Consider the following 183,675-nt stretch of genomic DNA (forward strand, 5'->3'; position numbering starts at 1 on the left):
GGCTAGGCGGGTATTGACCATGAGCATTGTTTCGCAATGAAGCGGGGGACGAACGGGTTGGGGCATTTGCTGCACAGGATTGGTGCGGCGTGTCTTCGGTGATTATCCAACCGATTGATAGTAAAGCGTTTATGCCGCTGGCACGGGCCTTGCGAAGTCTGGGTGCCCGGGTGACAAGGAGTACGGCATGATCCGCACCTATTTTGATGAAATGTACGACGCTGGCGGCCTGGTCCGCCCGCACTATCGGGAGTTCGCCCGTTGGTTAGCTGAAACGCCTGACGAGCTTTTGGCACAACGGCGACGCGAGGCCGATCTGTTATTTCATCGTGCCGGGATAACCTTCACGCTCTATGGCGATGAGCAGGGGACAGAGCGCCTGATTCCCTTCGACACCATTCCCCGCAGCATCCCCGCCAGCGAATGGCGGATCGTTGAGCGCGGCTGTATTCAGCGGGTCAAGGCATTGAACATGTTCCTCGCCGACCTGTATCACGAGCAGCGCATCATCAAGGCCGGCATCATCCCGGCCGAACAAGTGCTGGCCAACGAGCAATACCAGCTCGCCATGCAAGGGCTGGATCTGCATCGCGATATCTATTCGCATATCTCCGGCGTCGATCTGGTACGCGATGGCGACGGCACGTACTACGTGCTCGAAGACAATTTGCGCACGCCCAGCGGCGTCAGCTACATGCTCGAAGACCGCAAGATGATGATGCGGCTCTTCCCCGAGTTGTTCGCCGCCCAGCGCATTGCGCCCATCGATCATTACCCGAACCTGTTGCTCGACACGCTGAAAAGCTCCAGCCCGCTGGACAATCCGAGTGTCGTGGTACTGACTCCCGGGCGCTTCAACAGTGCGTTTTTCGAGCACGCGTTTCTGGCGCGGGAGATGGGCGTGGAGCTGGTGGAAGGCGCGGACCTGTTCGTGCGCGACGACAAGGTGTTCATGCGCACCACCGACGGGCCGAAAGCCGTCGACGTGATCTACCGTCGTCTCGACGATGCTTTCCTCGATCCGTTAGCGTTCAACCCGGATTCGATGCTCGGCGTTCCAGGACTGCTGTCGTCCTATCGCTCCGGCAATGTGGTGCTGGCAAATGCCATCGGCACGGGGGGCGCGGACGACAAGTCGGTTTATCCGTTCGTGACCGAGATGATTCGTTTCTACCTGGACGAAGAACCGATCCTGAAAAACGTGCCGACCTGGCAGTGTCGCAACCCATCAGAACTTTCTCACGTGCTGGCGAACCTGCCTGAGCTGGTGGTCAAGGAAACCCAGGGTTCCGGTGGTTACGGAATGCTGGTCGGGCCCGCAGCCACCGCCGCCGAGATCGAAGCGTTTCGCGCACGCATCAAGGCCAAGCCCCACGCGTATATCGCCCAACCGACGTTGTCCCTGTCGACCTGCCCGACGTTTGTCGAAAACGGCATTGCCCCGCGGCACATCGACTTGCGTCCGTTTGTCCTGTCTGGCCGCGAAACCCGGGTCGTACCCGGTGGCCTTACCCGTGTAGCCCTGCGCGAAGGATCCCTGGTGGTCAATTCGTCCCAGGGTGGCGGAACCAAGGACACCTGGGTGGTCGAGGATTGAAGGAAACCTGCCATGTTAAGTAGAACCGCCTCGGATTTGTACTGGATGTCGCGTTACCTGGAACGGGCGGAAAACCTCGCACGGATGCTCGACATCAGTTATTCGCTGTCATTGATGCCGCAGGATGGGCGCGGCGATGGTCTGCACGAATTGGCGATGCCCTTGCTGATCACCGGCACGCTGGACGATTACCTTGAGCGCCACGGTCAATTGCATGCCGAGCGTTTGCTGCACTTCTTCGCCCTGGATGCAGCGAACCCGGCCAGCATCTACAGTTGCCTCGGAGCCGCGCGGGCCAGTGCTCACGCAGTGCGTGGGCGGATCACCGCCGACATGTGGGAAAACATCAACGCAACCTGGCTGGAGATTCGCGGTATCGCCGAACAGGGCCTCAGTCGCTATGGCATGAGCCGTTTCTGTGAGTGGATCAAAGAACGTTCCCACCTGTTCCGGGGTGCGTGCTACGGCACCATCATGCGCAACGATGCCTTTCGCTTCATTCGCCTGGGGACCTTCATTGAAAGGGCCGACAACACGCTGCGCCTGCTCGATGCCCGCTACGAAATGGCCGGCGATCAGGCCGAGGCGGTCAGCGATGGTACGGCCCACGCGTATTACCAGTGGAGTGCGTTGCTGCGGGCCTTGTCGTCATTCGAGGCGTACACCGAGATCTACCGCGACGCGCCTGGCGCGAGGCACGTCGCCGAGCTGTTGCTGCTACGTGCCGACGTACCGCGTTCGCTGCGTGCCTGCACTGAGGAAATCGACCAGATCCTCGCCAGCCTGCCGGGGACCAATGGCCGTCCTGCGCAACGTCTGGCAGCAGAAGTGGATGCGCGGCTGCGTTACACCGGTATCAACGAAATCCTCGACGAAGGCCTGCACGCCTGGCTGACCGAGTTCATCCCGCTGGTGCGCCAGTTGGGCAACGCCATACACAGTTCCTATCTGGAGGCTGCATGAGACTTTCCATTAGCCACGAGACCACCTATCACTATGAAGATCAGGTGCGGGCAAGCATCCAGTATTTGCGACTGACGCCTCACGACAGCGAGCGTCAGCACGTACTGAGCTGGCAGCTCGACCTGCCACGGCCAGTGCGTGCGCAACTCGATCCGTTTGGCAACATCCTGCATGTGCTGACGATGGACGAGCCTCATGAGGCGATCATCATCGGCGCACGAGGGCTGGTGGACATCGATGAGTTGCGTGAGGCCGAGCATGAGAGCCAGTCAGCGCTGCCGTTCTTGCGTTTCACTCGACTGACCGAGGCGGATGAAGCGTTACGCGCATTCGCCAAGAAGCAATGTCGCCAACGCCGTGATCGCACAGCGTTGATCGACTTGATGCATGGCCTCAACCAGCACATGACCTACACGCCGGGCTCCACCGAAGTCGACACCAGCGCCGCTCAAGCGTTCGCCGGGCGCGCCGGGGTCTGCCAGGATCACGCCCATGCGTTTCTTGCCTGTACGCGTAGCCTGGGGATTCCAGCGCGGTATGTGTCGGGTTATCTGTACAGCGAAAACAGCGAACACCTGGCCAGTCACGCCTGGGCAGAAGCCTGGCTCGACGACGCGTGGTACAGCTTCGATGTCACCAATGAACTGGCCAAACCCGAGCGTCATCTGAAACTGGCGGTGGGCCTCGACTATCTCGATGCCTGCCCGGTACGCGGCATGCGCCGTGGCGGTGGCGGGGAGCAGATGCACGCCAAGGTGTTCGTCGCGCCGACGCCGGTGATCTCAGTGCAACAGCAGTAGCCCGTCCCTGATCGTTCCCACGCTCTGCGTTGCAACGCCGCCACGGACGCTCCGCGTTCGGCTCTGGATGTGACGCAGAGCGTCACGGGATGCATTCCCACGCGGGAGCGTGGGAACGATCGATAAGGGTTGTTTTAGAGTTTGATCAACACCGATTTCAACTCGGTGTAATGCTCGATCGCCGCATACCCCATCTCCCGGCCGACGCCGGACATCTTGTAGCCGCCAAACGGCAACGCCGGGTCGAGGGCGCTGTGACAGTTGACCCACACCGAACCGGATTTGATCCGGGGAATCATCCGGTGCACGGCCGCCAGGTCGTTGGACCAGATACTCGCGCCCAAGCCATACGGACTGTCATTGGCCATGCGCAATGCATCGGCTTCGTCATCGAACGGAATCGCCACCAGCACCGGGCCAAAGATCTCTTCCTGAACCAGCGAATGCTTTTGATCGACGTCGACAATCACCGTCGGTTTGACGAAGAACCCGGGGCCGAATTGCTCACCGCCACAGGCAATGGTCGCGCCGCTTTCACGGCCCGTTTCAATGTAGTTGTACACCCGTTCCTGCTGGCGCGCCGAGATCAGCGGGCCCATGTCAATGCTCGGGTCCAGGCCATTGCCGAGCTTCATCGCGTTGGCGATGCCGGCAATGTCGGCCACCACGTTGTCGAAATGTTTGCGCTGCACATAGAGCCGCGAACCTGCGCAGCAGACCTGGCCCTGGTTGAAGAAAATCGCGCTGGCCGCCCCGGCGGCGGCACTGTTGAGGTTGGCGTCGGCCATGACGATGGTCGGCGATTTTCCGCCCAGTTCCAGGGTAACCCGGGTCATGGAGTCCATGGCGATCTTGCCGATCTGCTTGCCGACGGCGGTTGAGCCGGTGAAGGTCAGTTTGTCCACCAGCGGATTGTGGGTCAGCGCAGAGCCTGCGGTGATGCCGGTGCCGGTGACCACGTTGAACACCCCGCTCGGGTAGCCGGCTTCCAGCACCAGCTCGGCGAGTTTCAAAGCGGTCAGCGGCGTTTCATCCGCCGGTTTCAGTACCACGGTACAACCGGTCGACAGGGCCGGGCCGAGTTTCCAGCAGGCCAGCAGCAGCGGGAAGTTCCAGGCAACGATGGCGCCGACCACACCCACCGCTTCACGGCGGATAAAACTGTGGAACTGATCATCGGGCATCAATGGCAGCGAGACTTCGACGCTGGAGCCTTCGATCTTGGTCGCCCAACCGGCCATGTAGCGCAGGAAGTCGATGGACAGCTGCACGTCCATGACTTGCGCCACGGCCGCGCTTTTACCGTTGTTCAGGCATTCCAGCTGCGCGAGCTGTTCAGCGTCGCGTTCCATCAGGTCAGCGAGTTTCCACAACAGGTTTTGCCGCTCCCGAGGTCGGGTGCGGGTCCAGGCTGAATCATCGAACGCATGACGTGCGGCGAGCACGGCGCGATCAACGTCGTCTGGCGTAGCCTTCGGGACAACGCACAGCACTTCGCCGGTTGCCGGGTTGTGCAAGGGCATGGTCTGGCCGTCGGCGGCCTCGACCCACTCGGCGCCGATCAGCATGCGCGGGGCGCGCTGGATGAACGCCGAAACGGCAGGAAGCAGATAAGGGAGTGGCATGGTAAGACCTCGTCTTGTTCGTGTGACGAGGTCTTTCGCAACGGTTGTGCCAGTTTGCCGAAGGGCCGTATTCAGCGGGGTTCAGGGCCAAAAGCCGCAGAGAGGAACACACCGCGCTGTTGCAAACTGAGACACGGGTGAGACAGCTATAACCCTTGACGGCTCAACATGCGATCAATCACCGCCCACAGCTGCGGATCATCAAAGTCCTCGATCACCAGATGCGCACCCGCCGCCAGCAGCGTCTCGCGGCGTTGGCTGGTCACCAGGCCCACGGTGAAAATCCCGGCGTTCACTGCCGCTGTCAGGCCGGGGATCGAGTCTTCGAACGCCAGGGTCACCTCGGCGCTGGCCTGCAAACGTTCGAGGCCGGTGAGGTAGGGCAGGGGATCGGGTTTGGCGCGGGGCAGTTCCTCGGCGACCACGATATGTTCGAAACGCTCACGCAGGCCCAGTGCTTGCAGCATGTGATCGGCGTTGGCCCTTGGCGCGTTGGTCACCACGGCGATGCCGATGTTTTGTTCCTTGGCGAAATCCAGTAACCGCACCAGCCCGGCAATCGGCGTCAGTTGCGGCGACAGCTCACGGAAGCGCACTTCCTTGCGTTCGGCGAACGCTTCGCGCTCGGCCACCGAGCGGTCGGGGAACAGGTAGCGACACATGTTGGCGTTGGCCTGGCCACTGACGTGGGCTTCGAACTCGGCTTTGCTGAAGACCCGGCCATCCTCCTCCAGCAACAGCTGTTGCAGCGCCAGCAGATGGAGCGCATCGGTGTCGGTCAGGGTGCCGTCGAGGTCTAAGAGCAAAGCATTGAGCATGGCGCAGTTCCCGTAGCTGAAGCGGTTAAGCGGATAGCTGGCCATCGTATACGCAGGGCGTCATCTATGCTCGTCTCAGAGTGCAACAGTTGTCGCGATATTAGACGCCGTTGACCTTTCTCAGCGCTGATAAAAATCCATTATTTCTCGCCAATTATTTGATTTTAAAGACTATTAATAAGCTGGCACGCTCCGTGTATTGCTCCTTCGCAGACGTTTCTCCTGCCTCCGTCAGCGACCGGCTCGCCGACGGCAGAGACCCTGAAAACGATCATTCAAAAAATAAGAAAGCACCGTGCGAGGTTCGACGTTGATGAAGAGAAAACTCCGATCAGGCATGAGCGCCAGTCTGCTGGCGCTTGCCGCGTGTGCCGCCCTGCATGCTCCGCAAAGCATGGCGGCGCGTGACGCCCAAAGCATTCTCAAGGAAACCTGTCAGGGCTGTCATACCCCTGAAGCCGGCAATGCCTTGAGCCGCATCAGCCACCAGCGCAAAACCCCCGAAGGCTGGCTGATGAGCATCGCCCGGATGCAGACCATGCACGGTTTGCAGATCAGTGATGAGGACCGTCGCACGCTGGTCAAATACCTCGCCGATACCCAGGGCCTGGCACCGAGCGAAACCGATGGCGTACGTTATGCGCTGGAGCGTCGGCTCAACACCGTCGAGCATTTCGACGATCAGACCAGTCAGATGTGTGGCCGCTGCCACTCCGGCGCACGGATCGCCCTGCAGCGGCGGCCGGCCCAGGAGTGGGAACGTCTGGTGAACTTCCACCTTGGCCAATGGCCGTCCCTGGAGTACCAGGCGCTGGCCCGCGACCGTGACTGGTTCGACATTGCCCGCAAAGACATGGTGCCGCTGTTGGCCAAGCGCTATCCGCTGGACAACCCGGCCTGGAAGAGCTGGCAGAAAACTGCGCCGAAAGCCGACGCGCTGGTGGGTGACTGGAGCTTCAGCGGCCACTTGCCGGGCAAGGGTGAACTGGCTGGCGTGATGAGCGTCAGCGCCTCGGGCGCCGACCAGTTCAAGGTCGCGGTCAAAGGCCAATACGCCGATGGCAGCCCGTTCAGCGGCGACGGCAGCGCGATTCTCTACAGCGGGTATGAATGGCGCGGCAACGTGACCATCGATGGTGTGGTCATGCGTCAGGTGTTTGCGGCCAAGGGCACTGAGCTGCAAGGCCGGATGTTTGAAGCCGAGCACGATGAACGCGGCCTCGACTTTATCGCCGCCAAGCAAGGCTCCAGCCGTTTGCTGGCGGTGCAGCCGGGTTACCTCAAGGCCGGCAGCGAAACCGAGGTGACCCTGATCGGCAGCGGCCTGCAAGGCACGCCGAACTTCGGCAGCGACGTGCAAGTGGCCCAAGTGCTGGAGCAAAGTCCAGAGCGCATCAAGGTCAAAATCAAAGCGGCCGCCGATGCCAATCCAGGTGCGCGCGAGGTCACGATCGGCAACTTGAAAGGCGCGACGCTGGCGGTCTACAGCCAGATTGCCGAGGTCAAGGTGGTGCCGGAATTCTCGGTGGCGCGGATCGGTGAGGGCGGCGGCTCGACGCCAAAAGTCCAGGGTCGTTTTGACGCCGAAGCCTGGGGCAAAGGCGCCGATGGCAAGCCGTACCGCATCGGTGTGTTCCCGGCGCAGTGGAAGGTTGAAGCCTTTGACGACCGCGCCAAGGAAGACCAGGACGTCAAGTTCGCCGGGACCATGCAGGCCGACAGCGGCGTGTTCACCCCGGGCGATGCCGGGCCGAACCCGGCGCGCAAGATGTCCACCAACAACGCCGGCAACCTCAAGGTGATCGCCGCCGTCGACGACGCAGGGAAATCCCTGACCGGCGAGGGCCACATGATCGTCACCGTGCAACGCTGGAACAATCCACCCATTCCCTGATTTGAAAACGTGAGCTGGCTGACGTAACGGTTTCAGAGACTTTTCAGGAATGACCGCAGGCCCCGCCAAACGGGGTTTGCACAGGAGGCTGTAATGGGCGCCATTTTGAATCTGGTCGAACGCAATCTGCACGAAGTGCACGTCGATGCCGACCGCATGCTGTTCCATATCCCCAGCAGTTCGCTGTTCGCCAGCGATGAGCTGACCGGGACCATCATCGATACCTTGCGTGGCCCCGGCTGTTCGTCGGAGGACTTGATCGAGCGCTTGGCGGCACGCTTCAACGGTGAAGAAATCAGCGAAACCCTGCGCGAGTTGATCTCCCTGGAACTGGTCAGCGACGGTTCGCCGCTGACCCCGGACATCGGTACCAAACGGGTCGAACGCACGGCGATCAACACCGTGGTGCTCAACGTCAACACCGGCTGCAACCTGAGCTGCACCTATTGCTACAAGGAAGACCTCGACAAGCCGTCGGCTGGCAAGAAGATGGACGTCGACACCGCCGTCGCATCAGTGGAAATGCTGCTGCGCGAATCGCCGGACGAAGAGCGTTTCACCGTGGTGTTTTTTGGGGGCGAGCCGCTGAGTAATCGCAAGCTGATCGAGTACATGGTCGATTACTGTGAGAAGCGTTTTGCCGAGGCCGGCAAGTTCGTCGAATTCGTCATGACCACCAACGCCACGCTGCTCACCGAGGAAACGGTCGACTACCTCAATGCCCACCGCTTTGGTTTGTCGGTGAGCATCGACGGACCGAAAACCGTGCACGACCGCAACCGCATCACCGTGGGCGGGCAGGGCACCTATGACGTGGTTCGGCGCAAGGCCGAGATGCTGTTGTCGCGCTACAACAGCCGCCCGGTCGGTGCGCGTGTGACCCTGACCACTGGCGTCACCGACGTTGAAACCATCTGGGATCACCTGTTCAACGAACTGGGTTTCGCCGAAGTCGGTTTTGCCCCGGTGACCTCGGGTGACATCAGCAGCTTCAACCTGTCCAGCGACGAATTGATCGAAGTCTTCGCCAACATGAAGAAGCTCGGCCGGCGTTATCTGGAAGCGGCGCTGGAGCACCGCAACATCGGTTTCTCCAACCTGCACCAGTTGATCACCGACATCCACGAAGGCCACAAGAAAGCCCTGCCGTGCGGTGCCGGGCTGAAGATGCTGGCGGTGGATCACAAGGGCGAACTCAACCTTTGCCACCGTTTCACCGGCTCGTCATTGCCGACCTTTGGCAACGTTCACAGCGGCGTGAAACAGGTCGAGTTGAACGACTTCCTGTCCCAGCGCCTGGACCGGACCAACACCGGCTGCGAAGACTGCCAGATCCGCAACCTGTGTTCCGGCGGCTGCTACCACGAGAGCTATGCCCGTTATGGCGACCCGACTCATCCGACCTATCACTACTGCGAACTGATGCGTGACTGGGTCGACTTCGGCATCGAGGTCTACACCCGGATCATGGCTCACAACCCTGCGTTCATCAGCAGTTACATCACTCCGCGCAAGGCTCACTGATATGAAACATCTCAAGGCAATCAATAACAAAGCGCAGAAGCTCGATCAGGCCGCGGCCGAAAACCGTATCGAAGAAGTGGTGGCCATGAGTTCCGTCGCCGGCTGCGCCTCGACCACCGATCCGGGTTGGGAAATCGACGCCTTTGGCGGTGTGTCGTCGCTGTGCCAGCCGATGGAAGCTGACCTTTATGGCTGTTCCGACCCTTGCTGGTGGCCGGCCCAGGTGCCGGACATGATGAGCACCTACCCGGACTGGAACAAGGACGCCCAAGCTTCCAACGAGAGCTGGCGCAACCTCGGCACCGTGTTCCCTAAAGACAAGTAGCCCGAAAAAAATAGCGGAACAGAAGAAGGATTCCAGCATGCGACACATCAATGCCTGCGGCCTGGCCGCTTCCGCCATCCTGAGTGCCTGTTCACTCAGCGTTCTGGCCGATGAAAACACAGTGCTTCAAAGTGGTCACGAGTACATGCTGACCACCAATTACCCGAACAACCTGAACGTCATCGACCTTAAAACCGATAGCCTGTACAAGACCTGCAAACTGCCGGACGCCTTTGGCCCTGGCACTATTCAGTTGTCGCCGGACCGCAAGACCGCCTACGTGCTGAACAACCACTACGCGGACATCTACGGCGTCGAGCTCGACAACTGCAAACAGGTGTTCCATGCCAGCATCACCCAGCAACCGGGGGAGAAGGCGCGCTCGATGTTCGCGTTCACCCTCAGCCACGACGGCAAGGAGCTGTACACCGTCGCCAACCCGACCTTGATGCTCAACGATCATTACGAAGTGCAGCCACCACGGCTGGATGTCTACGCCACCGATGCCGGCATGAGTGCCAAACCGGTTCGCAGCTTCCCGGCACCGCGTCAGTTGACCATCATGCAAAGCGGTGATGACGGCACGCTGTATGTGGCGGGTGCGGACATCTACAAGGTCAACGTGAAAACCGGCAAGTTCGACGTGCTGATCCCCAGTCGCCACTGGAAACGTCCGAACTACAGCGCACCGGACGTGCTCTATGTGTGGAACCAGCAGACGTACCGGCACGACTTTTCGCTGCTTTATACGACAGCGAAATTCAAGGACAAGAAACAGGACCCGGCCACTGCCGAAAACCTCTACGGCCTGTTCAGCGTCGACCTGAAAACCGGCAAGACCGAAACCACCGATTTCGGCCCGCTGACCGAAATCTACTTCAGCGGCATGCGCTCGCCGAAAGACCCGAACCTGATGTTCGGCGTGCTCAATCGTCTGGCCAAGTACGACATCAAGCAGAAGAAGCTGCTGCAGTCGGCAAACCTGGATCACTCCTACTACTGCATTTCCTTCAACAAGGACGGCAGCAAGATCTACCTGGCTGGGACTTTCAACGACGTGGCGATCTTTGATGCCGACAGCCTGAAACAAATCGGCAGCATCAAAATGCCGGGCGGCGACATGGCGATCACCACGGCGCAGGTGTTTATCCGGTAATCGCGGCGCCTGTGCGGACGCTTTCGCGAGCAAGCCCGCTCCCACATTGGATCTCGGTCGTACACACATTGTGTGTACACCGAAAATCTACTGTGGGAGCAGCCGGTCGACGCTCGATTGCTCGCGAAGAGGCCCTTACAGACGCTCGAGCATCAAGCCCCGAGCACCGTGCAACTCAGGTCTCCCTCCTGGCAATCCCTTCATAAGCCAGCCACGGCACATCGTGAGAGGTCCAGATGTGTGCCTGCGGCGTCATCTGCGGATCATCATCGAGGGTCGCCACCCGCACAATCACATGCGGCTGAGCCAAACGCTCGGCCACCAGGTGCGAGCCACACTGCGAACAGAAGTGCCGCAACTTGCCGGGCGAGGACTCGAAGGATGACAACTTATCCAAACCTTTGACCCAACGAAAATGCTCGCGCATGACCCCGGCCGTTGATGCGAACGCCGCCGCATGCGCCTTGCGACAGGTATGGCAATGGCAGTGGCTGATCGGCATGTCGAGGCTGTCGAGTTCATAGGTGATGGCCTTGCACAGGCAACTGCCGTGGAGTGTTTTCATGCTGATTCATCCTTTGAAAAATGGTGCTTTGCGTAGGGTATTTCTTTTAGGGCGATCGGATAAGTCCGAGACGCGCCGACTAAAAAGTTCCAGTGCCAGGAACAGATGCCGGGTTTGGTCTACGCTGCGAAACAGGAAATCATCATCCAGCACTGCGACAAGGAGGTCTGCATGCGCCCTATGGCATGTGCGCCAATTATTCTGGCGTTCACTTCTACCTTTGCGTTATCGGCGATAGTCGCACAACCCGCCCTCGATCCGATCGAGACCCTGAATCGAATCAACCGCAACTACAACACGCTGAATAACGACTGCAAGGAAATCGATTCCGGGGCCGCGCGCGGTCATTATTATTGCAGCGGCGTGACGCTGCGCATGGTCAATGACGGGCCCTTCAATCCCTGGGATTACAGCCCTTATGCGATCAAGATCGGTGCGACCTCTTACTCCTGGATTCGCAAGGACCTGAGCACCAGCATTCTGATTCATCCCGCCGGTTTCATCATGCGCACCCCAACGGATGCGGCGGCGTTGAACCGGCCGGTCAAGGAGCAGGGTTGGACCTGCATCTATGCTTTCGATGGCGGCACCGGACCGGAGCGCAAGTGGTATGGCTGCGGCTTCTTTGACAGTAAGGAGCCACCGAGAAACGCCCAGGGCACGCTGAACAACAAGAATGCCCAATGGGCTTACGGCACCTGTGCCGAAGCCGGGGTCACCACCGCCGACAAGTGGACCCAGCAATACACCGGGCTGTTCAAGGGCCCCATCCAGTCCAGTCAGTGTTCCTGGAATGCCGAAAAACCCAGTGATTGGAATGCCATGATCCGGGTGCATGAGTCCCGTGCAACCACCACCATGAAGGACCCGTTTTCGATCAAGACCCAAGTCAACGAGTTCATGCTCAAAAACGCTTCCGCCACCAACGATGGCAGCGAGAACATGAAGTACATCGACGCCTTCATCTACAACGTCAACAGCACGCAAAACTTCGCCACCCGAGGCGATCAGGCGCCGCCCAAGCCGGAAGACGGTCTGAAGAGTGCGCGCAACTTCCAGAAAAAATTGAATGACCAGGGCTACCCAGTACCGATTCTGCGCCTGGACTTCACCAAGCCCCCAGAGCAGCGCTTCAGCTACGTGGTCGCCGATCAGGTGATCGCACTGAACGCCAACGCCCCCGTTGACCCGGTCGCCAGCACACTGCCCCGTCAGTACATCGCGTCGGCCAACTGGGTCAAACGCTACGACCCCGGCACCCGCAAGGATGAATGGACCTTGAGCGTCGTCCCCACCGCCGAGGGGCGGGCGCTGCCGAGTAATCAATTGAGCGCGTTGTACGACGAACTGTTCGCCATGAAGGGCAGCGACCAGAACTGGCGTGAAGAAGAAAAGTCTGCCGGCAGCATGCGTCAGCAACTGAACTGTGTGCTGGTCAATTACCGCAGCAAGACGCCGTGGAACCTGGAGCCATTCAGGCCCACCGTCTCAGACAATGAAGCGAAAGCGGCCGGTTGCAACCCGGTCCCGCGATGAGCGAGAAGGACATGACGGCCTGCACTGGCCACTCAGCTTCAACCACCAGGAGGTATTTCCATGAAGGGAATCAGAGCACCCATTGCCAGCGCTGTCGCCATCGCTGGCCTGTCATTCTTTTCCACGGCCCATGCCGATTTGGGCAGCGACACGGTCACCCGTCTCAACCAACTCTATAACGACACCCGGCAAGATTGCGGCGGGCCGTCCAAACCGGCGTTTCTGTGTTCGGGTGTGCTGTTTCGGGCGACCTGGCCTTCGACCGATTACCAGTTCTACAGCATCAGCCCGAAAAGCCAGGCGAGTGGCGGGGTATCCGCCTCGTATCTGCGCAAGGATTCGAAGTTCCGCAAGCTGGCCTATGGGCTCAAAAGCGGCTTCATTTTCGACACTATCTTCGGCAACCCCAAGGACCATCAGGATTACGCCGTGTTGTGTTCGTTCCCGATCGACGCGGCCACCGATGACCGCGGGCAACAAGGTTGCACCGACTCGCGGCGAACCCCCGGCAACGTGGAAAAATTCTGTCACGAACAAGGCGTGAGCACTGCCGAGCAATGGGCTGCCAATTACCAGCAGAACAGGGGTGATCATTCACGCCAATGCTCATTCGACGTACGTGATGAACGCAACAGTGCCTCGGGCCCGGCCTTCTACCAAAGCATCCGCGCGATGAGCAAGATTGCTGCCGAATCGTTCGGCACCCAGAACGAACTGCGCTTGGCCAAGTGGGAAGAGAGTCCGCCGAAATCCCCATCGATCCTTGCACTGTTCTATACCGAAGACAGCGGCCTGGAGGGCGCTCGGCTGAATCAGATCCAATGGTACAAGGCGGTGCAGCAGCACTTGCCGGTCATCAACATGAAGTTGCCGCAAACCCCTCAACAAGACGCTGCCTTTGTCTACGACAGTAAAAAGCAGGTGATCTACCCCACGACTGAAAAGAACGGCTGTGATCGCTACGTACAAAGTGCAAGCTGGGTTGAGCGTGACGACCCGGGCTTTGGCAAGAAAGTCATGACCCTCGAAGTGACGCCGACCGATTGCGGCAGAAAGGTACAGGACGGCCAGACCAACAACTTCTTCAACGAACTGGCTGCCGATCACTACCTGGACGCGAACTGGAAAGACAACCCGGACAACCGTGACAGCAACATCGGCAGCATGCGCCGCCAGTTGGTCTGCCATTTCAATATTGCCCGCAACAAGCCTGAGTGGAACCTGGAGCCTTCCAGACCTTACACCTCCAATGAGGACTCCATCGCCAAGGGCTGCAATAACACCTGATACGCAGACAGGCGGTGAAGATCGACCGCAATGGCGATTGCGCAACCTGAAGGCTGCGCAATCGCCATTGGGGCCTGGTGTTGATCACAGGAGGTGACGCATGAACCCGGCGGCAAAACCTGGTGGCCGGATCAGTTGTGAGTGTGGTGGGTGTTTGATGCCTGTAACAATGCGTCGGCTGTCGCTTCAATCTCATCGTGCATGTGCAGCTTCGCAAGCCAACTCTTGGGGATTCCTTTTACACCGTAAAAAGCTCCGGCCAACTGCCCGACAATGGCAGCGGTTGTGTCAGCATCATCACCCAGGTTGGCGGCTTGCAGAATGGCGTCTTCGAAGCTGTCGGTGTGATGAAAACACCACAGCGCCGCCTCTAACGAGGCAACGCAGTAGCCTGTACCCACGATCTCGGATTTTGGTTTTGCGAGATAGTTGCCACTGGCAATCGCGGCGACTTTGGGTTCTGAAAAGTGTGTGTGGCTCAGGTGCTGCAAATCCGACTTTGTCGCGCCCTGCAATGCTTCGCAAATCAATCCAGCGAACAACTGGCAGCATTCGATGGCTTCAGGCGCAGCGTGAGTGGTTCGAGAGCTATCGCTGGAAAACGTCCTGACATGGCCTATAGCAGGGAAGTAAAACAGCACCACTGGCGCCAATCGCATCAGCGAACCGTTACCTGCGCTGAACGGATCAGTCGATCCGGCGAATGGATTGCCGGTTTCCTGATAATGAGTCAGGGCTTCGCGCACGGTCATGCCGATATCAAAGCAGTCGCCAGTCGAGCTCAGGTAACCCCATTGCCACCAATTAAGATAACGCCCCATCTGGTCGAAGGCGTCAAAACCATTTTTTGTGAGCAGGCTTTCGGCCAGGCACAGCGCCATCGACGTGTCATCGGTCCACTGGCCCGGCTTCAGATTGAACGGGCCGCCACCCACCATGTCGGTGAGCGCCGGGAACGACCCGCGCGGTTTGAACTCTACGCTTGTACCGACTGCGTCGCCGCAAGCCAGCCCCAGCAGGCAGCCGCGATAACGCTCCGAAAGGGTAGGCAACATGAAGCATCCTTGTTTTGGGCCAGTTCACTGGCGACGTTAGCATTTCCAGGCGTCATGACAGAAAGGTAAAGCCTGTCCGAATGTTTTATGCAACCAGAAAGTTGCGCATTCAGCCGTCCGGGCCTAGTGTTCATCAAAGGAGGTGACCTATGCACTCATCAGATCGCATCGAAAGAAAGATCCTGCTCAAGGCTCCACGCTCCACCGTCTGGCGCGCCCTGGCCAATGCCGAATCCTTCGGCAAGTGGTTTGGTGTCGCGCTTGAGGGCAAACGCTTTGTTGCCGGTGAGCGAACCCGGGGGCAAATCACTTATCCGGGCTATGAACATCTGGTCTGGGACGTGCAGGTGGCGCGGGTCGAGCCCGAGCGGGTATTTGCGTTTCGCTGGCATCCGTATCCGGTGGACCCGACCGTGGACTATTCGTCGGAGCCTACCACCCTGGTGCTGTTCGAGCTCGAAGACATGGAGGGCGGCACGTTGCTGAAGGTCGTCGAGTCCGGTTTCGATAACATTCCGGAAGAACGCCGTCTGAAAGCCTTCCGCATGAACAGTCGTGGCTGGGATGAACAAATGACCAACATCGAGACGTACCTTGCCACCCCCTGACGCCTTAACGCTGGATACGCCGTCGGCCACTACTGCGCTGGGCCGCTCGGCACTGACCTTCGCCGCACTCGGCGACGAAACCCGGCTACGGTTGATCGAGGTGTTGTGCGGCGGCGGGGCGATGTCGATCGCGCAACTGACCGCTGGCACCGACATCAGCCGCCAGGCCGTGACCAAACACTTGCAGGTGCTGGCTGACGCCGGCCTGGTGCGTGACACCAAACGGGGGCGTGAACGCCGCTGGGTCTTCGAGCCGACGCAACTGGACGAGGCGCGCCGCTCGCTGGAAATGATCAGCCAGCAGTGGGACCACGCGTTGGTGAATCTGAAAGCCTTTGTCGAACAATGAATTGCGAGCCGTATCTGATGCGAAACGCGCGACTCAGGCACTTGAGACCTGAGGTGCCTAAGGGTTTTCGGAAGTGCTGCAATGGCGAATGTCTTACACGAAGTAGTAGCTATGTCTCCTGTTTCAGATTGGATCCGAAGCGTAATCTACACCCATCAACTGAAGCGCAGGACGCGCTCAGGATCATGGATGATCGACCATTTGCAAGGATCGCAGCGACAGGATGTCGTCATGGTCTTGAAAACCCGCTTCGGCGGGTTTTTTTTGCCTGCAGGAAATGGACGTTTGGGGGCTTGACCTGACGCATAGCCAATGGCTTACGCACAGTCGATGGTATGTCGTCTTTTGCGCTTTTGGTTTCAGGCCTAATCTGACTCCATCAACTGCAGCGCAGGACGCGCTCAGGGTCATGGATGACCGACCATTTGCAAGGATTGCAGCGACAGGATGTCGTCATGGTCTTGGAAAACCCGCTTCGGCGGGTTTTTTAATGGGCGTTGTAAAAGTCTGTTTCAGACCTGACAAAGCGCTTAACCGAGCCGTGCCGCTGCGCGTTCGGTGATCAGCGTGCGCTGATTGAGCGAGGCGGCTGCACGCCGATGGGCTTCCTCCAGCACGGCTTTTGGCGCGCTTTGCGGGTCGCCCGAGTTGAAGGGGGGTGCGGGGGCGTATTCGAGTTGCAACTGCACCAATTGCGCAGTGTCTTTGTCGTACAACTCAGCGGCCAGGGTCAGGGCAAAATCGATCCCCGCCGTGATCCCGCCACCGGTCAGCAGATTGCCGTCGCGTACCACCCGATCCCGAACCGGGATGGCGCCCAATAGACTCAGCAATTCATGATAGGCCCAGTGGGTCGTCGCCCGTTTTCCCTTGAGCAATCCAGCCGCGCCGAGCACCAATGCGCCGGTGCACACCGAGGTTATGTAGCGTGCCTTGGCGGCTTGCACCTGAATGAAGGCCAGGGTCTGCGGATCTTCCATCAATGGTCCGACGCCGCTGCCTCCGGGGATGCAAATCACATCCAGGTCCGGGCAGTCATCGAATGTAGTGGTCGGCTTCAGGACCAGGCCGGTGCTTGCCGTCACAGGGACCAGGTCCTTCCAGATCAAATGCACCTTTACGTCCGGCAGCGAGGCCAGCACATCGTAAGGTCCGGTCAGGTCCAGTTGCTGCACCTGTGGAAACAACAGAAAACCGATCTGCAACGTCATGACGCTATCTCCTTGGTCTGCGTGTTCACACCCTTATTGGGTGGACGGTTTGACTGTAGGCTCGTAGGATTTGGCGTATACGCCAATCAACCCTCGAATTACGCCAATCATGCCGAACTCACCGAAAACCATTCATGTGCTGGCCTTTGCCAATGTGCAACTGCTCGATGTCAGCGGGCCATTGCAGGTGTTTGCCTCGGCCAATGACATGGCCGCGCAGCGGGGATTGCCGCCGCCCTATGCGCCGACGGTCATTGCCGATGGCGGCGGGGCGGTGATGTCCTCGGCCGGCTTGGCGCTGTTGGCCGAACCGTTGCCGAGCGAGTCTTCCGACACACTGATCATCGCGGGTGGCTGGGGCGTTTACGCGGCGGCCGAAGACGCGGTGCTGGTGGACTGGGTGCGCCAACAGGCTGCGGTTTCCCGGCGCGTGGCGTCAGTGTGCACGGGCGCATTTTTGCTGGCCGCCAGTGGCTGGCTCGACGGTCGTCGCGTGGTCACCCACTGGACCCGCTGCGATCAGCTGGCGCAAAAGCACCCGCAACTGCGGGTCGAGCCCAACCCGATCTTTATCAACGACGGCCCGGTCTGGACCTCGGCCGGGGTTACGGCCGGCATCGACCTGGCGTTGGCGCTGGTGGAAGCAGATCTCGGTCGCGGGATAGCCCTGGAAGTCGCCCGGCAACTGGTGGTGTTCCTCAAGCGACCGGGCGGCCAGTCACAGTTCAGCGTAACGCTGGACCTGCAACAGCACGGCAACCGCTTTGATGAGTTGCACGCCTGGATCGCCGAAAACCTCAGCCTGGACCTCGGCATCCCGGCGCTGGCGCTGCAAGCGGGCATGAGCGAACGCAGCTTTATCCGACACTACCGCGCCGACACCGGCCAGACCCCGGCGCGGGCCATCGAACTGATCCGTGTCGAAACCGCACGACGATTGCTGAGTGACACCGGAGTGCCGATCAAACGGATCGCCGTGCAATGCGGGTTCGGCAGCGAAGAAACCCTGCGCCGCAGTTTCCTGCGGGCCATGGGGGTAACACCGCAGGCGTACCGCGAGCGGTTTTCGCGCGAAGACTCCTGTGCCACAGAGGCCTGCGAGATGTAAGGCTTGCGCTTACTTCACCAACGTCAACTCACCATCGCAATACCGAACTTCACGGCCTAACCACGCCAGATCGACTTGGGGCAGCACCGCCGAGGGTTTGCGCAGTTCACGCAACAAGGTCGAGCCGTGGGACAAGCGTCCGCCCATGCGTGCGATCACCGCCCGCGCGGTCTGGTAGTGCGCGTGCCGTCCGGGGTCCAGGGTGTCTTCAAGCAGAATGTCGTCACCCAGAATGCCCTGGACCTGCCCCGGATAGATCATGAACCCCGTGGCCTGCTCGGTGCCTTCGCGACCGTCCTGCCAGAAGCTGCCGTCACGCGTGCGAATGTCCGGATGGGGTCCGAACCAGTGCGCCCGGTCCGCCATCGGCATGGCGTGGTGCAGGCGAAAGAACAGCCGCATCAGGTTGTCGCGATACCACTCGCGCACTTGCAGGTAGTAACCGCGCAAGCCTGGCAAACCCGTCGAATGAGCCAGGTGGATGGCCCGGGACCATCGCGGGAATGCCTGCAACGGCAGCTCGGTCGGTGCCGGGCGTGGCGTCGCCGGATCGGTTTCCCATGGCAGTCGATGTGGGCTGTGCTCAAGGTTGTCATACGCTGTCGGTGGGCGCCCCAGCAGATCGCCGCCACTGCTGGCCAACGCTGTGGCGATACACAGGTTTCCCTGCACCACAAACACATAGAACCGGGTGAACCAGTCGGCGAGTTGCTGGCCGTCGGCGCTTTGCGCTATCAGGTCTGTCAGCTCCTGGTCGAAGCGCTGCAATCGGCTTTCCAGCGTCAGCAAATGCCCGCGAGCGATGCGTTGCATACGCAGCAATAACGGCAGCGAACGCAAAAGACGCAGAGGCCGCCAAGGTAGCTCCGGCGTCGCGCCACCGACTTCACCGGCGTAGCTGCTGGCGGAGATTCCCCAGTCCGCCAGGCGGGCGAGAAACAGGTCGTTGTTGATATAGGAGGCGCCGCCGAACACCGCAGTGAACGGCTCGTTGTCTTGCAATACGCGTGAATCCCAGCGCGCCATGATCGCCGGAATACTGGCCGCTGCACGTCGTTGGGCGTGCTCCACCAGACGGCTCGGTTGTGGCGGCAGGATCTCGGCGATGTTGGCGGCGGTCAGGTGTCGACGCCAGCCGTAATCGCTGATCGGCCGGTATTGCAGCAACCACAATTGCGTACCGTCCCAGGCCCATTCGACGTCGCCGGGTACATAGTGGAAGACCCGCAACACGTTCTGTAAAAAGCGCCACAGCAGGTCCGCGGTCAAGCCATGGGATGGCTTGAATGTGTCGCTGCTCCAAGAGGCGCCGAGCCGCGAAACAATCGCCCGCTGCGGACTCACCTGGCCGTCGGCCAGTGATTCGAGGTGACCCTCGACCCATTCCAGCTCGACCGACAGATGACGTACAAAGGCAATCCCGGACAGCAGGGGAGTGATGAAGCGTTGCACCACCACTTCCTCGACCCCGGACGAACTCAACTCGGCAATCCGCGCGGGTACGTTGTGCGTCGGTTCACGCAGGAACGTGGTGCTCAAACCGGCGTTCGCTGCATCGGCCTGATCCTCTCCATAGCTGGAAGAGCGCACCGCCCAAGTGGCGTTCGGTTGGCTGGCGAGAAACGCCGGCAAGCGTGAGTCGTTGCAGTCATTGAGTGATAGCGCAGGGGGAACTGCTTGCCCGGCCAGTGTTGCCAGACGTAAACGCCCGCCCTTGGTGTGCGCAACGAATCCGTGTTCACCCGATTCCAGCCACGCCGCGAATTCGGCCGGTGAGTCAATCCATGGATAATGGCCCCATCCGGGTTTCAGGCTGATGGTCAAATCGGCACGGGCCAGAATCGCCGACCATGCGGCGGCTTGCTCAATGCCCAGTACTTTGTCCTGATCGCCCCAGACCAGCTCGACCGGATCGTTGATCCATTCCAGCAATGGCAGCGCAGTGTCCGCTCGCACCAGATCCCAGTGCGGTACAAAAGCCCGGCAGCGCTCATAGCCGGCACCCATGCGCCGGTACTGCGCGGGTGTCCAGGTCTGGCTGGAGAACTTGTGTGCAAACAGCGTTGGCTGGTTCGCCAGCAACCAGTGGATGGTCTTGCGAATGGGCAGCGGTGACATCAACGCCGGCAGACGTCGTTGCCACAAAAACGCCCCCACCGGCGCCAGCAATACACTCCTGCAAAAGTGCCCCGGTTGCCGTTGCAGCGCATGCAATACCAGCAACGCATTCACGCCGACTGCCATGATCGCGCTGCCCTTGACGGTCGCCGTCAGCAACGCCTGAGCGTAGGCGGCGAGGTCTTCGCAGGGGGCCTGAGGGTTGTTCCCGAACCCCGGCAGTTCCAGCGGCACCACCTGATAACGTTGAAAGTACGGCAGCGCATCATCCCACCAATCAGCGGCGCTGCCGTTGCCGGCCAGCAGGTACAAAAGGGGCTTGCTCATGCACAGTCCTCAGGCCAGGTCGCGCAGGGCTGCGTCGAGGGTCGGGTAACGGAAGGTATAGCCAGCCTCCGTCAGGCGATCTGGCACCACACGTTGGCCGTCGAAGAACAACTGCGCCATTTCGCCAGCCAGGGTGCGCACCGGGGCTGCCGGGATGTGGAACCACACCGGGCGCTTCAGGACTTTACCGACGCTGTCGGCGAACACTGCCTGACTGATCGCATCCGGTGCGACCAGGTTGTAGGTGCCGCTCAGGCTGTTGTCGTCGAATGCACGGGCGATCACTTGAATCACATCGTCGCGGTGCACCCAGCTCATGATCTGCTGGCCATCGCCCATGCGCCCACCGAAACCCAAACGGAATGGAATCAGCAACGGCAACAACGCGCCGCCCGGGCCGAACACCACACCCAGACGCATGACCACCTGACGCACGCCGAGTTCGCTGGCCGGTTGTGCGGCGGCCTCCCAGCGTGCGCACAGCTCAGCCATGAAACCCTCGCCCTTGGTGGCACTTTCATCAAGGCTTTCACTGGCGTCACGCACGCCGTAAAACCCGATGGCCGAGGCCTGAACCCACAGCGCCGGTTTATGTCGGGCATTCTTCAGCCAGGTCATCAACGCTTCAGTGGTGTTGACCCGACTGGCCAGCAATTGCGCCTGACGCTTGGCGCTCCAGCGCGGACCGGCAACCGGCGCGCCAGCCAGATTGATCACGACATCGAAGGTTTCGTTGTAGCCAAGTTTGCTCAGCGAACGCAGGCAGCGAGCACGACCGTCAAACAGGTAGGCGGCTTTCAACGGATCGCGGGCCAGCACGCTGACAGTGTGGCCGGCGTCGAGCAGTTGATTGACCAGGGTTTCACCGATAAACCCGGTGCCACCGGTGACCAGTACACGTTTATAGGCAAGCCCTGCGAACGGGTTAGCCGGTTTGCCTTCGCGCTGCATGCGGAGCGCCGCCAACCCATCGCGAATACCAGAAGCGGTGACGCCGATCGCAAACAGCGTCAGCAACCAACCACGCCAGCCGAAATCGATAGGGCTCAGGGCGGTAGGCAGCGTTGCCCATTGCGCCAGTTGCACACCGTATAACGCGAAGAACGCACCGCCATTGACCGCCAGTACCGTGTGCATGATGCGCTCGATGGCCGGCAACTTGCGGCTGCGATCCTCGACCACGAAGTCCCACAGTGTCAGGCCGATCTCCAGCGCGAACAGCAGCGCAATGACAATTGCCCACGAGCCCTGGAAGGCCAGGTGCGCCATGCCCAGAAACAGGATGCCGTAGAAACATGAACGCAACGCGTGGATCGACAGCTCCAGCCGTGCGCTGTGGCGATAGGGCAGGGCGACGGTGAGTTCGTGGTGATAAAGGGTATCCAGCGCACCCAGAACAGCTTGGGCAATCAACAGCGTGAGCGCCCAGTCCAGAAGGGAAAAATCAGCCATGGTCGGATTCACTCAATACATCGACAGGGGAGAGGGGGCGGCGGTCATGGCGATACAGCCAGAACAGGGGCGGCAGCAGGGTGAGCAGCGCAAAGCTGTCAATCCACAAGTGTGACCAGACGTTGGCCTGAATCGAAATCAGCATGTCCTGAGGGGCCCAGAGCACGATCCCGGCAATTAACCAGCCCCACGCCATAGGGCTTTCAAGGCGATTGCCGATGTGCACCAGCGCCAGCATGTACAGCGAATAACTTTGCAGGGTGGCGCCGAACAATGCCAGCCACCAGACCTGTTGTGCGCGAGCGGCAGCAGGCGCGGCGTCTGCCCAGAAGGCTTGTTCGAGGGTTTGCAGATAGCCATCAAGCAAACCCGAGTGGCCGGCCCAGGTCAGCATGACGCTGACGAGCAGATGCGCCATGGCGGCGGCATACAGCCAACCCACCAGCGTGCGCCGGAGGGTAGAAGAGGTGGGTAACATTCCTTGTCCTGATCGCGTCCTTTGGGGCGGCAAGTGTAACGATGTTTTGCCCGGCTTACTGCTGAAAAGCGAGGCGTGGCAAACGGCGGACTTTAGGGCAAGGTCGTGAGTCAGGATGATTGGCCCACTTGTGGGCGGGCCATCAGGTCGGCGCCTAGGGTTCCATTTCCAACGGCTGGTTAAAGTATTTTGAGCGATCAGGGGTAAAGGTCACGACCATTTTGGTGCTGGAGCAGGTCATCGACCGTTCCTGAGTCAGGTCGATGTCCAGGTCTTCACCGCGCAGGCCTTGCCATTGGGCGAGGTATTTGAGGGAGCCGAATTTATCGCGCTTCTTCAGGCTGCGGCTGACGCCACCTTTCCAGCCGAGTACCGGGAGTTCGCCGGCCAGGCAGCGTTTTGAAAGATCGGGGAATTTAGCGGCACGTTCGCGGCCGACTTCCCAACATTTGATCAGGCCTTTGTCGTCGGCTTCCCACAGTTGATCCCGGGTCAGGCCCGAGCGGGGAGGTGCTTTGATGCTGCAGTGGATGCGATGGCTCATTCTGGTTCCTTGAATGCGGGTTTTTGTTGAACAGCTCCGCTGTACCCGTTGAGGGGGCGATGTTATGAGGCCGGTGATTGGCATGCAACCGCATATTTCAGAGTGCGGCGAGGTGAGTTGTTTAGTGTTTGTAGGGGGCAGGGCTATTCATCATTAAACGCGTTTCGTCAGGTGGACCGCGTCTTCGTTCATCGCGGGCAAGCCTTGCTCCTACAGAAACGGTGTTGACCGGGGAAATATCCGACGGGGTTTTAAGGTTGCGGTTGGGAAGAGCGCGGGACTAGCCTTTGCGGGTCGCTGCAAAATCAGTGACCGGGTTTGGTCGCCCGGGTTTAGAATGGCGCACAGAACCGCGTGAGCGGTTTTTTTGCTTATTGGCAAACTGTGCGTGGGAGGGCTTAGGCCCTGCCGGGTTTCCATTCCCTGGTCGACCAACCTGCGTACAGTTCGCCACCCTTCTGCTTGGTCGCAGAAATGGCGAACTCCAATTTCTGAATGGAGTTTCAACCATGGTCAAGATCACCCCCAATCCCCCCGAAAACCCCAGCGTTTCCCCTTACGATTCCCTCGATTCCAGCAAGCTGCATGAAGCTGCCGAGCGTGCGCTGGATTACCACTTACCGCCGTTCACCCAGCCACCGAAACTCGATACCCGGCCGGGCAAGATGTTTGTGGTCATTCCCGATGTGGATAACGAAACCCTGCTGGCCCATGCCAGCGAAACCCTGGCATCGGTGAACGTGCTGGCCAGCGATCTGGCCTTCGAACTGGAAGGTTCACGACGTCATGTGGCGTTGGCGATTCAGCAGATGATTGTACTGAGCGAGTTGCTGGTAAATCGGGCACTGGATAATTTCGATCCCTACGACTCCGACGCGTAGAGCACAACCTGTGGCGAGGGAGCTTGCTCCCGCTGGAGCGCGAAGCGGTCCCAAAACCATTCGATACGGTTTTGCTGGAGGACCGAGTGACTGGGGGTTACGACTGCTGCGCAGCCGAGCGGGAGCAAGCTCCCTCGCCACAAGGGACTGTCTGCTGTCAGACAGTCCGCGTCAGGTCTCTCACCAGCACCTTACGGCTGTCAGTAACTCTTTTCCCCACTCAACTTCCGTTCGGCCAGCAATCCGGCTTTCGAACTTGAAGGTTCGCGGCGTCATGTGGCGTTGTCGATTCAGCAGATGATTGTACTGAGCGAGTTGCTGGTAAATCGGGCGCTGGATAATTTCGATCCCTACGACTCCGACGCGTAAAGCACAACCTGTGGCGAGGGAGCTTGCTCCCGCTGGAGCGCGAAGCGGTCCCAAAACCATTCGATACGGTTTTGCTGAAGGACCGAGTGACTGGGGGTTACGACTGCTGCGCAGCCGAGCGGGAGCAAGCTCCCTCGCCACAAGGGACTGTCTGCTCTCAGACAGTCCGCGTCAGGTCTCTCACCAGCACCTCACGGCTGCCAGTAACTCTTTTCCCCACTCAACTTCCGTTCGGCCAGCAATCCGGCTTTCGAACTTGAAGGTTCGCGGCGTCATGTGGCGTTGTCGATTCAGCAGATGATTGTACTGAGCGAGTTGCTGGTAAATCGGGCGCTGGATAATTTCGATCCCTACGACTCCGACGCGTAGAGCACAACCTGTGGCGAGGGGGCTTGCCCCCGTTGGGCTACGAAGTAGCCCAAAAACCTGCAATCGTGTTGTATCAGGCACACCGCGCTTACCGGGTCTGCGACTGCTGCGCAGCCGAGCGGGGCGGTGCGGCGTTCCGACAAGCCCCCTCGCCACAAGGGACTGTCTGCTGTCAGATAGTCCGCGTCAGGTCTCTCACCAGCACCTTACGGCTGCCAGTAACTCTTTTCCCCACTCAACTTCCGCTCGAGAAAACTCGCCGCGCTGATCAGTGCCAAATGGGTCAGCGCCTGTGGCGTGTTGCCAAGGTGCCTGGCGTGGCTGTCGAACTCTTCGGCGTAGAGTCCGAGCGGGTTGGCGTAGCGCAGCAGTTGTTCGAACTCCAGGTGCGCTTTTTCGACCATACCGGCGCGAGCCAGGCACTCGACGTACCAGAACGAGCAGGCGGCGAACGCGCCCTCGGTGCCGGGCAGGCCATCGATCTGGCTGTCGTCGTTGTGGTAGCGGTACACCATGCCGTCGCGCACCAGGGTTTTCTGGATCGCTTGCAGGGTCGACAGCCAGCGCGGGTCCCTGGCGCTGACGAAACGTACCAGTGGCATCAGCAGCATCGATCCGTCGAGTGCGGTGCCGCCGATGTGCTGGACGAAATGCCCGCGCTCAGCGTTCCAGAAGTTGTTCCAGATGTCGGCGTAGATCGCTTGGCGGGTCTGATCCCAACGGGCGAACGGGGCGGGCAGCGAGCGTTTCGACGCGAGACGGATGGCCCGGTCCAGTGCCACCCAGCACATCAGCCGTGAATGCAGGAAGTGATGCTGCTCGCCACGCATTTCCCAGATGCCGACATCCTCTTGCTGCCAGCTATCGCAAACCTGATCGACCACCTTGATGGCATGTTGCCAACTCTCATGGGAAATGGCCTCACCGTACTTGTTGACCAGGTACACCGCGTCCATCAACTCGCCGAAAATATCCAGCTGAGCCTGCTCGTAGGCCTGATTGCCGATACGTACCGGTTTGGCGTTGCCGTGACCGGACAAGTGCGCGAGTTCGATTTCCGGCAGCTCCTGACGACCATCAATGGCATACAGGACGTTGAGCTTCATCGCTTTGCCCTGGCAGTCGCTCATCCGTCCGTGCAACCAGCGCATGTAGGCGTTGGCTTCCTCGACAAAGCCCAGGCGCATGAAGGCGTAGACGGTGAAGGAGGCATCGCGGATCCAGGTGTAGCGATAGTCCCAGTTGCGGGCGCCGCCGGGTATTTCCGGCAGGCCGAAGGTCGCGGCGGCGAGGATCGCGCCGTGTTTGCGCGAGGTCAGCAGTTTCAGCACCAGTGCCGAGCGGTTGACCATTTCGCGCCAGCGTCCGCGGTAATTGGATTGCCCTATCCAGTCGCGCCAGAACTTTAGTGTGCGTTGCAGGCACAGGTCGCTGTTTTCATCCTTGAAGCGTGGGTCGTCGAGGGCGCCGAGGAGGAATTCGGCGCTCTGGCCCTGTTTGAGGCTGAACGTGGCGACGGCGGTGTCTTGTACAACCTGCATCGGCTGATTGGCGCGCAGGCGTAAACCTGGCTGCTGGGCGGCTTCGAAGCAGATGTCTGCGCCGTCGGTCCGCGCCGTGGTCTGTGCTCGGGCGTAGTCATGGCGCACCGCGCAATGCAGGTGGAAGGTGGCGTGGCCACTGACCAGCCGCACGCGACGGATCAACAGGGGCAGGGCGTCGTCGTTGTCGCCAACTGGCAGCAGGTCGGTGATTTCCACCACCGCTTGTTCACTCAGCCAGCGGGTTTGCAGCACGTTGGTGTCGGGCAGGTAGATTTGCTCGCGCCGGGCATCGGGCAGGTCGGGTGCCAGTTGGAAAATCCCCGCGTCCGGGGTGTCCAGTAATGAGCAGAAGATCGACGGGCTGTCGAATTCCGGCCAGCAGAAAAAGTCCACGCTGCCCTTGTCGTTGACCAACGCTGCGCTGCGCATATCCCCGATGATGCCGTGGGCGTCGATAGCGCTTTGTCGCTCGTTGTAATGATCAGCCATTGCTGCGTCACTCCGGATAGAGACATATGCCGCCATCGTTGAACAGTGTGCTGCTGATGAGATGTGCCTATCACTCAGCTTTCGACGGGCGGGCTTATCAGGTGACTGGCGCAAGGTGGCTTGAGTTCATGTTTGGCGGGCTTAGTTTGTGTTTTTTTACTACCTGGACGCTTTATGGCAAGTTGCACGCCTCAGCAGAGGATGGAACCGGATGGCAAATCCCTATCAAGCGCTATTCAACGCCCCCGGCAGCCGCGCCTTTGTGCTGGCGGGGATGGTCGCGCGCATGCCGATCTCGATGACAGGCATCGGCCTGATCACCATGCTCTCGCAGTTGCAGGGGGGTTACGGGTTGGCCGGGTCAGTGGCGGCGACCTTTGCCTTGGCCACGGCGTTTTGCGCGCCGCAGGTGTCGCGCATGGTCGACCGTTTTGGTCAGGGCCGGGTGCTGCCGGTTTCGGCCTTGGTCGGCGGTTGCGCGTTGTTGCTGCTGTTGCTCTGAACACGATTGCAAGCGCCGAACTGGACACTGTTTGTGTTCGCCGCGCTGGCCGGTTGCATGCCGAACATGTCGGCGATGGTCCGGGCGCGCTGGACCGAGCTGTATCGTGGTCAACCGCAGTTGCAAACCGCCTATGCGCTGGAGTCGGTGCTGGATGAGGTGTGTTTTATCGTCGGACCGCCACTCTCGGTGGGGCTGTGCGTGGTGGTGTTTCCCGAGGCTGGGCCGTTGGTGGCGTTGCTGATGTTGGCGATTGGGGTGAGCGCGTTTGTGTTGCAGCGCAGCACCGAGCCACCGGTGCATCCGCATGATGCAGATCAACCGGGTTCGGTCGTGGGTTCAGGGGATATACGCCTTTTAATGCTGCTGATGGGCGCCATGGGCACCATCGTCGGGGTGGTGGACGTGGTCAGCGTGGCGTTCGCCCAGCAGCAAGGCCAGCCGGCAGCGGCGAGCATCGTGCTGTCGGTGTATGCCATCGGCTCGTGCCTGGCCGGGTTGGCGTTCGGCGCGTTGAAACCCAACGTGCCGTTGCCGCGTTTGTTTCTGTACGGCGGAGTGGCGACGGCACTGACCACGCTGCCGTTGCTGATGGCGGGGAACATTCTCGGGTTGTCGCTGGCGGTGTTTGTTGCCGGGCTGTTTTTCGCACCGACGTTGATTGTCGCCATGGGGTTGGTGGAGCGCATCGTGCCGCCGGCCAAACTCACGGAAGGCCTGACCTGGCTGATCACCGGCCTGAGCATCGGCGTGGCGATCGGCGCAGCCGGTTCCGGCTGGCTGGTGGATGCCTTCGGCGCACGCAGCGGGTTCTGGCTGTCGATTGCGGCGGGGACGGTGGTGCTGGGTTCGGCCATCCAGAGTTATCGCCGGCTCAGGTGAGCGTTAGCGCCCGCTGACTCAGATCCACAACCTGGCGCAGAACCTGTGGGAGATTCTATGGTTGAGGGGAAACCCTCAACCTGCTTTCGGCTGGTATTCGCTCTGCCCCTTCAGTAGCCCGAGTACGACCGAGTGATCGACCGATGAGTGGCACTGACTTGCAGCGTTGGCTGAAGTTGTCATCAGTGCGACAGCAAAAAAATTAAAAGTAGATGGAACTGTTTCTTTCAGAAATGTCCTACAGAAACCCCCGCGGCATTGCCCTTAGTCTGAGGCGCTCTTGATAAGGGTGGGCGTAAACAGCCGCACCGTCATTGTAGGGTCAATCAACCATGCCGAATAAAGCGTTACGTATCCTGATCGCCGATGAGCAGCATTTTCATCGCATGAAAATCGAGCGCAAGCTGAATCAGCTCGGTTACTACCGAATTGCCCCCGTGCACTCCCTTGTAGAGCTGCTCAGCGTTGTCGAATACGGCTGTGAGCCGTTTGATCTGGTGATCATCAATGCAACCTTGTGTACCGGGACCGGCCTGGACCTGGTGGCGTTCTGCCAAGACAACCAGCAGATCTGTCATACATTGATCTACGATGCCCAGAAAGCCGGCCTGCCTGCGTTGTTCGCCGTCCAGCAGCACAACGTGCGGATCAGCCAGGCTCGCGTACCGGACCAGGAAACCCTCGAAGGGCTGATGAGTCGCGTCGATATGCCGATTCACGGTTCCCAGCGTGGACACGCCCGGCAGCAGGGTGGTTTGCGCGCCTGAGGCACACGACCGTTGGTCTGAACTGTCAACTTTGACAGGTAGTTTCGCTCCGTTCCTCGTGCAACAGTCGTTGCGCAGCCGTTGTGTCAGCCTTGGCAAATGCCATGGGCGGCACGCCGGGGTTTTTGGGCGTTTCTACAGGAGTTACCATGAGTTCAGCGCTGATCGTGGACGATCATCCGGTTATTCGGGCCGCTGTCAAAATGGTGCTTGGGACCCTCAGGGACTCCAGCGACAGGGTGATGTTCAAGACCATTCTGGAGTCATCCGATGGTGCTGAGGCCCTGCAAACGATCCTCGCCCAGTCACCTGACCTGGTGGTGCTGGACCTGAATATTCCCAGGCTTGGCGGGTTGGAATTGCTGAGTCGTCTACAGCGCGATCAATCACCTTCTCGGGTTGTGGTCTTCACTTCCTATGATCCGAGGTTTTATGTCGATCGCTGCATGAGGGCAGGAGCCCAGGGCTTCGTTTCGAAAACCAATGATCTGCAAGAGTTGCGTAAGGCCGTCCAGGCGTTGATGTCCGGCTACACCTATTACCCTCGACTGGACAACAGTAGCTCAGTGAACCTGGACCCGCTGCAGCTCAACGAACTGCAGATGATCGAGAAACTCTCCGACCGTGAACTGACCATCTTTCGATATCTGGCGCTTGGCTTAAGTAACAAGGAGATCGCCGAGGTCATGTTCCTCAGTCATAAGACCGTCAGCACCTACAAAACCCGTCTGATCGAAAAGCTCAATGTGAAGTCCCTGGTTCATCTGGTGGATTTCGCCAAGCGCAATCAGTTGATCGAATACACATGAGTCTGCGTGAGTGGCTCGTCGTGCTGACGTTGTTCAGTTCATTCTGCTCAGTGGACAGCCTCGCCGCAAAACCACAGTTGCTGGAACTGCAGGGGCGTTCGTCCGTCGACGGTTACCAGGTCGAACTGGAAGAGGCCGACTGGCGCTGGCTGCGCGAGCAGGGAAGCTTGCGACTGGGCGCTTCGGCACCCGATTACGCGCCGTTCGAGGTGACGATCAACGACACGTATCTGGAAGGCATCACCGCTGATTTTGCGGTCTTGCTCAGCCAGTTACTGCACATCAAGGTCGAGGTGAAACGTTACGGATCCCGTGGAGAGGTGATTGCCGCGTTGAAGCAGGGCAATGTCGATCTGTTGGGCACTGCCAACGACTTTGAAGCGGCCGATCCGCAGTTGCTGATGTCACGAGCCTATGCCGAAGACGCACCGGCCCTGGTCGCCCGTACGGGCGACAGCGCCAGGCTGACAGCGGACCTTTCGGGTCTGCGGGTGGCGATGCTCGATCACTACTTGCGACCCGAAGCGGTCGAAGCGGTTTACCCCCAGGCCCGCCTGCAACTGTACCCCTCGACATTAAGTGCCATCGGCGCCGTGGCTTTCGGCGGTGCCGATGTCTACCTTGGCGACTCCATCAGTGCCAGCTACCTGATCAATAACAGTTACCTGAACAATGTGCAGTTGGCGGGGTTCGCCCGACTGGACATCAACGCGTTCGGATTTGCAGTGAGTGCTGACACTCCTCGATTGCGGCGTATTGTCGATGCCGCTCTGGCGGCGATTCCCGTACAAGAACGCATGAGCATCTTGCGCCGCTGGAGTGCCGGCAGCAGTTTCAGCAGTGCGCAACGCTTGCAATTGAGTGCCAGTGAACAACGCTGGCTGGATAGCCATCGGTCAGTCAGGGTCGGGGTCATCGACAATTTTGCACCGTTGTCTTTTTATGACGATAAAGGTGAGTTCAGAGGCCTCAGCGCCCAGGTCCTGGACCGGATCAGCCTGCATACCGGGCTGAAGTTCGAGCTCGTGCGCGGCAGTTCGTTGTATCAACAAATAGAGCAGGTCAAACAAGGCGGGCTCGACCTGCTGGCAGTGATTACCCCGAGCACCGAACGTCAGGCAGAACTACGTTTCACTCGACCGTATCTGATCAATCCCTTTGTCCTGGTCAGTGCCGGCGGGGCTCGGGATCCGGCGACGCTGGACGACATGACCGGCAAGCGACTGGCAATCTACAGTGGCCATGCGCTGCGCGAGGTCATTCTTGCGCGAGTTCCCGGTGTGCGCTTCGTTGATGTGCAAACCCCGGCCCAAGGCATGGAACGGGTCATCAATGGCCAAGCCGATGCGGCGTTAAGTTCGTTGATCATTGCTCGCTACCTGATCGCTCGGGAGCACCGCCACGCTCTGGCGATCACCAGTACGGTCGGCACTGAGCCGGCGCACATCAGTTTTGCGACCAACCGCGGAGCCCTTGAACTCTACTCAATCCTCAATAAAGCCCTGTTAAGCATTCCCCCTGAGGAAATGGACGAGTTGGCCAACCGCTGGCGCAACGAACTGCCGCTGGATGACAGCTACTGGTCGCGTCACCGCACCACCATTATTCAGGGGTTTCTGGTCGCAGGACTGCTGTTGCTGTTGGCGCTGGGCTGGATTGCCTACCAGCGCAGCCTGATCCGCAAGCGTCAGCAATTACTGCAACAAGTGCAGCAAGCCCGGGACGCGGCAGACGATGCCAATCGGGCCAAAACTACGTTCCTGGCAACCATGAGTCATGAAATCCGTACGCCGATGAATGCGCTGATCGGCATGCTTGAGTTGGCGATGAAGCGTGCTGAAGAGGGTGTCACCGACCGTTTTGCGATTGAGGTCGCGTCGAATGCAGCGCAGCAGTTGCTGGAGTTGATCGGCGACATTCTGGATATCTCGCGGATCGAATCGGGGCATTTGTCCCTCACCCCGGAGCGCGCGAATCTGCGGGCCTTGGTCGAATCGGTAAGCAAGGTGTTCGAGGGGCTGGCGCGGCAAAAAAACCTGCTCTGGCAGGTCGAGCTGGATGCCCGAAGTCACTGTGACGTACTGATCGACCCCATGCGTTTCAAGCAGATCGTTTCCAACCTGCTGAGTAACGCGATCAAGTTCACCCGCACCGGGCAGATCAGCCTGACGCTACGGGTAGAACCCGACGCCATGAACGGGAATCTGGCGATCCGCCTGCGTATCGAGGACAGCGGGATTGGCATCAGCTACGTTGACCAGCAGCGACTGTTCAGTCCGTTTGTTCAGGCCGCCAATAGCTCGCAGGATGGCCGCAGTGGCTCAGGGCTGGGCCTGGTCATCAGCCGTTCGCTGTGCGAGATGATGGGCGGGCAATTGCACTTGAGCAGTGTGCTGGGCACTGGAACCCGGATCGATATCAGCCTCGATGTGCCGGAACTGCAGCCGCTGGCCGAGCTGCCGACAGTCGACGCTGCGCCGACAGAGCAGCGCCGCTCGTTGAACATTCTGGTGGTTGACGACTACCCGGCCAATCGCCTGTTGCTGTCACAACAGTTGAGCTATCTGGGGCACCGTGTGCTGGCGGCCAACGACGGGGAACAGGGGCTGGAATACTGGCGTGAGCATTCGTTCGACGTGGTGATCAGCGATTGCAATATGCCTAACCTCAGTGGCTACGAATTGGCAGGGGTGATTCGTGACGAGGAGCGGGCTAATGGATACACGCCTTGCCTGATTCTCGGTTTCACCGCCAACGCCCAACCCGAAGAAAAGATCCGCTGCATGGAAGCGGGGATGGACGATTGCCTGTTCAAGCCCATCAGCCTGCACGATCTGAATGCCCGGTTGGCCGGCAGAGCAGCGAATACGAGTGTGCTGACGCAGGGTGAAACGACGCCGGCCGCCGGTGCCGAGATCGACCTCGGCAGTCTTGAACAACTGGCCGGGGACAACCGCAGTCTGATCAATAATTTGCTGGCTGACCTGGCCACCAGCAACGCCGAGGACCTGGCACGATTACGGGACTTTTACCGCCAACGTGATCGCATGGGTTTGCGTGACCTGGCTCATCGGATCAAGGGCGGCGCGCAGATGGTCAAGGCGCAGCGCCTGGTCCGCTGTTGCGAGCAGTTGGAGGTCGCGTGTGGTAATCGCGACCACACATTTTTGAGCCAGGCGGTGCAGGCCTTGCAAGACGCCATGGAGCGTTTGGCTCTGCACCTGGAGCAACGCTGAGCGATTCTGCTCAATCCCAGTCAGGAGCGATACCTTTCGGGCTGGTCAGGCGCTGGCCGCGCTCAAGTCCTGCGATCAGCGCCATATCGGCTTCGCTAAGCGTCAGGTTGCGGGCCGCCAGGTTGCTGTCGAGGTTGGCCCGTTGGGTCGACGACGGAATCACCGCGTAACCCAGTTGCATGGCCCAGGCCAGCGTGACTTGTGCCGGAGTTGCCTGATGCCGCTCGGCGATCTGTTGGATGACCGGGTCCTTCAGGACTTCGCCGTAGGCCAGGGTCATGTAGGAGGTGATCTGAATACCCTGGCTCTGGGCAAACTCGACCACTGTGCGGTTTTGCAGGTAAGGGTGCAGCTCGATCTGATTGGTCGCGATGTTGTCTGCGCCGACCGCGTCGATAGCTTGCTGCATGAGGTCGACGGTGAAGTTCGACACACCGATCTGCCGGGTCAGGCCCAGCGCTTTGGCTTCCAGCAGGGCGCCCATGAATTCGTGCACCGGCACCTGGTTTTCCGGGGACGGCCAGTGAATCAGCGTCAGGTCCAGGTAATCGGTTTTCAGTTTGCGCAGGCTTTCTTTCAAGCTGGCGATCAACTGGTCCTTGGCGAAATTGGCGATCCAGATCTTGCTGGTGATGAACAGCTCTTCGCGGGCAATGCCGCTGGCGGCGATGGCCTGGCCGACATCGGCTTCGTTGTCGTAGATCTGCGCGGTATCGATCACCCGGTAACCGAGTTCAAGGCCAGTGCTCACCGAATCGATGACCACCTGGCCTTGCAAGCGAAAAGTACCGAGGCCGAAGGCGGGAACAGACATGTGTGACTCCAGGGGTTGTGACGGGAATGGCCGCGAGTATCCCGGTCTGCATCCTTGAGAAAAACCGCTGAATCGGCAAAGCACTTTTTACTGAAAATCACGAATCCAGGGGGCCGTGCGCTCAAGCGATGGTGAGTGGTGTTGTGCGGGTTGCGTTCACCTTGCAATCAAACACTCCTACACTGTGCCCAATCTGTGCGATCTTCACGCCATTGGCCTTGCTGGAGTTGCTTGATGTTGTCACTGCTCACCGATCACCCGATGTTCTGCGCCCTGGCGCTGATTTTGCTCGACATCCTGCTGTGGCGGTTGGTCAGTGTCAGTCACTGGCAGTTGGTCGTGCGGGTGGTGATTTTTGCGTTGTTCAGCGCCGTGCTGTTCAACGAAGGCATGAACCCGATGGACGTGGCACCCTGGCCGGAGAACGTGCCGTTGCACCTGGCTGCGACCGGATTGCAGATCGGTTGGTGGCTGTTCGGCGCGCGAACCCTGACGGTATTGCTCGGCACGGTGATGATGCAACGGGTCGGGCATACTGGCCGGCTGTTGCAGGATTTGCTCGGCGCGGTGATTTTCCTGATCGCGATCATCGCCGCCCTGGCGTATGTGCTCGACCTGCCGGTCAAAGGCGTGCTGGCGACTTCCGGTGCCCTGGCGATCATCGTCGGCCTGGCATTGCAGAGCACCCTCAGCGATGTGTTTTCCGGCATCGTGCTCAACACCACCAAACCCTATCAACTGGATGACTGGATCTCCATCGACGGCACCGAAGGCCGGGTCACCGACATCGACTGGCGGGCCACGCGGCTGCAAACCTCACAGGGCAGCATGGCGGTGATCCCCAACTCGTTGGCGGCCAAGGCCAAGATCATCAACTTCAGCCGGCCCAGCGACATTTTCGGCATTACCATCAGCCTGCAACTGAGCCCTCATGCGCGCCCGCACACGGTGATCGAAGCACTGGAGCGGGCGATGCAGGGTTGCCGGCCACTGCTCAGCAAACCGGCACCGAGCGTCTCCTTGAAAAGCTCCAGTGCCAGTGGCGTGGAATACGAGATCATCGGATTTGTATCGTCCATGGGGCAAAAGCGCGAAGTGCGCAATCTGCTGTTCGATCTGGCCTTCCGGCATTTGCGTGCGTCGGGCGTGAGCCTGTTGTCGACCGCAGAAGCCACAACACCGCCGGGCCTTTCACGGCCACGGGCGCTGCTCGAAAGCTCGAGTATTTTCTCGACCTTGCGTTCGGAAGAGAAAGACACCTTCAGCCAGAACATGACGCTCATCACCTTCCGTGCCGGGGAAATGATCCTGCCGGCGGGAGAGGTCAGCGATCACCTGTTCATCATTGAATCGGGCGTGGTGTCAGTGGCCTTGAGCCGTGGCGGCAAAAAGTTCGAAGCCGGGCGCATGGGGCCGGGCGAGGTGATCGGCGAGGCCGGGATTCTCTCGGATGAATCGGTGCCGGCGGACTTTTCGGCCAAGACCTTCTGCACCCTGTACCGGATCGAAAAGGAATACCTCAAACCCTGTCTCGACGCCCGCCACGACATCAACGAAGCGATGCAGGCGTTACTGGATTTCCGCTTGCACACCGCACAAACCCTGACTCAGGAAGTGCCGAAGGTCGTGGAGAAAAAGGGCTTTTTGCAGTGGCTGCGTAGCCGGACGTAGCCCGTGACGACGCCTTCACGTTGTTCGCAGACACGGCCGAGAACCTGTGGCGAGGGGGCTTGCCCCCGTTGGGGCGCGAAGCGACCCTAAAATCGGTGTCCGCGGTGTATCTGGAAGTTTACGTTCGCCAGGGGGGGGCGGCTGCTGCGCAGCCGAACGGGGGCAAGCCCCCTCGCCACAAGAGCTCCACGGTGTTGCTTATTACTGCGGTGAATCTGGTGGATCGAGGTGATCCAGCGCTCGATTCACCGCCAACTCGGCCGCAGAAACGATCGCGCCAACAGACGGGCAGGTCAGTCATTGGCTACCTCTATTTCTGAATAATTGGCTATTTGTGCCAATCGCCGTCAGCGCTACCGTATGGCGTATTCCCACTTGCTACGGAGCTGACCATGCAATCTCGCGTCGATTTCTACACCGCCTCGCCCGATGCCCTTAAAGCCATGATCGCGCTGGAAACTGCTGTCTCCAAGCTACCGCTGGAAAAGTCGCTGATCGAACTGGTCAAACTGCGCGCTTCGCAAATCAACGGCTGTGCTTTTTGCGTCGACATGCACACCGCCGATGCGCGCAAGGGTGGCGAGACCGAGCGCCGCTTGTACGCGGTGTCGGTGTGGCGCGAGGCGCCGTTCTTCACCCCGCGCGAACGGGCCGCCCTGGCCTGGACCGAATCGATGACCCTGATCAGCCAGACCCACGCCCCGGACGCCGACTACGAGCTGCTGGCCAGCGCGTTCAGCCCCAGCGAAATGGTCGACCTCACCGTGGCAATCTCCACCATCAATAGCTGGAACCGCCTGGCCGTGGGCTTCCGCAAGCTGCCGCAGGCATAAGCAACCGGCCCGGGCAGGGCACCGGCTGCACAGGCCGCCCTGCCGCCAAGGAAAATTGTGTTATATCCTGCGCGCCCGAAACGGACCGATAGCGAACAGGACGACACATGCTCAAATGGATAGGCAAGGTATTGGGTGGGGCCAGCGCAACGCCGGCCGCAGCGGCGAGCAACGTGCCGGGCAATGTCTGGCTGCAGCGCCTGCAGACCTACCTCGAGCCCCTTGACCACTTGCCCGATAACGGCGGCCGCGCCGGCCTGGCCGAGGCGATCCTGACCTATGTGCGCCAGGGCGATGGGCCGCAGGTCCTGGCCGAACTGGGCCAGCGCTACGCCGTCGCCAACTACCTCCACATATTGAGCGGGCACGAGTGCCGGGTCGGCAGCCTCGGGCCGCAGCTGTATCACGATCTGACCGATGTCGACCCGGCCCAGCTGTTGCGCTGGGCGCGGGTGCTGCAAGCCTGTCCGGCACGCCGCTTCGGCATCACCATGGCCGACGGCAGCCATTGGCCGGAGCTGCTCCTGACCCACAGCGTCGAGCTGTTGCGCGACCCGCAGACCGACGAAACCCGCATCGTCCAGCGCATCAGCGCACCCTTGATGGAAACCCTGCTGCTGGAGGCGCACCTGCCGCCCTCGGCGCTGCTGACCGCGTGTTTCAGCGGCTCGAATGACGCCTACCGTCAGGGCTACGGCATCTACCTGGTGCCCTATATGGACGGCTATTCGCAGTGGGTGCTGCGCCATGTCGAGGCGCTGCGGCCGTTGCTGCTGGCAGGGGACATGTATCTCAAGCACCAGGTCCTGAACCTGATGAGCGACCTCGATCCGCCGGTCATGACCGCCATGGCCGGTGAGCTGTGTGAAATGGCCTGTGGCGGCAATCGCGAAGTGCGTGAACAGGCGGCTCCGCTGCTGCTCAAGTGCCAGCGCGGCGCCCTGCAACCCCTGACCCTGATGATCCAGGGCGGCAAGCCCGAGCAGCGCGCCCATGTCCTGCGCCTGCTGTGGGCCCTGGCCAACCAGTTGGCTGACCCGCCCCTGCGCGCCGAGGCCCGGGCCCTGGCCGAAGCCGACCGTGCGGCCTCGGTGCGCGGCCTGCTCGCTGAGTGGGACGCCGAGCCTGCCCACGAGCAGGGGCCGGTCCACTACAGCGGCCCGGTGATTGACTGGGCGGTGGTGCTGACCCCTGAACGCCTGGAAGTCGTCGACCAACTGTGGGCCGACCTCAATCAGCTGATCGACCGGCATAACGAGAGCAACATCGAGTACTACGCCGCCCACCCGGAGAAAAAAACCGCCGGCAAGCCGGAGCTGTGGCCCAACTACAGCGTCGCAGCCCTGAACCAGCTCAAGGCGTTTTTGGCCTCGACCGAGGTGGTGCCGCCGGCGTCCCGTGATCTGCCGCAAGACCATAGCGAGTACTTTTCCCGCTCGGCGATGCAGGCCTTCGCCGACAGCGAGGAGTTGACGGGGGTGATGGCGTTCAAGGTCCTGGATTTCTGCAACGCCCTGGGCAGTGGCGAGGGCCGCCTGAGCCACATCGGCTGTCGCGCGTTGGAGCAAGCCTATCAACAGGACGACTCGCTGAGCCTGATGGCCCTGGCGCAGATGCTCGAGGACCGTGGCCGCAACGGCGACAGCCTGCTGCAGGATTGCTTCAATGGCGGGTTCGCCGAGGGCTGGGATGCCGACGCGGTGGCGCCGTATTTTGCCCTGCACCAGGGCTGGCTGGAGCAGGCGCTGGCGGCCCTGGAGGTGTATCACACCGACGCGTTGTATGCCGCGGTGGTCAAGATGGCACCGCCGCCCGCATCGTTGATCAACCGCCTGTTCGAGATCGCCCTGGGCTCCAACCAGGGTGAGCGGGCCCTGGCCCAGCGCGCCCTGGAACAGTTGCCGGGCAAGGAGGCGCACCTGATTGCCGCCCTCGGCTCGGGCAAGTCCGAGGTCCGGCTGCTGGCCACCAAATGGCTCGGCAACCTGGGCCACCAGCCGGCGATCCCGGCCCTGGAACAGGCCCTGAAAAAGGACAAGAACGACGGCGTACGCACCGCCATGATCGAAGCTCTGGAGCAAATGGGCCAGCCGGTGGAGCAGTACCTGGACCGCGAGCAATGGGTCATCGACACCAGCAAGGCCATGGCCAAGGGCGCGCCCAAGGACCTGGCATGGTTCCCGTGGGACGCCTTGCCCGAATTGCGCTGGGCCGATACTCAGGAGCCGGTTCCGGCCCTGGCGGCCCAGGGGCTGCTGGCCCAGGCGGTCAAGCTCAAGTCGGCGCAGCCGGGGGCGTTGCTGCGGCGCTTCTGCGGGATGTTCGAGGCCCGCGGCCGCGAGCGTTTCGGCCAGTTCGTGCTGGACACCTGGCTGGCCGAAGACACCCGGCCGATCCCGCTGGAGCAGGCCCAGCAGTTGGCCGAGCGGCATGCCACGAGCACCCTGTTTTTCATCCAGCGCTACCCGGACGACTACAAGGACAGCCCGCACCTGGGCAAGAGCCTGGACGAGCTGAGCGCGAGCTTCCTGCCGCGTTTCATGCGCCAGCCCCAAGGCTCGGCGGCGGCCAGCAAAGGCTTGCTGGCGGTGGTGGCGGCCTGCGCCGGGGCTGATGCAGCGGCGCCGGCCGGGCGTTACCTCAAGGAGTTCTATGGCACCCGCGCGTCCCAGGGCAAGGCGCTGATCGCCATGCTGGCCTGGATCGAGCACCCGTCCGCGACCCAGTTGTTGCTGTCCATTGCCAGTCGCTTCCGCACCGCAGGCTTTCAGGAAGAAGCCATCCTGCAAGCGCAGGCCCTGGCCGAACGCAACCACTGGACCCTGGCCGAGCTGGCGGACCGCACCTTGCCTTCGGCCGGCTTCGACGAGCACGGCCTGCTGGAGCTGAGTTACGGCGAACGGCTGTTCAGCGCGCGCTTGCTGGCTGACTTCAAGATCGAGCTGTACAACCCCGACGGCAAGAAAATCGCCGCCTTGCCCGACCCGCGCCAGGACGACGACGCCGACGAAGCCAAGGAGGCGAAGAAGCAGTTCGCCAGTGCCAAGAAGTCCCTGGCCAGCATCGTCAAGCAGCAGACTGAGCGCCTCTACGAAGCGCTGTGCACCGGCCGCGAGTGGCCGTACGCCGACTGGCAGCGTTACCTCAACCAGCACCCGATCATGCGCCGGCTGTTGCAGCGCCTGGTCTGGGTGCAGGTCGAGGGGGAGCGGGTACTGGCCAGCTTCCGCCCGCTGGACGATGGCAGCCTGACCGATTGCGAGGACAACCCGCTGACCCTGGCCGACGACGCCCAGGTGCGCCTGGCTCATGACTCGCTGCTGGGCGCCGAGGAACTGCTCCAGTGGCAGCAGCACCTGGTGGACTACGAAGTGACGCCGCTGTTCCAGCAGTTGGGCAAGGGCGTCTATCAGTTGCCCGAAGGGCAGGGCGACGCCCATTCCATCGAGGACTTCAAGGGCCACCTGCTGGAAGCCTTCGCCCTGCGCGGCCGCGTGCTGAAGCTCGGCTATACCCGGGGCGCGACCGAGGATGCCGGCTGGTTCTACACCTATGAAAAGTCCTTTGTCAGCCTCGGGCTGTCGGCCGATATCCGCTTTACCGGCAACCCGCTGCCGGAGAGCAACCGCACCGTGGCCCTGGTCGACCTGACGTTCTACCGCGGCGGCTACAGCATGCCCCTGGCCGAGGTGCCGACGATTCTGCTCTCGGAGTGCTACCACGACCTGCGCTCGATCGCCGCCCAGGGCACAGGGTTCGACTCGGACTGGGAAAAGAAAAGTGAATACTGAAAGCCTGGCACGCCACCTTAAAGGACCACGCCCATGACCCCTGCGCCTGGCGCAATGCTCAAGGCCCCGGCCGAACAGGCCCACGCCGCTGAACTGGCGCGCCTGCAACAGCACGACAGCGGCCCGCGCCCCATCGGCTGGCGCCTGTCACCGCGCGCGGTGCGCGGGTTTATCCTCGGCGACGGGCCGTTGCAGGTGCGGCGCAAGTTCTATGGCGACGATGCCCTGATCGACCGCTGCATCGTGACCCTGATGAGCAACCGTGGGTTGATGCTGGTGGGCGAGCCGGGGACCGCCAAGTCGATGCTCTCCGAGCTGCTGGCGGCGGCGATCTGCGGCCAGTCGTTGTGCACGGTGCAGGGCACGGCCGGGACCACCGAGGAACAGATCCGTTATTCGTGGAACTACGCCTTGCTGCTGGCCGAAGGCCCGACCCAGCGCGCCCTGGTGCGCGGCCCGATGTATGAGGCGATGCGCAGCGGCAGCGTGTGCCGGATCGAAGAAATCACCCGCATGCAGCCCGAGATCCAGGACAGCCTGATCAGCCTGCTCTCGGACAAAATGCTGCACGTGCCCGAACTCAAGGGCGAGGAGGCCACGGTGTTTGCCGCGCCGGGGTTCAATATCCTGGCCACCGCCAACCTGCGTGACCGGGGCGTGCATGAGATGTCCAGCGCCCTCAAGCGCCGCTTCAACTTCGAAACTGTGCGCCCCATCAGCGACCGGCGCCTGGAAACCCAGCTGGTGCGCGAGCAGACCGAAGCCTTGTTGCAACAGGCCCAGGTCAAGGTCGACTTCAGCCCTGACGTGCTCGAACTGCTGGTGACCGCGTTCAACGACCTGCGCCATGGTGCCACCGCCGAAGGCACGGTGCTGGAGAAACCCAGCGCGGTGATGTCGGCCGCCGAAGCGGTGGCAGTGGGGTACGCCGCCAGCCTGGATGCCCACTACTTCGGCAACGGCGTGGTCGGCGGCGAGCATATTGCCCGGCAACTGATCGGCACCGTGCTCAAGGACAACCCCGAGGACGGCGGCAAGCTGCGCCACTATTTCGACGTGGTGGTGCGCCAGCGGGCCCAGCGCCAACCGCAATGGCAGCGGGTGCTCGAGGCGAGGCGTGAGCTTGATCGCTGATGCGTCCCTGGCCGGCACCGGGCTAGACAGCGCCAGCCTGCGCGCCCTGGGCCAGAGCCTGGCCAGCGATGAGTTGATTGTGTTTGCCGTGCGCCACCACAGCCCCGGTTGCGCCTGGCAATTGCAGCAACTGTTCGCCAGCCATCCGCCGAGCGTGGTGCTGGTGGAAGGGCCGCGGTCCTTCGACCCGTTGCTGCCGCTGCTGGTACACCCCGAAGCGCAGATGCCCCTGGCGATCTACACCTACGTCGTGGGCGGCGCGGCGGCGGATTCGCGGCGCGCGGCCTATTACCCGTTCTGTGACTATTCGCCGGAGCTGGTGGCCCTGCGCGCCGCAGCGGCCCAGGGCATTCCCGCACGCTTTATCGACCTCGACTTTGCCGAGCAATGCGCCCTGGAGGCGTCGCCGCCCGAGGTGGAACTCCGCCAGGATTCGCTGCTCGACGAGGGTCATTACCGGCGCAGCGAACACCTGCAACGCCTGGCCAGCCAGCTGGGCTGCCGCGACCACGAAGAACTCTGGGAGCACCTGTTCGAGGTGCCGGCTACCCGGGGCGATTGGCCCGAGCACCTGACCCGGGTCGCGGCCTATTGCCAACTGGCGCGCCTGGATTGCAGCCACGACGAGCTGCACGCCGACGGCACCCTGGCCCGTGAGGCGGAAATGGCCTGGCATATCCAGCAGGCCTTGGCCGCCCGGCGTCCGGGAGAGGGGCCGGTGCTGGTGGTGGTCGGTGGCTTGCACGCGGTGGCACTGCCGGGCTTGCTGGCGACCGGGGTCGAGCGGCCGGCCATCAGCCGCGCCGGGCTGACCGATGAAGCCAGCGCGCTGATCCGCTACAGCTTCGACCGCCTGGAGCGCCTAAATGGCTACGCCGCCGGCATGACCGCGCCGGCCTGGCACCAGCGGCTGTGGCACGCCCAGCTCAAGCACCCGCAACGCAGCGCGCAGGCCCCGGCTCGGCCACGGCAGGCAGCGGCCCTGGAGCTGTTGTTCGAGGTCGCGGAAAAACTCCGCGAGCAGGACGTGGCGCTGCCTTTGCCGACCCTCACCGCCGCCTACGAACAGATGCTGCGCCTGGCCACCCTGCGCGGGCGCGATGCGCCGATCCGGGTGGATGTCGACGACGCCATCCTCAGTTGTTTTATCCAGGGCAATGCCGACGCCGACGGCGTCCGGGTGCGGCAAGTGGCCCGCGCCTGTTTCACCGGCCAGGCCCTGGGCCGGGTGCCGCCCGGGGCCGGCACGCCGCCGTTGGTCAAGGACGTGGAATACCGTGCCCGGCGCCAGCGCCTGAAGCTGCACGACTCGCAGCCGCGCCGGGTGGTGCTGGACCTGTACCGGCGCGCCGAACACCGGCGCAGCAGCCAGTTGCTGCATGGCCTGCTGTTGTTGGGCATCCCCTTTGCCTGGCGCACCGGCGGCCCGGATTTTGTCGGCGGCCACGGTTTGCATCTGCTCCAGGAACACTGGGAGTACGCCTGGACGGCCAGCACCGAAGGTGCGCTGGTGGAAGCGTCGGTGTATGGCGCGACCCTGCCCCAGGCGGTGGCCAATCGCTTCGCCCAGCGCCTGGAGCAACAGGCCGGCGACGGCGTGGCCGATGCCCGGGGCGCGGCGGCGCTGTTGGTGCAGGCCTGTGTGCTGGGGCTGCATGAGCAGTTGGCCACGCCCTTGCAGCGCCTGGCGGAAGCCATTGGCGCCGACCCGGTATTCGCCTCGCTGGTGGCGGCCACGGCCAGCCTGTCGCTGCTGCTGGAGTCCCGCGAGCCGTTGCAGGCCGCGCACCTGCCGGGCTTGCCGGGGTTGCTGCGCAGTGCCTATCAGCGCGCCACCTACCTCGGCGCCCAGGGCGTGAGCGAGGCCGAGGCCACTGGCCATGTGGCCTGCTTGGTGCAGTTGCGCGAATTGCTGGCCGGGGCCGCGGGTGCGGAGCTGGATCAGGCGTTGTACTGGGCCCTGGTCAGCCAGTTGCACCAGCAGCCCAACCTGCTGTTGCGGGGTGCCTGTGCCGGCTTGCTGTACCTGGCCGGGCGTTTGTCCGAAGCACAACTGGCCACTGAACTGGCCGGGCACCTGCATGGCCTGCGTCAACCCCAGGAAGCCGTGGCCTACCTGCGCGGCTTGCTGTCCACCGCCCGCGAGAGCGCCTGGCAGATCCCCAGCCTGCTAGAGGTGCTGGACCAATTGCTCAACCAGTGGGGCGAGGCGCAGTTTGTCGCCTGCCTGCCGGAGCTGCGCTTGGCCTTTGCCGAAATGACCCCGCGTGAAACCGACCGTATCGCAACCCGAGTCGCCCAGTTGCATGGCGCCGATGATCTGGGCCGGCTACGCCATGCAACGCTGCATGCCGATCAGGTCCAGGCCAACCTGCGCCTGTCGCAAAGCCTGGCCCTGGTGTTGCAGGGCGACGGCCTCGACCCCTGGATGACGCCATGACCCCCCTCGAACGCTGGCGCCTGGTGCTGGGCAAATACGCCGATAAACCTCTGCGTGACGCCGCCGGCGGCGCCGGGCTGGAAGGCCAGGCGGCGCGCATGGACGTGGCACTGGAATACCTCTACGGCCGTGAATACCAGGGCCGGGGCCTGCGTGAAGACGCTCGCGCCGGTTCCCTCGACCCGACCCAATTGACCCTGGTGACCTGGTTGGGTGAGGTGCGCGAGCTGTTCCCGGTGGACACCGTGGAGGTGATCGAGCAGCACGCCCTGGACCGCTACGGCCTGACCGAGCTGGTCACCGACCCCCAGGCCCTGGAGCGCCTGGAACCCAATCAACAGCTGCTGCGCACCTTGCTCGCCCTGCGCGGGCACTTGCAGGGCGATGTGCTGGTGATGGTGCGGCGCATCATTCGCCAGGTGGTGGAAGAGATTCGCAAGCGGCTGGAACCGCAGGTGCGCCAGGTGCTGTCCGGGCGCCTCAACCGCCAGCGCCATTCCCCCATGGCCGTGGCCCGCAATTTCGATGCCCTGGGCACCCTGCGGCACAACCTCAAGCACTACGATGTCGAACGCCAGCGGCTGGTGGTGGAGAAGCTGTTTTTTTTCCAGCGCAACAGCCGGCGCCTGCCGTGGGACATCATCCTTTGCGTGGACCAGAGCGCGAGCATGGCCGACTCGGTGATCCACAGCGCGGTGATGGCCGGGATTCTCGCCGGGCTGCCGGCGCTGCGGGTCAAGGTGGTGGTGTTCGACACCGACGTGGTCGACCTCAGCGAGCACGCAGGCGACCCGGTGGAAACCCTGATGCGCGTGCGACTGGGGGGCGGCACCGATATCGGCAAGGCCCTGCGCTATTGCAGCCAGTTGCTGGAAAACCCCCAGCGCACGGTGCTGGTGCTGGTCAGTGACTTCTACGAAGGGGCATCGCCCAATGAGCTGCTGCGCACCGTCAAGCAACTGGCCGAGGCTCGGGTGACCCTGCTCGGGCTGGCCGCTCTCGACGACCAGGCCAACCCCGATTACGACCGGCAGATGGCCACCAGCCTTGCCGCCTGCGGCATGCAGATCGCCGCCCTGAGCCCGCAGCGCCTGGCCCACTGGCTGCTCAAGGTGATCTCATGAGCCTGCGCCCGGCGCTGCTGGCGCAACTGCTGAGTTTTGACGACGAAGCCTTTGTTGCCCTGGCCAATCGCGGCCTGTTGCGCCGCGCCTATAAAGATTTGGAAAGCAACCCGCCACGGCTGCTGGAGGAGGGCGCGGAGCACTTGCTGCTGGAGTGCGGCCCTTATCAACTGCGCTTTGATCAGCGCGGGCCGGCCTTTGCCCAGTGCAGTTGCCCGGCCAGCGGCGTGTGCCAGCACATCCTGGCCTGCGCCCTGGGCTTGCGCGAGATTTTGGCCGAGCAGGGCCCGCCGCTGGCGCCTGGAGCCGAGCCAGAACCCGCGCCGGATCAGCGTCAGGCGCTGTTGAACAGCTTGCTCGCGCTGCCCCATGCCGAGTTGCTCAAGCATGGGGGCAAGCCGGGTTATCGCTGGGCCTGGCAGTTCGTCATGGACCTGGATCTGGAGCAGGAGCTGTACCTGGGTGGCGAGCACAACCTGACCCTGACCCTGGGCACGCCACCCCTGACCCTGCGCTATATGGGCGGCCCCCTGGGCGGCATGCTCGCCGACCAGCGCAGCGGCACCCTGGAGAAGTACCAGGTGGCGGCGGTGCTGGCGCTGCGCCGCCTGCAAGGGCTGGAGCTGATCGCGCCCGACCCTCTGGGCGGCGCCAATGCCGAGTCGAGCCCGACCCTGCGGGAGGCCACGCGCAGCCATTTGCGCCAGGGCGCGCGGCAGTTGCTGGAAGAGTCGGTGGCGGTGGGCCTGGCCCATTTGTCCCAGGCCATGCAGCAGCGCTACGTGACCCTGGCGGTGTGGGCCCAGGGCGCCGATTACCCGCGCCTGGCCCTGTCGCTGCGGCGCCTGGCGGATCAGGTGCAACTGCTGCTGGAGCGGGCGGCCGGGGCCGATGGCCAGCGCCTGTTCGATGAACTGAGCCGCTGTTATGCCTTGCTCCAGGCCTTGGCCAGCGCCGCGCAACGTGGCGAAGAGCCGGCGCGCCTGCTGGGCCAGGCGCGCAGCCAGTACACGCCGACGACGGCCCTGGAACTGTGGGGGCTGGGCGCCAATGCCTGGCGCTCGGCGTCCGGTTACCAGGGCTTGAGCCTGGTGTTCTGGAGCCCGGCGCAGCAGGGTTTTTTGTCCTGCACCGAGGCCCGGCCCGAGCTGCAACGCGGCTTCAACCCGTTGCTGCGCTACCGCAATCCGGGCCCCTGGAGTGGTCTGCTGTCGCCGGCCCATGCCAGCGGCCGGCGGCTGTCGTTGATGGGCGCCCAGGTCAATGGCGACGGGCGCCTGTCGGTGGCCGAGTCGGTACAGGCCGCAGTGCTTGAGCCATTGACCGCGGCGCAGTGGCAGCAACTGCCGGCGGCAGCGGATTGGAGCGCCTTGCTCCTGGCGCGTTCGGCCCAGCGCCGCAGCCTGCTGACCCCGGCGCGGCCGATGAACGACTGGGCGTTGTTGCAGCCGGCCGCCGTGGGGACGGTGCAGTTCGACAGCACACGCCAGACCCTGGTCTGGCCGCTGCACGACCATCAGGGCGCGACCCTGTGGGTCGAATTGCGCTATTCGGCCTACACCCGGCACGCCATCGGCCGGATCGAGCAAGTGGCTGGCGAACCCTGGATCGAGGGGTCACAGCTGGTGGCGCGGGTCTATGAACACGCGGGCAGGCTGATTGCCGAGCCCTTGAGCCTGATTCGAGCCGATGCCGCCCCAGGCCAGCCGTTGCTCGATGCGCTGCATTTCGATCTGGCACCTGCCACTGCGACGCCGCTGGCGGCTGTGGATGAGGCACTGGACGCGCCGGTGCAGGAGGTGTTGCTGCCGAGCTGCCACCTGCTGCCGGAGTTCGCCGGCTGGTTGTGCCAGCAGGCCGAGCGCGGGGTGGACCCGCAAGTGGCGTCGGGTGTCGACCAGGCCTTGCAGCAGCGCGGCCTGACCCTGCGCGCGGCGGGCTACAGCGCCTTTGAACGCATGGCGCCGGAGGCCGGGGTGCCGGCGCGGCTGATCATTGCCCACTACCTGTGCCTGCAATACCAGCACTTGCAGGCCGCCGGTGGCGACATTCCAGCCAGTTGAAGCGCCTCAGTGATCGGCCACGGGCGCCGTGGGCGGTGCCACCTTGCGCATCAGTGGCACCATGGCGGTGGCGACGATAAAGCACAGCATGATCATCAAAAACGCATCGCCATAGGTTTGCGTCTGCGCTTCGCGGTAGGTCAGCAGCCACAGTTGGTGCAGGCTGGCAGTCACGCCCGCGTCGCCGCTCTGACCCTGGGTGGCGAAGTTGCTGCCGACCTGTGACAACCACTGGTTCAGGGCTTCATTGCTGCTGTTGAGGTGCTCGGCCAGTCGCGTGAAGTGCAGGTTGGTGCGGTCATTGAGGATCGTCGCGCAGGCGGCGATGCCGATCGCACCTCCCAGGTTGCGCATCAGGTTGAACAACCCCGACGCATGCTTCAACCGCGCCGGGGCCAGCCCGCCCAGGGTCAGCGTCACCGCCGGTGGCACCGCCAATTGCTGGGCAATCCCGCGCAACGCTTGCGGCAGTATCAACTCCCGCGCGCCCCAGTCATGGGTGATCGGGCTGAAGTCCCACATCGACAATGCGAACAGCCCAAGGCCGGTCATCATGATCCAGCGCAGGTCGACGCGGTTGGCCAGAAAGGCATACAGCGGAATCGCCATGATCTGGAACACCCCGGTGGAAAACACCGCCAGACCAATGTCCAGTGCGCCATACCCGCGTACCCGACCGAGAAACAGCGGTGTCAGGTAAATGGTCGCGAACAGGCCGATCCCGGTGACGAATGAAAAGAAGCAGCCGAGGGCAAAGTTGCGGTCTTTCAGCGCCCGCAGATCAACGATCGGGTTGGCCACGTGCAAGCTCCGGCCGATGAATGCCAAGCCTGCCAGCCCGGAAATCCACGCGGTGGTCAGAATCGTCTGGTCGCTGAACCAGTTCCAGCGCGGACCTTCCTCCAGGGTGTATTCCAGGCAACCGAGAAACAGCGCCATGAACACCATGCTCAGGTAATCCGCGCCCTTGAGCAGGGACAATTCCGGCTGGTCGATTTTCACCAGCATCGGCACCGCGACGGCGACGAAAATCCCCGGCACCAGGTTGATGTAGAACAGCCAGTGCCAGGACGACACGTCGGTGATCCAGCCGCCAATCACCGGCCCCAAGGTCGGCGCCAATGAGGCCACTGCGCCGATGGTCGCGGCAGCGATCACCCGTTGTTTGCCGGTGAAGAAAAAGAATGCCGTGGTGAACACCAGCGGGATCATCGAGCCGCCAAGAAAACCTTGCAGGGCCCGGAAGGCGATCATGCTCTGGATGTTCCAGGCCGCGCCGCAGAGCAGGCTGGCGAGGGTGAAACCGACGGCCGAAGCGCAGAACAGCCAACGGGTGGAAAACACCCGCGACAACCACCCTGACAGCGGAATCACGATGATTTCAGCGATCAGGTAGCTGGTTTGCACCCAGGCGGTTTCGTCGGTGCCGGCCGAAAGTCCGCCGCCGATGTCACGCAGCGAGGCTGAAACAATCTGGATATCCAGCAGCGCGATGAACATGCCGATGCACATGGTAGCGAAGGCAAACACTTTGGTCGCCGTCGCCATGTTCGCGGCATTGAACGGTACTGCCTGGGCGGTGAGGGCGCGGCTCATGGTGCGCTGGCCTGGGTTATGGCAACGGTTGATTCCTTGGGTGCGGTTTTGGTATCAACCGATGCGGTCACCGACAGCCCCGGACGCAACTGGCCGAGTACGCCGTCGGACGGATCGAGGAGGATCCGCACCGGCACTCGCTGGACGATTTTGGTGAAGTTGCCGGTGGCGTTTTCCGGTGGCAACACACTGAACTGCGCGCCAGTGGCTGGCGCCAGGCTGTCCAGATGGCCATGGAATTCGCGGCCCGAAAGCACGTCGGCATGAATGCTCACGCGCTGCCCCGGCACCATGTGCGCGAGCTGATCTTCCTTGAAGTTGGCATCGACCCAGAGTCCGCTGGCCGGCACCACCGAGAGCAGTTGCGAACCGGCCTGGGCATAGGCGCCAACCCGCGCCCGACGGTTGCCGATCACCCCGTCGACCGGCGCGCGCAGTTCGGTGTAGCCGAGGTTCAGCTGGGCCAAATCACGTTCGGCACGCGCCTGCATCAACGCCGCCTTGGCTTGTTGCTTGCGAGTGGCGATCACGTCCAGCTGCCGTTGTGTCGCGAGCAACTCGGCCTGTGCCCGGGCACTCTGCGCTTGAGCCGTCTTGAAGGTGGCATCGGCGCGTTGCGCACTTTCCACCGACACTGCATTACTGCCGACCAGCTTCTTGTAGCGGGCATTGTCATCCCGCGAGCGGGCGGTTTCCGCGCCTGCGGCATCGATCCCGGCACGCGCCTGGCCGATCACCGCATGCTGCAATTGCTCCGTGGCATCGAGATTGGCCAGCAGCGCTTCTTGCGCGGCAACGGCCCCTTCGGCCTTGGCCAGGCTGGCGCGATAGTCGCGTGAATCAAGGCGGATCAGCAGGTCGCCAGCCTTGACGCGTTGGTTGTCGGTCACCAGCACTTCTTCGACATAACCGGCGACTTTCGGCCCGATCACCGTCACGTCGCCACCGATGTAGGCGTCGTCGGTTTCTTCGATGAAGCGGCCGCTGGTCCACCAGTGCGAACCGTAGAGGGCGATCAACGCCAGGGCAATGAGGCCCGCAACGGCGAGCAGTAAGCGCTTGAGCAGAGGAGGGCGCGCAGGTTGCACGGCAAGGGAAGGATCAACGGCGTTCAGGCTGGTCATGGCAATCCCCTGTGGGGTAGCAGTCGTTATTACGATCATAATATGATGCAAGTAATATTTTCTGACAAATGATTTTTCCGGCCGCTCGTCGGTTGCCGATGATCATTTGAAATAAGTGCCTGGCGTCTTGCCGGTCATGGCCTTGAAAAAGGCGATGAACACGCTGTCGCTGGCAAAGCCCAGTTCAAAAGCGCTGTAACTGATGTTGCGACCGGTAGCGAGCAGTTCGATGGCGCGCATCAGTCGCCACTGCTGTCGCCACTGCTGATAACCCATGCCGGTTTCCCGCTGGAAAATCCGCCCGATGGTTTTGCTGCTGGCGCCGACCCTTGTCGCCAATACCTGCAATTGCGGCGGCAGTTGTTCGGGGACGCTCAGCAACGGCGCCAGGCGTTTATCCCGAGGCAAGGGCAGCAGCATCGGCTGGTGGATGGCTTCGCGGATTTCACTCAGGCACAGCCCGAGCAAATGCACGAATTTGCCCTGACGCCAGTCTGTGTCGAACGGGGCCATGGCGATCGGCTCCAATACCGCACGCAGCAATGGGCTGACCTCGATCACGCAGACCTGATGGGGTAATTGAGTCGAGAGTGGCGGCGTCAGGTAAATGGACCGGTAGTCGACGCTCTGTTGCATCACCGCACGATGGCGTACTCGTGGTGGAATCCATGCCGCGCGCGATGGCGGTAACAGGCAGAGCTGGTCGGCCAGGGTAATCCGGGTGCAGCCCCGGCGGGTGAACAGCAATTGCCCGCGCTGATGCTGGTGCAGGCCCGAGTCGTGGTCGCCCAGGCTTGCGGCAATGCCGATGACATCGGCCTCATGAGTGTCCGGGTCGAAGGAGGTTTGTGCTTCAAGCCAGGCCATAAGGTTGTCCGATTTTAGTGGTTTGTTGTCAAGATCTGGATAATACGTCAGTGACGGCTCCTTAAAATCACCGCCAGTCCTTCTTGGTGAGTAAGCCGTCATGAATTCAAACAACCTGTTACCCCTGGCCGTTGCCTTGTTGATGTTCGGGCAGGTCGCGCAAACCCTCTACAGCCCTGCGCTGGCCGATATTGGCCAGGCATTTGAAGTGACGTCCGCAGCCGCTGCGCAGGTCCTGTCGGTGTATTTCCTGGCGTTCGCTGCAGGTGTAGTGGTGTGGGGGCGGCTTTGTGATCGCATCGGTCGGCGACCGGCGATGCTCGCCGGTTTGGCGTTGTATGCCTTGGCCTCGGTCATGGCGCTGGGTGTCAGTACTTTCAGTGGTCTGCTGGCGGCGCAAGCGCTGGCGGCCTTCGGTGCAGCGGTCGGTTCGGTAGTGACGCAAACCCTGTTGCGCGACTGCTTCAGTGGCCCGGCGCTGGTCCGAGTGTTTTCGATGGTCGGCATGGCGCTGGCGATCAGTCCGGCGTTGGGTCTGTTTATCGGCACCAGCCTGGTCAGCGGGTTTGGCTATCGAGGCGTATTGGTTTGCCTGCTGATACTGGCATTGATCCTGTTCGGCTGGAGCGCCTGGACCTTGCCGGAAACCCGACCGGACAACGTCTCGATACCACCATTGTTCGCTACCTTGCGGCAGATGCTGCAAGACATGGCGATCTGGCGTGCTGCGTTATTGGTGGCAGTGTTCAACATCGCTCTGTTCAGCTATTACAGCCTGGGGCCCTTTGAGTTTCAGCGTTTGGGATTGGGTCCTGAATTGTTCGGCTATAGCGGTGTGGTCCTGGCGCTGGGATCGGGGTTGGGGGCGGCGTTGAACAAACATTTGCTCAAGCGCGGCGTGAAGGGTACGCAACTGATCGGCATTGCGGCCGTGGTGGCATTGCTCGGCGCGCTGGGTGTACTGGGATTGCACAGCAGCGTCTGGTTTCTCGCGCCGATGCTGTTGGTGGTCCTGGCATTCGGGATGGCGATACCGAATATCCTCGGCTCAGCGTTGACCGGTTATGGCGATCGATTGGGTACTGCCGGTGCGCTGTTTGGCTTGATGTATTACCTGTTGATCGGCAGTGGTCTGATGCTTGCGGCCTGGAGCCAATTTTTGGGTGGGACGCTGTTGATGTGTGGGGTTCTGGCAGTGTTTTTGAGCGGGTGGATGAACGCGTACGGCCTGATCGGCAAAAACTGTAGTGATGTTTAATTATTAAATACGACGTAGGCAACGTCTTGCATTTGTGTAGTCAGGGTTTGACTATCACGCCAATTGATAGCGTGGCATTAGGCCAGTTAATCGAATGCAAGGATGTTGAGTGGCGTTTTCGCTTTCCGTTGTTCCGCGTTTTTCCACCCCCTTCTTTCCACGTTTGTTGGCCGCGCTGCTGAGCCTGAGCATCGCTGCGCTCCAGGCTGCAGAACCCTCGGCACTCGGCCAGGAAGGGCTGCGTCAGCAACAGCAGCAACAACGCGATCTGCAACAACTGCAACTGGAACAACGTCGCCGCCAATTGCAACGCGGCAGCTTTGGACCGGCGCCAAGTACTCCGGCGTTGCCCGCGCAGGTCACTGCCGATGAACGTTGCTGGCCCTTGAGCGGGACGCGCATTGGCGGCGTCACCTTGTTGAACCGCCGTGAACTGAATGAGCAACTCAAGCCGCAGATCGCTTCGTGCATGGGGGTTGGCCAGATCAATCATCTGCTGGCGACCATCACCCGCTTGTATGTGGATGCCGGTTACATCGCCAGTCGACCGTACCTGGTCAGCGCCCCGGCGGCCGGTCAGTCGCTGGATATCCGGGTCGATGAAGGTTACGTCGAGTCCATCGAACTGCAGGATCAGAGCTTGCCGGTCGCACTGGGCGGGGTCTTTCCCGGCATGCTCGGCAAGCCGCTGAACCTGCGCGATCTGGAGCAGGGCCTGGATCAGTTGAACCGCTTGCGCTCACTCGATCTGACGGCCGACATCGCCCCCGGCAGCCAGCCCGGTGCCTCGCGGATCATTTTGCGTTCTCGCAGCAGCGCAGCCTCGCGCTGGGCCTTGGGGCTGGGCCTGGACAACCTCGGCAGCGCCAGCACCGGGCGTGATCGCGACACCTTGAGCCTGAGTCTGGACAGCCCGTTGCAGCTCAACGATTTGCTCAGCATCAATCTCAGCGACACCCTCAATCACGGCCCGCGATATAGCCGCAACGCCAGCCTGTATTACGCCATTCCGTACGGTTACTGGACGTACAGCCTGTTCGCCAGCCATGCCGAATACCGCGCGCCGTTCAAACTCAGCAGCACCACGCTGTATAGCCGCGGGTTGACCGACCAGCTCAGCCTGCGCGCCGACCGTGTGTTGTGGCGTGATCAGGGGCATCAGCTCAGCGCCAGCCTGCAACTGGCGCACAAGGACGTCGACAGTTATCTGGAGAACATTCGCCTCGGCATTCAGAGCCCGACGCTGACTGTGGCCGAAGCCGGGTTGAACCTGTTCTGGCTCAACAGCGCGGTGTGGAACCTCGACATCAACTATGCCCAGGGGCTGCGTTGGTTGGGGGCGGACGACGATGCTCAGCGCCAGAACAGCAACCTGCCCAAGGCGCAATTTCGCAAATACCGCGCGAACCTCAATCAGTGGCGCAATGGCCAGTTCGCCGGGCAAGCCTGGCAGTGGCAGAGCCAGCTCTCGCTGCAATACAGCCCCGATCCGCTGCCCGCCATCGAACAACTGCTGGGCACCGACGACTCCGCTGTTCGTGGCTACCGAGAGAACAGCGCATCCGGCGCCACCGGAGCGATCTGGCGCAACACCTTGCGCTTGCCACTCAACAGCGGCCTGCCGGTGCAAATCACCCCGCGCCTGGGCCTGGACAACGGTTGGCTCAAGGCCGATCACGACGCTCAAGGCCAACGGCTGAGCGGTGCCAGCGCCGGGCTCAACCTGAGCTGGAAAAACCTGCAAGTCGACATCGATTACCAACGCAGCCTCAACACACCCAAGGGGTTTGTCCAGGAGCCCGAAACCTGGCTGATGCGCCTGGGCCTGCAGATATGAAAACCGCCATCCCCGACAGCCTGAAACAGCCGCGATATCTGAGCGCGACAGCAGCGGCGTACTCCCCAACGCGCAACTGGATTCAGCCCATTTATTGAGAGGTTCTCATGCCGATAGAAAAGTTCGCGTTTCACCTTTCCCCTCGGGGCAAGTTGCGTTGGGCGATTGCCAGCCTGTTTCTCGTTGCCCAACTGCCTCAGGCGCTTGCCGGTGGCTTGACGGTCGCCCCCGGTCCGGGCGGCACCCCGCAGCTGCAAAATCAGGCCGGTGTACCGATCGTCAACATCGTTGCGCCCAATGGCGGCGGTCTGTCGCATAACCAGTTTCTCGATTACAACGTCGACCGGCAGGGGCTGGTGTTGAACAACGCCCTGCAAGCCGGGCAGTCGCAACTCGCCGGGCAATTGGCCGCCAACCCGCAGTTTCAGGGTCAGGCAGCGAGCGTGATCCTCAACGAAGTGATCAGCCGTAACGCCTCGGCCGTCAACGGCGCGCAGGAGATTTTCGGGCGCCCGGCCGACTACGTGCTGGCCAACCCGAACGGTATCTCGGTCAATGGCGGCAGCTTCATCAACACTCCGAATGCCAACCTGGTGGTCGGTCGTCCCGAGCTGAACGACGGTAAATTGCAGGGGCTCAACACCCGTGACGCCACCGGCAATTTGCAGATCCAGGGCCAGGGCCTGACGAACCGCGAAGGCAGCATCAACCTGATCGCCCCGCGCATCGACAGCCAGGGCCGCATCGATGCGCGCGACCAATTGAACCTGACTGCCGGCCGCAATCAGCTGGATTACGCGAGCGGTCAGGTGCGCAACGTCGACCCGGCCGGCAACACTCAGGATTCGCGCATTGATGCCAGCCTGTTCGGTGCCATGCAGGCCGGACGCATCAACATTGTCAGCACCGCCGAAGGCGCGGGTGTGCGGGTCGGCCCGGTCCAGGTTGAAGGCCGTGACGGCGTGAAAATCCAGTCCGCGGGTGACTTGCAGATCAGTGGCCAGGCACTGCCCAACAGTCTCGACGTCACTCGCAGCGCGGTACGCAGCAGCCAGGGTGATGTTGCGTTGCGCGGTGACAAGGACCTGACCTTGGCGGCGGCGGATGTCAGTGGCCGCAACGTCAAGCTCGATGCCGGGCGTAACCTCACGCTGAGCAGCGTCGAAGCGCGCAAGCTTCAGGAGAAACGTGAGAACTGGAATAACAGCACCATTGGCATCACGTGGGAAACCTACGACCGGACCCAGACCGACAGTGACTCGCGCCAGCACGGCAGCCAGGTCGTGGCCAGTCGCAATGCCGAACTCTCGTCCGGTGCCAGCACCGAACTCAAGGCCGCCAAGGTTGAGGCCGGCGAAACCCTGAAGGTCGACAGCGGTGCTGATGTGCGCCTGACGGCGGCGACCGAAACCCGCACCCAGACCGATCAGGGCAACCACCGCAAGCACCTGTGGAAAGCCGATTGGAACAACAGCAGCGAAGAGCAACGCAGCGTCACCAGCCAGTTGAAGGCCGGCAAGAACATCGCGATCAGCAGCGGCGAGCTGTTGTCCTCCCAAGGCGCAGAGCTGAGCAGCAAGGGCGACATTCACCTTGCTGGCAAACAGGTCGACATCAGCAGCGCCAGCCGTACGCAACGCAGCAGCAAGAACGGTTATTCGGGCGATCTGGTCGGTGGCGGGTTCTTCGGCAAGACCGGCGATGCCGATCAGGGCAAGACCCTGAACCAGGGCAGCAAGATCAACGCCGACGGCAAGTTGATCGTCAAGGCTGACGGCGTGCGCATCAGCGGCAGTCAGGTGCGTGGCCGGACCGAGGCCAGCGTCATCAGTGACAAAGGCTCGCTGACTATCGATGGCGTGCAGAACACCTCGCACAGCAACAGCCATGACAAGGACAGCAAATTCTTTGGCATTGCCAAGGACGAAAACCGCCAGAACCTCAAGGGCAGCACCACCGTCAACAGCCAGCTGAGCTCCGACAGTAACCTTGCGCTCAAAAGCGCCAAGGACATTGATGTGGTCGGCGCCACGGTCTCGGCCGGTGGTTCGCTGAGTGCGGACGCGACGGGCAAGTTGACAGTCAGCTCGGCCCAGAACACTTCCGACAGCAGCACCTCGAGCCAGAATCGTGGTTTCGACGCTTACGCCAGGGAAAACGCGCCAGGCGCCGGTCAGTACCGCGCCGGCATTCACTATGAAGACAAACAACAAACCACCACCGCCAATGAAACCCGTCAGCAGGGATCGAGTCTGACCGGCGCCAACGTCGAACTGACGGCGGGCGGCGACCTGACGCTCAAAGGCGCCAACGTCAAAGCCAGTGCCGGTGATGTCAGCCTCAGTGGGCAGAACGTTGCGCTGTTGGCTGAACACGACAGCACCTCAAGCGCCACGGATACCACCAGTAATGGCGGCGGTTTCTATTACACCGGTGGTCTGGATCGCGCCGGCAGTGGCGTCGATTTCGCCCACAGCAGCAGTCAGGACAGCACCGCCAAAACCACCGCTCGCACCACGGGCGTCGAGAGCAGCGGCAAGCTGCAGATCAACGCCGGCAACGGCACGCTGACCACTCAGGGCGCGCAGGTTGCCGCCGGTTCGACGCTTCAGGTCACGGCGGGGCGGGTCGACAATCAGGCTGCCAATAACACCGACAGCAGTTCTCACAAAGAGAACAACTGGTCGGCCGATGTCGGTGCCAACGTCGAGTACAAAGGCATCGCCCGGCCTGTTGCCAAAGCCATTGAAGGCGTGGCCCAGAGCAAGGTTCAGCAACCGGGTTTGCTGGATAACCTGACGCAGCCGAATGTCGGCATCGATGTCGAGGTCGGTCATTCGAACAACAGCCGTAGCGAGCAAAACAGCAACGCTGTGGTCAGCCAGTTCAAGGGCGGGGCGGTTGGTGTTCAGGTGGCCGGTGAATTGAAGGATCAGGGCAGCCAATACCGTGCAACCGACGGCGCGTTGACGATCAAGGCTGACAGTCAGGTCGCGACGGCGGCCGCCAACACTCACAGCAGCAGCGAGCAAGCGGTGGATGCCAAGGTCGGCGTTCGTGTCTACACCACCACCGGCGAAGACGTGAACGTGCGCGGCAGCGGGGCGGGCGGTAGCCGCCAGACTTCCGAGACCAGCTCCAAAGCTGTGGTTGGCAGCTATGTCGGCAATCAGGGCGTGAAGATCGATCTGCGGGGTGACGGCCAGTACGAAGGCAGTCAGTTCGACGGCGGGCAGGGCGGTGTGGCGATCAAGACCGGCGGCAATCTGGCGCTGAATCAGGCCAATGACCATCAGAGCAGCAGCACTTCCAGCCTGCGTGGCGATGGCTCGCTGACGGTCGGCACCAACCCCGGTGCCGAAGGCAGCAACGTCAATCTGGGCGCCGGTTTCCAACTCGATCACAAGGCCAACCAGACCGACGACAGCCAGGCCCGGGTCGCGAGTATTCAGGGCAAAGGTCCGGTGCAGTTGAGCAGTGGCGGTGATCAAGTGCTGCAAGGCACCACCATCGGCACGGTGGTGAACAAGGCGGCTGATATCTCGCTGAACGCCGGCGGCAAGCTCGATCTGCAAGCTGCGACGGACACTCACAGCGCCAATGGCAGCAATCTGGGCGGTGGCCTCAATCTCGGTGGCGGTAAAAGCAGCACCGAGAAAAGCAGCGGCTTGAATGGCAACCTGAGTGCCAATTTCAACATCGGTCGGGTAGGTGAAAACAGCCAGAGCCTGAAGGGTGGCAGCCTGAACAGTCAGGGGCCGGTGCTGCTGAGCAGCGGCTCCAGCGCTGCTGATGCCATCCACCTGCAAGGCACTCAGGTCAATGCGCCAAGCGTGACCCTTGATGCACAACGAGGCGGGATCTATCAGGAGTCAGCGCAATCGACTCAGGCCATCAACAACTGGGGACTGACCCTCGGCGCTGGCGGTAATGCGAGCAAGTCCACGCCGTCGGCGACTAACGATCAGGACGTTGCCAAGAGCGGCCACGGCTTCGACGCGCGAGCGAAAATCGACGTCGACAACCGCAACAGCACTACCCAGAACAACAGCCATATCCAGGCTGACAGCGTGGTGCTGAACAGCGCTGGTGACACCCGGTTGGCCGGTGCCCGCATCGACGCCAAACAAGTCAGCGGCCAGGTTGGCGGAGATCTCACGGTTGAAAGCCGTCAAGACCATGAGAGCAGCGTCAAGGTCGGCATCGATCTGCGTTTGAATGCAGAGAAGAATCAGCCAGGCGCCGTCGGCAAACTGGCCAAGACTACCGGCCCGCTCAAGGACAAGGTTGAGGGCAAGGCCCAGGAGGCATTCGACAGCCATCGCGGTAAGCTGGAAACCGCCGTCGACAAAAGTGTTGAGGGTCTGGCTTCGGCCAAGGACTCACTGACCCGCAGTGGCAGTTACTCGCTCAACGCGAAAGACTCCGCCGGCAGCAAGGTCGCCGACGCGACCCAAAGCGCGCTGTTCGGCGACAAGAGCGGTGAAACCTCGTACACCCCGACGCTGTACCTTGACGTCAGCCACACCAGCAAAAACAGCGTTACCCAGGCGTCCGGCATCAGCGGCAGCCAAGGTGTCGACCTTCGGGTCGGCGGAGAAACACAACTGACCGGCGCACGGATTTCTGCCAAGGAAGGCTCAGTGGATCTGGGTGGCTCCAGGGTCACCAGTACCAGCCTCAGCGGCAGCGACTACCGAGCCGATGTTGGCCTCAATCTGTCCAAGTCTGCGGTCAACCTGGCGACCGGCGCCAAGGACGAACTCACCCAAACGCCTGACGCCGCCACGGCCAAGGATCGCAAGTTCAACCTCGGCCCGCTGAGCGCCGGTGGCCATTACGAGACTCAGGTGCTGCAAGCCGGTATCGACGAGAAAAGCCTCTAAACCGGATCAGGCCGGTGATCGGTATCACTGGCCTGCGCTAACGACAAAGCCCCTCTCCTGGCAACAGGAGGGGGGCTTTGCTTTCGACTGCGGTAACTAATAAGTTCACTTATTATTTCTGTCGGCTACCTGAACATCATTCAGAAAACAGTGCGCGTTCTCTGTTGAGTGCGGACAAGTCAGTAACTCGGTGGATATACTCTGGCGCATCCGAAGAACGACTATTTAGTTGAGAAGATATCGCTGATCAAGCACTTGGGTAGTGTTTGTTTGTGCGTGCGCCTATCAGAAATAAGTGTGCTGATGTTTCGTGATGTGTGTCAGTGTGTGTAACTGGTTTTTTGATAGTGAACGCTGTTGGTGGCGGTCTGTATGGGTTTCAAGGCAGGCTTGGTTGCCGGTAGCAGACGTTTTCGGATGAAATAAAGTTGTCATAATTTGAAACTAATTCTGTCCGGCCAAGTTGGGTAGTCGTGCCTCGTCATGGCCGTTAATGAAAGATCAGGAGCGTCGAAGATGACCGAAGAACCTAGTTGTAACTCTCAACGCCCGAGCACTGCCTTATTGTTGAAGACATTAACTTTAGCCGTCGCAAACCCTCCTCGTTATAGGCATGAGGAGCATTTGCGTGAACAAGTATTCAAGGTCGATCATGCCAAACTACACACCTTGCCGCACCGTCCGGACCGCCCACTCGAAAATCACTGCGCAGGCCGTTGAGGCCGGTTCATTCACTGCTTTTCTTCAAGATCTGTCTCCCCACAAACGCGGGGTCATGCGGCAAAACCTGGTGTTTGTCGGAGTGGCCGTTGGCGTCTCCCTCCTGCTGACACTGTCGTCCAAAGCCCATGCCGCCGGTGGCCCCTATGTGGTCGACGACGGTTCGATCAATGCCCCCGGCGAATGCAACGTCGACGTCTGGTACAAAAGCCAGCGCCACCAACAATCGAACCATGAAACGGAGCTGTCCCAGGACTGCACGTTCAAGGCGCTGCCCTCGGTGCAGTTCGGCGCCGCGGTGTCCCACGGCCACGACGATGGCGACAGGGAGACCCAGGTCAGCCCGAAGATCAAGGCGCAGGTGTTCAGCGATGAGGATCTGGGACTGGAAGTGGCCCTTGCCGCAGGCGCGAACTTTGCCCTCAACCGCCGCCACTCCTTCGATGGCGCCGACCTGACCCTGCCCATGACGTATCAGCCTGTCGAGTCGTTGCGCCTGAACGTCAGCACCGGCTGGACCCATGAATACGACGACGGCAGACAGAAACGCAGTTGGACCTGGGGCACAGGCGTTGAGTACGCGCTGGCCGAATCCCTGACGCTGATTGCCGAACGCTTCGGCCAGCAGGGTGCAGATCAGGGCTGGCAGGCCGGACCTCGTCTGCATCTGGGAAAAAAGGTTGATATCGATCTGGTGGTCGGACGCCACCTGAACAACGACCGTGAACGGTGGCTTGCCACGGGTGCCACGCTGCGTTTTTAAACAGCCGGCTGTTCAGTTCACCTCACCCGCCAGTGCATTGTGGCGGGTGATGGTGTGAAAGATCGCAGGCTGCGATCTTTTGCTTTATTGATTCAAACCTTCAACGCCTTGCCACCGACTGCCACCGCCAGCAGCAACACCGCGATCAACCCGAAGGCAAAGCTCAAGCTGCTGCCATGGGCGATAAAGCCGATCACCGCAGGCCCGGCCAGAATGCCCGCATACCCCAATGTCGTGATGGCGGGCACGGCGATGTTTTCCGGCATGACGTTCTGTTTGCCGACAGCGGTGTACAGCACCGGCACGATGTTCGAGCACCCGACCCCGACCAGCGCATAACCGATCAGCGCGGCTTCCCAGGCCGGTGCCAATGTTGCCAGCAGCAAACCGGCAGCCGCGGTCAAACCGCCAAACACGATCACGCGCGTGGCCCCCAGCTGATGCACGATGGCATCGCCCATCAGCCGTCCGACCGTCATGGTCAAGGCGAACGCGGCATAGCCCAGTCCGGCATACGCGGTGTCGAGCTCACGCTCTGAGGTCAGGAACACCGCGCTCCAGTCCAGCACCGCGCCTTCGGCCAGGAACACGATAAAGCACAGGCTGCCGATAAACAGCACCACGCCATGGGGAATGGCGAACGCCGGTCCCGAGCTTTCGCTGCCGTAGGGCAACAGATGGGGCGCAGCCTTGAGCAACGACACCAGCAGAAACACGATCACCACCAAGGTCGCGCCCAACGGCGAAATACCCAGGCCGAGCAGGGCGCTGACACCGGCCGCGCCAACGATCCCGCCGAGGCTGAACAAGCCGTGAAAGCCCGACATCATGGTCTTGCCGCTGGCGCGCTCGACGATCACCGCTTGCAGGTTTACCGTCGAATCCACCGTGCCCAACCCGGCCCCGAACAGGAACAGCGCAGCGATCAGCAGCGGGATCGACGACACCGTCGCCAGCAGCGGCAGTGCCAGGCAGATCAACAGCGTGCCGCCACTGAGCACCCGTCGACAGCCGAAGCGCGAGGCCAGCATACCGGCCATCGGCATCGCCAGAATCGAACCGACTCCCAGGCACAGCAACAACAAGCCGAGCGTGCCGTCATCGAGCCCGGCCCGGGCTTTGGCGTAAGGCACCAGCGGCGCCCACGCGGCGACGCCGAAGCCTGCAATAAAGAAGGCGATGCGCGTCGACATCTGTTCGAGGCGCCCGGGGATGAGTGGGGTTTGGGTGTTGATGGCAGTCATGAAAGTCCTTGGCCAAAACGCCAGCGCCCATCCTGCAGGCTGTTGCCGCCTATGGCGCTGCGCAAAGTGCAACATCCTTGCATATCAGGTGCAGTCCGGCGAGGCCGACCGTACAAGCACCTGTTACTTCTTACAGTTTACGGCGACGGTTTTTGCGCATAGAACAAAGCCTGCTTCATCGCGCTGACTCAAGAAGAGTCTGCGTTTCTCCAGTACCGGGAGTCGATGATGGATCATCAAACGCAGGTTTCCCTTTCAAGAAAAATTTTCAGCCTGATCGACGAACGGGGTACCAGCATGGCGGACTCGGTGTCGTTGAACCCGGTGTCGTCTTACACCTGCGCGCAGCAATTGGAACGTGAGCAACGTGCGTTGTTTCGGGCGCGGCCGTTGCTGATGGGGCTGAGTTGCCGGCTGGTTCACCCGGGCGATTATTTGACTGATGATTTGTCTGGTGTGCCCATAGTGGTTGTGCGAACCGCAGAGGGCAGATTGAACGCCTTCATCAATGTCTGCCGGCATCGCGGGGCGAAACTGCTGGAAGGCACTGGTCGTTTGGCATCCGTGCTGTCCTGTCCCTATCACGGCTGGACCTACGATTTGCACGGCAAGCTTGTACAGCTGGCTCCTTCAGGCGGCTTTGATGGCCTGGAGCGTACCGAGCGCAATCTGGTCGCGTTGTCGGTGGTCGAACGCAATGGCTTGATCTGGGTACATCCAACCCCGGGAATGACGATCAATATCGACGCTCGATGGGGCGCGCTGAATGATGAGCTCGCCGGGTACGATTTCCAGCGTTTTGCGCACTATGAAACGCGCCTCCTGCACCGGTCGTTCAACTGGAAAATCGTGATTGATACCTTTCTTGAAAACTGGCATTTCCCGTTTGTGCACCGGGCAACGGTCTTATCGATATTTTTGCCGGCTATCAGCCAGTTCGAGGCCTTTGGCCTTAACGCCCGGTTGATCATGCCGCGGCGTTCGATCCTCCAGATGCGTGACAGTCCCGAGGACCGCTGGAATTTGCTCAAGCATTCGCTCGTCATCTACCTGCTGTTCCCCAACACGCTTTTACTCTGGCAGGGCGATCACCTTGAGATCTGGCGGGCCTTCCCATCCAGATCAGGGGCTGTGGACCAGTGTGTGGCCGAGGTTTCACTCTATACCCCACGGGCTGCAACGACTGAGCGCGAGCGTAAGTTCTGGGACAAGAATATGGCGCTGCTGATCGATACGGTAGACGGTGAAGACTTCAAGCTCAGTGAACATCTGCAGAAAGGCTTCACGTCCGGGGCTCAGGAGCATTTGACCTTCGGTAAAAACGAGCCGGCGCTGCAACATTTTCATCGGGCGATACAGGCTGCGCTGGAGCCGGTTTGCGAGTCGCTGATTGCCTGCAGGTTGCTGTAAATCATCGCTGCTGAATACGTGCGATCCGGAGCGCCGGGGCCTAAAGTAACGGTTCCTTTCTGGCCGGGTTCAGGATCATTGCATGACGACGTTTTACGATGCTCGCGGGAATATCTACGCGGTTGTGGCGCCTGAAACACTGCGCCAACAGGGTATTGAACTGCCTGATCAGGCCGCTCTGGCAGCTAAACAGCGCGCCGACTGGACGCTTGCGGCCATCCAGGCGTTTTGCAGTTGGGCCCCGGGCACCCAACCGGCCGGTGCCAAGGAGCATTGTTCGGATGGCTTGCTGGTCGGCCCGTTTCAGGCTGCGCCACCGTTTGACCTGTTGATCGTCAACACCGACGGGACGTTGGCCGAGCGCAGTGGCAATGGCTTGACGATTTTTGCCCAGGCGCTGACTGAACAGGGCTTGATGCCGGCGCACGAGCGTTGCCTGCTCAAGGTTCACCATGACAAAGGCGGTGCCGTGTCGCCTGTCGAAACCTCGGTAACGCCTGCGCAGGTCGACGGCGTACAGGGTTTCTGGCTGGACCTGGGGAAACCGGCCTTCGGGCCGAATGCGCTGGGGGCTCAGGCGGTCGAGGCGCGGACATTGAATCAACGTGAGTTGAGCCATCTGCCGATGCTCGCGCGGCTGAATCCGCTTTGGGCTCACAGTCAGTTCGTGCGGATCGGCAATCCCCATTGTGTGACGCTGGTGGCGGATGCCGAGGCGTTGCCGAGTAATGAGCAGATGCGCGAACCCGGGTTGTCGACTGACCTCACGCGCATCGCTTTTGCGCCACCGTGCGGGACTGGCGAGCCTTGTGCGGCGGGCGTCAATCTGCAATGGGCGAGGCTGGAGTCCGAGCGTCGAATTGCTGCTCGGGTCTTCGAACGTGGGGAAGGCCCGACCGCGTCGTCCGGCACCAGCGCCAGCGCGGTGGCTTGCGCGGCGTGGAGTGTCGGTTGGGTGACGGCAGGGACTGTGGCGGTGGTTATGCCCGGTGGTACGGCGCCGGTGTTGCTCGAAGAGCAGGGTGGCGAACTCAGTCGGGTCAGTTTGTTCGGGACGGCGCGGTTGATGTCCTGATTTTGAAATCGCCATCGCGGGCAAGCCCGGTCAGCCAAAAAACTCGACCACCGGCATCTGCCGCTTCATCAACACTTTCCCGCCACGAATCGAGTACAGCGGCAAGCCCTGGCTGCGGATCACTTCGTAATCGCTGTCCGCCGACAGAATCAGCAAGTTCGCCGGACGTCCTGGCTCCAGCCCATAGCGATCACCCAGGGCCATGGCCTTGGCGCTGTTGTCGGTCACCAGGTCCAGCGCGGTTTGCAGGTTGCGGTAACCAAGCATGTGGCAGATGTGCAGTCCGGCTTCGAGCACCCGCAGGATGTTGCCGTTGCCCAGCGGATACCACGGGTCGACGATCGAGTCCTGGCCGAAACACACGTTCATCCCGGCTTCCAGCAACTCGTTGACCCGGGTAACACCTCGGCGTTTCGGGAACGTGTCGAAGCGCCCCTGCAGGTGAATGCTTTCGGTCGGACAGGAAACAAAACTGATCCCCGAATGCCCGAGCAAGCGAAAGAGCTTGGCGCAGTAAGCGTTGTCGTAGGAGCCCATGGCCGTGGTGTGACTGGCGGTCACCCGTGAACCCATGTCACGGCTGCGCGCTTCTTCGGCCAGCACTTCAAGAAAACGCGAATGCGGGTCGTCGGTTTCGTCGCAATGCACATCCACCAGGCAGTCGGTGCGCTCGGCCAGGTCCATCAGGAATTTCACCGAACTGACACCTTGATCGCGGGTGTACTCGAAATGCGGAATCCCGCCAATCACATCGGCACCGAGGAGAATGGCTTCCTCCATCAAATCGCGGCCATTGCGATAGGACTCGATGCCTTCCTGAGGGAAGGCGACGATTTGCAGGTCGATCAGGTGTCGACTCTCTTCACGCACTTCAAGCATTGCCTTGAGCGCGGTCAACTGCGGGTCAGTAACGTCGACGTGGGTGCGCACATGCTGGATGCCGTGGGCGGCGAGGGCGCTGATGGTCTTTTTGGCGCGGGTCTTGGTGTCTTCAGCGGTGATGGTCGCCTTGCGCTCGCCCCAGCATTCAATGCCTTCGAACAACGTGCCACTCATGTTCCAGCGCGGTTCGCCGGCGGTCAGCGTCGCATCGAGGTGGATGTGTGGCTCGACGAAAGGCGGCACCACCAGATTGCCACCTGCATCGAGGTCTTCGGGGCCGAGGGTCGGGGCTTCGGTCTGACGGGCGATGTTGGCGATCAGGCCGTTTTCCAGGTGCAGCTCATGCAGGCCTTCATGGTTGCGCAGGCGGGCGTTGATGATGTGCATGGGGACGGGTCCTTTTCTCGATCGATAGCGTCAGTGAATGCCTGAATCATAGGCATAAAAAAACCACCGGTCTCGGTGGTTTTTTTGATCCCCAGGCTTATTCGCCGTGGTAGATGCAACCGCTGGTGCAGGTTTCGTGGATGCGAATCGCGCTGAGTTCCGGCAGCAATGGCTTCAACTCATTCCAGATCCACTTGGCCAGGACTTCGCTGGTCGGGTTTTCCAGGCCGGGAATATCGTTCAGGTAGTTGTGGTCCAGGCGCTCGTAGAGCGGCTTGAAGATCGCCTTGATTTCCGAGAAATCGCGGATCCAGCCAGTGTGCGGATCGAGGTCGCCGCTCAGGTGAATCGCCACTTTGAACGAGTGACCGTGCAGGCGGCCGCACTTGTGACCTTCCGGGACGTGAGGCAGGCGGTGGGCGGATTCGAAGGTAAACTCTTTGAAGATTTCCACAGTGGTTTGAGCTCTGTCAGGTGGCTATCGCCCGCGGCGATGGGGCAGATCGCGAGTTTAACAGCTTGGGTTCGGGGTTGCGGGAAAACACTGACTAAAGGGTCAACAGCTGCTCGCCCAAACGCCCGCTGGCAGTCAGTTCGAGGAACTCGTCGCCGAGCCGCTGGCTCTCGTCCATGGCGGTTTTCCAGTATCTCTGGCGGCTGGCCGGGTCATCCATGAAGCGCTTGAAGTCGTTCCGGTCGGGTAATTTGCCGTAGGGCAGGCGCGACAGGTAGGCCTTCGACGGCGCCATCAGCAGCACATCCTGCAAACGCCCGGAATTGCCGCGTCGCCATGGCAGGGTTTTGTCGAACCAGCCGGGAATCACCCGATCGGTGAAATGCGGGTAGAGCACGATGTCGTCACCGCTGTACGGCAAGTCGAGGTGGTAATCCAGCAAGCCGCCATCGCGAAAAGTCCCGGCGCCTGCACCGGGCAGGTCTCGTACGCCTTCCATGACCATCGGGATCGAGCCCGACGCGAGCAAGGCCTGACGCAAGTTGTCGGCGTTCAGCGGGACGAAACGCGACGGGAAGTCATTCAGCGTGTTGAGCGGTGGCGCCAGGCGTGGGTCATGCACGATCAGCCGTTCGAAGTGTCGCGACAACCGTGAGCGCCCGCGCAAGTTGTCGGCGATCACCGATGACAAACCCAGCCCGAGCCGTCCGCGATGGTCGTCGGCGAGCAGGCCGTGGCTTTTCACAACCATGATGTTCAGCCGATAGAGCGGGTTGTCCAGCAGCCGCGCATCGTGCCCGTCGAGCAAGTCATGCAGCATGCGCCGCGAGCTCTGGCTGATCAGCGCCATGCTCATGCCCTTGGCAAAGCTCTGCGCGTTGTACAACTCACCGAGGCGTCTGATGCCTTCGGCGGCGTCCGGCAAACAGGCACTGGCGAAGCGCCAGGAGCCCACCGAGGCGCCGATCAACGAGCGCTCGCGCGGTGCGGCCGGTAGCCACTGGCCGAACAGCGCCAGGTCCAGACCTTGAATCCCCAACGCTTTCGGTCCGCCGGCGGCGCCGGGTAGCGTGCCGACCTCCAGGGCGCTCAAGCCGTTTTCGCGAATCCGCGTAAAGGCTCGTGGGCCGGCCTTGAGGGTCAGGGCAGGGAATTTGATGTGGATGGCGGTCATACCGGTCTCGATTTTTTGCAGGGTGTGTGCACAGGAATGAAGTGTAAATGCATCAATGATGGCAATTCAGTTTCAGTTAAGTTGATGCAGCTAGGGTGACGCCCCGGGTAATTTATGAAGAATACGCAGGCACTCCATGCTCAGGATATGTAATGAAGGTTAATCTGCGCGCCTATGGCCTGGCGACACTGACGCTCCTGGCATTTTGCTCGGTGGTAGCGGCCCGTGACCTGGATCAGGACGAAGCGCTTCGCCTGCGTCAGAAAGGCGTGATTCTACCGCTTGAACAGCTGTTGCAGCAGGCCATGGACCGCCACCCCGGCGCTAAATTGCTCGAAGCCGGGCTTGAAGAAAAGAATGGCATCTACATTTACGAAGTCGAGTTGCTGACCGCCGACGGCGTGGTACGCGAGCTGGACCTGGAAGCCGCCACCGGGCGCTTGATCAAAGACAAGGACGATGACTGATGCGCCTGCTGCTGGTGGAAGACCACGTACCGCTGGCCGACGAATTGATGGCCGGGCTCGATCGCCAGGGTTACGCCGTCGACTGGTTGGCCGATGGCCGCGATGCGCTGTATCAGGGCCGCTCTGAACCTTACGACCTGATCATTCTCGATCTGGGGCTGCCAGGGTTGCCGGGGCTTGAGGTGCTCGGCCAATGGCGGACTGCGGGCCTGGCCACGCCAGTGCTGGTGCTGACCGCGCGCGACTCCTGGGCCGAACGCATCGAAGGGCTCAAGGCTGGCGCCGACGACTACCTGAGCAAACCGTTTCACCCGGAAGAACTGCACCTGCGGATTCAAGCGTTGCTGCGACGCTCCCACGGCCAGGCCAATCAGCCGACGCTCAAGGCGGCCGGGTTGCAGTTGGACGAGGGCCGTCAATGCGTGATTCGCGACGACGCCGACATTCAGCTGACCGCTGCCGAGTTCCGCCTGTTGCGCTATTTCATGCTGCACCCGGAGCAGATCCTTTCCAAAAGCCACCTGGCCGAACACCTCTACGACGGTGAAACCGAACGTGACTCGAACGTGCTGGAAGTTCACGTCAATCACCTGCGGCGCAAACTCGGCCGCAGCGTGATCGACACCCGTCGCGGTCAGGGTTACCTGTTCGGTGGGCAAACCCGGTGAGGTCGATTCAACGGCGTTTGAGCCTGGGACTGATCAGCGTCATGGTGGTGGTCGGTCTGGTGCTGGCGCAAACCAGTCTGTGGTTGTTCGAAGTGGGCTTGCAGCGTTATCTGGAAGCCGGGTTGCGCAATGACAGTGAAAACCTGCTGATGGCCTTGGTACGAGGGCCGCAGGGTTTGCAGCTGGACGAACGGCGCCTGGCGCCGGCTTACCAGCGACCGTTCTCCGGGCATTATTTCCATATCGACTTCGCCGACAACCACTGGCGCTCACGTTCGCTGTGGGATCAGGAATTACCGCTGCTCGATCATCCCGGGCTGCACAGCAACCTGCAACTGGGCCCGGAAGGCCAGCAATTGCTGGTCCTGCGTGCGGACTACCGGCGATTGGGGCAATCCATCTCCATCAGCGTGGCGCAGGACTACACCCCGGTGCGCGAGAGCTTCCAGCGCATGCGCCAGGTCGGGCTGGGGTTGGGGCTGACGGGGTTGCTGCTGATTCTGGTGTTGCAGCGGGTCACCGTGCGCCGCGCCTTGCGACCGCTGGAAAACGCCCGCGAGCAGATCGCTCAGTTGCAACAAGGGCAACGCTCGCAACTGGACGATCAAGTGCCGCTGGAATTGGTGCCTTTGGTGGCGCAGATCAACCATTTGCTCGCGCACACCGAAGACAGCCTCAAGCGTTCGCGCAATGCCCTGGGTAACCTCGGTCATGCACTGAAGACGCCACTGGCGGTGCTGTTGAGCCTGGCGTCGGGCGAAAAACTCGACGCCCATCCCGAACTGCGCAAGATCCTTCGCGAGCAACTCGCACAGGTTCAGCAGCGACTCAATCGCGAATTGAATCGCGCGCGCCTGGCCGGCGATGCCTTGCCAGGTGCGCAGTTCGATTGCGCTGCCGAGCTGCCGGGATTGCTGGCGACCCTGAACATGATCCACGGCGACCACTTGAACCTCGACTACACGGCACCGTCCGGTTTGCACTTGCCTTGGGATCGTGAGGATCTGCTGGAACTGCTCGGCAATCTGCTGGATAACGCCTGCAAATGGGCGGATGCCGAGGTGCGCTTGAGCATCGTCGAGATGGATGAAGGGTTTGTGCTGGCCGTGGAAGACGATGGGCCGGGGATTCCCGAAGCGCAGCGCGATCAGGTGTTCAGTCGCGGCACGCGGCTGGATGAGCAGACTGACGGGCATGGTCTGGGGCTTGGGATCGTGCGCGACATTGTTGAGGCGTGGGGCGGGGAGATGGTGTTGCAGGAGAGTGAGTGGGGCGGGTTGAAGGTTGTGGTCGAGTTGCCCAGGCGCTGAAACCTGTGGCGAGGGAGCTTGCTCCCGCTCGACTGTGCAACAGTCGTAAATCCGGTCAATGCGGTTTAGCTGAAGCACCGCAGTGACTGGTTTTGGGGCCGCTTCGCAGCCCAGCGGGAGCAAGCTCCCTCGCCACACGGTTGTGGATCAAACCCTGAACTGATCCATCAAACCCTGCTGCTGATTCGCCAGGCTATTGAGTGACTGGCTGACCCGCGCCGATTCATTGGCTTGCCCCGACAGCGATTCTGTCACGTCACGAATGGTCGCTACGTTGTTGTTGATCTCCTCGGCCACGGCGCTCTGCTCTTCGGCGGCGCTGGCGATTTGCAGGTTCATGTCGGTAATCACTGTCACCGCATCGCCGATCTGCCGCAGGGCGGTGACCGCCTGGCTGACGTGCTCGACGCTGCCCTGGGCCTGGCGATGGCTGTTGTTCATCGAGCCGACCACGTCTTGCGTACCACTCTGCAGTTGCTCGATCACCTGACGGGTTTCTTCCACCGACTCTTGCGTACGCCGTGCCAGGTTGCGCACTTCGTCGGCCACCACCGCAAAACCACGCCCGGCATCACCGGCGCGGGCCGCTTCGATGGCGGCATTCAGCGCCAGCAAGTTAGTCTGTTCGGCGATGGCGCGAATCACTTCCAGCACCGAGCCGATCTTCTCGCTATTGGCGGCCAGGCCTTCGACCTGGGTCATCGCCGTGCTCATGTCTGCCGCGAGGCTGTCGATGCTGGCGGTGGTGCGGTCGATCACGGTCAGGCCCTGACGAGTCGCCTGATCGGCATCGCGTGCCGCTTGCGCCGCTTGGGCGGCGCTGCGGGCGACGTCCTGGGCGGTGGCGCTCATTTCGTGGGACGCGGTGGCCACCTGATCGACCTGACGGTATTGCTGCTCCATGCCGGCGCTGGTCTGGGTGGCGATGGCTGACGATTGATCCGCCGTGCTGCGCGCGTCCTGCACCGAGCGTTTCACTTGCGCGATGATCGGTTGCAGCTTGTCGAGGAAACGGTTGAACCAGCCGGCCAGTTGCCCGAGTTCGTCTTGCTTGTCATAGGCCAGACGGCGGGTCAGGTCGCCTTCGCCGCTGGCGATGTCTTCCAGCATGCGCGCCACGCCAAGAATCGGCCGGGTCACACTGCGTGCCATCAGCCACACCAGCAACAGACCGATGACGGCTGCCAGCACGCCGAGGCTCAGCTCGATCAGGGTGCCGGCGGTGTTGCGTTCGTCGAGTTGCTGCTTCAGGGTTTCGGCGGGGCCGACGAGGACTTTCTCCGGCACGTCGAGCAACACGCCCCACGATTTGCCACCGGGAATCGGCTGGAACGGCGACAGTACTTTGAGCAACTGGTTGTTGTGCAGGCTCTGGGTCTGAGTGCTGGCGGCAAGCCTGCGGATCAGTTCGGCACCGCTGTCCTTGTCCACGCTGTCCAGGCGCTGGCTGAGTTTGCTGGCGTCCGGGCTGTAACCGGCGAGCAGGCCGACCGGGCTGAGGATGCTGACACTGGTCTGGCCGTCATAGAGCTTTTTGCTCGCTTGCTGGCTGACCGCTTGCAGGCTGTTGAGGTTGATGTCGACCGACAGCGACGCAATGACCTTACCGTCGACCAGCAACGGGAAGACGATGCTGGTCATCAGTACATTCTGGCCGTCGATCACATAAAAGTACGGTTCGATCACGCATGGCTTGAGGGTGGTGCGCGGGCAAGTGAACCAGGCGTTGGCGGGCTCGCCGCTAGGGCCGGTGCTGGTGTCGGCCATATCGCTTTCCGGCAGCGCCATCGAGTTCAGCTTGCCGGCGGTAGGTTGCGACCAATACAGGGCGAAGCGGCCCTTGTCGTTGCTGCCGATTTCTTTCTGGCCGCTGAACAGTTCGTCCTTGCCGTCCAGTGCGTTGGCTTCAAACACCAGCGACAGGCCGAGCAATTGCGGGTTGGCTTGCAGCGCCGACTTGACCTGACGGGTCAGGTCTTCACGCAGGTCGAAGGCGTCGAGGAAGCGCTTCTCGGCCTGTTCACGCAGGAACAACACCTGACGCGAGAAACCGTGGCCATATTGATAGGCGTCCATGAACTGCTGGCGAATCCCCAGCGCCTGAACTTCACCCTGCGCCTCGATGCGTGCTTGAGCCGCTTCGTTGAGCATCTCCATGCTCGAGGCTTTTACCAGCTCCGAACTGTGCTCCATGCGATACAGCGAAAGACCTACCAGCAAGGTCACGATGCCGGCCAGGCACAGCCCGGCGAGCAGGGTGATCTTCCATTGAATGGAAAGTTGTCTGAGCTGCATGGAGACGTCCTTTTATTCGATATTTATCTGAGACTTTGCACTGTAACGGCGGCGATTCGACTTTCTTTACGCTGCTATTTCAAAATTGACACTCTCGCGTAGGAGCTGCCGCAGGCTGCGATCCTTTGATCTTCAGCACCCTCAATTACGGCAAAATCAAAAGATCGCAGCCTGCGGCAGCTCCTACGGGGGGAGCTGTGTTGGTTTTGACAAGCCAGGCCTGCTGCGGCACAGTGCCCGCCCTCTAATAAAACCCTCTCTTCAATCCGCCGTCGGCTCATGCAGCTGGCTGGACGGACTCATCCTGTTTGCGCCGGGTTTAGCCGTCGCCGTGTTTTGAGGTAACGATGATTAATGCAGTAATTGCCGCGGTCGGCATCATGCTGGTGCTCAGCCTGTCCCGTGTGCATGTGGTGATCGCGCTGATCGTCGGCGCGCTGGTGGGCGGATTGACCGGCGGCCTGGGCATCGATGCAACGCTCAAGGCCTTCAACAGTGGCCTGGGCGGCGGTGCGACCGTGGCCTTGTCCTATGCATTGCTCGGCGCTTTCGCGGTGGCGATTGCCAAATCCGGCCTGGCCCACGCCCTGGCGGACAAAGCCTTGCTGCTGGTCGACCGGCAGGACGCCGCGGGCGGTGGCCAGGTCAAATGGCTGCTGATCGCGTTGCTCTGGGTCGTCGCCATCGCTTCGCAGAACATCCTGCCGATCCACATCGCCTTCATTCCGCTGCTGGTGCCGCCGCTTCTCTATGTACTGACCAAGTTGCAAATGGATCGCCGGCTGATTGCCTGCGTCATGACCTTCGGCCTGATCACGCCGTACATGTTCTTGCCGGTGGGCTTTGGCAACATCTTCCTGAATGAAATTCTGCTGGCCAACGTCAGTAGAAGCGGGGTGGACATCAGTGGCGTCAACGTGACTCATGCCATGGGGATTCCGGCGTTGGGCATGGTCTGCGGGTTGTTGATGGCGTTCGTCAGCTACCGCAAGAAGCGCGTGTATGACCTGGAGAAAATCGAGCGGGTCGAGCAGGTCGCGGTGCAGTACAACCCGCTGACCTTGATGGTCGCGGGGCTGGCGATTGCCGCTGCGTTCATCATTCAGTTGCTGCTGGACTCGATGATTATCGGCGCGCTGGCCGGGTTTCTGATCTTTTCGGTGTCGGGAGTGGTGCGCTGGCGCGAGACCGACGACCTGTTCACCGAAGGCATGAAGATGATGGCGATGATCGGTTTCATCATGATCGCCGCCTCGGGTTTCGCCGAGGTCATGAAGGCCACCGGCGACGTGAAAACCCTGGTTGAGGCCTCGGCTTCGTGGATCGGTCACAGCAAAGGTGTCGGTGCATTGCTGATGTTGCTGGTCGGCCTGCTGGTGACCATGGGCATCGGCTCATCGTTTTCCACGGTGCCGATTCTCGCAGCGATATTTGTACCGCTGTGCGTGCAACTGGGTTTCAGCCCGTTGGCGATTGTCTGCATCGTCGGCACGGCTGGAGCCTTGGGCGATGCCGGCTCGCCAGCCTCTGATTCGACCCTGGGCCCGACCTCCGGGCTGAATATCGACGGCCAGCATCACCACATCTGGGACACCGTGGTCCCGACATTCCTGCACTACAACCTGCCGCTGCTGGCATTTGGCTGGGTGGCGGCGATGATCCTCTAGACTCCCGCGGGTGGGATGAATATCCCGTAGGAGCTGCCGCAGGCTGCGATCTTTTGATTTTCAGCGATCTTGATAGCGCTAAAAGATCGCAGCCTGCGGCAGCTCCTACAGTTTTGCGTTGCTCTGCCGTTAATGCTTTAACCACGCCAATAATATCCAGAGTGAACAACACATGCGCCTGAGCCTTAAAGCCAAAGTCTTGTCCCTCTCCGTCCTCCCGGTTTTGCTCTTTGCGCTGGTGATCAGCCTGACCACCGCATTCATCTTGCAAGAGCAGGCCCGCAAAGAAGTCGAAGAAACCCGTCAGCGTTTGATGAACGATGCCAAAGCCACCCTGCAAAGTTACGTTGCGGTGGCGATGACCACGATCAAACCGCTCTACGACGCGGCGGCACCTGGCGATGCGGCGGCTCGCGCGCAAGTGATCAAATTGCTGTCGAGCATCAGCTACGGCAAGGACGGTTACTTCTTCGGCTACGACTCCAACACCGTGCGCCTGTTCAAGGCCAACAGTGCGGACGGCGTCGGCCAGAGCTTCAAGGACAACCGCGATCCGAACGGTGTGTACGTCAACCGTGACCTGGTGCAAGTCGCCAAGGACGGTACGCACTACCTGCAATACAGCTCACCGTTGCCGGGCGACAGCAAAGTCCTGGTGCCTAAACTGGGTTACACCGAATACCTGCCTAAATGGGACATGGCCATCGGTACTTCGGTGAATCTCGATGGTGTCGAAGCCCAGGTCGCAGCGGTCCAGGCCGAGGTTCGCGAGCGTATGGAAGGCGTGATACTGAGCATCGTCGGTATCGCGGCGGTGGTGCTGCTGGTGATCGCGGCGGTCGGTCTGTTTGTGGCCAACACCATTTTGCGTCCGCTGCACCTGATGAAGGCCAATCTGGACGACATCGCGGCAGGCGAGGGTGATCTGACGCGTCGGCTGGCGATTACCTCTGAAGACGAACTGGGCGAGCTGGCCGGCTCGTTCAACCGTTTTGTCGACAAGATCCACAGCCTGGTCCGGCAGATTACCGAGATGACGTCGCAGCTGACCGGGCTGGTCAATCAGGTCTCCGATCAGGCCCAGCGTTCGGATCAGGCCATGGAGCGCCAGCGTCACGAGACCGATCAGGTGGCCACGGCGATCAACGAGATGTCGGCGGCAGCGCAGGAAGTGGCGAAAAGCGCCCAGGGCGCTGCGGTTGCGGCCCAGCAAACCGACGAAGAAGGTCAGGCGGCCAAGCGCGTGGTGGCCGGGAGCATTTCGCAGATCCATGCGCTGGTGAAAGATATCCGCAGCAGCGGGGTTTCTCTCGACAGTTTGCAGCAGGACGTGTCGTCGATTGTCAGCGTGCTGGGGGTGATCCGTTCGATTGCCGATCAGACCAACCTGCTGGCGCTGAACGCCGCCATCGAAGCCGCTCGCGCCGGTGAGGCCGGGCGTGGCTTTGCGGTGGTCGCCGATGAGGTGCGCGCGCTGGCCAGTCGCACGCAGCAAAGCACTCAGGAAATTCAGGGCATGATCGACCGCTTGCAGGCCGGCACCCAGTCGGCGGTCGATGCCATGCGCCGCTCAAGCGAAGCCGGTGACGGCACCTCGGCGCAGGCCAATCAGGCGGGCGCTTCGCTGGACACCATGGCCCAGTTGATCGGCACCATCAATTCGATGAACGCGCAGATCGCCAGCGCCGCCGAAGAGCAAACCGCGGTGGCCGAAGAGATCAACCGCAGCGTGCATCAGATCGCCGTCGCCGTGGACAGCGTCGCCGACGAAACCCAGCTCGGCGCACAAACCTCCCGCAGCCTGGCGGATTTGGGCCAGCGTTTGGGTAAATTGGTCGGGCAGTTCAGGATCTAAGCGCCCAACAGACCGCTATTCCCGATCGTTCCCACGCTCCTGCGTGGGAATGCCGCCATGGACGCTCTGGGTCCGCTTTGAAAGTGACGCGGAGCGTCACGAGATGCATTCCCACGCGGAGCGTGGGAACGATCAATTAGAGTGGGTTTCAACCTTCACGCACATCGCGCATCAACAACCCAAACCGCAAATCCACCGCATCCGGAATCGGTAGATACACGGTGTGCCCGTCCCCCGGCGCCACTTCAATCGCCTCGCCTTTGGCGCTTTGCAACTGATGCAAGTCGAAGTGAAAATTGCCTTTGGGCGTCATCAATTCCATGTGATCGCCCAAACCAAAGCGGTTCTTCACCTTGACCTCGGCCAGCCGATCACGGCGCTCGCCGGTCAGCTCACCGACGAACTGCTGGCGTTCCGAGACCGAGCTGCCGTTCTGGTAGTTCTGGTATTCGTCATGCACATGGCGGCGCAGGAAACCTTCGGTATAGCCACGCTGGGCCAGGGACTCGAGGTCGGTCATCAGGCTGCGATCGAACTCGCGGCCGGCCACGGCATCGTCGATGGCGCGGCGGTAGACCTGAGTGGTCCGGGCGCAGTAGAAGTGCGATTTGGTCCGGCCCTCGATCTTCAACGAGTGGACGCCCATCTGCGTCAAGCGGGCGACATGTTGCACCGCACGCAGGTCCTTGGCGTTCATGATGTAGGTGCCGTGCTCGTCCTCGAAGGCCGGCATCAGTTCATTGGGGCGGTTGGCTTCCTGGAGCAAAAACACCTGGTCGGTGGGCGCGCCGATGCCCAGCGTTGGCTCCGGGATAAACGCCTGAACGATCTCGCCCACGGTGTTTTCCGTGGCGGGCTGTGCAGAGTATTTCCAGCGACAGGCATTGGTGCAGGTTCCCTGATTGGCATCACGCTTGTTCATGTAACCCGACAGCAGGCAGCGCCCGGAATAGGCCATGCACAATGCGCCGTGAACGAACACTTCCAGCTCCATGGCGGGGACTTGCTGGCGAATCTCGGCGATTTCTTCCAGCGACAGCTCCCGCGACAGGATGATTCGGCTCAAGCCTTGCTGCTGCCAGAACTCGACGCTGGCCCAGTTCACCGTGTTGGCTTGCACCGAGAGGTGAATCGGCATCTGCGGGAAATGCCGGCGCACCAGCATGATCAACCCCGGGTCGGACATGATCAGCGCATCCGGAGCCATGGCGATGACCGGCTCAATATCCTTGAGGAAGGTTTTCAGCTTGGCATTGTGCGGGGCGATGTTCACCACCACATAGAAACGCTTGCCCTGGGCCTGGGCCTCGCGGATACCGAGGGCCAGGTTGGCATGATCGAACTCGTTATTGCGCACACGCAAGCTGTAGCGCGGCTGGCCGGCGTAGACCGCATCGGCGCCGTAGGCGAAGGCGTAACGCATGTTTTTCAGGGTGCCGGCAGGGGCAAGCAGTTCAGGCGTGGCGAGGGGCATGAGGGGCTCGATCACAAAAGCTCGCGAGGGTAGAGCAATCGCGTCAGGCGTTTATTGATCTGGATCTATGCTGGATTAACAAACGAGAGCATTCGGGCGTGTCGTGGCTGACTAACCAGGCAGCCAGTGTTTGCGTGTTGCTGATAGGGATCGGACGATGGACCAACCCGTTGTGCAAGACAAATCACTGCTGGTGCTGTTGGTACTGGTGACTGCCGCTTTCATCTGGATTCTGCTGCCGTTCTACGGCGCGGTGTTCTGGGCGGTGATTCTTGGCATTGTCTTCGCGCCCTTGCAGCGTCGGCTGCAAGTGAAGTTTGGTTGGCACCGCAACCTGACGGCGCTCTCCACCTTGGGCATTTGCCTGGTCATTGCCATTTTGCCGGTGATCATTACCAGCGTCCTGTTGGTACAAGAGGGGGCGACCCTCTACAAGAATATCGAGAGTGGCCAGTTGGACATCGCCGGCTATCTGGCGCAGTTCAAGCACAGCCTGCCGCCGTACTTTCAGCACCTGCTGGACCGCTTTGGCATGGGTGAGCTGAGCACTTTGCGCGAGAAGATCGTCAAGAGCGCGATGCAGGGCAGCGAGTTTTTCGCCAGTCAGGCGTTCAGCTTCGGCCAGGGCACGTTCGAGTTCATGGTGAGCTTTTTCATCATGCTCTACCTGTTGTTCTTCTTTCTGCGTGATGGTGCCGATTTGTCGCGCAAGGTCCGTGCGGCCGTGCCATTGGCAGAACACCAAAAGCGCCGCTTGCAGCTCAAGTTCAACCGCGTGGTGCGAGCCACGGTCAAAGGCAACCTGCTGATGGCGATTACGCAAGGCGCGCTGGGTGGGTTGATTTTCTGGTTTCTGGACATTCCCAGTGCATTGCTCTGGGCGGTGGTAATGGCGTTTCTGTCGCTATTGCCAGCGGTGGGGGCGGCGATTGTCTGGGCGCCGGTGACAGCCTGGTTCCTGCTCAGCGGCGCGATCTGGCAGGGCGTGGTGCTGGGGCTGTTCGGGGTGTTCGTGATCGGTCTGGTAGACAACATTCTGCGTCCGACCCTGGTGGGCAAGGACACCAGTATGCCGGACTATCTGGTCCTGGTTTCGACCCTGGGCGGTCTGGCGATCTTCGGTCTCAATGGTTTTGTCATTGGGCCGTTGATCGCCGCGCTGTTCATGTCGAGTTGGGATTTGTACATCGAAACCAGGCCACGCGTGCAGTTGCCTTAGGCGCCAAGTGCGTAGGTGCCGATACGTTGCGACAGGGCCTGGGCAGCAGGCAGTGAAGTGAGCGGGCCGCTGATTGCGACGCCGTCCTGAACCAGATACCAACAGGCGAGCAATCCCAGCTCTCTGAGCGGTGCGGGAACGGCGCTGCCGATGACGGACATGATCTGAACCTTGGGCATAAGTACCTCCATCAATCTTTGGAGCTACCTTACTGACCCGGCAGTTCAACGGAAAATCAACGCGCTCGATAGTGGACATTGACGACGACGTGGCGAATGGCCGCTGTCAGTCGACGACCTGGTCGAGCATGTTCATCACTTCATGATCATTGAGCAGGCCTTTACGCACCAGGTTTTCGGCCAGCAGCGAGAGAAACTTGGCGCTGCGATGGCCTTCCAGGTGTTTGAGCTCGGTCAATGCGTTATAGACCTTGCTTGAGGTACAGAGTCCAACAATGCGGTGCGGGTTTTGCGTGGGCATAAGGGTCGTCCTTGTTTTTATGAACTGTTTATTACGGACAATTCAAAGCTTGCTGCACTGTCATGACATAAATATGACGGTTATAACGCGCAAGCCAGGGCATTCGTCGGATCAATCATGTCAAATTTAACCGCAGTCACTGTCCCGGTAACGACCTTGGCGAGATTTATTCAGACATTGTTCAACGGCTGAAACGAAAACAGGCCCCGTCGAGACGGAGCCTGTGTTGTGTAACCTGCAGTGATTATCAGCCGGGGCCTTAGTAGCGAGGCTGAATGTAGTACCCCGGTTGTGGCGGGACGTAAACCGGTGCTGGCTGGACATACACCGGCTGCGGTTGAACGTAGACTGGCTGCGGTTGAACGTAGACCGGTTGTTGTTGTTGTACGTAAACCGGACGCTCGTTGGCCATGACTGATCCCGCGACCACCGCGCCTACCACAGCGCCGACGGCGAGCGGTGCACCCCAGCCCCAGCCGCCGCCACGGCCATGACCATAATAGTAGCCATGGGCTTGTGCCTGTCCTGCGACAGCAAATGCACCGATCAGCAAGGCTATTACAGGGAGTTTGCGGATCATGATAATTCCTCGTGTTTTCGCCCCAACGCGCTTGAGCCTTCAATAGATCCAAGGATAGTTGCGGGGATAACTCTAAGACAGCGTTTTTTGGCGAATCTGCGACGCGTCAGAGTAAATATTGTGTAAGGTCTGTACCGGCATCTTTACCTTTACCTACCCGCCGGGTCAGAGGCCTCGCTATGATCGGATAAACCCGATGCCATGGCCAATCCCGTCCATCTGAAAGTGCAATTTGAAGGAGTTCCACATGCTGATGAACCCGAATAAAGACACCCAACTGTGTATGTCACTGTCTGGGCGCCCCGGGAATTTCGGCCTGCGTTTCCACAACCATCTTTATGAGCAACTGGGCCTGAATTTCTATTACAAGGCGTTCAGCAGTCAGGACCTGCCGGGGGCGATTGGCGGGATTCGTGCCCTGGGTATTCGCGGCTGCGGCGTATCGATGCCCTTCAAGGAAGCCTGCATCGCACTGGTCGATGAGTTGGACGCGTCGGCCGAAGCCATTGCCTCGATCAATACCATCGTTAACACCAACGGTCACCTCAAAGCGTACAACACCGATTACATCGCTATCGAGCAACTGCTGAAAACCCATGCCGTGCCGCAGGACTCGACGTTCGCCTTGCGTGGCAGCGGCGGGATGGCCAAAGCGGTGGCCAGTGCCTTGCGCGACGGTGGCTATCAAAACGGCCTGATTGTGGCGCGTAACGAAAGCGCGGGTCGCGCCTTGGCCGACTCGCTGGGTTATCGCTGGCAAGCGGAACTTGGCAGTGAGCGTCCGCGGATGTTGGTCAATGTCACGCCGATTGGCATGAGCGGTGGCGCAGAGGCCGATCAACTGGCTTTTGACGCTGGCGCCATCGATGCTGCCGAGACTGTCTTCGATGTAGTGGCGATCCCCTCGGAAACGCCACTGATCGTGCGCGCTCGTGCCGCAGAAAAGCGGGTCATCACCGGGCTTGAAGTCATTGCCATTCAGGCGCTTGAGCAGTTTGTGCTGTACACCGGCGTGCGTCCCAGCGATGAGCAGTTCCATAAGGCTGTGGCGTTCGCCCGCAGCTGATCAGCCGCTGCGGGGCAGGGTGGCAGGGTTACTCGAGGCGCGCCAGACGCTCTTCGAGCGCCGCAATCCGCGCTTCGAGTTCTTCGATGCGCTCCACCGACACGCCGCTGCTGGCGCCACGTTCGGCCGGGTTCTGGCGGGCGGCGAGGATCGCTTCGATATCTGCCGGGTCGCCCAGTGCGTGCATGTAGCGGTCTTCGCGCTGGCCCGACTGGCGCGGCAGCAACATCGCGAGCCCGCGGGCAATCAAGCGCTCCAGCTGATGCACAACCTGTTCGGCATCTTCGAAGTCATGCATGCGGCCGCTGCGTGTCAGTAGTTCGTTGACTGTCTGCGGACCGCGCAGAAACAGCAAGCCGGTCAGAATAACCTGGGCCGGGACCAGTTCCAGCGCCTTGTCGAGCCGATGCTCCCAGCGATCGGCGCGGCTGCCCATGACCAGCCTGGTGAAGCCTTGACCTTCCAGGGCGCGCAAACTTTGCCCGACCTGGCCCTGGCTGAGGTTCATCACCGGTTCCCGGCTGGTTTTCTGGTTACAGGCGATGACCAGTGCATTAAGGGTCAGTGGATAGGTCTCCGGGCTGGTCGCCTGTTTTTCGATCAAAGAGCCGAGAATGCGCAGTTCCGTGCTGCTCAGTTGCAGTGCATCGGTGGACGTCTCTGGCTCTGTGCTCATGCTTTCCGGGCCCTTGCTAACCGTTTCTTCCATTGTTGACTCCCTAATTTAGCAACAGACCCTTGTTTGTGGGTCAGATCGCTCTCCTTTCCCGTCGTTCTGTTTGACGCAGAACCTCGTCGGAGGAGGCGAGTGCGGCAATCTTAGCGCACTGTTGCTCAATCTTCTGATGGCGGCACGGTTATTCTCGCCATCGGCATCGCTATCGTAGCGTGTGCTGTTTGCCTCACTCAGCAAGTTTTTCGGGCGATACGATCCAGACACTGCAGGGCATTTTGTACAACAGGCTTTCTGCCGTGCTGCCGACCAGCCGGTCCAGCCCTCGATGGCTGATCCGGCCCATGACAATAACATCGACCTGATTGACGTCGGCATAGTTGACCAGGACCTTGCCCGGGTTGCCCATGATCATGTGACGCTGTTGCGGCGGGATGCCGTTGCGCTCGGCAAGTTCGTTGAATGCATCCCCCTGAGCGTCGAACAGGGTCTTGGCTTTGCCTGAAGAGAAGAAGGTCGAAACGTTGTTGAAGTCGAATTCGTCGGCACTGATGGAGGAAAGGTCATAGGCATAGACGACGTCGACCTCGGCATTGCAGGCGCTCGCCAGTTTGACCGCTTCGTGGAGTATCCGGTCGTTCAAGTCTTGGTACTGTTTATCGCGATGGAAGGGATCGACCGCTGCAACAACCTTGCGAGGCAAGGCATGAATGGCGTTACTGACGAAATGCAGCGGTACTGGACATTCGCGCAGCAAATGCACGTCGAGCGGTGTGAACATCAGCCGCGAGAGCAGCGATTCATGTTGCAGCGCTTTGATCAGCAACTCGATCGGCTGTTCTTTGAGGTGGATCAGAATTTCCTGCAGCGGGCGTTCGACCCAGGTCACCTCGGTGGTGACTTCCAGGCCAATCTTGCGCAGAGGCCTGGCCTGCTCCTCCAGCCACAGGCGGTGACGTTCGATATAACCCAGGCGCATCTCTTCGCGGGCCTGGTCGTTGACCAGGCTGGCAGTTGCCAGGCCTTCCAGGTAGTCGAAAGCCACGATGTGCAGCGCCGCGCCTTCGGCCTTGGCCAGTGCGGCGGCCCTGTCGAAGGCCGGGCTGTGCTGCATCAGCGGCGAGACGATCAGCATGAAACGTGATTGATCAGACATGACAAACCTCTCCTGGGTAGACACAAAGTCGGCGGCTGTACGGTTGGCACGATGAGTTGTCAGCTCCTGAAACCATGGCCTGATCGTGTCGCTGGCCAGGTGCCCGAGCTTGATCTGTGTCAAACCGGCGAGAGGCCAGTCTTGTCGTCCGACATACGGTCGTTTGCGGCACCTCCAATCTTCTGATTATTGACCATGATCAATCTCTCGTCCGCGAACCCGGCGCAGTCTGAAATTCGTACGCATTTTACGCTCGCGTACAGGGCAGGAGAGATCATCTGCCGTCATTCTCAGCGGCCAAAGCAAGGTCGTGTTACGCCGTGATGGAGTGTCTGGATGCCAGGACGCACTACCTGCAGACCCGATTGCGAGGCTTGATCCGAGGCCGGCTATGATTATTGAGATAACAGAACAACTGGCAAGACACCGTTGGCTCGTACAGATGGATGTGTGGGAGGCGGGTTTCGACAGTCGGGATGAAGCAGAGGCGTTCGTCAGGCAACTCAAGGCGCGCATCAATGCGCCGCATGCCTGGCCGGCAAACACTGTCACCAAGCCATTGCCCCGACAGCCCGCCGGCGCTCGATCCGACCCGGCGGTCGAGCAACGGGTGCTGGCTGACCTCGCGAGATAAGCGCCGAGGTCAGGGGGGATGACCGGGTGCGTATCCAATGAGTGAAACCTTCGGCCTGACCAATGCAGCCGCTGCGCTGGGCATCGGCATGCTGGTCGGTCTTGAGCGCGAGCGCCATAAGGGCGGGGGCGACAGCCGTGCCTGGCGACCGTGATTCAGGTGGGCTTGATCCTGGGAACGGTCGACCCTGGCCTGTTGCGCAGCATGTGGGGGCCGTTGCTATCCGGACTCTTCGTCACGGGGTTGTATGGCGTTTGCTTGATGCTTCCCAGATCGACGGGGACCGGCAACTCGCTGAGCAAATGTGTGGTGGCGTGGGTCAGCGGCGGTCGGCCGTTCGCCACTTATGTCATCCCGGGTCAGGTATTGATGACGGCGGCGATGTGGGCGGGCACCTTGCTGCACTGAAGCGTTTGATGCGGCTCGTATCAATCGAGCTCCTGCAAACAGTGCATAGAGCTGATAAAGATCAAGTCGCCTGCACCCGGAACGTTCAATCTGTAGCCTTACCGATAGCATTGAAATGGCCGAGCGCCGAGGTGCCTTATGTCTCAGACTCAACGTTTATTGCTGATTGCCCCGCCCGCGATGACCCGTACTCCGGCGTTCGAGCGCGCTACGGCGCTGGCTATGGCGGCGCAACTACCGTTGCATATCGTGGCGTTCGATTACAGCGAAGCCTTGGCGGTGGCCGGTCTGTTCGCCCCCGAACAAATCCGGCAAGTCCGTGATGGCTACCTGGAAAACCATCGACAATGGCTTGAGCAGCAAACCGGGTTGGCGAAGAAGCACGGGGTCGAGGTCACCAGTGAAGTGGTCTGGGTCCAGCACCGCTATGAAGAGATCCTTCACTTCGTCAACGAGATGCCCTTGGCCCTGATCATCAAGGATGCCCAGGAAGAGTCCGCATTGAAGCGGATCTTCTTTACCCCGCTGGACTGGCAGTTGCTGCGCGATTGCCCGGCGCCGGTGCATCTGGTCACCAACGCCCGCAACCCACGCCCGCACAAGGTGCTGGCGATTGTCGATGTGTTGCGCAGTGAAGACCAGGACCTGCTGTTCAACGATCAGATTGTCGACGCGGCAGTGAAGCTGGCCGAACAGTGCAACGCCGAGCTTGATTTGGTCCATGTGTATGACTGGGCAGCGGTGTACGCCACGGATATGGGCGTTGGCGCATTGCCCCTCGCCACCGGCATCTACGAAGCATTGGGCGAGGCGCAACATGAGGCATTTGCGGCCCTGGCCGAGCGCCACGGCGTGCCGGCCGATCGTCGTCACTTCATTGAAGGCGCGCCCCTGCAGAGTATCTGCGAGTTTGCGACTGATCATCAGATCGATGTCATCGTCATGGGAACCGTGCACCATAGGGGCTTGAACAAACTCCTGGGCAGTACCGCCGAACATCTCTTGCACCAGGCGCCGTGCAGTGTGCTGGCGATCAAGCCGGGCGAGCGGCTGCAGTAGTGTTGAATCGCCCCTTGGCGCACCAGTGTCTGGTGCGCCAAGGGTTTTTTTTTACAACATGAGGCGGTGAATGACCTGGCGCGAATCGTCAGGATCGTTATGGACTTCAAATCCCAGGGCTTTTGCCAAATCACGCATGGGCGCATTGCTTGAGGCATCAATGGAATACATCTGATGAAAGCCGTTCTTGCGGGCAGTCTTGATCAAGTGCTCCATCAACAGCGTACCCAGCCCCAGGTGCTGCCATTCATCGGCGACGGTGATCGCGCATTCGCATTCATGTTCGGCGGTGGCGGCATAGCGACTGACGCCGATTTCGATCAATTTACCGTCCTCGTGGACCAGCGCGATGTAAGCCATGCGCTGCTTGCAGTCGATGTCCATCAACTGGTCGAGCATGGCTTTACCGGGTTCGCTGATCTGCGCCAGAAAGCGCATATGACGGGATTCCGGGGACAGGCGTTTGATGAATGCGTATTCGCGCTCGCGGTCTTTATCCGTCAATGGCCGGATCAGTACATGCCGACCGTCCCTGAGCGCTTCGATCCAGTATTGCCCGGAGACCGCGGCATAGGCGGCGGCAGCCCGTTCGTTGTGGTCCTTGACAGTGAGCATGGTGCAATCCTCCATCTGATGGAAAAAAGGTCCGCGTGTAGCAGAAGGTCACGCGGTTCATACCTTTTTACGCCAACGGCGGCACTCGAATCTGATCTGGATCAGACACTCGGCACAGGCGTCCTCAAAGGTCCGGATTTGATGTAAATCAACCGCGTTGGGGGCAATGAGCGCAGTCTTGGAACATGCCGGCGGGATAGACCGGCGCTGAGCCGAGGTGTGTGATGGGTCAATATCAACGTTTACTGCTGATCGCCGATCGAACCCTGCATCAATCTCCAGCCTTGCTGCGCGCAGTCGCCCTGGCCAAGGCGAGTGGGGCGGTCTTGCACGTGTGTGCCTTTGTCGAGCCGGTGCCGATCGTTCATTTGTGGGATGAAAAAGTCGATGAGGCGGCTTTTCACAGCTACCTGCGTCGCTATCGTCGCTGGATGTCGGAGGAAATCCAGCGACTGAGCGGTGAGGGGCTGAAAGTCTCGGTGGAAGTGGTTTTCACCACCCATCCGCTGCTGGATATCCTGAAGCATGTCGAGGAGTTCAAGCCTGACCTGCTGATCAAGGACGCCACGTTGGAGCCGGTGCTCAAGCGGGTATTCATCACGCCACTCGATTGTCACCTGCTGCGCGAATGCCCGGTGCCGGTGCACCTGGTCAACCAGGCCCGTTACAGTTTGCCGCATCGGATCGTGGCGGCGGTGGACCCCTTCGACCCGCAAACCCAGATCAGTGGCCTCAACGACACCATCATTCAAACCGCGAACGCCCTGGCCCTGCAGTGCGATGCACCGCTGCATTTGCTGTACGCCTATGACCTGTCGCCAGCGTTCAATGGTGATGCACCGTTGGTCAGCGGCGGCTGGAGCATGGATTACATGGAGGAACTGCGTGAATCCCTGCACCTGGCATTTGTGAGCCTGGCCGACCGCTATGGCGTACCGCCCGAACGTCGGCACTTCATCATGGGCCAGCCGGTTCGGGCATTGAGTGAGTTTGTCGAGGAGTACCTGGCCGATGTCGTGGTGATGGGCACCGTGCACCGGGTCGGGTTGGATCGGTTGATTGGCAGCACCACCGAACGGGCGCTTTACTCGGTGCCTGGCAGTATTCTGGCGGTCAGGTCACCCGGTTGGGCGGTCAGGGAGTGAGCACGATGGCGCCTTTGACCTGACCGCTCCTCAGGTGGGCGAGCGCTTGATTGGCGTCGTCCAGTGCAAAGCAGGTGACATCGCTGTGCACGGGCGTGTGCCGGATCTCCAGGAAAAACGCCGTGCCGTCTTCGCGCGTCAGGTTGGCCACCGATCGTACGCTGCGCTCACCCCAGAGCAGTCGATAGGGAAACGCCGGGATGTCGCTCATGTGGATGCCGGCGCATATCACACAGCCGTCACTTCCCCGACAATTTCATGCCCCGGCACTCGCGGCAGTGTCGCTTGTGGCAGCTCGCCATCGACCAGGTGCAGGTCGGTGCGGCATACGCCACAGGCCAGGACTTTTATTAACAGTTGTTGTACGCCAGGTATCGGGATCGCGCGTTCTTCCCCTTGCAGTGGCTGGCGCGGGGTGTGCAGCACCATGGCGCGCATGACGATTCTCCAGAAGCGAAGGCACCAACGGCGTCAGAGAGGCGCGTTCCGATGACAGCCAGCGACCAGATGCCTGAGCCCGTCCATGTTCAGGACGTTGACGTTACGGCCGGAGATTTCGACCAGTGCCTGGTCGCGCAGGTGGGCTATGCCTCGGCAGATGGTTTCCAGGCGCAGCCCCAGGTAGGAGCCGATCTCTTCGCGGCGCATTTTCAGTACAAACTGCGTGGAGGAATAACCACGCATGTTAAGCCGCTGCGACAGGTTCAGCAGAAAGGCCGCCAGGCGTTCGTCCGAGTTCATATTGCCCATCAACATCAACATGTCGTGATCACGGACGATTTCCCGGCTCAGGAGTTTGTTCAGGTTGTGCTGCAGCGACGGCAACTGATGGGCGAGCTTCTCCAGCTGGGCGAAATGGATAGGACACACTTCGCTGTCTTCAAGGGCGAAAGCATTGCACGCGTGCTGGTCTGCGCTGATGGCATCCAGGCCGAGCATCTCGCCGGGTATTTGAAAGCCGGTCACCTGCTCGCGACCGTCAATAGACAGCACATTGGTCTTGAAAGAGCCTATGCGTACTGCGTAAAGCGAGCGCAACGGATCGCCTGTTCGATACAACGCTGCACCTTTTTTAACCTTCACGCGCTGGACGATCAGGGTGTCCAGTTGCTCGACTTCCTGACCGGTCAGGCCAATCGGCAGGCACAACTCCAGCACGCTGCAGTTGGAACAGGCAGCCTTTAGGTAATGGGCCAGACGGGGTTGGACTTCAAACGGTGACATGACGCGCCCCTCTGTAAATGTATCAAGCATAGGCGTTGAAAGCCTGGGCAGGTCCTTAATGCCGAAACCGGAGGCGGGTGTACGACGAACGGGGAGGTGGCCTCAGGTCCTGTGGAAGCAGTCATCTGCTCGAGATCACTATTTGCTCTTCCAGTATTTCTGCATTTCGAGAAACAGAAACGATGCGGTCCAGGAGATCAGTACCAGACCGGTCAGTCCCTGCAGCCCGGTCAGGTACTTGAGCTTGCCCAAGGGCGATATGTCGCCGAAACCGATGGTGGTAAAGGTGGTGAAGGAAAAGTACACGCAGTCCATGAACGAGCCGTCAAAGTTGCCTTGCAGACTTCCCCACTCACCGGAGCGGGTCATCAGGTAATAGACCAGCGCGAAGCACCAGACTTCCATCGCATGGGCCAGCAGCGCGCCAAATACCCCGACGACGATTCTGAATCGACTCCAGGCCTTGAGCCTGGGTAGCCAGTCGTTCAGGCGTGACAGGCATTCGTAGTGAATCACCACCGCCACGATGACCACCAGCGTATTGATCAGCGTGACCTCAATCATGGCGATCCATCGGGGGCGGCCTTGAGCGGTAGCAGCGGCGCAAACTCCTCTGGCGTCAGCGTTTCCTTTTCCAGCAGTAAATGAGCGCCGGCATCCAGGTCGGCCCGGCGACTGTCGAGCAGCGTTTTGGCACGGCCATAGGCTTCTTCGAGCAAGGCGCGGATGCCCAGGTCGATTTCACGCGCGGTTTGTTCCGAATAGTCCTTCTGGCCAAATCCGGGCATGTTCTCGCCCAGATAAGTCGGACTTTGCCGTTCCAGTACCGACTGACCGAGTTCGGCACTCATGCCGAAACGGGTGATCAACTGGCGGGCGATGTCGGTCGCCCGGGTCAGATCGTCGGCGGCGCCGGTGGAAATCTGGCCATAGACGATGTACTCGGCCGCCCGACCGGCCATCAGTACGGCGATTCGGTCCTTGAGCATCTGACAACTGATCAGGAAGTGATCCTCGGTCGGTCGCTGCAGGGTATAACCCAGCGAGCCAATGGAGCGGGGAATGATCGAGACTTTGTGTACCGGGTCCATCCCGGGCAAGCTGCCAGCGGCCAGGGCATGACCCATTTCGTGATAGGCCACCACCAGGCGCTCGTCAGGCCGTAACAGGCTGCTCTTGCGTTCGACGCCCGCGACGATGCGTTCCACCGCGGCCGTGAAGTCGTCGAGGCTGACGGTCTCGCCTCCCCGGCGGGTGGCCACGATGGCGGCTTCGTTGATCAGGTTCGCCAGGTCCGCACCGGTGAAGCCCGTGGTGATTTCGGCGATACGTTCGGAGTCGATGTCGGGCGCCACGGTGATTTTTTTCAGATGGACCTTGAGGATCGCCTGTCGGCCTTTTCGATCGGGGCGGTCGATCACCAGTTGACGGTCGAAACGACCGGCCCGCAGCAGCGCCGGATCGAGGACCTCCGGCCGGTTGGTTGCCGCCAGCAGGACCACACCTTCGCGCGGGTCGAAACCGTCCAGCTCGGCCAGCAGCTGGTTGAGGGTCTGCTCTTTTTCGTCGTTGCCGCCAAATGCACCGACACCGCGCATTTTGCCCAGGGCATCGAGTTCGTCGATGAAAATAATGCACGGTGCCGCCTGCCGCGCCTGCTCGAACAAATCGCGCACTCGAGCGGCGCCGACACCGACGAACATTTCGACGAATTCGGAACCGGAAATCGAGAAAAACGGCACGCCGGCTTCACCGGCAATCGCCTTGGCCACCAGGGTCTTGCCGGTGCCCGGCGGGCCGACCAGCAGAGTGCCCTTGGGAATATGCGCCCCCAGGCGCGCGTATCTGGCCTTGTCCTTCAGGAACGAGACGATTTCCACCAGCTCGGCCTTGGCTTCATCGATGCCCGCGACATCGGCAAAGGTCACCCCGGTATCACGTTCGACAAAGACCTTGGCCCGCGACTTGCCGACGTTCATCAGCCCGCCCAATCCCTGTTTTTCGGCCATGCCGCGGAACAGGAAATGCCAGAGCACCATGATCATGGCAAAGGGCAGCAACCAGCCCAGCAGCGCGTTAAGCAGTGTGTTTTCGCTGATGCCGGAAAAACCGACGCCTGACTGGGCCAATTCCGTCGCCAGCGTGGGGTCGACCCGCACGGTGGTGAACAGGTCGTGGCCGTCGATGGGCTCTTGCAGCTTGCCGCTGATCTGGTCCTTCTCGACCCGTAACTCGCTGACCTTGTGCTCGCCCAACAGTTGCAGGAACTGACTGTAGGGGATGCTCTGCACTGAATGGCGTTCAACCAGGAAAAGCTGAGCGAGCGCCAGGACCAGAAAGGTGATCGCGAAGTAGGAAAGGTTCCACTGGTGATTCTTCTTCATGGCCTTGGCTCAAGGGATAAGGGGCACGATGCGTGGTGGTTCAATCCTTAACCCCCATGGGCATTTGAATAGAATTTTAGACGCCACCCGCTCGAACGCCGGGTTTTACGCTTTCCTCTGGGCTGACAGTCCCGGGACTTCTTGTCTTGAGCGCATGACGACAGTTTTTTGTGATTTTTATCAACCCCGGCCAGCACCTGCCCGCTCACTATCGACATTAACCAGAGAGGGAGTTCGTCGATCCGTGTGCTGATGGAAGGCCGGCACAGGAGTGCTGCTCATCAGGTTCGACTGACCAAGCATCTGCCGAAGAGGTGTGTAATGTTTGAAATTCACCGTTTACTGCTGATCGCTCCGAGCGAAATGTCCCGTACCCCCGCGTTTGATCGGGCGGAGGCCGTGGCAAGGGCGACAGGCGCGATGCTGCACATCGTGGCATTCGATTATGTCGAAGCGCTGGCGGTCGCTGGCCTGTTTGACCATCAGGCCATGACGCAGGCGCGCGAGGGATATTTGCAGGTGCACCGTCACTGGCTTGAGCAGCAGGCCCGGTTTGGGCAATGCAAAGGCCTGCACGTGACCACTGAAGTGGTCTGGGCCAAACCGGGTATCGAGGAGATGCTTGAGTACGTGAACGACTTCGGGGCAGACATCGTGATCAAGGATGTACAGCATGTATCGGCATTTCAACGGGTTTTCTACAGGCCTCTGGACTGGCTGTTACTGCGCGACTGTCCAGCCCCCTTGCACCTGGTCACCGATGCCAGAAACCCGTTGCCCTTGAAAATACTGGCGGCTATCGACCTTTCCCATCTTGAAGAGCTGACGCAGGGGCTGAATGACCAGATCCTCGATATTGCTTCGAAGCTGGCCTTGTCCTGTGGCGCGAAGTTGCACCTGCTCAATGTCAGCGGCTGGATTGTGAACGGCGACTCCGGCGTGAACCTGCAATACCTGACCATGCGGGAAAGCTTGAGAGACGCGGTCAGCGATACCCAGATTGAAGCCTTTGATACGCTCGCCGAACGCTATGAGATTCCAGAGGCGAAACGGCATCTGTCGACCGGTGTTCCGCACAAGATGATCGAGCGTTTCGCGGCGAGTAATGAGTTCGACATGATTGTGATGGGCACCGTGCACTATCGGGGCGTGAACGTATTTCTCGGCAGTACCGCCGAGAACACCCTGAACCGGGCTCCCTGCAGTCTGATGATCATCAAGCCGCCGTATTGATGGCGTCTAGCTGTGGCGGCGTACCGTGACAGCGTTTAGTCCCGTCCTGATAAAACGCGCTACATGCAGGTACCCGTGAAGGCCCCGAGACGTCGTGACTTTGTTGATAAAAATCAACGTCGCGTGGGCCATTTCATGGAATCTGCAAGTACCTGCCTGTTGCAGCATGACTCGGGAGAGCAACCTATGGCTCACAGTAAAATTCTGTTTCGTGCTGCCGCTCGCGAGAAAATCCTCTGTGGTGCCACCCAGCTGGCGGACGCGGTGCGGGTGACCCTTGGGCCCAAATCGAAATCGGTGTTGATTCAGAACAAATGGGGTAATCCGACGGTCTGCAACGACGGCGTGACGATTGCCAAGCGAATCGACCTGCAAGACCCCGAGGAAGCTCTGGGTGCCCAGATGCTGCGTCAGGCGGCGGAACGTACCGGCGATGCGGTCGGGGACGGGACCAGCACGGCAACGGTGCTGGCCCATGCAATCCTGGCCGACGGAATACGTAACGTCGTTGCCGGTGCCAGTGCGATCGATTTGAAGCGCGGCCTGGACCGCGGACTGTTGCTGGTCGTGCAATCGTTGATAAGCCAATCGCGCCCGGTCAGTACCCCCAAGGAAAAGGCCCAGGTGGCCACGCTGTCGGCGCATAACGATGCGGTTATCGGCCAGCTGGTTGCAGACGCACTGGAAAAAGTCGGCGTTGAAGGCGTGGTCAGTGTCGAGGAGTCCAAGACCACTGAGACCGTGGTCGAGGTGATGGAAGGAATGCGTTTTGACCGTGGTTACGTCTCGCCGTATTTCGTGACGGATACCGAGAAAATGCAGGTTGAACTCGATGATGCCTACCTGCTGCTCTGTGACCATAAGATCGGCGTGCTCAAAGACTTGATCCCATTGCTTGAGTTGATCGCCAAAAGTGGCCAGCCACTGGTGCTGATCGCTGACGACATAGAGGGCGAGGCGCTGACCACGCTGGTCGTCAACCAGATCCGTGGCGTATTGCGCGCGGTGGCGATCAAGGCCCCAGGCTTCGGTGATCGACGCAAGGAAATGCTCCAGGACATTGCCGTCCTGACCGGGGCAACGGTGGTCTCCAATGAGCTGGGCATCAGTCTGGAACAGGTGGACTTGAGCCAGTTGGGACGAGCGCATCGCGTCGTGGTGCAAAAAGACAGCACGGCGTTGATCGGCGGCGCCGGTCAACGCGAGGCGATTGAGGCGCGCCTGCAACAGATGCGCGTGCAAATGGACGCGACTACCAGCGATTACGACCGTGAAAAACTCCAGGAACGACTGGCCAGGTTGTCGGGCGGTGTCGCGGTGATCCGGGTCGGGGCGCCTTCCGAGGCCGAAATGAAGGCGCGCAAGGATGCGCTGGATGATGCCATTTCGGCGACTCGGGCGGCGATTGCCGAGGGCATCGTTCCGGGGGGCGGGCTGGCATTGCTCAAAGCTGTACCGATTATCGCGGCCGAGGAGGCCAGCTATGAAGGCGATGCCAAAACCGGTTTGCAGATACTTCGCCGAGCGCTCGAAGCGCCGGCCCGGGTGATCGCGGAAAACTCGGCGGTGGATGCCGGCGTGGTCGTTGCGCGCATGCTGGCGGAGCCGGGGAATATTGGCTTCGACGCGTCAGCCAATGTCTATGTGGACATGTATGAAGCCGGCATTATCGATCCGACCAAGGTGGTGCGTATTGCGCTGGAAAATGCCGTTTCAGTCGCCAGTATCCTGCTGCTGACCGAGGCGACCATGACCGATATCCCGGAAAAGGAAACGCCTGCCCAGCCAGCGTTTCCCGAATGACGCGCACCGCGCTGCGGCGGTGCGCGGTGATTTGATATAAATCAAGATCAAGCAGGCTTGTGGGGAGGACGCTGAGTTGACGCTGGTGATTTGATCCAGCGAGGACGCAATGGCTGACCACCGGCACGGGGCAGCGGCAGGCGTCGATGCCCCACCTGTCTGGAGTCCAGATCATGAGCCAGTATCAAAAGTTATTGCTGATCATCAACCCGGCCCTGCGCCATTCCCCTGCGATACACCATGCCGCCGCCCTGGCCAAGGCCAGCGGGGCGAGCTTGCATATTGCCGCGTTAGTACAGTCGCTGGACATTCTTGCACTGCTTGAAGAAGGCATCCGGGAAAAAGCTCGGCAGAGTTACCTCCAGGACCATAGCGATTGGCTCAAGGATCAGGCGCAAAAAATGCGCGGCAGAGGGGTCGAGGTGACCACCGAGGTGGCATGGGCCGACGACATGCAGCAGGCGATCCTTGATCACGTCAGCGAAATGCAGCCCAACCTGCTGATCAAGCAAGTGCAGCATGAACCAGCGCTCAAGCGCGCATTCTTCACCCCCCTGGACTGGCACTTGCTGCGCCACTGCCCGATACCGATGTATCTGGTGGGCGCGAGTGGTCATGCCTTGCCGCGCAAGGTGGTGGCAGCGGTTGACTCGTCAGATACCGAGTCTTCGAACAGCGAACTGAATGACCGGATCATCCAGCAGGCCAACAGTCTTGCGCTGCAGTGCAATGCCGAGTTGCATCTGCTGTATGCCTGTGACATTTCGGCGGCCTATCTCGGCGATATGGGCGGCGGCGGGCTGACGCTGGCGGACCTTACCCGGGAAATGCGCAGAGAGCTGGAAAAGTCATTTCTGCGCTTGGCCGGTCGATTCGGTGTGCCCTCTGACCGTCGACATTTCATCATGGGGAGCCCCGTCTCGGCGTTGAGCGAGTTTGCCGACGAGCAACAGGTGGATGTGATCGTGATGGGCAGAGTCCAGTCCCACGGGCTGGAAAAACTGCTCGGCAGTACGACTGAACATATCCTGTATCAGGTGCCTTGCAGCGTGCTCGCGGTCTAGGGGCTGTGGCGTGTTGCGTCAAGATCAGTAGAACAAGTTCTCCTGCCGTAGTCGTGCGAAACGCTCAAGCGCTGCGGCATCGAGCGCTTGCGCGGCGTCAGGCGCTACGCCGTCGCGAATGGCTTGCCAGACGGCTTGCGAGCCGATTGAACCGCGGGTCGCCGTAAGATCGAACTCGCCGGGATAGAGCGCATGCAGCGTGGCGAGCAGCGTCAATCCCAGGCGTGCGACGGGACGTTGCTCAGGCACTGGGTTGGGAGTGATGCTCACGCCATGACAGAGCTGACCGTGCCAGTTCGATTCGGTGGGCACGAAGTCGATCGGCTCGAAATGCGCGCCAACATTGAGGGCATTCAGCGCATGGGCGAGTTCGGTCGCGTTGATCCACGGCGCGCCGATCCACTCGAACGGATGCGGTGTGCCGCGCCCCACGCTCAGTCTCGCGCCCTCGAGTAAACCGACATCCGGGTAGAGGTCCAGTTGGGACAGCGTGCGCAGGTTTGGCGAGAGCGGCACCCAACCGAGCCCGGTGTCGGCGAAGGTCATCTCACGCCGGTAGCCCTGCATCGGCACAACGCGCAAATCTGCGCCAATGTGCTTGTTGCGGTTGAACAGACTCGCCAGTTCGCCGACCGTCATGCCCGGCTGTAGCGGCGCCGGGAAATAGCCGGTGAACGATTCTTGACGGCTGTCCAGCACCGGTCCGCCGAATCGCTGCGCACCGAGCGGATCAGGCCGGTCCAGCACGAACAGCGGAATGCGCCGCGCCGCGGCGGCCTCGAGTGCGTAACCGAGCGTCGTCTCGTAGGTGAAGAAGCGCGCGCCGGCATCCTGAATGTCAAAGACCAGCGCATCCAGTCCAGCGAGCGAACCGGCCGGAAAGCGCCGCGCCGCGCCGTAGAGACTGTGCACAGTGAGACCGGTCGCGGTGTCGAGGGTGTCGCCGACCCGCTCGTCCATATCGATATTCAGCCCATGCTCCGGCGAGAACAGTGCGGCCAGCCTGACGCCAGGTGCGTGCGCGAGCACGTCGACGGTGCGCCGGCCCTCGGCGTCGAAGCCGCTGCGATTGGTGATCAAACCCACGCGCTTGCCGGCGAGCGGCGCAAACCGCTGCGTCTCGAGCACGTCGATGCCGGTCTGCACCGGGCCCGTCGAGATCGGCAGGCGATCGGCGGCACTCAGTGCCGGTAACGTCGATGGCAGTAATTGGCCGATTTGCGCGACGCTCGCAGCCGGGGCCCGGCTAGCCAGCAGCGCGAGCAACTGCGCACGCAGCGGGCGGGCGTCACCGCGGTCGTCCGGGTATACGCGGTTGGTCAGGATAACGATGAACTGGCGCGTCAGCGGATCGATCCACAGGCCGGTGCCGGTGTATCCGGTGTGGCCGATCATGCCAATCGGTGGCAGACGGTCATGGTTCGACGCGAACGGTGCGGCCAGGTCCCAGCCGAGTCCGCGCCACGGTGGAGTCGCGAGCGGCGAGGCGGCACTGGCGAGCGCGGCGATGCTCGCTGGCCGCAGAATCTGCAGGCTGCCAGCGCGCCCCTCGCTGAGCATCATCTGCGCGAAGCGGGCGAGGTCATCCGCGGTGGAAAACAACCCGGCGTTGCCGGAGACGCCGCCCATCCATTCAGCCGTCGGATCGTGCACCCGGCCGCGGCGGATACCGGCCTTGTTCGCCAGTGTCGGCGCACTGCGGGCGGCTCGCCCGGGGTCGGGCACAAAGACCGTGTCACGCATACCGAGCGGGCCGAAGATGTAGGCCTGGCAATACGCGCCGAGGGTGCGGTGGGTGATGCGCTCGACCAGTTCGCCCAGCACCACGAAATTCAGGTCACTGTAGATGACGCGCTCGCCTGGCACGCTCCGCAGGCGCTGCGCCGCGATAGCGCTCAACACACCTTCGCGGTCCGGATGCAGTGGCCGCACAGGCAGGTCTGGCAGCAGCCCCGAGGTGTGCGCCAGCAGATGACGAACGGTCACCGCGTCTTTGCCGAAGGCCGAAAAGGCCGGCCAATACTGTGCAACGCGTGCGTCCAGGTTGATGCGGCCCGCTTCGGCCAGTTGCATGATCGCCGTGGTGGTCGCGATGACCTTGGTCAGCGACGCGAGATCGAACTCGGTGCTCAGCGTCATCGGTTCGGGGTCGGGCGTTGTCGCGCGTTGCCCAAAGGCCTGGCGATAGAACACGTGCGTGGCGTCCCCGATCAGGACGACGGCACCCGGAACGCGTCCGGCGGTGATCTGCCCCTCGACAATCTGTGCAGCTTGCAGGCGCGCCGCCGCATCGAAATCGGCGGCACCCGCGAACTGCGCCGCCGCCATTGCAAGCAGCATCGCCCAGCGTTTCAGCACACCGATCAAGGGTGCGGCAAATCGGCGGCGTTGTAGTGATTGTGTGGATTCCATAACATCCATCCATCGGTGCCGGCTGCATTGGCGGCGTTGATCTGGGCACTGATCGCCGCTGCATCAAACAGGCGACGATCGAACGCATAGTCGCGAAAGGCTTGAAGCCACGGACGAAAACGCACCCCCGGCAGATGGGTGCGCTTCATCGCCTCCGTCAGGGAGCGTCTGACGATCTGAGCGGGATCGCTGACCGGATTGGTCAAGCCCGGCAGTCCCCAGGTAAAACCGGACGGGTAGAGCATCGGCGAAATATAGTCGAGCGGTTCGCCGAGCAATTCGATTTGCTGGCCGATCGCGGTATCGTCCAGATTCCAGCAGACGTAGCCGAAGATGTCCGCCGAGACGAATACATTGTAGGGCGCCAGCCGTGTGCGTGCGGCCTGCAGGAAGCCGACGATCGCCGCGGTCCGGTTGCGCCGGGTATTGGAGAGGGCGAAGTGCAGCCCGCTCTTGTCGGGAAAGCGCACATAGTCGAACTGGACCTCGTCGAAGCCCATCCGCGCCGCCTCCTCGGCGACGTCCAGATTGTGCTGCCATACATCCTGCGAAAACGGATCCATCCATTGCAGGCTCTCGCCATCGCGCCACGGCTGGCCTTCTGCGGTGTGCACGCTCCACTCCGGATGCGCGCTGGCGAGCGGGTCGTCCTTGAACACCACGATGCGCGCGATCAGATACAGGTGTTGCGCATGCAGCCGGGCAAGCAGCGCCGCAAGGTCCTGGTCCTGTGGTGCGCGCACCGTCACGCGGGCAGCCGCGCCGATGGCATCGCGCGCCGCGCTGCGATATGGCGTAAGGCCGCGGTCGCCCTTGACGTCAATCACCAGCGCATTGATCTCGCTGCTTTCGGCAAGGCTGAGGGCATTATTGCGCAGCGCCTTGTTGGTCACGCCGAACACCGACAAGTAGAGCGCTTTCGGGCGAAACGGGGTCAATGCGAGTCTCACAGGTGTATCGCCGGAGACCTTGGCCTCGGTGCGCAGATACCCCGGAGCGCGGGCCGCAACGCTCTCCACCGCCTGAGCGATTTCGAACTGCCCGTGTTCGTCGGTGCGCATCACACCCGCCGATGTCGTGATGATCGCGTCGGCGATCGGGTTCTGTGTGCTTGAGTCGAGCACGACACCCGTGACGGCCAGGGCGTCTCGCTGGCTCAACAGGGTAGAGATGGCGACGAACAGCGTCGGGATTGCATAGCGCCTCACTGCGCTGATGAAGGTCATCGTGAGCTCTCCGTTGCGGGTATTGCCGGGGTGTTCGGTTCGCCAAGCAGGTGCGCGAATGCGCTGGCGCCGTAGGCATCGGTCATCAGAAAGCGCGGCAGCGCGAGCAGCCGCGCATGCCGGTCCGCCTTGCGCGCGTCCAGGGTGAAGGCGACGACGTAACCGTCGTCGGCGGCGAGTGCGATCAACTCGTCGTCGTAGATCCCGAAAGGCCACGCGAGCATGTCGATATGCGTACCGGTTTGCGCCTCGAGGCGCTGACGGGATTTGTCGAGTTGCATGCGCACGAATTGCTGGAAATCTTCCGGCGTACGGTGTCTGCGCTCGACCTTGAAATTGGGATGCCAGTACGTATGCCCCTGGATGTCAAAGAGTCCGGTCTGTTTCAGGCTGCGCAATTGTTCCCAGGTCATTGCATAGGAGGCGTTCGAGATCGCCGAAGGATAGATGAACAGCGTGACCGGAAAACGCTCGCGCTGCACGATGGGCAGCAGCTTTTCGAATACCGAGCGATGCCCGTCGTCGACGGTGATCGCCACCGGTTTCTGCGGTAGCGTCGCATTGGGGTCGCGCAACCAGTCGACCACTTCACGCAGCGGCACGATGTGGTAACCATGCTCGTGCAGGACGCGTAACTGGGTTTCGAAGGTGCTCATGCGCACGGTCATCGAGTCGTCCAGTGTCTGCGAAAAACGGTGGTAAACGAGGATCGTGACGCGCGGTTCGGCGTTTTGCCCGGTGTTGTCCGCGCCCAAGGCCTGACCCCAGATGCACACCAGCACAGCGCACACCAGAAGCCGGATCGAACCGTTCATATAAGCAACCCGCCGTACGGGCGCACAGAGGGACCCGGTCCGAGCACGTTCATACGATGCTCAATGATGCAGATTCAGCCAATAACGCGGCCACCAGAGCCGTGCTGTCGAGTACGTGCAAGTGGCGCGTCACACAGTCGGCTGGCAGGCGAAACGGAGGCACGCTGTCAGAGACCGCCAAGTGTTCAAACAGTGGCTTGTCGAGCAGATCGGTGCCACCGGTGAACAAACCATGGGTGGCGGCTGCAAATAACCGGGTGGCACCGGCCTGCTGGCAGGCGAGGCCCGCATGCATCAGCGTTTCACCGGTGCTGATCAGGTCGTCGAAAATGATCGCGGTTTTACCCAGCACTTCACCCACCAGCAGCGTGCCGGTGAACGTTGCTTGAGCACGGTGCTTTTCCATCAGTGCACCGCCTACCGCGCGTCCCAGCTGCCGCTCCAGGGCCTGGCGAAATTGCTCGGCGCGCTTGGTGCCGCCAGCGTCCGGGGAAACCGACACCACCTCGGCGTCGCCGACGAGCGCGGCGAAATGCCCGGCGAACAATTCTGCGCACTGCACGTTCCAGGTCGGGATGCGAAAGGCGTTGTCGAACGCTGCCGGGTTGTGCACCTCCAGGGCGACCAGGCGATCCACGCCGCAGGCTTCAATCATGGCCGCCACGTAGCGGGTGATCGTCGGGTCCTGAGGTTGGGTACGACGATCCTTGCGCCCGTAGCAGAGGTAGGGCGTCACGGCCTGCACCTGGCGAGCGCCGGCATCCTTGAGTGCGCCACAAAAAAACAGCAGCCGACACAGCTTGTCGTTTGCGCTCTGCCGGTCATCCCCATACAAGGAATGGAACACCACCACCTCGCGCCCGTTGACCGACTCCAGCGGTCGGCATTTATGTTCGCCATCTTCATAGTCGCGTTCTTCATGGCGCGCCAGTTGACAGCCAAGCCGCTGCGCGACGCGGCTCGCGTAGTGCTCACTGCCTTGCAGGGCAAACAGAAGCGGGCGTTCGGTGAGCATGTGTTGGCTCCTTCGAGGCACTCATCGAACACGCCTCGCCTGGACGGCTTACGGTCTACTGCTGTGTAGACCAGACGAGCACCGAGTTGCGCCATATACACGCAGATAGCAGTCTCCCGTCGAGAGCCGATGGATTAATCATAGCGCAGGGACTGTGTTGCCGATGGCGGTGACGGGGACTTGATATAAATCAAGACCGGGGAGACTTCAGGGGAGGAACCTGAATAAAAACGGGTGTTGACACACGGCTGAACGCCTCCCACGCGCTCATGGCCTGGAAAAGTTTCTCGGCAGTACGCCTGAACATGTCCTGTAACAGGTGCCTTGAAGCCGGTGCGGATGTGGCTCGATTGCCTCAGGAGGTTTCCAAATGACCCAGAGTTCCTCACTGAATACCACCTTGCGAGACCGGACTGCTGCCGGTCGAACCCTGGTCGAACCGCTGCTCAAATACGCTCATCGACCGGATGTCATCGTGCTGGCCTTGCCCCGTGGCGGGGTTCCAGTGGCCTATGAAGTGGCCACGGCCCTGGAGGTTCGCCTGGACCTGATGCTGGTCCGCAAGTTGGGCGTTCCGTCCCATCAGGAGTTCGCCATGGGCGCCATTGCCAGCGGCGGCATACAAATTGTCAACGAGGAGGCGCTACGGCTTCACCCGATTGATCAGGACACGTTCGATGCCGTGGTCGCACGGGAAACCCGGGAACTCTCTCGTCGTGAGCATTTGTACCGGGCAACGCGTGCTCCGGCAGTACTCAAGGACCAGGTGGTGATTCTGATCGATGACGGCCTGGCGACAGGGGCCTCGATGATGGCCGCGATCCACGCTGTGCGTCTGCAAGCACCGTCGCGCATTGTTGTTGCCGTGCCCGTGGCACCACTTGAGACGGTCGAGGCGCTGCGCACCGAAGTGGATGAACTGGTGTGTCCGCTCATTCCCGAGTGGCTGATGTCGATCGGCTATTGGTACATGAACTTCACCCAGACCTCGGACGCGGAAGTCATCGATCTATTGCAAAGAGCCTGGCAACGAGAGTCCAGTACGGGCATTGCCCCTCAGGAGAACTCCGATGCTTGAGTCTCGCTATCGAAAACTGAGCCTGGAGGACGTGGAACTGTCAGCCGACTTGCGTCTGCCTTTGACCGGTATCACACGCCAAACGGAAAGGTTTCGTCTTCCGGTTCCAGCGTCTGGCCTTTCGGCAGAGGCAGCGCCGTCACCGGTTGCGTCTGTTCAATCCACACCATGGCGTCAAATTGCTCGGCCAGCACCGACTCGAAGTAGTGGCTGGCGCGCTCGCTTTCGGGACGGTAAATCACCCCGATGGCCCGTTCCAGCAGGAGTTCGGACAGCGCCTTGCGCAAGTCTTCGCGCAGGGGATCCCGCCAGTCGGTCAAAGACGCGGGGACACCGGCTTTAAGGAACTGATGCTCCCAACTGTCTGCACGAGACGGCCGGATGTTCTTGATGAGCATATCGGCGTCCCAGTCATCGGCTGCCGCCACTTGGCCACGGTCGGTGCTCATGCCGATCAGAACGACATCGCGCCCATAGGCGCTACGGCACAGCTGACCGATATTGAACTGGCCCTTCCAGCCCATTTCCGTGGCAGCGGCATTGCCGATATGGGAGTTGTGCGCCCAGACCACGGCCTTGGCGTGAGGACCGCGGTGCTCAAGCAACGCACGTAGCGTGTCGAACATGTGCCGGTCACGCAGGTTCCAGGAGGCGGTCGAGCCTCGATACGGTCGAACATTTCACCGAATGCGTTTGAATTCAAATCCGGCAGCGGTTCCGCGTATTGACGTAACAGAGGGGCAATAGGCGCCCTCGAAACGTTGTTGCGCGGACCGTACAGTTTTTCCAGCAAGCGTTGGGAAGTTGAGGTCATGAGTGTCGTCCCTATAAGCGAGGGGTTACCCGACGTGCAGCACTCTGGGCTGCCTCTTCGATCATTCCTACACCTTGATCCAGAGGATTCATTGAGTTTCGTCAACAAAGGATGCAATGCCCCAAGAGACAGTGTCCGCATCACACGCCCGCAGGCCGCTGAATATGACCTGACGCCATGGGCACGATGCGCGTTGCAGGCTTGAACGGCGAAACGCGTGATGGAGCTTGTAAACGGCCAGCGTCTGGCTAGGCTCCATTCAAGGTTGAATCGTTCGACAGTCTCTTCAGAGGGAACTGAAATGTATGTGAAGAACGACGAGGCAGGCGGGAAGAGCGCGGTGGAACGGTGTTTTTTTTCCGGGCCGGCTTTTTTAATCAACTTGCTTCGGCGACCGGGCACCCTGTTGGGGGCGCTATTAGTGCTGCTGTTTTGTCAGTCGGCCCAGGCCCTGCCTTCCTTTGCACGTCAGACAGGGCAAAGCTGCGTTGCCTGCCATGCGGGTGGGCAGTTTCCTGAACTGACACCTTATGGGCGCCTGTTCAAGCTGACGGGGTACACCAACGGCGTACAAACCAACCCCCTGGCCGCGATGATCGTCGGTGATTTCACCTCGACGCGTAACAACAGCGACGGTGCGGGCAGCTCGATTTCACCCAAAGACAAGCAATTCATCATTGATTTCGGCAGCGTGTTCCTCGGTGGAAAAATCACTGACGTCATCGGCGGCTTCGCCCAATTCACCTACAGCTCGTATGACCACCAGGATGCTTCGGGTAATTGGGTCAGTCACCTGGGCTCGGACAACTTTGACCTGCGTTATGCAGACCGCCGGGTGGATACCTCGAGTGATGTCATCTGGGGGGTTACATTGAATAACAACCCCACGGTTCAGGATGTCTGGAACAGCACGCCTGCCTGGGGCTATCCCTATGTCAGTTCAACCTTGGGCGCCTTCGGCGGGGTCCCGACCTCTACACTGATTGAGGGGGGATTGGCTCAACAGGTGGCGGGTATCGGTGCCTATGTTTATTTGAACAAGTCGTTGTATCTGGAGCTGACCTCCTACCAGACAGCCAAAGACACATGGCAGTTTCTGAGTCTGGGCAACAAGAAGGGCGACACCTACCATCCGCTGACGTACATGGATGGCTCAAGCCCTTATGCAAGGCTGGCCTATACCTACGAATGGGGGGCCCAAAACGTGATGGTGGGCGCCTTTGCGATGAATGCCAAAATTCTGCCCATGGATGATTCCAACAATCCGATCCACGGCCAGGGCAGCACCGAGTACCGGGACGTCGGCTTCGATGGCCAGTATCAGTACCTCCTTGAACCCCATGCTTTCACGGCACAGATACGCTATGTCAAGGAAGAAATCAGGGATGACACCCAGACACTCTTTGACGGACCTGCAACCCTGCGATCATTCAAATTGAAGGGCAGTTATGTGTACCGTTCCAAATATGGTGCGAGTCTGGCGTATACCAATGTCAATGGCAGCTCGGATGCCACGGCATACCCGGACAGCGCCAACTTTTCACCCGATACACGAATGTGGACGCCAGAGGTGTTCTGGTTACCGATGCAGAACCTGAGGGTCGGGCTCCAATACAACTATTTCACCCGCTATCTAGGCGCAACGAACAACTATGACGGCAATGGCCGTGATGCCAGCGAAAACGACACCACGTATCTTTATATGTGGTACGCGTTTTGATCAGTTGAGCGCAGGGGCGTAGACCATGAACGCAATGGGCATGAAGGGTTCTTTCAATCGATCGCATTTATTTCTTGCCCTCTGTGTGGTTGCGCTCACGGGCTGCACCGGTACGACCGAGCAGGCATCGGAAAAAACCTCGCCCATGCCCGGTATCGCCATGGTCAACAAGGTTTGTTCCATGTGCCATGGGCTGACGGGGGAGTCCATCTCGCCGATGTTTCCCAAGTTGGCCGGCCAGCAAAAAGAGTACCTGAAGTTGCAGCTGGCGGACTTCAAGGGCCATGCACGCAGCGATGTAACCGGGACTCAATACATGTGGGGGTTTACCCATTTGACTGAGACCCAGATCAGCGAACTGGCCGACTATTTTTCCAGTCAGAGCCCCATGAAGGCTGACACCGATAAGCCTGATGCGCGCGGTGAATTGATCTTTCGCAAGGGCTTGCCTGGCTCGGGCGTGGCTCAGTGCAGCTCCTGCCATGGTGCCGAGGGCCAGGGCAATGGTCAGTTTCCGCGCCTGGCGGGTCAACATGCCGACTATATGATCCGCCAGCTCAAGGTGTTCCAGCAGACCGACCAGCGCCCGCGTGGCGCCCTGATGAAGCAGGTCACCCATTCCCTGTCTGATGAAGATGCAGCCTCTGTCGCGCATTACATTGCGACACTCGGGGCAAAAAAATGAGGCCTTCGCGGCATCGGTGATGAGCCTGCGGGCACGTCGCGGTTCCTGGCCTTCAGGCACTGTCTGATCTATATCAATGACCGTGTGGAGGGATCGGCAATCCTGACCCAGTGACCTCCACTGAGTCAGGATTGCGCCATGAAGCCCACTGCGGCACCGCTTCCAGAGCCGTTGCCAACCTTGCCTCCTTCATCGGCCAAGGTCGGGCAGACGATCGGCAATGATCAAGTCGCCGGGATTTTTGACGATATCGCCGATCTGCTGGAAATAGAGGACGCCAATCCCTTCCGTATCCGCACTTACCGCAATGCAGCGCGAACCCTGAGGGCTTTGACCTTTGAGGTCGCGAAGCTGATCGTGCGGGGTGAACCGCTGCCCAAACTCACGGGCATCGGGGTCGACCTTGCCGGCAAGATCAACGAAATCGTCACCACCGGCGATTGCGCACTGCGCCAACGCCTGCGCACGACATTGCCCCTTGGGCTGGTCGAGCTGCTTTCCATCTCCGGACTGGGGCCCAAACGCGTCAAACACCTTTATCACGATCCGGGCATCGAAACCGCGCAGCACCTGTGTCAGGCGGCCAAAGAGGGACGCATTCGCCATCTGCCTGGTTTTGGCGAAAAGATCGAAGCCCGACTGTTGCACGCCGGGCAGAAGGGCATCGGCAGGGACCGTCGATTGCCATTGGCCTTTGTGGCGCTGGTGGCCCTGCGGCTGACCGAGTACCTGCAACAGCTTCCGGGCATCGAGGCGGACATTCTCGAAGAGGGTAGCCTGGACCTGCCGGACGATATCCTCGGGCGTCTGGATCTGGTGGTCGGCGCCGTACACAGCCATTTCGGCCTGACGTTGCGTCAACAGACCCAACGCTTGCTCAGGGCGATGGATCATCGCTATTTCACGATTCTGGCGCACTCGCTGTGCTGGCTGATCAATGAGCGCGACCCGCTGAACCTCGATCTGCCGGTCATCATCAAGGCGGCCCGGCAGCGTGGTTGCTGTCTGGAACTCAATGCGCAGCCGCAACGCATGGACCTGTTCGACCTGCAGTGCCGCTATGCCAAGGATGAAGGGGTGCTCATTGCCATCGACTCGGATGCGCATCGCACCGTTGACTTCGCCTATTTGCAGTATGGGATCGCTCAGGCACGCCGTGCCTGGCTGGAAAAAACCGATGTGCTCAACATCCGTCCCCTGAAGGAACTCAAGGCGTTCCTGAGCGCCTGTTCCTGTTCCGCGCGGGGATGAGTAGCTGTGGGTGCGGGATTGAGATGCTCCATTCCCTTTCGTCAGCGACGTGCCGGATGACCTCCGAGAAATCAGCTGCGCCTGTCACTGTATGGGCCCGGAGGGTGTCCCCGGAACCAGGCGCCAGGCTTCAGGACATTGGCGTATATAAGGGTAGTAGCCTTTGGCTGAAGGGCAGTAATACCAGCTTGGCGCAGTCTGGGTGTTGGGGGGCGCTGCCACCACGGGCGGGTTGGCCGGGTAGTAATAAACAGGGGGCGGGTAGTAGTAAACCGGGTAGGAGGGGTAGTAATACGGACCACGAAGGTACGCGCCTTCCCAGCCCAGTCCCAAGCCAAGACCGATGCCCCACCAGAACGGAGCGCCGATATGACCGCCTCCGTGTCGGTCGGCGTTGGCCGGTAATGCAAGGCACGTGGCGATCAGGATTGCCCCTATCAGCGTGCAACGTTTTACCGAGTCGATATTCATGATGTCTACCCAATCGTGGGGGCAATTCGAGAATAGGAGCCGCTCAGGGGGAAAATCTGATCCACATCAGAAAACCGGCATACGCACGGGAAAACGGATAGACGGGCTGCTAATAGGGGGCGGTGTGTACCCCGTCATGATGTTCGATGCAAAAAAACCTTGCCGGTTTCCCGGCAAGGTGAGGAGGACGGTCATCGGTTCAATTGCCTTTGATCGGCACAATTTTCTCCGGTTTCATGGCTTCGGGCTTTTTCGGTAGCGTTACGCTCAGCACACCTTTGCTGAAGCTCGCTTCGATCTTATCGGCGTCGACCCCTTTAGGCAGGTTGAACACCCGTTCGAAGGAGCCGTAGTGACGCTCGGAGAGGTAATAGCCCTTTCTTTTTTCTTCCTTGTCTTCCTGTTTTTCGCCTTTGATGATCAAGCTGCCGTTGGACAGTTTGATCTCGACATCCTTCTGGTCCATACCGGGCAGTTCGGCGGTGATTTCGAAGCTCTTGTCTTTCTCGGTAATGTCGACGGCGGGGATGCCGTAACCGAACAGTTCACGAGACAAAACAGGCTCGACATCGAACAGCCCACGGCTGAATGGCGATAATCCCAAAGGACCTCGATTGAAGTCTTCGAACAGGTGATCGACCTGTTCCCGCAGTTTTTGCAGAGGACGCCAAAGGTCAGTCGTCGCTGGGAGCGGACTTGCTTTTTTTTTCGGTATGAACCGGTACTCTTTTCACGGAATTGGCCATTTTCAGTTCTCCTCTTGGGTGATGTGGGAGGCGACTGCTCACGTTTTGGACGCCTGCGCGATGGCACGATCGTCGATTCTTAATTTCTACGTGTATGACCCATCGGGATTTGATCTAGATCAGAAGGATGACAACCAGTCAAACAGGCATGGATGGCGGGGCAATCTGGCGGGCATCACCCAAGTTCATTTCATATAAGCGCTAAGCAACTGCACCAAATGAAATACCGACTGCTGCAGTAATGGCCATCGCCAGCGCGCCCCACAGCGTCACCCGCCACGCCCCGATCAGCAGATTGGCACCGCCTGCCTTGGCGGCAATGCCGCCTAAAGCGCCCAGAAAAACCAGTGACATGCCGGATATCCAGGCAATCACACTGTGGGTCGGCGCGAGGATGGTCACGCCCAGCGGCAATGCGGCGCCCACCACAAAGCTTGCCGCCGAGGACATTGCCGCCTGCAGCGGTTTTGCGCTGAGCGCATCGGAAATGCCCAGTTCGTCGCGCGCATGTGAGCCCAGAGCATCGTGCGCCATGAGCTGCGTGGCGACTTTACTGGCCAGCTCGGGTTCAACACCGCGGTCCACATAGATGGCCGCCAACTCCCGGTGTTCGGCAAGCGGCGCTGTCTCAAGCTCTGCTTGTTCGCGCAACAAATCAGCCCGTTCGGTATCGGCCTGGGAATGCACGGAGACGTATTCGCCCGCCGCCATCGACATCGCACCCGCCACCAGCCCGGCCACGCCTGTGACGAGCAAGGTGCTATGGGTGGCATTGGCCGCGGCGACGCCGATCAGCAGACTGGCGGTCGATACAATGCCGTCGTTAGCCCCCAATACCGCGGCCCGAAGCCAGCCGATCCGCTCGTGTTTATGGGCTTCAGCGTGTCTGCGAAAGAACTTCATCGTTGAAATCTGCTCACTGTCGTTGAATCGATGCCGATCAGAAAACACCTGAAAAAATAAACCGCTGGCCTGGTTGTTTCAGCGATTTCCAATCTGCGCCTGGAGCTGTCCGGCAACAACCGATATTTCCCTTTGTGAGATCAAAGACCACGCCGCACGTCGCTGCAAGCAGGGCTATAATCGCGCCCACGTTTTACTCCTTTCACAACACCCTCCACCCTACGAGACTGCCATGACTATTTCTCTGTACGCTGCTTCCGTTCCGGTCTTCAAGCAAATGCTCAACGCGTTGAGCGATGTTCTGAACAAGGCCGAAGCTCACGCCACCGCCAAAAACATCGACCCGAACGCCTTCCTGCAAGCACGTCTGTACCCGGACATGTTCCCGCTGGTGCGTCAGGTGCAGATCGCCGTTGATTTCGCCAAAGGCGTTTCTGCCCGCCTGGCCGAAATCGAACTGCCGAAGTACGACGATACCGAAGTGACCTTCGCCGAGCTGCAAGCACTGCTCGCCAAGGTGTTGTCCTTCATCGACGGCATCAAGCCTGAACAAATCAACGGCAAGGAAGGTATCGAGATCGTTACCCGCCCAGGCACCCCGAAAGAAAAACGCTTCAGTGGCCAGGCTTACCTGCTGACCTACGGCCTGCCGCAGTTCTTCTTCCACGTCACCACCGCCTACGCGATCCTGCGTCACAACGGTGTTGAAGTCGGCAAGCGCGATTACATGGGCGCGTTCTAAACCCGCCAGCAACAAAAAACCCGCCAAGGTGTGAACTTGGCGGGTTTTTTTATGACGGCGGTTTGTTACGCGACCTGTGCGGTTTTCTGTTCCTGGGCCAGGCAAGCCGCCGCGGTGAACAGTACGTCGGTGGAGGAGTTCAGCGCGGTTTCTGCCGAGTCCTGCAGCACGCCGATGATGAAGCCGACCGCCACCACTTGCATGGCGATCTCGCTCGGAATGCCAAACAGGCTGCACGCCAGCGGAATCAACAGCAGCGAACCGCCGGCCACACCCGAAGCACCGCAGGCACAGATCGCCGCGACCACGCTGAGCAGCACTGCGGTCGGGATGTCCACGGCAATCCCCAGCGTGTGCACAGCCGCCAGGGTTAGCACCGTGATGGTGATCGCCGCACCGGCCATGTTGATGGTCGCGCCCAGCGGGATCGATACCGAGTAGGTGTCTTCATGCAGGCCCAAGCGCTTGCTCAGTTCCAGGTTGACCGGAATGTTCGCCGCTGAACTGCGGGTGAAGAACGCGGTGATTCCGCTTTCCCGCAGGCAGGTCAGCACCAGCGGGTAGGGGTTGCGGCGCAATTTCCAGAAGACGATGGCCGGGTTCATCACCAGCGCCACGAACAGCATGCAACCCAGCAGTACGGCCAGCAGATGCAGGTAACCGATCAGCGCGCCGAAGCCCGAGGTGGCCAGCGTGGAGGCGACCAGGCCGAAGATCCCCAGTGGAGCAAAACGAATCACCAGGCGTACGATCACCGTGACGCCGTTGGACAGGTCGCCCAGTACGGTACGGGTGGTTTCGCCGGCATGGCGGATGGCGATGCCCATGCCGATTGCCCACGCCAGAATGCCGATGAAATTGGCGTTCATCAGCGCGCTGATTGGGTTGTCGACCACGCTCAGCAGCAGGCTTTGCAAGACCTCGGAGATTCCGCCGGGCGCGCTGATTGCCACGTCGTGGGTGGACAGCACCAGGCTCGAAGGGAACAGGCTGCTGGCCACCACTGCCACTACGGCTGCGGCAAAGGTGCCCAGCAGATACAGGAACAGAATCGGCTTGATGTGGGTTTCCTGGCCGTGTTTGTGGTTGGCGATCGAGGCCATCACCAGCACGAATACCAGAATCGGTGCGACGGCTTTCAGTGCCGAGACAAACACTTTGCCGATGAACGCGGTGGATTTCGCCACCTCAGGCGCAAACAGCGCCAAGGCAATACCGGCGATCAGGCCAATGACGATTTGCGTGACCAGGCTGGTGTGTTTGAGTCTTTGCAAAAGAGTAGGCGGAGCAGCAGTCATAGCGGTATCTCTGATTTTTTTAAGGTGCCGTGAATCGAGAAACCCGGTCAGCAACAAACGGGCAGGCTGACCGGGCAAGCGCACATTGCGTCATCTGCATTGGCGGACGAGCAAGGGTGAATTTTTTGCGGGCGCGGACTCTATCACAGCGTAGGCGTGATCCTTCAGACCTGTGACGATCTGCCGCCCGAGTGTTTAAGCGGATGTGTCAGGTTTGCGCCAGCGCTGTCGGACACACTCTGTTAAGCTTCGCCATCCACTTTTTCATCTCCCCTCAGTGAGCCCTTGGGCTGTCGCTGGCGTTGTCGTTTTCTGGAGTTACCCCATGCTGTTGCCCATCCTGTTGTTGTCAGCCGCCGGTTTCACCGTGCTGACCACAGAATTCATCATTGTCGGTCTGTTACCGTCGATCGCTCGCGACCTCGACGTCAGCGTTTCCCAGGCGGGACTGCTGGTGACCTTGTTCGCGTTTACCGTCGCCGCCTTCGGACCTTTCCTGACTGCGTACTTCGCGCGTTTTGAACGTCGGCGTCTGTTTATCAGCGTGCTGATCATGTTCGGGCTGGCGAACACCCTGGCGGCCATGGCGCCGAATATTGGCGTGATGGCCGTCGCGCGGCTGATTCCGGCGTTGGGTTTGCCGGTGTTCTGGGCGCTGGCCAGTGAAACGGCCGTGGACATCGTCGGGCCGGACTATGCGGGGCGGGCGATAGCCAAGATCGGATTCGGGATTGTCTGCGCGACCGTGTTCGGGATCCCCGTCGGTACGTTAATTTCCGATGCGTTCGGCTGGCGCACGGCGTTCGGCATTCTCGCGGTCATTGCCTTGGCCAAGGCGCTGCTGCTGTTTATCTATTTGCCGAAAACCAATCTGCACAACCAGCAGGTGAGCTTGCGTTCACAGTTCAAGATTCTGCGCAGCCCACTGATGCAGGGGCATGTGCTGTTGTCGATTCTGGTTTTCAGCGGGATGTTTACCGCTTACACCTACCTGGCCGACATCCTTGAGCGGCTGGCCGGTTTCAACGGCACCGTAGTCGGCTGGTGCCTGATGGGCTTTGGTGCGGTCGGGCTGATCGGCAACTCGCTGGGCGGACGCATGGTCGATCGCCATCCGTTGATTGCGTCGATGGTGTTCTGTGGCTTCATGATCGGCGGCATGGTGGCGCTGGTGCCGAGTATTCATTCGACGCTGGGGCTGGCCGCGGCGATGGGTATCTGGGGTGTGACCCAAGCCGCACTGTTCCTGGTCAGTCACGTGCGCTTGATGAAAGCCGCCCCGCAGGCGCCAGCCTTTGCCGCGTCGCTGAACATCGCCGGGGCCAATCTGGGGATTGGCTTGGGGGCGATGGTCGGTGGGCATGTGATCGACACCTTGGGCCTGGGCAGCCTGGGGTTTGCGGCGGCCGGTTTTATCCTGGTGTCGATTGTATTGGCGTTGTTGCTGATGAAGGTCAAAGCCCCGGCCGTCTGCGCCTGAGGCTTCAAGGCGCGGTAAACAGCTCGCGTCGGGCACCTTCGGTAATCGCGACAATACCGGGATGCTTGACCTTGCGCTCGACCGAGATCGCGTAAAACGACTCGGTCACGGCATCGGTTTGCCCGATCAACTCGACGCCATACTGGCGTCTCACTTCATCGGCAATCACGCTCGGGCCGATGAAAATCCCGCTGCCGGATTGGCCGAACGCCTGCATCAAGGCGCTGTCATCAAACTCGCCGACGATACGTGGCTGAATTTGTTGTTCGGCGAACCAGCGCTGCAAGCGGCTGCGCACCACGGTTTCCTGTCCTGGAATCAGCAAGGGCGCGCCGTGCAGGCAACGCGGGAAGTCTTTGCCATAGCGTTGTGCAAGCGCCTTGGTGGCGAAAAAACTGATACCGCATTCGCCAAGCTTCTGGCTGTAACCCTTGATATCCAGGTGCGACGGCATCGGGCTGTCGGAGATCACCAGGTCCAGCCGCTGAATGGCCAGATCGGCCAGCAAGCGCTCCAGTTTGTCCTCGCGACAGGTGATGCGTAGCGGCTCAGTCAACTCCATGGTCGGTGCAATCAGGCGATAGACGATGGATTTGGGCACCACATCAGCGACGCCCACCCGGAACAGAATCTGCTGTTCATTGGGCTGCGCCCGAAGCATGGCCTCCAGCTCGCCACCCAGTTGAAACATCTGCTCGGCGTAAGGCAGTGTCTGCCGTCCGGCCTCGGTCAGTTCAAGTTGCCGGCCAACCCGTTGAAACAGCTCTATCCCATAGGTTTGTTCGAGCAGACTGATCTGCCCGCTGATGGTCTGCGGAGTCAGGTTCAATTGCTCGCACGCACGCACGATGCTGCCGGTTTTGGCCACGACCCAGAAGTAATGCAATTGCCGATAATTGAGCATGCGTTTTACCGATTCGTAAAAACCGAAGTATAGCCGCTAAAAATACGAATTTTCCTGATGTGTTTGCCTCTTTAGAATGCCTCGCTATCGACGGGCCACTCCCTTGGTCAAGTCCGCTCTATCGAGGAAAACATAATGAAACTCAACTCCCTGGCCGCTGCTTCGTTGCTGGCCTTCTCTGCACTGCTGCTGACGGGCTGTGACCAGGCCGAAAAAAGCGCCCAGCAATTGATGGGCAAAGCGGCCGAAACCGCCAAGCAGGCGATCGACGATACGCATAAGGCGGCGGAGCAAGCGCTGAGCGACGCCACTTCGAACATCGTCGGCAACAAGGAAAAACCCGCTGACGATAGCGAGAAAACACCTGGCACATCGCAGGAAATCTAACCCGTTCAACACCGAGTCAGGACTGACCCATGGACTATCTTTTACAACTCGCAGCAAGCCCTACAGCCTGGGTCGCCCTGGCTACGTTGATCGTGATGGAAATCGTGCTCGGCATCGACAACCTGATCTTCATCTCGATCCTGACCAACAAGCTGCCCGTGCAGCACCGTGCCAAGGCCCGCCGCATTGGTATCAGCATGGCCTTGGTCCTGCGTCTGGGCTTGCTGAGCACCATCGCGTTCATCGTGCAGCTGACTGAGCCGGTGATTGAACTGTTCAACCACGCGTTCTCGTGGAAAGACATGATCCTGATCGCCGGTGGTCTGTTCCTGTTGTGGAAGGCGACCACTGAAATCCATCACAGCATGGATCCGCCAGCCGAGGATCCGACGTCGAAAACGTCCGGCGTGACATTGGGTTTTGCCGCGGCAATCGGTCAGATTCTGATGCTCGACCTGGTGTTCTCCATCGACAGCATCATTACCGCTGTCGGCATGACCGAGCATTTGCCGATCATGATCATCGCGGTGCTGGTGTCGGTGATGGTGATGTTGCTGGCGGCCGAGCCTCTGGCCAAATTCATCAATGACAACCCGACAGTGGTGATGCTGGCCCTGGGCTTCTTGATCATGATCGGCATGACCCTGATCGCCGAAGGTTTCGGTGCCCACGTACCGAAAGGCTACATCTATGCGGCCATGGCATTCTCGGCAACGATTGAAGGTCTGAACATGCTGTCGCGTCGGGCTCGGGAGAAGCGGGTCGCTGCTGAGGCGTAAGCGTTAAGGTAAATCACCAACGGTCATCTGCACTCGACAACGTGCAGGTGGCCGTTTTGATTTGTGGGGGATTTGAACCGAATCGATCAGTGTGCTGTGACGTGGTGCCGGGCAGGTTTCTCGACTTTGCCGGGTGCCGCAGGTGGAATATAGGCGTGCTGGTGTCTGCGGGTGATGCGCAATACGCCCCACAGCATCGCGGCGGCAACGGCCAGCCAACCACCGATCAGCATCAGGATTATCATCGTCAGGCTCATTCAGTGCCTCCTCTTTGCCCTGCTTCGGGCACACACTCTGTACAAGGGTCAGTCTAGTCGCTGATGTGTTGCAGGCAATTGACCACGTGTGATGAGTCTCCAACCCGTTCGCTCTATCAACTGCATGTGACTGCCGTTAAAGGCTATACCACTGCTATGATCATGAGCGAAGCCGGGAGACCGTTTGCCTGGCGCCTGAACAAGTGAGTGATGATGTTGCCGGTACTTTCCCGATTCCGCTGCGCCCTGCTGGCCGCGGCCTGTGTCCTGAGCCTGGCCGGTTGTGCCGGGAGTGTGCAACCTGAAATCCAGCGTCTGCCTGAGCGCGTCGAGCTTAGTGGTATGCCGTTTTACCGTGGCGAAGCCTACCAAAGCGGGCCGCAATCGCTGGCCAGCATGCTTTCCCAGCAAGGCATCGTGATTACCCCGGGGCTGCTCGACAAGCCGCTGCATTTGCCGGGCGCCGAGGCGCAGTTGCAGCAGAACATGCAGAACCTGGCGCGTGAATACGGGATGGTGGTGTATCCGCTGGACAGCAATCTGCCGGCACTGTTGACCCAGGTCGCGGCGGGTTACCCGGTGTTGCTGCGCTTCAGCGAAGGTTCGGCATTTTGGAAAGAGCCAAGGTACGCGATTCTCGCCGGCTACAACCGTCACAAGCAGACGGTGCTGCTGCGTTCAGGAATGGACCGCCGGTTGCTGATGAGCTTCACGTCGTTCGAGTCCGCGTTCGAAAATGCTGGCGGGTGGGCGGTGTTGATTCAGGGGCCGACCCAGATTCCGGCCAAGGTTGACTCGCAGCGCTGGCTCAAGGCCGCTGACGATCTGGCTCGGGCTGGACAGGAGCAGGCAGCAACCAAGGCGACCAAAGCACTGGTTGCCCATTAATCGAGCCGGATAAAAACGGCGCCTTGGGGCGCCGTTATCCATAAAGGCCCCGACTCGCGTCGCGGGCCTTTTTTCTTGCGCTTACTTGCCGGTCTGCGCCATGCCGCTACCTTGACGATGTTGCAGATTTTTCTCGGCTTTGTATTGCAGGGCAACACTCGGCGCGGAGGTGCTCCTGCCGGTTTCAACCCACTGACGAATCCGTCCGGCATCCGCAAAGTGGGTGTACTTGCCGAAGGCATCGAGAATCACCAGCGAAACCGGGCGATTACCCATGCTCGTCACCAATACCAGGCAGTGGCCGGCCTGATTGGTAAAGCCGGTCTTGGTCAGCTTGATGTCCCAGTCGGCTTTGTTGATCAGGTGGTCGGTGTTGTGAAAACCCAGGGTGTAGTTGGGTCTGCGGAACGTCACGGTTTTTTCCTTGGTCGTGCTCAGTTCACTCAGCATCGGGTATTTGCGTGCAGCCTGGAGCAGTTTGCTCAGGTCGCGGGCCGTGGAAACGTTGTGGACTGACAGGCCGGTCGGTTCGACGTAATGGGTACTGGTCATGCCCAGCGCCCTGGCTTTGGCGTTCATTGCGGCGATAAACGCTGCATAACCGCCTGGGTAGTGGTGGGCCAGGCTCGCTGCGGCGCGATTTTCCGAGGACATGAGTGCAATCTGCAGCATTTCCCTGCGCGACAGTTCGCTATTGAGTTTGACCCTGGAGAACACACCTTTCATTTCCGGGGTTTCACTGATCGATACGGAAATGTATTCGTCCATGTTCTGCTTGGCGTCCAGCACGATCAGCCCGGTCATCAATTTGGTCACCGAGGCGATCGGCACGATCACGTCCGGGTTGCTGGCATAGATGACTTTGTCGGTTTGCAGATCGATCACCATCGCACTGCCGGAGGCAATGCGCAGTTGTGAGGTGTCTCGAGGTGCCGCGGTTGTGTCACGTGCGTAGACGTTTGATGTGACAAGAGGGCCTGTAAGTACAAAAAATAGGCTCAGGATGGATAGACGGATTTTCACGCGGGCGGACTCGGTAAGGTATGAATATGCCGTTCTGCAACGGGCTTTCTGGGAGAAACGTAACATTTTATGAGTATGTGCTAGGAAAGCGCTATACGCCTGCTGTAGAGGTGCTTCAGATGAAAAATATTTTAGGGTGTATCGGCTCTGTAACGGTCTGATTCACAGGCGTCGTCGATGCTCGGGAAGCACATGATGTGATTGCTTTGGCGTAAGACAATAAGGCTTCGTGTGGTCAGGTAGGGGGGCTGGTCATGCGGGCAGGTTATTTCGAACGGTTGTGGTTTCAGATCTGTTAATAGCGAATTTAACGTTAAAATGGATATAGAGAAACGCTCTATTAAACAGTGGTAACCATTAAAGTGGTTGTGGGTGGGTTTAAGTTTAGGGGTTAGCACTAATTGTCAGTGGTCACGGCGAGTGGTGAGTGGTGGGAGGCGGTTCAAAATTTTGTCACGTAATAGGGTGGCTGTTGAGTCTTGAATGTAAGGTATTTGTTGTTGCTAGGAAAAACGCTCGCCAAAAATATGGCGGTTATGTGGTTTTTTTATTTGTAGGGATAGAAGCTTGCGCCTTTACTTTTAAATGAGTGGTGCTAATCTCACCTTCGCATTGAGCGACAAGTTATACAGCGTCATCAGGTCCGCTCACGGAAAGACGATATGCGGCTGATTGTCACTAATGCTGTCGACTCGGTGAAATGTTGCGAGTTGGTTTTTTGATCCAGTTGTATGGCTGGGACAGTTGTAATCGGGCATTGAATGCCTCGTGCCAAAGCCTATGGAAGGGCGTGAATGTGCGCTGTCCGGACACCTCATGCTTCCCCCTAAGCGAGCACGCCCAGATGCTGATGGTTCAAGCGGCTTGACAACGCTAAAACAACTTACACAAAAGGAATAGTGTGATGAAATCAGTAGATGTTTTGATTGTTGTCGATGTCGAGAACGCGCTGGCATCAGGCAATCTCCAGGATAATGTGTACCTGATAGACAGTAATAAGCACTGCGGTTCGGGCAGTGAAGGTCAGGCGGAGCTCTATACAGCATGTGTTGAAGGGCAATACATTAATTGGACTGTATCGCCTGTCTCTCCTTCCAGTGATGTGCAGATAGATGGTTTTACTGGTCAGATGGTCAATGATAGGATTTGCCTTCCTAAGTTGGTGGTCGATCCATCAGGTAATTACTGGAAGGGGCAGGTCGAGGCGCAAGGTTATAAAGGGAACTTGCAGTATTCGGTAGTGCTTTCAATGGATGGGAAGCAGATGACCTTCGATCCGTTCCTGAAAATTCAGTAGTGTGTGAAGAGTTGCTTTGATCTAGATGAAGTTGTTAGTGTCAACTCCTTTATTTCAAGGTGATATAAAACAAGGAACCCCGCCAATTAGCGGGGTTCCTTGTTTGTGCTTCAGGACGAGCCTTGAATCAGCCGTGCAGGGTTTCCGCTGCGTACAGCGTGTTTTCCAGCAGGCAGGCGCGAGTCATCGGTCCGACACCACCGGGTACTGGTGTGATCCAGCCAGCGCGGGGCAGGGCGGTTTCATAAACCACATCGCCTACCAGCTTGCCGTCTTCCTGGCGGTTGATGCCGACGTCGATGACGATGGCGCCTTCCTTGATCCACTCACCTTTGACCAGGCCAGGTTTGCCGGCGGCGACTACAACCAGGTCGGCGCGACCGACGTGGCCGGCCAGATCCTTGGTGAAACGGTGGGTGACGGTCACGGTACAACCGGCCAGCAGCAATTCCATCGCCATCGGACGACCGACGATATTGGAAGCGCCGACAACCACTGCATCCATCCCGTAAAGATCGGCGCCTGTGCTTTCCAGCAAGGTCATGATGCCTTTAGGGGTGCACGGGCGCAGCAGAGGGATGCGTTGTGCCAGGCGGCCAACGTTATAAGGATGGAAACCATCCACGTCTTTGTCCGGACGAATGCGCTCCAGCAATTTGGACGCGTCCAGGTGTTCAGGCAGAGGAAGCTGCAGCAGTACGCCGTCGATGTTCGGGTCGTCATTAAGACGGTCGATCAGGTCGGTCAGGGCTTGCTGGGTAGTATCAGAGGGCAGGTCATAGGCTTGGGAGAGGAAGCCGACCTCTTCACAGTCTTTACGCTTGTGCGAGACATAAACCTGAGAGGCGGGATCGCTGCCGACCAGGATCACCGCGAGGCCAGGCGTGCGCAGACCTTGCTGGCGACGCTCGGCGACACGTTTGGCGATCTGCTGGCGCAGGCTGGCGGCGATCGATTTGCCGTCGATTAGTTGTGCAGTCATTGCGCGTGATTAACCATCGAGAGGGGGAAGAAAAGAGAACGCATTCTCGCATGTCAGAACGTGAGGGCAAAGGCGCTTGGTCTGCAAATTCCCCTAAGCCCTTTAATTAAATGAATTTTTTTCAAAAAGGATTTGACGGTCTCCAGGGGTGCCTATACTATTCGTCGCACTTGTCGGGCACAGCCTAGCACTGGTTAAGAAGGTCAGGCGGAATTACGGTTCTGCAAGGCTGAAAAGCACTTAGTTTGTAGTCCTTCAAGGGTACAGCTAATAAGGCGCCCGTAGCTCAGCTGGATAGAGCATCCGCCTTCTAAGCGGATGGTCGCAGGTTCGAGTCCTGCCGGGTGCGCCATTAGGCAGCTTTGGCACAAGTAACGCGATATGGTGGGCGTAGCTCAGTTGGTAGAGCACGGGATTGTGACTCCCGTTGTCGTGGGTTCGATCCCCATCGTCCACCCCATATTTCGAAAGGCGCCAGATTTAACCGTCTGGCGCCTTTGCTTTAACAGTTGTGAACCGCGGATGTGGTGGAATTGGTAGACACACTGGATTTAGGTTCCAGCGCCGCGAGGCGTAAGAGTTCGAGTCTCTTCATCCGCACCAATTAAAGCTTCAGTCAGGCCGTTGGCCGGGTTGGAGCTCAGCGAAGAAGTTTTTTGGCTTCTTTGTTACGCAATATGGTGGGCGTAGCTCAGTTGGTAGAGCACGGGATTGTGACTCCCGTTGTCGTGGGTTCGATCCCCATCGTCCACCCCATATTTCGAAAGGCGCCAGATTTAACAGTCTGGCGCCTTTTTTGTTTCAGTATTTGTATGTTCAGCGACTGCAGGTTCCGGGTCGCAAGGGCAGGGCGTTTCGTCGTATTCATGTTGCTCGATGATGCCGCATTGCCCGCCGGGCTTGCTCGCAAGGTCGGCTGCCAGGGAGCTGATTGGCTCTCCTTCTATATATAGGAGGGTTGGCGCAGAGCCCTGGCGTGATTGACTATATTTGCCTCCGGGGTGAGGTGTATTCGTGCATCCACACCTATAAATTGCCTGCTGCGTTTTTACCCGTTTTCAGTAGGGTGACTTCTTGAGTTTGACCCACTAGAATGCATGCCCTTGATTCTGTGGTCGGAAACGGCCGGCTAACGTCTGTGCAACGAGGAATATCCATGCAAGTTTCTGTTGAAAATACTTCTGCTCTTGAGCGCCGCATGAGCATCACCGTGCCAGCTGAGCGCATTGAGACTCAAGTCAACAAGCGTCTGCAGCAGACTGCCCAAAAGGCCAAAATTGCAGGCTTCCGTCCTGGCAAAGTGCCAATGAGCGTGATCCGTCAGCGTTATGAAGCTGATGCGCGTCAGGAAGCTGTAGGCGATGTGATCCAGGCTTCTTTCTACGAAGCAATTGTCGAGCAAAAGCTGAACCCGGCTGGCGCTCCTTCGGTAGAGCCTAAAGTCCTGGAAAAGGGCAAGGATCTGGAATTCGTTGCAACATTCGAAGTGTTCCCCGAGTTCACCGTTGCCGGTTTCGAATCCATCGCTGTCGAGCGCCTGAGCGCTGACGTGGCGGACGCCGATCTGGACAAAATGCTGGAAATTCTGCGCAAGCAGAACGTTCGTTTTGAAATTGCCGATCGTGCAGCTCAGAACGAAGACCAACTGAACATCGATTTCGTTGGCAAGGTTGACGGTGAAGTGTTCGCCGGTGGTTCCGCCAAGGGTACTCAGCTGGTTCTGGGTTCCGGCCGCATGATCCCTGGCTTCGAAGAAGGCCTGGTTGGCGCTAAAGCGGGCGAAGAGCGCGTTCTGAACCTGACCTTCCCTGAGAGCTATCAGAACCTGGACCTGGCTAACAAGGCTGCCGAGTTCACCGTCACTGTTAACACTGTTTCCGAGCCGAAACTGCCTGAATTGACTGAAGAATTCTTCGCTCAGTTCGGTATCAAAGAGTCTGGCATCGACGGTTTCCGTACCGAAGTTCGTAAGAACATGGAGCGCGAGCTGCGTCAGGCGATCAAATCCAAGGTCAAGAATCAGGTAATGGACGGTCTGCTGGCCGCCAACCCGATCGAAGTGCCAAAGGCTCTGCTGTCCAACGAGGTTGATCGTCTGCGCGTTCAGGCTGTTCAGCAGTTCGGTGGCAACATCAAGCCTGATCAACTGCCGGCCGAGCTGTTCGAAGAGCAAGCCAAGCGTCGCGTTGTGCTGGGTCTGGTAGTGGCTGAAGTGGTCAAGCAATACGACCTCAAGCCTGACGAAACCCGCGTTCGCGAGCTGATTCAGGAAATGGCTTCGGCTTATCAGGAGCCTGAGCAAGTCGTGTCCTGGTACTACAAGAACGACCAGCAACTGAACGAAGTCCGTTCGGTTGTGCTGGAAGAGCAAGTTGTGGATACTGTTCTGCAGAAAGCTAGCGTGACCGACAAATCGGTCTCTTACGAAGAAGCGGTCAAGCCGGTAGAAGCTCCACAAGCCGACTGATTGTTTTTGCGTTAGAAGCACACACCATAAGCCAGCTTTCGAGCTGGCTTATGCGTATTCAAGACATAACTATTTGGGAGTGACTGCAGAGCATGTTCCGTAATTCGTATATTCAGCAGAACTCTGATATCCAGGCCGCAGGCGGCCTGGTCCCGATGGTTGTCGAGCAGTCCGCTCGTGGCGAGCGCGCCTACGACATTTACTCGCGCCTTCTCAAGGAGCGAGTGATCTTTCTGGTTGGCCCGGTAGAGGACTACATGGCCAATCTGATTTGTGCGCAACTGCTATTCCTTGAAGCGGAAAACCCGGACAAGGACATCCATCTCTATATCAACTCCCCGGGCGGTTCGGTGACGGCGGGCATGTCGATTTATGACACCATGCAGTTCATCAAGCCAAACGTGTCGACCACCTGTATCGGTCAGGCCTGCAGCATGGGCGCATTCCTGTTGACCGCCGGTGCCCAAGGCAAACGTTACTGCTTGCCGAACTCGCGCGTGATGATTCACCAGCCATTGGGCGGTTTCCAGGGGCAGGCGTCGGATATCGAAATCCATGCCAAGGAAATCCTCTTCATCCGTGAGCGTCTCAACACGTTGATGGCCAAGCATAGCGGGCGCACTCTTGAAGAAATCGAGCGCGATACCAACCGCGATAACTTCATGAGTGCAGATGCCGCGCGTGAATACGGGTTGATCGATGAAGTGATCACTCAGCGCCCCGCTTAAAATAAGCAGCTCAAAATAGGGTTGGTCGGCTGGTCTGATCACCGGCGGGCTTGAAAAAGCCCGCAATAGCCTTCATCTTGTGTTGCAAGCCTATCGGATTTGGATCGAACGAATGACTGACACCCGCAACGGCGAGGACAACGGCAAGCTGCTCTATTGCTCCTTCTGTGGCAAAAGCCAGCATGAAGTGCGCAAATTGATTGCCGGCCCCTCGGTCTTTATCTGCGACGAGTGCGTCGACCTGTGCAATGACATCATCCGCGAGGAGGTGCAGGAAGCACAGGCCGAAAGCAGCGCGCATAAATTGCCTTCGCCTAAAGAAATCAGCGGCATCCTTGATCAGTACGTGATTGGTCAGGAACGTGCGAAAAAGGTTTTGGCCGTAGCGGTGTACAACCACTACAAGCGCCTCAACCAGCGTGACAAAAAGAATGACGATGTCGAACTCGGCAAAAGCAACATCTTGCTGATCGGCCCTACAGGCTCGGGTAAAACCCTGCTTGCTGAAACACTGGCTCGTTTGCTGAATGTGCCTTTCACCATCGCTGACGCAACCACCCTCACCGAGGCGGGTTACGTGGGTGAAGACGTTGAAAACATCATTCAGAAACTGTTGCAGAAGTGCGATTACGACGTAGAAAAAGCTCAAATGGGCATTGTCTACATCGATGAAATCGACAAGATTTCGCGCAAGTCCGACAACCCGTCCATCACCCGGGACGTTTCCGGTGAAGGCGTGCAGCAGGCCCTGCTCAAGCTGATCGAAGGTACGGTTGCTTCCGTTCCACCTCAAGGTGGTCGCAAGCATCCGCAGCAGGAATTCCTTCAGGTCGACACCCGTAACATCCTGTTCATCTGCGGTGGTGCGTTCTCCGGTCTGGAAAAGGTTATTCAAAACCGCTCCACCCGCGGCGGCATTGGTTTCAGCGCAGAAGTTCGCAGCAAGGAAGAAGGCAAGAAGGTGGGTGAGTCCCTGCGTGAAGTCGAGCCTGACGATCTGGTCAAGTTCGGTCTGATCCCTGAATTCGTCGGTCGTCTGCCGGTTCTTGCAACGCTGGACGAGCTCGACGAGGCTGCGCTGATGCAGATCCTCACCGAGCCGAAAAATGCTCTGACCAAACAGTATGCCAAGCTGTTCGAGATGGAAGGCGTAGACCTGGAATTCCGGGCCGATGCACTGAAATCGGTCGCCAAGCGCGCACTGGAACGCAAAACCGGTGCTCGTGGATTGCGTTCGATTCTCGAAGGTGTGCTGCTCGACACTATGTATGAAATCCCCTCGCAGTCCGAGGTGAGTAAAGTAGTGATCGATGAAAGCGTTATAGAAGGCAAGTCCAAGCCACTGTATATCTACGAAAACAGTGAGCCGGCTGCCAAGGCAGCGCCAGACGCGTAAGCGTCGCACTGCCGGATTAAAAGAAGGGGCCTTCGGGCCCCTTTGCTTTTGCAGGAGCTGCCGAAGGTTTGGGCCGCGTTTGGACGATCTTTACCGCGGTCTTTTAATCAGCTTGTTTTTTTCGAAAGCAGCCCCCATCTTGGTTTCAAGCTTACTTCCATCTGTTTCCGGCCTTATGGCCGCCGTAGAGGCGAAATCATGAAGACAACCATCGAATTGCCTCTCCTGCCATTGCGTGATGTTGTGGTTTATCCGCACATGGTTATCCCGCTGTTTGTGGGGCGCGAGAAATCTATCGAAGCCCTCGAGGCGGCGATGACGGGCGACAAGCAGATCCTTCTGCTGGCCCAGAGAAACCCTGCCGACGACGATCCCGGTGAAGACGCACTTTATCGTGTCGGTACGATCGCAACGGTTCTGCAGCTGCTCAAGCTGCCTGACGGCACGGTCAAAGTGCTGGTTGAGGGCGAGCAGCGTGGCGCGGTCGAGCGTTTCAGCGAAGTCGACGGCCATTGCCGTGCCGAGGTTTCGCTGATTGACGAAGTCGACGCTCCCGAGCGCGAATCGGAAGTGTTTGTTCGCAGCTTGCTGTCTCAATTTGAACAGTACGTTCAACTGGGCAAGAAGGTTCCGGCTGAAGTCCTGTCATCGCTCAATAGCATCGATGAGCCAAGCCGCCTGGTCGATACCATGGCCGCGCACATGGCGCTGAAGATCGAGCAGAAGCAGGAAATCCTCGAGATTATCGATTTGTCGGCCCGGGTCGAGCACGTTCTGGCATTGCTGGACGCCGAGATCGATTTGCTGCAAGTCGAAAAACGCATTCGTGGCCGCGTCAAAAAGCAAATGGAGCGCAGCCAGCGCGAGTACTACCTGAATGAGCAGATGAAGGCCATTCAGAAAGAGCTCGGCGATAGCGAAGAAGGCCATAACGAAGTCGAAGAGCTGAAAAAGCGCATTGATGCCGCAGGCTTGCCAAAAGACGCGCTGATCAAGGCCCAGGCTGAGCTGAACAAGCTCAAGCAAATGTCACCGATGTCTGCTGAAGCGACCGTGGTGCGTTCCTACCTTGACTGGCTGGTTCAGGTGCCGTGGAAGGCACAAAGCAAGGTTCGTCTGGATCTTGCGCGCGCAGAAGACATTCTTGATGCCGACCATTATGGTCTGGAAGAAGTCAAAGAGCGGATTCTCGAATACCTCGCCGTACAAAAACGCGTGAAGAAAATCCGCGGTCCGGTGTTGTGCCTGGTCGGTCCTCCTGGTGTGGGTAAAACCTCTCTGGCGGAGTCGATTGCTCACGCGACAAACCGCAAATTTGTACGCATGGCCCTAGGCGGCGTGCGCGATGAGGCGGAAATTCGTGGTCATCGCCGGACTTATATCGGTTCGATGCCAGGAAGATTGATACAAAAGATGACAAAGGTGGGCGTGCGCAACCCGCTATTCCTGCTCGATGAAATCGACAAGATGGGCAGCGACATGCGTGGCGATCCGGCATCGGCTTTGCTGGAAGTGCTCGATCCCGAGCAAAACCACAATTTCAACGATCACTATCTGGAAGTCGACTACGACCTGTCCGATGTGATGTTCCTTTGCACCTCGAACTCGATGAACATTCCGCCGGCGCTGCTCGACCGGATGGAAGTGATTCGTCTGCCGGGCTACACCGAAGACGAGAAGATCAACATCGCTGTCAAATACCTTTCGCCGAAGCAAATTCAGGCTAATGGCCTGAAAAAAGGCGAGCTGGAATTCGACACCGAGGCGATCCGCGACATCATTCGTTACTACACCCGTGAAGCCGGTGTGCGTGGGCTTGAGCGCCAGATTGCCAAGGTTTGCCGCAAGACGGTCAAAGAGCATGCGATGGAAAAACGCTTCTCGGTGAAAGTCACGGCCGAGATGCTGGAGCACTTCCTTGGCGTGCGCAAATTCCGCTACGGCCTGGCCGAGCAGCAGGATCAGGTGGGGCAGGTGACTGGCCTGGCCTGGACTCAGGTGGGCGGCGAGTTGCTGACCATCGAAGCTGCGGTGGTGCCGGGTAAAGGGCAACTGATCAAGACCGGTTCGCTGGGCGATGTGATGGTCGAATCGATTACTGCTGCGTTGACGGTAGTTCGCAGTCGCGCGAAAAGCCTGGGGATCCCGCTGGACTTCCATGAGAAGCGCGACACCCATATCCACATGCCGGAAGGGGCGACGCCCAAAGACGGTCCTAGTGCGGGTGTAGGCATGTGTACGGCACTGGTGTCGGCATTGACCGGGATTCCTGTACGCGCTGATGTTGCCATGACCGGCGAAATCACCTTGCGCGGCCAGGTTCTGGCGATCGGTGGACTTAAGGAAAAACTGCTGGCGGCACACCGCGGCGGGATCAAGACAGTGATCATTCCTGAAGAGAATGTTCGCGATTTGAAGGAAATTCCTGACAATATCAAGCAAGATCTTCAGATCAAACCGGTTAAATGGATTGACGAGGTCCTGCAAATTGCGCTGCAATACGCGCCGGAGCCCTTGCCGGATGTGGCTCCCGAGATAGTTGCAAAGGATGAGAAACGCGAGTCTGACTCTAAGGAAAGAATTAGCACGCACTAGTACGTATTAGCCTGGGGGGCTTTCTTGACAGCTTTTTAGAGCCCTTGTTATAAAGCGGCTCTTAAGTGTCTGTAGGCCATTCAGCACTCGTTTTTGCTTTCACCAAAAAACTTAGAATCATCTCAAATAGATATAAGGGGACTTAGAGTGAACAAGTCGGAACTGATTGATGCTATCGCTGCATCCGCTGATATCCCGAAAGCTGCTGCTGGCCGCGCGCTGGACGCTGTAATCGAATCCGTCACTGGCGCTCTCAAGGCTGGCGACTCTGTTGTTCTGGTTGGTTTCGGTACTTTCTCCGTGACTGATCGTCCAGCTCGCATTGGTCGTAACCCACAGACCGGTAAGACGCTGGAAATCGCAGCAGCCAAAAAACCAGGTTTCAAAGCCGGTAAAGCACTGAAAGAAGCTGTTAACTAAGCCTCACTCGGTTTTTTGCCTATCCGGGTCGGGGTCATCCCTGACTTGGCAGCGGAGCGGTAGTTCAGTCGGTTAGAATACCGGCCTGTCACGCCGGGGGTCGCGGGTTCGAGTCCCGTCCGCTCCGCCAGTTACGAGAAGGCGCATCCTCGGATGCGCCTTTCTTCTATCCGGATTCTACCCACGCTCCACGGTTGCCTAATTTGAAGTTCAACCGTTTCTGGGGGACGCATGCTGCAGAATATCAGGGACAATTCACAAGGCTGGATTGCCAAGACCATTATCGGGGTCATCGTTGCACTGATGGCTTTGACCGGTTTCGACGCCATCTTCAAGGCCACTACCCACCGTAATGATGCGGCCAAGGTGAATGGTGAAGAAATCAGCCAGAACGAGCTGAGTCAGGCGGTTGATATGCAACGCCGTCAACTCATGCAACAGCTGGGCAAGGATTTCGATGCATCCTTGCTTGATGAAAAAATGCTGCGCGATGCTGCTTTGAAAGGGCTGATCGACCGCAAACTGTTGCTGCAAGGCGCAGAAAAATCGAAATTCGCTTTCTCCGAAGCTGCACTGGACCAAGTGATCCTGCAAACGCCTGAATTCCAGGTCGACGGCAAGTTCAGTCCTGAGCGTTTCGACCAGGTGATCCGTCAGCTGGGCTACAGCCGTATGCAGTTCCGCCAGATGCTGGCTCAGGAAATGCTGATCGGCCAGTTGCGCGCCGGCCTGGCAGGTAGCGGTTTCGTCACCGATGCACAGGTGCAGGCTTTCGCTCGTCTGGAAAAACAGACCCGCGATTTCGCGACCCTGAACGTCAAGGCAGATCCAGCGGCGGTGAAGCTGACTGATGAAGAGGTCAAGGCTTACTACGACGAACACGCCAAAGAGTTCATGACGCCTGATCAGGTGGTCATCGATTACCTCGAGTTGAAGAAGGCTTCCTTCTTTGATCAGGTCGCTGTCAAGGACGAAGACCTGCAAGCGCTGTATCAGAAAGAAACCGCGAACCTGGCCGAACAGCGCCGGGCTGCGCACATTCTGATCGAAGTGAATGACAAGGTGAACGAGGCGCAAGCCAAGGCGAAGATCGAAGAGATTCAGGCGCGTCTGGCCAAAGGTGAAAGCTTCGAGGCCCTGGCCAAGGAGTTCTCGCAGGATCCAGGTTCGGCTGCCAACGGCGGTGACCTCGGTTACGCTGGCCCGGGCGTTTACGACCCGACCTTTGAGAAAGCGCTGTATGCGCTGGGCAAAGACCAGGTGTCGGCGCCGGTGCGCACTGAATTCGGTTTCCACTTGATCAAGCTGTTGGGCGTTGAAGCACCGCAAGTGCCAAGCTTCGCCAGCCTGAAAGACAAGCTGACCAAGGAACTGAAAACCCAACAGGTCGAGCAGCGTTTTGTGGATGCGACCAAACAGTTGGAAGATGCCGCGTTCGAAGCTTCCGACCTGGCTCAACCAGCTGCGGACCTGAAACTGACCGTCCACACGTCCGCGCCGTTTGGCCGTGAAGGTGGCGAAGGTATCGCGGCCAACCGTGCCGTGGTCACTGCCGCATTCAGCCCGGAAGTACTGGATGAAGGTGCCAACAGCACCGGCATCGAACTGGATCCGGAAACTGTCGTGGTGCTGCGTGCCAAAGAGCATCGCAAGCCTGAACAGCTGCCGCTGGAAAGCGTCGCTGCGAGCATCCGCGTGCAATTGACCAAGGAGCACGCCAGTGCTGCTGCCAAGACCAAGGCTGATGAGCTGATCGCCAGCCTGCGTGATGGCAAGACGCCGCTCGCCAGCCAAAGCTGGAAAGTCACCAACGCGGCGACTCGTGCTCAGGAAGGGGTTGACCCAACCGTGCTGCAAGCGTTGTTCCGCATGCCAAAGCCTGCAGCCAAGGACAAGCCGACTTTCAGCAGCGTGACCCTGACTGACGGTAGTCTGGTGATCGTGCGTCTGAACGGTGTGAGCGAAGCCGCAGCGCCTTCTGAAGAAGAGAAGGCTCAGTATCGTCGCTTCCTCGCGTCGCGCGTTGGCCAGCAAGACTTCGCGGCCTATCGCAAGCAACTGGAGAGCCAGGCGGACATCAAGCGTTACTGATGCCTGACTGACCCGTTAGTGGTAAACAAAGACCCTGGCCGAAAGGCCGGGGTCTTTTGTTTTGTGCGGTTCAAAGCGTGGCTGGGAAACCATGGCGCCGGGCGTTCAATGCTACCAGCAGGCTTAGTATCAGTAAGCTGCCGATGACCCATGGAAATGACATCACCCCGAGATTTTCCAGCAGCATGCCGCCCGCCAGGCCACCGCCGGCAATTCCCAGATTCCACATCGTCACCAGCATCGACTGTGCGGTGTCCGACGAGTCGCCTGCGGTTTTCGCCAGGGCGGTTTGCAGCAATGTCGCCAGTCCGCCAAAGGCCAGCCCCCAGATCGCGATCGATACGTAGATCACTGCAGGTGAGCCGCTGCGAAAGGCCAGGATCAGCGCGGACAAGGTAAATAACCCGCAACTGATCAGCACCAGTTCGCGTAACCAGCGATCAATCAGCAGGCCGACGATCCAGATACTCAACAGCGCAGCCAGACCAAACACCAGCAGCACCTGATCGGTTTGTCCGGTGAGGCCAGCAGGTTGCAGGAAAGGCGCAATGTAGGTGTAGAGAATGTTATGGGCCAACACATAGGCGAACGTCACCAGCAATACGGCTTTTAAACCTGGCAAGGTGATGACCTGCCGCACCGGTAAGCGTTTTTCGGCACTTTGGCCGGCAAAGTCCGGGACTTGCCAGCGAACCCAGGCGACCAGCAACACCGTCAGTCCGGTCATGACGGCAAAGCTTGCTCGCCAACCCGCGACCGATCCTAGAAAAGTCCCGGCGGGAACGCCCAGGGATAGCGCCAGCGGCGCTCCAAGCATCGCCACGGCAATCGCTCGGCCCTGCAGATGTGGCGCAACCATTCGGCTGGCATAGCCGGCCAGCAGCGCCCAGAGCAATCCGGCGAAGATCCCGGCAAACAAACGTGCCAGCAATGTCAGCCAATAGTTGTCGGACAGCGCGGTGACGCTGTTGACGAGGGCGAAGCCACCCATTGCAATCAGTAGCAAGGGGCGTCGACGCCAGCTCCGGGTGGCGATGGTCAGGGGAATTGCCGCCAGCAGCGAGCCGATTGCATACAACGTGACCAGTTGACCGATCAGTGCTTGCGAGACGCCCAGGCTTTCGCTCATTTGCGGCAGCAGGCCGGCGGGTAAGGCTTCGGTCATGATGGTGATGAAACCGGCAGAGGCCAGCGCCAGGAGTCCGCCGATTGGAAGTCGTTCGGCGCGATGCCGGTCAGCCGCCGATAGCGATGTGGTCAGTTCAGATTCATTCATGTGCTCAGGTCCGTATCAGAGGTTATGACTACGGAGCCAAGGGTAGGGCGCTGCACCTTGCGGAAAAACAGGCTAAGGTTCCGAACTTACAGGACGAGAATGTCCGCAATGTCGGGAGTATGCGATGGATAGCCTGGGCAGTATTTCGGTGTTTGTGCAGGTCGCGGACACCCGCAGTTTTACCGAGGCCGGGCGTTTGCTGGGCGTTTCTTCGTCGGCGGTCGGCAAAAGTGTTGCGCGACTAGAAGAGCGGTTGGCGGTGCGTCTGTTCCATCGCAGTACGCGTAGCATCACCCTGACCGCTGAAGGTGCGCTGTATCTTGAACGCTGCCGCAGGATTCTCGCCGAAGTCGAAGCCGCCGAGTTCGAGTTGTGCAGTGCGGCCAGCGCGCCTCGGGGGAAACTGCGCATCAGTGTGCCGCAGGTTCACGGGTTGGTGATGCCGGTATTCACCGAGTTCATGCGACTTTATCCAGACATCGAACTGGACGTCGACTTGTCGGATCGCATGGTGGATGTGGTCGAAGAGGGGTTTGATGCAGTGGTGCGCACAGGAAACCCGAAGGACTCGCGCTTGATGGCACGACAATTGGGGCGCTTTCGGTTGGTGTTGGTGGCAACACCTGGCTACTTCGCCGCGCAGGGTGTGCCGCGCACCCTGGAGGATCTCGCAGGGCATGCCTGCCTGCGCCATACCCTCCACGCCACCGGCAAGCTGGAGCCCTGGCCGTTGCAGCGGCTGGCGGATGGTAGCGAACCGCTGTTGCCGACGCGGTTTGTCACGACCTCCATCGAAGCTGTGCACCATGTACTACTACAAGGACTGGGAATTGCCTGCCTGCCGGATTTTATGGTCCGCGAGGCAGTGGAGCAGGGGCGCTTGCAGCGAGTGCTGGATGAATACCTTGAGTACAGCGGCACGTTCTGGATGCTTTGGCCATCCAGTCGCCATGCCGCGGCCAAATTACGGGTGTTCATCGATCATTTGTGCCAGCGACTTTTTCCGGTAAACGAAGGTCAGTAAACTTGTATCGTTTACAAGACACTAATCCATGCGCCGTTACGGGGTGATCTGTTGCACAATAGGCCCCGGATCGTTTTCTTCAGGATGTTCAATGTTCAAATCATTCCATGTGCGTGCCGCCGGGCTGGCGTTGGTACTGGCTGCAGCAGCCGGTTGTACCAAGGACCAGGCCATCTATGAGCATGAAAATTTCGATGATTCCGGGACGTTTTCGCGCAAATACCCGGTTACCGATGTTGCTTCCTGCGAGGCCGCTCGTCGGGCGTTGTTGAGCCAGGGCTACATCATCACCAGCACTGATCCGAAACTGGTCAGCGGTCACAAGAGCTTTCAGCAGACCGGCGACACGCATATGGAGATCAGCTTCAACGTGGTCTGCGCCGAAGACAGCAAGCATCACGCGACGATGTTCGCCAATGCCTTGCAGGACCGTTACGCGCTGAAGAAAACGAACAACTCCGCCAGCCTCGGCGTCGGTGTGTTGGGCTCGGTGTCGATGCCGATTGGTTCTTCCGATGATTCGATGGTCAAGGTCGCCAGTGAAACCGTGTCCTCCGGGAAGTTCTACGAGCGGTTTTTCACCCTGGTCGAGCTGTTCCTGCCGCCTGAGGTGAAGAAAGAGGCGCATATCGTCGAGAAGCCAAAGGCCGATCTGGGTGTGCCTGAACCCACGGCAGCCCCTGCAGCGCCAACATCCACGCCTGCAGCAGCGCCAACTCCAGCGCCTGCCGAGCCGGCGACGACTGCACCAGCGCCAGCGGTGAGTGCGCCGATAGAGCCTATATCCGCCGTATCGGCACCTGCAGCGGCGTCGGTTGCACCTGCGAGCAATACCGAGCCGACACCGGTGTCTGAAGTCATCACGCCACCGGCGAATCCGAGTTCGTTGCCGGCACCGACCGAGCCAATTCCGGCACTGCCATCGTCCGGCAAGTAATCTGAAGTCGAGCACTGTGGGGGCAATGGCTGATCCTGCAGTGTTTCTTCAGACGCATCTGCACCACCAGAGGCTGATTTTCTTCAGCTTTTATTCAAAGTCCCCCGTGATAAATTCTTGAGTGCCTGCTACGTTTTACTAGCAGGAACGTACCGCTGTGCCCGCGTCATTTTTCTTTCATACGGGCACTTTATGCTGAGGGCGAAGGTCATTGGTATAACGGTTTAACTCGACTCAAAAGGACATCCCTATGGACGATTATCAAGAAGAGCTGCTTGAATACCAGGCGTTTGAACTGGACCCTCTGGAGCCCGCCGAAGACGCCACCGAGTTGTAACAAAGCAGCTGCAGGCTAGCCGTCAGGCTGATTGCCTGTGACTGCGACGGAACTCGCCAGGTGTCTGGTTGTTCCAGCGTTTGAAGGCGCGCTGAAAGGCTTCGGCCGAGGCAAACCCCAGCAGGTAGGCGATTTCGCCAAAGGCCAGTTCCGTGTCGCGGATGTAGGTCATGGCCAGATCGCGGCGAGTGTCGTTGAGAATCGCGCGAAACTGCGTACCCTCCTCGGCGAGCTTGCGACGCAAGGTCCAGGTCGGCAGCTTCAGGCGTGCCGCCACTTCTTCCAGGTCGGGTTCGCGACCTCCATTGAGCAACGGCCCCAGCAACTGAGTGATGCGTTCACGCAGGCTGCGGGTGCGAGTCAATTGCTCCAGCTCCCGTTCACACAGCTTGAGCAGTAGACGCCAGGTACTCGGGCAGTGCTCGGGGTTGCGCAGTGCCAGGCTGGCCTGACTCAGCCTTAGTTGGTTGTGCTCGGTACCAAACTGGATCGGACAATCACCCAGCAGTGCGTAGCGCTCGCGGTAATCCGGCTCGGCGAACTCGATGTCAATGCGTTCGGCGTGCAGCGGCTGGCGGCTCACGCTGGATAACTGCTGCAACCAGCTGGCGATGATCGAATCCACCACAAAGCGGTTATAGGCGTTGTACGGGCTGATGGAGTAGAACCGTAGCCATGCGCCCTGGGCATCTTCATGAAAACTCGACTGGCCGCGGTAATTGGAGCCGTACAAGGCCTCGAAGCGAATCAGGCAACGCGCCGCTTCGCGCACGGTTGGCGCCTGAGCGGCAGTGACGCCGGCCAGCCCGACCTGGCTGAGGCGGCTCAGTTGGCCCATACGCAGACCCAGCGCCGGGTCGCCGGTCAGTTGAATGGCCGCGTGGCCCAGGCGCATGTAGCGCGGGATCGACAACCGCGCGCCGGCTTCGGCTAACCGCGCCGAGTCGAGTCCGTATTGTTCCAGCAGCGGCTGCGGGTCCAGACCGTGGCTGGACACTGCGTCAGCCAGGCTATGGACGAAGCCGACCGATAGATCCCCGAGGCGCATCGGCTGTGGTTTCATCACTTACAACCAGATATTGAGCAAACGTGCGCCGCGGGCTTCGCGGTCGGCGAAGTGTTGGCCGTTGCTGCTGAGAAAGCTCTGGCCGACGCTGCCCTGATCCCAGAATTGTCCACGCAGGAACACGCTGACACCAGCACTGGCCTGACTGACCGGGTGCTGACTGGTCAACGTCAGGCGATGCCAGGCCTGACCCTCGCTGAGCGCGCCGGGTTCGAGGCCGATTTTGCTCGGGGTCGATGAGCCTTTGTCACCGCGCCAGGGTTTGTCCCAGGTATTTCGGCCGATGACAAAGGCCGGCACGGCGATCAACTGAGCGCCCTGATCGTTGAGTTTGCGATAGTTGTCCGGGTACCAGCTGTCGTTGCCGATCAATACGCCCAGACGTCCGGCCGGAGTATCGATGACATTGATCACTTGATCGGTGCTGGGCTGGATGAAACCCCGTTGATCGAAGGCCGGGCTCAGCTGGCGCTGCGGTTGGCCGATCGGCAAGCCATCGCGACCGAACACCAGGCTGCTGTTGTACAGCGCGCCACGACCGATTTTCAGCGTGCCGTCGCTGACACTGGGTTCGGGTAGCACGATGCTGCCCGCCACCAGGGTGATGCCGAACTCGTTGGCCAGCCCACCGAACAGCGCCTGGTACTGCCTGGCCATGCTTTTGGCTTTCATGCGCAGGTACGCGTCATCCAGGCGGCTGTCGCCCTTGGCGCTGATCAACGCGCGCAAAAAGCTCAGGGGATTGCTCACCGCCAGCCAATTCATGGCTTCATCCAGCGTGCTGGCTTGATACAGCTCGTCTTTCTCGCCGCTGACCATCAGCCAGGTACCAATGTGTTCCGGCAGCACGACGATGGTCTTTTCGTTCAGCAGGCCTTGTTCGCGAGCCCGCTGCAGATAGGCCGCGAGCTTGCGGTGCAGGTGTTCGGGGCTTTGATAATCGGTGGGGAACAATTCGGGCTGGATGCCCAGCAAGTTGCCGCGATCGGCAGGAACGCCCTGGTTAACGGTGAGGTTGATGCGCAGGTCCGAGAGATAATGGCCAACCGGACGATCAGCGGTCCACATCGCGTACGCGGCGATGATGGCGACAAACGCGATGGAGACGGTCAGATAAAGAAGTTTGCGCATGGGGAAACAGTCAGCGGCCTTGTGCAGGATTCGCCGACTAGGGTAGGCCCCATGCCGAGGAATGCCAAGTGGTGCTGCGCGTTTGGATCAATAAGTTGTCAGTTACGGTCATTGAGCGATGACAGGCCTGCTCTTAGTCTGTGGCACATAACCGATGGGTGCCAAAGAGCGCCCGCACTATTTTCGTGATTGTTCGTTGTGGAGCTACCGATGACCGCCGCTCATTACCCGAACCTGCTGGCCCCGCTGGACCTGGGTTTTACCACGTTGCGCAACCGCACCCTGATGGGTTCGATGCACACCGGCCTTGAGGAGAAGCCTGGCGGTTTCGAGCGCATGGCGGCGTACTTCGCCGAACGTGCTCGCGGTGGTGTTGGCCTGATGGTCACCGGCGGTATTGGCCCGAACGATGAGGGTGGGGTGTACTCCGGCGCTGCCAAGCTGACCACTCTCGATGAGGCGCTCAAGCACCAGATCGTCACCCGTGCCGTGCACGAGGCGGGTGGCAAGATTTGCATGCAGATTCTGCACGCCGGGCGTTATGCCTACAGCCCGAAACAGGTCGCGCCGAGTGCGATCCAGGCGCCGATCAACCCGTTCAAGCCCAAAGAGCTGGACGAGGAAGGCATCGAGAAGCAGATCAGCGATTTCGTCACCTGTTCGACCCTGGCGCAAAAAGCCAAGTATGACGGTGTCGAGATCATGGGCTCGGAAGGTTATTTCATTAACCAGTTCCTCGCAGCCCACACCAACCACCGCACCGATCGCTGGGGCGGCAGCTATGAAAACCGTATGCGCCTGCCGGTGGAAATCGTCCGTCGCGTACGCGAAGCGGTAGGCCCGAATTTCATCATCATCTTCCGTTTGTCGATGCTCGATCTGGTGGAAGGCGGCAGCACCTGGGAAGAAATCGTTCAGTTGGCCAAGGCCATCGAGCAAGCAGGCGCGACCATTATCAACACCGGGATCGGCTGGCATGAAGCGCGGATTCCGACCATCGCCACCAAGGTTCCACGTGCAGCCTTCAGCAAGGTCACGGCCAAGTTGCGTGGGGAGGTGAGTATTCCGCTGATCACCACCAACCGCATCAACACCCCGGAAGTCGCCGAGCAGATCCTCGCCGAAGGCGATGCCGACATGGTGTCGATGGCGCGGCCGTTCCTCGCCGACCCGGAGTTCGTCAACAAGGCCGCTGCCGGTCGCGGTGATGAAATCAACACCTGCATCGGCTGCAACCAGGCCTGCCTGGACCACACCTTCGGCGGCAAATTGACCTCGTGCCTGGTCAACCCGCGGGCGTGCCATGAAACCGAGCTCAACTACCTGCCGGTGCAGCAGATCAAGAAAATTGCCGTGGTCGGCGCTGGCCCTGCGGGTTTGTCCGCGGCCACCGTGGCCGCCGAGCGTGGTCATCAAGTGACGCTGTTCGATTCCGCCAGCGAAATCGGCGGCCAGTTCAACGTCGCCAAGCGTGTGCCGGGCAAGGAAGAGTTCTTCGAAACCCTGCGCTACTTCAAGCGCAAGTTGCAGACCACGAATGTCGAGGTGTGCCTGAATACGCGGGTCGATGTCGCGCAGTTGGTGGACGGCGGTTATGACGAGGTGATTCTGGCCACCGGCATTGCACCGCGTGTACCGGCGATTCCGGGTGTCGAGAATGCCAAGGTGTTGAGCTACCTGGACGTGATCCTCGAACGCAAGCCGGTCGGCAAGAGCGTTGCGGTGATTGGCGCCGGCGGTATCGGTTTTGACGTCTCGGAGTTCCTCGTGCATCAAGGCGTCGCCACCAGCCAGGACCGTGAAGCGTTCTGGAAAGAGTGGGGCATCGATACTCATCTTGAGGCCCGTGGCGGTGTCGCCGGGATCAAGGCCGAACCTCACGCGCCGGCACGCCAGGTGTTCCTGTTGCAGCGCAAGAAATCCAAGGTCGGCGACGGTTTGGGCAAAACCACGGGCTGGATTCACCGCACCGGGCTGAAGAACAAGCACGTACAGATGCTCAACAGCGTCGAATACCTGAAGATCGATGACGAAGGCCTGCACATCCGCATCGGTGAAACCGGTGAGGCGCAAGTACTGCCGGTGGACAACATCGTGATCTGCGCTGGACAGGACCCGTTGCGCGAGTTGCACGACGGACTGGTGGCGGCCGGGCAGAACGTGCATTTGATCGGTGGTGCGGATGTAGCGGCCGAGCTGGATGCCAAGCGCGCAATCAATCAGGGTTCGCGCCTGGCAGCTGAGTTGTAATCACGCAAGTCCAGAGTTAACACCCTGCTTGTGGCGAGGGGGCTTGCCCCCGTTGGGTCGCGAAGCGACCCCAAATTTACGACTGCTGCGCAGCCGAACGGGGCGTTGCGGCGTTCCGACAAGCCCCCTCACCACAAGTGCAGCCACGCTGCTGCTAAGATGCCGGCTCTTTCCCAAAGAGCCGGCATCAATGCTTTCTCCTCCCAGCGACTGGCTGCCCCATGCCCCGCTTGAGCGTCTTCATCTCGACTGGCTCACCAGCGCCGGGATCGAGGTGGCGATTCTGCGCCTGGACCGGATCGACCCGCTGATCTCCGGCAACAAGTGGTTCAAGCTCATTGAGCATCTAAGGGTGGCCCACGAGGCCGGTGCCGAAGGTGTGATCAGCCTGGGCGGTGCCTGGTCCAATCATCTACATGCGTTGGCGGCAGCCGGTAAACGCTTTGGCTTTCCTACCGTCGGCCTGCTGCGCGGGCATCCGCAAGACACCTCGACCGTGCAGGACTTGCAAGCCTTTGGCATGCAACTGCACTGGTTGGGTTACGGCGGTTATCGCGCACGCCACGAACCGGGTTTCTGGCAACCCTGGCAGGCGCAATACCCGCATCTGCATCCAGTCCCCGAAGGTGGTGGCGGTTTACTCGGCGCGCGCGGTTGTGGGCAATTGCTGACGCAGGTCGGCGAACAGTTGAACCAGTTGCGCTGGAATGACCATGACGGCTGGTGGCTGGCCTGCGGAACCGGCACCACGCTGGCTGGGTTGGTGCAGGCCGAGGCGGGGAGGCATCCGGTGTATGGCGTGCTGGCGGTGCCCGATGATCATGGCGTGGCGCAGCAGGTCGAGGCAATTCTCGGCGAATGCGGCTTGCCGGACGGGGGATATGAGCTGTTCGACGGCAGTTGCGGCGGTTTTGCCAAAGTCGTCCCGCCGTTGCTGGCGTTTATCGAACACTGCGAGCGGGCCAGCGGTATCCCGTTGGAGCCGCTGTACACCGGTAAAGCGCTATGGGCACTCAAGCAACAGGTTGATGCCGAATTTTTTGCCGCCGGCACACGCTTGATCTTCGTGCACACCGGCGGCTTGCAGGGGCGTCGGGGTTTTGCGCCGCTCAGTCAGGGCTGACGCGCTTGGGCATCATCCGCAGCAGGGTGTTATCGCGAACCACGTAATGGTGATACAGCCCGGCCACGGCATGCAGGCCGATCAGCCAATAGCCGATGGTGCCTGCCAGTTCATGCCAGCCCTTGATCTGCTTGGCCAGTGGTTTGTCTTCGCCGATCAGCAACGGCAGGTCGATGCCGTAGAACATCACCTGATGACCGTTGGCGCTGGTGACCAGCCAACCGAGAATCGGTGTGGCGATCATGAATATATACAACGCCCAGTGCATCAGCCGGGCAAGCACGGTTTGCCATGGGGGCGATGCCGGGAAGATTTGCGGAGCGCGTCCCAGGCTGCGGGCGAACAACCGCAACCAGACCAGCACGAACACCGTCAGGCCGAGCATGTAGTGCGCTTCCGTGATCAGGGTCCGCCCGCCACTGCCTTTGGGAAAGATCCCGCGCAGTTCGATACAGGCGTAGACCACCGCCAGCAGTACCAGCATCAACCAGTGCAGCGCGATCGATACGGTGCTGTAGCGTGATTCGGAATTCTTCCAGGGCATACGGTTTTCCTCGCTTTTCAGGTCTGAAGTCTCCGTTCTTATGCGACGGAGTGCTTTAACTGTAATCCTGTTTGCGTGGATTTGCCTGAGTCAGATCAGGCTTTTCTGCCGCATAGAACGCTCTGCGACAGATGCCTGGGCAAAAAAAGGCGCCAGCCCCGTTCACGGGCTGGCGCTTTTTTGCGTTACGGCGCGGCGATCAGCTGCTTTGCGGCATCTCACCGTTGGCCAGGCGCTTGTTGATGTCGGCGATCACTTCCGGCAGGTCGGTGATGGTGTCTATCATGTAATGCGGGCGCGAGCTTTCGAACATCGCGTGAATGCGTTTGCGTTCGCTGGCGAGTGTGTCGCAGCCCAGCGCTCGATACCCGTCGTAGGTCAGGCCCAGCGCGTTGCCCGAGCAGATCAGCGCGACGGTCCACATGCCGGCACGGCGACCTTCGAGTATGCCTGGCACGGTGTCGTCGATCTTTACGCAGGCGGCGACATCGTCAATGCCCAGCGCGATCACGTTGGCCAGCGCTTGCGCCGGCCATGGGCGGCCATTCGGCACTTCGTCGGTGGCGACTACATGGTCAGCCACATAGCCGTTGGCGGCGGCCAGCTCGACGACTTTGTCCATGACTTGCTTCGGATAACCGGAACACGAGCCGATTTTGATCCCTTGCTGGCGCAGGTTGGCGATGGTCTCCAGGGCACCCGGGATCAGTGCCGAGTGCTCGGCGATTTTTTCGATTTGCAGCGGCATGAAGCGCTTGTAGATGGCCGTCACGTCATCGTCGCTCGGCGTACGACCGAAAACCTGGCGATAGCGCTCGGCCACTTCGGGCTGATTACAGAGTGTGCGGATGTGGTCCCACTTACCCATGCCCATCGGCCCGCGGGCTTCTTCGATGGACACCTGGACATCGAATTCGGCAAAGGCTTCGACAAAGATCCGGGTCGGCGCGAAAGAGCCGAAGTCGACCACGGTGCCCGCCCAGTCGAGGATGGCGGCTTGCAGCTGAGTCGGGTTGTTGTAGTTCATGGTGATCAGAATCCTGTGGGAGCTAATTGTATGGAATGCTCTTTGTGGGAGCGGGCTTGCTCGCGAAGAGGGCCTGACATTCAGTAATGATGTTGGCTGACAGATCGCTTTCGCGAGCAAGCCCGCTCCCACAGGGACCGTGGTGGGTCAGGTATCGAGGACTTCCATTTCGCGCAGCACCTCGCCGATGGCCGCCACTGCCGCACGCATCTCGGCCTGATTGACGTGACCGATACAGCCGACGCGGAAGGTTTCGACCTGAGTCAATTTGCCTGGGTAGAGGAGGAAACCCTTGGCCTTCACCCGTTCGTAGAATGCTTTGAACTGGTAACGCGGATCTTTCGGCGCATGGAAGGTGACGATGATCGGCGCCTGGATCGCGGCTGGCAGGAAGCTGCGCAAACCGAGTTTGGCCATCTCGTCGAGCAGCACCTGGCAATTGTTTGCATAACGCTGATGCCGCGCCGGCAGGCCACCTTCTTCGTTGTATTGCAGCAGTGCTTCGTGCAGCGCTGCGACCACATGGGTCGGCGGGGTGAAGCGCCATTGGCCGGTTTTGGCCATGTAGGCGTGTTGGTCGAACAGGTCCATCGCCAGCGAGTGGGAGTTGCCGGCGGCATTCGCCAGAGCGGCTTTGTTGGCGAAGACGAAACCCATGCCCGGTACGCCTTCCAGGCATTTGCCCGAGGCGGCGATCAGCGCGTCGAATGGCACGTGTCGAGCGTCGATCGGCAGCGCGCCGAATGAACTCATGGCGTCGATGATCAGACGTTTGCCGTGCCGTGCGATGACCTGGGCGATTTCCGGCAACGGGTTAAGAATCCCGGTGCTGGTTTCGCAATGGATCAGCGCCACGTGGGTGATGCTGATGTCGGTGTGTAGCAGGCGGTCGACGTCGGCGGCTGTGGTCGGTTGGTCTTCGGCGGTTTCGAAGGTACTGAAGGAACGACCAAGCACCTCGCAGATTTTCGCCAGGCGTTTGCCATAAGCGCCATTGATCAGCACCAGCACTTTGCCGTCGCGGGGTACCAGGCTGCCGATGGCCGCTTCGACGGCGAAGGTGCCGCTGCCCTGCAACGGCACGCAGTGGTGGCTGTTGGCACCGTTGATGATCGCCAGTAGCTGTTCGCAGACGCTGGCGGTCAATTGGTTGAAGCGTTCATCCCACGAACCCCAGTCCACCATCATCGCCTGACGGGTGCGCTGCGAGGTGGTCAATGGGCCGGGGGTGAGCAGGATGGGTTCGGCAGTACTCATTCGGGTGTTCTCGCAATCGGTGGGATGAAGCTGCGGGAGATAAATTGCAATTTGCCGTACCATCAATCAAATTGTTTGTTGTTATGCCAGTCATCAGTAAGGCCGATAGATATGAATCTGTTCCAACTCCGTGCGTTTGATGCCGTGGCCCGCGAAGGCAGCTTTACCCGCGCCGCTGCCCGTTTGTTCATCAGCCAGCCGGCGGTCACCGGGCATATCAAGGCGCTGGAGGAGCACTATCAGGTCACCCTGTTGCGGCGCACCGCGCGGCGGGTCGAATTGACGGAGGAGGGCACTAGGCTTGCGGCCATCACCCGGGCAATGTTCGGTCTGGCCGAAGAGGCGCAAGCGATGCTTGAGGCTAATCGGCAGTTGTTGACCGGTCGGCTGGAAGTGGCGGCGGACGGTCCGCACCTGGTCATGCCGATGCTCGCCAGCCTGCGAGCGCGGTATCCGGGGATCACTGTGAATTTACGGCTGGGCAATGCTCAGGAAACCCTCGCGGCGTTGTTGTCCGAGCACGCCGACGTGGCGGTGCTGACCGAAGTCGAGCCGCGTAAAGGTTTGCACTTGCAAGCCTTGAGCGAGTCACGGATCTGCGCGCTGGTGCCGAAGGGGCATCCATGGTCGACGCTGCGCGAAGGCGTGGCGCTCAAGCAACTGGATCAGGTGATCATGGTGTTGCGCGAGCCGAGTTCGATCACCCGTCGCACGTTCGATGAGGCTTGCGCCCAGGCCAGGGTCAATCCGCGGGTGCTGCTGGAGCTGGACAGTCGGGAGGCGGTGACCGAGGCGGTGGCGGCCGAGTTGGGGGTGGGCGTGGTGTCTTCAGTGGAAGTCAGCCACGACCCGCGTGTGCGGGCGGTGCCGATTATTGGCGAAGGACTGGTCAACCGGCACATGATCGGTTGCATGGAACGGCGGCGGGATCTACGGTTGATTCAGGCGTTTTTCGACCTCGCACCGACCTGACATTGAACGTCAATAGAACCTAGGAAGTAGCGTCCGGGCCGTTCACCAGCCAGTCGAACAACAGACGCGCTTCACGCGGTTGGTGCAGAGCGCTGGCGGGGTTGGCGTTGTCGATGAAGCTCAGGCGTTGTTCGCTGTTCCAGTGTTGCTGGAAATATTCGGCCAACGCCACGCATTGCCCGGGATACAGCAGGCAGAGTTGTTCGGGAGTACGGGCGAACTCGCTGGCCAGGTGCTGTTTCTGTTCTATCGTCAGCGACAGGTTACCCAGTGCCTGGCTTTTTCCGCTCATCAGCACATCGTCACGGTTGAGGCTCCCCAGTTCCTTGAGCCCGGGACGCGGCATGCGCACGATGTACCACGTGGTGTCGGCCAGGCGTTCGGTGGTAGCGGGAGGCCGTTCGAACAAATAGATCTCGCCGCTCCAGCCTGTCGGCGACGCCTTCTGTTCAGCCGCCACCACCGGCTGCGGTTCGCCCGCTTGTACACCAACGAAACCCGTGCAAAGCACAGGTCGATCAGGATCGCCGTCGAGGAAACTCACGTGCACTTCGCTGCCGGCCAGTGGCAAGGTCGGGCGTCCCGTCCCCGTATGGGCGATTGGCAACCAGATGCCTGAGGAGCCTTGGCTGTCGGATTGCGCGTCAGGCCACAGGCAGATATTGATTCGCCCGTGTTCGTCGAGGTGCGGCGGCGTTCCTGCCGGGCCGATGACCTCAGCGGTCTGGTAACCGCAGATACTCGGGCGGGAATGTTTGAGGGCCGGGCGGAACGCGGTCGACCAGGGAATTGCCTTGAACTGATTGCGATAACCCGCTGCCTCGGACAACACCGTGTCCGCGCCAGGCGTTTCGCCCTGGTGCAGCACTTCGTTTAACAACCATTGATCGTTGAATGCCGGGACCGGATGCCCGCTGACTTGCAGCAGCCGGCCGCTGAGCAGTTCGGGCAGTGTACTGTGGCCCTGAACCAGGCGATGCAGGCTGCGCAGACGTTCGAGTTCGCGGCGACCGAGCTGGTTGCGACGGGCTTGCGCCGGGTCGATTCGACCCGTTGGGTGCAGGCTGTCGAGGTAGGTCTGGTTGGCGCAGGCGTCAGGTACGAGGGTTGTGCGGTCAGCTTTGGCGTGCTGCGCAAAGGTGGTTTGCGGCCCTGTGGTCGGCCGGCTATGGCATTGAAAGAGCTGGCTGATCCGCGGGTGTCCGGCATCCCGTGCTGTGAGGTGAAAAGCACTCTCGACCGGTCGCTGCGCAAAGCTGTCGCTGTCATCGGCGAACACCAGCACGTGCCGGTCGTGTTGATGTTCGAAGTGATAGTGGATGCCTTCCTCTTCGCACAGTCGTTGCAGCAGGTTCAGGTCGGTTTCGTCGTACTGGATGCAAAACGGGCGCGGCGGGTATTCACCGTTTGGTAACTCGAAACGGTAGCTGTCGGGTGGCAGTCGATGCTCGGCCAGCAACTGGCGCAAGATTTCTGGCACGCTCAGGTGCTGGAATACCCTTCGACGGTGCTGCTGCTCCAGTGTGAGTAGGCGAGGGGCGAGGTTCAGGCGGTAGCCGATCTGCTGCGCGCCGCAGTATTGCAGGCCGGCGCTGTGGATGAGGCCGTGGATGCCGGTGGTGGGGCTCAGGCTGAGGAATGCCGGTTGATGCAGCAGTAGGTCCAGATTCATTGCGGGCTGCGGGGCACGGACTTCGATGTCGAATCGATAGACCTGGTTGAGGGCTTCGCGACCGCTGAACTGTTGGACCTGAAAGCTCAAGGCGAGCTCGGTGAGCGTCAGGATGAAGGGACTTTCCATGTCGGTGTGCATCAAACTCTCTTCTGCCATGAAGTACGGGGCACAGAGGTTACGAAACACCGGCGCTCAATAGTCACCGTAAACCTGCTTTTCAGAAAAGCCCTACAACAGGTTGTGAAGATGTCGATGGCTCACAACACTTTTTGGTCGATTGCCAACTTTTTGCCGTATAAACTTGCGCAAAGCGTCGGCCAATAGATGTCTCGGCGCCACAGATCAAGAGAGTGAGTAATGGGCGCACAGTGGAAGGTTAAACACAAAGAAGCGGCAGCCAACGCCAAGGGCAAGATCTTCGGCAAACTGGTGAAAGAAATCACCATTGCTGCACGTAACGGCGCAGATATCAGCACCAACGCGCACCTGCGCCTGGTGGTTGAACAGGCGAAAAAAGCCTCGATGCCGCGTGAAACCCTGGAGCGTGCAATCAAGAAAGGCTCGGGCCAGCTCGGCGAAACCGTGCAGTACCACCGCGTGACCTACGAAGGCTTCGCCCCGCATCAGGTGCCGTTGATCGTTGAATGCGTGACTGACAACATCAACCGTACCGTGGCGGAAATCCGCGTGGCGTTCCGTAAAGGCCAACTGGGTGCTTCCGGTTCCGTGGCCTGGGATTTCGACCACGTGGGCATGATCGAGGCGTCCCCGGACACCCCGGATGCCGATCCGGAAATGGCTGCTATCGAAGCCGGTGCACAGGATTTCGAGCCGGGTGAAGACGGCGCGACGCTGTTCATCACCGAAGCCACCGATCTGGACTCCGTTCAGAAAGCCTTGCCTGAGCAGGGTTTCACGGTGCTGTCGGCGAAGCTCGGCTACAAGCCGAAGAACCCGGTCAGCGGCCTGACTGACGCACAAATGGAAGAAGTCGAAGCCTTCCTTGAGGGCCTCGATAACCATGACGACGTGCAGGACATGTTTGTCGGGTTGGCAGGTTAAACCGCACTGTCGATTTTGACCTGACCTGTGGCGAGGGAGCTTGCTCCCGCTGAACGGCAAAGCCGTCCCAACAACGACGGCTGCTACGCCGCCGAGCGGGAGCAAGCTCCCTCGCCACGGGTTTTGTATGTGCCGTTAGTGATTTGAGTTACAGGCGGCCAACTCCTGCACGATCTCGCTGAATCCCGGGCGCGCCAGCACGTCCGGCTGACAGCAGCGGCTCTGCAAATCCATCAAGCGTTCACGGCGCTCAACGCTCAAACCCGAGTCGATCCGCTCCAGCAACTCACCCAACAGAATCCCGAACGCCCGCACTTCGATGCGTTGCAGCGCGCGCGTTTCAAGCGTGTCCGACGTGGCATGGAAGGATGCGGCGCCAAAGTCGCCCAACAGGCAAGCGCCGTGCTCATTCCACAACGTATTGTGGCCGTACAGGTCGCCGTGAGTGATGCCTTGCTGGTGCAGGTGCGCAGCCGCCGAGGCAATGCCGCTGGCGATCCGCAGCGCCACCGCTGCACTGAAACGGGTGTCCTCTGCGTACACATCACGGCTGCAAGACGCCAGGCTCGGCAACGCCGCCAGGTTGCGATAGCTCGGCTCGATCAAGTGCATCACCAGCCCGGCCTGAGCCTGCGGATGCCCGACGATCCGCCCCTCGACCTTGATCAGGTTGGGATGAATACCAGCAGTAATGCAGGCATTCATTTCATGCAGCGGTGAGCCGTCGCTGGTCATGTGCCCCTTGTAGAGTTTCACCGCGACCTTGCGCTCAGGCTGAGACGGTTGCTCCCACACGGCCTGGTGAATCACCCCGGAAGCGCCTTCGCCCAATTGTTGCTGCAGGTGCAGTTGCGACCAGGGAATGTTCGGCGTGGCTTCGAGCGCGGCGGCATCGGCCTCGGTTTCCAGCGGGTTGCCGGCGTACGCCAACCAAGCCAGCCCGGGCAATGTCAGCAGCCATTGCGGCAATTCGGTCATGCGGTTGGCGGCGATGCGGATCAGCTCCAGCTGATGGCACTGGCTCAAGCTTGCGGGCAGGCTTTGCAGGTGGTTGCCGGCGAGCATCAATTTTTGCAGGTGCGGCCGTTCACCCAATTCGCTTGGCAATTCGCTGATGCAGTTGTCGGTCAGGATCAGCCAGCGCAGCAGCGGTGGCAGCGCGGCGGCCGGGACTCGCTCAAGGCGATTGGCCTTGAAGCCGATCATCGTCAGTTGCGCGCATTGACCGAGGCAGGTCGGCAGCTCGCGGAACTGATTGTCCGAGCAAAACAGCACGCGCAGATGCGTCAGGCGATGCAGGTCATCCGGCAAGCTGCTCAAGGCATTGCCGCTGAGGTTGAGCACCTCCAGGGTGCCTGCCAGGTCGAAGATTTCCCGGGGAAACTCGGTCAGGCCGCACGACAGATCCAGACGTTTGAGCCCTGCAAGCGCGCCGGCCCGCAGTTGTGCAAGGGTATGCATGAACACATCCAACCAATGAGAAGAGAACGGCAAGTCGCCCACAAAAAACGCCGCCATGATAACGGCAAAATCCGCTGCGCTGGACGCTTTATAGCGCTGGCCCGACGTCTACTGGCTGCAGTAATCGTGAGGGCCGCCGACTTCCATGACCTGCATGCGCGCCTGGATCAGGTTGATGACCGGTTTGAAACGTGTGTGGTAGGGCGGGTTGGGCAACAAGCCCTGGGGCGGATACGGTCCCGGTGGCACGTCCGGCAGCCAGCGTTACAACCTGTCATACAGCTTTGAAGCTTTAAAACCGCTGCATTTGCTCGAGCATTGGCGTCGCCGGATCCCGGGCTTCGCTGACCATCGCATAGTTGTACCCGGCCCCGGACCAGTATTGAGCCTGTAACTCGCCGTCGCTGCGACTGCCGCGTGGCAGTAGGTTGTTCTTCGGGCCAGGCGGACGGATGTAAAAACTGACTTTGCGGCCGCTCTGGTCCTCGTACATCACCATCGCTGCGGGGCCCTGTTCGGTGCTCAGCAACCGTGCGCTGACCGGTTTGAACCCCGAGTCGGCGAGGTTCGGCAAGCGATCGGCCCGGGAAAAATAGCGGTCGAGCCAACCCTGCATATCACCGTCATCGGTGACCTTGTAATCAGCCGGCAGGATGCCTTGCTGGGCGAACATCCGGTACGCCTGCATCGCATCGGTCATCGGCAGTGCTGCGCCAGCCATGGTCATTTCCCGTGCTTGCCAGCCGCCCAGGCCACCGACGCTGACCGCGATCAGCAACACGGCGGCGCTGGCCAAGTGGCGGCGGGACTGTCGTTTCAGACGCTGGCGAATCACGCTGGGGTCGAGGTTCGGGTTGGGCGGTTGCTGCAAGGCGCCGCTCAAGGCAGCGCGCAGTTGCTGGGCGTCCTGTTGCCAGGCCTGAACCTGCTCGGCAACGTGCGGATTGGCCGTCAGGTACGTTTCCACCAGTCGCCGGTCCGCGTCGTCGAGTTGATGGTCGACGTAGGCGTGCAGGTCATTGACGCTTGGGGGCATGCTGATCATTTGAGTATCCGCAAAGAGGGGCTGGTGATTTCGCCATCGCTGAGTTGGCGCAAGGCCTGGCGAGCGCGGGACAGACGAGACATCACCGTGCCGGTAGGAACGTCGAGAATCTCGGCGACCTCCTTGTAACTCAAGCCTTCCACCGAGACCCAGAGCAACAGCGCGCGTTGCTCGGTGGTCAGTTTGTCGAAGGCTTGCAGCGTCGATTGCGCCAACACCGTGCGCTCGACCGAGGGCTGGGCATCGTCGCGACCGGTGAAGAACTCAAGCATTCGCGCATAACGCCTTGAGCGTCGATGGGCGTCGAGAAACTGTCGATACAGAATCGAAAACAGCCAGGCGCGCAAATCGCCGTCCGGGCGTTTGTCGCCCCATCCCGACAGCGCCCGCTCCAGGCACGACTGCACCAGATCGTCAGCGTTGCTGGGGTTGCGCGTCAGCGACACGGCAAAACGCCGCAGCCTAGGGATGAGTTCACGTAACGGTTCGTCGAGATCGTTCATGGAATGCTGGCTAGTCATTACGCTTCGGATCAGGAAGACGTCCGGCAGTGGAGGTTATTCCAGCAGTGGAAAAATAAACACCGGGTCAGGGAATAAACCTCTGCGGGCTTCGTCTGATTGATCCTTTCCACCGGTGGCCCACGGCCCTGGAGATGTTCACATGGTTGATCGTTTACCACCTTCAGGGCCTGACAAATTTCCCCTGAGCAACACGAGCATAGCCTTGCGCCTGGCCGGTATCGGCGCGGTAGTCGCCGCACTGGCCGGGGCCTTTGCCTATGTCAATGGCACGTTTGACCCACAGCGTCTGACACCAAAAGCGCTGGTCGATGTGTTGGAGAAAAACAACGGTGTACACCCGGGGTTTCGGCGCAATCACGCCAAAGGCGTTTGCGTGGCCGGGTATTTTGAAACCAGCGGCGAGGCGCGCCCGTATTCAACGGCTCAGGTCTTCAGTGCGGCACGAACACCGGTCGTCGGGCGTTTTGCGTTGCCCAGCGGCAATCCCTACGCGCCGGACAGCAGCGTGCCGATCCGCAGCCTGGCGTTGCGCTTCAAGCAGGCCAATGGTCAGCAATGGCGCACGGGAATGAACAGCATGCCGGTGTTCCCGGTGGGCACGCCTGAAGCCTTCTATCAGTTACAACAAGCCCAGACACCGGACCCGGCCACCGGCAAACCCAATCCTGCGAGCGTCCCGGCGTTTTTTGCCACACACCCGGAAACCGCGCCTTTCCTGCAATGGGTCAAGACCGCCAAGCCGTCGGCCAGTTACGTGACCGAGACCTACAACGGCATCAACGCCTTTTATCTGGTAAGCGCCGCGGGGCAGCGTCAGGCGGTGCGCTGGAGCGTGGTCCCCGTGGCGCGTGATGCGGTCGGCGCCAGTGCCCCTGAAGGTGCGGACTTTCTTGAAAAGGATCTGCTCCAGCGCTTGAAGAGCGGGCCGTTGCGTTGGCAACTGAATATGACGCTGGCCAATACTGCTGATCCGACCAACGACGCCAGCAAGGCCTGGCTGGGTGAGCGCAAGGTCCTGAACGCCGGGACGCTGGTGCTGGAAAGCGCCCAGGCACAGAACGATGGCGAATGCCGCGACATCAACTACGACCCGTTGGTACTGCCGAGTGGTATCGAGGGTTCCGATGACCCATTGCTGGCCGCACGTTCGGCGGCTTATGCCCGTTCTTACCTGCGTCGAACCGCTCAGGTCGACCAGTTACCCACCGCCAAACAGGAGACGCCACAATGAGCGCGCACCCTCATCATTTCACTCCGTTGGCGCGGCTGCTGCATTGGCTGATGGCGGTGATGATCGTTGCCATGTTGTTTATCGGTGCCGGCATGGTCGCGTCTGTGTCCGAACGTCATGAATGGCTGATCCATCTGCACAAGCCATTGGGTATCGCCATTTTGTTGCTGGTGATCGTGCGTCTGTTTGTACGCTTCTCGACTCGCCAGCCGCCGTTGCCGACAGACTTGCCGGGCTGGCAAGTACTGGCAGCCAAGGCATCGCATGGGCTGCTTTACGCGTTGATGCTGATCCTGCCGTTGCTGGGCTGGGCGATGATATCGGCAGCAGGGGATCCGGTGATGCTCGGCAGTTCGTGGCAATTGCCCGCGATTGTGCCGGCGAATGCGTTGCTGTTTGCCTTTCTACGCAGGGCCCACGGTTATCTGGCGTACCTGCTGTTTCTGACCGTTCTGTCGCACCTGGCAGCGGCGTTGTTCCATGGCTGGGTGCGTCGTGACGGGGTGTTGCAAAGCATGTTGCACGGCAAGGATCACTGATCGGCTGGCACGGCGCATCGCTCAGGTGCGCCGCTTTTCAGCGTCAGCAGCCAATAGATCAGCGCCACAGCGTTGATCCCCGCGCCCAACAGCGCCGCCGCCGAGTGAAAAAATGGCTGCACGCCGTACCGGCAGGCAGCCATTGAGAGGCATCAACGCAGGGTGCCAACCATCTCCGCAATCGTCGACAGCACATCCTTGCCCAACAGCATCGAACGCTTGCCCGACCAGCCGGTGCGGGCATTCGGTGCGTCGTTGTTGTCCTTGAATGGCATCTCCAGCGTCAACGACAGGCAATCGAACTTCTCACCGATGCTGTTGCAGGCCAGGGTCATATTGGCTTTGCCCGGGAGGTCGCGGGTGTAGCCATGAGTGGTCTGGAAGTCGCGGGTCAGGTGTTTCAGATGACTGCGAAAGTGCTCTTCGAGTTTTGCAATGCGCGGCGTGTAGCCTGGGTTGCCTTCGCAGCCAGCAGTGAACACGTAGGGGATTTCTTCATCACCGTGGATATCGAGGAACAGGTCGACACCGTACTTCTCCATTTGCTGTTGAACGAAGAGTACTTCCGGGCTGGCGTCCTGGCTCGCGCTCTGCCAAGCGCGGTTGAGGTCCTTGCCCATGGCGTTGGTCCGCAAGTGACCATGGAAAGCGCCGTCCGGGTTCATGTTTGGTACCAGATACAAATCGGCACTGGCCAGCAGTTTGTTCAACTCAGGATCATTGTGCTGTTGCAGACGTTCGATGACACCTTCCATGAACCACTCGGCCATGTGTTCGCCAGGATGCTGCTGGGCAATGATCCAGACCTTGCGCTGGCCCTCGGCGCCGCTGCCTTTGCGCAACAATTGAATATCCCGACCCTCGACGCTTTTGCCGGTGGCCAGCAGTTCGGTGCCAGCCTTGCTCAAGGCCTGGTCGATCAGCCAATCATGGCGTCCGCGGCTATAGGGTTCAAAGTAGGCGAACCAGGCGTGAGTCTCGGTGGCTTCGAGGCTGAAGCGCAGGCAGTCGCCTTCAAAGATCGTCGGCACACGGAACCAGTTGACGTGGTCATACGAGGCCACCGCCTGGTAACCGTCCCATGCCTTGTGATAGGAGGATTTACTGGCGTTGTTCAGTCGAAACCAATGTTCCTGGCCGACGTGCAGACCACTGGCCTTGAAGTGAAACCACTGGAAATGCTGACTGCGGGTGTCGGGTTTGATGGCCAGCAGGGCCTGCAATGGATTGCTGAGGTCCAGCACCTCGATGTTGCCGCTGTCGAAGTTTGCAGTGATCTCAAAGGAGCGGTGAGCCACGGTCATAATCTATTCCTGAGTATGATTTTTATGGCTGCTACTTTACACGCAAGGGTGGGGAAGCCGAGGGCAATTTGCGGGGAGATAGAAGGGGGGGCGTCGTCCTTGACGCAGCCGCAGCTTAGTGTTTATGCGATTGATTCTCAAGTGCTATTTTTGGCGTCCTAAAGCCCGTGCTTGAGCGGTCTGTTGCAAAAAGATGCTCTTTTGATATCATCCGCGCCATCGAATTCAGCAGCACCCGTCTTCATTAGCCTGAAGCCATAGCCAGAATAACTGGCAAAAAAAGACCCGGCAAAAAGCCGGGTCAAAAACCGTGATTAGCCTGATGAGGAGATATTCCAGGAGTCCGACCTAAGGTCTCTTGGTCTATCGGCTGATCTCGCGACCAGCTGCATGCAATAATAATCATTATCATTTGCAAGTCAAATGTTTTCACCTGCCTTATAGGAAGAATTTTTCCTGTGGCTGCCCCAAACGTCTGTGGCTTGAGTCAGATCGCAGCGTTTTCTAATCGTGTTTTCCTGTTCATCCTTTCTGGTCACCGTCCAGGGACCTGTCCACCATGGCCTTGGCCATGTCGATCATGTGTACGACTGAAAATGCCAGATCGCGGCTTGCGCCATGCAGGTTGTCTGCCGACTCATAAGCAGTCGCGGCCGCACAGCGCAGCAAGTCCGATGCATGGACCAGAGCTTCTTCGCTGCTGATGTTACGGTTTACATCGAAGAATCGTTCTGCGACTTCGAATTCTGAAACAGTTGGTTTCAAGTAATAATCCAGGGCGCGTTGGGCTGCCGCACAGCCCTTGAGCGAGGTGAAGTTCGCGTCGATTTCTTGTTCGGCCGTGTCTTTGCGGGTGATGTCCATGGTGGGTAATGCTCCGTGGGTGGGGCGATTGGGTAATTCGAATCCTAGTACAAACTGTATTCATGACGAAAAATTAAATACTACAATGTGTGTGTTGAGGGTCCGACTACGCGAAGTATTGTTCCGCCCATGGATAAATGGATTGAGTTGGTCAAGGCCAAGATGAGTGAGCTCAAAATCACTCAGGAAAAGCTCGCAGAGCGTCTCGCAATGTCTCAGGGCGGCGTCGGCCATTGGCTGAACAAGCGTCGCCAGCCCAGCCTCGAGGATATGAACCGGGTGCTTCGGGAGTTGGGGTTGGGGTTTCTCGAAGTCGCCCTGGTGATCAGGGAACCCGAGCTTGCGAATGACGAGCCGCAAGAGGGCGATTACGAGGTGTCGCTGGCGCAAAAGTACAACCCGTACTTCCGTTACCCGGTCAGTGACTGGCAGGGTATCAGTGAGGTGCGCGAGGCTGCGCCGGCTGCTTATGCCAAGGGACGCCACGAGTTATCGGATTATCACGCCCAAGGCCCGGCGTTCTGGCTGGTTGTGGTCGGCGATGCGATGACCGCCCCGAGCGGCATCAGTATTGCGCAAGACATGCTGATTCTGGTCGACCCGGCGGTTGAAGCCGTGCCCGGTAAACTGGTGATCGCGCAGTGGCCAGACAGCGCCGAAGCGACGTTCCGCAAATTGATCGAAGAGGGCGGTCAACGGTATCTCGTGCCGCTGAATCCGACTTACCCGAAAGCCCTGTTTACCGACGAGTGCCGAATTATCGGAGTAGTGGTGCAGGCAACTGCCAAGTTCTAGGCTCTGTACGAAAACTGTCTGCGCGTCGACCAGGCTGCGTTAAAAACAGGCTCGGAATGCTCATTTAGGGGCCTAAAGTCGGGTGCGACCCCAGCCGTTCCTCGCCTGTTTTTGCCTTGCCTGATCACCGCTCGGCGAGTTTTCGTACAGACCCTGGTCAGACAGGTCCTACGGCGTAGGACCTGTCATCAGACCGCGATTATTCCAGCTCCACCAGCGCGCTGCCTTCGTTGACCATCTCGCCCTCCTGGCAATACAAGGCTTTGACCACACCTGCATGGGGCGCACGAATACTGTGCTCCATTTTCATGGCTTCCAGCACCACCAGTTGCGCACCGGTTTCGACCGTTTGCCCTGGCGTTACCAATACACGGACGATGCTGCCATTCATTGGTGCGGTCAGGCCGCCCTGATGACTATGGCTGGCTTCCACCGCGGCGATAGGGTCGTAAGGCTTGATGCAGCGCAGCTCACCCTCCCATTGCAGGTACAGGGTTTCAGCCTGACGGATGGCGCGATGCTGACGGCGCAAGCCGTGATGCTCGACCAGTAATTGCTCACCGTTGAGCTCGGCGTTGCGGGTGTCGGCGGGGGCCAGGGTGATTGCTCGATCCTGGTCTTCGCAGCTTAAGTGCAGCGTGGTTTCTGCTGGCAAGCCGGCACGGAAACCGCTGCCAACGGCCCATGGTGAACCCGGGTCATCGGCGCGTACGTGGTGTGCCGGGCTTTGTGCAAAGGCTTGAGCAGCGGCTTGCCAGAACTCATCGCTGAGTTCGCTTGGCGCTGGCAGTAATTGTTCCTGATAGCGTGGGATGAATCCAGTGTCGAGCTCAGCCGCAGCGAAGGCCGGGTGTCCGATGATTCGGCGCAGAAAGCTGATGTTGGTCTTCAGCCCGCCAATGGCGAACTCGTCAAGCATGCTCAGCAGCCGCAAACGTGCCTGTTCGCGGTCCTCGCCCCAGGCGATGAGCTTGCCAAGCATCGGATCGTAGAACGGCGAAATACTATCGCCTTCCTCGACACCGCTGTCGACGCGCCGGCCCGGGCCCGCGGCTGACTCGCGGTACAGCGCCAGGTGTCCGGTGGCCGGCAAGAAGTCATTGCTTGGGTCTTCGGCATACAAACGTACTTCAATCGCATGGCCGAGCAACGGCACCTGCGCCTGCGTCATGGGCAGCGGCTCGCCTTGGGCGACGCGAATCTGCCACGCCACCAGGTCGAGACCGGTGATGGCTTCGGTGACCGGGTGCTCGACCTGCAGGCGCGTGTTCATCTCCATGAAGAAGAACTCACCGCGCGAATCCAGCAGAAACTCCACGGTGCCTGCGCCGACATAACCGATCGCTTGCGCTGCGCGGACCGCCGCTTCACCCATGGCTTTGCGCAGTTGCGCGCTTAGGCCGGGGGCCGGCGCCTCTTCGACGACTTTCTGGTGACGACGTTGAATCGAGCAATCACGTTCGTTGAGGTACAGGCAGTTACCGTGCTGATCAGCGAAGACCTGGATTTCCACATGCCGTGGTTTGAGCAGGTACTTTTCCACCAGCATCCGCGAATCGCCAAACGAAGATTGGGCTTCACGCTGCGCCGAGGCCAGGGCTTCGGCCATTTGGCTGACGTCCTCGACCACTTTCATGCCTTTACCACCGCCACCGGCAGTCGCCTTGAGCAGCACCGGATAGCCGATGCGCTCGGCAGCGTCGCGGAAGGTCTCCAGGTCCTGGGCTTCGCCGTGATAACCCGGTACCAGCGGTACACCAGCGATTTCCATCAGGGCTTTTGCGGCCGATTTGCTGCCCATGGCGTCAATGGCCGAAGCGGGTGGGCCGAGGAAAATCAAACCGGCGGCTTCAATGGCGCGCGCAAATCCGGCGTTCTCCGAGAGAAAGCCATAACCTGGGTGAATCGCCTGAGCGCCGCTGGTCTTGGCGGCAGCGAGCAGTTTGTCGATTTGCAGGTAACTGTCAGCCGCTTTGCTGCCACCCAGATCAACGCGGATGTCTGCCTCGCGACTGTGCCGCGCATCGCGATCGGTAGCGCTGTGCACGGCCACGGTGGTCAGGCCCAGCGCCTTGGCGGTACGCATCACTCGGCAGGCAATTTCGCCACGGTTGGCTACCAGCAAGGTGGTGAGAACAGGGGCGCTCATCAACGCAGCTCCTTGGTAGTGGATTCGGGCTGCCAACTTGGCGGACGTTTTTGCAGGAACGCCCGCAAGCCTTCCTGACCTTCAGGGCTGACACGAATTCGGGCGATCGCGTTTTCACAGTAGCGGCGTAACGCCGGGTTCAAGGAACCGTTGCCGACTTCACGCAGCAACTCCTTACTTGAGCGCATGGCGTGTGGGCTATTGAGCAACAGATTGTTGATCCACTGTTCGACCTGCGACTCCAGTTCGCTGGTCGGGTAGCTTTCGCTGAGCAGGCCGATTTCTTGAGCGCGTTGACCGCTGAAGCGTTCAGCGGTCAGTGCATACCGGCGTGCGGCCCGTTCACCGATGGCTTGCACAACGAAAGGGCTGATCACCGCCGGAGCCAGGCCGATGCGCACTTCCGACAGACAGAATTGCGCGTCATCGGCACCAATCGCCATGTCGCAGCAACTGATCAAGCCCAATGCGCCGCCATAAGCTGCACCTTGGACCACCGCCAGCGTCGGGATCTTCAGCTTGGCCAGGTTGTACATCAACTCAGCCAGTTCGCGAGCGTCGTCAAGGTTGGTGTGGTAATCGAGTTCGGCCGATTGCTGCATCCAGGCCAGGTCGGCGCCAGCGCTGAAATGCTTGCCACGCCCGCGCACCAGCAGAAAACGCAGGCTCGGGTTGCTCTGGACCTTGTCCAACGCGAGGATCAGTTCGCGGATCATTTCGGCGTTGAAGGCGTTGTTTTTCGCCTCGCGACTCAACCACAGCGTGGCGAAACCACGCGGGTCGGTCAGCAGTTCGAGGGTATTGAAGTCGCTCATGGTTTTCTCCAGATCACATCCGGAACACGCCGAAGCGGCTCGGTTCGATAGGTGCGTTCAGCGATGCGGACAAGGCCAGGGCCAGCACGTCGCGGGTTTGCGCCGGGTCAATGACGCCGTCGTCCCACAACCGGGCGCTGGAATAGTAGGGGTGGCCCTGTTCTTCGTACTGATCGAGGATCGGTTGCTTGATCTCGGCTTCCTGGGCGTCGGAGAAAGGGTGACCGCTGCGTTCAGCCTGTTCACGCTTGACCTGCACCAGCACGCCCGCGGCTTGCTCGGCGCCCATCACGCCGATTCGCGCGTTCGGCCACATCCACAGGAACCGCGGATCGTAGGCCCGTCCACACATGCCGTAGTTACCGGCGCCGAAGCTGCCGCCGATGATCACGGTGAATTTCGGCACCTTGGCGCAGGCCACGGCGGTGACCAGTTTTGCGCCGTGCTTGGCAATGCCGCCGGCTTCGTATTTCTGGCCGACCATGAAGCCGGTGATGTTCTGCAGGAACAGCAAGGGAATTCCGCGCTGGCAGGCCAGTTCGATGAAGTGCGCACCTTTCTGCGCAGCTTCGGCGAAGAGGATGCCGTTGTTGGCGAGAATCGCGATCGGGTAGCCGTGCAGATGCGCAAAACCACAGACCAGCGTCGTCCCAAACAGCGCTTTGAACTCATCGAATACCGAACCGTCGACCAGGCGCGCGATGACTTCACGCACATCGAACGGCTGCTTGGCATCGGCCGGCACTACGCCGTACAGCTCATCGCTGGCGAACAGCGGGGCAATCGGCGTGCGTTGCTGCAATTCGCCGAGCTTGCGCCAGTTGAGGTTGGCAACGCTGCGTCGAGCCAAGGCCAACGCGTGTTCGTCGCTGTCGGCATAGTGGTCGGCTACACCGGAAATCTTGCAGTGCACATCGGCACCGCCAAGGTCTTCGGCGCTGACCACTTCACCGGTCGCGGCTTTCACCAGCGGCGGGCCGGCGAGAAAAATCGTCGCCTGTTGACGGACCATGATCGCTTCATCGGCCATGGCCGGCACATAAGCGCCACCGGCGGTGCAGGAGCCCATGACCACGGCGATTTGCGGGATGCCCATGGCGCTCATATTGGCCTGGTTGAAGAAGATTCGGCCGAAGTGTTCACGATCCGGGAACACTTCATCCTGACGCGGCAGGTTGGCGCCGCCTGAGTCGACCAGGTAGATGCACGGCAGGCGATTCTGTTGGGCGATGGTCTGGGCGCGCAGGTGCTTTTTTACCGTCAGCGGGTAGTACGAACCGCCTTTTACCGTCGCGTCGTTGGCAACGATCATGCATTCGACGCCTTCGACCCGGCCAATGCCGGCGATCACTCCGGCGGCGGGAACATCTTCACCGTAGACCTCGTAAGCCGCCAGTTGGCTGATTTCCAGAAAGGGCGAACCTGGGTCGAGCAGGCGATTAATCCGCTCACGGGGCAGCAGTTTGCCGCGTGAGGTATGCCGTTCCTGGGCCTTGGCGCCGCCGCCTTGCCGGACCTGAGCGAGCAGGGTGTGCAAGGCGTCGACCTGGGCAAGCATCGCCGCGCTGTTGGCCGCGAACTCCGCCGAGCGGGGGTTGAGCTGGGTGTGCAGGATTGCCATGGACAGCTCCGTTAGCGGGTTTCGTTGAAGAGTTCGCGACCGATCAGCATGCGACGGATCTCACTGGTGCCCGCGCCGATTTCATACAGCTTGGCGTCACGCAGCAGACGGCCTGCAGGGAATTCGTTGATGTAGCCGTTGCCACCCAGAATCTGGATCGCATCGAGGGCCATTTGCGTGGCGCGTTCAGCGCTGTAAAGGATTACGCCGGCAGCGTCCTTGCGGGTGGTTTCGCCACGCTCGCAGGCTTGAGCCACTGCGTACAGGTAGGCGCGGCTGGCATTGAGTTGGGTGTACATGTCGGCGACCTTGCCCTGGATCAGCTGGAATTCGCCGATGCTTTGGCCGAACTGTTTGCGGTCGTGGATGTACGGGACGATGAGGTCCATGCAGGCCTGCATGATCCCGGTTGGTCCGCCGGAGAGCACCACGCGCTCGTAGTCGAGGCCGCTCATCAGCACTTTCACGCCACCGTTGAGCACGCCCAGGATGTTTTCTTCCGGGACTTCAACGTCATCGAAGAACAGCTCACACGTGTTCGAACCGCGCATGCCCAGCTTGTCGAATTTGTTGCTGCGGCTGAAACCTTTCCAGTCGCGTTCGACGATAAATGCGGTGATCCCGTGCGGGCCTTTTTCCAGGTCGGTCTTGGCGTAGATCACGTAAGTGTTGGCGTCCGGGCCGTTGGTGATCCAGGTCTTGCTGCCGTTGAGCACATAGTGGTCGCCACGTTTGTCGGCGCGCAGTTTCATCGAAACCACGTCGGAGCCGGCGTTCGGCTCGCTCATGGCGAGGGCGCCGATGTGCTCGCCGCTGATCAGCTTCGGCAGGTAGTTGGATTTCTGTTCGTGGGTGCCGTTGCGGTTGATCTGATTGACGCAGAGGTTGGAATGCGCGCCGTAGGACAGGGCGACCGAGGCCGAGCCACGGCTGATTTCTTCCATGGCCACCACGTGCGCCAGATAGCCCAGGCCGGCACCGCCGTATTCTTCTGGAACGGTAATCCCCAGCAACCCCATGTCACCGAATTTACGCCACAAGTCAGCCGGGAACAGGTTATCGATATCGATCTGTGCTGCGCGCGGGGCGATCTCTTTGCTGACAAAGGCGCGGACCTGGTCACGCAGCATGTCGATGGTTTCGCCGAGGGCAAAGTTCAGGGTCGGATAGCTCATGGGGCACCTTCAAACTTGTTTTTATAAATGGAGAATCGGCCTGCACAGCGCGCCGAATCGACTGTCACCTTTACGTTAACGTAAGCCTGTGACGAATGGCTGTCAATCACCCTTTACGTTAACGTCAACTTGAGCGACTCTGTAGGAGCCGAGCTTGCTCGCGATGAACGATAGCGCGGACTTTCAGTAACGCCGGGGCAGTCCTGTCGCAGGCAAGCCTCGCTCCTAAAATAAAGACAATAGGGGTCGTCATGGATCAACACAGTGCTCCCCCACAGCACAGCTACAGCCGTGGTTCACAGGACAAAGCCTTGCTGGCGATGACCATTGGCCAAGCGTTCGATAACACCGTCGCGAAATACCCCCAGGGTGACGCATTGGTGGTGCGTCATCAGCAACTTCGCTACAGCTGGGCGCAATTGGCCGAAGCGGTCGATTTGCACGCCAGAGCCTTACTGGCGTTGGGCTTGCAGACCGGTGACCGTCTTGGCATCTGGGCGCCAAACTGTGCGCAGTGGTGCATCAGCCAGTTTGCCAGCGCGAAGATCGGGGTGATTCTGGTCAACATCAATCCGGCCTACCGCAGTTCCGAACTCGAGTACGTGCTGAAGCAGTCCGGCTGCCAATGGCTGGTGTGTGCCGGTTCGTTCAAGACCTCCGATTACCACGCCATGCTGCATGGCCTGGCACCGGAACTGGCCGAGCAATCCATTGGCCGTCTGCACTCTGAGCGCCTGCCGGATTTACGTGGTGTGATCAGTCTCGACGTGCAACCGCCATCAGGCTTTTTGCCGTGGTCGCAACTGGCGGATCTTGGCGCCGGGGTGCCCGTCGAACAGCTCAAGGCACGGCAAAGCAGCCTGCATTTCGACCAGGCGGTGAACATTCAATACACCTCGGGCACCACCGGATTTCCCAAGGGCGCGACTCTCAGTCACTACAACATCCTCAACAACGGCTACATGGTTGGCGAAAGCCTCGGGCTGACCGCCAATGATCGCCTGGTGATCCCGGTGCCGCTGTATCACTGCTTCGGCATGGTCATGGGCAATTTGGGTTGCGTCACCCATGGCAGCACCATGATTTACCCCAACGACGCCTTCGACCCGTTGCTGACGTTGACCACTGTTGCGCAAGAGAAAGCCACCGCGTTGTACGGTGTGCCGACCATGTTCATCGCCATGCTCGATCAACCGCGCCGTGCAGAGTTTGACCTGTCGACGTTGCGTACCGGGATCATGGCCGGGGCAACGTGCCCGATTGAAGTCATGCGCCGGGTCATCAGCGAAATGCACATGAGCGAAGTGCAGATTGCCTACGGCATGACGGAAACCAGTCCGGTGTCATTACAGACCGGTCCGTCAGACGACCTGGAACTGCGCGTCACCACGGTTGGCCGCACGCAGCCGCAGCTGGAAAGCAAAATCATTGATGAGGCGGGCAATCTGGTGCCCCGCGGGACCATCGGCGAGCTGTGCACCCGCGGTTACAGCGTGATGCTCGGTTACTGGAACAACCCGCAAGGCACGGCCGAGGCGATCGATCAGGCTGGCTGGATGCACACCGGCGATCTGGCAACCATGAACGAAGACGGTTACGTCTGTATCGCCGGACGTAACAAGGACATGATCATTCGCGGTGGCGAGAATATTTACCCGCGGGAGCTGGAAGAGTTCTTCTTCACCCATTCGGCGGTGGCGGATGTGCAAATCATCGGCATTCCATGCGAGAAGTACGGTGAGGAGATCGTCGCCTGGATCAAGTTTCACCCGGGCCACAGCGCCACTGAGCAAGAGCTGCAAGCCTGGTGCAAGGAACGCATCGCGCACTTCAAGACGCCGCGCTACTTCAAGTTCGTCGAAGAGTTTCCGATGACTGTGACCGGCAAGATCCAGAAGTTCCGGATGCGTGAGATCAGTATCGAGGAGTTACGCAATAAAACGTAGGAGCGGCCGGGCGGCGTTCCGTTTGCCTGCGATGAGCGATGACGCGGTTTCCTTGTTGGATCAAGGCGTTCCCATCGTGGGCAAGAGCTAGGCGCCCCCCCCGCTCCTACAGGTTTGGCCAAACGCAGACAGCACAAAGGGGAGCCGAAGCTCCCCTTTAATTTGTCGTTGCCTGCTCTTTTTTTATTATTAAGGGGCGGTCTATTGTTGTTTTTGGCAACCGTGACCCTTTACCGCTGTTTTGGGCGACCCCCATCCGGGGTCAAGAGCAAACGTATTTTTTTGAGCGCTGATCTGCTTTTTCGCCAAGCGATCCAACCAGTTCGGGAGCTACCTGAAGGTAGTTTTATTGTTCTCTGCCCGGTTGCGGGTTACTGCAAGCAGCACCCTGAAAAGCACACCTTCTCCAAAAAAATCTGTTAGCTGCGTCTCTGCCGTGTTGTTTTTGTTATGTCAGAGTCGTTACGTCTTATTTTTATTAGGTTTGCTGCTTTTTATTCTTGTTATGCCATAGAGATAGCAGAAGCCATGCCAACTTTTTAAAGTCCTTTAAAATCAAGCAATTAAAATTTTGTAGGACAAATCGTTCATAAAAATTCGGTCAGGTTGTTTCCGTGTTACTCGTTTTGTTGCGGGTGCGGTAACACCCCCGACACATCACTGGGCGCTGCGGGCCTTGGCCACGCGTGAACCGGTGGGACGGCCCAGGACGTTGCAGATCTGCTGGCCGGCCAGAATCAGTTTGTCCATGTCGACGCCGGTCTCGATGCCCAGGCCGTTGAGCAGGTACAGCACGTCTTCGGTGGCAACGTTACCGCTGGCGCCTTTGGCATACGGGCAGCCGCCGAGGCCGGCGATGGAACTGTCGAACACCGCAATCCCTTCCAGCAGGCTGGCATAGATGTTGGCCATGGCCTGACCGTAAGTGTCGTGGAAATGCCCGGCCAGTTTGTCCCGTGGCACGTCAGCTGAAACCACCTCGAACATCTTGCGCGTTGCGCCGGCGGTGCCGGTACCGATGGTGTCGCCGAGAGAGACCTCGTAGCAGCCCATCGCGTACAGCTCGCGTGCAACCAGGGCAACTTGCTCAGGCGCCACGTCACCCTCGTAAGGGCAGCCGAGCACACAGGACACGTAGCCGCGCACACTGACCCCGTGTTGCCGGGCGGCGTCCATGATCGGCACGAAGCGCGCCAGGCTTTCGCTGATCGAGCAATTGATGTTGCGTTGCGAGAAGGATTCGGACGCGGCGGCGAATACCGCGACTTCCTTGACCCCGGCAGCAACCGCGTCTTCGAACCCGCGCAGGTTCGGCGCCAGTGCGCCGTAGGTCACCCCTGGCTTGCGCTGGATCTGCGCAAAAACTTCAGCCGAGCCGGCCATTTGCGGTACCCATTTCGGGGAAACGAAACTGCCGACTTCTATATAGCCAAGGCCAGCGGCGCTGAGTGCATCGACCAACTGCACCTTGTCCGCAACGCTGATGGGTTGGGCTTCGTTCTGCAGACCATCGCGTGGGCCGACTTCGATCAGGCGTACGTGGGTGGGGAGGGGCATAGGATATCTACCTGTGTGTTATGAGATCGTTCCCATGCTCTGCGTGGGAATGCCTCAATGGACGCTCTGCGTCCGCTCTTGATTGTGACGCGGAGCGTCACGGGCTGCGTTCCTTTACTGCGCGTGGGAACGATCAACAGTGGATTGCGTAGACCTGCTAAACCGTCTGCTGGCTCTTGATCGTCTGTTCCAACGCCTGGACACAGCGTTCTTCGGCGGTGTCGAGTTCCAGTTTCATCTGCTCGATGTCCAGCAATTGCTGTTCAAGCTGTTCACGGCGTTCGGTGATTTTCGCCAGCATGCTGTGCAGCTGTTTCTGATTGCCGCTGGAGGGATCGTAAAGCTCGATCAGTTCGCGGCATTCGGCCAGGGAAAAACCGATGCGCTTGCCACGCAGGATCAGCTTCAGGCTGACCTTGTCACGTGGTGAGTAGATACGTTCCTGGCCGCGACGCTCGGGGCTGAGCAGGCCTTGCTCTTCGTAAAAGCGAATGGCGCGAGTGGTGATGTCGAGTTCGCGGGCGAGGTCGGAAATGCTATAGGTCTGGCTGCTCATGGGCGCGCTCGAAAAAGAGGTCATGGCGCTAAGCTAATGTCAGGTTGACGTAAACGTCAAGGAGGAAAAAATCGCAGGCATATGCCTTTACAGTGTGGAGCTGGCGCAGCCTGCGATCTTTCAACCTTCCTCAAGCCAACTGCTTGTCGAGCTTCTTCTCATGCGCCGTCACTTGCTGGCACAACTCGATCATCTGCTCGCGCATCCAGCGGTTGGCCGGGTCCTGGTCGGTGCTTTCGTGCCAGTAGAGGTGGGTCTCCACCGGCGGCACATCATTGACCGGCAGATAGAAGGCGTGCAGGTCATGACGCCGGGCAAAACGCTCTGGCACGGTCATCACCATGTCGGTTTGCTGCAACACCTGGGAGGCCATCAGGTAATGCTGCGAGCGCAGGGCGATCTTGCGCTGGATGCCCATTTTGCCCAAGGCCAGGTCGACATAACCCAGGCCGCTGCGGCGGCTGGAAATGTGCACATGGGGCAGTGACAGGTAGTCGTCGAGAGTGAATTTTTCCTTGCTCGCCATCGGATGACCCTTGCGCATGGCGCACACATAACGGTCTTCCATCAACTTGACGTGGCGCACTTGCGGATCGGTGTTGAGCGGGGCATCGACGGCAAAGTCCAGGCGGCCAGCGGCGAGTTCCTTGGTGGTCTCGCGGCGTTTGGACAGGAAGCTCTCGATGATCACCGTCGGCGCCAGGCGTCGCAGGCGTTGAAACAGCGGCGGCAGGATCACCGCTTCGGTGAGGTCGGTCATGCTGATGCGATAGGTCTTGACCGCCTGCAACGGGTTGAAAATCCGGCTTTCCTGCACCGATACCCGCAGCAGCGACAGCGCGTTGCGTACCGGGCCGATGATGTTTTGCGCCATGGGCGTGGGCACCATGCCCTGGGCGGTACGCACGAACAATGGGTCGTTGAAGGTCTCGCGCAGACGGGCCAGAGCGTTCGACACCGCAGGCTGGGTAATGCCGACAATTTGCCCGGCGCGGGTCAGGTTGGCTTCGGTGTAGATTGCGTCAAAGACGATGAAAAGATTGAGGTCGACCTTGCTTAGATTCATGGCGTTTCGCTCTTGGCTTTTGTTATTGGAGCAGGGGCTCGATCAGTCGATCATATATCGGTGATGAATGTTAATACACGCCGAGAATAGGCTAGGTAAATTATCAACGCTGATCTAGCATCGATTCATGACCTCAACAACGTCTTCAACACCTCGTCAAAAAAGGTAGCTGCCCATGGATTTCGCCTATTCCCCCAAGGTCCAGGAACTGCGTGAACGCGTGACTGCGTTCATGGATGCTTACGTTTATCCAGCCGAAGCGGTGTTTGAACGCCAGGTTGCTGAAGGCGATCGCTGGCAGCCGACCGCGATCATGGAGGAACTGAAAAACAAGGCCAAGGCTGAAGGCTTGTGGAACCTGTTTTTACCGGAGTCCGAACTGGGCGCCGGCCTGACCAACCTGGAATACGCGCCATTGGCGGAAATCATGGGCCGCTCCTTGCTCGGACCTGAGCCGTTCAACTGCTCGGCGCCGGATACTGGCAACATGGAAGTATTGGTGCGCTACGCCAATGAAGAGCAAAAGCAGCGCTGGCTGGAGCCGCTGCTGCGCGGCGAGATCCGTTCGGCGTTCGCCATGACCGAGCCGGACGTGGCGTCCTCCGATGCCACAAACATGGCCGCTCGTGCGGTGCGCGATGGCGACGAATGGGTGATCAACGGCAAGAAGTGGTGGACCTCCGGCGCATGCGATCCACGCTGCAAAATCCTGATTTTCATGGGCCTGAGCAATCCGGACGCGCCGCGTCACCAGCAGCACTCGATGATTCTGGTGCCGGTGGATACTCCTGGCGTGAAGATTGTCCGTCCGCTGCCGGTGTTCGGTTACGACGATGCGCCTCACGGTCACGCCGAAGTGCTGTTCGAGAACGTCCGCGTACCTTATGAAAACGTGCTGCTGGGTGAGGGCCGTGGCTTCGAGATCGCCCAGGGGCGCCTTGGCCCAGGCCGGATTCACCACTGCATGCGCTCGATCGGCATGGCGGAGCGCGCACTGGAATTGATGTGCAAACGTTCGATCAACCGCACCGCATTCGGTAAACCGCTGGCGCGCTTGGGCGGCAATATCGACAAGATCGCCGACTCGCGGATGGAAATCGACATGGCGCGGCTGCTGACCCTCAAAGCCGCCTACATGATGGACACCGTGGGCAACAAAGTGGCGAAAAGCGAAATCGCCCAGATCAAGGTGGTGGCGCCGAATGTGGCCTTGAAGGTGATCGACCGGGCGATTCAGATCCACGGTGGTGCGGGTGTCTCCAACGATTTCCCGCTGGCCTACATGTACGCCATGCAACGTACGCTGCGTCTGGCCGATGGCCCGGACGAAGTGCACCGTGCGGCGATCGGCAAGTTTGAAATCGGCAAATATGTGCCGAATGAAATGCTGCGCAGCGGACACTAAGCTTCGGCGCTGTACCTCACCCGCAAACACAGTGCTGCTGCGTTTGCGGGTGAGTGCGTTTGCAATCACCCCTCACATCGACAGCGTTTTCACCTCGCGGCCAAACCGCTCCCGATACACCGACGGCGGTAGCCCGACCACGCTGCGAAACGCCACCCGAAAACTCTCCACCGAACGGTAACCACATTGCAGCGCGATGGACTCGGTGTTGTGCACGCTGCTTTCCAGCAGTTCCCGGGCGCGTGCCAACCGTTGTTGTTGCAGCCAGGATTTGGGCGAGGCACCGGTGGCTTCGCTGAACCGTCGTAAAAAAGTTCGCTCACTCATGGCCGCCTGGCTCGCCAGTTCGCGCACGCCCAGCGGTTCATGCAGGCGTTCGCGGGCCCATTGCATGACGCGTGACAAATCGCTGCGGGGTGTGCGGCTGACGGGGGCGGGAATGAACTGTGCCTGCCCGCCGGTACGTTGCGGCGACATCACCAACCGGCGTGCCACCGAGTTGGCGACCTGGGTGCCGAAGTCCCGCGCCACCAGGTGCAGGCACGCATCAATGCCGGCGGCGCTGCCGGCGGACGTGATCAACTGACCCGCATCGACATACAGCACATCGGGATCGACCAGAATGTTCGGGAAGCGCTCGGCCAGTTCCTCGGTATAACGCCAGTGAGTCGTCGCGCTCAGCCCGTCGAGCAACCCCGTGGCTGCGAGTACAAACACCCCGGAGCAGATCGACAGCAGCCGCGCGCCTCGGGTATGCGCCTGACGCAGGGCCGAAAGCAGGGCTTCAGGCACTGGTTCAGTACGGCTGCGCCAACCGGGAATGATGATGGTCCGCGCGGTGTCCAGCAGCTCCATACCGCCGTCGGCCAAAACCTGAATGCCGCCCATGGCGCGCATCGGTCCCTGATCGACGCCGACGATCCGGTGTTCGTACCAGGGAAAGTCGAACTCTGGCCGCGCCAGCCCGAAGATCTCCACGGCAATCCCGAACTCGAAGGTGCAGAGACCGTCGTAGGCCAGAATCGCGACTAATCCGGGTTCGGTGTGCATTTGGCGGAAAATTCCCAGTGAGTGTCTTGTGCGCCACTGTAGCGGTATCGGCGAGTTGGATACAGTCCTCTCACGCCCACACACGCTTTGGAGAACACCCATGACCAGTCTGGTTCGCGAAATTCCTGCCGCCCCATCTGCCGTTGCCCTGATGCATTTCAGCAATCGCCTGACCTTTGAAACCGACTGTTCCGACGTCTTTGGCAGCCAACAAGCCGGTGATGTGGACTTCGTTTTGGTGGATGTGCGGGGGCCATTGGCTTTCGAGCGCGGTCATGTGCCGGGTGCGATCAACATTCCTGGGCGCTTGATCAGCGCCGAGGTACTGGCGGCTTACCCGAAAACCACGCTGTTCGTGGTGTATTGCGCCGGTCCGCACTGCAACGGCGCGAACAAGGCTGCGGTGAAGCTCGCGGCGCTGGAATACCCGGTCAAGGAAATGATCGGCGGAGTGACGGGGTGGCTGGATGAAGGCTTTGAGTTGAGCCGCACGGTTGAACGGCCAGCCAGTGCGGCAATCGGATGCGAGTGCTGATCACGACACGTGGTCGAGTCAGTTCTTGTGGCGAGGGAGCTTGCTCCCGCTCGATCGCGAAGCGGTCGTAAACCTGTCAGTGCGTTCTCTCAGGAAAACGCATCAACTTTATTGCGACTGCTTCGCAGCCGAGCGGGAGCAAGCTCCCTCGCCACAGGGGGGCATCACTAGGCCCTGGCCGCGACCGCGTGCCACTCATCCAGCGTCGCTTGCAACCAGTCGAACACTAGGCGGTAAGCGGCGCTGTCGTCCTGATCGCGGGTCAGGGGGGACTCGTTGCCGAAGTGGGCATTGAGCAGCGCTACCGACTCGGCGTTCCATTCCGGATGAAACTGCAATCCCACGCGCGTCGAGCCGACGGCGTACATCTGCTGCTCGCACTGGGTGCTGCTGGCCAGCAATTGCGCGTCGGGTGGTAAATCAATCGCGTCCTCATGCCATTCCAGTACGTTCAGTGCGTGCTCGTCAGCGAATGTAACCTGGGTCCAGCCGGTCTCGGTCCGGGCCATTCGCCGCACGTTCCCGCCCAGGCTCAGGGCCAGCAATTGCGCACCCAGGCAAATGGCGAACACCGGCGCGCCTTGTGCGATGCTCGCCGCCAGCCACTTGCGCTCTTCTGCCAGCCACTGCGGACCTGCATTGGCCTCATAAGGCCCGCCCAGAATGATCACCGGCGCAGCGCTTGCGGGCGGTAGCTGACCAAGGTCCGCGCGAAACACCTTAAGCGTCAGCCCCCGGGACTCGGCCCAATCGTCAATCGCGCCCGGGCCTTCGGCGGGGTGGTGCTGGATCAGGTTCAACGAGGTCGATTGCTCGGGCATGGCGCGGCTCTCTGGTGGCGAAGGGGTGTACGGTCGGCTTTTCTGTCGGAACCTGTGGCATCTTGACTGAAAGCGAGGCGTTTCTGAAGGCCGGTTACAGACGTCTGAAGGCAAACGCAAAGGTCACCAGGCAGAGTTCAACACAGGAGCCCGCCATGCAACGTATCGACCATCAACTGCCCTGGAGCCACCTCGGCACCGAGCGCAGCCTCAGCGTGTTTCGTTTTGGCGCGGGTTCGCGCAAGGTCTACATTCAGGCCAGCCTGCACGCCGATGAACTGCCGGGCATGCGCACAGCCTGGGAGCTGAAGAAGCGTCTCTCCGAACTTGAAGCTCAGGGCCAGCTCAACGGTGTTATCGAATTGGTGCCGGTGGCCAACCCGATTGGCCTGGACCAGCATCTGCAAAGCGCCCACATGGGCCGTTTCGAGCTGGGCAGCGGGAAGAATTTCAACCGGGCGTTCTACGAACTCAGCGGGCCGGTGGGGGCGTTGATCGGTTCGCAGTTGGGCAACGACGCCGAGGCCAACATCGCGTTGATCCGTCAGACCATGGGTCAGGTCCTCGACCGGTTACCGGCTCCGGCTTCACAGCTGGAAGCCCTGCATCGCTTGCTGTTACGGCATGCCTGTGAGGCTGAGATCACCCTGGATCTGCATTGCGATTTCGAGGCGGCCATTCATCTTTATGCGCTGCCGCAACACTGGCCGCGGTGGCAGTCTCTGGCGGCGCGGTTGAAGGCCGGGGTGGCGTTGTTGTGCGAAGACTCCGGTGGCAGTTCGTTCGATGAGTCCTGTTCATCGCCGTGGTTGCGGCTGGCCAAAGCTTTCCCGCAGGCGGTGATTCCACCGGCCAACCTGGCGACAACGCTGGAGCTGGGGAGCATGGGCGACACGCGGGTCGATCAGGCTCAGGCCAATTGTGAGGCGATACTTGGGTTCCTGGCGGAGCAGGGTCTGATTGCCGGTGAGTGGCCGAAGGCGCCAAGCGAGTGTTGTGAGGGGATGCCGTTCGAGGGGACGGAGTATCTGTTTGCGCCGCATCACGGGGTGGTGAGTTTTCTGCGTGAGGCGGGTGAGTGGGTCGAGAAGGGCGATGCGTTGTTTGAGGTGGTCGATCCGTTGAGTGATCGGGTCACGGTGGTGCGTGCCGGGACCAGTGGGGTGTTGTTTGCGCTGGATCGTGGGCGGTATACGCAGCCGGGGATCTGGCAGGCAAAGGTGGCCGGACGGGAGGCGATACGGGTTGGGAAGTTGGTCAACGATTGAGTCTGTGTAGTGGTCAATTGCCCCATCTCCTGTGGGAACTGATCTTGCTCGCGATGGCGGCCTGACAGCCGGCCTGAGTGGTTGGAGCGGTTTTCGAAAGCGCTTCTTGTGGTGTTAGGCTCTGGCGCGAATTTGCCGTATTCGAGGGAAGGTCCATGTTCCGGTTTTTTGCTGTGTTGATGTTGATGGTGTCTTCCGTTGCCCATGCGGCGCTCAACGATGATTTGCCGTTGCCGTACCTTGAGCAGTCCAATCCTGATTCACGCAATCAGCCGTTGGTGATTTTTCTCCACGGTTCGGGCAGTAACGAAGAGGACCTGTTCGACATCAAGGAGGAGTTGCCGGCGCAGTACACATACCTGTCGGTGCGGGCGCCGCAGGCGGTTGAGGCGGACAGTTATCAGTGGTTTCGCAAGAAGGGCGAAGGCGCTTATGACGGCGATACCGATGACCTGAATAGCAGCAGCGCGCTGATTGTCGATTTCGTGGCGCAGGCGGCGAAGAAGTATCACACGGAGGCCGACAAGGTGTTTCTGGTGGGGTTCAGCCAGGGCGCGATCATGTCGTATGAAGTTGCCTTGCGTCATCCCGAGACGGTGCGCGGGATTGCGGCGTTGAGCGGTAAGGTTTTGCCAGTGTTGAGGTCGCAGCTCAAGGCCGACAAGGCGCTTGAGCCGTTGGCGATTTTCATCGGTCACGGGACGGCCGACCTGAAACTGCCCTACAGCGATGGCAGCGAGGCCAACAGCCTGTTGCAGGGCATTGCGCTCACGCCTGAGTTTCATGCCTATCCAGGCGTCGGCCACACCATCAGTGCGGCCGAAATGCAGGATTTGAATGCCTGGTTGCTGCGGATCAATCAGTAGTCTGAAGGATTATTTATCGCCAAGGATCTGTTTGACCAATGCCGTATGACCAGCCTTGTCGTCGGCGCGGGAGATGATCTGGATCAGCATCATGCGTGTACCAGAGCCGGCCAGCAGGCTGGTGTCGAGCGTCAGACCGCCGCCCTGGGTGGCGGTGCTGTCGATCTGGCGCAGGCCCAGGCCTTTGACGATCAGGCTTTTTTCACTTTGCTTGTTGAAGTCAGGCAAGGCTTCGCGTTGCTGAGTGGCGAAACCGGACACTGACTCGTCCAGAAAAGCAGTGTCGTTGTCTTTGACGTTCAGACTATTGGGCAAGGTATTTTCAGCAATGATCAGTACGGTTTTGCTCGCCTGATTGGTGTACATGGTGCCCGTTGCGCCAGCGGTGCCCTTGGCGGCATCACCACCAGGCAGTGGGTTGGCAATAAAGCCTTGGGGCAAGGTGAAAGCGAATTTCCCGCCCAGCGCCGAGATTTTTTGTGCGGGTGCGGTTTTCGCGGCCGGTTGCTTGGCAGCGTAAACGCTCACGGCAGCGAAGCTGGTGACCGCTGTCAGCAACAGGACAACGGCTTTTTTACTCAACGACATGCAAACTCTCCGGGGTAATCGCGCAGTGGCGGCGATCATCCCACGGCCAACCTTGATCACTCCAGCGCGATCTTGAATCAGGGCAGGAGAGGCGACGTGAGGTCATGTGACCCGCGAGCGTGGGAGCGAAGATCCTCGTCCGGCACAATCGGCTGGGCGTTCGCTGGCTACCGTGGTTGCGGGTCGCTTGGCTCGGCCCTCACTTCAGGCGTTTGCCGGGCATTACCACGCGATGGTGCGGCCAGCCGCTTGGTGATCAGCAGCATGCCAAGAGACACTGCCACGCCGAGGACGAATGCGCTCCATCCCCAACGAGGCAGTGCCAATGCCAGCGTCAGGCAGAACGCCGCGAACGAATACATGCCGGTGGCCGTGGCCCGCAGTAACACGGCGGTGAATGCGGGTCCCCGGGTTTGTTGAGAGAACACTGCCATGACACTGCCGAGCACCGGAAACACCGCAAGCAAGCCGCTCCAGCGCTCGCCGACGGTGCTGGCGAGCAAGGTCACCGCCAAGGTCAGAAGCGCCCCGGCCAGCATGCGCAGCAAGAGTTTGTCGGATTTCGGCGCAAGGCCTGAAACCAAGGGCTGAACACGCGGGAACAGATAAGGTGCCGCGAGCAACGCAGTGATCGCCGCGAGGGTCGAAAACAGCAGTGACGCTGAAATCAGCGACAACACCACGGCCGCTGTGGCCCAGCTCAGCAGGGCGATCGATAACGCCGCGGGCCAGTTGAATTTTTGCGCCGCCTGGGCGTAAACCACGCAGAAGGTGATCATCGCAAACATTGCTGACAGGGCGGCGGTCGCTGCTTGCGTCGCAAAGACCGGGCCTTGTTCGACGGCCAGAAAAAACAGAATCGGCCCGACCACCACCGGCAACCCCGACAGCCAACCGGCTATGCTCGGTCCCCAACGTTTGCCGGCGAGGGATATCAGTAAGAGAAATCCGGGGATCAGCGACAGTTTCAAAAGCAGCACGGCCAAGTCCTTGGTCAATAGTCGTTGTTGTCACAGCATACCCGGCTTCGTCGTACCATTTCAGGCTTGGGTACGCAGATCGCAATCGCAGGTCATGGTCGCGAGTGCATCGACTACCCTAAGAGATGAGCGAAGGCCGCCTGGCACGTCATCGGAACCGGTTTTCATTGTGCGGTCATTGCTTCAGGTGCGGCATTGGTGCCGCCTCTGGACGACCACACGCATGGAGTCAGATAGATGAAAGCAACGACCTGCGCCTGCCCCAACTGTAATTGCAAACTGGGTGAGCACTCTATCGTCCGCCACGGTAAACACTATTGCTGTGAGGGTTGCGCCAAGCATCATGAGCACGGCGAAGCCTGCACCTCGGCGGGTTGCCAATGCGCCAAGGGGGCTCACGGCTGAAAACATCTGCCTGAACGTGGAGCCGTTTGTGCTCCACGTTGAGCGGGTGTCAACTGGCGGCAATCGCAGTGCCTCGTTACCATGAGGCCTTCTCCCTTTTTCACGATTCCGTCCATGGCCCTTGCCGCTCCGCCTGATCTCAGCGACACCGATGTGCCGGTGCAACCGTTGGCGCGCACCTATCCGCGCGGCCTGTACATCGAGCCGCACGAGCATGTCTGGGGCCAATTGCTGTATGCGATGAGCGGGGTGATGTGGGTCGAGACTCCCGACGAAGCATTGGTCGTGCCGCCGCAACGGGCGGTCTGGCTGCCACCGGGGGTGGTGCACGGGATTCGGGTGGTCTCGGACCTGCAGATGCGCAATATCTACCTGCGCCCGGCATTGGCTGCGACGTTGGACAGCAGCGTTCAGGTGATCGAGGTCGGCGGTTTGCTGCGCGAGTTGATTCTCGGGTTGGTGGAGCAGGGCGACAGTGGACCGACGGAGTACTACGAAGCGCTGGTGGGGCTGGCGTTGCTGGAGCTGAAACGGGCGAAACGTTCGCTGTTGAAGATTCCCATGCCGGACAACGCCGAGCGACGGCTGGTCAATCTCTGTCAGGCGGTCATGGCCGCACCGTCTCTGGATTTCCCCTTCGAACAGCATGCCGAAAATGCCGGCGCCAGCGTGCGCACCCTGGCGCGGTTGTTCAAGGATGGGTTGGGCATGGGCTTTGCCGAATGGCGGCGTCAGGTGCAATTGGCGATTGCGGTCGCCGAGCTGATCCAGGGCGTGCCGGTCAGCACAATCGCCTGGGAACTGGGCTATTCGCCGAGCAGCTTCAGCGACATGTTTCGCCGCGAGCTGGGTGTTCCACCCTCGCAGTTCTCCCGCGAAGGCGATTTCAGCTCCGCGCCGTAGCAGTGCATTTGGCCGAAATCCTGAAGTACTTGGCCGATCGCTTTGGCGACCATTCTCTAGACTCTGTGTATCCCCGATTACACGGAGCTCAGCATGAACTACCTCATTTCAGTGGCTATTGGTCTTGGCGTCGGCCTGCTCTACGGCGCGCTGGATTTTCGTTCGCCCGCGCCACCGGCCATTGCATTGGTGGGGTTGCTGGGCATGTTGGCCGGCGAACAGCTGTGGCCGATGGGGCGGCAGCTGGTCGCTGGCTGGATCTCCTGAAATCCCTTCATTTGTCAGATGGAAACTCCCATGAAAGCACTGCAATTCGATAAAACCGGTGATCTGGCGGCCCTGCGTTACGTTGAGGTACCAACCCCGGTTCCGGGCGCCAACGAGGTATTGGTGCAGATCAAGGCTGCGGGCCTGAATCCCAGCGACGTGAAGAACGTGCTCGGACGTTTTCCCTACACCACGCTGCCACGGATTCCCGGTCGTGACTTTGCCGGTGTAGTGATTGAAGGGCCGCAGGCGCTGATCGGTCAGGAAGTCTGGGGCACGGGCCGCGAGTTGGGTTTTTTCGCCGATGGCTCGCATGCGCAATACGTGAAGTTGCCGGCCAAGGGCGTTGCTCTCAAACCAACGCATTTGAGCTTTGCCCAGGCTGCCAGCCTTGGCGTGCCCTACACCACGGCGTGGGATGCGCTGGAACGCAGCCTGGTGAGCGCGCAAACCCGTTTACTGGTGATCGGTGGTGGCGCGGTGGGTAGTGCGGCGCTAGCGCTGGGAAAAATTCGCGGTGCCCAGGTGTTGGCGGCGGCGCGACGTCCCGAGCAGGTCAAGGCCTTGCAGGTCCAGGGCTTTAACACGATTCAACTGGAAACACCGGAAGCGCTGGGCGCTCAGGTCAATGCGATTTTTACGGGCGGTGCCGACGTGATTTTCGATACCACCGGTTTTTGGCTGCCGGCGTCGGTAGCGGCGTTGGCCACCTTCGGCCGCATCGCAATCATCGCCGCACCAGTCGACGGGCAGGTGCAACTGCCGGCGCTGGCGCTGTATCGCCGGGGTGGTTCGGTTGTCGGGATCAACTCGTTGCTGTACGGCGTCGAAGCCTGCGCGGCGATGCTTGAGCAGTTCGGCCGGTTCTTCGATGACGGGTTGTTGCCGCTGCCGGAAGGGCTGCTGGAGTCGCCACTGGCCGAGGGGCTCGAGCGTTATGCCGAGGTCAATCAGGGCGGCGGCGACAAGGCGATTTTGTTGCCGTGATGGCTGTCGGGTTCGAGGTGTTCCATCGACGGGTGATGACTGTGGCGAGGGAGCTTGCTCCCGCTGGACGGCGCAGCCGGCCCAGTAACGATAGTCGCGTTCCAAATGTCGGAACGCGTCGTCCGCATTGCGACTGCTTCGCAGTCGAGCGGGAGCAAGCTCCCTCGCCACAGGTTATGCCTCAGGCACACCCTTCTCCCACGCCGACCAGTTCTTCAGAATCTCCTGCACCAGCGGGTTGCCGGTGCGGAAGAGGTTTTCCAGGGCCGGCACAAAACCACCCTGATCGGCGTACTTGAGCAGGTTGTCGACTTCGCTGTAACCCGGATACGGACGGTCGAAGTCGGAACCGGCGCGCACCACGGCCAGGCGCTGGATATCCACCAGGCCTTCACGGCTGGCGCGCAGCAGCGCTTCATACGTCGAGTTGTCTTCCTGCTGAGTCGTGCAGTAAACGCCTTGGTTGTCCGTCAGCAAACGGGTCCAGACTTCAGCGCGCTCGCTCAGGCGCGTTCCGGAAAACCAGGTATTGCCGGCCAGCGTGTCGCATTGAGTGACCACCGGCGCTTGATTGGCCGGTGCGTAGGGATATTTCATCCGCCACGCGGCGGACTCCTGGCTTTCGCTCAGAGCAACTTTCGCGCTCAGGGCGAAGGCTTTGGCTTGCAGCTTCGGGTTGAGTTCGAAGACTTCGGTCTTGTAGTCCAGCGGTGGCTTTTCGTTCGGACCTTTGGTGTTGATGCCGATGTAACCGGTCGGCCACTCTTTGGGGGCGTCTCGCGAATCCAGTTCCCATTGCGTGCCGAACTCCACCAGATAATGTGCCCACGCGGCGGTGCCGATAGTGCCGTGGTGCGGGTTGATACCGGCAATTCCGGCAATCAGGAAATAGCTTTTGCGCAGGTCGAATTTCGGTGACAGGGCCAATGCCAGCGTGGATGCCGCGGCGTTGGTCTGACCCATACCGGTGACCATCAGGCACACCTGCTGCGTATTGCAGCGAATGCTCGGATACTCGGCAGAAAGCCCCGGTACGCGGATCTCCTGCTTGAGTTCCAGCCGATCAATCCAGGTTTTTGCTTCCGGGGCGAACATGCTGATCAGCATGACTTTCGGCGTGATCGGGGCCTCGGCTGCCCAGACACTGGAAGAGAGCAGGGTGCTGCAGGCCAGACCGGCTGACAGAGAAAGACGTGTAACTGTGTGCATAAAACCTCCTTGGTAGATGTTGATAACGAACCAGCTTGCCACTCAGAACTGATACCCGACACCCGCGTAGTAACCCCAGCCATTGGAGCGAGCGCGGAAGCTGCCTTCACCGAAGTTCAACTCGCTGCCATCCTCCCAGTTACCGCCGTTATGGAAATAACGCCCTACCAGGGTGAAGCGCAGGTGCGTGAATGAATAGAGCAATACGTTAGTGGCCACGGTGGCGTTGGCCGTGCGCGCCGGATTGTCTTTATGCAGGTCCGAACCAAAGTCGAAGTTGGTGAAGCCAATGTAAGTCAGTGACGCGCCATTGCTGAAGCGGTCGATGGGCACGATGTACTTCAACTGGGCACGATACCCATCCCACGAGTACTCGTTGCTGGCGCCGTAGTTCTCCCACTGATAGCGCCCGTAGAAGTTGGCCGACAGGTTGACCCGCGAATGGGTGTCGATGTCGGTGCCCAGGCCGCTGTAAAGTGTGTTGGCGCGATTGGCGGTGCTGCTGCCGTGGTCGTAGATCCAGTCGAACGCGACATACCATTCCTTGAACGGCCCGATCGCCAGGCTGCGACCGGCCAGGTAGTCGATGGAAATACGTGGCTCGTGCTCCATGAACAACGGCGAACCGTGATCCCAGGCACCTTTGTCGTGGCTGTTGCCAATGCCGAGGATCTTCGGGGCGTCAATATAGCCATACAGTTCGAATGGCCCCTTGCGCCCGAAGTACTCGTATTCCAGGTAAACGTCGTCGGCCGGTTGCGGGCCGAAACTGATGTCCTTGCTGCCGATCAGCGTCAGATCCTGATTGAACCAGTCCGACAGGTACGCGCCTTTCTTTGGTGGGCTGGCTTCAGTGCTGAGCGTCTCGCCTTGGGCTGACTCATCAACGGTTTTTTCTTGAGCCAGGGCAGCGCAGCTGAGTAGTCCCGTAACGGCGCTTAGTAGCAAGGAAACAGCAACAGTAGGGCAGGACGCGGTGCGTCTGGAAGTGGCGTGCATTGAAAATCCCTGTTCGTGCAGTGGTTGGCCGAACGTGAGCGCTCATGCATTGATCAGGCGTTCACGTGACTGACGCAAACGTTTGCATGTTGCGGACCAACTTGGAACAGACGATTGAAATAAAGGGAGATTTTGTGAATTAGCTGACGTTTTGGTTAGCAATTTGCTCCCTTGGCGAGCGTATCTGCTCGAAAGCGGGGCAGGCTCTGCCAGCGCTTGCGCCGTGCTCTGTTAGAATTGTTGAACTTGAATTCCAGAGGTGCCCCCATGAGCGAGCCGATTCGCCTGACCCAGTACAGCCACGGTGCAGGTTGTGGCTGCAAGATTTCACCTCAGGTGCTGGAGGTGATTCTGGCCGGCAGCGGCGCGCAGAATCTCGACCCTAAGCTCTGGGTGGGTAATGCATCGCGCGACGATGCGGCGGTGTATGCCATCGACGACGAGCGTGGCGTGGTGTCGACCACCGACTTCTTTATGCCGATTGTCGATGATCCGTTCGATTTCGGTCGAATCGCCGCCACCAATGCCATCAGCGATATCTACGCGATGGGCGGCGATCCGTTGATGGCGATTGCGATCCTTGGCTGGCCGGTCAACGTGCTGGCGCCGGAGATTGCCCGGGAAGTGATTCGCGGCGGCCGTTCGATCTGCGATGAGGCAGGTATTCCATTGGCCGGCGGGCACTCGATCGATGCGCCGGAGCCGATTTTCGGCCTGGCGGTCACCGGGCTGGTGCAAAAGCGCCACATGAAGCGCAACGACACGGCCACCGCCGGTTGCTTGCTGTACCTCACCAAACCGCTGGGCATCGGCATCCTCACCACCGCCGAGAAGAAGGGCAAGCTGCGCGCCAGCGACGTCGGCCTGGCCCGTGACTGGATGTGCACCCTGAACAAACCCGGTAGCCGTTTCGGCAAACTCGACGGCGTGACCGCCATGACCGACGTCACCGGTTTCGGGTTGCTGGGGCATCTGGTGGAAATGGCCGATGGCAGCGGCGTGACCGCGCGTATTGATTACGACCGCGTGCCACGTCTGCCGGGCGTCGAGTACTACCTCGATCAAGGCTGTGTGCCGGGCGGTACCCTGCGTAATTTCGACAGCTACGCCAACAAGGTCGGACGCATACAGGAACTGCACAAGCGCGTGCTGTGCGATCCACAGACCAGCGGTGGTTTGCTGGTTGCCGTGACGCCCGAGGGCAACGAGCAGTTTCTTGCCGTTGCTGCCGAACTGGGCCTGAACCTGGCGCCGATCGGTGAACTGGTTGAGCGACAGAGCAACGCGGTAGAGGTGATTTGATGCTTATCGATTTCACTGATTACCGCGACATTTTCCTCAACGACCGGCCGATGATGGATGTCCGCGCGCCAGTCGAGTTCACCAAGGGTTCGTTCCCAGGGGTGATCAACCTGCCGCTGATGACGGACAATGAGCGCCAGCGGGTCGGCACCTGCTACAAACAGCACGGTCAGCAGGCTGCCATTGAGCTCGGGCATCAGTTGGTCTCGGGCGAGATCAAGGCCGCGCGCATCCAGGCCTGGGCTGATTTTGCCCGGGCCAATCCCGACGGTTACCTGTATTGCTTTCGCGGCGGTTTACGTTCGCAGATCGTCCAGCAATGGCTCAAGGACGAGGCCGGCATCGACTACCCTCGGGTCGGTGGCGGCTACAAGGTGATGCGGACTTTTCTGCTGGAAACGGTCGATCAAGCGGTCGAGCAGTGCGACTTCGTCTTGCTCGGAGGTATGACCGGCACCGGTAAAACCGATGTCCTCACCTGTTTGAACAATGGTCTGGACCTTGAAGGTTACGCCAATCATCGCGGTTCCAGCTTTGGCAAGCGTGCGACTGGTCAGCCCACTAACATCGACTTCGAGAACCGCCTGGCGGTCGACGTGCTGAAAAAGCGTGCCCGTGGCATTGAACAGTTCGTGCTCGAAGATGAAAGCCGTATGGTCGGCAGCTGTGCCTTGCCGCTACCGCTGTATCAGGGCATGCAACGTTTTCCAATGGTCTGGCTCGAAGACAGCCTGCAAGACCGGGTCGAGCGAATTCTGCGCGATTACGTGGTGAATCTCTGCGCGGAATTCGTCGCTGTACATGGCGACGAGGGGTTCGCACAGTTCTCCGAGCGTATGCTGGCAAGCCTCAACAACATCAGCAAGCGCCTGGGTGGCGAGCGTCATCAGCGCATGTTCGATTTGATGGAGGCCGCGTTGGCCGAGCAGGCACGCAGCGGTGCAGTGGACTTGCACCGTGGCTGGATCGAAGGTTTGTTGAACGAGTATTACGACCCGATGTACGCCTTCCAGCGCGAGAAGAAAGGCGACCGAATCGAGTTTGTGGGGGAAGAGGCTGCGGTGCTCGAGTACTTGCGTGAGCGCGGTAACCGTTAAGATCGAGACGCAGGCGCTGGTTAACCAGCGCCTGCAATCCCCGTTAGAGCACCAATGCGCCGATCAGGCCGCAGATCACGCCAACCAGCATGGTCAGCACAGCCACGGTCACCAGCACCCGGGTATCGAAATCCTTGCGCAGCATCAACAGCGACGGCAGGCTGATGCTCGGCAAGGTCATGAGTAGCGCCACGGCCGGTGCGGTGCCCAAACCCAGGGTCATCATGGTTTGCACGATGGGGATTTCTGCGGCGGTGGGGATCATGAACAGCGTGCCGACGATGGCCAGCGGTATCAGCCACAGCAAGCTGTTGGCCATCGCGCCGTCAACATGCGGGAACAGCCAGACCCGGGCGGCGCCCAGAACCAGTACTGCCAGTACGTAGATCGGAATAGTGGTCCAGAACAATTGCCACAAGGTCCGCGCCCAGCGGCTCAGAAAGGGTTGTGCGTCGGTTGCGCGGGTCGCTTCGGCCACTGCTTCCAGCGCCGCCTCCGGCATGTAATCGGGGCGCGAGATGCGTTGGGCGACCAACGAAACACCCAGCACCAGCACAATTCCCGCCACCAGCCGCAGTGCGGTAAAGCCCCAGCCGAGTACGAAACCCATGAACACCAGCGTTGCCGGGTTGAGTACCGGGTTGGCAATCCAGAACGCCAACGCCGCCCCCACCGAGACGTTCTGACGGCGCATGCCGGACACCACTGGCGCGGCGCAGCAGGTGCACATCATGCCTGGCAAGGCGAACAAGCCGCCGCGCAAGGTCGAAGCAAAACCGGCACGGCCGAACAAGCGCAGCAGCCAGTCTCGCGGAATCAATACCTGCAACAGCGAACCCAGTATCACTGCCAGTACGGCCGCTTTCCAGATCGCCAGGAAGTACACCTTGGCGTACACCAGTGCAGCGGCGAGCGGTGAGGTTTGTTCATCGTTGAGGATAGAGGCGCCGATGCTGTGACTGTCGGCGGCCACGAACGCCTTGAGGTAGTAGGGCGACCACTTGACGTAGTAGAGGCCGATACAGGCAACCATCAGGAACAGGGCGGGTTTCCACCAGAGCGTCAGGCCCCGGTTGGGGACCGCTAAGGAGTTGGACATACAGAGGCTCCGGACAATTAGGACAGTGGGGCATCATACCCCAGTGCAGTTTAGTCCAGAGGCCCGGAAACGGTGGGCACACGCCGACCCGTTATGTGGGACACGTCTGCAGGCCGTTGTTCAGCTCTTGCTTGTAACGCTGACTGAGCAAGGTGGCCTTGCCGTTGTGCCAGGTCAGAGTCAGCACATACAGCGAGTCGAAATCGTTGGATGGCCAGTCGTCGAGAAGGGGGCGTTTTTCACCGGTGGCCTCTTCCGCCACCTTGTTGATCAACTCCGGCAGATAGCCGTGGGACCAGGCCGTGTAGATGATCGAGTTGCGGTACTTGGCGTGAAGTAGCTCGTCGGCCAGTTCGCTGATGTCGTTAGCCGAAAATTCGATGTTCACCGGCAGCCCGAGTTTGATTGCGGTGGGGCTGATGGTCAGCAGGGGGCGGAGGTAGCTGTAGGAATTGTCGAACTCGCCTTCCTCGACGTTGCGTGTCGGATTGGCGGCAAACACGTAATTGGCCTTGCCGAACTTCTCTGGCAGCAGCTCTGCCAGTTTGATCGCGCGGTTCAGGCCCTGGCAGTTCAGCTGGCCGAGACCTCCGGCGGGCTTTTCTGCGTGGCGCAAGAACACCAGGGTCTGGGTGCCGTCAGCCGGTTGGGCGCGGCTCTCACTGGCTTCCAGCGCCAGGAACAGGGCGCAGGTCATGAGCAAGGCCGCACAGAACACCAGGGTGCGCGGGTTCAGAATTTTAACGAAGTTCAGGTGCTTTTTCATTGAGTTATTATTCTTCAGCGCATTCGTTTAAGGCTGACAAAACATCACACCGGGAGCTCGTGGCTTCAAAGTGCTTTTCATGTCGTGGGGTCGATTCGTCTAACGCAAGGGCAGCCTTGAGAGTTCACTGACACCCTTTGGTTCGATTCGAAACGGCGCGCGTTACTTTATCTGCGGGATCGGGTTGGCTGCCGGGAAGGTTATCGACAGAATGTTTCTGATCTAACCTGTCCCGATCCGTGCTGTGCTTATAATCTAGCCGCCCTGAGGTCGGGCATCTGCCGCGAGCAAGCCCATCATCGCCATTCAATTGTCACTGGATGTTCACCATGACCGATTTGTCCGCATTCCCGATCACTGAGAAATGGCCTGCGCAGTTTCCCGAGTGGATACAGCTCTATTCGTTGCCGACACCCAATGGTGTCAAAGTCTCGATCATGCTCGAAGAAACCGGCTTGCCTTACGAGCCGCACCGGGTGGGTTTCGATACCAATGATCAGTTCTCTCCAGCATTCTTGTCGCTGAACCCCAACAACAAGATTCCGGCGATCCTGGACCCCCACGGTCCGGGTGATCAGCCACTGGCGTTGTTCGAATCCGGAGCGATTCTGATCTACCTCGCCGACAAAAGCGGGCAACTGCTGGCGCAGGAATCGGCCGCACGTTACGAGACGATTCAGTGGTTGATGTTCCAGATGGGTGGCATCGGACCGATGTTTGGTCAGTTGGGCTTTTTCCATAGATTTGCCGGCAAGGACTACGAGGACAAGCGCCCGCGTGATCGCTACGTCGAAGAGAGCAAGCGTTTGCTGAAAGTGCTCGACGGTCGCCTGGAAGGCCGCGACTGGATCATGGGCGAGCGTTACACCATTGCCGATATCGCGACGTTCCCGTGGGTGCGCAATCTGATTGGCTTCTACGAAGCGGGGGACCTGGTCGGGATCAACAACTTCCCGAACGTATTGCGTGTGCTGGAACGCTTTCTGGCACGGCCGGCAGTGATTCGCGGGCTGGAAATTCCCAAGTGACGGCAAGCGTCACGACTCCATTTATTTAGCCCGGCTTAAGGAAGAGCAATGCCTCGATACGACTTCAAACAGGTGGACGTCTTCAGCCGTGTTGCACTGAAGGGCAACCCGTTGGCCGTGGTCTTGGGGGCTGACGAACTGAGTGACGAACGCATGGCGGCGTTTGCGAGCTGGACCAACCTCAGCGAAACCACCTTCTTGCTGGAGCCCGGCGATTCGCGGGCCGATTATCGAGTCCGAATCTTCACCACCTTGCAGGAGTTGCCGTTTGCCGGTCATCCGACCCTGGGCAGTTGTCATGCCTGGCTGGAGGCGGGCGGTATTCCCAAGGGGGAGGAAATCATTCAGGAGTGTGGCGTAGGCCTGGTGCGCATCCGCCGCCGAGGCACCGACCTGGCGTTCCTCGCGCCACCGTTGCTCAAGTCCGGCCCGCTGGACGCGGCACTGGTGGAGCGGGTGCGCCTTGGGCTCGGGCTGGAAGCTGGCGCGATTATTCGGGCGCAATGGGTAGATAACGGTGCTGGCTGGTTGGCTGTGATGCTCGCTGAGCGTGCGCAAGTGCTGGCGCTGCAGCCCGATCATTCACAGATGCTCGGGCTGGCGGTCGGCGTCATTGCGCCGTGGCACCCCGAACGTGATGGCGACGAGGCCCAGTTTGAGGTGCGCGCGTTCATTTCCGGGGACGGCATGCCCGAAGATCCGGCCACCGGCAGCTTGAATGCCGGCGTTGCCCAATGGTTATTGGCCGAGGGGCTAGCGCCGGATGTTTACGTGGTCAGCCAGGGCCTGACCATGGGCCGCGCCGGGAGAGTCCGGGTCGAACGGATCGGCGATGAAATCTGGATCGGCGGCTCGGCCGTGACCTGCATCGACGGCAGCTTGAATCTGTAACGCTGGTGAGCTTCTTAACCGTTGCTCGCCGCCAAACTGTTACCGAATCGGAAATAAACTGTTCCTCAACTTACGTTTGTGTCGGCGGGGGAGAGGGGCATAAGCTCCCTTCCTTTATGACTTTCGTCTTGTCCAGGCCGTTGGCCTCCTGCCAGGAAAACCCATGTCCAGCCAGTTCCCCGAAGCCCGTCCACGCCGTTTGCGTCGCAATCCGCAGTTGCGCAGCCTGTTCCAGGAAACCGAGTTCACCCTCAATGACCTGGTGCTGCCGATCTTTGTCGAAGAAGAAATCGACGATTTCGTGCCGATTACCAGCATGCCCGGCGTGCGGCGGATTCCGGAGTCGAAACTGGCAGGCGAAATCGAGCGCTATGCGCGGGCGGGCATCAAGTCGGTAATGACTTTCGGGGTCTCACATCACCTGGATGGCAGCGGCAGCGACACCTGGAATGAAAACGGTCTGGTGTCGCGTATGGCACGGATCTGCAAGGACGCGGTGCCGGAGATGATCGTGATGTCCGACACCTGTTTTTGCGAGTACACCGATCATGGTCACTGTGGGGTGATGCATGCGGGTGAAGTCGATAACGACAAGACCCTGATCAATCTCGGCAAGCAAGCCGTCGCCGCCGCACGGGCCGGGGCGGACGTGATTGCGCCCTCAGCGGCAATGGACGGGCAGGTCCAGGCCATTCGCCGGGCGCTCGACGAAGCCGGCTTCAGCCAGACTTCGATCATGGCCTATTCGACCAAATTTGCCTCGGCGCTCTATGGTCCGTTCCGCGAAGCTGGTGGCAGTGCGCTCAAAGGCGATCGTAAAAGTTACCAGATGAACCCGATGAACCGCCGTGAAGCGGTACGCGAATCGTTGCTCGATGAGCAGGAAGGCGCCGATGCGCTGATGGTCAAGCCGGCGGGTGCGTATCTGGACATCATCCGTGATATCCGCGAAGCGTCGCGTTTGCCGTTGGCGGCATATCAGGTGAGTGGCGAATACGCGATGATCAAGTTCGGTGCCGCCGCCGGTGCGATCGATGAGGACCGTGTGGTGCGCGAGAGCCTGGGGGCGATCAAGCGGGCGGGCGCGGACCTGATCTTCACCTACTTTGCGATGGACCTGGCGTTGAGCGGAATCTAAGCCGCCGGGCGTTCCATTGTTACCAGAGGAACGGTTTGATCCCGTGGTCCCGGAAGTAACGCTCGATGACTTTCGGGTCGGCGGACAGGTCGGCGACGGCCACATAACTGTCGGGCCTTAATAGATAGAAGCCATTGCGCGCCAGCCCGGCGGCTTCGTGGGTCGGATGCCAGTCGAAAATGTGCAGTGCCAAGTGATGCTCGGCGCACCAGGCGAGCATTTCTTCGCTGGTGTCGCCGTATACGTGAACCTGCCAGTTCAGGCTTGTCAGGCTGTCGAAGTTATCGGCCTCGCTGTCATGCGCCCAGGGCAGGCGATCACCGCCAAAAACATGGCCGGCGTGACCTTCGCTCAGAGGCATCCCGCGATAATTCAGGGTGATTTGCGACACCGTACGAAACAGATATTCGCGCGCCAATTCAAATGAGACCATTTTTGGCAGCAGGAACGGTGCAATGCGGGTGCGTATCAGGTCGGCCATTGCGCCTTCGGCGGAGACGAAATTGAACACCCGGTCGGTGGTCGCCACCAGTCGCCGGGCAAAGGCCATGCGTTCGACTTCATAACTGTCGAGCAGTTTGTCGTTGGCTGCTCCATTGAGAACGGCGGCGAGTTTCCAGGCGAGGTTGATCGCGTCGCCAATACCGGTGTTCATGCCCTGGCCGCCGGCGGGACTGTGCACATGGGCGGCATCGCCGAGCAAAAAGGCGCGCCCGAAGCGGAAAGTGTCTGCGACCCGGTGATGAACCCGGTAAGTCGAGAACCAGTTGACCTTGTGTACCTGAACCTTCAGGTGTTCGATGGCCCGGCTGCTGACGTCTTCAAACTTGAGGGTTTCGGCCTGTTCCGCGCGTTCGTCGCGCACGGTTCCGATCAGTCGTGCATGGCCTTCGCTGGCCAACGGAAAAACCGCCAGAAAGTCAGCCTCATCAAGATCCGCGTGCAATTCACCATTGAACACCGGACCGGAGGCCTCGACGTCGGCGACATAAAACACTTGCTGGTAGGTGCCACCGGGAAAACCGATGTCGAGTGTCTTGCGCACGGTAGAGCGAGCGCCGTCACAACCCGCCAGGTAGCAGGTCTGACAGGTATGCTCCTGGCCGTCGGGCATGAGTAACTGCGCGGTGATGGTGCCGCCATGTTCGGTGAAGCCGATCAGTTCGGTGTCGCGCTCGACCACCACGCCCAACTGCTCCAGGCGTTCGATCAACAGTCGCTCGTGTTGGTCCTGCGGGAACATTTCCAGAAACGAGTAAGGGGTCAGGTCTTTGCCGATATCCTCGAACGGTAACCGCGCTACTGGTTCGCCTTTGACCCACAGATTGACTGCCGGTACTTTGTGGCCGTTCTGCACCACGGCTTGGCTGAGGTCGAGCTGGCGGTACAATTCCAGCGTACGTGCCTGAACCGCCAGCGCACGAGAAGTGGTGCCGGGTGCGCTGGTCTTGTCGAGTATGCGCACGCGGACTCCAAGCTTGCTGAGCCACAGCGCCAGGACCAGTCCTGTGGGGCCGGCGCCAACGATCAGTACATCGCTGCGGTTCATGTCGTTGCCCTCGATCGAGAGTCCCGCTGAACAGGGGTGTATCCAGTTTAGATCCGATTGACCGAGGTGCTTGCTCCTCCGATGCAATGGTTGAAGAAGCGATATCCTCGGCGGTCAGGGCGCTTAAAAGGACCCATGTAAAAAATGCGATCTCATCGATTGATCATAAGTGTAGTTACGTTGCTGGTATTGGCCGGCTGCGCGAATCAGGCTGCTCGGCAAGCGGCTCAACCGACGCCCGTGCAGGTGAAAGCGCAGATTGCCCGTTTGTTGCCGAGCAACACCGTAGACCGTGAAGGTTGGGCCACCGACATTTATGCAGCGTTTGCGGCACAAACGATCCCGCCCACCACGCAGAACCTGTGTTCGGTGCTGGCGGTAACCGAGCAGGAGTCGACCTTTCAAACAGACCCGACAGTGCCGGGGCTGGGAAAGATCGCCCGGGATGAAATCGATCGACGTGCTGCCAGGGCACACATTCCCGATCTGTTGGTGCGCGGAGCCTTGCAGGTCAGCTCAACCAACGGCAAAAATTACAGCGAGCGCTTGAATGCGGCGCGCAGCGAGAAGGAACTCAGCGCGATATTTGACGATTTCATCGGCCGGGTGCCGATGGGCAAAACACTGTTTAGTGGTTTCAATCCGGTGCATACCGCAGGCCCGATGCAGGTCAGTGTCGCGTTTGCCGAGCAGCACGCACAGCACTATCCCTATCCGGTAGACAGCTCGATTCGTCATGAAGTGTTCAGTCGCCATGGCGGCATGTACTTCGGCATTACACATTTGCTCGGCTACCCAGTGAGTTACCACCAACCGTTGTACCGCTTTGCCGATTTCAATGCCGGCTGGTACGCCAGCCGCAACGCCGCGTTTCAGAGTGCGCTCAATCGCGCTTCGGGAAGCAGTTTGGCACTGGATGGTGATCTGATCCGCTACGACTCGATCATGCCCGGCGCGACGGAATTGGCGGTTCGCGCGTTGGGTAAACGGCTGGACATGCGCAATACGACGATCAGGGATCAGCTGGAGCTGGGTAACCGCCTCGAATTTGAAGACAGCAAGCTATATAAGAAGGTGTTCGAACTGGCGGAAACGGCTGAAGGCAAACCGCTGCCCAGGGCAATCCTGCCAGGTATCCAGTTGCAAAGCCCGAAAATCACTCGAAAGCTCACCACGGCCTGGTTCGCCAAGCGTGTCGATGAGCGTTATCAGCGCTGCATGACGCGTGCTTCGGCGGAGTAGAGGTAAGCGTTGGCTGTGGGCGCTGATCTCAGTAGAGCCCGGGGATGAGCCGCCAGGTCTTCGCACAGTAAGCGTCATACTTGGCACCAAACTCACTGCGCAGCAGGTCTTCTTCGGCGTTTATGCGAGCAATGAGGGCAGGGAGCAGCAGGAGGACGAGCACGATCCCGACACTGGAGCGAAAGGCCAGCGCCCAACCCAGCGCGTTGATCAATAAACCGAGATAACTCGGATTACGCAGCCTTCGGTAGATACCGTCAGTCACCAGCGTATGCCCAGGTTGAATGGCGACCAGGCCGCTGAAGCGTTTGCCAAGTACGAACACGGGCCAGATCCGCAACGCGCCGCCCGCAATGAATAGAATTGCACCAACCCAGCGTATGCCTTCGCCACCGAAGGTCAAGAAGTCCATTCGGTCGGTATAGGCCGGAATAAACGCGGACAACACGCCGATCACCCCAAATACCGGTAGCACCCAACGGTTGGCCCGGTCTTCACGTACCCCGGAGTTCAAGTTGGCTTCAGTGAGCAACGAAACTCCCACCATGACCAGTGTCGCAAGGGCAATGACCATCAGGGCTGGATGCGAGAAAAACGCAGCAAAGCCACCCAGTCCCAGAATGGCGAGCCCGAGATAGACCAGAACTGCTGCAATGCTGAACACGGCCAGCTTCAGGGAGATCTTCATGGCGGGGGGGCTCGTTGGATCGTCTCTATATAAGCGTAGTGGGACCAGGCTGATTACGATGCCTGATCGGCCGCTTTCACCAGCCAGGATAGAAAAACTAAATTAAGTGTTGACGGCAGATTCTGGAAGTCTATAATTCGCCCCACTTCCGGCGCAGTCGAAACGGAAAACTCCTTGGT

At 60.0% G+C, this 183,675-nt stretch carries 152 protein-coding genes, 5 tRNA genes and 6 pseudogenes; 89 read left to right on the forward strand and 74 right to left on the reverse strand.

Translation table 11 applies throughout. The annotated features are described in order from the left end of the window. Nucleotides 1-187 precede the first annotated feature (187 nt). Genes KRR23_RS15740 through KRR23_RS15750 form a run of 3 tightly spaced genes read left to right on the forward strand, consistent with a single transcriptional unit; the run spans nucleotide 188 to nucleotide 3,360 of the window. Nucleotides 188-1,597 (forward strand): circularly permuted type 2 ATP-grasp protein, encoded by a 1,410-nt coding sequence (locus KRR23_RS15740; RefSeq protein WP_216743252.1) that lies wholly within the window; start codon nucleotides 188-190, stop codon nucleotides 1,595-1,597. 12 nt (nucleotides 1,598-1,609) lie between these two features. Continuing rightward, nucleotides 1,610-2,560, forward strand: a complete 951-nt coding sequence (locus KRR23_RS15745) for an alpha-E domain-containing protein (RefSeq protein ID WP_216743253.1) — start codon at nucleotides 1,610-1,612, stop codon at nucleotides 2,558-2,560. Further along, entirely contained in the window at nucleotides 2,557-3,360 is an 804-nt protein-coding gene (locus KRR23_RS15750; protein WP_216743254.1) for a transglutaminase family protein, read from the forward strand. Before KRR23_RS15745 ends, KRR23_RS15750 begins: the two co-directional genes overlap by 4 nt. Nucleotides 3,361-3,494: 134 nt before the next feature. Here the strand turns inward: KRR23_RS15750 and KRR23_RS15755 are convergent, their stop codons facing one another. After that, nucleotides 3,495-4,985, reverse strand: coding sequence for an aldehyde dehydrogenase (locus tag KRR23_RS15755; protein ID WP_216743255.1), 1,491 nt, complete (start codon nucleotides 4,983-4,985; stop codon nucleotides 3,495-3,497). A 146-nt stretch (nucleotides 4,986-5,131) separates the two neighbouring features. After that, nucleotides 5,132-5,803 (reverse strand): HAD family phosphatase, encoded by a 672-nt coding sequence (locus KRR23_RS15760; RefSeq protein ID WP_216743256.1) that lies wholly within the window; start codon nucleotides 5,801-5,803, stop codon nucleotides 5,132-5,134. Nucleotides 5,804-6,116: 313 nt separating this feature from the next. Here KRR23_RS15760 and peaA point away from each other — a divergent pair, with 313 nt between their 5' ends. The 4 genes from peaA (at nucleotide 6,117) to peaD (ending at nucleotide 10,702) form a co-directional block, all read left to right on the forward strand. After that, nucleotides 6,117-7,697, forward strand: coding sequence for a quinohemoprotein amine dehydrogenase subunit alpha (peaA, locus tag KRR23_RS15765; RefSeq protein WP_216743257.1), 1,581 nt, complete (start codon nucleotides 6,117-6,119; stop codon nucleotides 7,695-7,697). 93 nt (nucleotides 7,698-7,790) lie between these two features. Continuing rightward, complete coding sequence (gene peaB, locus KRR23_RS15770) at nucleotides 7,791-9,221, forward strand: quinohemoprotein amine dehydrogenase maturation protein (protein WP_216743258.1); 1,431 nt, start codon at nucleotides 7,791-7,793, stop codon at nucleotides 9,219-9,221. A 1-nt stretch (nucleotide 9,222) separates the two neighbouring features. Next, a complete protein-coding gene (gene qhpC / locus KRR23_RS15775; RefSeq protein WP_054596428.1) occupies nucleotides 9,223-9,546 on the forward strand; it encodes a quinohemoprotein amine dehydrogenase subunit gamma in 324 nt (107 codons plus the stop codon). A gap of 37 nt (nucleotides 9,547-9,583) precedes the next feature. Then, a complete protein-coding gene (gene peaD, locus KRR23_RS15780; RefSeq protein WP_216743259.1) occupies nucleotides 9,584-10,702 on the forward strand; it encodes a quinohemoprotein amine dehydrogenase subunit beta in 1,119 nt (372 codons plus the stop codon). Between the two features lie 175 nt (nucleotides 10,703-10,877). Here peaD and KRR23_RS15785 read toward each other — a convergent pair whose 3' ends face one another. Continuing rightward, complete coding sequence (locus tag KRR23_RS15785) at nucleotides 10,878-11,267, reverse strand: GFA family protein (protein ID WP_216743260.1); 390 nt, start codon at nucleotides 11,265-11,267, stop codon at nucleotides 10,878-10,880. Nucleotides 11,268-11,447: 180 nt separating this feature from the next. On the opposite strand from KRR23_RS15785, the gene KRR23_RS15790 reads away from it, so the two are divergent. Together KRR23_RS15790 and KRR23_RS15795 are read left to right on the forward strand one after the other, a co-directional pair. Next, a complete protein-coding gene (locus tag KRR23_RS15790; protein WP_367880658.1) occupies nucleotides 11,448-12,803 on the forward strand; it encodes a DUF2599 domain-containing protein in 1,356 nt (451 codons plus the stop codon). A 60-nt stretch (nucleotides 12,804-12,863) separates the two neighbouring features. Next, nucleotides 12,864-14,090 carry a DUF2599 domain-containing protein gene (locus tag KRR23_RS15795; RefSeq protein ID WP_216743262.1) on the forward strand — a complete coding sequence of 409 codons (1,227 nt, stop codon included), beginning with the start codon at nucleotides 12,864-12,866 and terminating at the stop codon, nucleotides 14,088-14,090. 131 nt (nucleotides 14,091-14,221) lie between these two features. On the opposite strand, the gene KRR23_RS15800 is transcribed toward KRR23_RS15795, so the two are convergent. Further along, nucleotides 14,222-15,145, reverse strand: coding sequence for an ADP-ribosylglycohydrolase family protein (locus KRR23_RS15800; RefSeq protein WP_216743263.1), 924 nt, complete (start codon nucleotides 15,143-15,145; stop codon nucleotides 14,222-14,224). A gap of 149 nt (nucleotides 15,146-15,294) precedes the next feature. Here KRR23_RS15800 and KRR23_RS15805 point away from each other — a divergent pair, with 149 nt between their 5' ends. Together KRR23_RS15805 and KRR23_RS15810 are read left to right on the forward strand one after the other, a co-directional pair. Continuing rightward, nucleotides 15,295-15,753 (forward strand): SRPBCC family protein, encoded by a 459-nt coding sequence (locus tag KRR23_RS15805; RefSeq protein ID WP_216743264.1) that lies wholly within the window; start codon nucleotides 15,295-15,297, stop codon nucleotides 15,751-15,753. Beyond that, entirely contained in the window at nucleotides 15,740-16,102 is a 363-nt protein-coding gene (locus tag KRR23_RS15810) for a helix-turn-helix transcriptional regulator (RefSeq protein WP_253912127.1), read from the forward strand. Before KRR23_RS15805 ends, KRR23_RS15810 begins: the two co-directional genes overlap by 14 nt. Before the next feature lie 530 nt (nucleotides 16,103-16,632). Here the strand turns inward: KRR23_RS15810 and inhA are convergent. After that, the gene (inhA, locus tag KRR23_RS15815; RefSeq protein WP_216743265.1) at nucleotides 16,633-17,313 is read right to left on the reverse strand and encodes an isonitrile hydratase; all 681 of its coding nucleotides are present in this window, start codon (nucleotides 17,311-17,313) and stop codon (nucleotides 16,633-16,635) included. 109 nt (nucleotides 17,314-17,422) lie between these two features. Between inhA and KRR23_RS15820 the strand changes: the two genes are divergently transcribed. After that, nucleotides 17,423-18,421, forward strand: a complete 999-nt coding sequence (locus KRR23_RS15820) for a GlxA family transcriptional regulator (RefSeq protein ID WP_216743266.1) — start codon at nucleotides 17,423-17,425, stop codon at nucleotides 18,419-18,421. Nucleotides 18,422-18,430: 9 nt separating this feature from the next. Here KRR23_RS15820 and KRR23_RS15825 read toward each other — a convergent pair whose 3' ends face one another. The 4 genes from KRR23_RS15825 to KRR23_RS15840 form a co-directional block, all read right to left on the reverse strand. After that, nucleotides 18,431-20,866, reverse strand: a complete 2,436-nt coding sequence (locus KRR23_RS15825) for an alpha/beta fold hydrolase (protein ID WP_216743267.1) — start codon at nucleotides 20,864-20,866, stop codon at nucleotides 18,431-18,433. 9 nt (nucleotides 20,867-20,875) lie between these two features. Then, a complete protein-coding gene (locus KRR23_RS15830; RefSeq protein WP_216743268.1) occupies nucleotides 20,876-22,318 on the reverse strand; it encodes a TIGR01777 family oxidoreductase in 1,443 nt (480 codons plus the stop codon). Further along, entirely contained in the window at nucleotides 22,311-22,796 is a 486-nt protein-coding gene (locus KRR23_RS15835; RefSeq protein ID WP_216743269.1) for a cell division protein, read from the reverse strand. The genes KRR23_RS15830 and KRR23_RS15835 overlap by 8 nt, the downstream gene beginning before the upstream one ends. 154 nt (nucleotides 22,797-22,950) lie before the next feature. Continuing rightward, nucleotides 22,951-23,340, reverse strand: coding sequence for a hypothetical protein (locus KRR23_RS15840; RefSeq protein WP_216743270.1), 390 nt, complete (start codon nucleotides 23,338-23,340; stop codon nucleotides 22,951-22,953). A gap of 509 nt (nucleotides 23,341-23,849) precedes the next feature. Between KRR23_RS15840 and KRR23_RS15845 the strand changes: the two genes are divergently transcribed. Continuing rightward, nucleotides 23,850-24,221: a DUF6124 family protein gene (locus KRR23_RS15845; protein ID WP_216743271.1), complete on the forward strand. Its 372-nt coding sequence runs from the start codon at nucleotides 23,850-23,852 to the stop codon at nucleotides 24,219-24,221. Nucleotides 24,222-25,165: 944 nt separating this feature from the next. On the opposite strand, the gene KRR23_RS15850 is transcribed toward KRR23_RS15845, so the two are convergent. Continuing rightward, complete coding sequence (locus KRR23_RS15850; RefSeq protein WP_216743272.1) at nucleotides 25,166-26,992, reverse strand: glycoside hydrolase family 15 protein; 1,827 nt, start codon at nucleotides 26,990-26,992, stop codon at nucleotides 25,166-25,168. 211 nt (nucleotides 26,993-27,203) lie between these two features. On the opposite strand from KRR23_RS15850, the pseudogene KRR23_RS15855 reads away from it, so the two are divergent. From KRR23_RS15855 to KRR23_RS15870, 4 genes and pseudogenes are all read left to right on the forward strand, one after another. Then, nucleotides 27,204-28,376: pseudogene (locus KRR23_RS15855) on the forward strand (MFS transporter). A gap of 332 nt (nucleotides 28,377-28,708) precedes the next feature. Continuing rightward, complete coding sequence (locus KRR23_RS15860; protein ID WP_216743273.1) at nucleotides 28,709-29,143, forward strand: response regulator; 435 nt, start codon at nucleotides 28,709-28,711, stop codon at nucleotides 29,141-29,143. Between the two features lie 149 nt (nucleotides 29,144-29,292). Beyond that, nucleotides 29,293-29,952 carry a response regulator transcription factor gene (locus KRR23_RS15865; RefSeq protein WP_216743274.1) on the forward strand — a complete coding sequence of 220 codons (660 nt, stop codon included), beginning with the start codon at nucleotides 29,293-29,295 and terminating at the stop codon, nucleotides 29,950-29,952. After that, a complete protein-coding gene (locus KRR23_RS15870) occupies nucleotides 29,949-33,188 on the forward strand; it encodes a transporter substrate-binding domain-containing protein (protein ID WP_216743275.1) in 3,240 nt (1,079 codons plus the stop codon). Before KRR23_RS15865 ends, KRR23_RS15870 begins: the two co-directional genes overlap by 4 nt. A gap of 10 nt (nucleotides 33,189-33,198) precedes the next feature. Here the strand turns inward: KRR23_RS15870 and dkgB are convergent, their stop codons facing one another. Then, nucleotides 33,199-34,002 carry a 2,5-didehydrogluconate reductase DkgB gene (dkgB, locus tag KRR23_RS15875; protein WP_216743276.1) on the reverse strand — a complete coding sequence of 268 codons (804 nt, stop codon included), beginning with the start codon at nucleotides 34,000-34,002 and terminating at the stop codon, nucleotides 33,199-33,201. Nucleotides 34,003-34,236: 234 nt separating this feature from the next. Here dkgB and KRR23_RS15880 point away from each other — a divergent pair, with 234 nt between their 5' ends. The 7 genes from KRR23_RS15880 to KRR23_RS15910 all read left to right on the forward strand — a co-directional run bounded on the left by KRR23_RS15880 (nucleotide 34,237) and on the right by KRR23_RS15910 (nucleotide 47,058). After that, nucleotides 34,237-35,673 (forward strand): mechanosensitive ion channel family protein, encoded by a 1,437-nt coding sequence (locus KRR23_RS15880; RefSeq protein ID WP_216743277.1) that lies wholly within the window; start codon nucleotides 34,237-34,239, stop codon nucleotides 35,671-35,673. A 392-nt stretch (nucleotides 35,674-36,065) separates the two neighbouring features. Next, on the forward strand, nucleotides 36,066-36,506 hold the full coding sequence (locus tag KRR23_RS15885) for a carboxymuconolactone decarboxylase family protein (RefSeq protein WP_216743278.1): 441 nt from the start codon (nucleotides 36,066-36,068) through the stop codon (nucleotides 36,504-36,506). Nucleotides 36,507-36,613: 107 nt separating this feature from the next. Further along, nucleotides 36,614-40,297: a DUF4132 domain-containing protein gene (locus tag KRR23_RS15890; RefSeq protein ID WP_216743279.1), complete on the forward strand. Its 3,684-nt coding sequence runs from the start codon at nucleotides 36,614-36,616 to the stop codon at nucleotides 40,295-40,297. Between the two features lie 33 nt (nucleotides 40,298-40,330). Further along, on the forward strand, nucleotides 40,331-41,431 hold the full coding sequence (locus KRR23_RS15895) for an AAA family ATPase (protein ID WP_216743280.1): 1,101 nt from the start codon (nucleotides 40,331-40,333) through the stop codon (nucleotides 41,429-41,431). Further along, complete coding sequence (locus KRR23_RS15900; RefSeq protein ID WP_216743281.1) at nucleotides 41,415-43,871, forward strand: DUF5682 family protein; 2,457 nt, start codon at nucleotides 41,415-41,417, stop codon at nucleotides 43,869-43,871. The genes KRR23_RS15895 and KRR23_RS15900 overlap by 17 nt, the downstream gene beginning before the upstream one ends. After that, nucleotides 43,868-44,995, forward strand: a complete 1,128-nt coding sequence (locus KRR23_RS15905; RefSeq protein WP_216743282.1) for a VWA domain-containing protein — start codon at nucleotides 43,868-43,870, stop codon at nucleotides 44,993-44,995. The genes KRR23_RS15900 and KRR23_RS15905 overlap by 4 nt, the downstream gene beginning before the upstream one ends. Continuing rightward, complete coding sequence (locus KRR23_RS15910) at nucleotides 44,992-47,058, forward strand: hypothetical protein (RefSeq protein WP_216743283.1); 2,067 nt, start codon at nucleotides 44,992-44,994, stop codon at nucleotides 47,056-47,058. The genes KRR23_RS15905 and KRR23_RS15910 overlap by 4 nt, the downstream gene beginning before the upstream one ends. A 6-nt stretch (nucleotides 47,059-47,064) precedes the next feature. On the opposite strand, the gene KRR23_RS15915 is transcribed toward KRR23_RS15910, so the two are convergent. The 3 genes from KRR23_RS15915 to KRR23_RS15925 form a co-directional block, all read right to left on the reverse strand. Then, nucleotides 47,065-48,654, reverse strand: coding sequence for a DHA2 family efflux MFS transporter permease subunit (locus tag KRR23_RS15915; RefSeq protein WP_216743284.1), 1,590 nt, complete (start codon nucleotides 48,652-48,654; stop codon nucleotides 47,065-47,067). Then, nucleotides 48,651-49,778, reverse strand: coding sequence for an HlyD family secretion protein (locus tag KRR23_RS15920; protein ID WP_216743285.1), 1,128 nt, complete (start codon nucleotides 49,776-49,778; stop codon nucleotides 48,651-48,653). The genes KRR23_RS15915 and KRR23_RS15920 overlap by 4 nt, the downstream gene beginning before the upstream one ends. A gap of 102 nt (nucleotides 49,779-49,880) precedes the next feature. Next, nucleotides 49,881-50,645 (reverse strand): helix-turn-helix transcriptional regulator, encoded by a 765-nt coding sequence (locus tag KRR23_RS15925; protein ID WP_216743286.1) that lies wholly within the window; start codon nucleotides 50,643-50,645, stop codon nucleotides 49,881-49,883. A 100-nt stretch (nucleotides 50,646-50,745) separates the two neighbouring features. Here KRR23_RS15925 and KRR23_RS15930 point away from each other — a divergent pair, with 100 nt between their 5' ends. The 4 genes from KRR23_RS15930 to KRR23_RS15945 all read left to right on the forward strand — a co-directional run bounded on the left by KRR23_RS15930 (nucleotide 50,746) and on the right by KRR23_RS15945 (nucleotide 60,109). Next, nucleotides 50,746-51,903 carry an MFS transporter gene (locus KRR23_RS15930; RefSeq protein WP_216743287.1) on the forward strand — a complete coding sequence of 386 codons (1,158 nt, stop codon included), beginning with the start codon at nucleotides 50,746-50,748 and terminating at the stop codon, nucleotides 51,901-51,903. A gap of 166 nt (nucleotides 51,904-52,069) precedes the next feature. Further along, complete coding sequence (locus tag KRR23_RS15935) at nucleotides 52,070-53,740, forward strand: ShlB/FhaC/HecB family hemolysin secretion/activation protein (protein WP_253912143.1); 1,671 nt, start codon at nucleotides 52,070-52,072, stop codon at nucleotides 53,738-53,740. Between the two features lie 107 nt (nucleotides 53,741-53,847). Beyond that, nucleotides 53,848-58,626 (forward strand): hemagglutinin repeat-containing protein, encoded by a 4,779-nt coding sequence (locus KRR23_RS15940; RefSeq protein WP_216743289.1) that lies wholly within the window; start codon nucleotides 53,848-53,850, stop codon nucleotides 58,624-58,626. Between the two features lie 775 nt (nucleotides 58,627-59,401). Then, on the forward strand, nucleotides 59,402-60,109 hold the full coding sequence (locus KRR23_RS15945; RefSeq protein ID WP_216743383.1) for a transporter: 708 nt from the start codon (nucleotides 59,402-59,404) through the stop codon (nucleotides 60,107-60,109). A gap of 92 nt (nucleotides 60,110-60,201) precedes the next feature. Here the strand turns inward: KRR23_RS15945 and KRR23_RS15950 are convergent, their stop codons facing one another. Next, nucleotides 60,202-61,353 carry an MFS transporter gene (locus KRR23_RS15950; protein ID WP_216743290.1) on the reverse strand — a complete coding sequence of 384 codons (1,152 nt, stop codon included), beginning with the start codon at nucleotides 61,351-61,353 and terminating at the stop codon, nucleotides 60,202-60,204. 228 nt (nucleotides 61,354-61,581) lie between these two features. Between KRR23_RS15950 and KRR23_RS15955 the strand changes: the two genes are divergently transcribed. Together KRR23_RS15955 and KRR23_RS15960 are read left to right on the forward strand one after the other, a co-directional pair. Continuing rightward, nucleotides 61,582-62,763 (forward strand): SRPBCC family protein, encoded by a 1,182-nt coding sequence (locus tag KRR23_RS15955; protein WP_216743291.1) that lies wholly within the window; start codon nucleotides 61,582-61,584, stop codon nucleotides 62,761-62,763. 82 nt (nucleotides 62,764-62,845) lie between these two features. Continuing rightward, entirely contained in the window at nucleotides 62,846-63,838 is a 993-nt protein-coding gene (locus KRR23_RS15960; protein WP_216743292.1) for a diaminopimelate epimerase, read from the forward strand. Between the two features lie 30 nt (nucleotides 63,839-63,868). Here the strand turns inward: KRR23_RS15960 and codA are convergent, their stop codons facing one another. The 3 genes from codA to KRR23_RS15975 form a co-directional block, all read right to left on the reverse strand. Beyond that, nucleotides 63,869-65,107 (reverse strand): cytosine deaminase, encoded by a 1,239-nt coding sequence (gene codA, locus KRR23_RS15965; RefSeq protein ID WP_216743293.1) that lies wholly within the window; start codon nucleotides 65,105-65,107, stop codon nucleotides 63,869-63,871. A 97-nt stretch (nucleotides 65,108-65,204) separates the two neighbouring features. Continuing rightward, a complete protein-coding gene (gene queD / locus KRR23_RS15970; RefSeq protein ID WP_019692825.1) occupies nucleotides 65,205-65,561 on the reverse strand; it encodes a 6-carboxytetrahydropterin synthase QueD in 357 nt (118 codons plus the stop codon). 94 nt (nucleotides 65,562-65,655) lie between these two features. Beyond that, entirely contained in the window at nucleotides 65,656-66,735 is a 1,080-nt protein-coding gene (locus KRR23_RS15975; protein ID WP_216743294.1) for a patatin-like phospholipase family protein, read from the reverse strand. Between the two features lie 152 nt (nucleotides 66,736-66,887). Between KRR23_RS15975 and KRR23_RS15980 the strand changes: the two genes are divergently transcribed. Genes KRR23_RS15980 through KRR23_RS15990 form a run of 3 tightly spaced genes read left to right on the forward strand, consistent with a single transcriptional unit; the run spans nucleotide 66,888 to nucleotide 69,180 of the window. Beyond that, nucleotides 66,888-67,202, forward strand: a complete 315-nt coding sequence (locus tag KRR23_RS15980; protein ID WP_216743295.1) for a PepSY domain-containing protein — start codon at nucleotides 66,888-66,890, stop codon at nucleotides 67,200-67,202. Continuing rightward, complete coding sequence (locus tag KRR23_RS15985) at nucleotides 67,202-67,870, forward strand: response regulator transcription factor (protein ID WP_216743296.1); 669 nt, start codon at nucleotides 67,202-67,204, stop codon at nucleotides 67,868-67,870. Before KRR23_RS15980 ends, KRR23_RS15985 begins: the two co-directional genes overlap by 1 nt. Continuing rightward, the gene (locus KRR23_RS15990) at nucleotides 67,867-69,180 is read left to right on the forward strand and encodes a sensor histidine kinase (RefSeq protein WP_216743297.1); all 1,314 of its coding nucleotides are present in this window, start codon (nucleotides 67,867-67,869) and stop codon (nucleotides 69,178-69,180) included. The genes KRR23_RS15985 and KRR23_RS15990 overlap by 4 nt, the downstream gene beginning before the upstream one ends. A gap of 147 nt (nucleotides 69,181-69,327) precedes the next feature. Here KRR23_RS15990 and KRR23_RS15995 read toward each other — a convergent pair whose 3' ends face one another. Then, entirely contained in the window at nucleotides 69,328-71,475 is a 2,148-nt protein-coding gene (locus KRR23_RS15995) for a methyl-accepting chemotaxis protein (RefSeq protein ID WP_216743298.1), read from the reverse strand. A gap of 350 nt (nucleotides 71,476-71,825) precedes the next feature. On the opposite strand from KRR23_RS15995, the gene KRR23_RS16000 reads away from it, so the two are divergent. Continuing rightward, on the forward strand, nucleotides 71,826-73,142 hold the full coding sequence (locus KRR23_RS16000; protein WP_216743384.1) for a Na+/H+ antiporter NhaC family protein: 1,317 nt from the start codon (nucleotides 71,826-71,828) through the stop codon (nucleotides 73,140-73,142). Between the two features lie 172 nt (nucleotides 73,143-73,314). Next, nucleotides 73,315-74,997 (forward strand): methyl-accepting chemotaxis protein, encoded by a 1,683-nt coding sequence (locus KRR23_RS16005; protein ID WP_216743299.1) that lies wholly within the window; start codon nucleotides 73,315-73,317, stop codon nucleotides 74,995-74,997. Nucleotides 74,998-75,145: 148 nt separating this feature from the next. On the opposite strand, the gene yegQ is transcribed toward KRR23_RS16005, so the two are convergent. Beyond that, nucleotides 75,146-76,471 (reverse strand): tRNA 5-hydroxyuridine modification protein YegQ, encoded by a 1,326-nt coding sequence (yegQ, locus tag KRR23_RS16010; RefSeq protein WP_216743300.1) that lies wholly within the window; start codon nucleotides 76,469-76,471, stop codon nucleotides 75,146-75,148. Between the two features lie 157 nt (nucleotides 76,472-76,628). On the opposite strand from yegQ, the gene KRR23_RS16015 reads away from it, so the two are divergent. Continuing rightward, complete coding sequence (locus KRR23_RS16015; RefSeq protein ID WP_216743301.1) at nucleotides 76,629-77,690, forward strand: AI-2E family transporter; 1,062 nt, start codon at nucleotides 76,629-76,631, stop codon at nucleotides 77,688-77,690. Here KRR23_RS16015 and KRR23_RS16020 read toward each other — a convergent pair. From KRR23_RS16020 to KRR23_RS16030, 3 genes are all read right to left on the reverse strand, one after another. Next, a complete protein-coding gene (locus KRR23_RS16020) occupies nucleotides 77,687-77,869 on the reverse strand; it encodes a hypothetical protein (RefSeq protein WP_019692817.1) in 183 nt (60 codons plus the stop codon). The genes KRR23_RS16015 and KRR23_RS16020 overlap by 4 nt on opposite strands. 106 nt (nucleotides 77,870-77,975) lie before the next feature. Next, on the reverse strand, nucleotides 77,976-78,170 hold the full coding sequence (locus tag KRR23_RS16025) for a hypothetical protein (protein ID WP_054596479.1): 195 nt from the start codon (nucleotides 78,168-78,170) through the stop codon (nucleotides 77,976-77,978). A 259-nt stretch (nucleotides 78,171-78,429) separates the two neighbouring features. Then, a complete protein-coding gene (locus KRR23_RS16030) occupies nucleotides 78,430-78,750 on the reverse strand; it encodes a hypothetical protein (RefSeq protein WP_216743302.1) in 321 nt (106 codons plus the stop codon). Between the two features lie 247 nt (nucleotides 78,751-78,997). Here KRR23_RS16030 and KRR23_RS16035 point away from each other — a divergent pair, with 247 nt between their 5' ends. Continuing rightward, the gene (locus KRR23_RS16035; protein ID WP_216743303.1) at nucleotides 78,998-79,816 is read left to right on the forward strand and encodes a shikimate 5-dehydrogenase; all 819 of its coding nucleotides are present in this window, start codon (nucleotides 78,998-79,000) and stop codon (nucleotides 79,814-79,816) included. Between the two features lie 28 nt (nucleotides 79,817-79,844). On the opposite strand, the gene KRR23_RS16040 is transcribed toward KRR23_RS16035, so the two are convergent. Further along, nucleotides 79,845-80,492, reverse strand: a complete 648-nt coding sequence (locus KRR23_RS16040; RefSeq protein ID WP_216743385.1) for a YceH family protein — start codon at nucleotides 80,490-80,492, stop codon at nucleotides 79,845-79,847. Between the two features lie 226 nt (nucleotides 80,493-80,718). After that, nucleotides 80,719-81,645 (reverse strand): universal stress protein, encoded by a 927-nt coding sequence (locus KRR23_RS16045; RefSeq protein ID WP_216743304.1) that lies wholly within the window; start codon nucleotides 81,643-81,645, stop codon nucleotides 80,719-80,721. 391 nt (nucleotides 81,646-82,036) lie between these two features. Here KRR23_RS16045 and KRR23_RS16050 point away from each other — a divergent pair, with 391 nt between their 5' ends. The 3 genes and pseudogenes from KRR23_RS16050 (at nucleotide 82,037) to KRR23_RS16060 (ending at nucleotide 83,746) form a co-directional block, all read left to right on the forward strand. Then, entirely contained in the window at nucleotides 82,037-82,279 is a 243-nt protein-coding gene (locus KRR23_RS16050) for a hypothetical protein (RefSeq protein WP_216743305.1), read from the forward strand. 141 nt (nucleotides 82,280-82,420) lie between these two features. Then, nucleotides 82,421-82,687 (forward strand): annotated as a pseudogene (locus KRR23_RS16055) (hypothetical protein); the annotation flags it as partial. Between the two features lie 138 nt (nucleotides 82,688-82,825). After that, nucleotides 82,826-83,746: a universal stress protein gene (locus KRR23_RS16060; protein ID WP_216743306.1), complete on the forward strand. Its 921-nt coding sequence runs from the start codon at nucleotides 82,826-82,828 to the stop codon at nucleotides 83,744-83,746. Between the two features lie 51 nt (nucleotides 83,747-83,797). Here KRR23_RS16060 and KRR23_RS16065 read toward each other — a convergent pair whose 3' ends face one another. Then, nucleotides 83,798-84,361, reverse strand: a complete 564-nt coding sequence (locus tag KRR23_RS16065; protein ID WP_216743307.1) for a GNAT family N-acetyltransferase — start codon at nucleotides 84,359-84,361, stop codon at nucleotides 83,798-83,800. 224 nt (nucleotides 84,362-84,585) lie between these two features. On the opposite strand from KRR23_RS16065, the gene KRR23_RS16070 reads away from it, so the two are divergent. Then, nucleotides 84,586-85,506: a universal stress protein gene (locus KRR23_RS16070; RefSeq protein ID WP_216743308.1), complete on the forward strand. Its 921-nt coding sequence runs from the start codon at nucleotides 84,586-84,588 to the stop codon at nucleotides 85,504-85,506. Here the strand turns inward: KRR23_RS16070 and KRR23_RS16075 are convergent. From KRR23_RS16075 to ftsH, 4 genes and pseudogenes are all read right to left on the reverse strand, one after another. Beyond that, a pseudogene (locus KRR23_RS16075) lies at nucleotides 85,496-85,944 on the reverse strand (alcohol dehydrogenase catalytic domain-containing protein). The gene KRR23_RS16070 and the pseudogene KRR23_RS16075 overlap by 11 nt on opposite strands. 33 nt (nucleotides 85,945-85,977) lie before the next feature. Further along, nucleotides 85,978-86,730: a fumarate/nitrate reduction transcriptional regulator Fnr gene (fnr, locus tag KRR23_RS16080; RefSeq protein WP_216743309.1), complete on the reverse strand. Its 753-nt coding sequence runs from the start codon at nucleotides 86,728-86,730 to the stop codon at nucleotides 85,978-85,980. A gap of 138 nt (nucleotides 86,731-86,868) precedes the next feature. After that, complete coding sequence (locus tag KRR23_RS16085; protein ID WP_216743310.1) at nucleotides 86,869-87,294, reverse strand: potassium channel family protein; 426 nt, start codon at nucleotides 87,292-87,294, stop codon at nucleotides 86,869-86,871. Beyond that, nucleotides 87,291-89,114 carry an ATP-dependent zinc metalloprotease FtsH gene (ftsH, locus tag KRR23_RS16090; protein ID WP_216743311.1) on the reverse strand — a complete coding sequence of 608 codons (1,824 nt, stop codon included), beginning with the start codon at nucleotides 89,112-89,114 and terminating at the stop codon, nucleotides 87,291-87,293. Before ftsH ends, KRR23_RS16085 begins: the two co-directional genes overlap by 4 nt. 321 nt (nucleotides 89,115-89,435) lie before the next feature. Here ftsH and KRR23_RS16095 point away from each other — a divergent pair, with 321 nt between their 5' ends. The 3 genes from KRR23_RS16095 to KRR23_RS16105 all read left to right on the forward strand — a co-directional run bounded on the left by KRR23_RS16095 (nucleotide 89,436) and on the right by KRR23_RS16105 (nucleotide 93,214). After that, nucleotides 89,436-90,347, forward strand: a complete 912-nt coding sequence (locus tag KRR23_RS16095) for a universal stress protein (protein ID WP_216743312.1) — start codon at nucleotides 89,436-89,438, stop codon at nucleotides 90,345-90,347. Nucleotides 90,348-90,533: 186 nt separating this feature from the next. Continuing rightward, nucleotides 90,534-92,150: a chaperonin GroEL gene (groL, locus tag KRR23_RS16100; RefSeq protein ID WP_216743313.1), complete on the forward strand. Its 1,617-nt coding sequence runs from the start codon at nucleotides 90,534-90,536 to the stop codon at nucleotides 92,148-92,150. 173 nt (nucleotides 92,151-92,323) lie between these two features. Further along, a complete protein-coding gene (locus KRR23_RS16105) occupies nucleotides 92,324-93,214 on the forward strand; it encodes a universal stress protein (protein WP_216743314.1) in 891 nt (296 codons plus the stop codon). Nucleotides 93,215-93,238: 24 nt separating this feature from the next. Here KRR23_RS16105 and KRR23_RS16110 read toward each other — a convergent pair whose 3' ends face one another. The 4 genes from KRR23_RS16110 to prs are packed head-to-tail and all read right to left on the reverse strand — an operon-like array spanning nucleotide 93,239 to nucleotide 98,682. Beyond that, nucleotides 93,239-95,626, reverse strand: coding sequence for a serine hydrolase (locus tag KRR23_RS16110; RefSeq protein ID WP_253912129.1), 2,388 nt, complete (start codon nucleotides 95,624-95,626; stop codon nucleotides 93,239-93,241). Beyond that, nucleotides 95,578-96,852 carry a putative glycoside hydrolase gene (locus KRR23_RS16115; protein ID WP_216743315.1) on the reverse strand — a complete coding sequence of 425 codons (1,275 nt, stop codon included), beginning with the start codon at nucleotides 96,850-96,852 and terminating at the stop codon, nucleotides 95,578-95,580. The genes KRR23_RS16110 and KRR23_RS16115 overlap by 49 nt, the downstream gene beginning before the upstream one ends. Next, the gene (locus KRR23_RS16120) at nucleotides 96,849-97,667 is read right to left on the reverse strand and encodes a polysaccharide deacetylase family protein (RefSeq protein WP_216743316.1); all 819 of its coding nucleotides are present in this window, start codon (nucleotides 97,665-97,667) and stop codon (nucleotides 96,849-96,851) included. The genes KRR23_RS16115 and KRR23_RS16120 overlap by 4 nt, the downstream gene beginning before the upstream one ends. A 49-nt stretch (nucleotides 97,668-97,716) precedes the next feature. Beyond that, entirely contained in the window at nucleotides 97,717-98,682 is a 966-nt protein-coding gene (gene prs, locus KRR23_RS16125; RefSeq protein WP_216743317.1) for a ribose-phosphate pyrophosphokinase, read from the reverse strand. Between the two features lie 370 nt (nucleotides 98,683-99,052). On the opposite strand from prs, the gene KRR23_RS16130 reads away from it, so the two are divergent. Then, the gene (locus KRR23_RS16130) at nucleotides 99,053-99,760 is read left to right on the forward strand and encodes a phosphoribosyltransferase (RefSeq protein WP_216743318.1); all 708 of its coding nucleotides are present in this window, start codon (nucleotides 99,053-99,055) and stop codon (nucleotides 99,758-99,760) included. Nucleotides 99,761-99,831: 71 nt separating this feature from the next. On the opposite strand, the pseudogene KRR23_RS16135 reads toward KRR23_RS16130, so the two are convergent. Further along, nucleotides 99,832-100,428, reverse strand: a pseudogene (locus KRR23_RS16135) (erythromycin esterase family protein); the annotation flags it as partial. A gap of 447 nt (nucleotides 100,429-100,875) precedes the next feature. Between KRR23_RS16135 and KRR23_RS16140 the strand changes: the two are divergent. The 3 genes from KRR23_RS16140 to KRR23_RS16150 all read left to right on the forward strand — a co-directional run bounded on the left by KRR23_RS16140 (nucleotide 100,876) and on the right by KRR23_RS16150 (nucleotide 104,230). Continuing rightward, a complete protein-coding gene (locus KRR23_RS16140) occupies nucleotides 100,876-102,294 on the forward strand; it encodes a cytochrome C (protein WP_216743319.1) in 1,419 nt (472 codons plus the stop codon). A gap of 25 nt (nucleotides 102,295-102,319) precedes the next feature. Beyond that, entirely contained in the window at nucleotides 102,320-102,979 is a 660-nt protein-coding gene (locus KRR23_RS16145) for a cytochrome c (RefSeq protein ID WP_216743320.1), read from the forward strand. A gap of 138 nt (nucleotides 102,980-103,117) precedes the next feature. Then, nucleotides 103,118-104,230 (forward strand): helix-hairpin-helix domain-containing protein, encoded by a 1,113-nt coding sequence (locus KRR23_RS16150; protein WP_216743321.1) that lies wholly within the window; start codon nucleotides 103,118-103,120, stop codon nucleotides 104,228-104,230. A gap of 84 nt (nucleotides 104,231-104,314) precedes the next feature. On the opposite strand, the gene KRR23_RS16155 is transcribed toward KRR23_RS16150, so the two are convergent. From KRR23_RS16155 to KRR23_RS16165, 3 genes and pseudogenes are all read right to left on the reverse strand, one after another. Then, nucleotides 104,315-104,701, reverse strand: coding sequence for a hypothetical protein (locus KRR23_RS16155; RefSeq protein WP_216743322.1), 387 nt, complete (start codon nucleotides 104,699-104,701; stop codon nucleotides 104,315-104,317). A gap of 199 nt (nucleotides 104,702-104,900) precedes the next feature. Further along, nucleotides 104,901-105,447, reverse strand: a pseudogene (locus KRR23_RS16160) (Hsp20/alpha crystallin family protein). A gap of 201 nt (nucleotides 105,448-105,648) precedes the next feature. Then, entirely contained in the window at nucleotides 105,649-106,350 is a 702-nt protein-coding gene (locus KRR23_RS16165) for a VIT family protein (RefSeq protein ID WP_216743323.1), read from the reverse strand. A gap of 232 nt (nucleotides 106,351-106,582) precedes the next feature. Between KRR23_RS16165 and KRR23_RS16170 the strand changes: the two genes are divergently transcribed. Beyond that, nucleotides 106,583-107,092: a DUF1993 family protein gene (locus tag KRR23_RS16170; protein WP_216743324.1), complete on the forward strand. Its 510-nt coding sequence runs from the start codon at nucleotides 106,583-106,585 to the stop codon at nucleotides 107,090-107,092. A 65-nt stretch (nucleotides 107,093-107,157) separates the two neighbouring features. Here KRR23_RS16170 and sstT read toward each other — a convergent pair whose 3' ends face one another. Continuing rightward, nucleotides 107,158-108,390: a serine/threonine transporter SstT gene (sstT, locus tag KRR23_RS16175; RefSeq protein WP_216743325.1), complete on the reverse strand. Its 1,233-nt coding sequence runs from the start codon at nucleotides 108,388-108,390 to the stop codon at nucleotides 107,158-107,160. A gap of 325 nt (nucleotides 108,391-108,715) precedes the next feature. Between sstT and KRR23_RS16180 the strand changes: the two genes are divergently transcribed. After that, nucleotides 108,716-109,870: an MFS transporter gene (locus KRR23_RS16180; RefSeq protein ID WP_145018966.1), complete on the forward strand. Its 1,155-nt coding sequence runs from the start codon at nucleotides 108,716-108,718 to the stop codon at nucleotides 109,868-109,870. 4 nt (nucleotides 109,871-109,874) lie between these two features. Here KRR23_RS16180 and nhaR read toward each other — a convergent pair whose 3' ends face one another. Further along, nucleotides 109,875-110,774, reverse strand: a complete 900-nt coding sequence (nhaR, locus tag KRR23_RS16185) for a transcriptional activator NhaR (protein WP_216743326.1) — start codon at nucleotides 110,772-110,774, stop codon at nucleotides 109,875-109,877. A gap of 135 nt (nucleotides 110,775-110,909) precedes the next feature. On the opposite strand from nhaR, the gene KRR23_RS16190 reads away from it, so the two are divergent. Together KRR23_RS16190 and KRR23_RS16195 are read left to right on the forward strand one after the other, a co-directional pair. After that, nucleotides 110,910-111,161 carry a hypothetical protein gene (locus tag KRR23_RS16190; protein ID WP_216743327.1) on the forward strand — a complete coding sequence of 84 codons (252 nt, stop codon included), beginning with the start codon at nucleotides 110,910-110,912 and terminating at the stop codon, nucleotides 111,159-111,161. 29 nt (nucleotides 111,162-111,190) lie between these two features. Continuing rightward, entirely contained in the window at nucleotides 111,191-111,940 is a 750-nt protein-coding gene (locus KRR23_RS16195; protein ID WP_054596534.1) for a TerC family protein, read from the forward strand. An 86-nt stretch (nucleotides 111,941-112,026) separates the two neighbouring features. Here KRR23_RS16195 and KRR23_RS16200 read toward each other — a convergent pair whose 3' ends face one another. Next, a complete protein-coding gene (locus KRR23_RS16200; RefSeq protein ID WP_173860006.1) occupies nucleotides 112,027-112,197 on the reverse strand; it encodes a hypothetical protein in 171 nt (56 codons plus the stop codon). Nucleotides 112,198-112,410: 213 nt separating this feature from the next. Here KRR23_RS16200 and KRR23_RS16205 point away from each other — a divergent pair, with 213 nt between their 5' ends. Continuing rightward, a complete protein-coding gene (locus KRR23_RS16205) occupies nucleotides 112,411-113,085 on the forward strand; it encodes a peptidase C39 family protein (RefSeq protein WP_253912130.1) in 675 nt (224 codons plus the stop codon). A gap of 81 nt (nucleotides 113,086-113,166) precedes the next feature. Here the strand turns inward: KRR23_RS16205 and pbpG are convergent, their stop codons facing one another. Then, nucleotides 113,167-114,108, reverse strand: coding sequence for a D-alanyl-D-alanine endopeptidase (gene pbpG / locus KRR23_RS16210; RefSeq protein WP_216743329.1), 942 nt, complete (start codon nucleotides 114,106-114,108; stop codon nucleotides 113,167-113,169). A gap of 904 nt (nucleotides 114,109-115,012) precedes the next feature. Here pbpG and KRR23_RS16215 point away from each other — a divergent pair. After that, nucleotides 115,013-115,405, forward strand: coding sequence for a hypothetical protein (locus KRR23_RS16215; RefSeq protein WP_216743330.1), 393 nt, complete (start codon nucleotides 115,013-115,015; stop codon nucleotides 115,403-115,405). Between the two features lie 127 nt (nucleotides 115,406-115,532). On the opposite strand, the gene folD is transcribed toward KRR23_RS16215, so the two are convergent. Continuing rightward, a complete protein-coding gene (gene folD, locus KRR23_RS16220) occupies nucleotides 115,533-116,387 on the reverse strand; it encodes a bifunctional methylenetetrahydrofolate dehydrogenase/methenyltetrahydrofolate cyclohydrolase FolD (RefSeq protein ID WP_216743331.1) in 855 nt (284 codons plus the stop codon). A gap of 275 nt (nucleotides 116,388-116,662) precedes the next feature. On the opposite strand from folD, the gene KRR23_RS16225 reads away from it, so the two are divergent. From KRR23_RS16225 to KRR23_RS16275, 11 genes are all read left to right on the forward strand, one after another. Beyond that, nucleotides 116,663-116,739 (forward strand) — tRNA-Arg (locus KRR23_RS16225). A 32-nt stretch (nucleotides 116,740-116,771) separates the two neighbouring features. Next, a tRNA-His gene (locus KRR23_RS16230) sits at nucleotides 116,772-116,847 on the forward strand. A 58-nt stretch (nucleotides 116,848-116,905) separates the two neighbouring features. Next, nucleotides 116,906-116,990, forward strand: a tRNA-Leu gene (locus tag KRR23_RS16235). A gap of 77 nt (nucleotides 116,991-117,067) precedes the next feature. Continuing rightward, nucleotides 117,068-117,143: transfer RNA gene (locus KRR23_RS16240), tRNA-His, on the forward strand. Between the two features lie 400 nt (nucleotides 117,144-117,543). Beyond that, the gene (gene tig / locus KRR23_RS16245; protein ID WP_216743332.1) at nucleotides 117,544-118,854 is read left to right on the forward strand and encodes a trigger factor; all 1,311 of its coding nucleotides are present in this window, start codon (nucleotides 117,544-117,546) and stop codon (nucleotides 118,852-118,854) included. Between the two features lie 92 nt (nucleotides 118,855-118,946). Beyond that, nucleotides 118,947-119,582: an ATP-dependent Clp endopeptidase proteolytic subunit ClpP gene (clpP, locus tag KRR23_RS16250; protein WP_216743333.1), complete on the forward strand. Its 636-nt coding sequence runs from the start codon at nucleotides 118,947-118,949 to the stop codon at nucleotides 119,580-119,582. Nucleotides 119,583-119,694: 112 nt separating this feature from the next. Next, the gene (gene clpX / locus KRR23_RS16255; RefSeq protein WP_155585587.1) at nucleotides 119,695-120,978 is read left to right on the forward strand and encodes an ATP-dependent Clp protease ATP-binding subunit ClpX; all 1,284 of its coding nucleotides are present in this window, start codon (nucleotides 119,695-119,697) and stop codon (nucleotides 120,976-120,978) included. A 198-nt stretch (nucleotides 120,979-121,176) separates the two neighbouring features. Further along, on the forward strand, nucleotides 121,177-123,573 hold the full coding sequence (lon, locus tag KRR23_RS16260; protein WP_054596542.1) for an endopeptidase La: 2,397 nt from the start codon (nucleotides 121,177-121,179) through the stop codon (nucleotides 123,571-123,573). A gap of 147 nt (nucleotides 123,574-123,720) precedes the next feature. After that, nucleotides 123,721-123,993: an HU family DNA-binding protein gene (locus tag KRR23_RS16265; protein WP_002552737.1), complete on the forward strand. Its 273-nt coding sequence runs from the start codon at nucleotides 123,721-123,723 to the stop codon at nucleotides 123,991-123,993. A 53-nt stretch (nucleotides 123,994-124,046) separates the two neighbouring features. Next, nucleotides 124,047-124,123: transfer RNA gene (locus KRR23_RS16270), tRNA-Asp, on the forward strand. A gap of 101 nt (nucleotides 124,124-124,224) precedes the next feature. Beyond that, entirely contained in the window at nucleotides 124,225-126,084 is a 1,860-nt protein-coding gene (locus KRR23_RS16275; protein ID WP_216743334.1) for a SurA N-terminal domain-containing protein, read from the forward strand. A gap of 70 nt (nucleotides 126,085-126,154) precedes the next feature. On the opposite strand, the gene KRR23_RS16280 is transcribed toward KRR23_RS16275, so the two are convergent. Further along, a complete protein-coding gene (locus tag KRR23_RS16280; protein ID WP_216743335.1) occupies nucleotides 126,155-127,360 on the reverse strand; it encodes an MFS transporter in 1,206 nt (401 codons plus the stop codon). A 124-nt stretch (nucleotides 127,361-127,484) separates the two neighbouring features. Here KRR23_RS16280 and KRR23_RS16285 point away from each other — a divergent pair, with 124 nt between their 5' ends. Together KRR23_RS16285 and KRR23_RS16290 are read left to right on the forward strand one after the other, a co-directional pair. Continuing rightward, complete coding sequence (locus tag KRR23_RS16285; protein WP_216743336.1) at nucleotides 127,485-128,384, forward strand: LysR family transcriptional regulator; 900 nt, start codon at nucleotides 127,485-127,487, stop codon at nucleotides 128,382-128,384. Between the two features lie 91 nt (nucleotides 128,385-128,475). After that, nucleotides 128,476-129,321 (forward strand): DUF2242 domain-containing protein, encoded by an 846-nt coding sequence (locus tag KRR23_RS16290; RefSeq protein ID WP_216743337.1) that lies wholly within the window; start codon nucleotides 128,476-128,478, stop codon nucleotides 129,319-129,321. A 359-nt stretch (nucleotides 129,322-129,680) separates the two neighbouring features. Here KRR23_RS16290 and KRR23_RS16295 read toward each other — a convergent pair whose 3' ends face one another. Together KRR23_RS16295 and KRR23_RS16300 are read right to left on the reverse strand one after the other, a co-directional pair. Next, on the reverse strand, nucleotides 129,681-130,721 hold the full coding sequence (locus KRR23_RS16295; protein ID WP_216743338.1) for an AraC family transcriptional regulator: 1,041 nt from the start codon (nucleotides 130,719-130,721) through the stop codon (nucleotides 129,681-129,683). Between the two features lie 3 nt (nucleotides 130,722-130,724). Beyond that, on the reverse strand, nucleotides 130,725-131,855 hold the full coding sequence (locus tag KRR23_RS16300; RefSeq protein WP_216743339.1) for a nitrilase-related carbon-nitrogen hydrolase: 1,131 nt from the start codon (nucleotides 131,853-131,855) through the stop codon (nucleotides 130,725-130,727). Nucleotides 131,856-132,065: 210 nt separating this feature from the next. Between KRR23_RS16300 and KRR23_RS16305 the strand changes: the two genes are divergently transcribed. Together KRR23_RS16305 and KRR23_RS16310 are read left to right on the forward strand one after the other, a co-directional pair. After that, nucleotides 132,066-134,105 (forward strand): FAD-dependent oxidoreductase, encoded by a 2,040-nt coding sequence (locus KRR23_RS16305; RefSeq protein ID WP_216743340.1) that lies wholly within the window; start codon nucleotides 132,066-132,068, stop codon nucleotides 134,103-134,105. Between the two features lie 190 nt (nucleotides 134,106-134,295). Then, on the forward strand, nucleotides 134,296-135,228 hold the full coding sequence (locus KRR23_RS16310) for a 1-aminocyclopropane-1-carboxylate deaminase/D-cysteine desulfhydrase (protein ID WP_216743341.1): 933 nt from the start codon (nucleotides 134,296-134,298) through the stop codon (nucleotides 135,226-135,228). Here KRR23_RS16310 and KRR23_RS16315 read toward each other — a convergent pair. The 3 genes from KRR23_RS16315 to KRR23_RS16325 form a co-directional block, all read right to left on the reverse strand. Continuing rightward, nucleotides 135,215-135,772 (reverse strand): cytochrome b, encoded by a 558-nt coding sequence (locus KRR23_RS16315; protein ID WP_216743342.1) that lies wholly within the window; start codon nucleotides 135,770-135,772, stop codon nucleotides 135,215-135,217. The two genes, KRR23_RS16310 and KRR23_RS16315, sit on opposite strands and share 14 nt — an antisense overlap. A gap of 199 nt (nucleotides 135,773-135,971) precedes the next feature. Further along, entirely contained in the window at nucleotides 135,972-136,799 is an 828-nt protein-coding gene (phnX, locus tag KRR23_RS16320; protein ID WP_216743343.1) for a phosphonoacetaldehyde hydrolase, read from the reverse strand. A gap of 147 nt (nucleotides 136,800-136,946) precedes the next feature. Continuing rightward, nucleotides 136,947-138,056 (reverse strand): 2-aminoethylphosphonate--pyruvate transaminase, encoded by a 1,110-nt coding sequence (locus KRR23_RS16325; RefSeq protein WP_216743344.1) that lies wholly within the window; start codon nucleotides 138,054-138,056, stop codon nucleotides 136,947-136,949. A 111-nt stretch (nucleotides 138,057-138,167) separates the two neighbouring features. On the opposite strand from KRR23_RS16325, the gene KRR23_RS16330 reads away from it, so the two are divergent. After that, entirely contained in the window at nucleotides 138,168-139,028 is an 861-nt protein-coding gene (locus KRR23_RS16330) for a LysR substrate-binding domain-containing protein (protein ID WP_216743345.1), read from the forward strand. Between the two features lie 19 nt (nucleotides 139,029-139,047). Here KRR23_RS16330 and KRR23_RS16335 read toward each other — a convergent pair whose 3' ends face one another. Beyond that, nucleotides 139,048-140,841 (reverse strand): type VI secretion system Vgr family protein, encoded by a 1,794-nt coding sequence (locus tag KRR23_RS16335; protein ID WP_216743346.1) that lies wholly within the window; start codon nucleotides 140,839-140,841, stop codon nucleotides 139,048-139,050. Nucleotides 140,842-141,060: 219 nt separating this feature from the next. Between KRR23_RS16335 and KRR23_RS16340 the strand changes: the two genes are divergently transcribed. Then, nucleotides 141,061-141,765: a YebC/PmpR family DNA-binding transcriptional regulator gene (locus KRR23_RS16340; protein ID WP_123426356.1), complete on the forward strand. Its 705-nt coding sequence runs from the start codon at nucleotides 141,061-141,063 to the stop codon at nucleotides 141,763-141,765. Nucleotides 141,766-141,900: 135 nt separating this feature from the next. Here the strand turns inward: KRR23_RS16340 and KRR23_RS16345 are convergent, their stop codons facing one another. From KRR23_RS16345 to KRR23_RS16360, 4 genes and pseudogenes are all read right to left on the reverse strand, one after another. Beyond that, the gene (locus tag KRR23_RS16345) at nucleotides 141,901-143,226 is read right to left on the reverse strand and encodes a leucine-rich repeat-containing protein kinase family protein (RefSeq protein WP_216743347.1); all 1,326 of its coding nucleotides are present in this window, start codon (nucleotides 143,224-143,226) and stop codon (nucleotides 141,901-141,903) included. A 111-nt stretch (nucleotides 143,227-143,337) separates the two neighbouring features. After that, nucleotides 143,338-143,460: pseudogene (gene zapE, locus KRR23_RS16350) on the reverse strand (AFG1/ZapE family ATPase); the annotation flags it as partial. Between the two features lie 58 nt (nucleotides 143,461-143,518). Then, complete coding sequence (locus KRR23_RS16355) at nucleotides 143,519-144,271, reverse strand: anti-sigma factor (protein ID WP_216743348.1); 753 nt, start codon at nucleotides 144,269-144,271, stop codon at nucleotides 143,519-143,521. Further along, nucleotides 144,268-144,774: an RNA polymerase sigma factor gene (locus KRR23_RS16360; protein ID WP_054596561.1), complete on the reverse strand. Its 507-nt coding sequence runs from the start codon at nucleotides 144,772-144,774 to the stop codon at nucleotides 144,268-144,270. The genes KRR23_RS16355 and KRR23_RS16360 overlap by 4 nt, the downstream gene beginning before the upstream one ends. A gap of 160 nt (nucleotides 144,775-144,934) precedes the next feature. Here KRR23_RS16360 and KRR23_RS16365 point away from each other — a divergent pair, with 160 nt between their 5' ends. Next, nucleotides 144,935-146,026: a catalase family peroxidase gene (locus tag KRR23_RS16365; protein WP_216743349.1), complete on the forward strand. Its 1,092-nt coding sequence runs from the start codon at nucleotides 144,935-144,937 to the stop codon at nucleotides 146,024-146,026. Further along, a complete protein-coding gene (locus KRR23_RS16370) occupies nucleotides 146,023-146,565 on the forward strand; it encodes a cytochrome b (RefSeq protein WP_216743350.1) in 543 nt (180 codons plus the stop codon). The genes KRR23_RS16365 and KRR23_RS16370 overlap by 4 nt, the downstream gene beginning before the upstream one ends. On the opposite strand, the gene KRR23_RS16375 is transcribed toward KRR23_RS16370, so the two are convergent. The 3 genes from KRR23_RS16375 to KRR23_RS16385 all read right to left on the reverse strand — a co-directional run bounded on the left by KRR23_RS16375 (nucleotide 146,559) and on the right by KRR23_RS16385 (nucleotide 148,733). Next, nucleotides 146,559-146,708, reverse strand: a complete 150-nt coding sequence (locus KRR23_RS16375) for a hypothetical protein (RefSeq protein WP_216743387.1) — start codon at nucleotides 146,706-146,708, stop codon at nucleotides 146,559-146,561. The two genes, KRR23_RS16370 and KRR23_RS16375, sit on opposite strands and share 7 nt — an antisense overlap. 9 nt (nucleotides 146,709-146,717) lie before the next feature. Beyond that, nucleotides 146,718-147,869 (reverse strand): M14-type cytosolic carboxypeptidase, encoded by a 1,152-nt coding sequence (locus tag KRR23_RS16380; RefSeq protein WP_216743351.1) that lies wholly within the window; start codon nucleotides 147,867-147,869, stop codon nucleotides 146,718-146,720. A gap of 522 nt (nucleotides 147,870-148,391) precedes the next feature. Then, nucleotides 148,392-148,733 carry a DUF3077 domain-containing protein gene (locus KRR23_RS16385; protein ID WP_054596565.1) on the reverse strand — a complete coding sequence of 114 codons (342 nt, stop codon included), beginning with the start codon at nucleotides 148,731-148,733 and terminating at the stop codon, nucleotides 148,392-148,394. 129 nt (nucleotides 148,734-148,862) lie between these two features. Here KRR23_RS16385 and KRR23_RS16390 point away from each other — a divergent pair, with 129 nt between their 5' ends. Then, the gene (locus KRR23_RS16390) at nucleotides 148,863-149,528 is read left to right on the forward strand and encodes a LexA family transcriptional regulator (RefSeq protein ID WP_216743352.1); all 666 of its coding nucleotides are present in this window, start codon (nucleotides 148,863-148,865) and stop codon (nucleotides 149,526-149,528) included. Nucleotides 149,529-149,727: 199 nt separating this feature from the next. On the opposite strand, the gene KRR23_RS16395 is transcribed toward KRR23_RS16390, so the two are convergent. The 4 genes from KRR23_RS16395 to KRR23_RS16410 are packed head-to-tail and all read right to left on the reverse strand — an operon-like array spanning nucleotide 149,728 to nucleotide 155,288. Then, nucleotides 149,728-151,677, reverse strand: coding sequence for an acetyl/propionyl/methylcrotonyl-CoA carboxylase subunit alpha (locus tag KRR23_RS16395; protein WP_216743353.1), 1,950 nt, complete (start codon nucleotides 151,675-151,677; stop codon nucleotides 149,728-149,730). Next, nucleotides 151,677-152,492, reverse strand: coding sequence for a gamma-carboxygeranoyl-CoA hydratase (locus KRR23_RS16400; protein WP_216743354.1), 816 nt, complete (start codon nucleotides 152,490-152,492; stop codon nucleotides 151,677-151,679). The genes KRR23_RS16395 and KRR23_RS16400 overlap by 1 nt, the downstream gene beginning before the upstream one ends. Before the next feature lie 13 nt (nucleotides 152,493-152,505). Beyond that, nucleotides 152,506-154,113 carry a carboxyl transferase domain-containing protein gene (locus KRR23_RS16405; protein ID WP_216743355.1) on the reverse strand — a complete coding sequence of 536 codons (1,608 nt, stop codon included), beginning with the start codon at nucleotides 154,111-154,113 and terminating at the stop codon, nucleotides 152,506-152,508. Between the two features lie 11 nt (nucleotides 154,114-154,124). Continuing rightward, nucleotides 154,125-155,288: an isovaleryl-CoA dehydrogenase gene (locus tag KRR23_RS16410; protein WP_216743356.1), complete on the reverse strand. Its 1,164-nt coding sequence runs from the start codon at nucleotides 155,286-155,288 to the stop codon at nucleotides 154,125-154,127. A 251-nt stretch (nucleotides 155,289-155,539) separates the two neighbouring features. Here KRR23_RS16410 and KRR23_RS16415 point away from each other — a divergent pair, with 251 nt between their 5' ends. After that, entirely contained in the window at nucleotides 155,540-157,234 is a 1,695-nt protein-coding gene (locus KRR23_RS16415; protein ID WP_216743357.1) for an AMP-binding protein, read from the forward strand. Between the two features lie 657 nt (nucleotides 157,235-157,891). On the opposite strand, the gene KRR23_RS16420 is transcribed toward KRR23_RS16415, so the two are convergent. The 3 genes from KRR23_RS16420 to KRR23_RS16430 form a co-directional block, all read right to left on the reverse strand. Next, complete coding sequence (locus KRR23_RS16420) at nucleotides 157,892-158,791, reverse strand: hydroxymethylglutaryl-CoA lyase (protein WP_216743358.1); 900 nt, start codon at nucleotides 158,789-158,791, stop codon at nucleotides 157,892-157,894. Nucleotides 158,792-158,948: 157 nt separating this feature from the next. Next, the gene (locus KRR23_RS16425) at nucleotides 158,949-159,347 is read right to left on the reverse strand and encodes a MerR family DNA-binding transcriptional regulator (protein WP_216743359.1); all 399 of its coding nucleotides are present in this window, start codon (nucleotides 159,345-159,347) and stop codon (nucleotides 158,949-158,951) included. A gap of 130 nt (nucleotides 159,348-159,477) precedes the next feature. After that, nucleotides 159,478-160,413: a LysR family transcriptional regulator gene (locus KRR23_RS16430; protein WP_216743360.1), complete on the reverse strand. Its 936-nt coding sequence runs from the start codon at nucleotides 160,411-160,413 to the stop codon at nucleotides 159,478-159,480. Between the two features lie 175 nt (nucleotides 160,414-160,588). Between KRR23_RS16430 and KRR23_RS16435 the strand changes: the two genes are divergently transcribed. Beyond that, complete coding sequence (locus KRR23_RS16435; RefSeq protein WP_054596576.1) at nucleotides 160,589-161,818, forward strand: acyl-CoA dehydrogenase; 1,230 nt, start codon at nucleotides 160,589-160,591, stop codon at nucleotides 161,816-161,818. Between the two features lie 72 nt (nucleotides 161,819-161,890). Here the strand turns inward: KRR23_RS16435 and ftrA are convergent, their stop codons facing one another. Beyond that, nucleotides 161,891-162,868: a transcriptional regulator FtrA gene (gene ftrA / locus KRR23_RS16440; protein WP_216743361.1), complete on the reverse strand. Its 978-nt coding sequence runs from the start codon at nucleotides 162,866-162,868 to the stop codon at nucleotides 161,891-161,893. Between the two features lie 100 nt (nucleotides 162,869-162,968). Here ftrA and KRR23_RS16445 point away from each other — a divergent pair, with 100 nt between their 5' ends. Continuing rightward, nucleotides 162,969-163,403, forward strand: a complete 435-nt coding sequence (locus tag KRR23_RS16445) for a rhodanese-like domain-containing protein (RefSeq protein ID WP_216743362.1) — start codon at nucleotides 162,969-162,971, stop codon at nucleotides 163,401-163,403. A gap of 167 nt (nucleotides 163,404-163,570) precedes the next feature. On the opposite strand, the gene KRR23_RS16450 is transcribed toward KRR23_RS16445, so the two are convergent. After that, entirely contained in the window at nucleotides 163,571-164,224 is a 654-nt protein-coding gene (locus KRR23_RS16450; RefSeq protein ID WP_216743363.1) for a type 1 glutamine amidotransferase, read from the reverse strand. Nucleotides 164,225-164,379: 155 nt separating this feature from the next. Between KRR23_RS16450 and KRR23_RS16455 the strand changes: the two genes are divergently transcribed. Next, nucleotides 164,380-165,492, forward strand: a complete 1,113-nt coding sequence (locus KRR23_RS16455; protein WP_216743364.1) for a succinylglutamate desuccinylase/aspartoacylase family protein — start codon at nucleotides 164,380-164,382, stop codon at nucleotides 165,490-165,492. A gap of 155 nt (nucleotides 165,493-165,647) precedes the next feature. Then, nucleotides 165,648-166,358, forward strand: a complete 711-nt coding sequence (locus tag KRR23_RS16460; protein ID WP_216743365.1) for an alpha/beta hydrolase — start codon at nucleotides 165,648-165,650, stop codon at nucleotides 166,356-166,358. Between the two features lie 9 nt (nucleotides 166,359-166,367). Here the strand turns inward: KRR23_RS16460 and KRR23_RS16465 are convergent, their stop codons facing one another. Together KRR23_RS16465 and KRR23_RS16470 are read right to left on the reverse strand one after the other, a co-directional pair. Then, nucleotides 166,368-166,946, reverse strand: coding sequence for a hypothetical protein (locus tag KRR23_RS16465; protein ID WP_216743366.1), 579 nt, complete (start codon nucleotides 166,944-166,946; stop codon nucleotides 166,368-166,370). Between the two features lie 167 nt (nucleotides 166,947-167,113). Beyond that, on the reverse strand, nucleotides 167,114-167,926 hold the full coding sequence (locus tag KRR23_RS16470) for a hypothetical protein (RefSeq protein WP_216743367.1): 813 nt from the start codon (nucleotides 167,924-167,926) through the stop codon (nucleotides 167,114-167,116). Nucleotides 167,927-168,163: 237 nt separating this feature from the next. Here KRR23_RS16470 and KRR23_RS16475 point away from each other — a divergent pair, with 237 nt between their 5' ends. The 4 genes from KRR23_RS16475 (at nucleotide 168,164) to KRR23_RS16490 (ending at nucleotide 170,488) form a co-directional block, all read left to right on the forward strand. Then, nucleotides 168,164-168,331, forward strand: coding sequence for a metallothionein (locus tag KRR23_RS16475; protein WP_019689605.1), 168 nt, complete (start codon nucleotides 168,164-168,166; stop codon nucleotides 168,329-168,331). A gap of 114 nt (nucleotides 168,332-168,445) precedes the next feature. Beyond that, a complete protein-coding gene (locus KRR23_RS16480) occupies nucleotides 168,446-169,234 on the forward strand; it encodes a helix-turn-helix domain-containing protein (RefSeq protein ID WP_216743368.1) in 789 nt (262 codons plus the stop codon). 93 nt (nucleotides 169,235-169,327) lie between these two features. Then, nucleotides 169,328-169,501 (forward strand): DUF1427 family protein, encoded by a 174-nt coding sequence (locus KRR23_RS16485; RefSeq protein ID WP_081013678.1) that lies wholly within the window; start codon nucleotides 169,328-169,330, stop codon nucleotides 169,499-169,501. Nucleotides 169,502-169,531: 30 nt separating this feature from the next. Beyond that, the gene (locus KRR23_RS16490; RefSeq protein WP_216743369.1) at nucleotides 169,532-170,488 is read left to right on the forward strand and encodes a zinc-binding alcohol dehydrogenase family protein; all 957 of its coding nucleotides are present in this window, start codon (nucleotides 169,532-169,534) and stop codon (nucleotides 170,486-170,488) included. Between the two features lie 174 nt (nucleotides 170,489-170,662). Here the strand turns inward: KRR23_RS16490 and KRR23_RS16495 are convergent, their stop codons facing one another. Continuing rightward, the gene (locus tag KRR23_RS16495; protein ID WP_216743370.1) at nucleotides 170,663-171,697 is read right to left on the reverse strand and encodes a purine nucleoside permease; all 1,035 of its coding nucleotides are present in this window, start codon (nucleotides 171,695-171,697) and stop codon (nucleotides 170,663-170,665) included. Between the two features lie 42 nt (nucleotides 171,698-171,739). Continuing rightward, complete coding sequence (locus KRR23_RS16500; RefSeq protein ID WP_216743371.1) at nucleotides 171,740-172,696, reverse strand: nucleoside-specific channel-forming protein Tsx; 957 nt, start codon at nucleotides 172,694-172,696, stop codon at nucleotides 171,740-171,742. A 267-nt stretch (nucleotides 172,697-172,963) separates the two neighbouring features. Here KRR23_RS16500 and selD point away from each other — a divergent pair, with 267 nt between their 5' ends. Both selD and mnmH read left to right on the forward strand, forming a co-directional pair. Next, complete coding sequence (selD, locus tag KRR23_RS16505; protein ID WP_054593107.1) at nucleotides 172,964-173,998, forward strand: selenide, water dikinase SelD; 1,035 nt, start codon at nucleotides 172,964-172,966, stop codon at nucleotides 173,996-173,998. Continuing rightward, entirely contained in the window at nucleotides 173,998-175,095 is a 1,098-nt protein-coding gene (gene mnmH, locus KRR23_RS16510) for a tRNA 2-selenouridine(34) synthase MnmH (RefSeq protein WP_216743372.1), read from the forward strand. The genes selD and mnmH overlap by 1 nt, the downstream gene beginning before the upstream one ends. Before the next feature lie 43 nt (nucleotides 175,096-175,138). On the opposite strand, the gene KRR23_RS16515 is transcribed toward mnmH, so the two are convergent. Next, nucleotides 175,139-176,194, reverse strand: a complete 1,056-nt coding sequence (locus KRR23_RS16515) for a permease (RefSeq protein ID WP_216743373.1) — start codon at nucleotides 176,192-176,194, stop codon at nucleotides 175,139-175,141. Between the two features lie 91 nt (nucleotides 176,195-176,285). Further along, nucleotides 176,286-176,960 (reverse strand): histidine phosphatase family protein, encoded by a 675-nt coding sequence (locus tag KRR23_RS16520; protein WP_216743374.1) that lies wholly within the window; start codon nucleotides 176,958-176,960, stop codon nucleotides 176,286-176,288. 329 nt (nucleotides 176,961-177,289) lie between these two features. On the opposite strand from KRR23_RS16520, the gene KRR23_RS16525 reads away from it, so the two are divergent. The 3 genes from KRR23_RS16525 (at nucleotide 177,290) to hemB (ending at nucleotide 180,017) form a co-directional block, all read left to right on the forward strand. Next, the gene (locus KRR23_RS16525; protein ID WP_054593103.1) at nucleotides 177,290-177,988 is read left to right on the forward strand and encodes a glutathione binding-like protein; all 699 of its coding nucleotides are present in this window, start codon (nucleotides 177,290-177,292) and stop codon (nucleotides 177,986-177,988) included. A gap of 48 nt (nucleotides 177,989-178,036) precedes the next feature. Further along, nucleotides 178,037-178,879, forward strand: a complete 843-nt coding sequence (locus KRR23_RS16530) for a PhzF family phenazine biosynthesis protein (protein ID WP_216743375.1) — start codon at nucleotides 178,037-178,039, stop codon at nucleotides 178,877-178,879. A gap of 163 nt (nucleotides 178,880-179,042) precedes the next feature. Continuing rightward, nucleotides 179,043-180,017, forward strand: a complete 975-nt coding sequence (hemB, locus tag KRR23_RS16535; RefSeq protein ID WP_019689616.1) for a porphobilinogen synthase — start codon at nucleotides 179,043-179,045, stop codon at nucleotides 180,015-180,017. A gap of 19 nt (nucleotides 180,018-180,036) precedes the next feature. On the opposite strand, the gene KRR23_RS16540 is transcribed toward hemB, so the two are convergent. Continuing rightward, nucleotides 180,037-181,566, reverse strand: a complete 1,530-nt coding sequence (locus KRR23_RS16540) for an FAD-dependent oxidoreductase (protein WP_216743376.1) — start codon at nucleotides 181,564-181,566, stop codon at nucleotides 180,037-180,039. Nucleotides 181,567-181,710: 144 nt separating this feature from the next. On the opposite strand from KRR23_RS16540, the gene KRR23_RS16545 reads away from it, so the two are divergent. Further along, a complete protein-coding gene (locus KRR23_RS16545; RefSeq protein WP_216743377.1) occupies nucleotides 181,711-182,808 on the forward strand; it encodes a DUF1615 domain-containing protein in 1,098 nt (365 codons plus the stop codon). Nucleotides 182,809-182,836: 28 nt separating this feature from the next. Here KRR23_RS16545 and KRR23_RS16550 read toward each other — a convergent pair whose 3' ends face one another. Then, entirely contained in the window at nucleotides 182,837-183,496 is a 660-nt protein-coding gene (locus KRR23_RS16550; protein ID WP_216743378.1) for an isoprenylcysteine carboxylmethyltransferase family protein, read from the reverse strand. Nucleotides 183,497-183,675: the final 179 nt, after the last annotated feature.

Origin of the sequence: Pseudomonas sp. CVAP#3 (genome assembly GCF_018986375.1) — a bacterium.
Lineage (GTDB): Bacteria > Pseudomonadota > Gammaproteobacteria > Pseudomonadales > Pseudomonadaceae > Aquipseudomonas > Aquipseudomonas helvetica.

What these genes read in the sequence shown, in the direction of transcription:
- KRR23_RS16070 (WP_216743308.1), top strand. Translation starts at nt 84,586, where the DNA reads ATGGGTCAATATCAACGTTTACTGCTGATCGCCGATCGAACCCTGCAT.
- KRR23_RS16495 (WP_216743370.1), bottom strand. Translation starts at nt 171,697, where the DNA reads ATGCACACAGTTACACGTCTTTCTCTGTCAGCCGGTCTGGCCTGCAGC.
- KRR23_RS16050 (WP_216743305.1), top strand. Translation starts at nt 82,037, where the DNA reads ATGATTATTGAGATAACAGAACAACTGGCAAGACACCGTTGGCTCGTA.
- sstT (WP_216743325.1), bottom strand. Translation starts at nt 108,390, where the DNA reads ATGACTGCTGCTCCGCCTACTCTTTTGCAAAGACTCAAACACACCAGC.
- KRR23_RS16145 (WP_216743320.1), top strand. Translation starts at nt 102,320, where the DNA reads ATGAACGCAATGGGCATGAAGGGTTCTTTCAATCGATCGCATTTATTT.
- KRR23_RS16035 (WP_216743303.1), top strand. Translation starts at nt 78,998, where the DNA reads ATGCTGATGAACCCGAATAAAGACACCCAACTGTGTATGTCACTGTCT.
- KRR23_RS16280 (WP_216743335.1), bottom strand. Translation starts at nt 127,360, where the DNA reads ATGAATGAATCTGAACTGACCACATCGCTATCGGCGGCTGACCGGCAT.
- KRR23_RS15825 (WP_216743267.1), bottom strand. Translation starts at nt 20,866, where the DNA reads ATGAGCAAGCCCCTTTTGTACCTGCTGGCCGGCAACGGCAGCGCCGCT.
- KRR23_RS16525 (WP_054593103.1), top strand. Translation starts at nt 177,290, where the DNA reads ATGACCGATTTGTCCGCATTCCCGATCACTGAGAAATGGCCTGCGCAG.
- KRR23_RS15745 (WP_216743253.1), top strand. Translation starts at nt 1,610, where the DNA reads ATGTTAAGTAGAACCGCCTCGGATTTGTACTGGATGTCGCGTTACCTG.
- KRR23_RS16340 (WP_123426356.1), top strand. Translation starts at nt 141,061, where the DNA reads ATGGGCGCACAGTGGAAGGTTAAACACAAAGAAGCGGCAGCCAACGCC.
- KRR23_RS15870 (WP_216743275.1), top strand. Translation starts at nt 29,949, where the DNA reads ATGAGTCTGCGTGAGTGGCTCGTCGTGCTGACGTTGTTCAGTTCATTC.
- KRR23_RS16370 (WP_216743350.1), top strand. Translation starts at nt 146,023, where the DNA reads ATGAGCGCGCACCCTCATCATTTCACTCCGTTGGCGCGGCTGCTGCAT.
- KRR23_RS16380 (WP_216743351.1), bottom strand. Translation starts at nt 147,869, where the DNA reads ATGACCGTGGCTCACCGCTCCTTTGAGATCACTGCAAACTTCGACAGC.
- KRR23_RS16275 (WP_216743334.1), top strand. Translation starts at nt 124,225, where the DNA reads ATGCTGCAGAATATCAGGGACAATTCACAAGGCTGGATTGCCAAGACC.
- KRR23_RS15840 (WP_216743270.1), bottom strand. Translation starts at nt 23,340, where the DNA reads ATGAGCCATCGCATCCACTGCAGCATCAAAGCACCTCCCCGCTCGGGC.
- KRR23_RS15940 (WP_216743289.1), top strand. Translation starts at nt 53,848, where the DNA reads ATGCCGATAGAAAAGTTCGCGTTTCACCTTTCCCCTCGGGGCAAGTTG.
- KRR23_RS15880 (WP_216743277.1), top strand. Translation starts at nt 34,237, where the DNA reads ATGTTGTCACTGCTCACCGATCACCCGATGTTCTGCGCCCTGGCGCTG.
- KRR23_RS15860 (WP_216743273.1), top strand. Translation starts at nt 28,709, where the DNA reads ATGCCGAATAAAGCGTTACGTATCCTGATCGCCGATGAGCAGCATTTT.
- KRR23_RS15950 (WP_216743290.1), bottom strand. Translation starts at nt 61,353, where the DNA reads ATGACTGCCATCAACACCCAAACCCCACTCATCCCCGGGCGCCTCGAA.
- KRR23_RS16410 (WP_216743356.1), bottom strand. Translation starts at nt 155,288, where the DNA reads ATGAGCTATCCGACCCTGAACTTTGCCCTCGGCGAAACCATCGACATG.
- KRR23_RS16415 (WP_216743357.1), top strand. Translation starts at nt 155,540, where the DNA reads ATGGATCAACACAGTGCTCCCCCACAGCACAGCTACAGCCGTGGTTCA.
- KRR23_RS16530 (WP_216743375.1), top strand. Translation starts at nt 178,037, where the DNA reads ATGCCTCGATACGACTTCAAACAGGTGGACGTCTTCAGCCGTGTTGCA.
- KRR23_RS16425 (WP_216743359.1), bottom strand. Translation starts at nt 159,347, where the DNA reads ATGAGCAGCCAGACCTATAGCATTTCCGACCTCGCCCGCGAACTCGAC.
- KRR23_RS16360 (WP_054596561.1), bottom strand. Translation starts at nt 144,774, where the DNA reads ATGAACGATCTCGACGAACCGTTACGTGAACTCATCCCTAGGCTGCGG.
- KRR23_RS16165 (WP_216743323.1), bottom strand. Translation starts at nt 106,350, where the DNA reads ATGAAGTTCTTTCGCAGACACGCTGAAGCCCATAAACACGAGCGGATC.
- KRR23_RS16300 (WP_216743339.1), bottom strand. Translation starts at nt 131,855, where the DNA reads ATGCGCAAACTTCTTTATCTGACCGTCTCCATCGCGTTTGTCGCCATC.
- KRR23_RS16120 (WP_216743316.1), bottom strand. Translation starts at nt 97,667, where the DNA reads ATGAACGGTTCGATCCGGCTTCTGGTGTGCGCTGTGCTGGTGTGCATC.
- folD (WP_216743331.1), bottom strand. Translation starts at nt 116,387, where the DNA reads ATGACTGCACAACTAATCGACGGCAAATCGATCGCCGCCAGCCTGCGC.
- KRR23_RS16445 (WP_216743362.1), top strand. Translation starts at nt 162,969, where the DNA reads ATGACCAGTCTGGTTCGCGAAATTCCTGCCGCCCCATCTGCCGTTGCC.
- KRR23_RS16405 (WP_216743355.1), bottom strand. Translation starts at nt 154,113, where the DNA reads ATGGCAATCCTGCACACCCAGCTCAACCCCCGCTCGGCGGAGTTCGCG.
- peaB (WP_216743258.1), top strand. Translation starts at nt 7,791, where the DNA reads ATGGGCGCCATTTTGAATCTGGTCGAACGCAATCTGCACGAAGTGCAC.
- KRR23_RS16190 (WP_216743327.1), top strand. Translation starts at nt 110,910, where the DNA reads ATGAAACTCAACTCCCTGGCCGCTGCTTCGTTGCTGGCCTTCTCTGCA.
- KRR23_RS16040 (WP_216743385.1), bottom strand. Translation starts at nt 80,492, where the DNA reads ATGAGCACAGAGCCAGAGACGTCCACCGATGCACTGCAACTGAGCAGC.
- KRR23_RS16150 (WP_216743321.1), top strand. Translation starts at nt 103,118, where the DNA reads ATGAAGCCCACTGCGGCACCGCTTCCAGAGCCGTTGCCAACCTTGCCT.
- KRR23_RS15955 (WP_216743291.1), top strand. Translation starts at nt 61,582, where the DNA reads ATGGATCATCAAACGCAGGTTTCCCTTTCAAGAAAAATTTTCAGCCTG.
- yegQ (WP_216743300.1), bottom strand. Translation starts at nt 76,471, where the DNA reads ATGCCCCTCGCCACGCCTGAACTGCTTGCCCCTGCCGGCACCCTGAAA.
- peaD (WP_216743259.1), top strand. Translation starts at nt 9,584, where the DNA reads ATGCGACACATCAATGCCTGCGGCCTGGCCGCTTCCGCCATCCTGAGT.
- KRR23_RS16060 (WP_216743306.1), top strand. Translation starts at nt 82,826, where the DNA reads ATGTCTCAGACTCAACGTTTATTGCTGATTGCCCCGCCCGCGATGACC.
- KRR23_RS15980 (WP_216743295.1), top strand. Translation starts at nt 66,888, where the DNA reads ATGAAGGTTAATCTGCGCGCCTATGGCCTGGCGACACTGACGCTCCTG.
- qhpC (WP_054596428.1), top strand. Translation starts at nt 9,223, where the DNA reads ATGAAACATCTCAAGGCAATCAATAACAAAGCGCAGAAGCTCGATCAG.
- KRR23_RS16305 (WP_216743340.1), top strand. Translation starts at nt 132,066, where the DNA reads ATGACCGCCGCTCATTACCCGAACCTGCTGGCCCCGCTGGACCTGGGT.
- KRR23_RS16005 (WP_216743299.1), top strand. Translation starts at nt 73,315, where the DNA reads ATGCGCCTGAGCCTTAAAGCCAAAGTCTTGTCCCTCTCCGTCCTCCCG.
- KRR23_RS15895 (WP_216743280.1), top strand. Translation starts at nt 40,331, where the DNA reads ATGACCCCTGCGCCTGGCGCAATGCTCAAGGCCCCGGCCGAACAGGCC.
- KRR23_RS15830 (WP_216743268.1), bottom strand. Translation starts at nt 22,318, where the DNA reads ATGGCTGATTTTTCCCTTCTGGACTGGGCGCTCACGCTGTTGATTGCC.
- KRR23_RS16365 (WP_216743349.1), top strand. Translation starts at nt 144,935, where the DNA reads ATGGTTGATCGTTTACCACCTTCAGGGCCTGACAAATTTCCCCTGAGC.
- KRR23_RS16545 (WP_216743377.1), top strand. Translation starts at nt 181,711, where the DNA reads ATGCGATCTCATCGATTGATCATAAGTGTAGTTACGTTGCTGGTATTG.
- KRR23_RS15910 (WP_216743283.1), top strand. Translation starts at nt 44,992, where the DNA reads ATGAGCCTGCGCCCGGCGCTGCTGGCGCAACTGCTGAGTTTTGACGAC.
- KRR23_RS16450 (WP_216743363.1), bottom strand. Translation starts at nt 164,224, where the DNA reads ATGCCCGAGCAATCGACCTCGTTGAACCTGATCCAGCACCACCCCGCC.
- KRR23_RS16475 (WP_019689605.1), top strand. Translation starts at nt 168,164, where the DNA reads ATGAAAGCAACGACCTGCGCCTGCCCCAACTGTAATTGCAAACTGGGT.
- KRR23_RS15890 (WP_216743279.1), top strand. Translation starts at nt 36,614, where the DNA reads ATGCTCAAATGGATAGGCAAGGTATTGGGTGGGGCCAGCGCAACGCCG.
- KRR23_RS16520 (WP_216743374.1), bottom strand. Translation starts at nt 176,960, where the DNA reads ATGAAAAAGCACCTGAACTTCGTTAAAATTCTGAACCCGCGCACCCTG.
- KRR23_RS16095 (WP_216743312.1), top strand. Translation starts at nt 89,436, where the DNA reads ATGTTTGAAATTCACCGTTTACTGCTGATCGCTCCGAGCGAAATGTCC.
- KRR23_RS16015 (WP_216743301.1), top strand. Translation starts at nt 76,629, where the DNA reads ATGGACCAACCCGTTGTGCAAGACAAATCACTGCTGGTGCTGTTGGTA.
- KRR23_RS15785 (WP_216743260.1), bottom strand. Translation starts at nt 11,267, where the DNA reads ATGAAAACACTCCACGGCAGTTGCCTGTGCAAGGCCATCACCTATGAA.
- KRR23_RS16310 (WP_216743341.1), top strand. Translation starts at nt 134,296, where the DNA reads ATGCTTTCTCCTCCCAGCGACTGGCTGCCCCATGCCCCGCTTGAGCGT.
- hemB (WP_019689616.1), top strand. Translation starts at nt 179,043, where the DNA reads ATGTCCAGCCAGTTCCCCGAAGCCCGTCCACGCCGTTTGCGTCGCAAT.
- KRR23_RS16065 (WP_216743307.1), bottom strand. Translation starts at nt 84,361, where the DNA reads ATGCTCACTGTCAAGGACCACAACGAACGGGCTGCCGCCGCCTATGCC.
- KRR23_RS15915 (WP_216743284.1), bottom strand. Translation starts at nt 48,654, where the DNA reads ATGAGCCGCGCCCTCACCGCCCAGGCAGTACCGTTCAATGCCGCGAAC.
- KRR23_RS16465 (WP_216743366.1), bottom strand. Translation starts at nt 166,946, where the DNA reads ATGTCGTTGAGTAAAAAAGCCGTTGTCCTGTTGCTGACAGCGGTCACC.
- KRR23_RS16110 (WP_253912129.1), bottom strand. Translation starts at nt 95,626, where the DNA reads ATGGAATCCACACAATCACTACAACGCCGCCGATTTGCCGCACCCTTG.
- KRR23_RS15945 (WP_216743383.1), top strand. Translation starts at nt 59,402, where the DNA reads ATGCGGCAAAACCTGGTGTTTGTCGGAGTGGCCGTTGGCGTCTCCCTC.
- KRR23_RS16030 (WP_216743302.1), bottom strand. Translation starts at nt 78,750, where the DNA reads ATGATCCGCAAACTCCCTGTAATAGCCTTGCTGATCGGTGCATTTGCT.
- phnX (WP_216743343.1), bottom strand. Translation starts at nt 136,799, where the DNA reads ATGAACTACAACAACCCGACTCAGCTGCAAGCCGCCATCCTCGACTGG.
- KRR23_RS15985 (WP_216743296.1), top strand. Translation starts at nt 67,202, where the DNA reads ATGCGCCTGCTGCTGGTGGAAGACCACGTACCGCTGGCCGACGAATTG.
- KRR23_RS16420 (WP_216743358.1), bottom strand. Translation starts at nt 158,791, where the DNA reads ATGCCCCTCCCCACCCACGTACGCCTGATCGAAGTCGGCCCACGCGAT.
- KRR23_RS16045 (WP_216743304.1), bottom strand. Translation starts at nt 81,645, where the DNA reads ATGTCTGATCAATCACGTTTCATGCTGATCGTCTCGCCGCTGATGCAG.
- KRR23_RS16345 (WP_216743347.1), bottom strand. Translation starts at nt 143,226, where the DNA reads ATGCATACCCTTGCACAACTGCGGGCCGGCGCGCTTGCAGGGCTCAAA.
- KRR23_RS16020 (WP_019692817.1), bottom strand. Translation starts at nt 77,869, where the DNA reads ATGCCCAAGGTTCAGATCATGTCCGTCATCGGCAGCGCCGTTCCCGCA.
- KRR23_RS15755 (WP_216743255.1), bottom strand. Translation starts at nt 4,985, where the DNA reads ATGCCACTCCCTTATCTGCTTCCTGCCGTTTCGGCGTTCATCCAGCGC.
- KRR23_RS15930 (WP_216743287.1), top strand. Translation starts at nt 50,746, where the DNA reads ATGAATTCAAACAACCTGTTACCCCTGGCCGTTGCCTTGTTGATGTTC.
- KRR23_RS16390 (WP_216743352.1), top strand. Translation starts at nt 148,863, where the DNA reads ATGGATAAATGGATTGAGTTGGTCAAGGCCAAGATGAGTGAGCTCAAA.
- inhA (WP_216743265.1), bottom strand. Translation starts at nt 17,313, where the DNA reads ATGACGTTGCAGATCGGTTTTCTGTTGTTTCCACAGGTGCAGCAACTG.
- KRR23_RS16205 (WP_253912130.1), top strand. Translation starts at nt 112,411, where the DNA reads ATGTTGCCGGTACTTTCCCGATTCCGCTGCGCCCTGCTGGCCGCGGCC.
- tig (WP_216743332.1), top strand. Translation starts at nt 117,544, where the DNA reads ATGCAAGTTTCTGTTGAAAATACTTCTGCTCTTGAGCGCCGCATGAGC.
- KRR23_RS16295 (WP_216743338.1), bottom strand. Translation starts at nt 130,721, where the DNA reads ATGAAACCACAGCCGATGCGCCTCGGGGATCTATCGGTCGGCTTCGTC.
- KRR23_RS15800 (WP_216743263.1), bottom strand. Translation starts at nt 15,145, where the DNA reads ATGTTGCCTACCCTTTCGGAGCGTTATCGCGGCTGCCTGCTGGGGCTG.
- KRR23_RS15760 (WP_216743256.1), bottom strand. Translation starts at nt 5,803, where the DNA reads ATGCTCAATGCTTTGCTCTTAGACCTCGACGGCACCCTGACCGACACC.
- KRR23_RS16540 (WP_216743376.1), bottom strand. Translation starts at nt 181,566, where the DNA reads ATGAACCGCAGCGATGTACTGATCGTTGGCGCCGGCCCCACAGGACTG.
- KRR23_RS15920 (WP_216743285.1), bottom strand. Translation starts at nt 49,778, where the DNA reads ATGACCAGCCTGAACGCCGTTGATCCTTCCCTTGCCGTGCAACCTGCG.
- KRR23_RS16395 (WP_216743353.1), bottom strand. Translation starts at nt 151,677, where the DNA reads ATGAGCGCCCCTGTTCTCACCACCTTGCTGGTAGCCAACCGTGGCGAA.
- mnmH (WP_216743372.1), top strand. Translation starts at nt 173,998, where the DNA reads ATGCTTATCGATTTCACTGATTACCGCGACATTTTCCTCAACGACCGG.
- KRR23_RS15750 (WP_216743254.1), top strand. Translation starts at nt 2,557, where the DNA reads ATGAGACTTTCCATTAGCCACGAGACCACCTATCACTATGAAGATCAG.
- KRR23_RS16115 (WP_216743315.1), bottom strand. Translation starts at nt 96,852, where the DNA reads ATGACCTTCATCAGCGCAGTGAGGCGCTATGCAATCCCGACGCTGTTC.
- KRR23_RS16025 (WP_054596479.1), bottom strand. Translation starts at nt 78,170, where the DNA reads ATGCCCACGCAAAACCCGCACCGCATTGTTGGACTCTGTACCTCAAGC.
- KRR23_RS16515 (WP_216743373.1), bottom strand. Translation starts at nt 176,194, where the DNA reads ATGTCCAACTCCTTAGCGGTCCCCAACCGGGGCCTGACGCTCTGGTGG.
- ftrA (WP_216743361.1), bottom strand. Translation starts at nt 162,868, where the DNA reads ATGCACACCGAACCCGGATTAGTCGCGATTCTGGCCTACGACGGTCTC.
- nhaR (WP_216743326.1), bottom strand. Translation starts at nt 110,774, where the DNA reads ATGCTCAATTATCGGCAATTGCATTACTTCTGGGTCGTGGCCAAAACC.
- lon (WP_054596542.1), top strand. Translation starts at nt 121,177, where the DNA reads ATGAAGACAACCATCGAATTGCCTCTCCTGCCATTGCGTGATGTTGTG.
- KRR23_RS16195 (WP_054596534.1), top strand. Translation starts at nt 111,191, where the DNA reads ATGGACTATCTTTTACAACTCGCAGCAAGCCCTACAGCCTGGGTCGCC.
- KRR23_RS16105 (WP_216743314.1), top strand. Translation starts at nt 92,324, where the DNA reads ATGAGCCAGTATCAAAAGTTATTGCTGATCATCAACCCGGCCCTGCGC.
- KRR23_RS15975 (WP_216743294.1), bottom strand. Translation starts at nt 66,735, where the DNA reads ATGACCGCCATCCACATCAAATTCCCTGCCCTGACCCTCAAGGCCGGC.
- KRR23_RS15885 (WP_216743278.1), top strand. Translation starts at nt 36,066, where the DNA reads ATGCAATCTCGCGTCGATTTCTACACCGCCTCGCCCGATGCCCTTAAA.
- KRR23_RS15995 (WP_216743298.1), bottom strand. Translation starts at nt 71,475, where the DNA reads ATGCAGCTCAGACAACTTTCCATTCAATGGAAGATCACCCTGCTCGCC.
- KRR23_RS15925 (WP_216743286.1), bottom strand. Translation starts at nt 50,645, where the DNA reads ATGGCCTGGCTTGAAGCACAAACCTCCTTCGACCCGGACACTCATGAG.
- KRR23_RS16400 (WP_216743354.1), bottom strand. Translation starts at nt 152,492, where the DNA reads ATGAGCGACTTCAATACCCTCGAACTGCTGACCGACCCGCGTGGTTTC.
- KRR23_RS16385 (WP_054596565.1), bottom strand. Translation starts at nt 148,733, where the DNA reads ATGGACATCACCCGCAAAGACACGGCCGAACAAGAAATCGACGCGAAC.
- KRR23_RS16490 (WP_216743369.1), top strand. Translation starts at nt 169,532, where the DNA reads ATGAAAGCACTGCAATTCGATAAAACCGGTGATCTGGCGGCCCTGCGT.
- dkgB (WP_216743276.1), bottom strand. Translation starts at nt 34,002, where the DNA reads ATGTCTGTTCCCGCCTTCGGCCTCGGTACTTTTCGCTTGCAAGGCCAG.
- KRR23_RS16435 (WP_054596576.1), top strand. Translation starts at nt 160,589, where the DNA reads ATGGATTTCGCCTATTCCCCCAAGGTCCAGGAACTGCGTGAACGCGTG.
- KRR23_RS15845 (WP_216743271.1), top strand. Translation starts at nt 23,850, where the DNA reads ATGGTCAAGATCACCCCCAATCCCCCCGAAAACCCCAGCGTTTCCCCT.
- KRR23_RS16500 (WP_216743371.1), bottom strand. Translation starts at nt 172,696, where the DNA reads ATGCACGCCACTTCCAGACGCACCGCGTCCTGCCCTACTGTTGCTGTT.
- KRR23_RS16480 (WP_216743368.1), top strand. Translation starts at nt 168,446, where the DNA reads ATGGCCCTTGCCGCTCCGCCTGATCTCAGCGACACCGATGTGCCGGTG.
- KRR23_RS16335 (WP_216743346.1), bottom strand. Translation starts at nt 140,841, where the DNA reads ATGCACACCGACATGGAAAGTCCCTTCATCCTGACGCTCACCGAGCTC.
- KRR23_RS16130 (WP_216743318.1), top strand. Translation starts at nt 99,053, where the DNA reads ATGACCCAGAGTTCCTCACTGAATACCACCTTGCGAGACCGGACTGCT.
- peaA (WP_216743257.1), top strand. Translation starts at nt 6,117, where the DNA reads ATGAAGAGAAAACTCCGATCAGGCATGAGCGCCAGTCTGCTGGCGCTT.
- ftsH (WP_216743311.1), bottom strand. Translation starts at nt 89,114, where the DNA reads ATGAAGAAGAATCACCAGTGGAACCTTTCCTACTTCGCGATCACCTTT.
- KRR23_RS15820 (WP_216743266.1), top strand. Translation starts at nt 17,423, where the DNA reads ATGCCGAACTCACCGAAAACCATTCATGTGCTGGCCTTTGCCAATGTG.
- groL (WP_216743313.1), top strand. Translation starts at nt 90,534, where the DNA reads ATGGCTCACAGTAAAATTCTGTTTCGTGCTGCCGCTCGCGAGAAAATC.
- KRR23_RS16550 (WP_216743378.1), bottom strand. Translation starts at nt 183,496, where the DNA reads ATGAAGATCTCCCTGAAGCTGGCCGTGTTCAGCATTGCAGCAGTTCTG.
- KRR23_RS16180 (WP_145018966.1), top strand. Translation starts at nt 108,716, where the DNA reads ATGCTGTTGCCCATCCTGTTGTTGTCAGCCGCCGGTTTCACCGTGCTG.
- KRR23_RS15805 (WP_216743264.1), top strand. Translation starts at nt 15,295, where the DNA reads ATGCACTCATCAGATCGCATCGAAAGAAAGATCCTGCTCAAGGCTCCA.
- KRR23_RS15835 (WP_216743269.1), bottom strand. Translation starts at nt 22,796, where the DNA reads ATGTTACCCACCTCTTCTACCCTCCGGCGCACGCTGGTGGGTTGGCTG.
- KRR23_RS15795 (WP_216743262.1), top strand. Translation starts at nt 12,864, where the DNA reads ATGAAGGGAATCAGAGCACCCATTGCCAGCGCTGTCGCCATCGCTGGC.
- KRR23_RS16140 (WP_216743319.1), top strand. Translation starts at nt 100,876, where the DNA reads ATGTATGTGAAGAACGACGAGGCAGGCGGGAAGAGCGCGGTGGAACGG.
- prs (WP_216743317.1), bottom strand. Translation starts at nt 98,682, where the DNA reads ATGCTCACCGAACGCCCGCTTCTGTTTGCCCTGCAAGGCAGTGAGCAC.
- clpP (WP_216743333.1), top strand. Translation starts at nt 118,947, where the DNA reads ATGTTCCGTAATTCGTATATTCAGCAGAACTCTGATATCCAGGCCGCA.
- KRR23_RS15740 (WP_216743252.1), top strand. Translation starts at nt 188, where the DNA reads ATGATCCGCACCTATTTTGATGAAATGTACGACGCTGGCGGCCTGGTC.
- KRR23_RS16330 (WP_216743345.1), top strand. Translation starts at nt 138,168, where the DNA reads ATGAATCTGTTCCAACTCCGTGCGTTTGATGCCGTGGCCCGCGAAGGC.
- KRR23_RS16285 (WP_216743336.1), top strand. Translation starts at nt 127,485, where the DNA reads ATGGATAGCCTGGGCAGTATTTCGGTGTTTGTGCAGGTCGCGGACACC.
- KRR23_RS16155 (WP_216743322.1), bottom strand. Translation starts at nt 104,701, where the DNA reads ATGAATATCGACTCGGTAAAACGTTGCACGCTGATAGGGGCAATCCTG.
- KRR23_RS16200 (WP_173860006.1), bottom strand. Translation starts at nt 112,197, where the DNA reads ATGAGCCTGACGATGATAATCCTGATGCTGATCGGTGGTTGGCTGGCC.
- KRR23_RS15960 (WP_216743292.1), top strand. Translation starts at nt 62,846, where the DNA reads ATGACGACGTTTTACGATGCTCGCGGGAATATCTACGCGGTTGTGGCG.
- KRR23_RS16375 (WP_216743387.1), bottom strand. Translation starts at nt 146,708, where the DNA reads ATGGCTGCCTGCCGGTACGGCGTGCAGCCATTTTTTCACTCGGCGGCG.
- KRR23_RS16325 (WP_216743344.1), bottom strand. Translation starts at nt 138,056, where the DNA reads ATGAGTACTGCCGAACCCATCCTGCTCACCCCCGGCCCATTGACCACC.
- KRR23_RS15865 (WP_216743274.1), top strand. Translation starts at nt 29,293, where the DNA reads ATGAGTTCAGCGCTGATCGTGGACGATCATCCGGTTATTCGGGCCGCT.
- codA (WP_216743293.1), bottom strand. Translation starts at nt 65,107, where the DNA reads ATGCACATCATCAACGCCCGCCTGCGCAACCATGAAGGCCTGCATGAG.
- KRR23_RS16430 (WP_216743360.1), bottom strand. Translation starts at nt 160,413, where the DNA reads ATGAATCTAAGCAAGGTCGACCTCAATCTTTTCATCGTCTTTGACGCA.
- KRR23_RS16460 (WP_216743365.1), top strand. Translation starts at nt 165,648, where the DNA reads ATGTTCCGGTTTTTTGCTGTGTTGATGTTGATGGTGTCTTCCGTTGCC.
- KRR23_RS16315 (WP_216743342.1), bottom strand. Translation starts at nt 135,772, where the DNA reads ATGCCCTGGAAGAATTCCGAATCACGCTACAGCACCGTATCGATCGCG.
- KRR23_RS15850 (WP_216743272.1), bottom strand. Translation starts at nt 26,992, where the DNA reads ATGGCTGATCATTACAACGAGCGACAAAGCGCTATCGACGCCCACGGC.
- clpX (WP_155585587.1), top strand. Translation starts at nt 119,695, where the DNA reads ATGACTGACACCCGCAACGGCGAGGACAACGGCAAGCTGCTCTATTGC.
- KRR23_RS16170 (WP_216743324.1), top strand. Translation starts at nt 106,583, where the DNA reads ATGACTATTTCTCTGTACGCTGCTTCCGTTCCGGTCTTCAAGCAAATG.
- KRR23_RS15905 (WP_216743282.1), top strand. Translation starts at nt 43,868, where the DNA reads ATGACCCCCCTCGAACGCTGGCGCCTGGTGCTGGGCAAATACGCCGAT.
- KRR23_RS15790 (WP_367880658.1), top strand. Translation starts at nt 11,448, where the DNA reads ATGGCATGTGCGCCAATTATTCTGGCGTTCACTTCTACCTTTGCGTTA.
- KRR23_RS16215 (WP_216743330.1), top strand. Translation starts at nt 115,013, where the DNA reads ATGAAATCAGTAGATGTTTTGATTGTTGTCGATGTCGAGAACGCGCTG.
- fnr (WP_216743309.1), bottom strand. Translation starts at nt 86,730, where the DNA reads ATGTCACCGTTTGAAGTCCAACCCCGTCTGGCCCATTACCTAAAGGCT.
- selD (WP_054593107.1), top strand. Translation starts at nt 172,964, where the DNA reads ATGAGCGAGCCGATTCGCCTGACCCAGTACAGCCACGGTGCAGGTTGT.
- KRR23_RS16290 (WP_216743337.1), top strand. Translation starts at nt 128,476, where the DNA reads ATGTTCAAATCATTCCATGTGCGTGCCGCCGGGCTGGCGTTGGTACTG.
- KRR23_RS16485 (WP_081013678.1), top strand. Translation starts at nt 169,328, where the DNA reads ATGAACTACCTCATTTCAGTGGCTATTGGTCTTGGCGTCGGCCTGCTC.
- KRR23_RS16085 (WP_216743310.1), bottom strand. Translation starts at nt 87,294, where the DNA reads ATGATTGAGGTCACGCTGATCAATACGCTGGTGGTCATCGTGGCGGTG.
- KRR23_RS16355 (WP_216743348.1), bottom strand. Translation starts at nt 144,271, where the DNA reads ATGATCAGCATGCCCCCAAGCGTCAATGACCTGCACGCCTACGTCGAC.
- KRR23_RS16455 (WP_216743364.1), top strand. Translation starts at nt 164,380, where the DNA reads ATGCAACGTATCGACCATCAACTGCCCTGGAGCCACCTCGGCACCGAG.